The organism is Nonomuraea jiangxiensis (genome assembly GCF_900099965.1).
Lineage (GTDB): Bacteria > Actinomycetota > Actinomycetes > Streptosporangiales > Streptosporangiaceae > Nonomuraea > Nonomuraea jiangxiensis.
In genome coordinates this window covers 452,407-681,435 of sequence record NZ_FNDJ01000002.1, presented here as the reverse complement: position 1 = coordinate 681,435, position 229,029 = coordinate 452,407, and the positions used below count along the sequence as shown (strand labels likewise).

General features: G+C 71.9%; 194 protein-coding genes, 5 tRNA genes, 4 pseudogenes and 1 riboswitch (2 of these 204 cut by a window edge). Of the genes and pseudogenes, 80 read left to right on the top strand and 123 right to left on the bottom strand.

Annotated features, from left to right (window positions below):
- On the bottom strand, positions 1–422 hold the 5' end (the start) of the coding sequence (locus tag BLS95_RS06315; RefSeq protein ID WP_090929867.1) for a carboxylesterase/lipase family protein. Its footprint begins 805 nt before the window's first position; only the first 422 of its 1,227 coding nucleotides appear in the window; the start codon lies at positions 420–422; its stop codon lies off the left edge, out of view.
- A gap of 291 nt (positions 423–713) precedes the next feature.
- On the opposite strand from BLS95_RS06315, the gene BLS95_RS06310 reads away from it, so the two are divergent.
- Both BLS95_RS06310 and BLS95_RS06305 read left to right on the top strand, forming a co-directional pair.
- Positions 714–1,727 carry a class I mannose-6-phosphate isomerase gene (locus BLS95_RS06310; RefSeq protein WP_090929866.1) on the top strand — a complete coding sequence of 338 codons (1,014 nt, stop codon included), beginning with the start codon at positions 714–716 and terminating at the stop codon, positions 1,725–1,727.
- 144 nt (positions 1,728–1,871) lie between these two features.
- Positions 1,872–2,936 (top strand): hypothetical protein, encoded by a 1,065-nt coding sequence (locus BLS95_RS06305; protein WP_218135625.1) that lies wholly within the window; start codon positions 1,872–1,874, stop codon positions 2,934–2,936.
- A 208-nt stretch (positions 2,937–3,144) separates the two neighbouring features.
- Here BLS95_RS06305 and BLS95_RS06300 read toward each other — a convergent pair whose 3' ends face one another.
- Complete coding sequence (locus tag BLS95_RS06300) at positions 3,145–4,512, bottom strand: sensor histidine kinase (protein ID WP_090929865.1); 1,368 nt, start codon at positions 4,510–4,512, stop codon at positions 3,145–3,147.
- Positions 4,513–4,683: 171 nt separating this feature from the next.
- Positions 4,684–5,070, bottom strand: coding sequence for a VOC family protein (locus BLS95_RS06295; protein ID WP_090929864.1), 387 nt, complete (start codon positions 5,068–5,070; stop codon positions 4,684–4,686).
- Positions 5,071–5,248: 178 nt separating this feature from the next.
- On the opposite strand from BLS95_RS06295, the gene BLS95_RS06290 reads away from it, so the two are divergent.
- From BLS95_RS06290 to BLS95_RS06275, 4 genes are all read left to right on the top strand, one after another.
- Positions 5,249–5,509: an SAV_915 family protein gene (locus BLS95_RS06290; protein ID WP_090929863.1), complete on the top strand. Its 261-nt coding sequence runs from the start codon at positions 5,249–5,251 to the stop codon at positions 5,507–5,509.
- Entirely contained in the window at positions 5,509–6,828 is a 1,320-nt protein-coding gene (lysA, locus tag BLS95_RS06285) for a diaminopimelate decarboxylase (protein WP_090929862.1), read from the top strand. Before BLS95_RS06290 ends, lysA begins: the two co-directional genes overlap by 1 nt.
- A 123-nt stretch (positions 6,829–6,951) precedes the next feature.
- A complete protein-coding gene (locus BLS95_RS06280; protein WP_090929861.1) occupies positions 6,952–7,461 on the top strand; it encodes a hypothetical protein in 510 nt (169 codons plus the stop codon).
- A gap of 94 nt (positions 7,462–7,555) precedes the next feature.
- Complete coding sequence (locus BLS95_RS06275) at positions 7,556–8,944, top strand: SRPBCC family protein (protein WP_245764870.1); 1,389 nt, start codon at positions 7,556–7,558, stop codon at positions 8,942–8,944.
- Here BLS95_RS06275 and BLS95_RS06270 read toward each other — a convergent pair.
- The 4 genes from BLS95_RS06270 to BLS95_RS06255 all read right to left on the bottom strand — a co-directional run bounded on the left by BLS95_RS06270 (position 8,941) and on the right by BLS95_RS06255 (position 13,190).
- Complete coding sequence (locus tag BLS95_RS06270; protein WP_090929860.1) at positions 8,941–10,290, bottom strand: sensor histidine kinase; 1,350 nt, start codon at positions 10,288–10,290, stop codon at positions 8,941–8,943. The genes BLS95_RS06275 and BLS95_RS06270 overlap by 4 nt on opposite strands.
- A gap of 49 nt (positions 10,291–10,339) precedes the next feature.
- Positions 10,340–11,344 (bottom strand): cytochrome c oxidase assembly protein, encoded by a 1,005-nt coding sequence (locus tag BLS95_RS06265; protein ID WP_245764869.1) that lies wholly within the window; start codon positions 11,342–11,344, stop codon positions 10,340–10,342.
- The gene (locus tag BLS95_RS06260) at positions 11,323–11,853 is read right to left on the bottom strand and encodes a DUF2243 domain-containing protein (protein WP_090929859.1); all 531 of its coding nucleotides are present in this window, start codon (positions 11,851–11,853) and stop codon (positions 11,323–11,325) included. The genes BLS95_RS06265 and BLS95_RS06260 overlap by 22 nt, the downstream gene beginning before the upstream one ends.
- Positions 11,854–11,966: 113 nt before the next feature.
- A complete protein-coding gene (locus BLS95_RS06255; RefSeq protein WP_090929956.1) occupies positions 11,967–13,190 on the bottom strand; it encodes a glycosyltransferase in 1,224 nt (407 codons plus the stop codon).
- Between the two features lie 75 nt (positions 13,191–13,265).
- Between BLS95_RS06255 and BLS95_RS06250 the strand changes: the two genes are divergently transcribed.
- Together BLS95_RS06250 and BLS95_RS59770 are read left to right on the top strand one after the other, a co-directional pair.
- Positions 13,266–13,874: a TetR/AcrR family transcriptional regulator gene (locus BLS95_RS06250; RefSeq protein WP_090929858.1), complete on the top strand. Its 609-nt coding sequence runs from the start codon at positions 13,266–13,268 to the stop codon at positions 13,872–13,874.
- Positions 13,875–13,976: 102 nt separating this feature from the next.
- Positions 13,977–14,180 (top strand): hypothetical protein, encoded by a 204-nt coding sequence (locus BLS95_RS59770; RefSeq protein WP_425434693.1) that lies wholly within the window; start codon positions 13,977–13,979, stop codon positions 14,178–14,180.
- Here the strand turns inward: BLS95_RS59770 and BLS95_RS06245 are convergent.
- The 15 genes from BLS95_RS06245 to BLS95_RS06180 all read right to left on the bottom strand — a co-directional run bounded on the left by BLS95_RS06245 (position 14,177) and on the right by BLS95_RS06180 (position 31,068).
- Positions 14,177–15,523: an SGNH/GDSL hydrolase family protein gene (locus BLS95_RS06245; RefSeq protein WP_090929857.1), complete on the bottom strand. Its 1,347-nt coding sequence runs from the start codon at positions 15,521–15,523 to the stop codon at positions 14,177–14,179. The genes BLS95_RS59770 and BLS95_RS06245 overlap by 4 nt on opposite strands.
- Positions 15,524–15,702: 179 nt before the next feature.
- A complete protein-coding gene (gene ctaD / locus BLS95_RS06240; RefSeq protein ID WP_176993053.1) occupies positions 15,703–17,352 on the bottom strand; it encodes an aa3-type cytochrome oxidase subunit I in 1,650 nt (549 codons plus the stop codon).
- A 100-nt stretch (positions 17,353–17,452) separates the two neighbouring features.
- Positions 17,453–17,695, bottom strand: coding sequence for a hypothetical protein (locus BLS95_RS55455; RefSeq protein ID WP_176993035.1), 243 nt, complete (start codon positions 17,693–17,695; stop codon positions 17,453–17,455).
- A gap of 66 nt (positions 17,696–17,761) precedes the next feature.
- Positions 17,762–18,622, bottom strand: coding sequence for an ABC transporter permease (locus tag BLS95_RS06235; protein ID WP_090929856.1), 861 nt, complete (start codon positions 18,620–18,622; stop codon positions 17,762–17,764).
- Positions 18,582–19,400, bottom strand: a complete 819-nt coding sequence (locus BLS95_RS06230; RefSeq protein ID WP_090929855.1) for an ABC transporter ATP-binding protein — start codon at positions 19,398–19,400, stop codon at positions 18,582–18,584. The genes BLS95_RS06235 and BLS95_RS06230 overlap by 41 nt, the downstream gene beginning before the upstream one ends.
- Entirely contained in the window at positions 19,397–19,855 is a 459-nt protein-coding gene (locus BLS95_RS06225) for a MarR family winged helix-turn-helix transcriptional regulator (RefSeq protein WP_090929854.1), read from the bottom strand. Before BLS95_RS06225 ends, BLS95_RS06230 begins: the two co-directional genes overlap by 4 nt.
- Positions 19,856–19,969: 114 nt before the next feature.
- The gene (locus BLS95_RS06220) at positions 19,970–21,451 is read right to left on the bottom strand and encodes a DHA2 family efflux MFS transporter permease subunit (protein WP_090929853.1); all 1,482 of its coding nucleotides are present in this window, start codon (positions 21,449–21,451) and stop codon (positions 19,970–19,972) included.
- Positions 21,452–21,605: 154 nt separating this feature from the next.
- A complete protein-coding gene (locus tag BLS95_RS06215) occupies positions 21,606–23,549 on the bottom strand; it encodes a glycoside hydrolase family 127 protein (protein ID WP_090929852.1) in 1,944 nt (647 codons plus the stop codon).
- Between the two features lie 30 nt (positions 23,550–23,579).
- A complete protein-coding gene (locus tag BLS95_RS06210) occupies positions 23,580–24,449 on the bottom strand; it encodes a carbohydrate ABC transporter permease (RefSeq protein WP_090929851.1) in 870 nt (289 codons plus the stop codon).
- Positions 24,450–24,451: 2 nt separating this feature from the next.
- The gene (locus tag BLS95_RS06205) at positions 24,452–25,336 is read right to left on the bottom strand and encodes a carbohydrate ABC transporter permease (RefSeq protein ID WP_090929850.1); all 885 of its coding nucleotides are present in this window, start codon (positions 25,334–25,336) and stop codon (positions 24,452–24,454) included.
- A gap of 62 nt (positions 25,337–25,398) precedes the next feature.
- Positions 25,399–26,691: an ABC transporter substrate-binding protein gene (locus BLS95_RS06200; RefSeq protein WP_176993034.1), complete on the bottom strand. Its 1,293-nt coding sequence runs from the start codon at positions 26,689–26,691 to the stop codon at positions 25,399–25,401.
- A gap of 90 nt (positions 26,692–26,781) precedes the next feature.
- Entirely contained in the window at positions 26,782–27,753 is a 972-nt protein-coding gene (locus BLS95_RS06195; RefSeq protein WP_090929848.1) for an aldo/keto reductase, read from the bottom strand.
- A complete protein-coding gene (locus BLS95_RS06190; protein WP_090929847.1) occupies positions 27,753–28,712 on the bottom strand; it encodes an NAD(P)-dependent oxidoreductase in 960 nt (319 codons plus the stop codon). Before BLS95_RS06190 ends, BLS95_RS06195 begins: the two co-directional genes overlap by 1 nt.
- Before the next feature lie 14 nt (positions 28,713–28,726).
- Complete coding sequence (locus BLS95_RS55450; protein ID WP_176993033.1) at positions 28,727–30,355, bottom strand: four-carbon acid sugar kinase family protein; 1,629 nt, start codon at positions 30,353–30,355, stop codon at positions 28,727–28,729.
- 20 nt (positions 30,356–30,375) lie between these two features.
- On the bottom strand, positions 30,376–31,068 hold the full coding sequence (locus BLS95_RS06180; RefSeq protein ID WP_090929846.1) for a FadR/GntR family transcriptional regulator: 693 nt from the start codon (positions 31,066–31,068) through the stop codon (positions 30,376–30,378).
- Between the two features lie 190 nt (positions 31,069–31,258).
- Between BLS95_RS06180 and BLS95_RS06175 the strand changes: the two genes are divergently transcribed.
- From BLS95_RS06175 to BLS95_RS06120, 12 genes are all read left to right on the top strand, one after another.
- Positions 31,259–32,656: a DHA2 family efflux MFS transporter permease subunit gene (locus tag BLS95_RS06175; RefSeq protein ID WP_176993032.1), complete on the top strand. Its 1,398-nt coding sequence runs from the start codon at positions 31,259–31,261 to the stop codon at positions 32,654–32,656.
- A gap of 172 nt (positions 32,657–32,828) precedes the next feature.
- Complete coding sequence (locus BLS95_RS06170; RefSeq protein WP_090929845.1) at positions 32,829–34,226, top strand: family 2B encapsulin nanocompartment shell protein; 1,398 nt, start codon at positions 32,829–32,831, stop codon at positions 34,224–34,226.
- A 12-nt stretch (positions 34,227–34,238) separates the two neighbouring features.
- Entirely contained in the window at positions 34,239–35,429 is a 1,191-nt protein-coding gene (locus tag BLS95_RS06165) for a family 2 encapsulin nanocompartment cargo protein terpene cyclase (RefSeq protein ID WP_218135624.1), read from the top strand.
- 16 nt (positions 35,430–35,445) lie between these two features.
- Positions 35,446–36,300, top strand: coding sequence for a geranyl diphosphate 2-C-methyltransferase (locus BLS95_RS06160; protein WP_090929844.1), 855 nt, complete (start codon positions 35,446–35,448; stop codon positions 36,298–36,300).
- Positions 36,301–36,418: 118 nt separating this feature from the next.
- Positions 36,419–38,152 (top strand): beta-galactosidase, encoded by a 1,734-nt coding sequence (locus BLS95_RS06155; protein WP_245764868.1) that lies wholly within the window; start codon positions 36,419–36,421, stop codon positions 38,150–38,152.
- A 110-nt stretch (positions 38,153–38,262) separates the two neighbouring features.
- Positions 38,263–38,676 carry an ATP-binding protein gene (locus tag BLS95_RS06150; protein WP_090929842.1) on the top strand — a complete coding sequence of 138 codons (414 nt, stop codon included), beginning with the start codon at positions 38,263–38,265 and terminating at the stop codon, positions 38,674–38,676.
- A gap of 202 nt (positions 38,677–38,878) precedes the next feature.
- Positions 38,879–39,628: a class I SAM-dependent methyltransferase gene (locus BLS95_RS06145; RefSeq protein WP_176993031.1), complete on the top strand. Its 750-nt coding sequence runs from the start codon at positions 38,879–38,881 to the stop codon at positions 39,626–39,628.
- A 161-nt stretch (positions 39,629–39,789) separates the two neighbouring features.
- Positions 39,790–40,377: a GNAT family N-acetyltransferase gene (locus BLS95_RS06140; RefSeq protein ID WP_090929840.1), complete on the top strand. Its 588-nt coding sequence runs from the start codon at positions 39,790–39,792 to the stop codon at positions 40,375–40,377.
- A complete protein-coding gene (locus BLS95_RS06135) occupies positions 40,371–41,654 on the top strand; it encodes a lysine N(6)-hydroxylase/L-ornithine N(5)-oxygenase family protein (protein WP_090929839.1) in 1,284 nt (427 codons plus the stop codon). The genes BLS95_RS06140 and BLS95_RS06135 overlap by 7 nt, the downstream gene beginning before the upstream one ends.
- On the top strand, positions 41,651–44,833 hold the full coding sequence (locus BLS95_RS06130; RefSeq protein WP_090929838.1) for a non-ribosomal peptide synthetase: 3,183 nt from the start codon (positions 41,651–41,653) through the stop codon (positions 44,831–44,833). Before BLS95_RS06135 ends, BLS95_RS06130 begins: the two co-directional genes overlap by 4 nt.
- A complete protein-coding gene (locus tag BLS95_RS06125; protein WP_176993030.1) occupies positions 44,830–56,592 on the top strand; it encodes a non-ribosomal peptide synthetase in 11,763 nt (3,920 codons plus the stop codon). The genes BLS95_RS06130 and BLS95_RS06125 overlap by 4 nt, the downstream gene beginning before the upstream one ends.
- The gene (locus BLS95_RS06120; RefSeq protein WP_090929836.1) at positions 56,589–56,861 is read left to right on the top strand and encodes an MbtH family protein; all 273 of its coding nucleotides are present in this window, start codon (positions 56,589–56,591) and stop codon (positions 56,859–56,861) included. The genes BLS95_RS06125 and BLS95_RS06120 overlap by 4 nt, the downstream gene beginning before the upstream one ends.
- Before the next feature lie 117 nt (positions 56,862–56,978).
- Here BLS95_RS06120 and entS read toward each other — a convergent pair whose 3' ends face one another.
- From entS to BLS95_RS06095, 5 genes are all read right to left on the bottom strand, one after another.
- Complete coding sequence (gene entS / locus BLS95_RS06115) at positions 56,979–58,229, bottom strand: enterobactin transporter EntS (RefSeq protein WP_090929835.1); 1,251 nt, start codon at positions 58,227–58,229, stop codon at positions 56,979–56,981.
- A 297-nt stretch (positions 58,230–58,526) separates the two neighbouring features.
- Entirely contained in the window at positions 58,527–59,822 is a 1,296-nt protein-coding gene (locus BLS95_RS06110; RefSeq protein ID WP_090929834.1) for an extracellular catalytic domain type 1 short-chain-length polyhydroxyalkanoate depolymerase, read from the bottom strand.
- Positions 59,823–59,988: 166 nt separating this feature from the next.
- Positions 59,989–61,197, bottom strand: coding sequence for a cytochrome P450 (locus BLS95_RS06105; RefSeq protein ID WP_090929833.1), 1,209 nt, complete (start codon positions 61,195–61,197; stop codon positions 59,989–59,991).
- A gap of 64 nt (positions 61,198–61,261) precedes the next feature.
- Positions 61,262–61,900: a TetR/AcrR family transcriptional regulator gene (locus BLS95_RS06100; RefSeq protein WP_090929832.1), complete on the bottom strand. Its 639-nt coding sequence runs from the start codon at positions 61,898–61,900 to the stop codon at positions 61,262–61,264.
- Between the two features lie 139 nt (positions 61,901–62,039).
- Complete coding sequence (locus BLS95_RS06095; protein WP_090929831.1) at positions 62,040–63,830, bottom strand: APC family permease; 1,791 nt, start codon at positions 63,828–63,830, stop codon at positions 62,040–62,042.
- Positions 63,831–64,026: 196 nt separating this feature from the next.
- Between BLS95_RS06095 and BLS95_RS06090 the strand changes: the two genes are divergently transcribed.
- On the top strand, positions 64,027–64,485 hold the full coding sequence (locus BLS95_RS06090) for a GNAT family N-acetyltransferase (RefSeq protein ID WP_090929830.1): 459 nt from the start codon (positions 64,027–64,029) through the stop codon (positions 64,483–64,485).
- 11 nt (positions 64,486–64,496) lie between these two features.
- Here BLS95_RS06090 and BLS95_RS06085 read toward each other — a convergent pair whose 3' ends face one another.
- On the bottom strand, positions 64,497–64,943 hold the full coding sequence (locus BLS95_RS06085; protein ID WP_090929829.1) for a VOC family protein: 447 nt from the start codon (positions 64,941–64,943) through the stop codon (positions 64,497–64,499).
- A 68-nt stretch (positions 64,944–65,011) separates the two neighbouring features.
- Positions 65,012–65,803: a sporulation protein gene (locus tag BLS95_RS06080; RefSeq protein ID WP_090929828.1), complete on the bottom strand. Its 792-nt coding sequence runs from the start codon at positions 65,801–65,803 to the stop codon at positions 65,012–65,014.
- A 275-nt stretch (positions 65,804–66,078) separates the two neighbouring features.
- Between BLS95_RS06080 and BLS95_RS06075 the strand changes: the two genes are divergently transcribed.
- Positions 66,079–67,431 (top strand): GntP family permease, encoded by a 1,353-nt coding sequence (locus BLS95_RS06075; RefSeq protein WP_090929827.1) that lies wholly within the window; start codon positions 66,079–66,081, stop codon positions 67,429–67,431.
- Positions 67,432–67,462: 31 nt separating this feature from the next.
- Here BLS95_RS06075 and BLS95_RS06070 read toward each other — a convergent pair whose 3' ends face one another.
- Positions 67,463–68,242, bottom strand: coding sequence for an IclR family transcriptional regulator (locus tag BLS95_RS06070; RefSeq protein ID WP_218135623.1), 780 nt, complete (start codon positions 68,240–68,242; stop codon positions 67,463–67,465).
- Positions 68,243–68,510: 268 nt separating this feature from the next.
- Here BLS95_RS06070 and BLS95_RS06065 point away from each other — a divergent pair, with 268 nt between their 5' ends.
- Positions 68,511–69,122 carry a TetR/AcrR family transcriptional regulator gene (locus BLS95_RS06065; protein ID WP_090929825.1) on the top strand — a complete coding sequence of 204 codons (612 nt, stop codon included), beginning with the start codon at positions 68,511–68,513 and terminating at the stop codon, positions 69,120–69,122.
- Here BLS95_RS06065 and BLS95_RS06060 read toward each other — a convergent pair.
- The 3 genes from BLS95_RS06060 to kdpA all read right to left on the bottom strand — a co-directional run bounded on the left by BLS95_RS06060 (position 69,094) and on the right by kdpA (position 73,493).
- Positions 69,094–70,884, bottom strand: coding sequence for an exo-alpha-sialidase (locus BLS95_RS06060; RefSeq protein WP_143043599.1), 1,791 nt, complete (start codon positions 70,882–70,884; stop codon positions 69,094–69,096). The genes BLS95_RS06065 and BLS95_RS06060 overlap by 29 nt on opposite strands.
- A gap of 288 nt (positions 70,885–71,172) precedes the next feature.
- Positions 71,173–71,454: a hypothetical protein gene (locus BLS95_RS06055; protein ID WP_218135622.1), complete on the bottom strand. Its 282-nt coding sequence runs from the start codon at positions 71,452–71,454 to the stop codon at positions 71,173–71,175.
- 386 nt (positions 71,455–71,840) lie between these two features.
- Positions 71,841–73,493 carry a potassium-transporting ATPase subunit KdpA gene (gene kdpA, locus BLS95_RS06050; protein ID WP_090929822.1) on the bottom strand — a complete coding sequence of 551 codons (1,653 nt, stop codon included), beginning with the start codon at positions 73,491–73,493 and terminating at the stop codon, positions 71,841–71,843.
- 268 nt (positions 73,494–73,761) lie between these two features.
- Here kdpA and BLS95_RS06045 point away from each other — a divergent pair, with 268 nt between their 5' ends.
- A complete protein-coding gene (locus BLS95_RS06045) occupies positions 73,762–74,046 on the top strand; it encodes an SAV_915 family protein (protein ID WP_218135621.1) in 285 nt (94 codons plus the stop codon).
- Between the two features lie 141 nt (positions 74,047–74,187).
- Here BLS95_RS06045 and BLS95_RS06040 read toward each other — a convergent pair whose 3' ends face one another.
- Positions 74,188–75,258 (bottom strand): diaminopropionate ammonia-lyase, encoded by a 1,071-nt coding sequence (locus BLS95_RS06040; RefSeq protein WP_090929821.1) that lies wholly within the window; start codon positions 75,256–75,258, stop codon positions 74,188–74,190.
- Positions 75,259–75,417: 159 nt separating this feature from the next.
- Between BLS95_RS06040 and BLS95_RS06035 the strand changes: the two genes are divergently transcribed.
- From BLS95_RS06035 to BLS95_RS06025, 3 genes are all read left to right on the top strand, one after another.
- Positions 75,418–75,942 (top strand): GNAT family N-acetyltransferase, encoded by a 525-nt coding sequence (locus tag BLS95_RS06035; protein ID WP_090929820.1) that lies wholly within the window; start codon positions 75,418–75,420, stop codon positions 75,940–75,942.
- An 86-nt stretch (positions 75,943–76,028) separates the two neighbouring features.
- Positions 76,029–76,376, top strand: a complete 348-nt coding sequence (locus BLS95_RS06030) for a DUF488 domain-containing protein (protein WP_090929819.1) — start codon at positions 76,029–76,031, stop codon at positions 76,374–76,376.
- A gap of 293 nt (positions 76,377–76,669) precedes the next feature.
- Positions 76,670–77,434 (top strand): glycoside hydrolase family 25 protein, encoded by a 765-nt coding sequence (locus BLS95_RS06025; RefSeq protein WP_090929818.1) that lies wholly within the window; start codon positions 76,670–76,672, stop codon positions 77,432–77,434.
- 44 nt (positions 77,435–77,478) lie between these two features.
- On the opposite strand, the gene BLS95_RS06020 is transcribed toward BLS95_RS06025, so the two are convergent.
- From BLS95_RS06020 to boxC, 4 genes are all read right to left on the bottom strand, one after another.
- Positions 77,479–78,345: an alpha/beta fold hydrolase gene (locus BLS95_RS06020; protein WP_090929817.1), complete on the bottom strand. Its 867-nt coding sequence runs from the start codon at positions 78,343–78,345 to the stop codon at positions 77,479–77,481.
- An 81-nt stretch (positions 78,346–78,426) separates the two neighbouring features.
- A complete protein-coding gene (locus BLS95_RS06015) occupies positions 78,427–79,581 on the bottom strand; it encodes a F420-dependent hydroxymycolic acid dehydrogenase (RefSeq protein ID WP_218135619.1) in 1,155 nt (384 codons plus the stop codon).
- Between the two features lie 47 nt (positions 79,582–79,628).
- On the bottom strand, positions 79,629–79,994 hold the full coding sequence (locus BLS95_RS55445; protein ID WP_176993029.1) for a hypothetical protein: 366 nt from the start codon (positions 79,992–79,994) through the stop codon (positions 79,629–79,631).
- 15 nt (positions 79,995–80,009) lie between these two features.
- Positions 80,010–81,695 carry a 2,3-epoxybenzoyl-CoA dihydrolase gene (gene boxC, locus BLS95_RS06005; protein WP_218135618.1) on the bottom strand — a complete coding sequence of 562 codons (1,686 nt, stop codon included), beginning with the start codon at positions 81,693–81,695 and terminating at the stop codon, positions 80,010–80,012.
- A gap of 158 nt (positions 81,696–81,853) precedes the next feature.
- On the opposite strand from boxC, the gene BLS95_RS06000 reads away from it, so the two are divergent.
- Complete coding sequence (locus BLS95_RS06000) at positions 81,854–82,735, top strand: PaaX family transcriptional regulator (RefSeq protein WP_218135617.1); 882 nt, start codon at positions 81,854–81,856, stop codon at positions 82,733–82,735.
- On the opposite strand, the gene boxB is transcribed toward BLS95_RS06000, so the two are convergent.
- On the bottom strand, positions 82,732–84,210 hold the full coding sequence (gene boxB / locus BLS95_RS05995; protein ID WP_090929815.1) for a benzoyl-CoA 2,3-epoxidase subunit BoxB: 1,479 nt from the start codon (positions 84,208–84,210) through the stop codon (positions 82,732–82,734). The genes BLS95_RS06000 and boxB overlap by 4 nt on opposite strands.
- A 200-nt stretch (positions 84,211–84,410) precedes the next feature.
- On the opposite strand from boxB, the gene BLS95_RS05990 reads away from it, so the two are divergent.
- Positions 84,411–85,316 (top strand): RNA polymerase sigma-70 factor, encoded by a 906-nt coding sequence (locus BLS95_RS05990; protein ID WP_090929814.1) that lies wholly within the window; start codon positions 84,411–84,413, stop codon positions 85,314–85,316.
- Here the strand turns inward: BLS95_RS05990 and BLS95_RS05985 are convergent.
- On the bottom strand, positions 85,291–86,529 hold the full coding sequence (locus tag BLS95_RS05985) for a low temperature requirement protein A (RefSeq protein WP_245764867.1): 1,239 nt from the start codon (positions 86,527–86,529) through the stop codon (positions 85,291–85,293). The genes BLS95_RS05990 and BLS95_RS05985 overlap by 26 nt on opposite strands.
- Before the next feature lie 252 nt (positions 86,530–86,781).
- On the opposite strand from BLS95_RS05985, the gene BLS95_RS05980 reads away from it, so the two are divergent.
- Positions 86,782–87,204, top strand: coding sequence for a hypothetical protein (locus BLS95_RS05980; protein ID WP_090929812.1), 423 nt, complete (start codon positions 86,782–86,784; stop codon positions 87,202–87,204).
- Positions 87,205–87,274: 70 nt separating this feature from the next.
- On the opposite strand, the gene BLS95_RS05975 is transcribed toward BLS95_RS05980, so the two are convergent.
- The gene (locus tag BLS95_RS05975) at positions 87,275–89,161 is read right to left on the bottom strand and encodes an SLC5/6 family protein (protein WP_218135616.1); all 1,887 of its coding nucleotides are present in this window, start codon (positions 89,159–89,161) and stop codon (positions 87,275–87,277) included.
- Positions 89,162–89,685: 524 nt separating this feature from the next.
- Here BLS95_RS05975 and BLS95_RS05970 point away from each other — a divergent pair.
- Entirely contained in the window at positions 89,686–90,036 is a 351-nt protein-coding gene (locus BLS95_RS05970; RefSeq protein ID WP_090929811.1) for a hypothetical protein, read from the top strand.
- A 239-nt stretch (positions 90,037–90,275) separates the two neighbouring features.
- Here BLS95_RS05970 and BLS95_RS05965 read toward each other — a convergent pair whose 3' ends face one another.
- Together BLS95_RS05965 and BLS95_RS05960 are read right to left on the bottom strand one after the other, a co-directional pair.
- A complete protein-coding gene (locus BLS95_RS05965; protein WP_090929810.1) occupies positions 90,276–90,485 on the bottom strand; it encodes a TOBE domain-containing protein in 210 nt (69 codons plus the stop codon).
- A gap of 84 nt (positions 90,486–90,569) precedes the next feature.
- Positions 90,570–91,817, bottom strand: coding sequence for an MFS transporter (locus BLS95_RS05960; RefSeq protein ID WP_090929809.1), 1,248 nt, complete (start codon positions 91,815–91,817; stop codon positions 90,570–90,572).
- Positions 91,818–91,918: 101 nt separating this feature from the next.
- On the opposite strand from BLS95_RS05960, the gene BLS95_RS05955 reads away from it, so the two are divergent.
- A complete protein-coding gene (locus tag BLS95_RS05955; RefSeq protein ID WP_176993028.1) occupies positions 91,919–93,388 on the top strand; it encodes an AlkA N-terminal domain-containing protein in 1,470 nt (489 codons plus the stop codon).
- Here BLS95_RS05955 and BLS95_RS05950 read toward each other — a convergent pair.
- Positions 93,351–93,965 (bottom strand): TetR/AcrR family transcriptional regulator, encoded by a 615-nt coding sequence (locus BLS95_RS05950; protein WP_245764866.1) that lies wholly within the window; start codon positions 93,963–93,965, stop codon positions 93,351–93,353. The two genes, BLS95_RS05955 and BLS95_RS05950, sit on opposite strands and share 38 nt — an antisense overlap.
- Positions 93,966–94,074: 109 nt before the next feature.
- Between BLS95_RS05950 and BLS95_RS05945 the strand changes: the two genes are divergently transcribed.
- Positions 94,075–95,187 (top strand): FAD-dependent monooxygenase, encoded by a 1,113-nt coding sequence (locus BLS95_RS05945; protein ID WP_090929807.1) that lies wholly within the window; start codon positions 94,075–94,077, stop codon positions 95,185–95,187.
- 40 nt (positions 95,188–95,227) lie between these two features.
- Here the strand turns inward: BLS95_RS05945 and BLS95_RS05940 are convergent, their stop codons facing one another.
- Positions 95,228–96,562 carry an ROK family transcriptional regulator gene (locus tag BLS95_RS05940; protein ID WP_090929806.1) on the bottom strand — a complete coding sequence of 445 codons (1,335 nt, stop codon included), beginning with the start codon at positions 96,560–96,562 and terminating at the stop codon, positions 95,228–95,230.
- Between the two features lie 230 nt (positions 96,563–96,792).
- Here BLS95_RS05940 and BLS95_RS05935 point away from each other — a divergent pair, with 230 nt between their 5' ends.
- The 3 genes from BLS95_RS05935 to BLS95_RS05925 all read left to right on the top strand — a co-directional run bounded on the left by BLS95_RS05935 (position 96,793) and on the right by BLS95_RS05925 (position 99,982).
- The gene (locus BLS95_RS05935; RefSeq protein ID WP_143043597.1) at positions 96,793–98,220 is read left to right on the top strand and encodes a sensor histidine kinase; all 1,428 of its coding nucleotides are present in this window, start codon (positions 96,793–96,795) and stop codon (positions 98,218–98,220) included.
- A gap of 63 nt (positions 98,221–98,283) precedes the next feature.
- Positions 98,284–98,865: a TetR/AcrR family transcriptional regulator gene (locus BLS95_RS05930; RefSeq protein ID WP_090929948.1), complete on the top strand. Its 582-nt coding sequence runs from the start codon at positions 98,284–98,286 to the stop codon at positions 98,863–98,865.
- Positions 98,849–99,982 carry an alpha/beta hydrolase family protein gene (locus BLS95_RS05925; RefSeq protein WP_090929804.1) on the top strand — a complete coding sequence of 378 codons (1,134 nt, stop codon included), beginning with the start codon at positions 98,849–98,851 and terminating at the stop codon, positions 99,980–99,982. Before BLS95_RS05930 ends, BLS95_RS05925 begins: the two co-directional genes overlap by 17 nt.
- A gap of 132 nt (positions 99,983–100,114) precedes the next feature.
- Here BLS95_RS05925 and BLS95_RS05920 read toward each other — a convergent pair.
- The 8 genes from BLS95_RS05920 to BLS95_RS05885 form a co-directional block, all read right to left on the bottom strand.
- Positions 100,115–100,190: transfer RNA gene (locus tag BLS95_RS05920), tRNA-Pro, on the bottom strand.
- A 147-nt stretch (positions 100,191–100,337) separates the two neighbouring features.
- On the bottom strand, positions 100,338–101,399 hold the full coding sequence (locus BLS95_RS05915) for a mechanosensitive ion channel family protein (protein ID WP_245764865.1): 1,062 nt from the start codon (positions 101,397–101,399) through the stop codon (positions 100,338–100,340).
- An 18-nt stretch (positions 101,400–101,417) separates the two neighbouring features.
- Positions 101,418–102,413 carry a ribonucleotide-diphosphate reductase subunit beta gene (locus tag BLS95_RS05910; protein WP_090929803.1) on the bottom strand — a complete coding sequence of 332 codons (996 nt, stop codon included), beginning with the start codon at positions 102,411–102,413 and terminating at the stop codon, positions 101,418–101,420.
- 13 nt (positions 102,414–102,426) lie between these two features.
- Positions 102,427–104,628, bottom strand: a complete 2,202-nt coding sequence (locus BLS95_RS05905) for a ribonucleoside-diphosphate reductase subunit alpha (RefSeq protein WP_090929802.1) — start codon at positions 104,626–104,628, stop codon at positions 102,427–102,429.
- A 119-nt stretch (positions 104,629–104,747) separates the two neighbouring features.
- A riboswitch (cobalamin riboswitch) is annotated at positions 104,748–104,943 on the bottom strand.
- A gap of 43 nt (positions 104,944–104,986) precedes the next feature.
- The gene (locus tag BLS95_RS05900; RefSeq protein WP_090929801.1) at positions 104,987–105,895 is read right to left on the bottom strand and encodes a Bug family tripartite tricarboxylate transporter substrate binding protein; all 909 of its coding nucleotides are present in this window, start codon (positions 105,893–105,895) and stop codon (positions 104,987–104,989) included.
- A gap of 106 nt (positions 105,896–106,001) precedes the next feature.
- A complete protein-coding gene (locus BLS95_RS05895) occupies positions 106,002–106,778 on the bottom strand; it encodes an SAM-dependent methyltransferase (RefSeq protein WP_281249952.1) in 777 nt (258 codons plus the stop codon).
- Between the two features lie 70 nt (positions 106,779–106,848).
- Positions 106,849–108,669 carry a glutamine--fructose-6-phosphate transaminase (isomerizing) gene (glmS, locus tag BLS95_RS05890; RefSeq protein ID WP_090929799.1) on the bottom strand — a complete coding sequence of 607 codons (1,821 nt, stop codon included), beginning with the start codon at positions 108,667–108,669 and terminating at the stop codon, positions 106,849–106,851.
- 50 nt (positions 108,670–108,719) lie between these two features.
- On the bottom strand, positions 108,720–108,995 hold the full coding sequence (locus tag BLS95_RS05885) for a hypothetical protein (protein ID WP_090929946.1): 276 nt from the start codon (positions 108,993–108,995) through the stop codon (positions 108,720–108,722).
- Between the two features lie 335 nt (positions 108,996–109,330).
- On the opposite strand from BLS95_RS05885, the gene BLS95_RS57640 reads away from it, so the two are divergent.
- From BLS95_RS57640 to BLS95_RS05860, 5 genes are all read left to right on the top strand, one after another.
- A complete protein-coding gene (locus BLS95_RS57640; RefSeq protein WP_245764864.1) occupies positions 109,331–112,048 on the top strand; it encodes an N-acetylmuramoyl-L-alanine amidase in 2,718 nt (905 codons plus the stop codon).
- A 91-nt stretch (positions 112,049–112,139) separates the two neighbouring features.
- Positions 112,140–112,211 (top strand) — tRNA-Gly (locus BLS95_RS05875).
- A 15-nt stretch (positions 112,212–112,226) separates the two neighbouring features.
- Positions 112,227–112,297, top strand: a tRNA-Cys gene (locus tag BLS95_RS05870).
- 49 nt (positions 112,298–112,346) lie between these two features.
- Positions 112,347–112,418: transfer RNA gene (locus BLS95_RS05865), tRNA-Gly, on the top strand.
- 22 nt (positions 112,419–112,440) lie between these two features.
- Positions 112,441–112,515 (top strand) — tRNA-Val (locus BLS95_RS05860).
- 60 nt (positions 112,516–112,575) lie between these two features.
- On the opposite strand, the gene BLS95_RS05855 is transcribed toward BLS95_RS05860, so the two are convergent.
- Both BLS95_RS05855 and BLS95_RS05850 read right to left on the bottom strand, forming a co-directional pair.
- Positions 112,576–112,848, bottom strand: coding sequence for a hypothetical protein (locus tag BLS95_RS05855; protein ID WP_090929798.1), 273 nt, complete (start codon positions 112,846–112,848; stop codon positions 112,576–112,578).
- Between the two features lie 260 nt (positions 112,849–113,108).
- On the bottom strand, positions 113,109–113,981 hold the full coding sequence (locus BLS95_RS05850) for a helix-turn-helix domain-containing protein (RefSeq protein ID WP_090929797.1): 873 nt from the start codon (positions 113,979–113,981) through the stop codon (positions 113,109–113,111).
- Positions 113,982–114,057: 76 nt separating this feature from the next.
- Between BLS95_RS05850 and BLS95_RS05845 the strand changes: the two genes are divergently transcribed.
- The 3 genes from BLS95_RS05845 (at position 114,058) to BLS95_RS05835 (ending at position 116,354) form a co-directional block, all read left to right on the top strand.
- Positions 114,058–114,918 carry an alpha/beta fold hydrolase gene (locus BLS95_RS05845; RefSeq protein ID WP_090929944.1) on the top strand — a complete coding sequence of 287 codons (861 nt, stop codon included), beginning with the start codon at positions 114,058–114,060 and terminating at the stop codon, positions 114,916–114,918.
- A gap of 33 nt (positions 114,919–114,951) precedes the next feature.
- Positions 114,952–115,425, top strand: coding sequence for a GNAT family N-acetyltransferase (locus BLS95_RS05840; protein WP_143043596.1), 474 nt, complete (start codon positions 114,952–114,954; stop codon positions 115,423–115,425).
- A 137-nt stretch (positions 115,426–115,562) separates the two neighbouring features.
- Complete coding sequence (locus BLS95_RS05835) at positions 115,563–116,354, top strand: mechanosensitive ion channel family protein (RefSeq protein WP_090929795.1); 792 nt, start codon at positions 115,563–115,565, stop codon at positions 116,352–116,354.
- Between the two features lie 206 nt (positions 116,355–116,560).
- Here the strand turns inward: BLS95_RS05835 and BLS95_RS05830 are convergent, their stop codons facing one another.
- From BLS95_RS05830 to BLS95_RS59765, 3 genes and pseudogenes are all read right to left on the bottom strand, one after another.
- Positions 116,561–116,872, bottom strand: coding sequence for a DUF6401 family natural product biosynthesis protein (locus tag BLS95_RS05830; protein ID WP_090929794.1), 312 nt, complete (start codon positions 116,870–116,872; stop codon positions 116,561–116,563).
- A 26-nt stretch (positions 116,873–116,898) separates the two neighbouring features.
- Complete coding sequence (gene pcaDC / locus BLS95_RS05825) at positions 116,899–118,062, bottom strand: bifunctional 3-oxoadipate enol-lactonase/4-carboxymuconolactone decarboxylase PcaDC (RefSeq protein WP_245764863.1); 1,164 nt, start codon at positions 118,060–118,062, stop codon at positions 116,899–116,901.
- A pseudogene (locus tag BLS95_RS59765) lies at positions 118,059–118,787 on the bottom strand (lyase family protein); the annotation flags it as partial. The pseudogene BLS95_RS59765 and the gene pcaDC, both read right to left, overlap by 4 nt.
- Between BLS95_RS59765 and BLS95_RS59760 the strand changes: the two are divergent.
- A pseudogene (locus tag BLS95_RS59760) lies at positions 118,701–118,895 on the top strand (hypothetical protein); the annotation flags it as partial. The pseudogenes BLS95_RS59765 and BLS95_RS59760 overlap by 87 nt on opposite strands.
- Before the next feature lie 102 nt (positions 118,896–118,997).
- Here the strand turns inward: BLS95_RS59760 and BLS95_RS59755 are convergent.
- Both BLS95_RS59755 and pobA read right to left on the bottom strand, forming a co-directional pair.
- A pseudogene (locus BLS95_RS59755) lies at positions 118,998–119,549 on the bottom strand (lyase family protein); the annotation flags it as partial.
- Entirely contained in the window at positions 119,546–120,700 is a 1,155-nt protein-coding gene (pobA, locus tag BLS95_RS05815) for a 4-hydroxybenzoate 3-monooxygenase (RefSeq protein WP_090929792.1), read from the bottom strand. The gene pobA and the pseudogene BLS95_RS59755, both read right to left, overlap by 4 nt.
- An 80-nt stretch (positions 120,701–120,780) precedes the next feature.
- Between pobA and BLS95_RS05810 the strand changes: the two genes are divergently transcribed.
- Positions 120,781–121,554: an IclR family transcriptional regulator gene (locus BLS95_RS05810; protein ID WP_090929791.1), complete on the top strand. Its 774-nt coding sequence runs from the start codon at positions 120,781–120,783 to the stop codon at positions 121,552–121,554.
- Here the strand turns inward: BLS95_RS05810 and BLS95_RS05805 are convergent.
- Entirely contained in the window at positions 121,523–123,301 is a 1,779-nt protein-coding gene (locus BLS95_RS05805; protein WP_090929790.1) for a thiamine pyrophosphate-dependent enzyme, read from the bottom strand. The genes BLS95_RS05810 and BLS95_RS05805 overlap by 32 nt on opposite strands.
- Positions 123,302–123,431: 130 nt before the next feature.
- Here BLS95_RS05805 and BLS95_RS05800 point away from each other — a divergent pair, with 130 nt between their 5' ends.
- The 4 genes from BLS95_RS05800 to BLS95_RS05785 all read left to right on the top strand — a co-directional run bounded on the left by BLS95_RS05800 (position 123,432) and on the right by BLS95_RS05785 (position 126,786).
- Positions 123,432–124,325, top strand: a complete 894-nt coding sequence (locus BLS95_RS05800; protein WP_090929789.1) for an SDR family oxidoreductase — start codon at positions 123,432–123,434, stop codon at positions 124,323–124,325.
- Between the two features lie 115 nt (positions 124,326–124,440).
- Positions 124,441–125,019 carry a helix-turn-helix domain-containing protein gene (locus tag BLS95_RS05795; RefSeq protein WP_090929788.1) on the top strand — a complete coding sequence of 193 codons (579 nt, stop codon included), beginning with the start codon at positions 124,441–124,443 and terminating at the stop codon, positions 125,017–125,019.
- A gap of 50 nt (positions 125,020–125,069) precedes the next feature.
- Complete coding sequence (locus tag BLS95_RS05790) at positions 125,070–125,366, top strand: hypothetical protein (RefSeq protein ID WP_143043595.1); 297 nt, start codon at positions 125,070–125,072, stop codon at positions 125,364–125,366.
- Between the two features lies 1 nt (position 125,367).
- The gene (locus BLS95_RS05785; RefSeq protein WP_090929786.1) at positions 125,368–126,786 is read left to right on the top strand and encodes an NAD(P)/FAD-dependent oxidoreductase; all 1,419 of its coding nucleotides are present in this window, start codon (positions 125,368–125,370) and stop codon (positions 126,784–126,786) included.
- A gap of 179 nt (positions 126,787–126,965) precedes the next feature.
- Here BLS95_RS05785 and ligD read toward each other — a convergent pair whose 3' ends face one another.
- Positions 126,966–128,162: a non-homologous end-joining DNA ligase gene (gene ligD / locus BLS95_RS05780; RefSeq protein ID WP_090929785.1), complete on the bottom strand. Its 1,197-nt coding sequence runs from the start codon at positions 128,160–128,162 to the stop codon at positions 126,966–126,968.
- A gap of 62 nt (positions 128,163–128,224) precedes the next feature.
- On the bottom strand, positions 128,225–128,974 hold the full coding sequence (locus BLS95_RS05775; protein ID WP_090929784.1) for a crotonase/enoyl-CoA hydratase family protein: 750 nt from the start codon (positions 128,972–128,974) through the stop codon (positions 128,225–128,227).
- Between the two features lie 186 nt (positions 128,975–129,160).
- Between BLS95_RS05775 and BLS95_RS05770 the strand changes: the two genes are divergently transcribed.
- On the top strand, positions 129,161–130,069 hold the full coding sequence (locus BLS95_RS05770; RefSeq protein WP_245764861.1) for a hypothetical protein: 909 nt from the start codon (positions 129,161–129,163) through the stop codon (positions 130,067–130,069).
- A 56-nt stretch (positions 130,070–130,125) separates the two neighbouring features.
- Complete coding sequence (locus BLS95_RS05765) at positions 130,126–130,398, top strand: hypothetical protein (RefSeq protein WP_090929783.1); 273 nt, start codon at positions 130,126–130,128, stop codon at positions 130,396–130,398.
- Positions 130,399–130,544: 146 nt separating this feature from the next.
- Here BLS95_RS05765 and BLS95_RS05760 read toward each other — a convergent pair whose 3' ends face one another.
- Entirely contained in the window at positions 130,545–132,248 is a 1,704-nt protein-coding gene (locus BLS95_RS05760) for an acyl-CoA dehydrogenase family protein (protein WP_090929782.1), read from the bottom strand.
- Between the two features lie 31 nt (positions 132,249–132,279).
- Between BLS95_RS05760 and BLS95_RS05755 the strand changes: the two genes are divergently transcribed.
- Positions 132,280–132,996, top strand: coding sequence for a PaaX family transcriptional regulator C-terminal domain-containing protein (locus BLS95_RS05755; RefSeq protein ID WP_090929781.1), 717 nt, complete (start codon positions 132,280–132,282; stop codon positions 132,994–132,996).
- A gap of 141 nt (positions 132,997–133,137) precedes the next feature.
- On the opposite strand, the gene BLS95_RS05750 is transcribed toward BLS95_RS05755, so the two are convergent.
- The 3 genes from BLS95_RS05750 to BLS95_RS05740 all read right to left on the bottom strand — a co-directional run bounded on the left by BLS95_RS05750 (position 133,138) and on the right by BLS95_RS05740 (position 135,840).
- Positions 133,138–133,743, bottom strand: a complete 606-nt coding sequence (locus BLS95_RS05750; RefSeq protein WP_090929780.1) for a response regulator transcription factor — start codon at positions 133,741–133,743, stop codon at positions 133,138–133,140.
- A gap of 218 nt (positions 133,744–133,961) precedes the next feature.
- The gene (locus BLS95_RS05745) at positions 133,962–135,008 is read right to left on the bottom strand and encodes a zinc-dependent alcohol dehydrogenase family protein (protein ID WP_090929779.1); all 1,047 of its coding nucleotides are present in this window, start codon (positions 135,006–135,008) and stop codon (positions 133,962–133,964) included.
- A gap of 1 nt (position 135,009) precedes the next feature.
- Positions 135,010–135,840 carry a helix-turn-helix transcriptional regulator gene (locus tag BLS95_RS05740; protein ID WP_090929778.1) on the bottom strand — a complete coding sequence of 277 codons (831 nt, stop codon included), beginning with the start codon at positions 135,838–135,840 and terminating at the stop codon, positions 135,010–135,012.
- Positions 135,841–135,942: 102 nt separating this feature from the next.
- On the opposite strand from BLS95_RS05740, the gene BLS95_RS05735 reads away from it, so the two are divergent.
- The 3 genes from BLS95_RS05735 (at position 135,943) to BLS95_RS05725 (ending at position 139,194) form a co-directional block, all read left to right on the top strand.
- Positions 135,943–136,653: an SDR family oxidoreductase gene (locus tag BLS95_RS05735; protein ID WP_090929777.1), complete on the top strand. Its 711-nt coding sequence runs from the start codon at positions 135,943–135,945 to the stop codon at positions 136,651–136,653.
- Positions 136,654–136,688: 35 nt separating this feature from the next.
- Entirely contained in the window at positions 136,689–138,086 is a 1,398-nt protein-coding gene (locus BLS95_RS05730) for a glutamate-cysteine ligase family protein (RefSeq protein WP_090929776.1), read from the top strand.
- Positions 138,087–138,177: 91 nt separating this feature from the next.
- Positions 138,178–139,194, top strand: coding sequence for a hypothetical protein (locus BLS95_RS05725; protein WP_143043594.1), 1,017 nt, complete (start codon positions 138,178–138,180; stop codon positions 139,192–139,194).
- An 18-nt stretch (positions 139,195–139,212) separates the two neighbouring features.
- On the opposite strand, the gene BLS95_RS05720 is transcribed toward BLS95_RS05725, so the two are convergent.
- The 6 genes from BLS95_RS05720 to BLS95_RS05695 all read right to left on the bottom strand — a co-directional run bounded on the left by BLS95_RS05720 (position 139,213) and on the right by BLS95_RS05695 (position 148,685).
- The gene (locus tag BLS95_RS05720; protein WP_090929774.1) at positions 139,213–141,201 is read right to left on the bottom strand and encodes a prolyl oligopeptidase family serine peptidase; all 1,989 of its coding nucleotides are present in this window, start codon (positions 141,199–141,201) and stop codon (positions 139,213–139,215) included.
- Positions 141,198–142,979, bottom strand: coding sequence for an ATP-binding cassette domain-containing protein (locus BLS95_RS05715; protein ID WP_090929773.1), 1,782 nt, complete (start codon positions 142,977–142,979; stop codon positions 141,198–141,200). The genes BLS95_RS05720 and BLS95_RS05715 overlap by 4 nt, the downstream gene beginning before the upstream one ends.
- Entirely contained in the window at positions 142,976–144,694 is a 1,719-nt protein-coding gene (locus BLS95_RS05710) for an ABC transporter ATP-binding protein (protein WP_090929772.1), read from the bottom strand. The genes BLS95_RS05715 and BLS95_RS05710 overlap by 4 nt, the downstream gene beginning before the upstream one ends.
- Positions 144,695–144,781: 87 nt before the next feature.
- Positions 144,782–144,913, bottom strand: a complete 132-nt coding sequence (locus BLS95_RS05705; protein ID WP_090929771.1) for a SapB/AmfS family lanthipeptide — start codon at positions 144,911–144,913, stop codon at positions 144,782–144,784.
- Positions 144,885–147,437 (bottom strand): class III lanthionine synthetase LanKC, encoded by a 2,553-nt coding sequence (gene lanKC / locus BLS95_RS05700; protein WP_090929770.1) that lies wholly within the window; start codon positions 147,435–147,437, stop codon positions 144,885–144,887. Before lanKC ends, BLS95_RS05705 begins: the two co-directional genes overlap by 29 nt.
- 135 nt (positions 147,438–147,572) lie before the next feature.
- A complete protein-coding gene (locus tag BLS95_RS05695) occupies positions 147,573–148,685 on the bottom strand; it encodes a sensor histidine kinase (RefSeq protein WP_143043593.1) in 1,113 nt (370 codons plus the stop codon).
- A gap of 191 nt (positions 148,686–148,876) precedes the next feature.
- Between BLS95_RS05695 and BLS95_RS05690 the strand changes: the two genes are divergently transcribed.
- Both BLS95_RS05690 and polX read left to right on the top strand, forming a co-directional pair.
- On the top strand, positions 148,877–149,845 hold the full coding sequence (locus BLS95_RS05690) for an aldo/keto reductase (RefSeq protein ID WP_090929768.1): 969 nt from the start codon (positions 148,877–148,879) through the stop codon (positions 149,843–149,845).
- Positions 149,846–149,898: 53 nt separating this feature from the next.
- Positions 149,899–151,578 carry a DNA polymerase/3'-5' exonuclease PolX gene (gene polX / locus BLS95_RS05685; protein ID WP_090929941.1) on the top strand — a complete coding sequence of 560 codons (1,680 nt, stop codon included), beginning with the start codon at positions 149,899–149,901 and terminating at the stop codon, positions 151,576–151,578.
- 341 nt (positions 151,579–151,919) lie between these two features.
- On the opposite strand, the gene BLS95_RS05680 is transcribed toward polX, so the two are convergent.
- A complete protein-coding gene (locus tag BLS95_RS05680) occupies positions 151,920–152,336 on the bottom strand; it encodes a YkvA family protein (RefSeq protein WP_090929940.1) in 417 nt (138 codons plus the stop codon).
- A gap of 640 nt (positions 152,337–152,976) precedes the next feature.
- On the opposite strand from BLS95_RS05680, the gene BLS95_RS05675 reads away from it, so the two are divergent.
- Positions 152,977–154,023, top strand: a complete 1,047-nt coding sequence (locus BLS95_RS05675) for a sulfite oxidase (protein WP_090929767.1) — start codon at positions 152,977–152,979, stop codon at positions 154,021–154,023.
- A 142-nt stretch (positions 154,024–154,165) separates the two neighbouring features.
- On the top strand, positions 154,166–155,692 hold the full coding sequence (locus BLS95_RS05670; protein ID WP_090929766.1) for a WS/DGAT/MGAT family O-acyltransferase: 1,527 nt from the start codon (positions 154,166–154,168) through the stop codon (positions 155,690–155,692).
- Here BLS95_RS05670 and BLS95_RS05665 read toward each other — a convergent pair.
- Positions 155,630–156,175 carry a TetR/AcrR family transcriptional regulator gene (locus BLS95_RS05665; RefSeq protein WP_090929765.1) on the bottom strand — a complete coding sequence of 182 codons (546 nt, stop codon included), beginning with the start codon at positions 156,173–156,175 and terminating at the stop codon, positions 155,630–155,632. The genes BLS95_RS05670 and BLS95_RS05665 overlap by 63 nt on opposite strands.
- Before the next feature lie 163 nt (positions 156,176–156,338).
- Here BLS95_RS05665 and BLS95_RS05660 point away from each other — a divergent pair, with 163 nt between their 5' ends.
- Together BLS95_RS05660 and BLS95_RS05655 are read left to right on the top strand one after the other, a co-directional pair.
- Entirely contained in the window at positions 156,339–156,911 is a 573-nt protein-coding gene (locus tag BLS95_RS05660) for a TetR/AcrR family transcriptional regulator (protein ID WP_090929764.1), read from the top strand.
- Complete coding sequence (locus BLS95_RS05655) at positions 156,908–158,428, top strand: MFS transporter (protein WP_090929763.1); 1,521 nt, start codon at positions 156,908–156,910, stop codon at positions 158,426–158,428. The genes BLS95_RS05660 and BLS95_RS05655 overlap by 4 nt, the downstream gene beginning before the upstream one ends.
- A gap of 126 nt (positions 158,429–158,554) precedes the next feature.
- Here the strand turns inward: BLS95_RS05655 and BLS95_RS05650 are convergent, their stop codons facing one another.
- On the bottom strand, positions 158,555–158,980 hold the full coding sequence (locus BLS95_RS05650) for a helix-turn-helix domain-containing protein (RefSeq protein ID WP_090929762.1): 426 nt from the start codon (positions 158,978–158,980) through the stop codon (positions 158,555–158,557).
- Between the two features lie 132 nt (positions 158,981–159,112).
- On the opposite strand from BLS95_RS05650, the pseudogene BLS95_RS05645 reads away from it, so the two are divergent.
- A pseudogene (locus BLS95_RS05645) lies at positions 159,113–159,448 on the top strand (STAS domain-containing protein); the annotation flags it as partial.
- A gap of 185 nt (positions 159,449–159,633) precedes the next feature.
- On the opposite strand, the gene BLS95_RS05640 reads toward BLS95_RS05645, so the two are convergent.
- Together BLS95_RS05640 and BLS95_RS05635 are read right to left on the bottom strand one after the other, a co-directional pair.
- Positions 159,634–160,563, bottom strand: a complete 930-nt coding sequence (locus tag BLS95_RS05640) for an aldo/keto reductase (RefSeq protein ID WP_090929760.1) — start codon at positions 160,561–160,563, stop codon at positions 159,634–159,636.
- 48 nt (positions 160,564–160,611) lie between these two features.
- Positions 160,612–161,622 (bottom strand): polyprenyl synthetase family protein, encoded by a 1,011-nt coding sequence (locus BLS95_RS05635; protein WP_245764860.1) that lies wholly within the window; start codon positions 161,620–161,622, stop codon positions 160,612–160,614.
- A gap of 532 nt (positions 161,623–162,154) precedes the next feature.
- Here BLS95_RS05635 and BLS95_RS05630 point away from each other — a divergent pair.
- Together BLS95_RS05630 and BLS95_RS05625 are read left to right on the top strand one after the other, a co-directional pair.
- Positions 162,155–163,531, top strand: a complete 1,377-nt coding sequence (locus BLS95_RS05630) for a cytochrome P450 (RefSeq protein ID WP_090929758.1) — start codon at positions 162,155–162,157, stop codon at positions 163,529–163,531.
- Complete coding sequence (locus tag BLS95_RS05625; RefSeq protein WP_245764859.1) at positions 163,528–165,072, top strand: prenyltransferase/squalene oxidase repeat-containing protein; 1,545 nt, start codon at positions 163,528–163,530, stop codon at positions 165,070–165,072. Before BLS95_RS05630 ends, BLS95_RS05625 begins: the two co-directional genes overlap by 4 nt.
- 43 nt (positions 165,073–165,115) lie before the next feature.
- Here BLS95_RS05625 and BLS95_RS05620 read toward each other — a convergent pair whose 3' ends face one another.
- Entirely contained in the window at positions 165,116–165,997 is an 882-nt protein-coding gene (locus BLS95_RS05620; RefSeq protein ID WP_090929757.1) for a terpene synthase family protein, read from the bottom strand.
- Between the two features lie 421 nt (positions 165,998–166,418).
- On the opposite strand from BLS95_RS05620, the gene BLS95_RS05615 reads away from it, so the two are divergent.
- From BLS95_RS05615 to BLS95_RS59750, 5 genes are all read left to right on the top strand, one after another.
- The gene (locus tag BLS95_RS05615) at positions 166,419–168,767 is read left to right on the top strand and encodes a sensor histidine kinase (RefSeq protein ID WP_090929756.1); all 2,349 of its coding nucleotides are present in this window, start codon (positions 166,419–166,421) and stop codon (positions 168,765–168,767) included.
- Positions 168,764–169,177 (top strand): roadblock/LC7 domain-containing protein, encoded by a 414-nt coding sequence (locus BLS95_RS05610; RefSeq protein WP_090929755.1) that lies wholly within the window; start codon positions 168,764–168,766, stop codon positions 169,175–169,177. Before BLS95_RS05615 ends, BLS95_RS05610 begins: the two co-directional genes overlap by 4 nt.
- Positions 169,174–169,551, top strand: coding sequence for a DUF742 domain-containing protein (locus tag BLS95_RS05605; RefSeq protein ID WP_090929754.1), 378 nt, complete (start codon positions 169,174–169,176; stop codon positions 169,549–169,551). The genes BLS95_RS05610 and BLS95_RS05605 overlap by 4 nt, the downstream gene beginning before the upstream one ends.
- Entirely contained in the window at positions 169,532–170,119 is a 588-nt protein-coding gene (locus tag BLS95_RS05600) for a GTP-binding protein (protein ID WP_090929753.1), read from the top strand. Before BLS95_RS05605 ends, BLS95_RS05600 begins: the two co-directional genes overlap by 20 nt.
- Positions 170,120–170,877: 758 nt before the next feature.
- Positions 170,878–171,093, top strand: a complete 216-nt coding sequence (locus tag BLS95_RS59750) for a DinB family protein (protein ID WP_218135615.1) — start codon at positions 170,878–170,880, stop codon at positions 171,091–171,093.
- Between the two features lie 587 nt (positions 171,094–171,680).
- Here the strand turns inward: BLS95_RS59750 and BLS95_RS57630 are convergent.
- Complete coding sequence (locus BLS95_RS57630; RefSeq protein WP_090929937.1) at positions 171,681–172,313, bottom strand: TetR/AcrR family transcriptional regulator; 633 nt, start codon at positions 172,311–172,313, stop codon at positions 171,681–171,683.
- Positions 172,314–172,421: 108 nt separating this feature from the next.
- Here BLS95_RS57630 and BLS95_RS05580 point away from each other — a divergent pair, with 108 nt between their 5' ends.
- On the top strand, positions 172,422–173,177 hold the full coding sequence (locus tag BLS95_RS05580) for an SDR family NAD(P)-dependent oxidoreductase (RefSeq protein WP_090929752.1): 756 nt from the start codon (positions 172,422–172,424) through the stop codon (positions 173,175–173,177).
- 197 nt (positions 173,178–173,374) lie between these two features.
- Positions 173,375–174,109: a response regulator transcription factor gene (locus BLS95_RS05575; RefSeq protein WP_090929751.1), complete on the top strand. Its 735-nt coding sequence runs from the start codon at positions 173,375–173,377 to the stop codon at positions 174,107–174,109.
- A gap of 10 nt (positions 174,110–174,119) precedes the next feature.
- On the opposite strand, the gene BLS95_RS05570 is transcribed toward BLS95_RS05575, so the two are convergent.
- The 12 genes from BLS95_RS05570 to BLS95_RS05520 all read right to left on the bottom strand — a co-directional run bounded on the left by BLS95_RS05570 (position 174,120) and on the right by BLS95_RS05520 (position 189,859).
- On the bottom strand, positions 174,120–176,039 hold the full coding sequence (locus BLS95_RS05570) for a YyaL domain-containing protein (RefSeq protein WP_090929750.1): 1,920 nt from the start codon (positions 176,037–176,039) through the stop codon (positions 174,120–174,122).
- The gene (locus BLS95_RS05565) at positions 176,033–178,588 is read right to left on the bottom strand and encodes an alpha-mannosidase (RefSeq protein ID WP_090929749.1); all 2,556 of its coding nucleotides are present in this window, start codon (positions 178,586–178,588) and stop codon (positions 176,033–176,035) included. The genes BLS95_RS05570 and BLS95_RS05565 overlap by 7 nt, the downstream gene beginning before the upstream one ends.
- 92 nt (positions 178,589–178,680) lie before the next feature.
- Positions 178,681–179,721: a LacI family DNA-binding transcriptional regulator gene (locus BLS95_RS05560; protein ID WP_090929748.1), complete on the bottom strand. Its 1,041-nt coding sequence runs from the start codon at positions 179,719–179,721 to the stop codon at positions 178,681–178,683.
- Positions 179,718–181,571 carry an MBL fold metallo-hydrolase gene (locus tag BLS95_RS05555; protein WP_090929747.1) on the bottom strand — a complete coding sequence of 618 codons (1,854 nt, stop codon included), beginning with the start codon at positions 181,569–181,571 and terminating at the stop codon, positions 179,718–179,720. The genes BLS95_RS05560 and BLS95_RS05555 overlap by 4 nt, the downstream gene beginning before the upstream one ends.
- A 56-nt stretch (positions 181,572–181,627) precedes the next feature.
- On the bottom strand, positions 181,628–183,334 hold the full coding sequence (locus BLS95_RS05550) for an alpha-amylase family protein (RefSeq protein ID WP_090929746.1): 1,707 nt from the start codon (positions 183,332–183,334) through the stop codon (positions 181,628–181,630).
- A 224-nt stretch (positions 183,335–183,558) separates the two neighbouring features.
- Positions 183,559–185,178, bottom strand: coding sequence for a solute symporter family protein (locus BLS95_RS05545; RefSeq protein ID WP_090929936.1), 1,620 nt, complete (start codon positions 185,176–185,178; stop codon positions 183,559–183,561).
- Positions 185,179–185,195: 17 nt separating this feature from the next.
- Positions 185,196–185,525 (bottom strand): DUF485 domain-containing protein, encoded by a 330-nt coding sequence (locus tag BLS95_RS05540; protein ID WP_090929745.1) that lies wholly within the window; start codon positions 185,523–185,525, stop codon positions 185,196–185,198.
- A gap of 176 nt (positions 185,526–185,701) precedes the next feature.
- Positions 185,702–186,109 (bottom strand): carbohydrate ABC transporter permease, encoded by a 408-nt coding sequence (locus tag BLS95_RS56730; protein WP_218135613.1) that lies wholly within the window; start codon positions 186,107–186,109, stop codon positions 185,702–185,704.
- Entirely contained in the window at positions 186,109–186,525 is a 417-nt protein-coding gene (locus BLS95_RS56725; protein ID WP_218135612.1) for an ABC transporter permease family protein, read from the bottom strand. Before BLS95_RS56725 ends, BLS95_RS56730 begins: the two co-directional genes overlap by 1 nt.
- The gene (locus tag BLS95_RS05530) at positions 186,522–187,409 is read right to left on the bottom strand and encodes a carbohydrate ABC transporter permease (protein ID WP_090929744.1); all 888 of its coding nucleotides are present in this window, start codon (positions 187,407–187,409) and stop codon (positions 186,522–186,524) included. The genes BLS95_RS56725 and BLS95_RS05530 overlap by 4 nt, the downstream gene beginning before the upstream one ends.
- Positions 187,406–188,662: an ABC transporter substrate-binding protein gene (locus BLS95_RS05525; protein ID WP_218135611.1), complete on the bottom strand. Its 1,257-nt coding sequence runs from the start codon at positions 188,660–188,662 to the stop codon at positions 187,406–187,408. The genes BLS95_RS05530 and BLS95_RS05525 overlap by 4 nt, the downstream gene beginning before the upstream one ends.
- A gap of 39 nt (positions 188,663–188,701) precedes the next feature.
- Positions 188,702–189,859, bottom strand: coding sequence for a trans-sulfuration enzyme family protein (locus BLS95_RS05520; RefSeq protein WP_090929742.1), 1,158 nt, complete (start codon positions 189,857–189,859; stop codon positions 188,702–188,704).
- Between the two features lie 118 nt (positions 189,860–189,977).
- On the opposite strand from BLS95_RS05520, the gene BLS95_RS05515 reads away from it, so the two are divergent.
- Complete coding sequence (locus BLS95_RS05515; RefSeq protein ID WP_090929741.1) at positions 189,978–191,777, top strand: ABC transporter ATP-binding protein/permease; 1,800 nt, start codon at positions 189,978–189,980, stop codon at positions 191,775–191,777.
- Positions 191,778–191,820: 43 nt separating this feature from the next.
- On the opposite strand, the gene BLS95_RS05510 is transcribed toward BLS95_RS05515, so the two are convergent.
- The 12 genes from BLS95_RS05510 to BLS95_RS05460 form a co-directional block, all read right to left on the bottom strand.
- Complete coding sequence (locus tag BLS95_RS05510; protein WP_218135610.1) at positions 191,821–192,657, bottom strand: inositol monophosphatase family protein; 837 nt, start codon at positions 192,655–192,657, stop codon at positions 191,821–191,823.
- 29 nt (positions 192,658–192,686) lie between these two features.
- Positions 192,687–193,886, bottom strand: coding sequence for an alpha-D-ribose 1-methylphosphonate 5-triphosphate diphosphatase (locus BLS95_RS05505; RefSeq protein ID WP_090929739.1), 1,200 nt, complete (start codon positions 193,884–193,886; stop codon positions 192,687–192,689).
- Positions 193,883–194,638: a phosphonate C-P lyase system protein PhnL gene (locus BLS95_RS05500; protein ID WP_090929738.1), complete on the bottom strand. Its 756-nt coding sequence runs from the start codon at positions 194,636–194,638 to the stop codon at positions 193,883–193,885. The genes BLS95_RS05505 and BLS95_RS05500 overlap by 4 nt, the downstream gene beginning before the upstream one ends.
- Entirely contained in the window at positions 194,635–195,471 is an 837-nt protein-coding gene (locus BLS95_RS53930; protein ID WP_143043592.1) for an ATP-binding cassette domain-containing protein, read from the bottom strand. The genes BLS95_RS05500 and BLS95_RS53930 overlap by 4 nt, the downstream gene beginning before the upstream one ends.
- Positions 195,468–196,322, bottom strand: a complete 855-nt coding sequence (locus BLS95_RS53925; RefSeq protein WP_143043591.1) for an alpha-D-ribose 1-methylphosphonate 5-phosphate C-P-lyase PhnJ — start codon at positions 196,320–196,322, stop codon at positions 195,468–195,470. The genes BLS95_RS53930 and BLS95_RS53925 overlap by 4 nt, the downstream gene beginning before the upstream one ends.
- Complete coding sequence (locus tag BLS95_RS05490) at positions 196,319–197,530, bottom strand: carbon-phosphorus lyase complex subunit PhnI (protein ID WP_090929737.1); 1,212 nt, start codon at positions 197,528–197,530, stop codon at positions 196,319–196,321. The genes BLS95_RS53925 and BLS95_RS05490 overlap by 4 nt, the downstream gene beginning before the upstream one ends.
- A gap of 2 nt (positions 197,531–197,532) precedes the next feature.
- Positions 197,533–198,180, bottom strand: coding sequence for a phosphonate C-P lyase system protein PhnH (gene phnH, locus BLS95_RS05485; RefSeq protein WP_090929736.1), 648 nt, complete (start codon positions 198,178–198,180; stop codon positions 197,533–197,535).
- The gene (phnG, locus tag BLS95_RS05480; RefSeq protein WP_245764883.1) at positions 198,177–198,608 is read right to left on the bottom strand and encodes a phosphonate C-P lyase system protein PhnG; all 432 of its coding nucleotides are present in this window, start codon (positions 198,606–198,608) and stop codon (positions 198,177–198,179) included. Before phnG ends, phnH begins: the two co-directional genes overlap by 4 nt.
- Before the next feature lie 5 nt (positions 198,609–198,613).
- Positions 198,614–199,333 carry a GntR family transcriptional regulator gene (locus BLS95_RS05475; protein ID WP_090929734.1) on the bottom strand — a complete coding sequence of 240 codons (720 nt, stop codon included), beginning with the start codon at positions 199,331–199,333 and terminating at the stop codon, positions 198,614–198,616.
- Positions 199,334–199,428: 95 nt separating this feature from the next.
- Positions 199,429–201,078 carry a phosphonate ABC transporter, permease protein PhnE gene (gene phnE / locus BLS95_RS05470; protein WP_090929733.1) on the bottom strand — a complete coding sequence of 550 codons (1,650 nt, stop codon included), beginning with the start codon at positions 201,076–201,078 and terminating at the stop codon, positions 199,429–199,431.
- Positions 201,075–201,842 (bottom strand): phosphonate ABC transporter ATP-binding protein, encoded by a 768-nt coding sequence (gene phnC / locus BLS95_RS05465; RefSeq protein ID WP_090929732.1) that lies wholly within the window; start codon positions 201,840–201,842, stop codon positions 201,075–201,077. The genes phnE and phnC overlap by 4 nt, the downstream gene beginning before the upstream one ends.
- Positions 201,839–202,771, bottom strand: coding sequence for a phosphate/phosphite/phosphonate ABC transporter substrate-binding protein (locus tag BLS95_RS05460; protein ID WP_090929731.1), 933 nt, complete (start codon positions 202,769–202,771; stop codon positions 201,839–201,841). The genes phnC and BLS95_RS05460 overlap by 4 nt, the downstream gene beginning before the upstream one ends.
- Positions 202,772–203,005: 234 nt before the next feature.
- Between BLS95_RS05460 and BLS95_RS05455 the strand changes: the two genes are divergently transcribed.
- Together BLS95_RS05455 and BLS95_RS05450 are read left to right on the top strand one after the other, a co-directional pair.
- Complete coding sequence (locus tag BLS95_RS05455) at positions 203,006–203,536, top strand: HD domain-containing protein (protein WP_090929730.1); 531 nt, start codon at positions 203,006–203,008, stop codon at positions 203,534–203,536.
- A 143-nt stretch (positions 203,537–203,679) separates the two neighbouring features.
- The gene (locus BLS95_RS05450) at positions 203,680–205,854 is read left to right on the top strand and encodes a helicase-associated domain-containing protein (RefSeq protein ID WP_090929729.1); all 2,175 of its coding nucleotides are present in this window, start codon (positions 203,680–203,682) and stop codon (positions 205,852–205,854) included.
- 4 nt (positions 205,855–205,858) lie between these two features.
- Here BLS95_RS05450 and BLS95_RS05445 read toward each other — a convergent pair whose 3' ends face one another.
- From BLS95_RS05445 to BLS95_RS55440, 10 genes are all read right to left on the bottom strand, one after another.
- Positions 205,859–207,346: a sodium/solute symporter gene (locus tag BLS95_RS05445; RefSeq protein ID WP_090929728.1), complete on the bottom strand. Its 1,488-nt coding sequence runs from the start codon at positions 207,344–207,346 to the stop codon at positions 205,859–205,861.
- Positions 207,343–207,735, bottom strand: a complete 393-nt coding sequence (locus tag BLS95_RS05440) for a DUF485 domain-containing protein (RefSeq protein WP_090929727.1) — start codon at positions 207,733–207,735, stop codon at positions 207,343–207,345. Before BLS95_RS05440 ends, BLS95_RS05445 begins: the two co-directional genes overlap by 4 nt.
- Before the next feature lie 67 nt (positions 207,736–207,802).
- Positions 207,803–208,552, bottom strand: coding sequence for a LytR/AlgR family response regulator transcription factor (locus BLS95_RS05435; RefSeq protein ID WP_090929726.1), 750 nt, complete (start codon positions 208,550–208,552; stop codon positions 207,803–207,805).
- Positions 208,553–208,585: 33 nt separating this feature from the next.
- Entirely contained in the window at positions 208,586–209,779 is a 1,194-nt protein-coding gene (locus BLS95_RS05430) for a sensor histidine kinase (RefSeq protein WP_090929725.1), read from the bottom strand.
- A gap of 117 nt (positions 209,780–209,896) precedes the next feature.
- The gene (locus BLS95_RS05425) at positions 209,897–210,301 is read right to left on the bottom strand and encodes an HIT family protein (protein WP_090929724.1); all 405 of its coding nucleotides are present in this window, start codon (positions 210,299–210,301) and stop codon (positions 209,897–209,899) included.
- Positions 210,298–211,008 (bottom strand): DUF1838 family protein, encoded by a 711-nt coding sequence (locus BLS95_RS05420; RefSeq protein ID WP_090929935.1) that lies wholly within the window; start codon positions 211,006–211,008, stop codon positions 210,298–210,300. Before BLS95_RS05420 ends, BLS95_RS05425 begins: the two co-directional genes overlap by 4 nt.
- Positions 211,009–211,025: 17 nt before the next feature.
- On the bottom strand, positions 211,026–211,460 hold the full coding sequence (locus BLS95_RS05415; protein ID WP_090929723.1) for a protease inhibitor I42 family protein: 435 nt from the start codon (positions 211,458–211,460) through the stop codon (positions 211,026–211,028).
- Positions 211,461–211,626: 166 nt separating this feature from the next.
- The gene (locus BLS95_RS05410; RefSeq protein WP_090929722.1) at positions 211,627–212,313 is read right to left on the bottom strand and encodes a DUF3618 domain-containing protein; all 687 of its coding nucleotides are present in this window, start codon (positions 212,311–212,313) and stop codon (positions 211,627–211,629) included.
- Positions 212,310–212,696 (bottom strand): phage holin family protein, encoded by a 387-nt coding sequence (locus BLS95_RS05405; RefSeq protein WP_090929721.1) that lies wholly within the window; start codon positions 212,694–212,696, stop codon positions 212,310–212,312. The genes BLS95_RS05410 and BLS95_RS05405 overlap by 4 nt, the downstream gene beginning before the upstream one ends.
- Positions 212,697–212,750: 54 nt before the next feature.
- The gene (locus BLS95_RS55440) at positions 212,751–212,918 is read right to left on the bottom strand and encodes a hypothetical protein (RefSeq protein ID WP_176993026.1); all 168 of its coding nucleotides are present in this window, start codon (positions 212,916–212,918) and stop codon (positions 212,751–212,753) included.
- Positions 212,919–212,990: 72 nt separating this feature from the next.
- On the opposite strand from BLS95_RS55440, the gene BLS95_RS05400 reads away from it, so the two are divergent.
- The 3 genes from BLS95_RS05400 (at position 212,991) to BLS95_RS05390 (ending at position 217,440) form a co-directional block, all read left to right on the top strand.
- Positions 212,991–216,125 carry a DEAD/DEAH box helicase gene (locus BLS95_RS05400; protein ID WP_218135608.1) on the top strand — a complete coding sequence of 1,045 codons (3,135 nt, stop codon included), beginning with the start codon at positions 212,991–212,993 and terminating at the stop codon, positions 216,123–216,125.
- A gap of 3 nt (positions 216,126–216,128) precedes the next feature.
- The gene (locus BLS95_RS05395) at positions 216,129–216,896 is read left to right on the top strand and encodes an SWIM zinc finger family protein (protein WP_090929719.1); all 768 of its coding nucleotides are present in this window, start codon (positions 216,129–216,131) and stop codon (positions 216,894–216,896) included.
- Positions 216,897–216,966: 70 nt separating this feature from the next.
- Entirely contained in the window at positions 216,967–217,440 is a 474-nt protein-coding gene (locus BLS95_RS05390) for a hypothetical protein (RefSeq protein ID WP_090929718.1), read from the top strand.
- On the opposite strand, the gene BLS95_RS05385 is transcribed toward BLS95_RS05390, so the two are convergent.
- From BLS95_RS05385 to ctaD (BLS95_RS05350), 8 genes are all read right to left on the bottom strand, one after another.
- Positions 217,409–218,347 (bottom strand): diacylglycerol/lipid kinase family protein, encoded by a 939-nt coding sequence (locus BLS95_RS05385; RefSeq protein ID WP_090929717.1) that lies wholly within the window; start codon positions 218,345–218,347, stop codon positions 217,409–217,411. The two genes, BLS95_RS05390 and BLS95_RS05385, sit on opposite strands and share 32 nt — an antisense overlap.
- A 47-nt stretch (positions 218,348–218,394) precedes the next feature.
- A complete protein-coding gene (locus BLS95_RS05380; protein ID WP_245764856.1) occupies positions 218,395–221,139 on the bottom strand; it encodes an immune inhibitor A domain-containing protein in 2,745 nt (914 codons plus the stop codon).
- A 122-nt stretch (positions 221,140–221,261) separates the two neighbouring features.
- Entirely contained in the window at positions 221,262–221,603 is a 342-nt protein-coding gene (gene frdD / locus BLS95_RS05375; protein ID WP_090929716.1) for a fumarate reductase subunit FrdD, read from the bottom strand.
- Entirely contained in the window at positions 221,600–222,076 is a 477-nt protein-coding gene (locus BLS95_RS05370) for a succinate dehydrogenase/fumarate reductase transmembrane subunit (protein WP_090929933.1), read from the bottom strand. The genes frdD and BLS95_RS05370 overlap by 4 nt, the downstream gene beginning before the upstream one ends.
- Positions 222,073–222,831, bottom strand: a complete 759-nt coding sequence (gene sdhB / locus BLS95_RS05365) for a succinate dehydrogenase iron-sulfur subunit (protein WP_342742673.1) — start codon at positions 222,829–222,831, stop codon at positions 222,073–222,075. Before sdhB ends, BLS95_RS05370 begins: the two co-directional genes overlap by 4 nt.
- Positions 222,828–224,558: a fumarate reductase (quinol) flavoprotein subunit gene (frdA, locus tag BLS95_RS05360; protein ID WP_090929715.1), complete on the bottom strand. Its 1,731-nt coding sequence runs from the start codon at positions 224,556–224,558 to the stop codon at positions 222,828–222,830. Before frdA ends, sdhB begins: the two co-directional genes overlap by 4 nt.
- A 5-nt stretch (positions 224,559–224,563) precedes the next feature.
- Entirely contained in the window at positions 224,564–224,797 is a 234-nt protein-coding gene (locus tag BLS95_RS05355) for a hypothetical protein (protein WP_090929714.1), read from the bottom strand.
- Between the two features lie 33 nt (positions 224,798–224,830).
- Positions 224,831–226,597 carry an aa3-type cytochrome oxidase subunit I gene (gene ctaD / locus BLS95_RS05350; protein ID WP_425434689.1) on the bottom strand — a complete coding sequence of 589 codons (1,767 nt, stop codon included), beginning with the start codon at positions 226,595–226,597 and terminating at the stop codon, positions 224,831–224,833.
- Between the two features lie 245 nt (positions 226,598–226,842).
- Between ctaD (BLS95_RS05350) and BLS95_RS05345 the strand changes: the two genes are divergently transcribed.
- Entirely contained in the window at positions 226,843–228,048 is a 1,206-nt protein-coding gene (locus BLS95_RS05345; protein ID WP_176993025.1) for an aspartate aminotransferase type Ic, read from the top strand.
- Here the strand turns inward: BLS95_RS05345 and BLS95_RS05340 are convergent, their stop codons facing one another.
- The gene (locus BLS95_RS05340; protein ID WP_090929712.1) at positions 228,049–228,618 is read right to left on the bottom strand and encodes a hypothetical protein; all 570 of its coding nucleotides are present in this window, start codon (positions 228,616–228,618) and stop codon (positions 228,049–228,051) included.
- 110 nt (positions 228,619–228,728) lie between these two features.
- On the opposite strand from BLS95_RS05340, the gene BLS95_RS05335 reads away from it, so the two are divergent.
- Positions 228,729–229,029, top strand: partial view of an FAD-binding oxidoreductase gene (locus BLS95_RS05335; protein WP_245764854.1) — the beginning only. The gene runs 1,061 nt beyond the window's last position; 301 of the gene's 1,362 nt are visible here — the first part of the coding sequence; the start codon lies at positions 228,729–228,731; its stop codon lies off the right edge, out of view.

The following is a 229,029-nucleotide window of genomic DNA, read 5'->3' as shown; positions in this document are numbered from 1 at the left end:
TGCGACAGGTACAGATAGCCCAGGGCGCCGAGCCGGTAGTTGAGCGTGACCACCACCATCGGCCCGCGCTCGGCCAGCAGGGCGCCGTCGTACCATGCCTCGGCGCCGGAGCCGGTGGAGAAGCCGCCGCCGTGCAGCCACACCAGGACCGGCAGCCCGGTGCCGCCGGGGGTCCAGACGTTCAGCGACAGGCAGTCCTCGTCCTGGGCGAGGTCCGTGCCGGGGCCCATCACGTGTTCCAGCCGGGAGGGCGGCTGGGGCGCGGCCGGTCCCCGCCGGGTGGCGTCCCCGATTCCGCTCCAGGCGGTGGGCTCGGGGGCGGCGAAGCGGCCGGCGGTGGCGTACGGGATGCCGAGGAAGGCGGTGACCGCGCCGGTGGCGATGCCACGCAGCGCTCCCGAGGGCGCGTTGACGATGCTCATCGGTCACTCCTCCGGACTGTGCGGCCGGATCCGGCGTCGGCTGGTGCGGGCGGGCCGGCCACGCCCCGCGGAGTCAGGCCCGGCCGGTGCTGATGGGGCCCGATTTCGACCCTACCCAGGGACGACGCAGGCATGGGCGGGCACCCCTGCCCGTCGGCCGCGCGCCGCCGGACGGGCCCGCAGGCACGCCGCGGCACCGGCGCCGTCGAGCCGTGGGACCCGGCCACTCCCGGGTGGGCCCGCCGCGCGCCGGTTGCGGACCACACCCTCGGCGGCGGTTTGATAGAAGACATGCACCCTTTGCTCCTTGGCCCGAACCAGCCGCCCGAGCGTTTCTACCTGGGAGGCGAGAAGATCGCCCGATTCCGCGGCCTGGAGGGCGCCGAGCCGCGTACGCCCGAGGACTGGATCGCGTCGGTGACGACCCTCTTCGGTGAGGAGACGCTCGGCCTGACCCGGCTGCCCGACCGGGAGTGGCTGGCGACGGCCATCGCCCGCGACCCGCTCGCCTGGCTGGGGCCGGAGCACGCCGGCCGCTTCGGCGACGACCCGCTGCTGCTGGTCAAGCTGCTCGACGCCGGGCAGCGCCTGCCCGTGCACAGCCATCCCGGCGGCGACTTCGCCCGGCGCCACCTGGGCCGCCCGCACGGCAAGGCCGAGGCGTGGCTCATCCTCGAAGGTGGCCCGATCCACCTGGGCTTCCGTGACGACCTCGACCGCCCGACGCTGGACCAGTGGGTACGCGACCAGGACGTCGACTCCATGCTGGCCGCCCTGAACGAGGTCCAGGTGAGCCCCGGTGACACGGTCTTCGTGCCGGCCGGCGTGCCGCACGCGATCGGGGCCGGGGTCTTCATCATCGAGCTGCAGGAGCCGGAGGACCTGTCCGTGCTCATGGAGTGGACCGGCTTCACGGCGGACGGGGCGACCCTGGGGCATCTCGGCCTGGGCTTCGACCTCGCGCTGAGCTCCGTGGACCGGGGCGCCACGGACACCGAGCCGTTGATCAGGCGGCAGGCCATGGCCGCGCCGGGGAGCATGCTGGTCCCGATGGCGGATCCGTTCTTCCGGGCGGAGTTCGTCCGGGTGGGCATAGAAACGGGCGAGGGCACGGGCGGAGGCACGGTGCTCGAACCGGGATACAGCGTGCTCGTCGTGACCGACGGCGACGGCACCCTGGCCGGCTCCGGGCAGGAGGCGATCCCGCTGCGCGCCGGCGCCACCGTCCTGGTGCCGCACGCCGCGGGCAGCCTCACCCTGACCGGGCGCATGGACGTGGTGAGGTGCCTGCCCCCGGCAGCCTGACGCTCCCCTGCGACCAGACCCCCTCGGCGGCCTGTTAGCCGGGCCCGGCGACGCCTGGGGCGGGTGGGGCCGATGGGGCTCGTTCGTCTGGAGGTCGGGCGGTGTTCATAGGCACGCCCGAAACACACCATAATTTCGTAGTTCATGGCTTTTAATGACAAATCCCCCTACGGGAACCACAGTCTGACCCGGCGTTCCCTCCTCGTCGGCGCACTCTCCGGAGCCGGGCTCGCCGTGGTGGGCGGCACCGCGGCCCACGCCGCGGGACGGCCGGCCCGCAAGCGGCGCGTACTGATCGCCACCAACGAGCCCTGGGGCACCTACCACGCCGCCCCGCTCCTGCCGGAGGCGCGCCGCCAGGGCTGGGAGGTCGTGCAGTTGGTGCCCGACCTGTCGCAGATCAAGCCGGACGACCCGGTCAAGGTCGCGACGCCCGACGACATCCCGCAGGCCGACCTGCTCGTGGTGACGGGCGCCGGGGACTGGCCCGCCGACTGCGCCGCCCGGCTGCGCCACCTGCCGCTGGTCGCCAGCTCGCTCGCCTACCAGCTCCCGCAGGAGGCGCCGCGTGCCAAGGAGTTCCGCGACCGGCTGCGGGCGATCACCTCGTCGTCGCCCGCCGAGGCGGCGGTGTTCGACGACTACCTGGGCACGCGCCGCCGCATCGAGGTGGTGGGCACCCCGCAGACCGACGACCTGCCCAGGTACCGGCCGGAGGAGGGCACCGTACTGGTGCTCACCAGCGTGACCAAGGACAGCGACACGGGCGGTTCGGCCCCCGGCACGCAGTTGCTGCTGGACGCGGCCGACCGGCTCGCGGCGGCCGGCAAGCACATCCTGGTCGGGCTGCACCCGCGCGAGGACCGCTCGCTGTGGGAGAAGTACGAGATCAGCCCCGTCCCCTCGGTCCAGGCGTCCGCGCGGGCCGAGGCCGCCATCGGCATCCCGGGCACGGTCTTCCCCGTCGTGGCGGCGATGGGTGTGCCGCTGGTGGGCTGCACGGACCCGGCCCTGCAGATCCCCGACTACCTGCTGAGCGTCTGCACGCACACCATCGCCGACGCGGCCGACGCGGTGACCGCGGTGGAGACGGCGAAGCCCGTCTCACGCAAGGTGCTCTACGAGGCGGTCGGCCCGGTGGGCGGCTCGGCCAAGCGGCTGTTCAAGGTGTGGGGCAAGGCCGATCACCCGGCTCACGCCGCGGCCTGAGCATCCCGGATCCAGGGTGCAGGAGGAACCGCCGGTATGGGAGCGGACCCGGCCAGGCTCCCGGGGACCGGGCGGAGACGGACGGGCGGTCGCGAGGACCCGGCGAGCACGGAGGGGTCGCGGGGACCCGGCGAGCGCGGAGGCGGTCCACTGGGAACCCGGCGGGGACGGAGGGGGTCGCGGGGACCCGGTGAGGGCGGCTGGGCGGTCACTCGTGGTCGGGCGTCGGCTCCGTGAGCGGCAGGCGCAGCACGAACCTGGCGCCCCGCCGTGACTCCTCCACGCACAGGGTCCCCTGGTGGGCGTGCGCGATCGCGCGGCAGATGGCCAGGCCCAGGCCGCTGCCGTGGGGATCGCGTGCCCGGCCGTCCGGCAGCCGTACGAAGGGGTCGAACACCCGCTCCCGGTCCTCGGGCGCGATCCCGCACCCGTCGTCGGCCACGGTGAGCACGGCGTGCCCGTCCGCGCGCTTCACGCTGACCTCGACCTGGCCGCAGGCGTGCCGCTGCGCGTTGGCCAGCAGGTTCGTCAGGACCTCGGCCAGCTGGACGCGGCTGCCTCTGACCTGCAGGCCGGGCTGGACCCACACGCGCGTCGTCAGGTTCGCTCCGCAGTCGGCCGTCTCCTCCCGTACCAGGGCGCTCAGATCGACCCGCTCGGGACTGTGCGGGGATGACGTGGTGACGCGGGTGAGCAGCAGCATCTCGTCGATGAGGACCTGCACGCGCTCCATCGTGGCCAGCGCGTCCCGCATGGCGTCGTACGGGTCCACGTCGGGATACGTCAGCGCCTCCTCCAGCCGGGTGCGCAGACCGGTCAGCGGCGTGCGCAGCTCGTGCGAGACCATGGAGCTGTAGCGCTGCTGGAGCTCGACGGCCTCCTGGAGGCGCGCCAGGGTCCGGTTGGCGGTACGCGCGAGCCGCGCGATGGCATCGCGCCCCGGCAGGGTCGGCACCCGCTGGCCCAGATCGCTCACCGTGATCTCGGCGATCTTGGTGCGCATCGCCTCCACCGGCTGCAACGTCCGGCTGATCAGCAGCGAGGCCACCGAGGTCATCAGGGCGGTGACGCCCAGCACCCCGGCGGTGACCGAGAACTCCAGGTTCGGTGGCTCCAGGATGGCCGGGCGCGCCCTGCCGGCGTAGACGACGTGGGAGTCACCGTGCCAGAGCAGTTGCTCCTCCTGTGGCGAGGGCCGACCGGCGGTGAACATCACACACTCGCCCCCCGCGCACTCGGTGCCGTTGCTCGTCCGCTCGTGTGAGGAGGGCCATGCCGTGCTGAGTCGCGGCCGGCCCGCGGCGGCACTGTTGGCGGCCACCACCCGCCCGCTGGAGTCGACGAGCTGGAGCAGGTCGGCTCCCGACGCCGTGTTCGGTATGGAGCGGCCGGTGCTCAACGCCCCGAGGCACTGCATGGCGGCGCGTTGCGTGCCGCTGAAGACGTTCTCCTCGATCCTGTCACGGATCAGCACGTCGATAGCCATGCCGATCGCTGTGAGCCCGATCAGCGACAACACCGCGGTCACCACGATGAGGCGCGCCTGCACGGAAAGGCGGCCGAGGCGCGGGGACACGCACCACCCCCCCGGTGGTCCATTCCTGTCAACCCATATGGTGTCAAGAATCAATTCATGGGTGATGAAAGCCCCTGCAATGACTTAGTTGCGCCCTTAAACCACTTCGCGACGTACCCGGCCCGCGCCCCGGAGTCCTCGCGGTCGGCGGCCCGGTCCGGCCGTACGGACTCAGCGCGGGTCGCGGCGCAGGGGGTGGTCGGCGGGCACCTGCACCAGGACGATGCGGTGCCCGTCCGGGTCCGCGATCCACGACTCGATGAGGCCCCACGGCTCCAGCCGAGCCTCGCGCAGCACCGTGACACCCGCCTGCCGGAGCCGCTCCTGCTCGGCCGCCGCGTCGCGCACCTGCAACCAGAGCGACAACCCCGTGCCGTCGTCGCCGTCGGACTCCCCGGACACCTCCAGGAACCCCTGGCCCAGGAAGAACACCACGCCCGGATGGTCGGGCGGCCCGAACTCGCGGTAGACGGCCAGCCCGAGCGTCTCGGCGTAGAAACGGCGGCTGCGGGCGAGATCGGTCGGCCGCAGCAGGACGCGGCTGCTCAGCACCTCCATGCCCGGATCTGTTCCCCTCTCGCTCGGTGGCGACGCGCCGCCGGACCCGGGAAACGGGCCCGCTGTCAAGATGGCGTCAGGACTGGGGCCTTCGCCGTCGTGATGTCGTAGCGATCGGCGGCGCGGCCCGGAACCCGGCCTAGCGTTTCTGGTGAGCAACTCTCATCAGGAGGAAGCGATGTTGCAAGCCCCGTTGTACGTCCCGGTCAACCCTGGGGCGTACGCGCAGGTCCTGCGCCTGTTCAGGACCGCTTCGGGCAAGCGGACGGCAGCCGCCTTCACCTCGCCCCTGCGGCTGGCCAAGGTGCTGGGCTCCGGCCAGCAGTGGGTCCGGCTCAGCGAGCCGGCGCTGCGCCGCATGATCGCCGAGCTGGACGTCATCGGCGTCGTGATCGACCCCGCCGGCACGATGTTCCGCCCGGCCGCGAAGGTCGCGTGATGGACGTCCTGGATCGGGCTCCCGTACTCGGCGCCCCATGGGCCCCGTCGATGCGCTCCCTGCCCGATGGTGACGCCGAGCTCGCGGGCGTGTCGCTCATGGAAATCGTCCGCCGCTTCGGCACCCCCACCTACGTGCTGGACGAGGCCGAGGTCCGCCGGCGCTGCCGCGCCTACCGCGCCGCGCTGCCGAACTCCGACATCATGTACGCGGCCAAGGCGTTCCTGTGCCGGGCGATGGCGAGCTGGGTGCGTTCGGAGGGCCTCGGCCTGGACGTGTGCTCGGGCGGCGAGCTGGCCCTGGCCCTGGCCACCGGCTTCCCCGCCGCGCGGATCGTCTTCCACGGCAACGCCAAGACGCCGCGCGAGCTGCGCGAGGCGGTGGACGCCGGGGTGGGCCGTATCGTGATCGACAACCTGGCGGAGATCAACCACCTGGCGGCGCTCGTCCCGGCGGGGCGCCGGCAGAAGGTGCTGGTCCGGGTGATCCCCGACATCGAGGCCGGTGCGTACGCGGCCATCCGGACCGGCGGCGAGGACCAGAAGTTCGGGCTGTCGATGGCCAACGGCTCGGCCGCCGAGGCGGTGCACCGGGTGCTGGACCAGCGCGGGCTGGAGCTGGCCGGGCTGCACTGCCATCTGGGTTCGCAGATCTCCGAGGTGGAGCCGTACGAGCTGGCGGCCCGGACCATGGTGGAGCAGCTCGCCAGGATCAGGGACACCCGCGGCGTGGCGCTGCCGGAGCTGGACCTGGGCGGCGGTCACGGCATCGCCTACCTGCACGACGAGCGCGGCCTCGACCTCGAACGGTTCGGGGCCACGGTCCGCGCGACGGTCGAGGAGCGGGCGGCCGGGCTCGGCCTGCCCGTGCCCCGGCTGATCATCGAGCCTGGCCGGGCGATCAGCGGGCCCGCCGGAGTCAGCCTCTACCGGGTGATCGCGATCAAGCGGGGGGTGCGGCGTACGTTCGTGGCCGTGGACGGCGGCATGAGCGACCACCCTCGTACGTCTCTTTACGGCGCCCGCTACGCCACCACGATGATCGGCCGCCTCTCCACGGCGGGACCGCGCGCGGTGACCGTGGTCGGGCACCACTGCGAGTCCGGCGACACGATCGCCGAGGACGCCGTGCTCCCCGCCGACATCCGGCCCGGCGACGTGCTGGCGGTGGCCGCCACCGGCGCCTACCACCACTCGATGGCCTCCACCTACAACCTCACCTGCCGCCCCCCGGTGGTGGCCGTGACCGGCGGCCAGGCCCGGGTGGTGGTCAGGCGCGAGGACCAGGACGACCTGATGCGGCGGGACGTCGGCCTGTGACCGGTGGTGCGCCGGTGACTGTGCTCAAATGGTGTCCATCTTTTACCCGGTTTTCGATTCTTCGTCCCTTTTGAGGGCAGCCCACGGGCAAGTGTCCCCGGCCACCCCAAAGGAGCGCGGATCATGTCGAACAAGTGCCGGATAGCCTTCGCCGTCCTCGCCGGGTACTACCTCGGCCGGCGCCGCAAGTTGCGCATGGCCGCGGCACTGGCGGCGGCCGGGCTGGCCGGCCGCGCACGCATGGGCGAGGGCGGGGTGCTGGCGCAGGGACTCAAGGCCCTCGGCTCCGCCCCGGAGATCGAGCAGCTCACCGGCCGCCTCCGCGGCGAACTCCTGGAGGTCGGCAAGGCGGCGGCGGTGGCCGCGACCAGCAGGCAGATCGACTCGCTGAGCGACCGGCTGCACGAGCGCGCCGAGGCGATGCGCGCGCCGGGGGCGCCCAAGGAGCGGCGGCGGCCGGACCGCGCCCAGGACGAACAGGACGAATACGACGAGGGCGAATACGACGAGCGCCACAGGGACGTGAGACGCGAAGAGGACGAACAGGAGGACTCCTGGGAGTCCGGCAGGGCACGGCAACGACCGCGTCCCGTGCGGCGAACCGATCCCTCTCGGAGGCAATCCAATGACTGACGCGAGAACTGGACGAGTAGGGCGCGCGGTCCGCGGCGTGACTGGCGCGGCCAGACGAGCGACGGACACGGCCCAGGAAACGGGACGAGAGCAGGTGAGCCGGGCGGTCCGGGAGACGGGCCGGGTCCCGGAGCGGGCCGAGCGCGTCGCCAGGGAGACCGGACGGATCCCCGGGCAGGCCAAGGAGGCCGCCGGCGGGATCTCGCGGACCGCCAAGGGCGCGGTCGGCGGAGTTTCGGAGACCGCCAAGGGCGCGGTCGGCGGGGTCTCCGAAAGCGCCAAGGGCCTCGGCGGGGGGATCCTCGCCAGCCTGCCGACGGACCGGCTGCGGCAGGAGGCGCAGAACCTGCTGTACGCCGCGGGCGAGCGGGCTCTGGCCCGTGCCGGGCAGAAGATCGAGGGCCTCACCGACCGGCTGACCGACTACACCGAGAACAGCGGCAAGAGCCTCATCGGCGCGCTGACCGGCTCGGACAAGCCCGGCGGCGGCGGCATCCGCAGCGGCATGATCGGCGGCGCCCTCAAGGGCGGGCTCAAGGGGCTCCTGGGCAAGGTGACCGGCAAGGGCGGCAAAGGCGGCAGCAAGGGCGGGCACGGCAAGATCACCAACATCGTCGAGTCGATCGACGTCGGCGCGTCCCGCCGCCTGGTGTACAACCAGTGGACCCAGTTCCAGGACTTCCCGACCTTCATGAAGAAGGTGGAGACCGTCAACCAGGAGTCCGACGAGAACCTCTCCTGGAAGGCCCAGATCTTCTGGTCCCACCGGAACTGGAAGGCGCACATCATCGAGCAGATCCCCGACCAGCGCATCGTCTGGCGGTCCGAGGGCCAGAAGGGCTACGTCGACGGGGCGGTGACCTTCCACGAGCTCACCGACGACCTCACCCGGATCCTGCTGGTGCTGGAATACCACCCGCAGGGGATGTTCGAGCGCACCGGGAACCTGTGGCGCGCCCAGGGACGCCGGGTACGGCTGGAGCTCAAGCACTTCAGGCGGCACGTGATGGCGCACCTCGTACTGGACCCCGAGAGCGTCGGCGATGGCTGGCGCGGCGAGATCCGCGACGGCGAGGTGGTCAAGGACCACCAGACGGCGATGGAGGAGGAGCGCGGCGAAAAGCCCGAAGAGAGGCCCGAAGAGGAGCGCGGCGAGAAGCCGGAAGAGGAGCGGGGCGAGGAGCGCGGCGAGGAGGAGCGCGGCGAGGAGGAGCGCGGCGAAGAGCCCGAGGAGGAGGAATACGAGGAAGAGGAGGAGCCCGGCCGGGAGCGCGCGGCGGAGCCCGAGGAGGGCTACGAGGAAGAGGAACCCGAGGAGGAAGAGGAGCCCGAGCGGCAGCGCGCGAGGGCGAGGCCGGAAGAGGACTACGCCGAGGACGAAGAGGACTACGAGGAAGAGGAACCCGAGGAAGAGGAGCGGGCTCCCGGCCGCCGCCCGATCAGGGCCGAGCCGCGCCACGCCCCCGAACGGCGCCGCCGCTAACGACAGGCGCCCATCCGCGGCAACCACAACACGAACCTGGCCCCCCGCCGCGAGTCCTCGACCCGCAGAGTGCCGTGGTGGGCGCGGGCGATGTCACGGGAGATGGCCAGGCCGAGCCCGCTGCCGCCGGGGTCGCGGCGGCGCCCGTCGTCGAGCCGGACGAAACGCTCGAAGACCCGCTCGCGGTACGCGGGCGGGATGCCGGGCCCGTCGTCGGCCACCGTGACCGCCACCCCGTCCTCCACCGGCGCGACCGTGACCTCGATGGAGGTCTCCGCGTGCCGCTGGGCGTTGGTCAGCAGGTTGTCCACGACCCGGATCAGCTGCATCCGGGAGCCGCAGATCCGCAGCCCGGCCGGTGCATGGACCTTCGTCGGCACGGGCCGGTGCTGCGCGTTCACCTCGGCGACGACCAGCTCTCCGAGGTCGATCTTCTCCGGGGGCGCAGGGTCGGCGCTGCGGAGCCGGGCGAGCAGCAGGAGGTCGTTGACGATCGCCTCCAGCCGGTCGGTGGTCGACAGCGCCGTCCTGAGCGTCTCCTGGGCGTCGACCTCGTCGGGATATCGCAGCGCCTCCTCCAGTTGCATGCGCAGCCCGGCGATCGGGGTGCGCAGCTCGTGGGAGGTCGTGGAGGCGAACTGGCGCTGCTCCTCCACCGCGCCCTCCAGCTGGGAGAGGGTCTGGTTGGCGGTGGTGGCGAGCTGGGTGATCTCGTCACGACCCGGCGGTACGGGGACGCGCAGGCTCAGGTCGCTCACCGTGATCTCGGAGATCCGGGCCCTGATGGCCTCGACGGGCCGCAGCGTACGCCCCACCAGCACCCAGGTGGTCCAGGCCGCGATGCCGGTGATCAGGCAGATGCCCGCGACGACGGTGTAGTCGAGGCGGTGGGTGGCCAGCAGGTCCGGCTCCCGGATGCCGGCGTAGACGACGCTCGCGTCGGGGTCCGGGGTCAGGCGGATGGCCTCCAGTATCACGCACGATCCCGAGCCGTCGCACTCGATCTGCCGCTGGAAGCGGTCGTCGGGCGGGGGCCGGAGCCGGCTGAGCGGAGTGGTGGCGGAGGCTCTCCTGCTGGACTTCAGGACCCGCTGGTGGGCGTCCACGATCTGGACGAGGTCGACGGGAGGGTAGGCGGGGATCCGGTGTGGCACCACTCCGTTGCGCGCCGCCGCGCTCCATTGGCTCGCCACCCGTTCGGCCTGGTCGAAGATGTTCGACTGGATCCGGTAACGGATGGCGAGGTCCAGCGTGGCTCCCAGCACCGCCAGGACGATCAGAGAGAATCCCGCCGCGACCGCGGTGTAGCGAGCCCGTATGGAGCGTGGACGTGGAAGTGGTGACACTCCGTCTCCTCCTCATGCGGCTGTCCCCCGTCTATGGCAGCCGCAGCAGTCATCCACCATAAGTTGTCAAAGCAGCCCATGGAGCGCATAAAGGGACGATAAGGACGAATTCATCCAAACCACTAGAATTCGCTGACCATTTCTTTTCCAACGGGGCCAGAACCGTTTCTCTGGCATGACCTTGGCGGAAGCCCGAAGAAACGTTCCGTAATCGCAGTACCCCGGTGGCGGCACCGGCGTAAAGAACCGGCCACGAGCCTTTGCCATCGGTCTCAGCCGCGTACCGGGGCTTCCGGCGGGGCCGCCAGCCGGTTACCAGGGCCAGCGCCAGCAGCAGTTCGCTGAGATCGCCGCCGTAATACATGATTTCGGCCCCGCCCCGCAGCGACTCCTCGGGCACGGGCACGTCCACCCCGAGCCCGGCGTACATGAGCTGCGACAATCCGGCGTGCGCCGCCACCGCCACGCCCAGCACGACCAGCCGGGCCGGCACCGGCGGGCGGCGCGGGGCGGGATCGGGACCGGCGATGACCCACGCGAACAGGCAGCCGGCGAGCAGGAAATGCACCTGCACCACCGCGTGCAGCCAGCCGGTGGCGACGGTGTGGCGGTAGAGCGGCGTGCAGTAGAGCGCCACCATGCCGCCCACGCTCAGGACCAGCGCGGTCGCCGGGTTGGCCAGGACGTGCACGGCGGGGCGGCGCAGCAGCGCCCCGAGCAGCCGCGCGCGGGCGGCGGGCAGGGAGCGCAGCAGCAACGTCATCGGCGCGCCGAGCACCAGGAACAGCGGCGCCAGCATGCCGATGAGCAGGTGCTGCAGCATGTGGCCGCGGAAGTCGGCGGCGGCCAGGGCGGCGACCGGCCCGGTCGTGGCCGCGGCCACCAGCGCGCCGCCGGCCAGGAACGACGTGCCGCGCCACCGGCTCCACCCCCGCGGTTCCCGGCGCAGCCGCAGCACCAGCAGCACGTAGCCGGCCGTGGCCAGGACGGTCAGCAGCAGCACCGGCGAGCCGCCCGGATGCGCGTGGCCGCTCACGTGCGCCCGGCCTCGCACAGGTCGATCGTGCGGGCGCCGCGGCGCAGCGCCCACCCGCCCAGCACCAGGAGCGCGCCCAGCAGCAGGAAGCCCAGGTCCCACCAGAGCTGGTACGGGCCCGTGCGCACGTGGTGGATGCCCAGCAGGTGGTGGTCGATCACGCCCTCCACCAGGTTGAACAGGCCCCAGCCGCCCAGGATCCAGCCCCACAGCGTGCGCGACCGCCACACCAGCCCGCGCGAGGTGGTCACGCGGGAGTAGAGCAGCCCCAGCCCGATCAGCACCGCCAGCCAGGTGACGGTGTGGAACAGGCCGTCCCACAGCGTGTTCATGCGCAGGCCGGGAACGGTGTCGGGCGAGTAGTAGCGCACCCCGATGCGGTCGGTGTCGGTGCTGCTGAGCATGTGGTGCCACTGCAGGATCTGGTGCAGCGCGATGCCGTCCACGAACCCGCCCAGCCCGATCCCCAGCACGGTGCCGGGCAGCGCGATCCCGCCTCCCGATCCGTTCGCCCTCGTGGCGGCCATGGCGAACCCTCCTTCACGTCCGGGCCTGGCCTACCCGGATGGCGGACGGGGCACGCCGGTGCACGCGAAGGCCGGCCGAGGTCCTTACCGAACGCCGCCCGTACCGCGCCCTGTCACCCCGGGAGGGAGCCCCCGGCGACCCGGAACCGGCCCACCGCCTCGACGACGGGCGCCGCGCCGTCCTCCGCCGCGATCCTGGCCGAGAGGGCCTGGGCCCGCTGCCGGTAGGCCGGGTCGGTGACCGCGGTGGTGAGCGCGGCGGCCAGCCGGGCGGGCGTCAGGCGGCGGAACGGGATCGCGGCCGGGGCCACGCCGAGCGCCACCAGCCTGGACGCCCAGAACGGCTGGTCGTTCATGACCGGCACGGCCACGGCGGGCACCCCGGCCAGCACCCCGCCCCCGGTGGTGCCGCCGCCGCAGTGGTGGGCGACGGCGGCCATGCGGGGGAACAGCCAGTCGTGCGGCACGTCGCCGACCGCGAGCACGTCGTCCGACAGGCGCCCCCGCGGGCCGGTCTGGAGCACGCCGCGCAGCCCGGCCCGCCGCAGCGCGTGCACGGCGAGTTCGGTGTACCGCTCGGCCCGCGAGCCCGCCAGGCTGCCGAAGCCGACGAAGACCGGCGCGGGCCCCGCCTCCAGGAAGTCGAGCAGCACCGGATCCGGCTGCCAGCCCGGCGGCCGGAGCGGCCACCAGTAACCCGTGACCTCCAGCCCCGGCCGCCAGTCGGCCGGGCGCGGCAGCACCAGCGGGCTGACCCCGTGGAAGACCGGCCAGCGCGTGCTCTCCCTGCGATGGTAGAGGGCGCGCGGGGTCATCGGGGGCAGCCCGAGCCGGGCCCGCATCTTCGTGCTCATCCCGGCGATCAGCGGGCCGGCGGCGGGCACCTCGAACGCGAGCCGGGCCGCCCTGCGGTTCCCCCACCGCCCGAGCGACCGGCGGAACAGGCTCATGACCGGCGGAAAGTCTCCCGTGGGGTCGATCGGCTGCAGGTGCACCCCCATGCTCGGCACGCCCATCGCCTCGGCGACGTGACAGCCCAGCGCGCCCGCCACTCCCAGCAGGAGCAGGTCGGCCTCCTGCTCGGCGATCCCGGCCAGGCCCTCGATGAGCTGCTCGCTGTATTCCTTGAAGGCGCCGACGGAGAAGGGGTTGGTCAGCGCGAGGAGCGGGTCTCCGGGAAGTGGCAGATACTTCAGGCCCGCGTCGGTCACCAGCTCCCCGTACGGCTCGTGCGCGGCGATCGCCACCTCATGCCCGGCCTCCCCTAAGCGCGCCCCCAGCCCCGTGTACGGCGCCACGTCCCCGCGCGTGCCGACTCCAACGATCAGAACCCTCATCCGGATCGCCCCCATCGCTCGTTTACCATACAGTCGCATGATAAACGGGAACAACGGCTTTTACCATGCACTCGCATGAGAAAGTGGCGGGATATGCCGAAGATCGTCGATCATGACGCCCGGCGGCGGCACATCGCCGACGCCGTGCACCGCGTCATCCACGACAAGGGCATGGAGAGCGTCAGCCTGAGGGAGGTCGCGGCCGAGGCCGGGATGTCCATGGGGGCGGTGCAGTACTACGTCACGACGAAGGAACAGATGCTGCTCCTGGCGCTGGAGCGCATCGGGATCTGGATCGGGGAGCGGGTGGCCGCCGTGGCCGCGCGCGGGCTCGCGCCGCTCGACCTGCTGCGGGCGACCGTGCTGGAGCTGCTGCCGCTGGACGAGGAGCGCAGCTACCTGAACCGCATCGGGCTGGCGTTCCAGGCGAGCTCGGTGGTGTCCGAGAACCAGGCGACCGCGATGCGGCTCGGGCTGCCGCTCCTGCTCGCCCTCCTCACCGACCAGATCAGGGCCGCCCAGTCCGCCGGGCACCTCGCCGCCCACCTGGACGCCGCCAAGGAGGCGAGCATCCTGTACGCCTTCGCGCAGGGCATCGTGAACTCCACCCTGGTCGGGCACTACACGTCCGAGGAGGTCGCGGCGTTGCTCGACTACCACCTGGCACGGCTCGGCGCGCGGTGAGCCCCGCCGACGAACCCGACGAGGACGGCAGCACGGCCCTCTACCAGGCCGCCGTGCGGGGAGACGCCGACATCGCATGGGTGTCGCCGACCTCCGGCGCCGATCCCCAACAGGGAGAGCGAGGGGCTGCCCCTGTGCGCGGCGGCGTGCTGGGGACACGCCGAGGCAGTGCTCGCCCTGCTCGACGCCGGCGCCGATCCGGATCAGGAGGACTCCGGCGGGACCGCGATGACCGCCCCGCGGCGGCCGATCGCGAGGGCCGCGCCCCCTCGCCCTCGTGAGGCGCCACGCCGGCCGCCGGGCTAGTGGAACAGCCGGGCGGGGACGGCGGCGGCGAGCGCCTGGTAGCCCGCCGGGTTCAGGTGCAGCCCGTCGCCCACGTCGTACGCCGGCCGCAACCGCCGCGGCTGGCCGGGGTCGCGTGCCGCCCGGTCGAAGTCGATCACGGCGTCGAATCTGCCGCTGGTGCGGATCCACCCGTTGACCGCCTGCCGGGCCGCCTCACGATAGCCGTCCGGGTCGTCGTAGCCGGCGTTGCCGCCGAAGGGGGTGAGCGTGGCCCCGTACACGCGGATGTCCTGCGCGTGGGCCCTGGTGATCATCTGGTCGTAGGCGGCGATCAGGTCGTCGGCGACCTGCTTCTGGGCGGCCTGCGTGGCCGGGGCGGTGCCGAGGTCGTTGACGCCCTCGAACACGATCAGCCAGCCGACGCCGCTCTGGGCGAGCACGTCGCGGTCCAGCCGGGCCAGGGCGTTGGGGCCGAGACCGTCGTTGAGCACGCGGTTGCCGCCCGCCGCCTGGTTGGCGATGGCCGGTAAGGCGGCGCGCGGGTCGGTGCGCAGCCGGTCGAAGAGCTGGTCGGGCCAGCGGTTGTTGGCGTTCGTGGTGGAGCCGCGGCCGTCGGTCAGGGAGTCGCCCACCACGGCGACCGCCGAGGTGGCGCGCTTGGTCCACACCTCGACGCCGCTGAGGAAGTACCAGTGGTCGACGGGGACCGCGCCCGGCAGGTCGGCGGCCTCCACCTGGTTGCCCGTCACCAGGTAGGAGGTGGTCCTGGAGCCGGGGTGCGAGGTGATGTCGGTGGAGGCCTGGCCCTCGGCGAGGTAGACCGTCACGGTGAGCACGGTGCCGGGCGCCGTGGCGAGGTCCAGCGGGTCGGACACGACCTGCGCCCCGACCGGGACGACCGCCGACGTACGGCCGGAGAAGGTCACCGGGCGAGCGCTGCCCGGCTGGATCGCGCTCACCCCGGCCCGTCCGCCGTCCGGGAGCGCTATCGAGGCGCGCGTGATGGGCAGCGGCGCGCCGCCGAACGCGTTCGAGAAGCGCAGCCGCATCCGCGGCCCGCCGACCGTCACCCGCACGGTCTGCCGCAGCGTGCTGTCGGCCAGGACCAGGCCCTCCTGCGTGTACGGCGCCGGCGGCATGTTCCCCGGCTCCGTGAGCTGCGGCATGGCGGTCCACGTGGCGACCCACCGGCCGCCGGGCACCGACGTGCCGTCGGCGTCGCCGATCCCCCCGACGGCGACGGAACCGATCGTGACCGTCGCCGCGCCCAGCGCGGCGGCCAGGGCCAGCCGCAGGATCCGGCCGACGGAGGGAAGGAACCGCCCGTCCGGGGCGCCTGGCCCCGCACCCGCTGCCACCATCTGACTCCGCCCCTCGACTCTGAAAGTTTCGAGACCCAGCCGAATATTTCTGCCGTGACAGTAGTGGCCCCGGCCCAGCCGGTCAATGGGGCACGGGATGATACCGGCGCCGACATGCGTGTCCCCCGCCTTCGGGCACGCAGGCCGTGACACCGGCCGCGGCACGCGCCCGGCCGCTCTCAGGGCAGGGGCGGCCGGCCGTGCGGATAGTGCAGGTCGAAGGCCGGGCGTTCGGAGCGGATGCGCGGCAGCATGGTGAAGTTGTGCCGGGGCGGCGGGCAGGAGGTGGCCCACTCCAGCGAGTTCCCGAACCCCCACGGATCGTCCACCGTCACCTTCGGCGCGTGGCGGTACATCCAGTAGACGTTGTAGAGGAACACCAGCGTCGACAGGCCGAGCAGGAACGCGCCGGCCGAGGAGATCACGTTGAGGGTGGTGAAGCCGTCGGCCGCGCTGTAGTCGGCGTAGCGGCGCGGGAACCCGAGCATGCCGAGCCAGTGCTGCACCAGGAACGTGGTGTGGAACCCGATGAACAGCATCCAGAAGTGGATCCTGCCCAGCATGTCGTTGAGCATCCGGCCGGTCAGCTTCGGCCACCAGAAGTAGAACCCGGAGAACATCGCGAACACCACCGTGCCGAAGACCACGTAGTGGAAGTGGGCCACCACGAAGTAGGTGTCGGTGACGTGGAAGTCCAGCGGCGGCGAGGCCAGGATCATGCCGGTCAGCCCGCCCAGCAGGAATGTCGCGAGAAAGCCCACCGCGAACAACATCGGCGACTCGAAGGACAGGTGTCCGCGCCACATGGTGCCCGTCCAGTTGAAGAACTTCACCCCGGTCGGGATCGCGATGAGGAACGTCGTGAACGAGAAGAAGGGCAGCAGCACCTGCCCGGTGGGGAACATGTGGTGCGCCCACACGGTCATGGACAGCCCGGCGATGGCGATGGTGGCGCCGACCAGGCCGACGTAGCCGAAGATCGGCTTGCGGCTGAAGACCGGAATGACCTCGGTGATGATGCCGAAGAACGGCAGCGCGATGATGTAGACCTCGGGATGGCCGAAGAACCAGAACAGGTGCTGCCAGAGCATCGGCCCGCCGTTGGCCGCCTCGAAGACGTGCGTGCCGAGCTTGCGGTCGATCTCCAGCACCAGCAGCGCCGCGGCCAGCACCGGGAAGGCCATCAGCACGAGCATGCTGGTCAGCAGCACGTTCCAGGTGAAGATCGGCATCCGGAACATGGTCATGCCGGGCGCCCGCAGGCAGATGATGGTGGTGATGAAGTTGACGGAGGTGAGAATGGTGCCGAGCCCGCTGAGCACCAGGCCCATCACCCACAGGTCGCCCCCGATGTCGGGGTTGTAGCGGGCGGTGGACAGCGGGGTGTAGGCGAACCAGCCGAAGGGAGCGGCCCCGTTCGGCGCCAGGAAGCCGCTCACCACCATGAGCCCGCCGAACAGGAACAACCAGTAGCCCACCATGTTGAGGCGGGGGAAGGCCACGTCGGGGGCGCCGATCTGCAGCGGCATGATCGCGTTGGCGAACCCGCCGAACAGCGGGGTCGCGAACAGCAGCAGCATGACCGTGCCGTGGATGGTGAACAGCTCGTTGTAACGGTCGGCCGAGACGAACTGCAGCCCCGGGGAGACCAGTTCGGCCCTGATCAGCATCGCCATGAGCCCGGCCAGCGAGAAGAAGAAGAAACTGGTGCCGAGATAGAGGTTCCCGATCACCTTGTGGTCGGTGGTGGACAACCACGAGACGATATGACGCCCGGCCCGGGTCCGGGCGCCCTCGTCAGAGATCACCGGCTCCGGCTCCGGCTCGATCCTGGTCACGACGCATTTCCTCCCGACGGTTGCCGGGGGGATGCAAGCGGACTTCCCGGTCCACCACCTGCCTAATCTGCCCCGAGCCCCCGAAAGTCGGTCACGGGGTCCGATCCGCCGGTCGTACCGGCCCGTTCCGCTCCGGCAGGTGGAGCGGCGGCGGGGCGGGGCGCGGCACGGGGAGCGGTGGTTGCGGATCCGGGCCGAAGAGGCGCGGAGGGGCCGCGACCTGCTCGGCCCTGACCGGCTGATCGACGATCGCCTGGATCGCCGCCCTGCGCCGCTCGATACCCGCATCGTTGATGGAGATCCGCCGCTTGCTTCGGTTCTTCTCGTCGACCACGAAGGGCAGCGTATTGAGGCCGGCACCAACGGAGGGCAACGGCAACGTCCGCGATGGGTAGCGGTGTCAGCGCGCCAGGCGGCCGAGCAGGCTGGAGGACACGGCGATGCCGAGCACCGCGGCCAGCACCAGGACCCCGGCGTCCAGCGGCAGGTTCGCCGGGGTGCCCAGCAGCAGGCCGCGCAGGGCGTCCACCTGGTAGCTGAGCGGGTTCACCGCGCTGACGGCCTGCAGCCAGCCCGGCATGACGGCCAGGGGATAGAGGGCGTTCGAGGCGAAGAAGAGGGGCATGGTGATGGCCTGGCCGATGCCCATCAGCCGGTCGCGGGTCAGGACGATGCCGGCGATCGTCATCGACAGGCAGGAGAAGAACGCCGAGCCGAGCACCACCGTCACGAGCACGCCGAGCAGGCGTAGCGGGTTCCACGTCATGCCCACGCCCAGCACCGTCGCGATCAGCACCACCACGACCGCCTGGATCACCGCCTTCACCCCGGCGGCGAACGCCTTGCCGGTGACCAGCGCGGCCCGCGGGGTCGGCGTGACCAGCAGCTTCGTCAGCACGCCCGAGTCGCGTTCCCAGATGATCTGGATGCCGTAGAAGATGGCGATGAACATCGTGGACTGGGCGATGATCCCCGGCGCCAGATAGTCGAGGTAGGGCACGCCGCCGGTCGGGATCGCCCGGATGCGGGTGAACGTCTCGCCGAAGATCAGCAGCCACAGCGCCGGCTGGATCGCGCGGGTGTAGAGCTCGGTACGGTCGTGGCTCAGCTTCTGCAGCTCCACCACGCACATGGCGATCACCCGCGCGGGCAGCACACGCCAGCCCGTACGCGGGGTCGGCGGGGTGGCCAGCAGGTCCAGCCCGCCGGTGCGCGGCAGGTCAGCCGAGGCGGCGGGCGGTGTTACGGGTACGCCGGACATCGCGGAACTTCCCTCCTTCTTCGTCCAGGCCGCTGCCGGCGACCTCCCTGAAGACGTCCTCCAGCGTCGGGGCGGAGCCGTCGCCCCGGCGCTCGCGAAGCTCGGCGGTGAGCTCCCCGGGGGCGCCCATCGCCCGGATCAGGCCCTGGTGCATCAGCGCCACCCGGTCGCAGTACTGGTCGGCCTCGTCCATGTAGTGGGTGGTGACCAGGACCGTCATCCCGGTCGCCGCGCGTACCGCCTGGATGTGCTCCCAGACGCTGGTACGGGCGATGGGGTCGAGCCCGATCGTCGGCTCGTCGAGCATGAGCAGCCGGGGGGCGCTGACCAGCGCCTGGGCCAGCTCCAGACGGCGGATCATGCCGCCGGAGAAGGTGGCCGCCATCCGGTCGGCGACGTCGGTGAGGCCGACCGCCTCCAGCGCCTGCTCAACCCGGGCGGCACGCTCGCGGCGGGGGATGTCGAAGACGCGGGCGAACAGCGAGACGTTCTCGCGCCCGGTGAGCCGCGCGTCCGCGGACAGTTGCTGGGGTACGTAGCCGAGCAGGCGGCGCACCGCCATCCGGTCCTCGGCCGCGTCACGGTCGAAGACCCGCACCATCCCGGGCTGGACCGGCAGGAGCGTGGTCACGCAGCGGATGGCGGTGGTCTTGCCCGCGCCGTTCGGGCCGAGCAGGCCGAAGATCTCGCCCTGCGTGACGGACAGGTCGAGCCCGGCCACGGCCAGGGTGTCGCCGAAGGAGTAACGCAGGCCGTCGCAGGTGAGGGCGTTCGTCATGGCCGGCCGGTCTCCTCCCGCAGGCCGTCGGCGAGGCGGCGCAGGGCGGGGAGCGCGGCGGCCAGCGCCTCCTGGTCGGCGTCGTCGAGCCGTTCCACGTGGTCGCGTACGAGGGCGGCGCGGCGCTCTCCCCAGGCGCGCAGCCGGGCCTCGGCCACCGGGGTGGGCAGCAGCCGCGCGGACCTGCGGTCGTCCTGACCCGGTTCGCGGCGCAGGAGCCCGGCGGCGGTGAGCTGGTTGACCAGCGTGGACACGGAGTTGCCCGCCAGGTAGAGCTCCTTGGCGGCGGCCGAGACGCCGATCCCGGGCGCGTCGGCGACCAGGCGCAACAGCTCGACCTGGGCACCGCGCAACCGCGGCGCCGCGGGGTTGTCACGCAGCAACCTTCTACGAACAAGCCGCTGGATGCCCGATATGAGAGAGATCAAATCTTCGGCGAGGTCTGGAGGGCTCATGTCCAGAAATATTACCTCTGCTAACGACATAAAGCCATTCGACCCCCACCACCTGCACGGAAACCCGGACCCGCCACACCAGCCAGCGGCGATCCCATGGCGGCGGCCGGCGTGTCAGGCCCGCGATGGCGGCGCGTCGAGCAGGGCCGCCGCGCGCTCGGCGGTGCCCACGGCCCAGCGGCCGGTGCTGAGGAGCCCCAGGGCCAGCAGGCCGAGGCCGAGACCGAGCAGCAGCCACCACACGCCGTGCGCCGCGCCAGTGAACGCCGTCCCGCCGCTGGACGCGGCCGAGCCCACGATCGTTCCGGAGATCGCGACCCCCAGCGTGGTGCCGGTCTGGCGGCCGGCCGAGGCCAGCGAGGCTGCCACGCCGGCCATCGAACGGGGCATCCCGGAGACCGCCGTGTTGGTGATCGGCGGGTTGACGGTGCCCAGGAAGAGGCCGAACAGCAGGTAGATCGCGAGCACGGCCGGGAGCGGGGTGGCCGGTCCGAGCCAGAGCGACGCGCCGCCGCCCAGGGCCAGTGCGGTCCCGGCGACCACCAGCGGCAGCCGCGGCCCGCGCGTGCCGATCAACCGCCCCGTGAGCGGGGAGAGCACGATGATCAACGCCCCGACCGGGAGCAGGCACAGCCCGGCCGTCAGCGCCGTCATACCGCGTACGTCCTGCAGATACTGGGTGGTCACGAACAGGAAGGCGCCGAATCCGCACAACCCGAACAGCGCCATCGAGATCGCTGCGCTGAACGGCACGCTGTGGAAGAAGCGCAGCTCAAGCAGCGGGTCGGCGCGGCGCGGTTCGTAGCCGAGCAGGCCCAGGGTGGCGAGCACGGCGACGGCCAGCAGGCCGAGGATGACCGGCGAGGTCCAGCCCAGCGACCTGGACTCGATGATCGCGTAGACGAGGCTGCCCAGCACGACGGCCACCAGGACCTGCCCCACCGGGTCGAACCGGCGCGCCCTGGCGGCACGGGACTCGGGCACGAACAGCGCGGCGCACACGATCGCGGCGGCCACGATCGGCACGTTGATCCAGAAGATGGCGTGCCAGCCGAGGCCGTCCACCAGGACGCCGCCGAGGATGGGCCCCAGCGCCAGCGCCAGCCCCGACATCGAGCCGAACACGCCGATGGCCCGGGCCCGCTCGGCCGGTTCGTGGAACGTGTTGGCCACGATCGCCATCGCCACCGGGTTGAGCATGGTGCCGCCGACGGCCTGCAGCGCCCGCGCCGCGATCAACCAGCCGATGCTCGGCGCCAGGCCGCACAGCAGCGAGCCGAGCCCGAAGGCGGCCAGGCCGATCTGGAAGACGCGCCGCCGGCCCACCCGGTCGGCGGTGGACCCGGCCAGCAGCAGGAAACTGGCCAGCACGAGGGTGTAGGCGTCGACCGTCCACTGCAGGCCCGCCACCGAGGCGCCCAGGTCACGGCGGATCGCCGGCAGCGCGACGGTGACGATGGAGATGTCCATCACCACGACGACGATGCTGGCGCAGCAGATCGCGAGGACGAGGAGCCTGCGGCGGCGGCTGAGCTCCGGCGCGTCGCGCCGCTCCGCCCCGCGGGCCGTCACCTCCGACTGTCGTGAAGCACTCATGAACAGTGACGCTAGTTTTTAGAGCGCGCTCGAAGTCAACCCACGCGGTTGGCACAGGCGGAGCGAGCGCGAGGCGGTGCGCCCGAGGCGGAGGCAGGTGCGGCGGAGGCAGGTGCGGCGGAGGCGGGTGCGGCGGAGGGGTTCCGGGAGCGGATCAGGTGCGGGCGGCCGGGATCCAGGTTCGCATCGTGGAGGATCCGCGGTTCGCCCACAACCGGTACGGGATCGCCGTCAGCTCGATGGGCCGCCCGGCGGCGGCCGGGGCCGTGGCGACCTCCGCCCAGCCCTCCCCCGCCCAGGCCGAGTCGTCGCGCAGGCGCCCCTCGGCCCGCACCACGGTCGTGCCGCCGAACAGGTCAGCGTCCCGTTCGACCCGCAACTCCGCGCCCACGACGACCTCGACCGCGTCCAGGTCCAGCGCGCCGCCGACGCTCTCCAAGCAGTAGACGACGGGCCCGCGCTCGATCGCGACCTGGCCGCGTACCGCGTCCACGGCGGGGTGCGGGGCGGTCAGCCGCGCCGGCATGGGCAGGTCGAGCACGACCACGTCGCCCTCGGCCCACTCGCGCTCGACGACGACGTAGCCGCGCTCGTCCCGCTCGGCGGGCACGGCCGCGCCCGCGACGGTGAGCGCAGGCTGCCGGCACCAGGACGGCACCCGCAGGGACAGTGCCCACGGGCTCGCGGGAGTGCGCTCGACCGTCACGCGGACCACGCCGTCCTCCGGGTACCGGGTCGCCACCGACAGCGCGACCTCGCCGGCGGCCGGCTCGGCGTGAACGCTGGAGGGCATGTAGAGGTGCAGCTGCACGCCGCGGTCGTCGGAGGTGGCGAGGTAGCCGCCGAGTGAGGCGACCGTGCGCAGGATGTTGGGCGGGCAGCAGGCGACGTCGTACCACTCCGCGCGGGTGCCGGGGGCGTCGGTGCGCAACGGTTTGCCGCCGGCGGGCGCGGGCGGCCGGGGCGAGCGCCGCTGCAGCGGGTTGACGTAGAAGAACCCGTCGCGGCCGAGCGAGGTCGAGCCGGCGAAGGCGTTGTGAAGGATGCGCTCGATGAGGTCCGCGTGGGCGCCGTCCCCGGTGGCGAGCAGCAGCCGCCAGCTCAGCATGAGGCTCGCGATCGACGCGCAGGTCTCGCCGTAGATGAGGTCCGGCGGCAGCTCGAAGCGGTCACCGAACGCCTCGCCCTCGAAACGGGATCCGACCGCGCCGGTGAGGTAGGTCTTCTCGCCGACCATGGACCGCCACTGCCGCCGCGCGGCCTGCAGCAGCGCGTCCTCGCCGGTCTCCAGGTAGACGTCGACCACCCCGCAGAGCAGGTACAGGGCCCGTACGGCGTGCCCGACGACCGTGTCCTGGTCGCGTACGGGCACCGTGTCCTGGAAGTAGGCCGGGCCGAAGAGCCCCGGGCCGATCACCCCGTGCCCGCGCACGTCGATGAGCTGCCTGGCGAGGTCCAGGTAGGCGCGCTCCCCCGTGTGCCGGTAGAGCTCGACCAGGGCGGTCTCGATCTCGGGATGGCCGTCGGTGTCGGCCCGCCGGCCCTCGCCGAACTCGGCCACCAGGTGGTCGGCGAAACGCCGGCCGATGGCGAGCAGGCTCTCGTCCCCGGTGGTGCGCGCGAGCGCGATGCCCGCCTGGATGAGGTGGCCGGCGCAGTAGAGCTCGTGCCCCCGGGTGAGGTCGGCGTAGCGGTCCTTGAGACCGGCCTGGACGAAGGTGTTGAGGTAGCCGTCGTCCTCCCGCACCCGTTCCAGCAGCTCGACGGAGTCGGCGACGAAGCGGCCGAACTCCTCGGACGGGCCGTGGGACAGGTCCCAGCCGATCCCTTCGAGCACCTTGTACAGGTCGGAGTCGCAGAACACCCAGCCGCGGCGCTCGGCGGTGACCGCGGGGTCCACCAGCCGGCGGAAGTTGTCCAGCACGCCGTCCTGCTCCAGCCAGCGCATCGCGTGCGGCGCGGTCACGGTGCGGTTGTCGCGCTGCCAGCGGGCCCAGTGGCCGTCGGTGATCCGTACCCGCTCCATCGACAGCGGTCGCAGGGCCAGGTGCGCGCCGGAGCGGGGCGAGCAGGGCGCGACGATCTCTTCAGTGTTCATGGCGGTCCTTCGAGGTCGGGGCGGGCGGGATCAGCCGCGCAGCGCGCCGTTGAGCAGGCCGGTGACGTAGTAGCGGTTCAGTACGAGGTACAGCGCCACGCACGGGACCATCGCGACGACGATGCCGGCCTGCAGCGCGCCGAAGTCGATCTGACCGAAGGTGCCCTCGCGCACGCTGACGAGCATGAGCGGCAGCGTGAACTTGTCCCCGGTGTTGAGAAAGATGAGCGGCGCGAGGAACTCGTTCCACGAGGCCAGGAACGCGAACAGGCCCACGGTCACCACGCCGGGCGTCACGATGCGCAGCGAGACGTGCCGGAGCGCCCCGAGCGCCCCCGCGCCGTCCAGGAAGGCGGCCTCCTCCAGCTCGCGCGGGATCGAGTCGAAGGCGTTGCGCATGATGAGCACGCCGAACGGCAGCTGGAACATCACCAGGACGAGCCCGAGCCCGATGAGGGAGTCCTGCAGCCCGAGCACGCCGAGCAGCAGGTAGAGCGGCAGCAGCATCGTCGCGTACGGCACCATCAGGATCGCCAGGATGGTGACGAAGGTGAGGTTCTTCCCCCGGAACTCGTAGCGGGAGAAGCCGTAACCGGCCAGCACCGAGAAGACGACGGTGCCCCCGACGGTGACGAGCGCGACGAGCAGGCTGTTGCCCGTGTACGCGGCGATCCCCGCGCCGTACTTGCCGAGCGTCTCGTAGTTGCCCAGTGAGAGCGAGCTCGGCAGGAAGGTCGGCGGGCTCGCGTTCGCCTCGGTGGGGCTCTTGAGCGAGTTGAGCACCGCCCACAGCAGCGGGAACAGGAACAGTACGGCCAGGACGCCCGCGACGAGGTGGAAGGCGCCGGTCCTGGCACCGGACCACAGCGTGGCCGGGACGGAGGGGTTGCGGATGGCCATGGTCAGACGTCTTTCCGGCGCAGCAACGGTAGCTGGATCGCGCTGATGAGCAGCAGCACGACGAGCAGCACGACCGACAGTGCCGCGGCCTTGCCCATGTCGAAGTTGACGAAGGCCGTGTTGTAGACGGCGAAGACGACGCTCACCGTGCTGTTGTCCGGCCCTCCCTTGGTCAGGATGAGGAACTGGTCGAAGGCCAGCAGCGAGCCCGTCACCGACAGGATGAACAGCAGCGCGAGCGTCGGCCGCAGCGACGGGATCGTGATGAAGCGCAGCTGCTGCCACCGGCTGGCCCCGTCCACCCGCGCGGCCTCGAACAGCGCGGTCGGGATCGACTGCAGGCCCATGAGCAGCACGATCACCTGGAAGCCCATGAACTTCCAGGACACCAGGACGATGATCGACCAGAACGCGAGCGTCGGGCTGGCGAGGAACGCGATGGGCTTGTCCACGAGGTGCAGCCCGACGAGCACCTGGTTGAACACGCCGATGACGGGGTCGGAGTCGACGAACCAGAGCAGGGTCGCCGCCGCCGTGCCGACGACGTACGGCAGGAAGTAGCTCGTACGGTAGAACTTCGTCGCGCGCCTGCGGCTGTTCGCGATCGCGACGAGCACGAACGAGATGAGGAACATGACGACCGTCGTGACGACGGTGTAGGCGAGCGTGAAGCCGATCGCCTGGATGAAGACCTCGTTGCCCGGGATGTCGAGATAGTTGTCGAACCCGGTGAAGGTGGGCTTGCCGAGCAGCGGATAGTCCTGCAGCGACATCCAGACGAGGATGCCGAGCGGGATCACGAAGAGTACGAGCGTGAGGAGGCCGGCGGGAGCGACGAAGAGCGCCCCGGTCCTCCCGGCGTGTGCTGTTGACTTGGAGACTGCCATGGTCCTGCTCCCGTGCGGGCGGGCCGCCCTGCCTCCGCCGGAGGACGGCGCCGCGGGGTGTGCTACTGCTGCGCGTTGTCCAGCGCCTTCTGGATCGCCTGCTGGCCCTTGGCGATCGCGTCGTCCGGGTTCGCGCCGAAGACGGCGCCGCGGACCATCGCGATCCACGGACCGGTCGGGTCGTTGAAGGCCTGGCCGAAGGGCAGCGCGAACGGGGTCTTGCCGCCCGCGACGCCGTCCATGATGAACTTCGTGCGCGGGTCCTTGGCCGTGTTCGGGTTGCCGGCGAGGTCGGTGCGCACGGGCAGGTCGCCGTTCTTGGCGACGATGTCGACCTGCTGCTTGTCCTGCAGCGTCCAGCTGAGGAAGTCCCAGGCGGCGTCCGCGTGCTCGGACGTCGCCGAGATCGCGGCCGCGTCGCCGCCGACGAAGGTCGAGGTGCCCGAGCCGTCCGGCGACATGATCCGGGTGACACCCCAGTCGAACCCGGTCTGCTTCTGCAGGTCGCCGACGATGGCCGAGCCCTGCGCCATCATGCCGACGTGGCCGGAGACGAAGTTGTTGGCCCAGGTCGAGCCGTCCTGCGTCTGGGCGTTGGCGGGCATGACGCCGGCGTCCCACAGCTGCTTGTAGAGGCCGAAGACCTGCTTGACGGTGTCGTTGCCGAAGTTCGCCGTCTTGCCCTGGTCGGCGAGCACGTCGGCGCCGCCCGCCCACATGAACGGCATCATCGTGTACGCGGTGCAGCCGCCGCAGTTGCCGCCGAAGTCGTAGCCGTAGGTGTCCGGCCCGAGCGCGCGGATCTTCTTGGCGTCGGCGAGCAGCTCCTCGAAGTCGGCCGGCGGCTTCTCCGGGTCGAGGCCGGCCTTCTTGAACAGGTCCTTGTTGTAGAAGAGCACCGAGGAGGCGAGCTTGTGCGGGACGGCGTACTGCTTGCCCTCCCAGGTGCCGGCCTGGACGTGCGCGGGCGCGACGCTCGACGCGAACGGCAGCGCCTTGATGCGGCTGGTGAGGTCGAGGAAGACGCCCTTGCTCGTGTAGTTGGGCAGGTAGACGACGTCGGAGACGACGATGTCCGGCAACGAGCGGGCGCCCGCGGCGGTCCCGATCTTCTGCAGGAAACCGTCGTCGGGGATGCCGGTGACCTTGACCTGGTTCTTGTGGGTCTTGTTGTAGGCGTCCACCAGGGCGCTGGAGAACGCCTCGGTCGGCGAGGCCACCCAGAGCGTCACCGTCTGCGGGCCGTCGCCGGAATCGGAGCCTCCGCCCGAGCAGGCGGTGACACCGAGCAGGACGAGGGCGGCGCCGGCGGCCGGCAGCGCGCCTCTTCTGAGCAGTGAGCGTGGGGTACCCATGGAGCCCTTCCTTGCCGTGATAAGGCGTCTGACCGCTGACATCAGACGTCTGGTGAGTGACGTTGGTGCTGAATTTCTGCTGTCCACGAGCTATCGGCCGCCCTCAAGCCGGCGACGGCGCTGCTCCAGGCCGCGCGCTCCGTACGGGTAGTCGCCGATGACGGGTTCGCCGGCCGCGGCCAGCCGGGCGCACTCCTCGTCGTCGAGCACCAGGTCGAAGGCGGCGAGGTTGTCCTCCAGCTGCTCCATGGTGCGGGCACCGAGGATCACCGAGGTCACGGCGGGCTGCGCGGCGAGCCAGGCGAGGGCGACGCGGCCGGAGGAGACGTCGCGCCGCTCGGCGATCGAGCCGAGCGCGTCGAGCACCGCCCGCGCCTGCTCCCGCCGGGCGGCGGGCACCCCGTCGAGCCGGCCCGTCAGCACCCCGGCCGCCAGCGGCGACCAGACCAGCAGCCCCAGGCCGTTGGCTTCGAGCGCCGGGATGATCTCCCATTCGAGCTCGCGGGTGAGCAGGTTGTACTGCGCCTGCAGGGCGCTCGGGCCGACGAGGCCGCGGAACGACGCCACGTCCACGACCCGCTGCACCTGCCAGGCGGTGTAGTTGGAGAGCCCGACGTAGTGGATCTTGCCGGCCGCCACCGCGTCGTCGAGGAACCCCAGGGTCTCCTCGATCGGGGTGTACGGGTCGAAAGCGTGCGCCTGGTAGAGGTCGATCGTCTCGACGCCGAGCCGGGTGAGGGACCCGTCCAGGGCGCGGGCGAGGTGCTTGCGGGACAGCCCGACGTCGTTCGTGCCGGGCCCGGTGGGGAAGCGCGCCTTGGTCGCGAGCACGATCCCATCGCGTACGTGCGCCGGCCTGCTCGCGATCCAGCGGCCGACGATGCGCTCGCTCGCGCCCTCCCCGTAGGAGTCGGCGGTGTCCACGAGCGTGCCGCCCACCTCGACGAAGCGGTCGAGCTGCGCGAACGCCTCCGCTTCCGGGGTCTTCTGGCCGAAGGTCATCGTGCCCAGCGCGACCCGGGAGACCGAGCAGCCGCTGGAGCCGAGGGTGGTGTGACGCATCACGCGACCTCGCCATTCCGGGAGTCGTTCCGGGGGTCATGCCGGGGGTCGTGCCCGGGGTCGTGCCCGGGGTCGTGCCCGGGGTCCTGTCGGGGCGAGAGCAGGGTCACGACCGAGGAGTCGTCGTGTTCGCCGAGTCCGTGGCTCTCCGCGAGCAGGTAGAGCTGCTCGGCCGTGGCGGCCAGCGGGGTCGCGACATGGCTCTGCCGGGCGACCTCGGTGACGATGCTCATGTCCTTGACGAAGATGTCGAGCCGCGACTTCACCTCCGCGCCGCCGCGGTAGGCCTCCAGCATCCGGGGGCCGCGGTCGGCGAACATGAACGAGCTGCCCGCGCCCTGCGACAACGCGGCGATGACGGTCTTGGGATCCACCCCGAGCCCGCGGGCGAGCGCGATGGCCTCGGCCGCCGCGGCGATGTGCACGCCGGCGAGGAGCTGGTTGATCGTCTTGAAGACCTGGCCGTCTCCGGCCTTCTGGCCGACGACCGTGAGCGTGGAGGCGAGCCGTTCGAGCACCGGCCCGGCGGCGGTGAGCGCCTCGTCCGGCGCGCCGGCCAGGATGAGCAGGTCGCCCTTGCCCGCGCGTACCGGGCCGCCGCTCACGGGGGCGTCGACGAGGCCGATGCCCGCGGCCGACAGGCGCTCGGCGATCGAACGCACCGCGGCGGGGCCGATGGTGCTCGTCAGCACGACCACTCCCCCGAACCCCGAGCCGGCCACCCCGTCGGCCCCGAACAGGGCGGTCTCGACCTGGGCCTGGTCGCGTACGGCGAGCACGGCGACCTCGCGGCCCGCCGCCGCCCGCGCCGGGCTCGCGGCGGCCGTGGCGCCGCCCTCGACGGCGGCCCGCAGCCGGTCCGGGGCCGGGTCGTAGGCGGTGACCGGGAAGGCGCCGGTGAGCCGCAGCGCCATGGGCAGTCCGATGGCGCCGAGCCCGATGACGGCGACTTGTGACATGGTTGTTCCTTTCTTCACGCGGTCGGCTGCGGGCGGCCGGGTGCGGGCGGTGGTTGCAGGCGGTCGACGACGTCGGCCAGTGCCTCGTCGTCGCCGACGTTGCCGGCGAAGACGACGTACGGCAGGCCCATGGAGCGCCCCTCGGCCGCCGTCCACAGCGAGACGATCCCGGGCAGCAGGGTGCCGAGCGCGTGGGCGCGTACGATACCGAGCCCGTCGGTCGCGACGTCCGAGGAGGTGATGCCGCCCTTGGCCACGACGAAGGCCGGGCGTACCCGGGCCGTGACGCCGCGCACGACGCTCACGACGCCCCCGCTGATCGTGCGGGAGAGCGCGAGGTTGGCCTCGGGGGAACCGGCGGTGCGCAGGGTACGGCTCGTGGCGAGCACGACCTCCCCGGCCGCCAGCAGCGTGACGGCCCTGGTGACGACCTCGGCGACGTAGGACTCGACGCCGGCGGGGTCGAGCAGCCGGTCGCTGTCCAGCTCGATCACCTCGATCGGCCGGCGCTCCCGCAGGCGGGCCAGCTGCCGCGTGGTCTGCGCGACATGCGACCCGACGACGACAAGCCCGTGACCGACCACGGGACCGGCGGGCACGGGACCGGCGGGCACCGAACCGGCGGGGACGGGACTTGCGGGCACGGCACCGGCGGGCACGGCACCGGCGGGCACGGGACTTGCGGCCCCCTCGACCGGCCGCGCCGGGTGAGGGCGGACCGGACCGGCGGCGTCGATCGGCCGGGCCGGGGCCGTGAGGTGGCGCAGGTCGGCGGCGTCGATCGGCGGTGCGGCGGTCTGCCCGCTGCGGGCGCGTACGAAGGACGGCCCGACGCGGTAGACGAACCGCTTGCCCAGCCGTTCGGCCTCCACCAGCGCGAGCGTGAGGTTGCGCAGGTCGTCGTCGCAGGCGGCGTCGACCGCGACCGGCCGCCCGCCCTCGAACGAGACCAGACGCGACACGAGCGCCGTCAGATCACCCGCGCGCAGCTCGCGCAGCGTGATGACGGGCACCTCGGCCCGCGCGATCGCGCCGCCGGTCTTCTCCTCGACCCATTCGGGCAGCGCCGACGCGCGGTAGCCGAACGTCGCGTCACGGGCGAACTCGCTCGCGCCGACCGGCAGCATGCCCTCGGCCGTGCGCAGCCAGTGTTTCCCGTCCACCGTCACGCGGCCCGCGTCGATGTAGGCGGGGGCCAGCAGCACCGCGTCCACCCGCCCGTCCAGCTCCCCGGCGATGACGTCGGTCTCCAGCGGGAAGTGCCCGCGCAGCGTGGAGTCGCCGCGGCTGGCGAAGACGACCTCGACCCCTTCGAGCTCGGCGGCGGCCAGGCTCGCGCGTACGACCTCCCGGTCCCGCGCGGCGGCGTCCTGTGCGGCCATAGCCCGGGTGTTGACCAGCACGAACACCGCCGGCGCACCCTGCGCGAGTGCCCAGCGCAGGTCGTCCACGGACCAGCGGGTGAGAACGGGCAGCCCGGCGACGGTCTGCGTGCCCGTGGGGTCGTCGTCGAGCACGATCATCCGCCGGCCGGACTCGACCGCCGCGGCCAGCCGCTCACCGTCCACCGGGACGGCCGGCGGCTGCCCCGCGAGCAGCTCCGCCTCCGTCAGCGGCGTCGCGGCCCGGGTGTCCGTGCTCACGGCTGCTCCTGCCTCCCCGCTCACGGCTGCTCGTCCAGCACGTGCTGCCGGAGGTCGCGCTGCGTCTGCTGCATGTGCGCCTCCATCGCGACGCGGGCCTGCTCGCTGTCGCCCTCGGTGAGCGCGTCGACGATGTTGGCGTGCTGCTCGATCGCGTTCCGCTGGATCTCGGGCACCGCGGACGTCTGGCGTCTGGCCTCGATGAGCAGCCGCCCGAAGGGGACGAAGAGCAGCGGCACGAAGATGTTGCCGCTCGCCCGCATGATCACGTCGTGGAAGCGGATGTCCGCTTCGACGAACCGCGTGACGTCACCCGCCGCCGAGGCCGCGCGCATCTCGTCGAGCTGCACGCCGAGCTGTACGAGGTCCTCGTCGGTACGGCGCTCGGCGGCGAGCTGCGCGGCCCCGATCTCGATCATCCGGCGCGCCTCCAGCAGGCGTTCCGGCCCGGGCCCCAGGCTGCCCTCCGACGCGCGCACGACGGCCTCCAGCGAGGTCCACTCCTCCGGCGGGTTGACCTCGGTGCCACGGCCGCGGCGGATGCGCACCACGTTCTGGGTGCGCAGGATGCGGATCGCCTCGCGGACGGTGAGCCGGCTCACGTTGTACGTGGTGGCCAGCTCGCCCTCGGGGGGAAGCGGCTTGCTCGTCGTGAGCCGCCCTTCGATGATCTCCTGGAACAGGCGCTCGGCGATGCTTTCGGCAAGTGTCACGAATGGACTCCCTCAGCCATCAGACACCTGACGTCTGATGTCTCAGGCAGAGTAGCGCAACCCTCCCCAGACCACCAGAGGCCCAACGCGGGGAGTGCGCAGGGTGAACGGCCAGGGCTTTCGTGTCAGCCCGCCCCAGGACGACGACGCTTCGGCGCCCGCCGTAGTAGTCCCGCACGAGACTAAACGGATGATGCTCACCAAGAGGGAACCGACCGCGTCCCGCTCACCGGCCGCCTGGTTGCCGCTGGTCGCGGTCTGTCTCGGCTATTTCCTGGTCATCCTGGACGTCACCGTGGTCACCGTGGCGATCCCGGCGATCGGCGCCGGCCTGCGTACCGGGCTGACGTCGTTGCAGTGGGTCGTCGACGGCTACACGCTGGCGTTCGCCGGGCTGCTGGTGTTCTGCGGCGGGCTCAACGACCGGCTCGGCGGGAAGCCGGTCTTCCTGGCCGGGCTGGCGGTCTTCACCGTCGCCTCCGCCTGCTGCGGGCTGGCGCCGTCGGCGGGCGTACTGATCGGGGCGCGGCTGGCGCAGGGGGTCGGCGCGGCGGCGATGGTGCCGGCCTCGCTGGCGTTGCTGCACGGCGCCTACCCGGAGCGCGGGGCGCGGGCACGGGCGCTCGGCGTGTGGGGCATGGTCGCCGGGATCGCCGCCGGCGCAGGACCGGTGCTCGGCGGCGTGCTGGTGTCGGCGATCGGCTGGCGCTCGGTGTTCTTCGTCAACCTCCCGTTCGGCGTGCTCGGCTTCCTGCTCACCGCGAGACACGTCCCGAACGCCGCCTCCGGGCGGGGCCGGGCGGCGAAGGTGGCGGGGGCCGCTCCCGTCGCGGGGTGGGCCGGGCTGGACGTGCCGGCCCAGGTGGCCTGCGCGTTGTGCCTGGGCGGCCTGACCGGGGCGTTGATCGAGGCCGGGGGGCGCGGCTGGGCCTCGCCGGTCGTGCTGGGCGGGCTCGCGCTCTTCGCGCTCTCGCTTCCGGCCTTCCTGCTGCTGGAACGCCGGGCGCGGGCGCCGATGCTGCCGCTGGACCTGTTCGCGAGCCGCCGGTTCTCCTCCTCGGCCGTCATCGGCGTGCTGCTCAACCTCGGCTTCTACGGGCTGCTGTTCGTGGTGCCTCTGTACTTCCAGCAGGTACGCCACCTCGACGCGCTGACCACCGGACTGGCGATGCTGCCGATGGCGCTGATGCCGATGATCGCCTCGCCGCTGGGCGGCCGGGTCGCCGCGCGCACGGGCCCGCGCCCGCCGATGGCCTGCGGCCTGGTCGTCGGCGGCATCGGACTGCTGAGCTGGGTCCTGGTCGATGCCGGCACGAGCTACTGGGCACTGGTGGCGCCGCTGGTGCTCACCGGTTTCGGGGTCGGTTTCGCGATGCCGCCGGCCACCACCGCGATCATGGAGGCGGCCCCGGCCGAGCTCGGCGGGGCGGCGTCCGCGGTGTTCAACGCCGCCCGCCAGACCGGCAGCGCTATCGGGGTGGCGCTGGTCGGCACGCTGGTCGCGGGCGGCGGCCTGGTGGCGGGACTGCACGCCGAGGTCGTCGTCGGCGGCCTCGGTTTCCTGGTCGCCGCCGCCCTGACCCTCTAGGGGGAAAACAAGGCGCGCGGATTTTAAACATCCACCCCTGCCACCGGCAAGCCAGATCACCGTTCCACAACCGTCACCGTCCCCTCCCCACTCCGAGACTCTACTGTCAGTGTCCATTTGAATACTTTCAGTAGCTGAACGTGCGATCAACGATCGGCGATTGCGAGGGGCGATGCCACCCACGGAGGCGACGGAAGAGCGACTGAGCCTGGACACCCGGGCCGCACGCAACCTGGCCACCACCACCAAGACCCGTCCGCAGATGCAGGCCATCAGCTCCCGCTGGCTGCTGCGCATGCTGCCGTGGGTGGACGTGCGCGGCGGCACGTACCGGGTCAACCGCAGGCTCACGCACACCATCGGGCGGGGCCGGGTGAGCGTGGCGCTGAGCGGCGCGGACGACGTACGGATCATCCCGGAGACGCTCACGGAGCTGCCCGTGCTGCGCGGGTTCGGCGACGCCGAGGTGCTGGCCTCCATCGCCGAGACGTTCACCGCGCGGGAGGTCGAGCCCGGCGAGGTCCTCGTGCGGGCGGGCACCCCGGTCACCGAGACGTACGTCATCGCGCACGGCCGCCTCGAACGGATCTCCACCGGCAGATACGGCACCACGGAGTTCCTCGGCGTCATCGCCGACGGCGACCAGTTCGGCGACGAGGCGTTCAGCCAGGGGGCGCCGCGCTGGCCGTGCACCGTCAGGGCCGCCACCTCCGCCACGGTCATGGTGGCGCCCCGGCTGGAGCTGCGGCGGATCCTCGGCCGCTCCCCCGCCCTGCGCGAGCACATCGAGCGCTACCTGGAGAACACCTTCCGCCCGGTCAACCGGCGCGGCGAGGCGACGGTCACCATCGCCTCCGGGCATGTGGGCGAGCCGCGGCTCGACGGCACGTTCGTGGACTACGACCTCCATCCGCGCGAATACGAGCTCAGCGTCACGCAGACCGTCCTGCGTGTGCACACGCGGGTCGCCGACCTCTACAACGACCCGATGAACCAGCTCGAACAGCAGCTCCGCCTGACCATCCACGAGATACGCGAGCGCGAGGAGTGGGAGCTGCTCAACAACCGCGAGTTCGGGCTGCTGCACAACACCGACTATTCCCAGCGCATCTACACCTGGTCGGGGCCGCCCACCCCGGACGACCTCGACGACCTGATCAGCATGCGGCGCAAGACCCGCCTGCTGCTCGCCCATCCCAAGGCGATCGCCGCGTTCTTCCGCGAGTGCAACCGGCGCGGGCTGGTGGTGGGCAGCACCGACGTGAACGGGCACGAGATCCCTGCCTGGCGCGGCATACCGATCTTCCCCTGCGGCAAGATCCCGATCGCGAAGGACATGACCACCTCGATCCTGGCACTCCGCACCGGCGAGGACGACCAGGGGGTCGTCGGCCTGTACCAGACCGGCATCCCCGAGGAGTACGAGCCCGGCCTCAACGTGCGCTTCATGGGCATCAACTCCCAGGCCGTGATGTCCTACCTGGTCAGCGCCTACTACTCGGCGGCGATCCTGGTCCCGGACGCGATCGGGATCCTTGAGCACGTCGACGTCGCGGCCCCGCGCTCGTAAGGGAGGTGTGCCATGCCGGACAACGCCGCCGCGGTGCCGCTGCCCGCCGGACCGACGGGCCTGGGGTCGTACACGCTCCGCCTGACGGCCGCGCTCCAGCCGTACCGGGCCGGGTTCGAGGCGACGGACGGGCACGAGCCCGCCGAGCCGCCCGACCGCGGGTGGGACATCTCGCTGCCGGCGCTGTCAGGCGAGCGCAGGCACAGTCTCGCCCCGCTGGCCTACCGGGAGCGGCAGTGGGGCGACGGGTCGTACCCGCCGCTCTACTGCCCCGAGACCGTACGCGTGGACGACGACCTCGGCGCCGAGGTCGACCGGCGGCTGGTGGCGTGGGCGGAGCGGGTGGGCCTGCACGAGGGACGGATGGAGGAGTTCGCCTCGACCGGCTACGGGCGCCTCGCGATGCTCACGCACCCCGACTCCGACGACCCCGACCACCTGCTGATCGCCGCCCAGATGAACGCCGCGTGGTGGGCGGCCGACGACTACTACGCCGACGAGACGGACCTCGGCGCCACGCCGACGGAGTTGCCGCCCCGCCTCGCCCTGGTGATGTCGGCCATGGACCCGCCCCCCGACGCGGGCGAGTACACCTGCCCGCTGGAGGAGGCGATCCAGGCCGACCCCGTCCTGGTGTCGCTGCGCTCGGCCCGCAGCCACCTGTCCCGCCACGCCACCCCGGCGCAGGTCATGCGTGCCTGCACCACCACCTTCCAGATGTACGTGAGCTGGACCGCCTACGCCGCCTGGCGATATCTGGACGAGCAGCCGCCCGTCTGGCGCTATCTGGCGGCCCGCCAGCACGACAGCTTCTACACCTCGATGATCCTCATCGACATCGTCGGCGGCTACGAGCTGCCCGCCAACCTCTTCTACGACCGTCGCTTCCACACCGCCCTGATGCAGGCGGGCACCGCCAGCGTCATCGTCAACGACCTGTACTCCGCGGAGAAGGAGGCGGCCGACGCCCTCCCCGACTCCAACCTGGTCCTGCTCATCGCGAACGAAACCGGCTGCTCGACGCGCGAGGCCACCGAACGCGCCGTCCACCTGCACAACCACTTCGTCAAAGGCTTCGAGCAGAGCCAGCGCGAACTCGCCGCGGTCCCCTCCCCCGAGCTCAAACAATTCCTGCGCGGTGCGCAGGGCTGGATGGGCGGATGCCTCGAGTGGCACGGCTCGTCCAGCCGCTATCAGTCATGACAAGAAAGGAGCTTCGATGACCATCACACCGCAGTCCCCCGTGCTCATCAGCCAGTATCAGCAGTCCGTCGCCGCCTATTGGAACGCCGAGAAGAATCCGGTCAACCTGCGCTTGGGGGAGGTCGACGGCCTGTACCACCATCACTACGGCATCGGCGAGGTGGACTGGTCGGTGCTGGACGGTCCCGCGGACACGCGGGAGAAACGTGTCGTCAACGAACTGCACCGGCTCGAGTCCGTACAGGCGGAGACCCTCATCTCGCATCTCGGCCCGCTGGGGCCGGAGGACCGGGTCATGGACGCCGGCTCGGGCCGCGGCGGCTCCAGCCTCCTGGTCAACCTGCTCCACGGCTGCCAGGTGGACGGCGTGTCCATCTCCGAGTCCCAGGTGGCCTTCGCCAACGAGCAGGCCAGGAAGCGCGGTGTGGAGAACAAAGTACGCTTCCACTTCCGCAACATGCTCGACACCGGCTTCCCGACGGGGGCGTTCCAGGCCATCTGGAACAACGAGAGCACAATGTACGTCGAGCTGTCCCAACTGTTCGCCGAGCACGCCAGGTTGCTGAAGCGGGGCGGCAGATACGTGTGCATCACCGGCTGCTACAACAACGCCTACGGCCTGCCGTCACGGGCGATCAGCCAGATCAACGCCCACTACATCTGCGACATCCATCCCCGCAGCACGTATTTCGCGGAGATGGCGGCCAACCGGCTCGTCCCGATCAGCGTGGTGGACCTCACGGCGGCCACCATCCCGTACTGGGAGCTCCGGGCCAAGACCCACCTGGCCACCGGCATCGAGGACGCCTTCCTCGACGCCTACAAGAGCGGCAGCTTCCAGTACCTGCTCATCGCCGCCGACCGCGTCTGACCGCCCCTTCCCCCGGCCACCGCGCCGCGCTCCTTCCGGGGGTGGCGCGGGCGGTGGCCGGGCCCCGAGGATGGCTCGGCGCGGGATCTGCCGACGATCCCGCCCCGAGGGAGGAAGCGTGTACTTCGGCGGCGACTACAACCCCGACCAGTGGCCCGAGGACGTCTGGCGCGAGGACGTCGCGTTGATGCGCGCGGCGGGCGTCAACCTCGCCACCGTGGGCGTGTTCTCCTGGTCACGGCTGGAGCCCTCGGAGGGCGTCTACGACTTCGGCTGGCTCGACCGGGTCATGGACCTGCTGCACGACAACGGCGTCCAGGTCAACCTGGCCACTCCGACCGCCTCCCCGCCGCCCTGGTTCACCCTGGCCCACCCGGACGCGATGCCCGTGCGCGCCGACGGGGTCCGGCTCGTGCACGGCAGCCGGGACACCTACTGCGTCAACGCCCCGGCGTACCGGGCGGCCTCGCGGCGGGTGGTGACGGCGCTCGCCGAGCGGTACGGCGCGCACCCCGCGACGGTCATGTGGCACGTGCACAACGAGTACGGCACCGTCTGCCACTGCGATCACTGCGCGGCGGCCTTCCGCGCCTGGCTGCGCGACCGGCACAAGTCCCTGGACGCGCTGAACGAGGCGTGGACGGCGGCGTTCTGGAGCCAGCGTTACTCCTCGTGGGAGCAGGTGCTGCCGCCGCGGGCCACCCAGTGGCGGGCCAACCCCGCCCACCTGCTGGACTACCGCCGCTTCTGCTCCGACGCGCTGCTCGGCCACTACCGCGAGCAACGCGACATCGTGGCCGCCCACGGCCCGCAGCCCGTGACCACCAACTACGTCATGGCCGGGTGGACGCCGCTGGACCACTGGAGGTGGTCGGCCGAGGTCGATCTCGTCGCGATCGACCACTACACCGACGAGCCCGGCGACGGCGGGCTCGCCCAGATCGCCTTCGCCTCCGACCTCGCCCTTTCGTGGGCGCGCGGCAAGCCGTGGCTGCTGATGGAGCAGGGCGTCGGGGTCATGTACACGCAGGAGCGCATGCTCGCGCTGGAGCCGGGCGAGCATGTGAGGCGCGGCCTGGAGTACGCGGCCCGCGGCGCCGCCGGGGTGCTGCACTTCCAGTGGCGGGCCTCGCGGGGCGGGGCGGAGCAGTGGTACCAGGGCATGGTCCCGCACGCGGGGGCCGACTCCCGCGTCTTCCGGGAGGTCATGGAGCTGGGCCGGAGGCTCGCCGCGCTGCCCCCGGCGCGGCCCGCCCGGCCGGAGGTGGCCATCCTCTGGGACGACGAGGCGGGCTGGGCGCTGCAGAACCCCGGGCTGCCCGCGACCGGGCTGGACTTCTGGGCGTCGGCGCAGCGCGCGCACCGGGTGTTGTGGTCGCATGGCGTCGCCGCCGGCTTCGCCCACCCGGCCCACGATCTGTCCGGGTATCGGGCCGTACTGGTGCCGTCTCTCTACCTGATGTCCGACGAGTCCGCCGCCGGCCTGGCCGCCTATGTGGAGGGCGGCGGCACGCTGGTCGTGTCGTACTTCAGCGGCGTCGCCGACCCCGACACCCGGGTCCGGCTCGGCGGCTACCCCGGCGCGCTGCGCGATCTGCTGGGCGTGCGGGTCGAGGAGTTCCGGCCGCTCGCCGGGCCCGTGACGCTGTCGGACGGCACGACCGGCGACCTCTGGAGCGAGGTCGTGCACCTGGCGGGCGCCACGGCGACCGTGACGTACGCCGACGGCGGCCCGGCGATCACCCGGCGCCGGGCGGGCGCGGGCACCGCCTGGTACCTCTCCACCGGGCTCAACGCATCCGGCTACGCGAAGGTGCTGGCGCGGGCGGGCGTCATCCGGCGCGCGGAGTGACGCCCGCCCGCCGGGGACGCGGATTCGCAACAATCCTGTGGCCTTGATTCCCAAGACGGAACTCCGGCGCTTATCGTGGTTGTTGGGAGCGCTCCCAACGGAGAGACGTGATGCAGATGCCCCTCTATCCCGGGCCGTTATCCGCTGCGATCCACACGGTGGAATGCCTGCTGCCGTCGGTGCCGGCCGGTGTGGGCAAGGCGCGCTCCCTGGTCCGGACCGAGCTGACCGGCTGGGTTCCCGAGCGGGCCATCGACGACTGCCTGCTCATCGTCAGCGAACTGGTCACCAACGCCGTCCGGCACGGCGGGTCGGCGTACGCGCTGCGCCTGGAGCTCCGCGAGGACCGGCTGTACGGCGAGGTCTTCGACCCGGGCGACGGGGTGCCCCACCAGCGCACTCCCGACATCGACGCGATCTCCGGGCGAGGGCTGCAGATCGTCGCGGCGGTCGCCGACGCCTGGGGCGTGACGTCGGCGAACGGCGGCAAGATCGTCTGGTTCACCGTCGACCACACTGCCTGACGGGCCCCTCCACCCGCGATTCGACCCGCCCCGTCCGCCGCATCCGGCCGCGTTCTCCCTGCGTGATTGAATTTTCGGGGTGCCGGAGTCCTTGGCGGGCGCGGGTGCCCCGGCACTGCACGCCCTTGGATCCGGCACTCCGCGTACGAATGCACGCCCCCTGCGCCGGCGGGCGGGGTGAATCATGAGGAGGGTGCGGACGATGGTCGATCGCGTGCGAAGTGTGGTGTTCGGTGAGGCGGTCGAGCAGTACGAGTCGGCCAGACCGGGCTATCCCGAGCAACTGGTCACCGAGGTGCTGGAATACGCGCCGGCCGGCCCGGTGCTGGAGGTGGGCGCGGGAACGGGCAAGGCGACTGTGGGCTTCGCCGCCCACGGCGTGGACCTGACCTGTGTCGAACCCGATCCCCGGATGGCCGCCGCGCTGACGTCGAAGTGCCCCGGGGTGCGGGTGGAGAGCGGGCGATTCGAGGACTACGTCCCCGACCGGCCGTTCACCCTGCTGTACTCCGCGCAGGCCTGGCACTGGGTGGATCCGGAGCGGCGGTGGGACCTGGCCCACGCCGCCCTGGCGCCCTCGGGCGCGCTGGCCCTGTTCTGGAACCGCTACGTCGTCACCGACGCCGAACTCGGCGCCGCCCTGGCCGCGGTGGACCACCGCCACGGGGTGACCAGCTCCAGCCTGCACCGGAGCACCTCGGTCCAGGCCGAGGAGAGCGAGCACCTGCTGGCGCACGATCCCCGCTTCACCGACCTGGACATCCGCCACTACGTCCACCACACCTGGTATCCCACCGAGCGCTACCTGGACCTCGTCCGCTCCATCTCCGCCTACCGGATGCTGGACCCGGCCGCCCGCGAGCCGGTGCTCGGTGAGCTCGCCGCCCTGCTGGGCGACGGCGTCGAGATCGCCTTCCGCACCGACCTCACTCTCGCCCGCCGGGCGCACTGACCCGGACGCGACGACCGCAGGCGACGGCGGTGGCGGCGACAGGCCGCTGCCGCCGTTTCGTTTTGTGGCCATTGCTATCCCTTGACGGTTTCGCGGATCCGATGCTTAGTTAGGCATGGCGCCAATTTAGGTTAGGCAAACCTAACTATTGCGGAGGATGAGTGAGCCAGCAACCCTCACACCTGCAGGACATCGGCGCGCCCCCCATTCCCCCGAGGGTGGGCGAATGGCGCATCACGGTGATCGAGCCGGGCACCGACGGAGTCGCCCTGGTCTGCGACTGGATGAACCGGCCGCACGTCGCCGAACCGTGGGACCAGGCCTGGCCGTACGAGCGGTGGGCGGAGGAGATCGCCCGGCAGGCCGCCGGTGCGCACTCGCGGCCGTGCCTCGCGTCGCTGGACGGTGAGCCGGTCGCCTACCTGGAGCTCTACCGGGTGCTGCGGGACAGGCTGGCGCCGCTGTACCCGTACCGGCCGCAGGACCTGGGCGTGCACATCGCCATCGGCGCGCGGGAGAACCTCGGCCGCGGTCTCGGCCGGGCCCTGTTGCGGTCGGTCGCCGTGGGACTGCTGGAGACCGAGCCGGAGTGCACCCGGGTCGTCGCGGAGCCGAACGTCCGCAACGACGCCTCGCTGCGGGCGTTCGCCGCGGCCGGGTTCGTCCGGGCGGGAGAGGTCACGATGCCGCACAAGACGGCCGCCCTGATGGTGTATCCGCGCGCCCAGGAGGACGTGCCCCAGTGGTGACCCCCGTCTTCGACCTCGTCGGGATCGGTTTCGGCCCGTCCAACCTCGCCCTGGCGATCGCCCTGGCGGAGGCCGGATCCCCTGATCCGGCTCCCGGGTTGTCCGCGGTCTTCCTGGAGAAGCAGGAGGCGTTCGGCTGGCACCGGGGCATGTTGATCGAGGGTGCCACCATGCAGGTGTCCTTCCTCAAGGACCTGGTCACCATGCGCAACCCCGCCAGCCCGTACAGCTTTGTCAGCTACCTGCACGCCCAGGGCCGGCTGGCCGACTTCATCAACCAGAAGAGCATGTATCCCACGCGGGTGGAGTTCCACGACTATCTCGCGTGGGCGGCCGCGCGTTTCGAGCGGCAGGTCCGCTACGGCGCGGAGGTGGTCACCATCCGCCCGGTGGAGGCGGACGGCGAGGTCCGCGAGCTGGACATCGTCGTGCAGCGCGGCGAGCTGACCACCTACCGGGCACGCAACGTCGTGCTGGCCGCCGGGCTCCGGCCCGTGCTGCCCGCCGGGATCGTCGCGGGCGAGCGGGTGTGGCACAGCCAGGAGCTGATGTACCGGCTGGCGGAGCTGAGCGTCGAGCGGCCGCGCAGGTTCGTGGTGGTCGGCGCGGGCCAGAGCGCGGCCGAGGTGGTCGAGCACCTGCACACCCGCTTCCCCGCCGCCGAGGTCTGCGCGGTCTTTTCCCGGTACGGCTACAGCCCGGCCGACGACAGCCCCTTCGCCAACAGCGTCTTCGACCCCGTCGCCGTGGACCGCTTCTACGACGCCCCGCACGACGTCAAGCGCATGATCAAGGACTACCACGCGAACACCAACTACTCGGTCGTGGACCTCGACCTGCTCCAGGAGCTGTTCCGGCGCGCCTACCGGGAGAAGGTGGCCGGGGCTCAGCGGCTGCGCGTCATGAACCTGTCCCGCGCCGTGGGCCTGGAGAGCCACTCCGACGGGGTGAGCGTCCACGTCCAGTCCCTGGTCACGGGTGAGGTCGAGGCGCTGCGCGCGGACGTGGTGGTCTACGCGACCGGGTACCGGCCGGTGGAACCGCTGGACCTGCTCGGCGCGGCCGGGCGGTTCTGCCTGCGTGACGAGCACGGCGAGCTGCTGGTCGGGCGCGACCACCGGGTGCGTACGGTGCCGGAGTTGTCCTGCGGCATCTACCTCCAGGGCGCCACCGAGCACAGCCACGGCCTGACCTCCACGCTGCTGTCCACCACGGCCGTCCGGGCGGGAGAGATCGCGAGCTCCCTGTCGGCCGCGATCCTGGAGCCGGTGCGGTGACGCTGACCGAACTGATCGAGGCGCAGGCGGCGGCGACCCCTGACGCGCCCGCCGTGCGGTTCCGCGACGTCACGCTGACCTACGCCGAGCTGGACAGGGCCGCGTCGGGCCTGGCCGCACGGCTGCGCGAGCGCGGGGCGGGCCCCGAGCGGATCGTCGCGGTCGCGCTGCCGCGCTCGGCCGAGCTCGTCGTCGCGCTGGTCGCGGTGCTCAAGGCGGGGGCCGCCTACCTGCCGGTGGATCCGGGCTATCCGGCGGAGCGGGTCGCCTTCATGCTGGCCGACGCCGAGCCCGTGGTGACATTGCGTGCCGTCACCCTCGACCCGGCCGCGCGGGCCGAGGCCGGGACGCGGGTGGACCCGCGCCATCCGGCGTACGTCATCTACACCTCCGGTTCCACCGGGCGTCCCAAGGGGGTCGTGGTCTCGCACGAGGCCATCGTCAACCGGATCCGGTGGATGCAGGCGGAGTACGGCCTGACCGGCGCGGACCGGGTGCTGCAGAAGACGCCGTCCAGCTTCGACGTGTCGGTGTGGGAGTTCTTCTGGCCGCTGGTCACCGGGGCCACGCTGGTGGTGGCCGAGCCGGGCGGGCACCGTGACGCCGCCTACCTGGCCGGCCTGATCCAGCGGGAACGGGTCACGACCGTGCACTTCGTACCGTCGATGCTGCGCGCGTTCCTGGCCGACCCCGAGGCCGCCGGGTGCACGGGGCTGCGCAGGGTGATCTGCAGCGGCGAGGCGTTGCCCGCGGATCTGGCCGCGGACTTCCACGCCGTCCTGCCGGGGTGTGAACTGCACAATCTGTACGGGCCGACCGAGGCGGCGGTGGACGTGACGTACTGGCGGTGCCTCCCGGGGGCGGAGGGGCCGGTGCCGATCGGGCGGCCGGTCTGGAACACCACCATCCACGTGCTGGACCGGGACCTGCGTCCGGCCGCGTACGGCGAGCTGTACATCGGGGGTGTGCAGGTGGCACGCGGCTACCTGCGGCGGCCGGGACTGACGGCGGGGCGGTTCGTACCCGATCCGTTCGGCCCGCCGGGGTCGCGCCTGTACCGCACCGGTGACCTGGCCCGCCGCCGGGCGGACGGGGTCGTCGAGTACGCGGGCAGGGCCGACGACCAGATCAAGATCCGCGGGTTCCGCGTCGAGCCCGGCGAGGTCGAGGCCGTCCTGGCGGCGCATCCGGGTGTTCGCCAGGCGGCGGTGACCGCGCGGGAGGACCGCCCCGGGGTGATCCGGCTGGTCGGCTACATCGTCCCGGCCGTCGCGACGTCGCCCTCGGAGGCGCCTCGGGCTGGTGCGGAGATGGTGGATCCGGCCGGGTTGCGCGAGCACGTCGCGGCGCGGCTGCCCGCCCACATGGTGCCCGCGGTGTTCGTGTCCCTGGACGCGATGCCGCTGACCGCCAGCGGCAAACTCGACCGCCGCGCGTTGCCCGCCCCCGAGCCCACGCCAGCACCCCGGCCCGAAGCGAAGGCGCATGCCGGAGTTGTCGATGCGGAGGGGACCGAGCAGGTGCGCGCCGAGGCGGTCGATGCGGAGGGGACGTTGGCGGGGTTGTTCGCCGAGGTGTTGCGGCTGCCGTCGGTGGGCCGGACGGACGACTTCTTCGAGCTGGGTGGGGACAGCATCCTCGCGCTCCACCTCACCGGCCGGGCGCGCCGGGCCGGGCTGGCGATCACCGCCCGCCAGGTGCTCGAACTGGGCACGGTCCGCGCCCTCGCGGCGGTGGCCGGAGAGGGAGCGTCCGTCGAACCCCAGGAGTCGGCGCTCGGCGCCGTTCCCGCCACGCCGATCATGGGCTGGCTGCGGGAACGCGGCCCGCAAATCGACCACTTCGCCCAGTCGATGACACTGCGCCTGCCTCAGGGGGTGGACGGCGACCGTCTCACCCGAGCCCTGCAGGTGGTGCTGGATCACCACGACCTCCTCCGCGCCCGGCTGACCGGCGACACGCTGGAGGTCCCACCGCCCGGCTCGGTGTCCGCCGCGTCCCTGCTCCGCGTGGTCCCGGCCGGCGACCTCCCTGCGGGCACCCACGCGGCGGACGACCTCCCTGGTGACACCCATCCGACCGGCGACCTCCCTGGGGGCACACACGCGGCGGGCGACTTCCGGGCGGACACCCACGCGGCGGTAGTCGAGCTCCCGGCGGAAGCGGTGGCGGAGGCGTGGTCCGGGCTGGCGCCGCGGGACGGGGTGATGCTGCGGGCCGTCCGGCTGGACGCGGGTCCGGCCAGGTCCGGTCTGCTGCACCTGGTGGCGCACCACCTCGTCGTGGACGGCGTGTCCTGGCGGGTGCTGGCCGAGGACCTGGCCCACGCCTACGAAGGCACGCCCCTGACCCGCTCCACGTCGTTCAGGACCTGGGCCCGCGCGCTACCCGCCCTCGACCGCCGCGCCGAGCTGCCGTTCTGGGAGGCGACGCTGGCCGGTGCGGCGGAGCCGTGGGATCTCGATCCGCGGCTGGACACCGCCGCGACCGCCGCCCGCTTCACGCTGACCGCGCGGCTCGACGTGTCGCTCGAAATGGTGCTCGCCGCGCTGGCCACGGCCGTGGGCGAGCAGCGGGCACGTCGCGGCAGGCCGGGCGGGCGCGAGGTCCTGGTCGACATCGAGGGACACGGGCGGGAGGACCTGGTGGACGGCGCGGAGCTGTCCCGCACGGTGGGCTGGTTCACCAGCATCTCCCCCCTTCGCCTGGACCCCGGTCCGGACGGCGGCGCCGACGCGCTCGCCCGCGTCGCGCGGCAGTTGCGCGCCGTCCCCGCCAAGGGCGTGGGGTACGGCCTGCTCCGCCACCTCGACCCGGCCTCCGGTCCGGCACTGGCCCGCCTGCCCAGGCCGCGGATCTGCGTCAACCATCTCGGCAGGTTCACCGGCGACGGCGGCGACTGGAGCATGGTCCTCGGCCCTGAAGACTTCCTGGACCTGGCCGATCCCGGCCTTCCGCTCGCGCACCCCCTGACGATCGATGCCCTCGTGGTCGCGGGCCCCGAGAGACCGACCCTGCGGGCCACGTGGACGTACGCCCCGAGGGTGGCGCCCGAGCCGGTCGTCCGCGAGCTGGCCGAGCTGTGGCTCGCCGCGCTCGGCGCCATCAGCCCTTCCGCTCCCTTCCTGGTCGCCGTCGACCAGGAAGAACTCGACGAGTTCGAGGAGACTCTGGCTTGAACGCCCCTGAAGTGAAGAAGGTCCAGGACGTCTGGCCGCTCACCCCGCTCCAGGAAGGACTGCTCTTCCACGCCTTGGACGGCGGGAGCGCCCCGAACACCACCGCGGACGGCCAGGCCCACCCGTACACGGTCCACTCCACCCTCGATCTGCGCGGCCCGCTGGACGCCGTGGCCCTGCGCGCGGCGGCGGAGGCCCTGCTGCGCCGCCACGACATCCTGCGCGGGGCCTTCCGCCGCCGCAGGAACGGCCAGCCGGTACAGGTCATCGCCACCCGCGCCACCCTGCGCTGGCGTGAGGTGGACCTGGCCGACAGGGCGGACGCGGCCCGGGTGGCCGAGGTCGTCGAGGAGGATCGGCGGACCCCGTTCGACCTGACGGCGCCCCCGCTGGTGCGCTTCACGCTGGTCCGGCTGGCGCCCGAACGGCACCTTCTGCTCGTGGCCAACCACCACCTGGTGCTGGACGGCTGGTCCCTGCATCTGCTGCTGCGGGAGCTGTTCGAGCTGTACGGCGGTGCCGAGCTGCCGCCCGCGCCGCCGTACCGGGACTTCCTGGGCTGGCTGGCGGGGCGGGACGAGGGGGCCGCGCGGGCGGCCTGGCGCGGGCACCTGGCCGGGTTCGAGGAGCCCGCCCTGCTGGTCGGGGCGGCGGTGGGTGCGGCGCGCGAGGTGGTGACCGAGCTGCCGGCCGAGCTGACCGCCCGGCTGGCGGCGGTGGCCCGGGAGTCGCGGGCCACCATGAGCATGGTCGTGCAGACGGCCTGGGCGCTGGTGCTCGGCCTGCTCACCGGGCGGGACGACGTGGTGTTCGGCGTCACCGTCGCCGGCCGCCCGCCCGAGGTGCCGGGGTCCGAACGCATGGTCGGCCTGTTCATCAACACCGTGCCGGTACGGGTGCGGCTGCGCCCCGGCGGCTCGGTCGCCGAGCACCTGGCCCGGCTGCGGGACGCCCACGCCCGGCTCATCGAGCACCAGCATCTCGGGCTGGCCGAGATCCAGGGCGGGCGGGAGCTGTTCGACACGCTGGTGCTGTTCGAGAACCAGCCGAGCGGGCTGGCGGGCAGCGGCGGCCTGACGGTCGCGGGGATCGAGGAGCGGGACGCCACCCACTACCCGCTCACGGTCAGCGCGCGTCCGGGCGAGCGGCTGCGCCTGGAGCTGTCCTACCGGGAAGGGTCGATGGGCGCCGCCGAGGCGGAGCGCGTCGCCGGGCGCCTGGTCCGGGCGCTGGAGCAGCTGGCCGCCGATCCCGCGCGGCCGGTCGGGCTGCTGCACCTGCTGGAGCGGCACGAGCGTGACCTGGTGCTGCGGACCTGGGCGGGCCCGGATCATGGGCCCGGTCCTGCTCGGACGCTGCCCGAGGTCTTCCGGGAGCGGTGCGCGGCCACCCCGGACGAGGTGGCGGTGGTGGACGGGCGGGGGCAGGCGCTGACCTACGCCGAGCTGGCGGGCCGGGTGAACCGGCTGGCCGGGGTGTTGGGGGCGCGGGGGATCGGGCCGGAGGACGTGGTGGCGCTGGCCATGCCGCGTGGTCCCGACACGGTCGTGGCCATCCTGGCGGTGTGGCAGGCGGGCGCGGCCTACCTGCCGGTCGACCTGGGGTACCCGGCGGACCGGATCGCGCTCATGCTGGGCGACGCCGGGGCGGCCGTGGTGGTCACCGACTCGGCGACCGCGCCGTCCCTCCCGGCGGTGGCGGGTGACCGGCTGGTGCTGCTGGACGAGCTCGGGGACGCGGCCGGGGCCACGACGCCGCCGCTGCCAGGGAACGCGGCTTACGTGATCTACACCTCCGGTTCCACCGGCAGGCCGAAGGGCGTGGTGGTGACGCACGCGGCGGTGGCCAACCTGCTGGCCGCGCACCAGGCGGACGTCATCGCCGCGGGAGAGGCGGCCGTGGGGCGGCGGCTGCGGGTGGCGCACAGCGCCTCGTTCTCGTTCGACGCCTCGGTGGATCCGCTGCTGTGGATGCTCGCCGGGCACGAGTTGCACGTGCTCGACGACGCCACGTACCAGGACCCCGGGCTGCTGGCGGCCTATGTGGCCGAGCACCGGATCGACTACGTGGACGTGACGCCGTCGTACCTGGCCTCGCTGATCTCGGCGCTGGAGGACGGCCCGCACCGGCCGGCGGTGGTCGCGGTGGGCGGGGAGGCGGTGCCCGGCCCGCTCTGGGAGCGGTTGTGCGCGCTGGACGGGGTGGTCGCCCGCGACCTGTACGGTCCCACGGAGTGCACCGTGGACGCCTACGTACGCCGGCAGGACGGCGGCGCGGCGCCCGTGCCCGGCGTCCGCGTGCTGCTCCTGGACGGGATGCTGCGCCCGGTGCCGCCCGGGGTCACCGGCGAGCTGTACCTGGCAGGGGCCGGGCTGGCCCGCGGCTACCTGGGCCGAGCGGGGCTGACCGCCGAACGGTTCGTGGCGTGTCCGTACGGGCCGGCGGGTGCCCGCATGTACCGGACGGGAGACCTGGCACGGTGGCGGGAAGGGCGGCTGGAGTTCGCCGGGCGGGCCGACGACCAGGTGAAGATCCGCGGCTTCCGCGTCGAGCCGGGCGAGATCGAGTCCGCGCTGGCCGCCCACCCGCGGGTCGGCCAGGCCGCGGTGGCCGTCCACGAGTCCGGGACCGGCGGGCGGCGGCTGGTCGCCTACGTTCGCGGGCAGGCCGGCGAGCGGGAGCTGCGCGAACACGCCAGGGCGCTGCTCCCGAGGCACCTGCTCCCCTCCGCGTACGTCCTGCTCGACGAGCTGCCCTCGCTCCCCAACGGGAAGATCGACCGGCGTGCCCTGCCCGCCCCCGAACAGGTCCGGGCCGGGCGGGGCCCGCGCGACCCGAGGGAGGAGCGGCTGTGCGCGCTCTTCGCCGAGGTCCTCGGTGCCGAGCGGGTGGGGATCGACGACGACTTCTTCGAGCTGGGCGGCCACTCGCTGCTCGCGGCCCGGCTGGTGAGCAGGATCAGGTCGGAGCTGGGCGCCTCGGCGGGGGTCCGTACGCTGTTCGACGCGCCCACCGTCGCCGAGCTGGGCGGACGCCTCGGCGTCGCGGCCGACCGGCCCGCCCTCGTCCCCAGGGACCGCCCCGTACGGGTGCCCCTGTCGTACGCCCAGCGGCGCCTGTGGTTCCAGCACCGGCTGGAGGGCGGCTCCGCCACCTACAACATGCCCTTCGGCCTGCGCCTCGACGGGCCCCCCGACGTCGCGGCGCTGGAGTCGGCCCTGGGCGACGTGGTGGCCAGGCACGAGGTGCTGCGGACGGTGTTCGGCGAGCATGACGGGGAGCCGTACCAGGTGGTCCTCGGCGAGGCGAGCCCGGTCGTCGAGGCCGGGCCGCCCGAGCTCGGGCACGTCTTCGACCTGGCCGCCGAACCGCCGCTGCGGGTGTGGCTGGAGGGTGACCGGCTGACGCTGCTGCTGCACCACGTGGCGGGCGACGAGTGGTCCCTGCGGCCGCTCGTGGCGGACCTGACCGCCGCCTACCGGGCCCGGCTGGCGGGCCGGGCGCCGCGGTGGGAGCCGCTGCCCGTGCAGTACGCCGACTACGCGCTCTGGCAACGCGAGCTGCTGGGCGACCGGGACGACCCGGGCAGCCGGCTGGCCGGGGAGCTGGCCCACTGGCGCCAGGTGCTCGACGGCCTGCCGCCCGAGCTGCCGCTGCCCGTGGACCGCCCCTTCCCGGAACGGGCCGCCTGGCACGGCGCCACTATCGACTTCGAGCTGCCGGGGGACGCGATCGCCGCTCTGGCCCGCCGCTCCGGGTGCACGGCGTTCATGGTGGCGCACGCGGCGGTGGCGGCGCTGCTGACCAGGCTGGGAGCGGGCACCGACCTGCCGATCGGCACCCCGGTCGCGGGACGCCCGGACGAGGCCCTGAGTGACCTGGTGGGCTTCTTCGTCAACACCCTCGTCCTGCGTACCGACACCGGCGGCGACCCCACCTTCACCGAACTCCTCGACCGGGTGCGGCGGACCGACCTGGCCGCCTTCGACCATGCCGAGATGCCCTTCGACCTGCTGGTGGAGGGGTTGCGGCCGGTTCGTGTGCCCGGACGGCATCCGCTGTTCCAGGTGATGGTGACCTATGAGCACGACTCCGGCCCGGCCGTCGAGGAGCTCGATCTGGCCGTGGCCAAGTTCGACCTGACGTTCGTGTTCGGGGCGGGCGGTGGGCGGCTGGAGTTCCGTACCGACCTGTTCGACGCCGCCACCGCCGAGGGGCTCGCCGCCCGCCTGGTCCACCTGATCCGCCAGGTGGCGGCCCGGCCCGACCGGCCGCTCTCTGAGCTCACGGTGGACCCGATGCGGGAACCGTCCGTACGCGGCCTGCCCGGCGAAGCTCCCGCCGGTCCTGCCGGACCCCGTACGGAGGCCGAGCGGACCCTGTGCCGGTTGTTCGCCGAGGTGCTCGGGCTGCGCGAGGTCGGCGTGGACGACGACTTCTTCCGGCTGGGCGGGCACTCGCTGCTCGCCGTGCGGCTCGCCGCCCGGATCAGGTCGGTCATGGCGGCCGAGGTGTCGCCGGCCGACGTCTTCGCCGCGCCGACCGCCGCCGGGCTCTCCGGGCTGCTCGGCACGGCGGACCGGCCCGCGCCGGTGGCGCCGCCGACCGCCGGACCCCGTCCGGACCGACCGCCACTCTCCCACGCGCAGCGGCGGTTGTGGTTCCTGCACAAGCTCGACGGCCCGTCGGCCGCCTACACCGTGCCGCTGATCCTGCGGCTGCGCGAGCGGCTGGACGCCGAGGTGCTGCGGCCGGCCCTGGGCGACGTGACGGCCCGGCACGAGGTGCTGCGAACGGTGTTCGGCGAGCACGACGGGGAGCCCTACCAGGTGATCCTCGACGCGGCGGTCCCGGTCGTGGAGGCCGGGCCGCCCGACCTCGACCGGCCCTTCGACCTGGCCACCGAACCGCCGCTGCGGGTGTGGCTGGAGGCGGACCGGCTGACGCTGCTGCTGCACCACATCGCCTGCGACGAGTGGTCGCTGGAACCGCTCCTGTCCGACCTGACCGCCGCCTACCGGGCGCGGGCGGCGGGCCGGGCGCCGGAGTGGCGGCCTCTGCCCGTGCAGTACGCCGACTACGCGCTCTGGCAGCGGCAGGCCATGGGCGAGCTGATGGACCGGCAGCTCGGCTACTGGACCGGTGCGCTCGCCGGGCTGCCCGAGCGGCTGGAGCTGCCCGCCTGGACCGGGGACGAGGGCGCCGCCACGGTCAGCCTCTCCCCCGGATCGCGGGCGGCGCTGGCGGAGCTGGGCCGGGGCCGTGGGGCCACGATGTTCATGGTGGCGCACGCGGCGGTGGCGGCGCTGCTGACCAGGCTGGGAGCCGGCACCGACCTGCCGATCGGCACCCCCGTCGCGGGACGCCCGGACGAGGCCCTGACCGACCTGGTGGGCTTCTTCGTCAACACCCTCGTCCTGCGTACCGACACCGGCGGCGACCCCACCTTCACCGAGCTCCTCGACCGCGTACGGCGGACCGACCTGGCCGCCTTCGACCACGCGGACGTGCCCTTCGACCAGGTCGTCGAGGCGGTCAACCCGGACCGGGGCGAGGGGAACCCGCTGTTCCAGGTGGCGGTCGCCCATCACCCGGCCGGCGCTACGCCCCCGGGGACGCCTGCCGGGTTCGACGCCGTCGAGGAGCCCGCGCCGGCGGGTCCGGCCAAGTTCGACCTCGGCGTCACCCTCACCGAGCGTGGTGACGGGCTGGAGCTCCTGGTCGAGCACCGGCACGGTGCGGCCGGGCGGTTCGCCGGCATGCTGGTACGGCTGCTGGCCCACGTGTCCGAGGAGCCGGGTACGCGGCTGAGCGAGCTCCCGATCCTCGCGCCGGAGGAGCTGCGGACCATCCTCACGGGGTGGAACGACACCGGCGCCGCCGAGCCGTACCTGACCCTGCCTGAGCTGTTCGAGGCGCAGGTCAGAGCCACGCCCGAGGCGGTGGCGGCGGTCTGCGAGGACGAGCGGCTGACCTACGCGGAGCTGGACGCGCGGGCGGAGCGCCTGGCCGCCGTACTCGCCGCGCGCGGCGCCGGCCCGGAGCGGATCGTGGCGATCGCGTTGCCGCGTGACCTGCGGATGGTGGTCGGCGTGCTGGCGGTGGCCAAGGCGGGCGCCGCCTACCTGCCGATCGACCCGGCCCACCCCGCCGAGCGCATCGCGTCGATGCTCGACGACGCCCGGCCGGCCCTGCTGCTGGCCACCCGGGAAACCTCCCGGTACGTCCCCATGCCGCCACTCCTGCTGGACGACCTGCCCGACGGTCTGGTGGGGGCTGAGGCGCGCCTGTCCGACGGTCTGGTGGGGGCAGAGCCGCGCCATCCGCTGGACGGCCTGCCCGGCGGCCCGGTGGGGGCGGAGGCGCGCCTGCGGGAGCCCGGCGTCGCGGGAGCGGTGCGGGGGCCGGGGGCGCGCAATCCGGTTTACGTCATCTACACCTCGGGCTCGACCGGCCGGCCCAAGGGTGTCGTCCTGGAGCATGCGGGCGTGCGGGCGCTGGTGGACACCGCTGTCACGCGGTTCGGCGTCGGGCCGGGCAGCAGGGTGCTGCAGTTCGCCTCGATCAGTTTCGACGTGGCGTTCTGGGAGCTGACCATGGCGCTGTGCACCGGTGCCACGCTCGTGGTCGTGCCCGCCGAGCGGCGGGTCGCCGGTCCCGACCTGACCGAATACGTCACCGCCCACCAGATCACCCACCTGGCCCTACCGCCCGCGCTGCTGTCCGCGCTGCCGCCGGACTGCACGCTGCCGGCCGGTTCGACGCTGCTGGTGGGCACCGAGACGGTCACCCCCGAGCTGGTCCGGCGCTGGGGCCGCCGGCACCGCGTCTTCGACGCCTACGGGCCGACCGAGGCGATGGTGAACTCCACCCTGTGGGCGGCGGGCGGCGACCTCGACACGCTGACCAGCGTGCCCATCGGCCATCCCGACGTGGGCAAGCGCGTCTACATCCTGGACCGCGCCCTGCGCCCGGTGCCGCCCGGGGTCATCGGCGAGCTGTACGTGGCGGGCGCCGGGCTGGCCCGCGGCTACCTCGACCGGCCAGGCCTGACCGGCGAACGGTTCGTGCCCGACCCGTACGGGCCCCCGGGCGATCGCATGTACCGCACCGGCGACCTGGCCAGGTGGCGTGATGACGGCGCGGTCGAGTTCGCCGGCCGGGCGGACGGCCAGATCAAGATCCGTGGCTTCCGGATCGAGCCGGGCGAGATCGAGTCCGTGCTGTCGGGCTGCCCGGGCGTGCGCGAGGTCACGGTGCTCGCGCGGGAGGACCGGCCGGGCGACCGGCGGCTCGTGGCCTACGTGACGGGGGCGGAGAGCGATCCGGCGGCGCTGCGCGCGTACGCCGCGGCCAGGCTGCCCGACTACATGGTGCCCGCCGCGTTCGTCACGCTCGACGCCCTGCCGCTGATGGTCAACGGCAAGGTGGACCGGAAGGCGCTGCCCGCGCCGGGAGGCCGGGCCGCCCGGTCGAGGGCCCCGCGCACGGCCACCGAACGGGTGTTGTGCGAGGTCCTGGCCGGAGTGCTGGGCGTGGAGTCCGTCGGCATCGACGACGACTTCTTCCACCTGGGCGGGCACTCGCTGCTGGCGGTGAAGGTGATCGCCCGCGTCCGGGCCCGGCTGGGCGCCGAGGTGTCGTTGCGCACGCTGTTCGACCGCCCCACGGCCGCCGGCCTGGCCACCGCACTCGGCCCGGCCGGCGACGCTTCCCCAGGTGCTCCTTCCGGGCTTCCCGCCCTGCGGCCCGCGGTTCGTCCGGCGCGGGTGCCGTTGTCGTCCGCGCAGCTCCGGCTCTGGTTCCTGCACGAGCTGGAAGGGGGGTCGGCCACCTACAACGTGCCGCTGGCGGTACGGCTCTCCGAACCACTCGACCCGGCGGTGCTCGCGGTGGCGCTGGGCGACGTGGTACGGCGGCACGAGATCCTGCGTACGGTCTTCCGCGCGGAGGGCGGCACGCCGTACCAGGTGGTGCTGGACGCGGCGGAGCCCGTGGTCGAGGCCGGGCCCGCCGAGCTCGGGCACGTCTTCGACCTGGCGGCCGGGCCGCCGCTGCGGGCCTGGCTGGAGGGGGACCGGCTCACGCTGGTCATGCATCACATCGTGTGCGACGAGTGGTCGGCCGGGCCGCTGCTCGCCGACCTCTCGGCCGCCGTGCGGGCGCGGGCGGCGGGCCGGGCGCCGGAGTTCGCGCCGCTTCCCGTGCAGGTGGCCGACCACGCCCTGTGGGAACGCGACCGGCTCGACGCCCTCCTCCCGGCGCAACTGGCGTACTGGACGCGGACCCTCGCCGGGCTGCCCGGCCGGATCCCGCTGCCGCCGGGAGGGCCGGGCGGCGTGGTGGTCCGCGAGGTGCCCGGCCGGGACGCGCTGGCGGCACTCGCCGCACGCGCGGGCACGAGCGTGTTCATGGTGCTGCACGCGGCGGTGGCGGCGCTGCTGACCCGGCTGGGAGCGGGCACCGACATACCGATCGGCACCCCGGTCGCGGGACGCCCCGACGAGGCCCTGGCCGACCTGATCGGCTTCTTCGTCAACACTGTCGTCCTGCGTACCGACACCGGCGGCGACCCCGGCTTCGCCGAGCTGCTCGGGCGGGTACGCGAGGCGGACCTGGCCGCGTTCGAGCATGCCGAGGCGCCCTTCGAACGCGTCGTGGAAGCGGTCAACCCCGACCGCTCGACGGCGGAGAACCCGCTCTTCCAGGTCATGGTGGCCTACCAGCGGACCGGGCCCGCGCCGCTGGAGGTGCTGCCGGAGCCCGGTCCGCCTGCGCCGAAGTTCGACCTGGCCTTCGCGTTCACCGAGACGGATGAGCGGCTGGAGGTCGCGATCGAGCACCGCTTGGCGGACGCGGCGGCGCAGCGCGTCGCCGACGGGCTGCTGCGGGTGCTGGAGCAGGTGGTGGCCGCGCCCGGGCGGCGGATCGGGGAACTGGACCTGCCCGCCACCGGCGACTTCACCACCCGTGACCCCGGTGGGCGGGCCGAGCCGGTGCGGCGGGAGCCGGACGGTCCGGTCGAGACGCGGCTGCTGGCGATCTTCGAGGAGGTGCTGGACCGCAGTGGCATCGGCGTCGGTGAGGAGTTCTTCCACCTCGGCGGGCACTCGCTGCTGGCCGTCCGCCTGGTCAGCCGGATCCGCGCGGAGCTCGGCGGGAACGTGACCATCCGGGACGTCTTCGAGGCCCCCACCGTCGCGGCGCTCGCGGCCAGGCTCGCCACCGCCCGCAGGCGGACTGTGCCCGCGCTGGTCGCGCGCCCGCGCGGGCCGCGGATCCCGCTGTCGGCGGCGCAGCGGCGGTTGTGGTTCCTGCACACCATGGAGGGCCCGTCGGCCACCTACAACGTGCCCCTGTCCGTACGGCTGCGCGGCCCGCTGGACCCCGGCGCCCTCCATGCCGCCCTGGCCGACGTCGTGACCAGGCACGAGGTGCTCAGAACGCTCGTCGCCGAGGACGACGCCGGCCCCCATCAGCGGATCCTCGATCCCGCCGAGGCGCGGGCGCGGCTGGCCTTCGGCTCCGGTCCCGGCCGCCCGGACCACCCGTTCGACCTGGCCGGCGAGCTGCCCATCCGGGCCTGGCTGCACCCCGCCGGGCCGGGCGAGCACGTACTGCTCGTCCTGACGCACCACATCGCCTGCGACGAGTGGTCGATCGGCCCGTTCTGGACCGACCTGGCCGCCGCCTACCGGGCGCGCGTGGCAGGCCGGGCGCCGGACTGGGAGCCGCTGCCCGTGCAGTACGCCGACTACGCCCGCTGGCAGCAGGAGACCGAGGAACGGGAGGGGCTCGCCTTCTGGCGGCGGGCCCTCGACGGCCTGCCCGCCCACCCCCGGCTCCCGCACGACCTGCCCCGCCCGCCCGCGGCCACCGCCGAGGGCGGCGTGGTGCCCTTCCACCTGCCCGCCGGGACCCGCGACGCCCTGGCAGGGCTGGCCCGGGGTCGCGGGGTCACGATGTTCATGGTGGTGCACGCGGCGGTGGCGGCCCTGCTGACCGGTCTCGGCGCGGGTACGGACGTCGCCGTCGGCACCCCGGTCGCCGGCCGGCCCGACGAGGCCCTGGCCGGTCTGGTCGGCTTCTTCGTCAACACCCTCGTCCTGCGTACCGACACCGGCGGCGACCCCACCTTCGCCGAACTCCTCGACCGCGTACGACGGGCCGACCTGGCCGCGTTCGAGCACGCCGACGTGCCCTTCGACCAGGTGGTACAGGCGGTCGCCCCGGTCAGGTCGCCCGCCTGGCACCCGCTGTTCCAGGTCATGGTCGCCTACCATCCGGCCGCGCGACCGCTCGACCCGCTGGCGGGCGTCGCCGTGCTGCCCGAGGAGGCGGACAGCACGGGCACCGCCAAGTTCGACCTGGCGGTGGCGGTGTCGGAGGAGGGCGACGGGGCGATCGAGTACCGTACCGACCTGTTCAGCCGGGACGCGGCGGAGCGGATCGCCGCCTCCCTGGCGGACCTGCTGGACGCGGTGGCCCGCGAGCCGGACACCCGGCTGAGCGGACTCGGGGTGGAGCCGATCGAACGGGCGGCATGGCAGCGGCTCCCCGCGACGCCGGGCCACGCGACGTCCGAGGCGGCCGGGCAGGTCACGGCACCGGGCCACGCGGCGCCCCAGACGGCCGGGCACGCCACGGCACCGGGCCACGCGGCGCCCCAGACGGCCGGGCACGCCGCGGCGCCGGGCCACGCGGGATCGGCGGTCACCGGGATTTCCGGAGCCGCCGGGATCTCCGGGGTCGAGGCCGGGCTGTGCGAACTGTTCGCTGACGTGCTCGGTGTCCCCCTGCCCCGCCCCGACGAGAGCTTCTTCGAGCTGGGCGGTCACTCGCTGCTCGCCGCGACGCTGATCAACAGGATCGGGGCCGAATTCGGGGTGCGGCTGCCGGTCGGGACCGTCTTCGAGGCACCGACGGCGGCGGCGCTCGCCGAGCGGGTGGTCTCCCCCTACCGCCCCGGGCACGCCCTGGACGTGCTGCTGCCCATCAGGACCGGCGGGGACGGAGCACCCCTGTTCTGCGTGCATCCGCTGTTCGGGCTCGCCTGGTGCTTCACCGGCCTGGCCGGGCTGCTGGACCTGCCGGTCTACGGCCTGCAGGCGCGCGGCCTGGCCGGTCCGCTTCCCGGCGGTCCGGCCGGATCGGGTGCGCTTCCCGGCAGTCTGGACGAGATGGCCGCCGAGTACGTCGCGGCCATCCGCACGGTGCAGCCGGCTGGGGCGTACCGGCTGCTGGGGTGGTCGTTCGGCGGGGTCGTCGCGCATGCCATGGCCGCCATGCTGCGGCAGGAGGGCGAGCGGGTGGAGTTGCTGGCCGTGCTGGACGCGTACCCGCTGCTGCCCGGCGAGGAGCCGGAGAGCGGCGACGACGAGCAGGACGCTCTGCGTTTCCTGCTGCGCCTGGCGGGACAGACCGCGCGTGGCACGCTCGACCGGCGGCGCGTCGTACGTTACCTGCGCGCGGGCGGAGGGCCGATGGCCGAGCTGGAGGAGTCGACGGTCACCGCGATGATCGACGTCGCCCTCAACGCCGAACGCCTCATCCGGACCCGGCCTCCCCACTTCGACGGCGACCTGCTGTTCGTCACGGCGGGCGCGGACAAGGACGGCTCGGGGCTGGACGTGTCCCGGTGGCGCCCCCACATCGGCGGCGCCATCGAGAACCACACCGTCAACTGCGAGCACTTCGAGCTGGCCGACCCGGGGCCGCTCGCCCACATCGCCCGGATCGTGAAGGAGAAGCTGACATGACGAACCCGTTCGAAGACCCCGAATCCGACTATCTCGTCGTCGTCAACGACGAGAACCAGCATTCCCTGTGGCCGGCCTGGATGCCGGTGCCCGAGGGGTGGCACGCCGTGCACGGCCCGGCGGCGCGTGACTCGTGCCTGGAATACGTCGACACGCACTGGACGGACATGCGCCCGGCCGGCCTGGCGCGGGCCATGGACGGCACCCGACCGCCCGTCACGGCACCTGACCGCCCGTCACGGCACCTGACCGCCCGTCACGGCACCTGACCGCGCCTCACGGCACGGGACCGGCCGTGTCACGGCACCCGCTCGGCCGCGTCACGGCACCTGATCGGCCGCGTCACGGCACCCGCTCGGCCGCGCCACGGCACCTGATCGGCCGCGTCACGGCACGGGATCGCCGGTGGTGAGCGGGCGGGCGCGGCGGAGCTCCGGCACGGCGAGAGCCAGCAGGGCCACCGCCGCCACGCAGGCCAGGCCGCCCGCGACCACCGCGCCGGCCGGGGACGACACCCTGGCCAGCCCGCCCGCGATCAGGTTGCCCACCGCCGGGCCCACCGTGGCCTCGGCCAGCCACAGGCTGCTCACCCGCCCGAGCAGCTCGTCCGGGGTGTTGCCCTGCAGCAACGCCCCGGCCAGCACCTCGGAGACCACCTGGCCCGCTCCCGAGACAGCCAGGAAGAGCAGTCCCTTCCAGAGCTCCCCGCTCAGCCCGAAGCCCACCATCGCCAGCCCCCACAGCGCGACGGACCCGATCAGCCAGCGACCGGGCCGGCGCACCCCGGCCACCCAGCCGCTGGTCAGCGCCGTGAGCAGCGCACCCGTCGCGGGCGCGCTGTAGAGGAGGCCCAGCACCGCCGCGTTGCCCTCGAACCGCCCGGCGACCAGCTCGGGGAAGACGGCGTACGGCATGGCGAACAGCGTGCCGCTGAGGTCGAGCAGGATCAGCCCGGAGATCAGCCGGTTGCGCAGGGCGTAGCGTGCCCCGTCCGCGAGGGCCCGCAGCGGGTGCCGGTCGGCCGCCTCCCCCGCCGGGGGCAGTGGCCGCATCCGGCAGAGCAGCACGATCGTGACGGCCGTGGTGAGCGTCGTGAGCCAGAAGCACGCCGCCAGTCCTGGACCGGCGATGAGCAGGCCGCCCAGCGACGGGCCCGCCACGGTGCCGAGCTGCGTGGTGATGGAGGTGAGCGCCTCGGCGGCGGCCAGCCGTTCCCGGCCCACCAGCGCGGGGGTGACCGCCATCAGCGCGGTCTCGCTGAGCCCGTCGGCCAGGCCGATGAGGGCCGCGCAGCCGTACAGGGCCCAGAGTTCCGGCTCGGGCAGCAGCGCGTTGAGTCCCAGGCCCGCGAACCCGGCCGCGGCGATCACCCGTGACCAGACGACGAGCCGCCGCCTGTCCAGCCGGTCGGCCAGCACGCCGCCGGCCAGGGTGCCGGCCAGCAGCGGCCCGCCGAGCGCCAGGCTCACCAGGGCCACGTGCAAGGACGAGCCGGTCAGGTCGAAGACCTGCACCGCCAGCGCGACCCCGGTCACGCCGACGCCCAGGAGGGAGACCAGGCGGGCGGCGAAGGCGAACCTGAAGTCGCGGCTGGCGCGAAGAGGGGCGACGTCGACGACGAACTGTCCCAGGCGCATGAACGGCCTTCCAAGAGATCAATTAAGGTAAGGCTTACCTAAATTACCTGGAGACCGTTCATGACGCCAGCGTTCCGCCGCACGACCGGAGGCCCCTGACCGGCCACCGCCCGCCCGGCGGCCCGACCACCCCGCGGCCCGACCATCCCGCGGCAGCGACTCGATTCGCGAAGGCGGCCGGACCACCCCGGACAGTGGCCCGGCCACCTCCCCGCCGGCGGCCCGGGCCACCTCCGCCGATGGCGGCCCGGCCGCCGCCCGCGCGGCGGGGCGCAGGCCGCCGCGCGGGTCCGGTCGTCAGGCCGCCGTGCAGGCGGTGCCGTTGAGGGTGAAGGCCGCGGGCCGTCCGGTGCCGCCCGCGTGGGTGGCCTGGAACCCGAAGGACGCCGAGGCCCCGGGGGCGATGGAGCCGTTGTAGGCGACGTTCGTCGCGGTGACCTGGCCGCTGGCCGGCGCGATGGTGGCGTTCCACGCGGACGTGACCGTCTGTCCCGCCGGCAGCGCGAACGCCAGCCGCCAGCCGGAGACCGGCGCGGTGCCCGTGTTGGCGATCGTGACGGCGGCCGTGAACCCCGCGTTCCAGGTGTTCATCGTGTACGTCACCCGGCACGGGCCGGTGGCCGTCGGCGTGATGGTGGGGGTCACCGTGGGAGTGATGGTGGGGGTCGCGCTGGTGTTCAGGCCGAAGAAGCGGATCACCTCGGCGGCCATGCCACCCCTGGGCAGGTCGTGTCCCGCGCCCTGAATGCTGATCGCCTCGACCGGTGCCATGCCGCCGGTGCCGCCGTAGCGCGTACGCGTGTAACCCGACTGCGGGGTGTCGGTGAGGCTGGGGGTCTGGCTCAGCCCGAGGACGTTGGTCCACTGCTTGATCTGCTCCTGGAAGTTCGGGTACCGCAGCGTGCTGTCCTCGGTGCCGTGCCAGATCTGCATCCGGGGCCGCGCGCCGCTGTATCCGGGATAGGCCGCGCGTACGGCGTCGCCCCACTGCTGCGGCGTCCTGCTGATCTGGCCGTTGGCGCAGGCGCTGTTCCAGCTCGATCCGTCGGTGGTGGCGAAGCAGCCGAACGGCACGCCCATGAACGCCGCGCCCGCCTTGAACACGTCGGGGTAGTCGCCGAGCAGGACGTTGGTCATCATCGCGCCCGAGGACACGCCGGTGACGAACGTGCGGGCGGGGTCGCCGCCGTAGCGCTGGTGGACATACCTGACCATCGACATGATGCCGACCGGGTCGCTGCCGCCGTCGCGCCGCAGCGCCTGCGGCGAGGAGACGTCGAAGCAGGCGCCGCTCCTGGTGGCCGACGGGTAGACGAGGATGAACTTGTACCGGTCGGCCAGGGAGGCGAACTCGGTGCCGGAATGCAGGGCGGGGCCGGAGCCGGTGCAGTAGTGCACGGCGAGCACGACTGGCGGGCGGCTTCCGGCGTTGTCGGGGACGTACAGGTGCATCCGCAGGTTGGTCGGGTTGGTACCGAAGCCGGTGATCTCGGTCAACTGCGCTGACGACGCGGGCGTGGCCAGGGCCAGGCCGGCGGCGACCAGTACGGCCGCAGTGATGAGGGCTCCCGCTACCCGAACTCGCACGCTCATTCGAACCTCCGCTTCGCCGAAACATTGCGATCGTCAAGCGAAAGTTTCAACCGCGCAACCGCCGCGGGCGGATCACCGTGGGGCCGGCCGCCGTGACCCGCCTTGACGTGCGGAAACAAGCCAAGGCAACGGAGAAAGTTTCATGGCTCCGGCCGGCCCCGGGAGGTCACCAGGTGACGGGGAGTTCGTAGACGCCGTAGACCTGGCCGTCGTGCTTGAAGGGGATCCGGTCCAGGTCGGTCGCCAGGCTCAGGGTGGGGATGCGCCGGTAGAGGGTGCTGTAGACCACCTGCAGCTCCACCCGGGCCAGCGGCTGGCCCAGGCACTGGTGGACGCCGAAGCCGAAGGCCACGTGGCGGCGGGCGTCACGCCGGATGTCCAGCTCGTCCGGGTCGGGGAACACCTCCGGGTCACGGTTGCCGAGGTCGTTGGCCATGATCATGCCCTCGCCCGCGCGGATGACCTGGCCGGCGATCTCGATGTCCTCCAGGGCGACCCGGCGGCGGCCGCTGTGGGTGATGTTGAGGTAGCGCAGCAGTTCCTCCGCCGCGCCGGCGACCAGTGTCGGGTCGTCGCTCTCACGCAGCAGGGCGAGCTGGCCGGGGTTCCGCAGCAGCGCGAGGGTGCCGAGCGCGATCATGTTCGCGGTGGTCTCGTGCCCGGCGACGAGCAGCAGCACTCCCATCCCGGCCGCCTCCTGCCGCGTCAGCTCACCCTCCGCGACCCGGGCGGCCACCTTGGACAGCAGGTCATCGCCGGGGTTGCGGAGCTTCTCCGCCACCAGGCCGTCCAGGTAGTCGGTCAGGCGGCGGCCGGCGGCGAAGCGCTCCTCGGGCGGCGCGCCGCGCCTGATGATGGTCCTGCTGTTGTCCTGGAAGAAGTCGTGGTCGGCGTACGGCACCCCGAGCAGCTCGCAGATCACCAGCGAGGGCACCGGCAGCGCGAACGCCTCCACCAGGTCCACCGGCTTGGGCCCGGCCAGCATGGCGTCGATCAGGTCGTCCACGATCCGCTGAATGGCCGGGCGCATGGTCTCCGTCCGCCGGACCGTGAACGCCGCCTGCACCATGCGCCGCAGCCGGGCGTGCTCCGGGTCGTCCATCAGGATGAAGCTGAGGGGGCCGCCGCGGACGGGCGCCGGGCTCGGGTAACCGGGGCGGGTGATGTCGGCACTGACCCGCCGGTCGGCCAGCAGCGCCCGCTGCTCGGTGTAGCGGGTCACCAGCCACGGGGTGCTGCCGTCCCACAGCCGCACCCGGACCAGCGGCCCCTCCCGCTGCAGGGCGTGCAGCGCCGGCGGCGGGTCGAACGGGCAGCTCGCCGCCCTGACACCCGGGAACTCCGGCACCTCGGCAGGGCTCAACGTTTCGGTCATCGCTGGTTCTCCTCTCCAGGGAAGTCGGCCGCGAGGCGTCGCCCCCGGCCGTGCGGGCAGGGCGCTAGTCGCGCTCGCGCGTGACCGGGGCCGTCCACAGGGCGACGATCACGTCGATCAGCCCGGTCGCGGCGTCGTGCCAGCTCGCACGCGGGGTGGGACGGCCGTCGGCGAGGGCGCGCTCGCGCTGGGCGCAGGTGTGGACCAGTAACTGGCTGGCCATGTCATCGCGCTCGGCCCGCACCTCGGCCGGCAGCTCGGGGATGCAGCGGTTGAGCCCGTCGAGGATCCGCCGCAGGGAGGGCGCGGCCAGTGCCTCGCCGGCCATGATCTCGCGGAGCCCGGGGTCGGTCATCACCTGGGCGGCGAAGCGGGCGTACCAGGTGGGGTTGCCGATGGCGGCCAGATGCCCGGTGAGCGGGCGCACCAGGCAGCTCACCCAGTCACGCACGTCGGACGAGTCGCCGACGCCGGCCAGCAGCTCCCGGCGCAGGAGCTCGATCTGCTCGGTGTGCTTGCGGACGATCGCGCGCACCAGGTCGGCCTTGGTGCCGAAGTGGTAGCCGACGGCGGCGTTGTTGCCCTGCCCCGCGGCCTCGCTGACCTGGCGGTTGGACACGGCGAACACGCCATGCTCGGCGAAGAGCCGCTCGGCCGCGGTCAGGATCTGCTCGCGGGTCGCGCTGGCCCGTTCGGTCCTCACCGCCGCACCCGGTCGTCAGGCGGCGGCCCCGGACGACGCGGCGGGCACCCACTGTCGGTCTGACTCACCATGACCTCCCCGAGTCGGCCTGTGACTGACTCAGATAATCAGGCAGGTCAGATTAAGTCAAGCGACTGATTTATATGCGGAAGCGCATCCGGCACACCACCGCGTCGGTCCGCCGGCGCAGCGCCATGGCCAGCACCGCTCCGCGCTGGTTCTGCAGCAGCCGCTGCCAGGCGTGGTCCGGCTCGACCTCGGCGATCAGCACGAAGACGTGCGGCTCCGGCACCTGAGCCAGATACGTGAGCAGCGGCTCGGCCAGCCGCCGGTGGCCGTCGGAGAGCCGCACCAGCTCCACCCCCGGGTCCCAGCGCTCCCAGTCCGCCATGAAGGTCCGCGCCTCCCCCTCGTCGTCGGGATGGGTGACGTTGACGGCGACCACCCGATCCCCCAGCGACAGCGCCGCCGACAGCGCGTCCCTGGTCAGCCGGGTGACCGCGTGCACCGGCACCACCACCAGCGAGCGCCGCGGCAGCGGCGGTGGCGGGGTACGGCCCAGCTCCAGCCGCCCGCCGATCCGCGCGTACGACCGGTTGACCCACTCCATGGCCGCCACCAGCAGCGGCAGCGCGACCACGATCAGCCAGCCGCCCGCGCCGAACTTCGCCGCCGTCACCACGATCGCCGCGAGGAAGGTCAGCATCGCGCCGAACCCGTTCAGCGCCGTCCGCCACCGCCATCCCGCGGGCCGGTCCATCAGCCAGTGCCGGACCATGCCCGCCTGCGACAGCGTGAACCCGACGAACACCCCGATCGCGAACAGCGGCACCAGCAGGTTCATCTCGCCCCTGGCCACGACCAGCAGCAGTCCGCTGGTGACGGCCAGGAACGCGATGCCGTACCGGTGCACGTGGCGGTCCGTGCGCAGGGCGAAGACGTGCGGCAGGTTGTTGTCCCTGGCCAGCAGCCGGGCCAGCACCGGCAGTCCGCCGAAGGAGGTGTTCGCGGCCAGCGCCAGCAGCACCACGGTGGCGAACTGCACCACGTAGAAGAGCGCCCCGTCCCCCAGCGCCGCCCGCGTCACCTGTGCCAGCACGGTCACGCCGGAGACGGGGGCGATGCCGAACTTCTGGATCAGCGCGGCGATGCCCAGCAACATGACCGCCAGCAGGCCGCCCAGGGCGATCTCGGCCCGCTGCGCCCGCCGTATCCGGGGCTGCCGGAACGACGGGACCGCGTTGGCGATCGCCTCGACTCCCGTCAGCGAGGCGCACCCGTTCGCGAACGCCTTCAGCAACAGCAGCACCCCGACCGTCTGCAGGCCGTGCACCTGGTGCCGGACGTCGACGGCGGGCTCGCCGCGGACCAGCCCCGCCACGACGACCAGCAGGATCGCGCCCACGTAGATCACGGTCGGGGCGATGAACGCGCGGGCGCTGTGCGCGATCCCGCGCAGGTTGACCGCCGTCACCAGGGCCAGCACCGCCAGGCACAACCCCACGGTGTACGGCAGCAGCTCGGGGAAGGCCGAGTTGAGCGCCGCGACCCCGGCGGCCACCGAGACGGCGACGTTGAGCACGTAGTCGACGATCAGAGCGGCCCCGGCGACCAGGCCGGCCCGGCGGCCCAGGTAGGTCCTGGCCACTCCGTACGCCCCGCCGCCCGCCGGGAAGGCCGCGATGACCTGCCGGTAGGACAGGGTCAGCACGCCCAGCAGGAGCGCGATGACGAGCGTGACCGGGATCGTGAACCCCAGGCCCGCGCCGCCTGCCAGCGCCAGCACGAGCACGATCGCCTCGGGCCCGTACGCGACCGACGCCATGGCGTCCAGCGACAGCGCGGCCAGCCCGCCGACGACCGACAGGCGATGCCGGTCGCCGGTATCAGGGGGCTCCTTGGCGCGGGCAGGGGTCTTGACAAGGGACATGGACCGAACGCTCCTGAATAGGGATTTTCGCCCCCATCCTGCGCACAACCCGGCATCACGGACGCCGCTCTATACGCGTTCTCGACACGAACCCCGCGAATAGCTACGCAAACCAGACAGAACCCGCGCCCGACCCGGTTTTCCGGAGCCGCTACGATCAACCCACCCAGACTCCCGCAATCCGCCCAGGTAGGCCATGACGTCATCGACCGAGTACGAGCTGCGGCCCGCCACCCCCGCCGACTACGACGCCATAGCCGCCGTCGTCGACGACTGGTGGGGCCGCCCGATCCTGTCCGTACTGCCCAGGCTCTATCTCGACCACTTCCACCGGACGAGCCTGATCGCCGACGGCCCGGCGGGGATGTCCGGCTTCCTGATCGGCTTCATGTCCCCGTCCCTGCCCGACGAGGCCTACATCCACTTCGTCGGCGTCTCTCCCGGCGCCAGGGGAAGCGGCCTGGCCAGGACGATGTACGAGCGCTTCTTCGACCTCGCCCGCCGCCACGACCGGCGCGTCGTGAAGGCCATCACCGCACCGGTCAACACGGCTTCGCAGGCCTTTCACCGCCGCCTGGGATTCACGGTCGGCGACCCCGTCCCGGGCTACAACGGCCCGGGGACGAGCGTGGTGACCTTCGCCCGGACCCTCTGACCGGACCGCCCTTACCGCCCGGCGACCGGGGGCACCGGGTCCTTGCCGAAGACCCACGGCGCGAAGACGATCATCCACCCGTCGGGGTCGGCGAACGCGACGGCTCCCCGCTCCGCCCAGTAGGCGTTGTCCAGGGTGGCCGGCCGGTGCCCGAGACCGGTCAGCCGCCCGGCGGCGGCCGCCACCGCGTCGGGGCCGGGCAGGTAGAACACGAGCTGGTTCTCCGTGGAGGGAGCCGGGATGTCGGGTGCCGCGCCGTGCTGCGTCAGTTCGAGGTGGACCGGCGACCCGGGCAGGCCGAAGACGGCTCCGTCGTAACCGGCGTGACCGCGCCACGAGGCGATCACCGGCAGCTCCAGCACGTCACGGTAGAAGTGCAGGCAGTCCTCGAACCGAGCCGTCGGCCGGGCGAAGCGGATCGCCCCCACCGGCAGGAAGTCCGGCCACTCGTGCGCCATTCCACGCCCTTTCCGATCGTCGCGGCAACGGGCACCCACCGTACCGGGCGGGGCGGCGGGGACGCGGGTCAGCCCCGGTGCCACCGGCCGTCGCCGCGCGCCTGGCGGACCAGCCTGGCCAGCCAGCGGTCGATCTCGCTCGGCCAGTCCGTACGCAGTGCCTCCTCATGGCTCATCCGGAACCGCTCCCCGCCCGAGCACGGGCCGGTGGCCTTCCCGGCCGCCAGCAGCACGTCCAGCCCCGACGCGCTCGGGACGAACGACAGCTCGACCGCATGCACGACCCCCGCGTGGTGGCTGGGCGGATAGAACTCGATCCGCTGGTGGAAGGGCAGCTCCTGACCCACGTGGCTCAGCGGGCCGGCCCGCAGGGCGGCGGACTTGAAAGGGAACCCGAGCCGCGCGAACGCCTGCAGCACGCGTAACTGCGAGGGCACCGGCCGGACCGCCACCAGCGCCGCGTCGCCCCGGCCGACGGCCGTGTCGATCGCCACCTCGGCCTGCACGGCCAGGGCCAGCCCGGTCAGATGCCGGCCGCCGATCTCGCTGATCGGCGTCTCCCACGGCACCGCCACCCGGAACTCGATGGCCCGCTCCGCGCCCTGGGGCAGGACGGCCGGGCCGGAGATCTGGGGTCTGCAGAACTCCTCGATCCCGTCGCGGTCACCGGCCGCCTTCAGTGGCCCCAGCCGGGCGGCCAGCCCGAGGCCGATCCGGTCGATCGCGGCGTCGAAGTCGCCGCCGCGCAGCCGTATCTCGCCGGACAGCGTGCCACCGGGCTGTGTCCACCGCCGGGTCAGAAAGGTGGCCACCGACGGCGCGCCGGCTCCGAAGGCACTCCGCATCCGAATGAAGACCATGGTCGATCTCCCCGAGTCAATCGATCGAGCCACTCACCGGCCTGAACGATCGGCGGGGAGGCCGGGTTCCGAGAGGGAGCGACTTGTCACCGTGGGGAGCCGGGAGGTGTCAAGTTGCCGCGAGCGGACCTCACCGGAAGACCCGAATCCCCGTTCGATCCGCCCGCCCGCCGACACCTGTCGCACGCCGCCTACCAGGGCTTTTCCACATCGTGGGTATATGCTCATAACGTAAGCCAGTTTTACCGCTGGGCTTACGCGATGGGGACGGGCCAATGTCAGACATCGGAACTCTGGCCAACACCGCGGTGGCCGTCGTGGGCATCGTCGTACTGATCGTCAGGTTCAGGGTCAATCCGGTGGTCGCCCTGGTGATCGGCGCGGGTTATCTCGGGCTCGCCGCCGGGATCGGGGTGGCCAGGACCGCGGAGACGATCACCGCGGGTTTCGGTGAGATCATGGCCGGCATCGGCCTGCTGGTCGCCTTCGGGGTGCTGATGGGGGCGATCCTGCGCGAGCTGGGGGCGATCGAGCGGCTGGTGCGGGGGTTGCTGAGGGTGTTCGGCCCGCGGCGCGTCCCCTATGCGATGTCGCTGACCATCGCCACGCTGCTGCAGTCCATATTCCTCGACGTGATGCTGGTGATCTCCGCGCCGCTGGCCCGGGGCCTGGCCCGCAAGCTCGACCGCTACGGGACCGCCCGCATGGCGACGGCGCTGGCGATCGGCCTGGAGAGCGGCATCATCTTCACCGTCCCCGGCGTCGGCGCGCTGGCCCTGGCGGCGCTCCTGCACGTGCCGCTCGGCACGTATCTACTGTTCGGCCTCATCGTGGTCATCCCGACCGTGCTCGTCGCCACCGCCATCTCCACCTTCATTCTGGTCCACGGCTGGTGGAAGCCCGAGGCCGACGAGGAGCCCTTCGTCGACGAGCCGCGGGAGGCGGGGCCGGTCGCCGACGGCGTCGCCGTCCAGGTCAGGGACGAGCCCAGGCTCGTCGTGCTGTTCGGGCCCATGCTGGTCGCGCTCGCGCTGGTCGCCACCGGCGCCCTGGCCAAGGCGGCGAAGCTGAGCGATCCCGCGCTGGCGTTCGTCTCCACCCCGGTGATCGCGCTGCTGATCGGCATGGTCGGCACCTTCTACGTCGGGCGGCGGGCGCTGGGGCAGGACCGCGTGGAGCAGGCCATGGCCAGGGGGCTCAAGGAGAGCGGGCCGATCCTGCTGCTCAACGGCGTCGGCGGGTCCCTGGCCGCGATGATCAAGGCGGCCGGGCTGGGCGCCATCCTCGGCAAATACCTCTCGGCCGGCTCCGTGGCGCCGCTGATCGTGGTCTGGGTCATCGCGGCCGTGCTGCACGTGGCGGTCGGCTCGGTGACGATCTCGGCCATCACGTCGGCCGGGCTGCTCGCGCCGCTCGCGCCGGCACTCGGCATCGATCCGGTGCTGGTCGCGCTGGCGGCCGGCGCCGGCTCCCTGTTCATGGTGCACCTCACGAGCAACACGTTCTGGCTGCTGCAGTCGCTGCTCGGGCAGAGCACCAGGGGGACGTTGAAGACCTGCACCGTGGGGGTCTCCGTGGCCTCGGTGGTGGCGATGGGACCGATTCTGGCGCTCAGCCTGGTTCTTTGAGGCGCTCGGTGACTTCGGCGGCCCCGGCGGCTCAGGCCGGGTAGCGCCCGCCCAGCGTCCTGGTGATCCGGTCGGCGTGCTCGACCAGCAGGTCCACCCAGAACAGGCACTGCTCGTACGGCATGCGCAGGCTCGGTCCCATGATCATCAACGCGCCCACCAGATCCGCCGCCGGGTCGAACACGGGAGCCGCCAGCCCCGACGCCCCGTCCACCCGCTCGCCCACGGTGATCGCGCACCCCTCGGCCCGGGTGCGTGCGATCAACCCGCGCAGCTCACCGGGGTCGGTGACGGTCTGCTCGGTGAGCTGCGGGAGCGCTCCGCGCAGCACCTCCTCGGCCAGCTCCGGGTTCCAGGCGAGCAGCACCCGGCCGGCCGACCCGACGGTGATGGGCGCGATCTTGCCGACGTGCATGTCGCGCCGCAGGGCGTGATACGTCTCCGCCACCGCGACGCACACCCGGTGCGCCCCCTCGGCGCGGAAGAAGCACGTGGTCTCCCCCGTCTTGTCGCGCAGCTCCTTCAGCACCGGGTTGACCACGGACAGCACGTCGAGGTCCTTGACCGCGGCGGCCGCCCAGAAGGCCATCCGCGCCCCGATCCGGACCTGGTCCCCCACCCGGTCCAGGAACCCGTGCGCGACCATGTTCGCCACCAGCCGCTGCAGCGTGGACGTCGGCAACCCGGTCGCCTCCCGCAGCTCCCGCAACGTCACCGACGGCTTGGCGAGCGTGAAGGAGTTGAGTATCTCGGCGACTTTCCCCAGCACGAGCACCGGTTGCCTGGACCCGCCCCGGCCGTCTCTCCCCACCCCACGACTTTACGGGACCGCCGGGGCGGGACTTCGAGGCGGGGTTGCGTGCCGCCCACCGTCGCCGCCCACCCGTCGCCGTCCACCTGGCGCCGTCCACCTGGCGACGTCACACGACACGCCGCTCATTACAACGGCGCCCTTCCGCGAACGTCAACCGCCGGGACGCCCCCACCCGCCCGGGAAGGCGAGCCGGTCCTGCGTCACCCGGCCCAGGCAGCGGCTCCCCGCGAGACGGCGATCACGTGATCAGGTAGATTGGCTGGGCATGTCACCGCGTGGCGTTGCGATCCCCGGCATCCGGCGGCAGCTCTTCGACGCCGCCGAGCGCGTGCTCCTGCGGGCGGGTCCGGCGGGCCTGACCGGACGGGCGATCACCAAGGAGGCCGGCTGCGCCACCGGCCTGCTCTACAACCACTTCGCGGATCTTGACACGTTCCTGGCCGCGCTCGTCCTCGACCGGGCCGGCAGCACGAGCGCGAGCATGGCCCGCCTGCCCGGCCTGGCGGGCAGCGGGGACGTGGTCGACAACCTCATGAGCGCTGTCAGGAGGCTCTTCACCGGCAACCTGCTCGCCCTGGCCGGGCTCGTCATGGCCCGTCCGGCCATCATCGGCCACCTGGGCGAGGCGTTCGCCGACGGCACCCTGGAGATCGACGCCGGCGAGCGCGCCTTCGCCGACTACCTGCGCGCCGAGCAGGAGCACGGCCGGATCCGGGCGGAGACCGACGTCGAGTCCTTCGCCCTCGCCCTGGTGGGCGCCGCCCACCAGCTCCTGCTCACGCGCGGCCCGCAGGCGCCCGACCTGCATGAGCGCATGCGCAGGACGATCACTGCGCTGATCTCGGCCGTCACTCCGCAGGCGGGTGCGGAGGCTTGAGGTCGGCCGGCACGGGAGGGGCCCCGGGCGTGAGGCCCGCCGGCTCGGAAGCGGCCGTCGCCCCGGGCGTGGCGGCGTAGAGTTCCAGCTCGTTCAGCATGCTGCAGAGGCGGCCCACCTCGGGGTCGCAGTCGCGGGTGGGACCGAGGACGATCTTGACGTGGCGGCCCCGGGCCTCCGGCGGCAGGGGCGAGTAGCGCAGCGCGTAGTCGACGCGACCGGTCACGGTGGCGACGGGGCTGCCCCAGTTCCTGCCGTCCCTGGAGACGTACACCTTGGCGTCGGCGGCGTGCCCCGGCCGCAGGCTCAGCCCGACGTCGGTGAAGGTGTAGGCGGAGTCGAAGTGGACGACGTAGACGCCGCGGCCTCGGGCGACGGCGCTGGACCAGTAGCCGGTGCTGCCGTCGTGGGCGCCGCCGGGCCTGGCCCGCGGGTGCTCCGCGGCCGACCAGGTCATGTTCGTGGTGACCGTCAGCTCGCCGCGCCTGGCCTTGGCCGCCAGGTCGATCCGGCCCGGGTCGGGCGGTATGACGTCGAAGCGGCGGCGCTTGATCGCGTACCAGCCGCCGTGCTCGAACTTGCCGCCGGCCGGGCACGCCGTCTCGTTCAGCGTGCCGTCCGGCCACTTGCCCGGCAGCTTGCAGTTGTCGAAGACCTGCACCAGCCGATGGACGCCGATGGGAGCGATGCCGGTGTATCCCGAGGAGCCGTGGCTGTCGTAGACGCCGTCGCGGTTGTGGTAGGTCACCCGGGGCAGTCCCCAGGAGTCGCCGCGGCCGTCGAGGGAGACGGTCATCCAGTTGTCCGGGCGGCCCGCGCTGAGGACCAGGACTCCGTTGGGCATCAGCAGCAGCCTCGGTGAGACCCCGCGGACGACGCAGTCCTGCCCGGGCAGCCGCAGCTGGTCCACCGGTGACCAGGTCACGCCGCCGTCCGCCGAGCGGCTGTAGTGCAGCGTGGAGTAGAGGCCGCCGTCGCGCCGCAGCACGGCCAGCAGGCTGCCGTCGGCCACCTGCTCGATGGCCGCCTCGTTGTAGGTGAAACCGTCGCTCGGCTCGGCGATCACTCCGCGCCTGGTGAAGGTCCGGCCGCCGTCGCGGCTGGCGTACACCTCGGCCTTGAAGGCGGCGGTGGGGCCGTAGGGGTTGTAGGCGGCCACCAGGATCGTGCCGTCGAGCAGCTGGATCGGCGTGCCGTGCGCGACGCCGATGCCGGCCAGTTCGTCCGGGGTCGTGAACGTGGCCGTCGATCGGGTCCAGGTCTCCCCCGCGTCGGTGGAGGTGAGGACGTCCAAGCCGCTGGTGTGCGGGTCCACCGGGGACAGGTAGTACCGGGTGGCGAGCAGGCGCCCGTCGAGCAGCTGGAGCGGAGCCTCGCGCAGGGGCGCGGCCCGGGGCACGCCGAAGGTGTCGCCGTCGTCGTGGGAGACGGCCAGCTCGCCGGTGTGCTCCATCACCTCGTCGACGTTCGTGGACCAGGAGGCGATCACCTTCCTGACCGGGCGGCCGTCCTTGCCCACCAGGTCGATCGAGGCCACGCTGGGGAACCCGGCGAACCTGGCGCGCTGCTCCACCGTGGGCTCGGCCGCCGTCGGCGCGGGAACGGGCTGGATCCAGGCGATCGGGTCGAGCAGGGCCGCGTCGACGAAGTCGTCCGGGATGCCGCAGTAGTCCGCGGGCTCGACCGGGTCCGCGTGGGCGACGCCGTACGGGGCGGCCAGCGGGAGCAGGCAGGCGGCGAGCAGCACGAACGGGACAGACACGATGACCGCCGCTTCTCTCAGCTGCGCGAAGCAGCGGTGTGTGTGACCATGTCGGCGGTATCCTCGTGCGGTTCGGTCGAGCCACCAGGCGAGTCACCCGGCTGATATGACACGACACTAGATGAAGTGTCGGCCGATTCCGTGGATTGACTGGTGTGTACGCGTCGTGTCGCCCGCTGTGACCATGGGCTGGTCAGCGAGGCGGCGTCCAGCCGCGGGCGCGAACGAGGGGCTGGCACGACCCCGTCCGCGCGGACCAGGGAAGGCCGCGGCTGGACGCCTGACCGGCTACGGCTTGATCGTGCCTCGGTAACCGACCGGGCCTTCGCCCTTGAACTGCGCGGATCCCGAGAACCTGTTGCCGTCCTCGAAGAACGTGACCGACCCGTTGCCCTGCGGGCTCGACCACGACACCTGGGTGCCGGTGCCGGGCAGGCCGGAAGCGGGAACGACCCCGGCTCGGTTGTTGATGACGATGGTCAGGTCTGCGTCGTCATGCCAGTCGGCATTGGGCCCGCCCCACTGAATCTGGGTCTTGTACGTCGCCATGCGATCCCCTCCAGCGTCCATCCGGTGAATGATGAGCCGTGCTAGGTGGAACGGCGGCCCGCCGGCACCCCTGCGACGCCTCTGAACAGGCAGAGGTCCCCGGCAGGAGGCCAGTAGGTCTTGCGCCGCATTGACTATGTGATGTCCCTGTCCGGCGGTCAATCGAATGCCGGAACGCGGTGGCTTAGAGACCGTCACAAAAGTCCGTGCCGTCTCGGCGACGGCTCTCTGACCTGGCGCGGCCCGTGGCCGCCGGGACTCGCCCCGTCCGGCGCCTGGCCGGGCCGACCGCCTCTACCAGCGACGACGGCCCGGCGTCTCACTGGATGGCTAGGGTGGCGTGTTGGGCCCGTTTGGGTGGATGCCCATATGACTCTTCGACGTCCAGCCCCGCAAGGGCTCGCGAGTCACCGGGGCAGGCCGTCGGCGATCGGGCCGAGTGACAGCGCCGGCAGGAAGTTCAGCAGGGCCAGGATCAGCGCGGCGCCGGTGGCCAGGGTCGCGAAGTTGAGCCCGTGAGTACGCAGGCTGCCCGCGGTGACCGCCACCGGCTGCCCGCTCGCCATCCGCCCGGCCAGGGCCAGGACGAACACGATCGGCACGTACCGGCCGGCGAGCATCGCCACCGTCATGGTGAGGTTGTAGAACGGCGTGTTGCCGCTGAGGCCGGCCATGGCGCTGCCGTTGCTGTTGACGCTGCTGGTGTAGGCGTAGAGCACCTCGGTGAGCCCGTGCGGGCCGGTGTTGCCCATGGACGCGCGGGCCCCGGGCAGGGCGATGGCCAGGGCGGTGAAGGTGAGGATGAGCGCGGGGGCGGTCAGGGTGTACAGGGCGACGTACCGCATCTCGTGCCGGCCGACGCGCTTGCCGAGGAAGTCGGGGGTGCGGCCGACCATGAGCCCGCCCAGGAATACGGCGACCAGGACGGCGATGAGCAGGCCGTACAGGCCGCTTCCGGTGCCGCCGGGGGCGATCTCGCCGAGCATCATGGCGGCGAGCAGCACCCCGCCGCCGAAGCTGGAGAAGCTGTCGTAGGAGGAGTTGACCGCGCCGTCGGCGGTGGCCGTGGCGGTGACGCCGAACAGGGTGCTGCCGGGGATGCCGATGCGCGTCTCGGTGCCCTCGTACTGGCCGCCGACCGCCTGGGCGACCGTACCGGTCTGCGCGCTCTGGGCGAGGTGGCCCGCGGTGAGGAGCAGGGCGAACAGGACGGCCACCACGGCGAGCAGCGTCCAGCCCAGCTTGAGGTTGCCGGACATGCGGCCGAACAGGCGGATGAAGGCGGTCGGGACCAGCAGCATGAGCAAGATCCCGACGGCGTTGGTCATCGCGGTGGGGTTCTCGAAGGGGTGGGCGCTGCTGACGTTGAAGGCGCCGCCGCCGTCGCCGGACATGAGCTTGATCGGCGCCCAGGAGCCGATCGGCCCGCCCAGCAGGGTCTGGGTGCCGCCGGCGAGCGTGGACACGGTGTGCGGGCCGGACAGGTTCTGCTGCACGCCGAGGCCGATCAGCACCAGGGCGAACACGAAGGACAGCGGCAACAGCACGCGGACGATGCTGCGGAGCAGGTCCACCCAGAAGTTGCCGAGCCCGGCACCGCCGCGCCGCACCAGGCCGCGGATCAGGGCCAGGCCCGCGCACGTGCCGACGGCGGCAGAGGCGAACGCCTGCACGCCCAGACCGGCCATGAGGGTCAGCTGGGTGTGCCCGATCGGGGACTCGCCGGCGTAGTTCTGCCAGCTGGTGTTGGTGGTGAAGCTGACCGCGGTGTGCAGGGCCAGGTCCCAGGGCATGCCCTGGTGGCCGACGTTCCACGGCAGCACGTCCTGGAAGGTCAGCAGGCCGAACAGCACCACGACGCTGAGCGCGGTGAAGGCGAGCAGGGCCAGCAGGTACTGGCCCCAGCTCTGCTCGGCGTCGGGGTCGACACCGCAGAGCCGGTACAGCAGCCGCTCGGCCTTGAGATGGCGCCCGCCGTCCAATGCCTTGGCCAGGTAGTCGCCGAGCGGGACGTGGACGACCAGCAGGACGGTCAGGATGAACAACGCTTGCGCCAGCATGGACGGGCCTTCTGGTCGAATACCGGGGTGTGCGAGAACATGAGAGTCCCGCCGCTCCGGATCCGGCAATGCTTTTGACGGGCTTGCTACGGCAATGCCCGGAATCTCTGCACCTGCTTGACGCGGCCCGGCGCCGCGAGCGAGGGGGGCCGTCAACGTCGCGTCAGCATTTCCCGGGTCGGGCGTCCAGATCCCGTAGCGATCAAGGACGGGCCCTGGCGACGGTTCTAGCGTCGGACTTATGCGACTTCTCGCTGGGAGGAAGCAAATGTCAGAGCCTCGATTGTGCGTCCCCGTCAAGGTGGGCGCGTACGCCTCGGCCCTGAGGCTGTTCCGCACCGCCTCGGGCAAGCGCACGGCGGTCGCGTTCTCCTCGCCGCTCAAACTGGCCAAGGTGCTCGGAACGGAGCAGCGGTGGGTGCTGCTCACCGCCCCGGCACTGCGCGGCATGCTCGCCGAGCTGGACGTCACCGGCATCGTCGTGGACCCGGCGGGCACCATGAGCGGGCCCGCCGAGCGGGCGCCGGCCGGACCCGCGCGGCAGGTGGCGTGATGGGGCGTGGTCCGGCACGCCGGGGTCGTACGGCCGTGTGGCGCCCCCGGCCCGAGTTCCTGCTGCTGCTGGCTCTGATAGCCGTCGTCGCCCTGGTCACCCTCCTCTGACGGCCGGTCGGCGCGTGCTGATGACGCCCCGTCAGGTCCTGCCGTGGGCGGGTGCGAGCGGCTGGGCGCCGTCGGTGCAGATCAGGACGACGGTGGCCGTGTGGTCCAGGCCGAGCCGGTCGAGCGGCAGCAGCCGCGCTCCCGCCAGTGCCGCGGCGCCGCACGGGCCGGCCGCGACGCCGAGCCGGGCCAGGTCGGCGACGGCGGCCGCGTCCTGCTCCTCGCCGACGGCGACGGCCCCGGACAACCCCGCCAGCAGGTACGGCCACGCCGCCGACGAGGGCGTGCCGCAGTTGAGCCCCGCCATGCTCGTCACCCCGGTACGGATCCGCACGGGCCGCCCCGCGAGCAGGCTGCGGCGCACGCAGTCGGCCGAGTCCGGCTCGGCGGTGACGACATGGGCCCTGCCCCGATAGTGGGTGACGACGGCCTGGGCCAGCGAGCCGACCCCGGCGGGCACCACGACGAGGTCGGGGGTCACCCGCTCATCGATCTCGGCGAGCAGCGTCCGGTAACCGTCCACGATCCAGGCGGGCACCCGCTCGTATCCGTCCCAGGCGGTGTCCTGCACCAGCTCGGCGCCGGTGCGGTCGGCGTACTTGGCGGCCCGGCGAACCGCCTCGTCGTAGTCGCCGTCCACCCACTCGATCTCGGCCCCCTCCCCCGCGATGAGGTCGACCGTCCGGTGCTCCAGCACGTCGGGCACGAAGACGACGGCGTGCGCGCCCACCAGCCGGGCCATCCGGGCCAGCGCCCGGCCGTGGTTGCCGTCCGTGGCGGTGACCAGCACCACCGGCTCCCGCGCGGCCGCCGTCCGCAGGCGCTCCAGGTCCAGCGGACCGGCCAGGCCGAACCGGTCCGCCAGCAGCAGGGCCACCGCCCACGAGGCACCCAGGATCTTGAACGCGGGCAGCCCCAGCCGGGACGACTCGTCCTTGACCAGCAGCCGGCCGACGCCCAGCTCGGTGGCCAGTTCGGGAAGCTCGGTCAGCGGCGTCGGGGCGTAGCCGGGCAGCCCGGCGTGGAAGGTACGGGCCGCGCCGTCACCGGGCGGCGGGGGGTTGGGGGCGCTGTGCGAGCGGGCTTCCGGGTTCAGGTACATGGGTCAAGGATCCGGTCCGGGCCGTCACCAGGTCCAGGCGGACCAGGCCGTCCTTCGATCCGGTCGTCCACCTTCTCCACGGGTGCCGGCCCCGCCGCGCGGGCGAGGCCGCGTACCCGCCGAGATCCCGCGGCCGGTCGGCCTGTACGGTGCGGCAGCATGACCGCGCACACCGCCGAGACGATCGGCACCCGGCGCCTGACCCTGCGGCCGCTCCGGGTCGAGGACGCCGAGGAGATGGTCGCCGTGCTGGCCGACCCGGCCCTGCACACCTTCATCGGCGGCGCCCCCGCCAGCCTGGACGCCCTGCGCTCCCGCTACACGCGCCTCGTGGCGGGCTCGCCCGACCCGGCCGTCACCTGGTGCAACTGGGTGATCGAGCTCCACGACCAGGGCCGCCTGGCGGGCACGGTCCAGGCGACGCTCAGCCCGTCCCCTCCCGGGGTCGCCGCGGAGATCGCCTGGGTGGTCGGGACCCCCTGGCAGGGCCGGGGCATCGCCACCGAGGCCGCCATCGGGCTCGTGGCCTGGCTGGAGCGGCGCCACGTGCACACCGTGATCGCCCATATCCACCCCGACCACCGCGCCTCCGCCGCCGTCGCCACCGCCGCCGGGCTCGCCCCCACCGACGAGCTGCACGAGGGCGAGATCAGGTGGAGCAGGCGGAGTCCGCACGCCGCGTGACGCGCCGGCGCAGGGTGAAGCGCGGCGACACGCCGTGCCTGGTGGCGAGGGAGGGCGGCGGACGGTGAGGTGCGACGATGGGAGCCATGTCCTTCCTGATCAAGCGGATCTACGACGAGCCGGATCCCGGTGACGGGTTCAGGGTGCTCGTCGACCGGCTGTGGCCCCGGGGCGTCGCCAAAGAGCGCGCCGAGCTGGATCTGTGGTTGCAGGAAGTCGCGCCGAGCCCGGAGCTGCGGACCTGGTTCGGCCACCGAGCCGATCGTTTCGCCGAGTTCGCGGCCCGCTACACCGCCGAGCTCGACGGCAACCCGGCGGTCGACGTGCTCCGGCAGGCCGGTCGCGAGCACCCCACGGTGACCTTGCTGTACAGCGCCAAGGATCCGAAGATCAACAACGCCGTCGTCCTGGCTGACTACCTGCACGGCACCTGATCCACGCCTTGTCAGATGCGGTCCTGACAAAACTTTACCTGGCAGCAAACCCCCGGTAAATACGGCATTTTTCGCGCTCCAAGGCGCCATGAAGTGCAAAATCTGATTTGCCCGACTTGCCGACAAATGTGGAGATGAATACCTTTTTGTGCAATCGCGGTACCTGCCGGGCAAACTGTCGCCCCGGGCCGTAGCCGCGCTGCCGCCCCCTGACCAGACCATACGGTCGCATCCTGGGGCCTTCAGGAGCACCGACCCGGTCGGCGGCATGAAAGCAAGGAGTCAAAACCCCCATGCTCAAGCCCCGGCTCACGGCAATCGCCCATATCCTCAAAGATCATCTCAATCCGTATACCAAACGCCTCACCTTCGCCACCGGCGCCGCGCTCGTGGCCGGCATCGTCGCCGCCGCGAGCGTGACCGGCACGGCGATCGCCCGGTCGGCCGACTTCGGGGTGGGGCAGGAGGCCGGGTCGTACACCTACGGCCTGGACGTCTCCCACTACGAACCGCTGTACAACTGGGCGGCCAGCCCGGCCCAGTTCGGCATCATCAAGGCCACCGAGGGCGTCGACTTCCGCGACGCCTCCTTCGCCAGGCACTGGCAGGAGCTGGGCAAGAAGGGCATCGTCCGCGGGGCCTACCACTACGGTCACCCGGCCGGCGACCCGATCGCCGAGGCGAACTACTTCCTGTCCACGGTGAACGCCCAGCCCGCCAAGCCCGGCGACCTGCTGGTCCTGGACCTGGAGACCACCGACGGCAAGAGCGTCCCCGAGGTCAACGCCTGGGCCAAGACCTGGCTGTCGTACGTGAAGGCCAAGACCGGCGTGGCCCCGATGTTCTACAGCAGCTGGCGCTTCGCCAACATCTACGGCCACGGCCTGTCGGACTACCCGCTCTGGGTGGCCCACTACGGCAAGGAGAAGGGCACCGTCACCCCACCCGCCGACTGGAAGACCTGGACCATCCACCAGTACTCCGAGTCGCCCATCGACCAGAACGTCTCCACCCTGACCCCCGACCAGCTGCGCGACCTGGGCCGCCCGGCCGTCTGAGCGGGGCGGCCCGAGGACGTCGGGCGACATCCGGTCCGGCGGTGCTAGTCGGTCAGCACCCGGCGCAGCGTGACGGCGAACCCTTCAGGGTCGCCCGGCATGCCGAACTCGTTCCCGAGGAAACCGCCGTGGTTGCTGGGGAAGACCACCGCCTCGCTGCCGAGCCGGTCGGCGACGGCCAGGCCCGCGCGGCAGGCCAGCTGCCCCTCCGACTCGACCCCGACGCCCACGACGATGCGGGTCGAAGCGGCCCGCAGGGCCTCGAAGTCGTGCTCATAGTGCGTGCAGCTCATGAGGTTCTGTCCGAGCAGCGCGTCGTCACGGGAACCGTCGTCCTCCGCCGGCAGCCCGAAGTTCGCCGGGCTCGGCGTGGGCTGGTCGGCGAAGTCGGCCGGGACCTCGCCCTGCAGGCCGGTGAGCGCGAAGAACTTCACCATCCCCGCCCCGAAGCCCTCCCGCTCGTACGTCCGGCGGATGTCCGCCACCGCGGCCAGCGCCTGCTCCCGGTCCGGCAGCACCTGGGCGGACGGCGGCTCGTGCGCCACGAGCGTACGCACCTGCTCCGGGTGCCGGGCCACCAGCGCCAGCGCGTTGACGGCGCCGCCGCTGCTGGCGAAGATGTCCACCGGCCCGCCGCCCAGCTCGGCGATCAGCCGGTGCAGGTCGTCGGCATGCAGGTCGGGCGTGGACTCGGCGGCCCCGTCGGTCCGCCGGCTCCGGCCCACCCCGCGCGGGTCATAGGTCACCACCGTGCGGTCGGTGAAGTGCCCGGCCAGGGTGCCGAAGCCACTGGCGTCCATCGGCGATCCGATCATCAGCAGCGCCGGCTCGTTGTCGTCATCGGCCTCCCGGATGTCGTAGTGCACAACCGCACCAGGCACCGTGAGGGTGTGGGACTTGGGCTCAGACATGTCTCGCTCCTTCTCTAGAGGGTCACAATGTAGACCCGCGGGAGCGGAAAAAGTCATCGGCGGTGGCGACCGTGCACCTGTTCAGGGGCGCACGTGGGGCAGCACCTCGCGGGCGTAGAAGTCGATCACGCCCCGCTGGTCCTGCTGGCCGGAGTGGACGAACGGGGTGCCACCGGCGTCGATGATCCGCTGCAGCGCCTTGACGTGCACCTCCGGGTCGGTGCCGCGGGGCCATGACCGGTAGACCTCCGGCAGCGTCCAGCGCCGCTCCGCGATGCGCTGGATCGTGACCGGGTTGGGCTGGTAGAGCAGGTCGCCGAAGCCGTGCACGGTGAAGCGCCACTTCTGGGCCGCCTGCTCGGCCTGGGCCTGGTCGCCGACGACCACCCAGGTCTCCACCAGCTTCGGCATGCTGTCGGGGTCCTTGCCTGCGGCACGGGCGCCCTTGACGAACTGGTCGTGCAGGGCCGGGTCGGTCAGGTCCTTGACCTGGGCGATCCAGCCGTCGCCGTACCGGCCGGCCAGGTGGGCGCTCTTCGGCCCGCTGGCGGCCACGTAGATGGGCACCGGCTTGGCGGGGACGTCGTACAGCTTGAACTGGTCGGTCCGGTAGTACTCGCCCTTGAAGGTGGTGCGCTCGCCCGTCCACAGGCGGCGGATCAGCTGGATGGCCTCCACCAGGCGGTCGTGGCGTTCGGGGTAGCGGCCGAAGCCACCGGTCGAGGCCTGCTCGTTGAGCGCCTCGCCGGTGCCGAGGCCGAGGAACACCCGGCCGGGCGTCAGGATCCCGAACGAGGCGAACGCCTGCGCCACCTGCGAGGGGTGATGGCGGTAGAGCGGGCAGGTGACGCCCGTGCCGTACGTCAGCCGGGACGTACGGTCGCCGACCAGCGCCAGCGTGATCCAGGGGAACATGGCGTGTCCCTCGTTGTCCTGCCACGGATGGGCATGGTCGCTGGCCCAGACGTGGGTGAAGCCAGCGCGCTCGGCGCGCTCGGCGAACGAGACCAGCTCGGGCGTGCGGAACTGCTCGTGCCCGAGGACGAAGCCCACCGGCGCCCCCGGCCGCCGCCCCGGCTGTCCCGGCGCCGGCGTGGGCGTCTCGGCCGCGTGAGCCGCCGAGAACCGCGACAGCCCGGCCGCCCCCATGGCCGCCGCCCCCAGCAGCGAGAACTCCCGCCGCGACAGCTCCCCCTCGCCACCCGGTCGCTGTCCGCGCTTATGTCCGTTCATCATCGAGCCTCCCCCGGAGACCCGACTACCCACTACAAAACGGACATAAATCACATCGCCCAACAACATCCGGGCGGCCAAAGGGAGACGGCCCACCGCTCACGGCTGGATTCCGGCGTACACCTTCCTCGCGTTCCCGCCGAGCACGGCCCTGGCGACCTCGTCAGGCAGGAGGCCCGCCACGGCACGGGCGTTGACGGCGGTGCCGGGGACGCCGGGGACTCGCAGAACAGCAGCGCGACGTCGACGCCCTGGGCGGCGAAGAGCTCGTCCAGGCGGGCCGGGCGCGGCCGGTCGGCGGCGTCCCAGACGTCCTCCAGCAGGCCGTCAGGGCCGAGGTCGCGCGCCCACCGCAGCCAGGCGGGCTTGAGCGTGCCGAGCAGCGGCACATGGACGTGCGCGTCGATGAGCGGCATGCCCGTCGATCACCGTCACACCCGTTCGGGGTCGTAGTCGCCGGTACGGCCGCTGCCGTAGCGGCGCAGGGCGCCGTCGGGGCCGGAGGCGTTCGGGCGGACGAAGATCCAGTTCTGCCAGGCGGTGAGCCGGCCGAAGATCTTCGTCTCCACGGTCTCGGGGCCCACGAAGCGGTGGTTGGCCTCCATGCCGGTCAGCGCGTCGGACGAGAGCGAGGCGCGTTCCTCCAGCACGATGCGGAGCTCCTCCTCGAAGTCGAGGTCGTCGAGGGCCATGGTGACCAGGCCGAGCTCCGCCGCGGCGGCCGCGTCGAGCGGCTCGCCGAACCGGCCGCGGGCGGCGTCGAGCTCCCAGTCGTGGCCCCAGAACCGGGACCGCAGGCGCGACAGGCCGTTGCCCATCGGGAAGTCGCCGTCGTTGGCCGGGGTGAGGACGAGGGTGGCGGGGTCGGCGTCGGGGTCGCGGTCCTCGTAGACGCCCTCCAGCATGTACTGACGGTCGGCGGCCAGGGCCAGCTCGGCCAGCAGACCGGCGAAGGCGGTGCCCGGCTCGATGACGGCGATGAGGCTGCGGCTGGTGACGTCGAGGCGTTTGAGCGTGCGCTTGTAGTAGTGGCGCACCTCGTTGACGAACCAGTCGCCGGCCCGCTCCCGCAGCTGGGCGTCGTAGGCCAGCACCCGCCCGGGGTCCCCGGCCGTGCGCAGCACCCAGATGCCGAGGCCGGGCTCGTTGGTCCGCAGGTGCAGGATGAGGTCGTCCAGCGCGCGGGTCACGGCGAGCGGCCAGTAGCCGGCGCCCTGAGCCACCGGCTCGTCCGGCGGGGCGCCGGGCGGGCCCGACACGGTGATCTCGACGCGGCGCCTGCCCCGGTCGATCCGCGCGGACACGTACGGGTAGGCGATCGTGTCGCCCTCGTCCTGACGGTCGAGCGGCGTCAGGCGCACCCCCGTGGCGTCCGGCGGACGTCCGGACGCCGCGGCGGCTTCGTGAGCGCGCCTGGCCACCTCGTCGTCCAGGGCGTCACGCGGCACGGCGGCGTCGACCAGACCCCACTCGACGGCGGTGCGCCCCCGGAACCCCTCGGACCTGGTGGCGAACACGTCGGCGCGGTCCTTGCGCACGTGCCGCTTGTCCACCACGCGGGTCAGGCCACCGGTGCCCGGTAGCACGCCGAGCAGCGGCACCTCGGGCAGGGAGACGGCCGAGGAGCCGTCGTCGACGAGGACGATCTGGTCGCAGGCGAGCGCCAGCTCGTAGCCGCCGCCGGCGGCGGCGCCGTTGAGCGCGGCGATCCAGGTCTGGCCGGAGTGCTCGGTGGCGTCCTCGATGCCGTTGCGGGTCTCGTTGGTGAACTTGCAGAAGTTCACCTTCCAGGCGTGCGTGGACTGCGCGAGCATCCTGATGTTGGCCCCGGCGCAGAACATCCGCTCCAGGCCGCCGGTCAGCACGACCGCCCCGACCCCTGGGTGCTCGAAGCGCAGCCGCTGGACGATGTCGTAGAGCTCGATGTCCACGCCGAGGTCGTAGGAGTTGAGCTTGAGCTCGTAGCCCGGGACCAGGCCGCCGTGCTCGTCCACCCGCAGGGTGACCGTGGCCACCGCCCCGTCCACGTCGAGCCGCCAGTGGCGGTAGCGGTCGGGGGTGACGGCGAAGCGGACCACCGGCGGGGCCGGACCCGTGGTTTCAGCGGTGACAGTCAAGGCGCGCTCCGTCGGACGAGGTTCCCTGCCAATGTTCGACGTATACGATATACATCGTCAATCCGTTGTAGCAGGTATGGCCGGCCTGGCGTTCCGCCGCGGCCCGCCCGACCTGGCAGAATGCGCGCCGTCAGGGCGCCGGACGACAGGAGGACCGCGTGTCGCCGCGCGAACCGCGCTCGGAGCCCGGCCGGGCGGCCGTGACCTCGGCGCGCCAGAGGGAGAGGGGCTCGGCCGGCGCCCGCTCGCTGCTGCTGACGGTGCTCGGCGAGTTCGTGCTCCCCCGCGGGGGCGAGGTGTGGACCGGCACCCTGGTCGACGCGCTCGGCGCGCTCGGCGTCGAGGAGAAGTCCGCGCGGCAGGCACTGTCGCGCACGGCCGCCGAGGGCCTGCTGGAGTCCGCACGGCACGGCCGCAAGGTGCGCTGGAGCCTCACCGAGGCCGGTGACCGGCTGCTGCGCGCGGGCACCGAGCGCATCTACGGCTTCATGCGCCGCCCGCACGCCTGGGACGGCCGCTGGCTGGTGCTGACCGCCGGGGTCCCGGAGACCCAGCGCCGGCTCCGCCACCGGCTGCGCACCAAGCTCACCTGGCTCGGGCTCGGCTCGCCCGCCCCCACGCTCTGGGTCGTCCCCGACGCGGCCAAGGAGGCCGAGGTACGCGAGGTCATCCGCGAGCTCGACCTGGCCGACCGGGCCTACGCCTGGACGGGTTCGTCGGCGGAGATCGGCGACACCGCCAAGCTGATCAGCGCCGCGTGGGACCTCGACGACGTGGAGAAGCGCTATCTGCGCTTCATCGAGGACTTCGAGGGCCGGGCGGTCGCCTCGGACCGGGCGGCGTTCGTCAACCAGGTGCTGCTCATCCAGGAGTGGCGGCGCTTCCCGTTCCTCGACCCCGATCTGCCGGCCGAGCTGCTCGACCACGCCTGGCCGGGGCCCCGGGCGGCGGCCGTCTTCCACGACCTGCGCAACCGCTGGCACCGGCGGGCCCAGGCCGAGTGGGACCGGATGGACGCGGACGCGGACGCCCGCCACTAGACGAGCCCCTCGTCGGCCAGGTGCACATAGTCGAACTCGACCGGCTGGTCGTTGATCCCGGTCCTGGGCGGGGCGATCCAGCCGGCGAACTTGCCGTACTCGTACTCCGGGATCATGAGGGCGGCGACCCGCTCGCGGTCCTCGGGCGTGGGCAGCCAGGCGTCCGCGCCGGCCCGCCAGGTGGTCTCGTCCACGACCTCGCCGTGCGGGGTCACGTGGTGGCCCGCATAGACGCCGACCTTGCGGTTGAAGCCCTCGTGCGGCAGGTGGAGCCGATCCGGCACGCCGGCGGCGGCCAGCACCCGGTTCCAGCGGCGCACGCCGCCCGCGCAGTCGGCGGCGTACTCGTCGCGCAGGTCGAGGTTGAGCGCGCTCAGCAGCGGCACGGTCCTCGTCCTGATCTCGCCGCCCTCGACGTGGCGCAGCTCCCGGGTGACGCCGAGCAGCACGTGGTCGTCCTCGCGCCGCGTCTCCATCCAGCGGCCCTTGAGCCCGGCGGTGAAGTAGTTGCCGGCGTTGGTGGACTGCTCGGAGCCGAACAGGTCCATCGACACGGAGTACTGGAAGTTCAGATATCTCTGGATGACGTCCAGCGAAATGCCGCCGTAAGGGAAGACGTCGGCCGTGCCGTGCTCCCGCATGAGCTCGGCGGTGCGCTCCAGGATGCGCTCCACCCCGGTGGTGCCCACGAACATGTGGTGGGCCTCCTCCTTGAGCATGAATTGGCAGGTACGCGCCAGCGGGTCGAACGCCGACTCCTTGAGCGTGCCGAGCTGGTACTTGCCGTCCCTGTCGGTGAAGTACGTGAACATGAAGAACTGCAGCCAGTCGGTGGTCGCCTCGTTGAAGGCGCCCAGGATCCGGGGCGCGTTCAGGTCGCCGGAGTTGCGCTTGAGCAGTTGCTCGGCCTCCTCCCGCCCCTCCCGGCCGAAATAGGCGTGCAGCAGGTAGACCATCGCCCACAGGTGGCGGCCCTCCTCCACGTTGACCTGGAAGAGGTTGCGCAGGTCGTAGATGCTGGGCGCGGTGTCGCCGAGGACGCGCTGCTGCTCCACCGAGGCGGGCTCGGTGTCTCCCTGCACGACGATCAGGCGCATGAGAGCGGCCCGGTGCTCGCCGGGCACCTCCTGCCAGGCGGGCTCGCCCTTGTGCTTGCCGAAGTGCACCTTGCGATCGGGGTCGCGCTCGGCCAGGAAGATCCCCCAGCGGTACTCGTCCATGGGAACGTGCGCGAAGTGCGCCCAGCCGTCGCGGCCCACGGCGACCGCGGTGCGCAGGTAGACGTCCTTGGTCGGCAGGGCCGGGCCGAGCTGCCTCCACCAGTCCAGGAACTTCGGCTGCCAGCCCTCCAGCGCCCGCTGCAGGCGGCGGTCGCCGGCGAGGCCGACGTTGTTGGGGATGCGCTGGCTGTAGTCCACCCGGTTGAGAGGGCCGGTGGGCGCGGGTGCGGCGCCGGTACGGGAATCGGTGCTCATCACTACTCCTGTAGATCGACTTCCTCGCCGCCAAGTGCGCAGCCACTCCCAACTTGCCACAGTTAAATTGCGCTACGGAAGGCCGATGTAGAAACTTCACGGCTCACCCGGCGGATCGGCGACCCCGCGCTGCGGGCGGATGACCGCAAGCGGAAAAATGGGACCTTGACCGGGTCCGGACACCGGTGAGGCAGGGGGCGATGGCAGTGGCGGATACCGTGCCGGCGGGCGGGCCGGACGATCTCGAACAGGCCGTGGAGATCTTCGCGGGGGTGCGGCCGCGCCTGTTCGGGATCGCCTACCGGATGCTGGGCAGCGCCACCGAGGCCGAGGACCTGGTGCAGGAGGTCTGGCTGCGCTGGCAGAACGCCGACCGCGCCGTGGTGGAGAATCCGGCCGCGTTCCTGGCGACGGCGACCACCCGGCTGGCCATCAACACCGCCCAGTCGGCCCGCGTCCGCCGCGAGACCTACACCGGTCCCTGGCTGCCCGAACCCGTCGACACCGCCGCGGACCCGTACCTCGGCGCCGAGCGCGGCGAAGCGCTGGAGCTCGCGGTGCTGGTGCTCCTGGAGCGGCTCTCGCCCACCGAACGCGCGGCGTACGTGCTGCGGGAGGCGTTCGACTACCCCTACCGGCAGATCGCCGACATCCTCCAGCTCAACGAACCGGCGGTCCGCCAGCTGGTCAGCAGGGCCCGCAAGCACGTACTCGACGGACGCCGCACACCGGCGACCAGGGCCGAGCAGCGCAGGCTGCTGACCGCCTTCGTCACCGCCGCCCGATCCGGCGACCTGAACGCGCTGGAGGAGCTCTTCGCCGCGGACGTGACCAGCTACTCCGACGGCGGCGGCGCCGTCCGCGCCTCGCGCATCCCCGTGGTGGGGGCGCACACGGTGGCCAAGTATGTACGGGCGTTCGCGCGGCACTTCTGGACCGGGGTCGACGTGGCGTGGGCGGAGGCGAACGGGCAGACGGCCGCCCTGCTGAGCCGCGACGGCGAGGTGTTCGCGGTCCTCACCGTCAACGCCTCGGCGCAGGGCATCGACCAGGTGCTCTGGATGATGAACCCGGCCAAGATCACCGCAGTGTCCGCCCGGACCTGACCCACCGCCCGCGTCCCGGCGAGGACCGGGCCGCGACCGTGACGGCGGCCTGCATGACGCAGACGGCGGCGATCCCCGCGACCACGCCCGCCACGCCGATCCAGGAGGCCGCGAGCGGCAGCAGCGCGACGACGGTGACCGAGCCCAGCACCAGGCACGGATGCGGGACGGGCTCCCGCGCGACGAGGGCGTGCACCGCCCACAGCAGCGCTAGGAACACCGCGGCCGGTACGGCGACCGCGTACCCGATCGCGAGCGGCGACGCCGCGACCTCACGCCCGCTCTGCTCGACCGCGACCTCCAGGCCCGCGCCGATCGCCGCGAGCGCCGCGAAGATGCCGTAGTGGCCGTATCCCCACAGGTAGGACCGGTCGCGCCGGGCGCTGAGCCCCTCACCGGCCCGCACCACGAAGTACAGCCACCACAGGGCCAGCAGCAGCACGAACCCCGACCCGGAGACGACGAGGAAGGGACTACTGATCTCGCTCGCCTCCAGCGCCCCCGTGACTCCCCTGCCGGCGGCCAGGACGCTCTCGCCGAGCAGGATGATGGTGAACAAGCCGTAGCGCTCGGCGATGTGGTGCGGGTGCCAGGTGGTCGCCCCGTGCCGTTCCGCCCACCGCGGCACCAGGAGCTCCAGCACCACCAGCGCGGCGAAGAACGGCAGCTCGAAGGAGGACGGCAGGACCCCCGACTCCACCAGCGGGAGGCGGAGCAGCCAGCCCACCTGCAGGAGGGCGAGCCCGGCGGCGTAACGCAGCGCCGTGCGGCGGCTCCCCGGCACTTCGAGGCCCACTCTCAACCACTGGGCGATGAGCCCGATCCGCATGATGAGATAGCCCAGCGTGACGATGCCGTACGCGGAATGGGCGGCCGCGTCCGGCACCCCGGCGGCCAGGACCAGGACACCGGCCATCTGGACCATGGTCAGCAGCCGGTAGGCGACGTCGTCGGTGTCGTAGGACGAGGCGAACCAGGTGAAGTTCATCCACGCCCACCAGATCGCGAAGAACACCTGGAGGAACGGCACCACCCCGGCCAGGCCGTGCCCCTCGGCGACGGTGTGCGCGAGCTCGGCGGTGACGGCCGCGACCGCGACCACGAAGGTGAGGTCGAACAGCAGCTCCAGCTGGCTGGAGACGCGATGCGGCTCGTCGATGGCCCGCGCCGTCATCCGGATCCGGAGCCGGCTCCCGTCGGTTTCTGCTGGCAAGCTCCCGCTCCCGTCACTCCATGGGTCCGTTCGCCTGACAAGACCGGGCAGCGTGCCGTTCTGTGACGGCCAATTTCCGGCCGCCGTCCCTACCCTCGGACAACCGCCACCCGCCGGCCGCGCTCACCCCAGCCGGCGAGCGGGCGGCGGCCGGGCTGGAGCGGTCGGTGAACCCGGGGCCGCCCCGGTGCGTACCCAGGGCAAAGCAGCGACTGAGAGCCCGGGTTCACCGTGACACACGCATTACACCGATTGCGACCGATCATCGCCTGGTGCCTGACGGCCCTGGGCGTGGGCTTCATCCTGGTGTCGGCCTGCGCCACCCAGCCGATCACCGCCACCAGCCGGCATGGCCATGCCGCGCCGGCCTCGCCGCGTCCCCCGGTGACCTTGGAGCGCCTCGTCGCCGCGGCCGGGTGCCCCAGCGCCAAGGCCCAGGGCAAGGCGGCCGACTTCCGCCAGGTGGTGTGCCAGGCCCCACAGGGCCGCTACACCATCATGACCTTCGACACCCAGACCGGCAGGGACGCCTGGCTGGCCGAGGCCGAGCCGTACGGGGGGACGTACCTCGTCGGCGAACGGTGGGCGGTGGTGTCGGAGAAGGACCTCCTGCACCAGCTCCGCGACCAGCTCGGCGGCGAGCTCCGCGGGCAGCCCCACGGGGCCCATTCGTGACCGCCCTTCCCCGGGGCGCGATCACAGGGCCCCGGCCGGGGCCCTTTACAATGTAGATCATCGGCGTCCGTCAGCCGACGTGGACGATGGGGCGGCGGTCGGGGTCGGATTCGGCCTGGCGCAGGACCTCGCGGGTCAGGGGCGGGATGTCGCCGCCGCCGAAGACGAGATAGCGCAGCAGGGCGCCGATGGGGTTGCCCTCGGCGGCCCAGTGGAAGTAGACGTGCGGGGTCTTGCCGGTCTGGTCCCGCAGGTACAGCAGCAGGGCGGCGATGGCGTTGGCGATGGTGGTGCTCTGCATGCGCAGGATCCGGAAGCCGTGGCGCTCCTCGCCGATGACGCGCAGCTCGCCCGCGAACTCGGAGGCGTCGGGGATGGTGACCTCCAGGAAGAGCGGCCCTTCGCTGGTGCGCAGGCGGTGCAGCTCCCACGCCTCGCGGGCCTTGTCGATGTACTCCTTCTGGTCGCGGGTGTGGGGCTCGTTGGCGATGAGGTAGATCTCGCCGACTTCGTTGATGAAACGGCGGGCGCGGTCGTCCAGGTGGATGGTGGTCACCCGTAGCTCGGTGGACCGGGTGGCCCGGGAGATCAGCGAGATCACCACGATGGCCAGGACGAACAGCAACGCGATCACGAGACCGTCGGGGCGTTCGATGATGTTGGCGACGGTGGCGTAGGCGAGGACCAGCGTGACCAGCCCGAAGCCGACGGCTGCCCTCGTGCGGCGCCGGACCCACGCGGACAGGGTGACCGCCACGGCGGCCGACAGGATCAGCGCCAGGACCCCGGTGGCGTAGGCGCCGCTCTGGGCGTCCACCTCCGCGTCGAAGAACACGGTGATGAGGAAGGCGATGCCGGTGAAGACCAGCACCATGGGCCGGATGGCGCGCGTCCAGTCAGGGGCCATGCCGTAGCGGGGCAGGTAGCGCGGCACGATGTTGAGCAGCCCGGCCAGCGCGGAGGCGCCGGCGAACCACAGGATGGCGATGGTGGCCAGGTCGTACGCGGTGCCGAACCAGCCGCCCAGATACAGGTGGGCGAGGTAGGCCAGGGCGCGGCCGTTGGCGGAGCCGCCCTCGGCGAACTCCTCGGCGGGGATGAGCACGGTGGTGGCGAAGCTGGAGGTGATCAGGAAGACGCTCATGATGAGCGCGGCGGTGGTCAGCAGTTTGCGCGCGCCCTTGACCCGGTGGGCCAGGTCTCCCTTGATCAGCGGCATGACCGCCACGCCGGTCTCGAAGCCGGACAGGCCCAGGGCGAGCTTCGGCATGACGTACAGGGAGACGGCGGCCATCGCGATCGGGCTGGAGTAGTCGGCGGCGAGGACGTTCCGCCAGCTCTCCACCCGTTCCGGCTGGGCGACCACCTGGAGTACGGCGGTGGCCACCACGACCACGTTGAGCAGCAGATAGACGGCCACCAGGACGACCGCGATGGAGATGGCCTCGCTGAAACCGGCCAGGAACACCCCGCCCAGCGCGGCGATGAGCAGCAGGGTGACCGGCACCCGCCAGTCCGCCCAGGCGTGCGGCACGAAGGGGTTGTGCACGATGTGCGCGGTGGCGTCGGCCGCCGACAGGGTGATGGTGACGATGAAGGCGGTGGCCACGAACCCGAGCAGGAACAGCACCAGCAGTTTGCCGCGCCAGCCGGGCAGCAGCCGCTCCAGCATCGACAGCGAGCCCATCCCGTGCGGGCTCTGCTCGGCCACCGCCCGGTAGGCCGGCAACGCGCCCAGCAACGTCAGCGCGACCAGCAATAACGTGGCCAGGGGACTGAGCGCGCCGGCGGCCAGGGCGGCGATGCCGGGCTGGTAGCCGAGGGTGGAGAAGTAGTCGACGCCCGTCAGGCACATCACCTGCCACCACGAGTGGTGATGACCGGGATCCTCTTCGCGATTCGGATGGCTCGTCAGCCCTTCGGGGCGCTGCAGGCCCTTCAGCAGCCACTGTTGCAAGGCTCCTGGCGCAGCCGTGCGCCGATCCACGTCGGCCACAGGCCACCTCCGTCAAGAAAACGTCAAGACGTGTGAACCCTAGTTAGGGCCGAGCCTCCGAACGCGCGGTCGTGCCGTCAAGAAAACGTCAATATTTCCGCCGGACCGGACAGGCCCGCACGGTCGCGGTCGCGGGCGGAGATGTACGGGGGCGAGGTTGTCGTGCCGCTTCCCAACGGGGCATGCAGGGCAGGAGTGGGCGGGGATATCCCACTGTGCTCAGGTGACTGTTGTTCTCAAACATCAAAATCGTGGCTGAATAACACTATTAGGTTTTGACAGGTTGTTTGGCCTTAAGGAGGTAGCTGAGACTATCTGTAGGGGTACGTCTGCTTCTGTCTGAGTGTCCGCAAAATAGCGGATGCCGGATTCCGAGCCGATCTATCCATGAACGGAAACGAGAGCACGTGAATACTGAGAATCGGCGAACGTCACGCCACGGGCGGTTCGCGGCACTAGCTCTTGCCGGCGCGGTCGCCGGTAGCATGTTCCTTCCGCTCGCCCAGGGGGTCGCCGGCGCGAGCGCCGGGTTCCCCGCCGTCCAGGCAGGCGGGCCGCCGGCGCCGGCGCCGCGCGTGGTGCACGTCCCGCGGCCGGTCGTGAGGCACCACGTCAAGCGCCCCTGCATCCGGTGCGTCCGCCCGCCACACCACTTCAACCGCGAGCACGTCCGCATCAACGTCCACAACTTCAACCACAACTTCAACCGTGACGACCAGCACCGCCGTCACATCGAGCGCCGCCACGACAGGGACTTCTGGCGCGGCGACTTCAAGGACCAGGAGTTCGAGGACCACCACCACGACAAGCCGTGGGGCCTCGCCGAAGAGGAGTAAAACCCACGCCGGACGACAGCCTCGGAACAGGCCGATGAGGGTGCCCGTCCTTGACACCGCGGTCGGCGCCGGGGGAAATCCCCCGCGCCTTCCCGGTGACCGGGATGGTCGAGGCCTCGATGCCTCACCCGTCAGGCGGCCGAGGACATGCTGTTACGGCTGGTGCGCGGCACCCGAACCCACCGTCCGGCGGGCTCGGGTGCCGCGCCGTGTGTTCCGTCTGTCTCTCGCCACGAACCTCAGCCGTCCACCGCCAGCATCATGTCCGACGCCTTGACCAGGGCGACCACCTCGCTGCCTTCCCGCAGCCCGAGCTCGTCCGCGGCCTCCACCGTGATGGCCGCCACCAGGCGCAGCCCGGCGGCGTCCAGCTCGACGTTGGCCGTCGCGTCGCCCTTGGTGATCCCCACCACTCTGGCCGGGATCTTGTTCCGCGTGCTCACCAGCATCCCGTCTCCTCCTTCACCGTGGGGCCATCCCCCTCCTGCCCATGGCCGCCTGGTTCAAAGGTGCCCCGCCCCGACCCGGGCCGGTCATGGACGTGCCGCCAGCAGGGCGAGCGCGGGTGCCGCCGCCACGACGGCCATCACCAGGACGGCCGGGGTGAGCGTCCCGGCCGCGAGCAGCGGTGTGACGGCGGCGGCGCCGATGGGAGGCGTGGCCTGCATGAGCGTTCTGAGGACGGCGAAGCCCCGGCCGCGCAGGGGCGCCGGGATGCGGGCCATGCGCAGCGATTGCGCCCAGATGGTCATCGGCGCGCTGAACATGCCGATGACGAGGAAGCCGGCGGCGACTCCCAGCGTGTGCGGGACGCTCAGGATCGCCAGGAACCCGGCGGCGGCGACGAGCTGGACCACGCCGATGGCCCGCACCGGGCGGGTCCGCGGTGACCGGGCGCCGGCCATCACCGCCCCGGCCAGCTCGCCCGCGGACAGGGCGGCCAGCAGCAGTCCCAGGGTTCGCGGCCCGCCGTCCAGCCGGGTACCGGCCAGCCAGGGCGCGGTGACCATCAGCATGCCCATGGCGATGTTGAAGGCCATGAACGCGAGCGTGGTCATGACCAGCACCCGATCTCCGAGCAACGTCAGGACGCCTCCACCCGGCGGGCGCTCAGTGCCGTCACCCGGCAAGTGGGCCGGGCCAGGCTCGTCCGTCCGCGTCCGGGGCGTGAGGGGGCGGCGGACGGCGAGGGCGGCGACCGCGAACACCACGTACGAGACCGCGTCGAAGGCGAGCACGGCCTCACTGCCGAGCCACGCGATCAGCAGCCCGCCGAGCGCCGGCCCCGCCATCCCGGAGAGGCTGAAGCTCAGGCTCTCCAGCGCGTTGGCCGCGTCCCTGTCCCGCTCGGGAACCAGGTCCGGGATCGCCGCCGGAAATCCCGCCAGCGGCACCATCTTGAACAGCCCGTACACCACCGCCACGACGAACGGCAGCGCCTCGGGCACCTCCCCCACCGCCGACATGATCGGGATCGCCGCCATCGCCACCCCGCGCACCACGCTGTCGGCGGCCAGGACGTGCCGCTTGTCGAACCGGTCCAGGACCGGCCCGGCCAGCAGCCCGCCCACGAACACCGGCAGCGTGTAGCAGACGGTCAGCAGCCCCACCCGCTGGACACCGTCCGGCTGGGAGAGCACGAGCCACGTCAGGGCGACGAGCGTCATCCCGTCCCCCACCAGCGAGACGGAGGAGCCTAGCCAGAGCAGGCGGAAGTCACGCCGGGACAGCGCCCGGCGGTAAGCGGCCGATCGGCCGGGGGCGAGTTCGTTGACCGTCATCGGGCCAGCCTGACCACCGCCGGCCGCCCGCGCTGGCGGGCATCGGCCGTTGACGTCGGTGTCCCATGCCCGCCAGCCCGGCTCGTACCGGAACGGGCAGAATGGGCAGGGTGATCGACGACGAGGTCGCGTTCGCGGCCATGGAGAGCCGCGACCCGCGCTTCGACGGGTGGTTCTACGTCGCCGTCACCACGACCGGCATCTACTGCCGCCCGAGCTGCCCCGCGGTCATGCCAAAGCCGGAGAACGTCCGGCTGTTCCCGAGCGCGGCGGCGGCGCAGGTGCACGGGTTCCGGGCGTGCAAGAGGTGCCGTCCCGACGCCGCGCCAGGTTCGCCGGAGTGGAACCTCCGCACGGACCTGGTCGGCCGCGCGATGCTCCTGATCGCGGAGGGGATCGTCGACCGGGAAGGCGTGGCCGGGCTGGCCGCCCGGCTCGGCTACAGCCGGCGCCAGGTGCACCGCCAGCTCGTCGCCGAGGTCGGCGCCGGGCCGCAGGCCCTGGCCAGGACGCAGCGGGCGCAGACCGCCCGGATGCTGCTGGAGGCCGGGGCCCTGCCGGTCAGCGACGTGGCCTTCGCCGCCGGCTTCACCAGCATCAGGCAGTTCAACGACACGATCAGGCAGGTGTACGCGACCACGCCGAGCGGGCTGCGCGGAACCGTACGCGACGCGCCCGCGCCGGGTGCCATCACCTTGCGACTGGCCTACCGGCCGCCCATGGACGTCGCCGCCTCGCTGGACTACCTCGGCGCCCGGGCGGTTCCCGGCATCGAGGAGTATCGCGCGGGCGCCTACAGCCGGTCGTTGTCGCTGCCGCACGGCGCCGGCGTCGTCACGCTGCGGCCGGGCGCCGCTCACGTCTCCTGCGAGCTGCGGCTGGAGGACCTCAGGGACCTGGCCGTGGCCGTACGGCGCTGCCGACGGCTGCTCGACCTGGATGCCGACCAGCAGGCCATCGACGCCTTCCTCGGCGCGGACCCGCGGCTCGGGCCGCTGGTCGCGCTCCGTCCCGGCCTGCGGGTGCCCGGTTGCGCCGATCCCGCGGAGCTGGCCTTCCGGGCGGTGCTCGGCCGCCGTACGCGGGCCGCGCGGCTCCGCGATCAGCTCGCCGGTCTGGTCGCGGCGCACGGCACGCCGCTCGCCAGGCCGTTCGGGCAGGTCACGCATCTGTTCCCTGACATGACCGCGCTGGCCGAGGCCGGCGCCGGGGCCGGGGCCGCCGGCCGTACGCAGCTCGCGCTCGCCCGCGCCCTCGCCTCGGGGACCATCGGCCTGGACCCCGGCTGTGACCCGCACCATGTGCGCAAACAACTGCTCGACCTGCCGGGCATGAGCCGGTGGGCGGTCTCCTGCATCCGGATGAGAGCCCTGGGCGACCCCGACGTCCTCATGCCGGACCGGTCCGTCCAACGCGCCGTCCGGCTCCTCGATGCGCTGCCCGACCGGTGGCGCCCCTGGCGCTCCTACGCCACCCAGCACCTGGCGCGCCTGAACCCCGCTCGGCCCGTGCCTCCCACGGACCCGGCCTCGCTCACTCAGGCCCGCGTGACGCCCGCAGCCAGGGTGTGAGCGCCACGTCGGTCGCGCGGTTGACGGCCTCCCGCACGCCGGCGGGGTCGCGGAGGCGCTCGGGGTCGTCGAGCAGCACCTGCAGCGCGCCCGACACCGCCCCGATGAACGCTCCGGTCAGCGCCACCGCGCTCACCTCGTCGATCTCGTCGGGGAACGCGGCGGCCAGCTGCCTGCCGATCTCGCGCTGGGCCTCGAACTGGATCTGCAGCGCGCGCCCGCGCACCGCCGGCACGGTCCGGACGAAACGCAGCCGCAGCGCCGCGACCCGGCTCACCATCTCGTCGCTGTCGTCGCCGACCTTGCGCAGCGCGCGCAGGAGCACCTCGGCCGGTCCCTCGTCAGGACCGCGTGAGGCGATCGCGTCGAGGGCGGCCTGCACGCGCACGTCGCTCTCCGGGAACAGCAGCTCCTCCTTGCTGGCGAAGTATCCGAAGAACGTGCGCGTGCCGATCTCCGCCGCGGCGGCGATGTCGGCGATGGTCGTCTCGTCGTAGCCGTTGCGCTCGAACAGCTCCGTCGCGGCGTCGACGAGGGCCTGGCGGGTGCGGGCCCGCTTGCGATCGCGAAGTGACACGCGCCCAGCATACCGGCACCCAGCGCAAACAAGCATCTGGAGCCGTTTCGCAGTGAAAGCTAGTTGGCACTGATGGCGAAATGGCACTGAATGCGGTTATCGTGGAGGCATGACCTCTCAGAGCGTCCTCATCTCGGGTGCCGGCGTGGCCGGCCCCACCCTCGCGTACTGGCTGGCCCGCCACGGCTTCCAGCCCACCGTCGTGGAGCGGTCCCAGGACCTGCGCTCCAGCGGCAACCCCGTCGACGTACGCGGCCCGGCGATCCCCGTGGCCGAGGAGATGGGCGTCATGCCCCGGCTGCGCGCTGCCGCCACCCAGGCGACCGCGATGAGCGTCGTCGACGCGACCGGCCGGCAGGTCGCGCGCATCAAGATGCCCGCCGCCCGCGGCGGCGACAAGCCGGAGGTCGAGCTCCCGCGCGGCGACCTGGCCAACGCCCTCTACGAGACCGCCCGCGACGACGCCGAGTTCCTGTTCGACGACACGATCGTCACGCTGCGGCAGGACGCGGACGGTGTGGACGTGACGTTCGGCCGCGCCGCGCCCCGCCGCTTCGACCTGGTGATCGGGGCCGACGGGCTGCACTCGACCGTGCGGCGCCTGGAGTTCGGCCCGGAGAACGACTTCGTCACCCACGTCGGCCTCTACGTCGCGACCCTGCCCCTCGACGGCCCCGCCGATCCCCCGCACGACCTGGTCCTCTACAACACCCCCGGCAAGCTGGTCGCCCTGCACCCCGGGCGGGGGCGGGCGTGGGCCGCCTTCATCTTCCGCAGCCCGGCGATCCCCGGCTTCGACCACCGCGACACCGACCAGCACAAGCGGATCGTCGCCGAGGCGTACGCGGGTGCCGGCTGGCGGGTGCCGGAGCTGATCGAGCAGGTGCGGAAGGCCGAGGACCTGTATTTCGACTCGGTCAGCAGCGTCCGGCTGACCACGTGGGCGCGCGGCCGGATCGCGCTGCTAGGCGACGCGGCGTCGTGCATGTCCCTGCTCGGCGACGGATCCACCCTCGCCATGGTCGGCGCCCGCACCCTCGCCAGGGCACTCGGCGAGGAGTCCGGCCACGCCGCCGCCTTCCGCCGCTACGAGGCCGAGCACCGCATCCTGGTCGCCCCGAAGCAGCGCAACGTCGGACGGGCCGCGGGCCTGCTCGTCCCGAAGACGCGGCTCGGGATCACCACCCGTAACCTCACGGCCCGGGTCCTCCTCGGCCGGTGAGCCGGATCACCGCCGATGACGCCGCTGGGCCGGGCAGCGTTCACAGATCGCCGAAGAACACCCGCCGGCGGGCCTGCTCGACCGCGACCAGCAGCGCGCCGCGCACCACGGGCCTGACCGAGATCCTACTCGGCTCCACCCGGGGCCGGGCCAGGCACATGCCGGCCACGGCCCGCTGAACGCGACCGGCGAGCTCGTCCCCTCCGGCGGCGCCCACGTCGCTGCCCAGCACGACGAGCTCGGGATCGAGAACGGAGCAGATGGAGGCGACCCCCAGGGCGATCCGCCGGGCCAGCTCATCCAGAAAGGCCGCCCCCGCCGCACCTCCCGCCGTCCCCGCCCCCGCCGCACCTCCCGCCGTCCCCGCCGCGGTCGTCACACCTCCCGCCGTCTCCGCTGCGGTCGTCACACCTTCCGCCGCCCCGGCCGCACCCCCCTCGGAGGCCGCCGCCTTCCTCGTGTTCCCCTCGGCCGCCGTCACGCTGCCGACGGCGGCTGCGACGCTCAGTGCGGCGGACTCGGCCGCGATCCCGTGCCGCCCGGCCAACTCCCGCACCGCCCGCCAGCCCACCAGGGCCTGGAAGGCGGCGCCCACCTCGTGGCGGCCGGGGTCGAAGCCGCCGTCGCTCACGGCCGCCCCGGGGACCGGCATCCAGCCGAGCTCTCCGGCCGCGCCCGCCGTCCCCCGCAGCAACTGGTCGCCCACCATGACGGCCGATCCGGGCCCACGCCCGATCCAGAGCAGCACGAAGCTGCCCGCCCCGCTCGCGGCTCCCAGCGCGCGTTCGGCCGTCGCGGCGAGGTTGACGTCGTTGTCGATCGTGACGGGCAGCCCCGTTCTCCGGTGAAGGGCCTCGACCACGTTCCCGCACCAGGCGGGCAGGTCGTAGCAGAAGCGGATGTCGCCGGTGGCCGGATCGATCGCACCCGGGAGGCCGATCACGCACTCCCGCACCCGTGCCCTGTCGACCTGCGCGTCCAGGGTGAGGCGCGTCACGACCGCGTCCACCGCCTCGGCGGGGTCCACCGCGACCTCGGTGGGGATCGTCGTCTCCGCCAGCACCCGTCCCGTGATGTCGGCGAGCACGGCGGCGGTCGTGTCCAGGTAGACCTCCATCCCGATCACATAGCCGCACGACGGGTCGAGCCCGTACAGGACCGCGCTGGGCCCGCGTCCTCCCTCCTGCACGCCGGCCCTGACCACCAGGCCGCGCTCCTCCAGCCGGGACAGCACATGACTGGCGGTCACCTTGGACAGCCCGGTCATCTCGCTCACCTGCGACCGGGTCAGCGCTCCCGACGAACCCAGCAATTCCAGCGCGGCACGATCGTTCAGCTCACGTAGCAACCGCGGACGCCCGGGCTTCGCATTCATGTGATCAATCCTGCCTCGCCCATTTCGCCAAGGGCTCGTTACCCAGGGGTAATGTCTCGGCCATGTTTTGGTGCGGCCATGGCCCTCAGCGGCATCACAGCATATTTGGCCATTACCTTCGAAAGGAGAGCTGAACTGTACCTTTACCGGAGGGACGTGTCGCCGTGGGGGGCGGACGGGCATCACCTCTTCCTAATTCGCTCCGCGCCCGCACCACGCTGGCCGTCGGGGTGCTGGCCCTGATATTCCTGTCGTTGATCGGCGCTGCCGTCAATTACCTGGTCCTCGACCGGGTTCAGCAGCGGGTCTCCCAGGAGTCGATGCAGGCCGCCGCCGTCTGGATGCAGACTCTCCAGCCCGGCGACCCGCGGCAGCCGGTCCCGCGGACCCGGATCGACCTCCTCCAGCTGGTCGACTCCCGGGGCCGGGTGGTCACGGCCAGTGCCGCGGCGGCGGGGCGGCCGGCCCTGAGCACGATCATGCCCCAGGTCGACCACCCGGAGCAGGATCGCGTCGAGTGCTCCGCGCCGGGGAAGTGCATCATGGTGACCGCCCTCCGGGTCCCTTCGCTGATGGCCGCGCAGCTGTGGCGGGGCGAGCCGCACTTCATCTACGCCGGGATGGTGGAGCCGCCCATCCTGGCCACGAAAACCCTGGAGATCTCCACCGCCGCCGCGATCGTGCTGCTCACCGGCCTGGTGGCGGGAGGGAACTGGTGGCTCGCGGGCCGTACGCTGCGTCCGGTGGCGGCCATCAGGGAGCGGATGTCCGAGATCACCGTGCGCGACCTGAGCCTGCGGGTCCCCACGCCGCCGGGCCGTACCGAGTACACCCTGCTCATCGGCACCATCAACCAGACGCTGGCCCGGCTGGAGGAGACCGTACGCGAGCAACGCCGGTTCGCGGCCACCACCTCCCACGAGCTCAGGACCCCGATCGCCGGCCTGCGGACGAACCTGGAGGAGGCGCTGCTCTACCCCGACGACGTCGATCCCCGCTCGGCCATCCGCGCGGCGCTGTCCACCACCGAGCGCCTGGAGCTGATCGTCGACGACCTGCTGGTGCTGGCCCGCCTGCGCGCCGGCGAACCCGCGGTGCGCGAGCGGATCGACCTCGGCGCGCTCGTCCGGGAGGAGGCGGCGACCCGGTCCGGCCAGGTGCGGATGCACGTCCGCGCCGCTCCGGACGTGCGCGTGCTGGGCAGCCGGATCCAGCTGATCCGGGTGCTGGACAACCTGCTGGCCAACGCCCGGCGCCATGCCGACCACGAGGTCGAGGTCACCGCCGAGCGGGCCGGTGGCCTGGCCGTCGTCACGGTGACCGACGACGGTGACGGCATCGCGGCGGCGGACCGCGAACGGGTCTTCGAGCGGTTCGTCCGCCTGGAGGACGGCCGGCGCCGCGAGCAGGGCGGCAGCGGGCTCGGCCTGACCATCTCCCGGGACATCGCGCACGCCCACAACGGCACCTTGCGGATCGAGGACTCCCCGCGCGGCGCGCGGTTCGTGCTGCGACTGCCGGCCGTGTACGACGTGCAGCAGGCCCCGGACGGGACCCGGCCACCGCCCGCCGCCCACCAGAAGGCCCCGCCCCCGCCGCCGGCGGGCCACGGCGTGCAGGCCCGCGTCGGCAGCAGGCCGCCGGCCGACCACAAGTAACGGCCCCTCCGCGCGAAGCCGCGAGGTGTACTGCGTATACCATCATGGTTTACTGTGTACACCATGACCGTTCCCCCCACGGCGCGACGGATCGCCGAGGCCGCGCGGACGATCCTCGTGAACGAGGGCGCCGCGGCCGTGACCATGCGGCGGGTGGCCGACGTGGTCGGCCTGTCGCCGATGGCGACCTACAAGCACTACCCGAGCCGCCAGGTGCTCCTCGACACCGTGGCCGACGACGCCTTCCGTGAGCTGACCGCGTCCTGGGGCACCCGGGTCCCGGACGGCTCCTGGGAGGACCGGACCCTCGGCCTCATGCACGACTTCCTGGACTTCGCCCTGGGGCGGCCGCATCTGTACAGGTTCCTGATGACGGATCGCCGCGAGCGGGCGCGGCGCTTCCCCGACGACTTCGCCGGCCGCGGGGCGCCGCCGTTCTCCCTGCTCGTCGTCCTGGTCGGGGAGGGCATGCGCGCGGGGCCGCTGCGCGAGGACGATCCGCTGGAGGTGACGCTGGCGCTGACGTCATCCGTCCAGGGCCTGGTCGAGCTCTACCTCGGAGGCCGCATCGGCCTAGACGAGGCCGGGTTCCGCGGTCTGTGCGAGCGCACGGTGAGGAGGATCCTCCATGGCATCGGGGCGTGACCGGCGGCGGACGGTGATCGTCGCGGGCCTGGCGGTCCTCGCCGTCCTGGTCGCGGCCACGGGCTTCGGGGCCTGGTACGGCAGCGACCAGGCGGTCAAGGTCGTGCGCTACGGGACGAGCAACACCAGGGTCCTCGCCGTACGGGATGATCTGGTGACGCTGGAGCTGACCCACGAGTCCGGCAAGCCGGGCACGTACTGGCTGGAGTGGAGCGGCTCGTACTCGATGCTCGGCGACGTCGTGTCCCGCGCACCGGGCAGGGTCACTCGCGAGGTGCTGCGCGGTCCGATCCCCTCGGTGGGCACCCCCGGCTACTTCGGCAACGTTCCGCCCGGCGATCCCCAGGTGGCCTGGGGGATCGGCTTCTCCGAGATCATGGTGCCCACGGAGCTCGGCCCCGCCCCGGCCTGGTACGTCCCCGGCACCGGCGGCACCTGGGTCGTCGCCGTGCACGGGCAGAACGGGCGGCGCAAGGCGGAGCTGAAGATCCTGCCCGTCGTGCACGAGCTGGCGCTGCCCTTCCTGGACATCAGCTACCGCAACGACGAGGGGGCGCCGCCCTCCCCCGACGGGCTGCTGCACCTGGGCGCCTCGGAGTGGCGCGACCTGGAGGCCGCCCTGCGCCAGGCCCGGACGATGGGGGCCCGGCGTTTCATCCTGTACGGCACCTCGATGGGCGGCCAGCTCGTCGGCCAGTTCCTGAGCAGGTCACCGCTCGCGAACCTGGTCGACCGGGTCATCCTGGACGCTCCCATGATCGACGTACGGATGACCGCGGAGCAGAGCGTCAGGAAATACCACCTGCCCGCCTTCATGGCGGCGCTGTCGGACCAGGTCGTCCAGTGGCGTACCGGGATCGATCCGGACACGCTCAGCCTGATCCGCCACCCGCCCGCGGTCAGGCCGCCTCTCCTGCTGATCCACACCGTGCCCGACGCCGAGCACCCGATCCAGGAGGCCCGCGACCTCGCCGCGGCCGGCGGCCGCCTGGGGTGGCGGATCCAGTTCGAGCCGTTCGCGCAGGGCGAGCACACGGAGGCGTGGAACGTGGACCGCACCCGCTACGACCGGCTCGTACGCGACTTCCTGTCCCCGGCCGGCGGCCGTCCCGGATAGGCGCCGCCACAAGATCTGGGCCCCGGGCCTGGCTGGCGTGGGCCGTGCCCGGGGCGGGGGCCTGGTCCGGCCGGGGGGCGCCATTCCCGCCGGCCAGGCCGTGGCCCGCGGCCCTTTCCCTTCAGGGCCGCGTCCGAGTGGCAGGATTCGAACCTGCGGTGCTCCTGCTCCCAAGGCAGGCGGGCTGACCAAACTGCCCCACACTCGGTCATGCCGGGGACGGGCCGCCGCGGAAAAGCACCGGATGGTTTCCGGGAATTGCCACGACGCAAATCAACCGCGAAATGCCGTCACCCTGTTCTTTTCGTGGTCGGACGGTGTTCACGGTAAACCCCGGATATGCCCGCGTGCCACTTCATTTCGACGGCCGGGCCCGGGATTCGGGCGTCTCGACGCGGAAACGGGGCAACGCTTCAGGGTGGTTCTCCCGGACGTAGTCGACCAGGAACTCGCGCACGTCGCACTTGAGGTCCCAGGCTGACGGCGAGTCGGCGGCGCTCATGAGGGCGCGCAGCTCGACCAGGCCGTTCGGCAGCACGTCGGTGACCTGGAGGGTCCAGTCCTTCTGGTCCCACAGCGGATTTCCCTGCAGGAACTCGTAGAGCGCCGAGCGTATTTGGTGGACCGGGACCGACCAGTCCACCCGGAGAAACACCACGGCGACCACCCGGCTGCCGTGCCGGGTCCAGTTCTCGAACGGATTCTGGGTGAAATAGGAGACGGGCAGGACCAGGCGGCGTTCGTCCCAGAGCCGGAGCACGACGTAAGTCAGGGTGAGTTCTTCGATGCGGCCCCATTCGTCCTCCACCACGACCACGTCGTCGATGCGGAGGGCGTCGCTGAAGGCGAGCTGGAGCCCGGCGAGCGCGTTGCCGATGGTCGGCTGGGCGGCGATGCCGACGATGGCGCCGGCGATGCCCGCCGAGGCGAGCAGCCCGGCGCCGAGCGCCCTGACCTGCGGGAAGGAGAAGAGCATGGCGCCGATCGCGATCACGATGATGACCGCGGCGGCGACCCGGCGGACCAGCCCGATCTGCGTCATGATCCGCCGCGCCCGGCGGTTGCGGTCGCCCTCGACCAGCACCAGCCGTTCGAGGACGACGTCCGTCAGCGCGTACGCGGCCTGAATGATCAGCCAGGTGACGACGCCGATCGTGACCAGGCCCAGCGCCCGCTGCACCGAGGCCGCCATGGCCGGCTCGCCCGGCGCGGAGCCGAACATGCCCGGCTCGAACACCAGGTGGAAGGCGACCACGGCGGCCGTCGCGAACGCGGGCCACGTACAGTGCTCCACCAGGTGCCGGGCGAGCGAGAACTTGCGCCCCATCCGGTTCAGCACCCGCCGGGCGAGCTCCACCAGGAGGATCGCGCCGACCACCGAGATCACGAGTACCGGCCAGTCCGCCGGAGACTGCACGCCTATGCCCCCTATCAGTTAAAAGGTCTCGTCAAAGCTCACACTGCCCTCTACCGCGACCTGGTAAGCAGAGACGCGCCGTTCGAAGAAATTGGCCAACTCCTGTACATCCTGCAACTCCATGAACGCGAACGGGTTCGCCGAGCCGTACCGGATGGGCAGGCCAAGGCGGGTCAGCCGCTGGTCGGCGACGTATTCCAGGTACTTGCGCATCTGCTCGGCGCCCATGCCGGGCATGCCGTCGCCGCACAGGTCCTCGGCGAAGGCCAGTTCGGCCGCCACGGCCTCCTCGATCATGAGGGTGACCTGCTTGCCCAGGTCGTCGTCGAACAGCGAGGGCTCCTCGGCCCTGACCGTGTCCACGACGCCGAACGCGAACTCCATGTGCAGAGACTCGTCCCTGAACACCCAGTTCGTCCCGGTGGCCAGCCCACCGAGCAGGCCGCGGGAGCGGAACCAGTACACGTACGCGAAGGCGCCGTAGAAGAACAGGCCCTCGATGCAGGCGGCGAAGCAGATGAGGTTCAGCAGGAACTGGCGGCGCTCGGCGGCCGTCTCCAGCCGCCGCAGGTTCCCGATGGAGTCGATCCACTTGAAGCAGAACTCCGCCTTGTCGCGGATCGAGGGGATGTGCTCGATCGCGGCGAAGGCCTTGACCCGCTCGTCGGGGTCGGGCAGGTAGGTGTCCAGCAGGGTCAGGTAGAACTGCACGTGCACGGCCTCCTCGAAGAGCTGCCTGCTCAGGTACAGGCGCGCCTCGGGGGCGTTGACGTGCTGGTAGAGGTTGAGTACGAGGTTGTTGGCCACGATGGAGTCGCCGGTGGCGAAGAAGGCCACCAGGCGGTTGATCAGGTGCCGTTCCTGCGCCGTCATCCTGCCCAGGTCGGCGAGGTCGCTGTGCAGGTCCACCTCCTCGACCGTCCACGTGTTGCGGATGGCGGCGCGGAAGCGGTCGTAGAAGACCGGATAGCGCATGGGCCGCAGGGTGAGGTCCATGCCGGGGTCGAGCAGCATCGAGGGGGGCTCCTTACTGGCAGGCTTCGCAGATCTCGGGGTTCTCCAGCGAGCAGGCGACCGCCGCCTCGACGGGTGCCGCCTCGACGGGTCCGGCCTGCGCCGGCACGGTCTGCGCGGTCCCGGCCACGGTGGTCTGGGCGATCCGGGTGGCGGGGCGGGAGCGCAGGTAGTACGTGGTCTTCAGGCCCTGCTTCCAGGCGTAGGCGTACATCGAGGAGAGCTTGCCGATCGTGGGGGCGGCCATGAAGAGGTTCAGGGACTGGGACTGGTCGATGTACGGCTGGCGCGCGGCGGCCAGGTCGATGAGGGCCTTCTGCGGCAACTCCCAGGCCGTGCGGTAGAGGGCCTTGAGGTCGTCAGGGATGCCGGGGATCGACTGGATCGAGCCGTCGGCGCGCTTGATGTCGTCGCGCATCTGCCGCGTCCACAGCCCGCGCTCCTGCAGGTCGGCCACCAGATATCGGTTGACCTGCAAGAACTCGCCCGACAGCGTCTCACGCTTGAACACGTTGGACACCTGCGGCTCGATGCACTCGTAGCACCCGGCGATGGAGGCGATCGTGGCGGTCGGCGCGATGGCGATCATGAGCGAGTTGCGCAGGCCGGTGCCCGCGATCTTCTCCCGCAGGGCGTCCCAGCGCGGCGTGCTCGGCAGGTAGTGGTCGGGGTGCAGCACTCCCCCGGCGGCCCGGGTGTCGGCGTACGACGGGTGCCGGCCGCGCTCGGCGGCCAGGTCGGCCGAGGTGTCGTAGGCGGCCAGGGCGATCTCCTCGGCGATCCGGGTGGACAGCTCCAGCGCCCGCGGCGAGTCGAACGGCAGCCGCAGCGTGAAGAACACGTCGGCCAGCCCCATCACGCCGAGCCCGATCGGCCGCCAGCGCTTGTTGGCCGCCTCGGCCTCGGGCGTCGGGTAGAAGCCGAGGTCGATCGTGCGGTCCAGGAAGCGCACGGCGGTACGGACGGTGCCGCGCAGTCGGTCCCAGTCGACGTCCCCGCCCGCCAGGTGGGCGGCCAGGTTGATCGAGCCGAGGTTGCAGACCGCGGTCTCGCCGTCGCTGGTGACCTCCAGGATCTCGGTGCACAGGTTGGACAGGTGGATGACGTTCTCGGGGCGGGCGGTCTGGTTGGAGGTGCGGTTGGCGGCGTCCTTGAACGTCATCCAGCCGTTGCCGGTCTGGGCGAGCGTGCGCATCATGCGGCCGTACAGGGTCCTGGCGGGGATCTGGCGGACGAATCGCCCCGCCGCCTCGTAGGCCCGGTACGCGGCCGTGAACGCCTCCCCGTACAGGTCCGTGAGGTCGGGCACCTCCTTGGGGTCGAACAGCGACCAGACCTCGTCCGCCTCCACCCGGCGCATGAACTCGTCCGGCACCCAGTTCGCCAGGTTCAGGTTGTGGGTGCGGCGGGCGTCCTCGCCGGTGTTGTCGCGCAGCTCCAGGAACTCCTCGATGTCGGCGTGCCACGTCTCCAGGTAGACGCAGGCCGCCCCCTTGCGCCGCCCGCCCTGGTTGACCGCCGCCACGGAGGAGTCGAGCGTACGCAGCCAGGGCACGATGCCGTTGGAGTGGCCGTTCGTGCCCCTGATGAGGGAGCCACGCGAGCGCACCCGGGTCCAGGAGATGCCGATGCCGCCGGCGTACTTCGACAGCCGGGCCACCTGCCCGTACCTGTCGTAGATCGACTCCAGCTCGTCGCGCGGCGAGTCGAGCAGGAAGCACGAGGACAGCTGCGGCCGGCGCGCGCCCGCGTTGAACAGCGTGGGCGAGCTGGGCAGGTAGGACAGCGTGGTCATCAGCCCGTAGAGCTCGGCCGCCTCCGCGACCGACTCCGACACCCCGCAGGCCACCCGCAGGAAGAAATGCTGCGGGCGCTCCAGCACCGCCCGCGTCTCTGGATGGCGCAACAGGTAACGGTCATAAACGGTGCGCAAGCCGAAATATTCAAATCTGTCGTCCGCGTCGTCGCAGATCAGGGCGTCCAGCTCGGCGGCGTGCGCGGCGACGAACGCCGCCAGCCCGTCCTGCAGCAGCCCTGCCGCGTGGGTGGCGGCGATGGACTCGGAGAACGACCGCACCCCGTGTCCCGCGGCCTCGTCGGCGATCTCCTCGGCCAGCAGCCGGGCGGCGACCCGGGAGTTGGCCGGGTCGGTGATCACCTGGGCGGCGGCCTCCTCGATGGCCAGGCGGCGGTCAACCTCAACGATCTGCGTCACGTGCTCTCTCTCCTCGCGAGCGAATCCTCGTGAGGGCACGCGAGAGCAGCACGGCGCGGTCACCCGGCCGCGTGCGCTCCGGCCCTCCCTCGAGGCCCTGGACACTTCCGCCGGGCACACGGCCCGGCGCGTCGCCGGCAGGTCTTCGGGCTCGCGGGCGCGCCTACCGGCTCCTAGTGGCCGTCGCTTCCCGGATCTCTCCAGTGCTCATGACGGCGGTCGTTCCCGCTCACCGCTGCGGGGCAGCCCCGGAATCTCACCGGGTTCCCTTTTGCTCCGCCTCGGGGGAGGCGAACCAGCGACGAGCAGGATCCTACATCTAGTGGCAGCTCGCGCAACAACCCCAGCATGTTGTGGCCTAGGCGGTGTCGAGCAGCCCCAGATCACGCAGTACGCCACGGGTGCGCTCCACCTCGGAGGCCAGCCACAACACGAAGTCGTCACCGCTGAGCGGGATCGAGGTCCACCCGTTCGCCCGGCAGGCCGCCTCCCACCCCGGCGATCCGGTCACCTCGTCGCACATGCGCAGGGCCGCCTCGCGCTTCTCGTCGGACATGCTCTCGGGGCCGACGGCCGCCACCCAGTCCGTGAAGTCCACCCGCACGCCGGACTCCAGCAGCGTCGGCACGTCGAGGTCGGCCACCCGGACGGCCGAGGACACCGCGAGCGCCCTGACCCGGCCGGAGCCGATGCTCGCCCGCCACTCGGAGAGCAGGCCGGCGGCGGCCGTGGCCTTGCCGGACAGCAGCGCGGTCACGGCCTCCTGGCTGCCGGCGTAACCGGTGTAGTCGACCTGCCTGGTGTCCGCGCCGAGCCCCTTGGCGATCAGGCCGAACAGCAGGTGGTCCGGCTCGCCCTGCGGCCCGCCGGCCAGCATCGTCTCGCCGGGCCGGGCGAGCAGCTGGGCGCCGAACTCGTCGAAGTCCTTGAAGCGCGAGCTGGTGGGCACGACCACCACCTCGACGTCACCGATGAGCCTGGACAGCGGGGTGGCGGTGTGGTCCAGCGTCCGTGCCCTGTTCAGCTCGGAGGCGGCCAGCTCCGGCAGGCCGGTCACGGTGATCCGGGTGCCGGTGCCCGTCTCGTATCCGGCCGTACGGGCCAGACCCGCGAACGTCCGGCAGACGCGGGCCCAGCGGCTCGCGGCCGGGTTGATCGAGAACCGGGTGCGCGGCCGGACGATGTCGCCGACGACACGCTCGGTGCCGCAACCGGCCGCGCACGTGACGACGCCCAGCCCCCATGCGAGAAACCGCCTCCGGCGCATGCGCCTCTCCCCCCGAAGCCCTTCCCCCTTACCTCAAGTTATTCACACAATACGGACGGTTACACCTGGGAGGTTACGCTTGGCGCTGATCATGAAATTCCGGACTTTATGCGGGCTTTCGCCCGACACCCGCCATCAGCGACGACGGCAGCGACCAGTCGCCCACCAGCTTGGGCCGGTCGGGACGCCAGTCGACGGCCTGCACCAGCCCCGGCGGCTCCAGCGGGAAGTCGCCGAAGAACTCGCGGATCTCCCCCGGCGTGCGGTCGGCGCCACCGCCGGACGAGCCGCGCCGCGCCGGCCCGCCGTCCTCCAGCCGTTCCATGGTGGTGGCGTGGGTGATCACCAGGTAGCTGCCCGGCGCCAGCCTCTCGCGCAGGGCCGCCACCGCGCGCTGCGGCCCTGCCGAGTCCGGCAGGAAGTGCAGGATCGACACCATCACCACCCCGACCGGCCGGGCCAGGTCCAGGAAGGTGCCCGCCCCGGCCAGCACCTCGTCGGGATCGAGCAGGTCGGCCTGGACGAACACCGCCCGCTCCCGCTCCCCGGGCTTGGTGGGCCTGAGCAGGACCTTCGCGTGCGCGCCCACCACCGGGTCGTGGTCGACATAGACGACCCGGGCCTCGGGCGCGACCTCGTGCGCGCTGCCCTGGGTCGGCAGCCCGCTGCCCAGGTCGATGAACTGCCGCACTCCGGCGGCGGCCACGTAACGGACGGCACGCTGCAGGAAGGCCCGGTTGGCGCGGGCCAGCGGGACCGCCTCCGGGATCAGCTCGGCGAGCCTGTCGATGGCCTGCCGGTCGACCGCGAAGTTGTCCCTCCCGCCGAGCATGTAATCGTACATGCGTGCGAGATTGGGCCTCTCATGGTCGAACTGCCGCACGTTATCGAATTTATGTCGTCTGAAGCCAGATAACACTACCTTGAGGCGATTGTGGCTGAATTGGCGTTACTCATTCCACGGTTACGCTCTTCGCAAGGTTGCGCGGCTTGTCCACATCGCGGCCGAGCGCCACGGCGGCGTGGTAGGCGAGCAGCTGCAACGGGATCGTGAGCAGGATCGGGTCGAGCTCGATCTCGTTCTTCGGGATCACGATCACGTCGTCGGCCAGCTTGGCGTCGGGCTCGCGGTGGCCGACCATGAGCACCTGGCCGCCCCGGGCGCGGATCTCGCCGAGCGTGGTGAGGTTCTTGTCGAGCAGCTCGTCGTCGGGCACGATCGCGACCGTCGGCATGTCGGGGCCGATCAGCGCGAGCGGCCCGTGCTTGAGCTCGCTGGCCGGATAGGCCTCGGCGTGCACGTACGAGATCTCCTTGAGCTTCTGCGCGCCCTCGCGGGCCACCGGGTAGCCGCGCACCCGGCCGACGAACATCATGCTCGGGTGCTTGGCGTACTTCTGCGCCAGCTCGGCGATCTTGTCGCCCTGGGTGAGGATCTCCTCGATCTGGCCGGGCAGCCTGCGCAGGCCCTCCACGACGCGCCGCCCGTCGGCGGGCGACAGGTCGCGCACCCGGCCCAGGTGCAGCGCGAGCAGCGCGAACGCCAGCGACGTCGAGGTGAACGCCTTGGTCGAGGCCACGGAGACCTCCGGCCCCGCGTGCAGGTAGATGCCGCCGTCCACCTCGCGGGCGATGGCGCTGCCGACCGCGTTGACGATGCCGATGACCCGGCCGCCCTTGCGCTTGAGCTCTTGTACGGCGGCGAGCGTGTCGTACGTCTCGCCCGACTGGCTGATCGCGACATAGAGCGTGTCGGGGTCCACGACCGGGTTGCGGTAACGGAACTCGCTGGCCGGCTCGGCGTCGGCCGGGATGCGCGCCAGCTCCTCGATGAGCTGCGCGCCGATCTGCCCCGAGTAGTACGCCGACCCGCACCCGATGATCTTGACTCGCCGGAACGAACGGGTCTCGCGGGCGTCCATGTTGAGCCCGCCCAGGTGCGCCACGTGGAAGCGCTCGTCGAGCCGCCCGCTCATCGTCCGGGTGATCGTCTCGGGCTGCTCGGAGATCTCCTTGAGCAGGTAATGCTCGTAGCCGCCGGTGTCGTAGTGGCCGGCGTCCCAGTCGACCGTCAGCGGCTCCTTGGCCGTCTCGCGGGCGTCGCTGGCGAAGGTGTGGAAGCCGTCGGCCTTGAGCACGGCCAGCTCGCCGTCCTCCAGGTGCACGACCTGGCGCGTGTAGCGGACCAGGGCGGCCACGTCGGACGCGGCGAACATCTCCTTCTCGCCGATGCCGAGCACGATCGGGCTGCCGTTGCGCGCCACGACCACCTCGCCGGGACGCTCGGCGTCGATCACGGCGATGCCGTACGTGCCGACGACGCTCTTGAGCGCCTTCCTGACGGCCTCCTCCAGGGTGTCGTTCTCGTCGGCGCCCCGGGCGATCAGGTGCGCGAGCACCTCGGTGTCCGTCTCGGAGGCGAACACCACTCCGTCGGCCTCCAGCTTGGCGCGCAGGTCGGAGGCGTTCTCGATGATGCCGTTGTGCACGACCGCGATGCGCTCGTCAGCCGACAGGTGCGGGTGGGCGTTGGTGTCACTGGGGACGCCGTGCGTAGCCCACCTGGTGTGCCCGATGCCGAGCCCGCCCTTGAACCGCACCGGGACGACCTTGGCCAGGTCGGCCACCCTGCCCTTGACCTTGCGTACCTTCAGTCCTCTGTTGGAAACGACGACCCCGGCCGAGTCGTAGCCCCGGTATTCCAGCCGTTGAAGGCCCTCCAGGAGGATGGGCGCGGCGTCCTTGGGGCCGACATAGGCCACGATTCCGCACATCGAGGTCTCTCCCTTATCCGATTGTCCGGCAACCCGGCGTCTGGTGTCCGTTATCCGTAGACGATCCTGCGCAGCTGCCGCAGGGACAGCTCCGGCGCGGCCACCCGGCGGCCGCGTAATTCGCCGGCGATCCTCGGGAAGATCTCGTCGTTGGTGAAACCGCGCGCCTTCAGCTCGCCGTGACGGCGGCGGACGAACTCCTCGACGGGCTCGGAGAAGTACGCCAGCACGTCGGCGACCACGCGGGCGGCCTCGCCAGGGCCCAGGGGGCTCGTCCTGGTGAGGTGGGCGATGAGGTCTTCGTAGGGATGCCGTGCCGGGGACACAGACGAGGACACTACGGCTCTGGAATGAGACACGCCAACATCCTGCCCGATATCGGGCAGGAATTAACTTCAACGCACATTGACCGCGTTCGATACTTGTCGGAGAGGCCGTGGTGGGAGCGGGTTCGGCACGTTCCGTCCTTTGAACGGGCTTGAGGCGGCTTGCGAGCGCGATGCCGCCTGCCTATGCGCGTCTGACGGCCGATGAGGGGCATGCGGGCTTCGCCGAGGATCCCACTGATCCCATGCGTATCATCCGACCCGTCTGACACATCCCTTTCCTGGGAATGGTCACGTTGAGTAGTCGTACCGTGACGTTCCATGGGGAGATGTCCATGCAGCACTGGCTCGCTGTCGTCCTGACCGCCGGAACCCTCACCGCACCCGCCGGCGCCACCCAAGCGGTCGCGCCCGGACGCCAGGCCGAGCGGCCTGCCACGGGGCGGCAGGCCGACTTCGCCGCCGCCGCGCGGGAGTACGGGGTGCCGGAAAGCGTGCTGCTCGGGGTCTCGTACCTGGAGTCGCGCTGGGACGCGAACGCGGGACAGCCGAGCACGGCCGGGGGTTACGGGCCGATGCACCTGGTGGACGCCTTCCAGGCGGGCGCGCTGTCGGCGGGCTTGGTGGCGGGCGAGGCGTCCGGCGAGGTGATCGCCGACGCCCTGGGCGACGCCAGGGGCGACGCGGCCCGCCCGATGCGGCACCAGTACGCCGACCGCTCCCCCACCTCGGCGCTGCGCATGTCCCAGCCGCCCCCGCCGAGGACGACGCTGCCCGAGGCGGGGAGGCTGATCGGCGTCGATCCGGCCCGGCTCCGGCAGGATCCCGCCCAGAACATCCGGGCCGGCGCCGCCCTGCTCGCCTCCTACCAGAAGCGTCCGAGCGCCGACCCCGCCGACTGGTACGGGGCGGTCGCGCGGTACTCGGGGGCGGAGGACGCGCAGGCCGCTCGTGACTTCGCCGACGAGGTGTTCTCGGTGATGAGGCAGGGGATGGAGCGCCTGACCGACGACGGCCACCTGGTACGCCTGCGCCCCGTAACCGGCCTACCGGCCCCGGGCGCGGCCCGCCAGGCCACCACCACGGGCAAGGCGGCCACCCCGGACACCGCCACCACCCCCGACGACGCGGCCACCGGCCGGGCAGCCGCCGCTCAGGAGGGAGCGGCCACCGGCAGCCAGGCCGGGACGCAATCGGCTACTGGCGGGCAGACCGGAGCCGGAACGCAAGCGGCCACCGGCCGGGAGGCCGGGACCGGTGGGCGGGCTGGGGCCGATGGGCGCGTGGGCGCCGACGAGCGGGTCCTGGACGAGGCGGGGGCCGGGGTAGCCGAGCGCGCCACGGCCGGTGCGCGTACCGAGGCTGCCCAGCGGGCTGGGGCCAGTGCGCGTACCGAGGCTGCCGAGCGGGCTGGGGGCGGTGCGCACGCCGAGGTGGCCGAGCGGGCTGGGGGCGGTGGGCGGCCGGATCCTGAGGGGCGGCCCGTCCCCGACGAGTTGTTCGGCGCGGACCTGCCGCTCGCCAACGGCGCGGAGATCGACACCGACGACCAGGCCGACCTCTACGGGCCGCCGCGATCACGCTGGAAGCCGAAGGCGAAGAAGCGCCGGCTTCCCGGCTACGGACAGACCGCAGGGCCGAGGGCGAACGGGTACGCGCCCGATGGCGAGCTCTATGGCGCCGACGGCTGGGAAACCGGCGACGACCCCGGCCCCTCCGGCTACCCTGATACGTTCGGGTATCCCGATACCTCCGGTTACCCCAGAGATTCCGGCTACCCCGCCCCGTACGGCTATCCCGAAGACCCCGGCGAGTTCAGCGCGCTCGGCGCGGCCGAATCGCCCGACCGGTCGTCGTCCGGCGACCGGACGGAGTGCCCCTCCTCCCTCACCTGCGAATGGATGCCCGCCGCCCATAAACGGTTCGGCAAGAAGAAGGACCGGGACTACGGCAACCACGACCGCATGAGCCGGGCCAGGTCGGTCGACTACATCGTCATCCACGACACCGAGGGCACCTACCAGGGCATCCCCTCCATGATCCGCAACCCGAGGTACGTGAGCTGGCACTACACGATCCGCTCCCGTGACGGGCATGTCGCCCAGCATGTTCCGACGGGGCACATCGCCTGGCATGCCGGCAACTGGGACGTCAACACCCGCTCGATCGGCATCGAGCACGAGGGTTACCTGGCCAAAGGCGGCACCTGGTACACGGAGGCGATGTATCGCGCGTCCGCCAAACTCGTGAAATATCTGGCCGACAAATACGACATCCCTCTCAACCGCGCCCACATCCTCGGCCACGACAACGTACCCGGCACCACCCCGGAAATGGTCGCAGGAATGCACGAGGATCCGGGGCCGTACTGGGACTGGGCCCACTATTTCGCGCTCATGGGCAAGCCCTTCAAGCCCGCCAAGAACGGCGATTCCATCATCATCCGTCCGTCGTACAACGACCATCACCCGCGCTTCACCGGCTGCGTGACCACCAAGCCCTCCCAGGCGTGCCCGCGCCACGGCGCCGCGACCGTCTGGCTGCACAAGGAGCCCAGCGAGGACTCGCCCCTGATCACCGACGTGGGCAAGCACGGGGACAAGCCGGGCACGTACAGCGTGTACGACCACGGCGCCCGCGCCTCCACCGGCCAGCGCTACGCCGTCGCGGGCACCGAGGGCGACTGGACGGCCATCTGGTATCTCGGCCAGAAGGCCTGGTTCCACAACCCGCCCGCCAACCCCACCGCCATCCCGGCCAGGGGCCCGGTGGTCACGCCGCTGACCTCCAAGGTCAGGGTGTACGGCCGCGCGTACCCGGAGAGGTCGGCGTACAAGAGCGCGTCGTACCAGCCGCTGACGCCGCTCCAGTACAGGATCGCCCCCGGCCAGGAGTACACGGTGGGCGACACGATCACCGGTTCGTACTACTCGGCCCACGCCCTCGACCCGTCCAGGCACGTCACCACCACCGGCACAGTGCGCTACTACCAGATCCAGCTCGGGCACCGCGTGATGTTCGTCATGGCCAAGGATGTCCGCCTGATCCGCTGAATTTGGCCCCACCGGCCTCTCGTTGCGCACGGGCACTCCGGGAAGACGATATGGTTTTCCCGTGGCCCGGCGCACGTCGTGTGGGGTTCACGCGGAAGTGGCTCAGTGGTAGAGCATCACCTTGCCAAGGTGAGGGTCGCGGGTTCGAATCCCGTCTTCCGCTCGGAGCAAGTCTCCTGGTGGAGTGGCCGAGAGGCGAGGCAGCGGCCTGCAAAGCCGTCTACACGGGTTCAAATCCCGTCTCCACCTCGGTGATCAGCGGGCCCCTCGGGATCCGCTAAGGTAAAGACAGCCCCATGCGGAAGTGGCTCAGTGGTAGAGCATCACCTTGCCAAGGTGAGGGTCGCGGGTTCGAATCCCGTCTTCCGCTCTGAGTTCCCACAACTCAACAAGGACGATTAGCTCAGCGGGAGAGCGCTTCCCTGACACGGAAGAGGTCACTGGTTCAATCCCAGTATCGTCCACCAGGCTCCACAGCAGACCAGGCCTAACAGGCCTCAGCTCGCGGGTCGAGTCCTTCATCTCGCTCAGCTCGCTGCCGACCCGACGCTCTTCTGATCGGCTGGAGCGAGCTTGAGGCCCTCGCCTTCGACGGCTTTGTCGCCGCCGTCATTCCGTGGCACGAGCGCCCGCGCCAGTTCCGTGGTCTTGTCGAACAGGGCAAGAACGAACTCACGTCCCTCCGGCCGCCAGATCAGGATGGGCAACGCCGGCGCCATGATGGCGACAACCGGGATAAGGAGAAGAACCAAGAGCGCGCCGAGCGCCACTCGCTGCCACGTTGCGTTCAGAACGATCATCTGCGATCCCGGTCCACGGTCCGTTGGGTCACTTCCCAGACGCTTGCGCGCCTTTCCCCCCATGACCGCGTGTCCGCCTGCACGGGCATCGCGGATGATCCAGCCGCTTCGTCGGCCCTGAGTGACCAGCCAGCATCCCCGTGGCTCATCACTCTGGATCGCTTCACCAAGAACACTAACCGTCCGCTCCGAACCAGACAAGTGCCCCGAAGCGCCATGAGGAGGGGCCCTTACGGACTCCTCCGAGGCAGCGGGCTCCTCTACCGGCTCGGGCTCAGGAGCCGTCTCAGGCTCGGGCGTGACGCTCTGGGCGGCCAGGCGAGGTCGTCGACCGCCAGGAACCGCTCGCCGGCCACGGTCGCCGGGGTCACCCCCGTGAACGTCATGACGTCCCGGTGCAGGTGGGACTGGTCGGTGTAGCCGGAGTCGGCGGCGACGCGGGCCGCGCCTTCACCCGCGGCCAGGCGGTGGGCGGCGTGGTCGAAGCGGACCAGCTTCACGGCGCGCTTGGGCGGCAGGCCGAGCTGCGAGCAGAACCGGGACCACAGGCGCTTACGGCTCCAGCCGACCTCGGCCGCCAGCCCGTCGACCCGGACCAGGCCGCGCCCGCCGACGATCCGGTCCCAGGCCCAGGCCACCTCCGGGTCCACCGGCGGCCCCTCCTCATGCCGGCGGGCGATCAGCGCGTCCGTCAACGCGAAGCGCTCCTGCCAGGAGCGGACCTTGCTCAGCCGCTCGCGGATCCGTGACGCCTCCCGGCCCCACAGGTCTTCGAGGGCCACCACGGCGCCGTCGAGACCGGCGGGCGGGACGCCCAGGACCGCGCGTGCGATCACCGGGGACAGGCGCACCTGTACGCACTCGACGTTCTCACCCCGCGCCCAAACCGCGCCGCCGGATCCGAACCCCGGCCCGGCGACCAGGCTTCCCCCGTGCTGCCGCCCGGCGGCATGATCCACCACGGGCGAACCGGTGCCGAAGTCCAGCAGCAGCGTCACCGCCGGGTGCGGAACCATCCGGAGCGCGTCCAGGTCACCGACCCGGAACCCGGCCATGGTGACCCCGGCCACCCGGCTGGGCCGCTGCGGGCAGGCGACGTCCCACACAGCCGCACCGTGGACGAACCTCCGCACGGCCCCATGCTACGCGCGCCCGCCGGGGGAACATTTGTCCAATCCGCCGGCGTACACCGGCCACGACAGTGGCCTCATGACCCTTTCTGACGGCGTACCGCACGTGAAGGGCGGCGCCGGGACTACCGAGCATTCCACCCTGTCCCTGGACGGCGGCGACATCCACGTGTGCCAGGACGGCCCCCGCGACGCCCCCGCGCTCCTGCTCATCCACGGATCCGCTGCCTCGACCCGATCGTGGGACCCGCTGGTCCCGCTACTGGCCCCGTACCATCACGTCATCCGGATCGACCTGCTCGGGCACGGCCGGTCAGCCAAACCGGAGGGCTCCGGCTACGCGCTCCCTGACCAGGCACGCAGGGTCGGCACGGCGCTGGACCGGCTCGGCGTCGAGCACGCCGTCGTCGCCGGCCATTCCAGCGGCGGGGCGGTCGCCACCGCCCTCGCCGAGCAGCGACCCGACCTGGTGACCGCGCTCGTGCTCATCAACGCCGGCCCCGGCCTGGACGCCCTCATCGCCACCGGGTCCGCCGCGATCGCACCCTCGCCGTGGCCGCCGACCGACGAGCAGCTCCGCCAGTTCGGGAGCACCGGGTTCAGCCGCCCGGGCTACGAGGTCCCGGCGGAGCTTCTGGACGACGTTCGTGCCATGACCTACTACTCGCTCACCACGACGATGCGGGCCACCAGCGACTATATGGCGCAGCGGACGCTCCCTGACCGGCTGGCGGTGCTCGGCAAGCCGCTCCTGGTGATCTTCGGCGAGGACGACCGCCGATGGCGATCCTCCTCCGCCGCCGACTACCGCGCCGTACCGGGCGCCAAGGTCGAGCTGCTGCCCGGCCTCGGGCACTCGCCCATCCTCGAGGACCCGCCGCGGACCGCCACCCCGCTCCTGGCCTTCACCGCGAGCCATGCCGGGGCGTATCTCCGTTGACCTGTCAGGAGTCTGCCTGCTGACATGGGCTCCGTGGAGATCGCTGACATGACCAGGGAATACGCGGCCGACATCATCGCCTGGCGTTACCCCCCGCCGTACGACTGCTATGACCTCGCGGGTGTGGAAGCCGCGTTCCTCACCGATCCCGGCAACGGATACCTCGCGCTGGTACACGAGGGCCGGCTCATCGGATTCCGGGTGTTCGGCGTCGACGGGCAGGTGCCGGGTGGCGTGTACGACGGGTCCGCGCTCGACACCGGCGGGGGCCTGCGTCCCGAGCTGACCGGCCGCGGGCTCGGGAGGCAGGCCATCGCGACCGGCCTGACGTACGGGACCGCCCGATTCCGGCCGGCGGCCTTCCGGGTGACGGTCGCCGGCTTCAACCTCCGCGCGCAGCGGGTCCTGCGGGGGCTGGACTTCACTCCCACGGCGACATTCGAGGCCACGACGGACGGCCGCCCCTTCGTCATCATGACCCGGCCCGCCGGGGACTCCGTGGTCTAGCCGTTCGCGGTGGTGCAATGCGCCGTACGGGAGCTTTAGGCAAAATGTCGCTTAGTGCGAACTTTCGGTAGCGTTGCGTGTATAGATCGACTCGGTGCGGGTAGCGCCGTTGCATCGGCTTCTCGGGGGAGGCAAACGTGGACATCAACATAGGCCAGGGCATCACGGACGCCTGGCGGCAGATAGCGACGTTCGTTCCGAAGCTGATCGCGTTCCTGGTGATCCTCATCATCGGGTACATCGTGGCCAAGGCTCTGGAGAAGATCGTCGACAAGATCCTCGAGCGGGTCGGCTTCGACCGGGCCGTGGAGCGCAGCGGCGTGCGGCGGGCGCTGGAGCGCAGCAAGTACGACGCCAGCAGCCTGCTCGCGAGAATCGTCTTCTACGCGATCGCGCTGGTCACCCTGCAGATCGCCTTCAGCGTCTTCGGGCCCAACCCGATCTCCAACATGCTGAACAGCGTGGTCGGATGGCTGCCCAAGGCCATCGTCGCCATCGTGATCATCGTGGTCGCCGGCGCGGTGGCCAGGGCCGTCAAGGACGTTCTCGAAGGCATGCTGGGCGGATTGTCCTACGGCCACTGGCTGGCCGCCGCGGCGTCGGTGTTCATCTGGGCGCTGGGCATCATCGCCGCGCTCAACCAGATCGGCGTGGCCACCACGGTGACGACCCCGGTGCTGATCACGGTGCTCGCCACCCTGGGGGCGATCGCGGCCATCGGCTTCGGCGGCGGGCTCATCCGGCCGATGCAGCAGCGCTGGGAGCGCTGGCTGGGCCGGATCGAGGCGGAGGCGCCGCAGGCCAGGGCGCACGCGGAGGCGTACCAGCGGGGGCTCGCCCACGCCCGGTCGATGTCCGAGACGACGCAGCCCATCTACACGGCACCTGAGGTCGGCGGCGTGCACCGCTCGGAGATGCCACCCGGCTGACCCGGGCATCGCCGGTCGCGACCAGGGCTCCGGCAACCGGACCTCCCGCTGAACCCGCCGCTCTGGTCACGACCGCCCGATCAAGGTGACGCGGGCCGTGGGGACGCGCTTCACGGGGGCGCGGCTCACGGGGCGCGCTTCACGAGGGCGCGGGTGCTGAGGAGGGGGCGGACGGTAGGGAAGGCGGAGGGCGGGGGCGGGGCGGGTCAGGCCCGGCGGCCGTCCTCTAAGTAGCCCAGCTCGCGGGCCAGCCAGCAGACCGCCATCAGCCGCAGCGCGGGAGGGTCGAGCCGCCCGTCGAAGACCCAGCCGCGGTCCCGCAGCTCGTCGAGGAAGCCCAGCAGATAGTCGCGCAAGGTCTCCTTGTCCAGCGGAACCGTGTCACGCAACTCCGCCGCGTGCTGGTCGATGGCGGCCACCAGCCCCGGCTCGTCACCCATCCTGGCGAGCTGGGCTTCCCCCATCTCGTCCATCAACCAGCGCAGGGGCTTTACCGCCCATCCTTCCTCGAAGACCATCTTCCTACCCTATGGCATCCACCAGGTCAAAGACCCTCGGCGTCGATCTCCGCGAGCGTGCGCCGGGCCACCGCGAAGGCCGCGTTCGCCGCCGGGACCCCGCAATAGACGGCCGCCTGGAGCAGCACTTCCTTGACCTCGTCCCGGGTGAGCCCGTTGCGTAAGGCCGCGCGTACGTGCATCGCCAGCTCCTCCAGGTGCCCGCCCGCCACCAGCGCGGTCAGCGTGACGCAGCTCCGGGTGCGCCGGTCCAGGCCCGGCCGGTTCCAGATCTCGTCCCAGGCGTAGCGGGTGATGAACTCCTGGAAGTCGCGGGTGAAGTCGGTGGTGGCAGCCACGGCCCGGTCCACGTGCGCGTCGCCCAGCACCTCCCGCCTGGTGCGCATCCCGGCCGCCAACCGGTCGGGACCGGTCTCGGCGGCCGGCGGTGGCGGGCTGTCGCCGTACGCCGTACGGTAGTCGCCGGTCAGGTGGCCGACGAGGGCGGTGGTGACGGCGTCGGGGCGTTCCACGTTCGCCAGGTGGGAGGCGTTCGGCACCACCGTGAGGAACGCCCCCGGGATGCCGCGGGCCAGCGTGAGCGCGTGGTCCAGCGGCGTGGCCGGGTCGTCCGCGCCGGCCACCACGAGGGTGGGCGCGGCAACCTCCCCCAGCCGGCCCGTCAGGTCGAAGGCGGCGATGGCCTCGCAGCAGGCGGCGTACGACTTGGCGTCCGCCTCCGCCGCCATGTCCAGCACCCACCGGCCGTCGAAGCCGGGGGTGAACCAGCGATCCCGCAAGACCGGCACGAGTGCCGCCATGCCCTTGCCGCGCACCAGCGCCGCCCGGCCCAGCCAGGGCCCCGGCTCGCCGAACCTGGCCGACGTGCAGACCAGCACCAGTTTGCGTACCCGGTGCCCGGCGAGGAGGGCGATCGTCCCGGCCACCGCGCCGCCGAGGGAGATGCCGCCGACCGCGAACCGCTCGTCCTCGACGAGATCCAGGACCGCCGCCGCCAGGTCCTCGACCGTGAACCCGGACGCGGCGGGCAGGGAACCGCCGTGGCCCGGCAGGTCGTACCGCAGGACGCGCCAGGAGCCGTTGAGTGCGGGCAGCTGGGGCCGCCAGACGTCCATCGTGGTGCCCAGCGAGGGTCCGAGCACCAGCAGCGGCGCGTCGGCGGGGCCGTCGATGCGGTGATGCAGTTTCACGGTTGCTCCCGGTAGGTGGCGAGGATGCGATCGACGAGCTCCGGCGCGGCGCCCAGGTATCCCTCGGGATCGAGCAGCTCGTCGAGGACCGGGCCCTCCGTGGCGGGCGCGAGGGCCTCGCGCAGGGGAACCTCGGCGGCGGGCGCCTCGGCCAGGGCGTCGCGCAGCGGGACCTCGGCGGCGAGCGCCTCGGCCAGGGCCTCGCGGCCGAGGCGGGCGGCCAGGCGCTCGGCGACCAGGCGGCCACCGGTCAGGCCGGCGTTGGCGCGCATCCGCTCAGGGAACACCCGCAGCCCGGCCACCAGCTCGGCGGCGGTCTCGGCCGCGCCGCCGGTCAGGCGCAGCGCCTCGCGCAGCGGCAGCCACTCCGCCTGCCACGCGCCCGCCGCCCGCTCGTGCTCGCCCACCTGGCCGAGCAGCTGCGTGTACGCGGGCACCTGGAGCGCGGCCGAGCGCACGAGGACGGACAGGGCGGGGTTGCGTTTCTGCGGCATGGCCGACGAGCCGCCGGTCGTCGACTCGGCCACCTCCCCTACCTCGGTCTGGGCCATCAGTACGAGGTCGGTGGCCGGTTTGCCGAGGGCGCGGGCCGTACCTGCCAGCGCGGCGCCCAGGTCGGTGACGGCGGAGCGCTCGGCGTGCCATGGGACCGCCGGTGCCGCCAGCCCGATCTCCGCGGCGAACAGCTCCACCAGCTCCAGCGCGACGCGCGCCCCCGCGCCGAAGGCCGCCGCACCCGGCCCCGCCCCGCCCGGCTGGTCGCTGGTCGGCTGGTCGGGGCCCGGCTGGTCCGTGCCCGGCTGGACGGGGCCCGGCTGGTCGGGGCCCGGCTGGTCCGTGCCCGGCTGGACGGGGCTCAGTTCGGCGATGCCCAGTTCGGTGGCGGCCAGCTCGGTGAAGGCCGCCAGGGTGCCCGCGGCGCCGCCGAGCTGGGCGGGCAACCGCAGCTCGCGCAGCCGGGCGCGGGCCCGCATGAGACCCGCCAGCCACCCGGCCGCCTTCAGCCCGAACGTGGTCGGCACCGCCTGCTGCCCCAGCGTCCGCGCCGCCATCACGGTGTCCCGGTGCTGTTCGGCCAGCTCGGACAGGTCCCGCATGATCACGCCCAGCTCGCCGACGATCCCGCGGACGGCCCGGGTGGCCACGAGCATGGCGGCGCTGTCCATGATGTCCTGGCTGGTGGCCCCGCGGTGCACGTACGTGGCCGCGCCGGGCACGGCCCGCCGCAGGTCCGCCACCAGCGGGACGACCAGGCTGGCCGACGGCCGGGAGCGGCGTGCCAGGTCGGCGGGGTCGATGACGAGCGCGGCGGCCGCCCGGTCGATGGCCGCCGCGGCCTCGCCCGGGATCAGTCCCAGCCGGGCCTGCGCGCGGGCGAGCGCCGCCTCGGCCTCCAGCATGGCCCGCACCCACGCCGGGTCCGAGGTGATCCGCTCGGCCTCGGTGCCCGCCCAGACCGGGGCGAGCAGCCCTCCGTCGCCGCTCACGGCAGGCCCACGTAGTTCTCGGCCAGCGTGGTGGCGGCGGCCTCCGAGGAGGTCACGTAGTCCAGGTAGGACAGCTGCAGCCGCCGCCCGTACGGGTCGTCGTCCTCGAAGGTGTGCAGCAGCGTCGTCATCCACCACGAGAAGTGCTGGGCCCGCCACACCCGCCGCAGGCACGCCTCGGAGTAGCCGTCGAGCAGCTCGGTCGAGCCGCGTTCGAAGTAGGCGGCCAGCGCCTCGGTGAGCACCCGGACGTCGGCCACGGCCAGGTTGAGCCCCTTGGCCCCGGTGGGCGGCACGATGTGGGCGGCGTCGCCGGCCAGGTAGAGGCGGCCGTACTGCATGGGCTCCGCGACGAACGCCCGCATCGGCGTGACGCCCTTCTCCGTGATCTCGCCGGTGGTCAGCGTGAAGCCCGGCACGCTCTCCAGCCTGGCCCGCAGCTCGGCCCAGATCCGTTCGTCCGGCCAGTCCTCCACCCGGGCGTCGGCCGGGACCTGGAGGTAGAAGCGGCTGACGGTGGGCGAGCGCATGCTGTGCAGCGCGAAGCCGCGATCGGTCCTGGTGTAGATCAGCTCATCGGATGACGGTGCCACCTTGGCCAGAATGCCCAGCCAGGCGAAGGGATATTCCCGCTCGAACACGCTCAGCACGCCCTCGGGGATGGACGGCCTCGAAACGCCGTGGAAGCCGTCGCAGCCGGCGATCACGTCGCAGTCGAGCCGCTCGCCGCCGAACGTCAGGTAGGGCTCGGACTCCAGCCCGTGCACGGCCACGTCCTCGACCTCGAACCGCACGTCGCCACCGGCGTCGAGCCGGGCCGCGACGAGGTCCTTGACCACTTCCTGCTGGCCGTAGACGGTGATGGACCTGCCGGGCACCAGCTTCTCGAAGGCGATCCGATGGCCCGCGCCGCCGTACCTGAGCTCGATGCCGTGGTGCGGCAGCCCCTCGCGGCGCAGCCGCTCCCCCACCCCCGCCTCGACCAGCGTGTCCACCGTGCCCTGCTCCAGCACCCCGGCCCGTACCCGTCGCTCGACGTGGTCGCGGCTGCGTTTTTCCAGCACCACGGAGGAGATGCCGCGCAGGTGGAGCAGGTGAGAAAGGAGCAGTCCCGCGGGGCCTGCGCCGATGATCCCGACCTGAGTTCGCATGAGGGAAGCATCCTGCCTCAAGCGTGAATAAGCCGATAGGCCCCTTCCACTGAGCGGAAGAACTGTGCAGGATGGGCCGCATGGCAGGTGGATCACGCCAACCCGGGCGCTCGGTGACGTCCAAGGTGCTGTCCATCCTGGGGGCGTTCGACGCTGCTCATCCGCAACTGTCCCTGACCGATCTGGCCAGGCGCAGCGGGCTGCCGCTGAGCACGACGCACCGGCTGGTCGGCGAGCTGGAGCGGTGGCAGGCGCTGAGCCGGGCGCCGGACGGGCGGCTGCGGGTCGGGCTGCGGTTGTGGGAGCTGGGCCAGCTCGCCCCGGGCCGGATGCGCGAGCTCGCGCATCCGTGGCTGCAGGAGCTGTTCGGCACGACGGGCGAGAACGTCCACCTCGCGGTCCGCGACGGCCTGGAGGTCCTGTACGTGGACAAGGTGCACGGCAGGCACGCCGTCCCCATCGTCTCCAGGACCGGCAGCCGGCTGCCGATGCACCCGACCGGCGTGGGCAAGGCGCTGCTGGCCCACGAGCCGGACTGGTTCGTCAAGTCGTACCTGGCGCGCAAGCTCGAACGCCCGACCGCGCACACCATCACCGAGCCGGGGCGGCTGGCCAGGGAGCTGGCGGCGGTGCGGGCCCAGGGCTACGCGCTGACGTACGAGGAGATGACGCTGGGCTCGTGCTCGGCTGCGGCCCCGATCCTGGTGGACGGGCGGGTCGTGGCGGCGCTGGGCGTCGTGCTCTCCTCCCGGCGCGCCCGCGAGCTGACCCGGCTGGTGGAGCCGCTGCTGTCCGCCACGGCCGGGATCTCCAGGGCCTGCGCTAGTCCCCCAGCTTCTGGATACGGTCCTTGAACAACGTCGTGGCGATGGCGGCCTTGTGCGGCTGGCCCTTGAGGAACGCCTGGGCGAAGCTCTTGGCCTGCTCGTAGGAGACCTTGCCGGGCATGGGCGGCTCGTTCGGATTCACGTCCACGTCGACCAGCGCGGGCCCGTCGTGCTCCAGCGCCTGCCGGATGGCCGGGGCCACGTCGCCCGACTTGGTGACCTTGGCCCCGAAGCCGCCGCACGCCCGCGCCCAGACGGAGAAGTCGGCCTCGGGCTGGTGGAAGCGCACGCCGTGCTCCGGGTAACCGAGCACCATCTGCTCCCAGAGGATCTGGCCGAGCGAGTTGTTGTTGTTCACGACCACCTTGATCGGCAGCCGGTGCTGGGCCGCGGTCAGGAACTCGGCCATCAGCATGGCGAAGCCGCCGTCGCCGACGTACGCGATGACCTGCCGCCCGGGGAAGGCGTGCTGCATCGCGATGGCGTACGGGAGGCCGGGCGCCATGGTGGCCAGCGTGCCCGACAGGTAGAACTCGCGCTCGCCGCGGATGGTCCAGTGCCGGGCCGCCCAGGTGGCGATGGTGCCGCTGTCGCAGGTCAGGATGGCGTCGTCGGCCGCGAGGTCGTCCACGACGGACATGGCGTACTGCGGGGCGATGGGATCCCGGTCCGGGTTCTCCAGGGACTCCATCTCGGAGCGCCACTTCGCCATCATCTTCTGATATTTCGCCAGATGACCGTTCTCTTCCCGGTGGGACAGCAGCGGCAGCAGCGCCCGCAAGCCCTCCTTGGCGTCGCACACCACGGGCACGTCGGTCGCGATCCGCGCCCCGGCCCTGGTCGGCTCCGCCTCGAACTGCACCACCCGCGCCCGGTCGCTGCCCGGTCCGGTCTCCGGCAGGAACGCGGAGTAGGGGAAGTTCGTGCCCACCATGAACAGCACGTCGGCGTCGTCCATCAACTCCTCGCTCGGCCGGGTGCCGAGCAGCCCGATCCCTCCGGTCGTGTACGGCGAGTCGTCCGGGATGACCGCCTTGCCGGGCAGTGTCTTGACCACGGGCGCGCCGAGGGCCTCGGCCACGGCCAGCACTTCCTGCCGGGCGCCCAGCGCACCCGCCCCGACCAGGATGGCCGGGCGCTCGGCGTGGTTGAGCACCTCGGCCGCCCATTCGATGTCCTCGGGCCGGGGGATCCCGGGCGGCGTCAGGTAGACGGGCATGGTGTGCGGCGTCCTGGCCGGGGCCACGTGCCGGTACGGGTCCGCCCCGGCCTCGGCCACCTGGATGTCGTTGGGCAGCGTGAGGTGGGCCACGCCGCGCCGCGCGTACGCGGTCCTGATCGCCAGGTCCACCAGCGAGGGGAGCTGGGAAGGGTTGCTGATCAGCATGTTGTACTCGGCGACGTCGGCGAACAGCCGGTCCAGGTGGACCTCCTGCTGGTAGCCGGTGCCGAGTACGGAGGTCTCCTGCATGCCCGTGATCGCCAGTACGGGGACGTGGTCGAGTTTGGCGTCGTAGAGCCCGTTGAGCAGGTGGATGCCGCCCGGCCCCGAGGTGGCCAGGCACACGCCGATCCGGCCGGTCGCCTTGGCGTAGGCGGTGGCCATGAAGGCGGCGGCCTCCTCGTGGTGCACCAGGACGAAGCGCACCCGGTCACGGTGGCGGCGCAGCGCCTCCATGATTCCGTTGATGCCGTCGCCCGGCAGGCCGAAGACGGTGTCCACGCCCCATTCCGCGAGCCGTTCTACCAGGGATTCCGATGCGATACGAGCCATGGGGGCCGACTACCCCGCTCGGCCGCGTGCAGACACGACCCGGCGATCTCCCGCCGGCCCCCGCCGTTTTTGTCGCTGTTCAGCGCTCTTTGGTGTCATCGAGGGGGATTTGCGGGGTAGTGGGAGCGGCATGCGCATTCTGGTCACTGGAGCCACGGGAACGCTGGGCGGTGCGGTGCTGCCCGCGCTGGTCAAGGCCGGTCATCAGGTGCGAGCGCTGAGCCGTACCAGGCGGGAGAGCCGCGGGAACGTCGAGTGGGCGTGGGGCGACCTCATCTCGGACGGCGGCGTCCGCGACGCGGTCCGGAACGTCGAGGTGGTCGTGCACCTGGCCACGAGCGGCCGCAAGGGGCGCGGCGCCGCCGACGTGCCGGGCACCCGCATGCTGCTGACCGCCGCCCGCGCGGCGGGGGTCTCGCACCTGCTGTTCACCTCGGTGGTCGGCGCCGACCGGGCCCCGGTCGGCTATCTCAAGGACAAGCTGGCGGCCGAGGGCCTGGTCGCGGAGAGCGGCCTGGGCTGGACCGTGCTCCGCGCCACCCCGTTCCACCAGTGGCTCGACCGGCGGCTGGCCGATTTCCTGGCGTCCCCGGCGCTGCCGGTGGACCGCTCGTTGCCCTGGCAGCCGGTCCACACGGGCGAGGTCGCCGCGCGGGTGGCCGCGCTGCTCGCCGCGGGTCCCTCCGGCAGCGTGCTCGAGTTCGGCGGCCCGGAGGTGGTCGGCATGGAGGACCTGGTCAGGACCTGGCAGTGCGCCCACGGCCGGAACCGTCCCCGCCTGCCGCTCCGCTTCCCCGGCAGGCTGTACGCGGCCCAGCGCGCCGGCGCCCTCCTCACCGAGGCCACGCCCAAGGGCCGGATCACCTGGCACGACTACCTGTTCCCGCCGCCGCCCGAGCTGTCGGACGACTTCGCCATGGAGCACACCGCCTCGCCCACCAGCCCGGCGACCCAGCCGGAGCACGACCCCGACCTGCGCGTATACGGCGGCGACGAGGGCTACCAGCGCCCCACCCGCGGCTGATCCACCCTTTACGCACTCGTTATTCCCCTCCCCCTTGCTGGGCCTTCCGCCCCCTCTGTACGGTCCTTTCATTGCCACTTAACAACTTGTTCAGTGCAGCCAATCGAGAGGTTCGATGACGGAGTCGGAGAACGCCCGCTTGGGTGCGCGAATCCGCGCCTACCGCAACATGCGCCGCATGACCGTGCGTGCTCTCGCGGCGCAGGCCAGGGCGAGCGCGAGCTTCATCAGCCAACTGGAGCGCGGGCAGACCAGCTCCAGCATCGGGATGCTGCGGCGGATCGCCTCGGCACTGGGTCTCACGGTCGCGGATCTGTTCAACGAGGACGACCACGTCGGGCACCGCGTGGTACGCCGCGAGGCGCGTCCGGAGCTGCGCACCGCCCCGGGCACGCGCAAGTTCCTGATCTCCCAGCGCCCGCTGCAGAACGTCGAGATCTACGCCGGGGAGTTCGAGCCCGGCTCCTCCACCGGGACCGAGCCGTACACCCACGGCGACTCCCAGGAGATCATCCTGGTGGTCCGCGGGCGGATCACGCTCTGGCTCGGCCCCACCGGATCCGGCGACGTCCACGTGCTGGACCCTGGGGACAGCGTGGAATACCGGACTTCGGTCCCGCACCGGGTCGTCAACGAGAGCGACGAGACGGCCGAGGTGCTCTGGATGATCGCCCCGCCCACCCCGTCCTCCTGAACCTCACTTCACAACAGCCGACAAGGGGGTGGCACATCATGCCAACGCTCATGCCAACGCGACCGGCCACCATGGCCGAGGCCGCGGATGCGCCGCTGCCCGCGACCACCCGCGAAGCGGAGCCCGTCGCCGCGGGCACGCCCAGGACGGACACCCGCAGCGCCTCCGGCCCGCCAGCCACCCCCGCTGATCTCATGGCGCCGGAGCCCAGACTGCCGGTACGCGAGCAGGCCGACAGCCTCGCCCACATTCGCGGCGACGATGACGACGACGACGTCACGCCGGCGTGGCCGTCGTCATCGACTCCGCCCTGCTGCCCGACTTTCCCGATGTGGAGGCTGTACTGATATGAGAGGCATCCCGCTGACCAAGGACTTCGCGAACGGCGGGGTCTCCTTCTGGTATCGGCAGATCGGCCTGCCGGATCGGCGGGCCGCGTTGCCGGGGCCGCGTTCGTACGACGTGGCCATCGTCGGCGGTGGCTACACCGGCCTGTGGACCGCGTACTACCTGAAGAAGGCCGATCCGGGGCTGCGCATAGCGATCCTGGAGAAGGAGTTCGCCGGGTTCGGCGCCTCGGGGCGCAACGGCGGGTGGTTGTCGGCCGAGTTCGCGGGTTCACGCAGGCGGCACGCCAAGGCGCGTGGGCGCCAGGCGATGATCGATCTGCAGCACGCGATGTTCCGTGCCGTGGACGAGGTCGTCTCGGTGACGCGGGAGGAGGGCATCGACGCCGACATCCACAAGGGCGGCCTCATCCACGTCGCGACGAACCCGGCCCAGCGACGGCGGTTGCACGAGGAGCTGCGGGACCTGCGTACCTGGGGTTACGGGGAGGAGGACCTGCGCCTGCTGGACCGCGACGAGCAGCGCGAACGCGTGCAGGTGGCGGGGACGCTGGCGGCCACCTACTCCCCGCACTGCGCCCGCATCCAGCCCGCCAAGCTGGCGGTCGGCCTGGCCGCCGCGGTGGCCCGGCTGGGGGTGGACATCTTCGAGAACACGCCGGTCACCGAGATCCTGCCGCGGCGGGACGGCGCTCAGGCCACGGCGCTCACCCCGCGCGGGGCGGTCACGGCGGACTACGTCATCCGGGCCACCGAGGGCTTCACCGCCTCGCTGGCCGGGCAGCACCGGCAGTGGCTGCCGATGAACAGCTCCATGATCGTCACTGAGCCGCTGCCGCCGGAGGTGTGGAAGCACATCGGGTGGCCAGGCAACGAGCTGCTCGGGGACGAGGCGCACGCCTACATCTACGCGCAGCGGACCGCCGACGACCGGATCGCGATCGGGGGGCGGGGGGTGCCCTACCGGTTCGGCTCGCGTACCGACAACCGGGGTGCCACCCAGCCGCAGACCGTGGCGCTGCTGTGGCGGATGCTGATCAAGCTGTTCCCCGCGGCGGCGGACGCGCGGATCCAGCACGCCTGGTGCGGTGTGCTGGGGGTGCCGCGTGACTGGTGCTCGACGGTCCACCTGGACCACGCGACGGGCCTCGGCTGGGCGGGCGGCTACGTGGGCAGCGGCGTCACGACGACGAACCTGGCCGGGCGCACCCTGCGCGACCTGGTGCTCCGGCGGGAGACCGAGCTGACCGGGCTGCCCTGGGTGGGCCGCCAGGTGCGCCAGTGGGAGCCGGAGCCGTTGCGGTGGGCGGGTGTGCAGCTCATCTACGCACTGTTCCGCACCGCCGACCGGCACGAGAACGACCACGGCACCACGACCTCGCCCTACGCCCGGCTGGCCAACCTGATCTCAGGCCGCTGACACCCCACCCGGCGCCCGCCCCGAGATCCCCGCGATCCCGGGCGCAGGGCCCGGCCGCCCGCCGCGACAACGGAATCCGACGCACCCGATCAGCCGCACACCGCTCATCCCCTGGGGCGAGGTGCCGCACAGGTGGCCGGCCGCTCACAGCCAAGCCCGCGAAGGGCCACTGGTGGTCATCAGCCCGGGGAAGCCCCGTGCCAGGGGTCGTAGTCGACCTCCAGCGGCTCCTGCGCCGGGCGCTCCTCCTCAGGGACGTGCTGCAGGTTGACGCGGATGCGATACCACACGCTGCTGCGCCCCCGCATGCCGTCCACCAGCACGTCGGCGGGCTCCAGCCGGGCGGCGACCGCCGGGTGGCGGGCCTTCCACCGCTCGAACCCCGCCATCGCCTCGTCCTTGTGCTCCGCCCTGGCGATCTCGATGACGGGCATGGTCTGCTGCCTGCGCCCGCTGCCTTTGGGCGGCTTGGGCGCGGGCCCGAGCTCCTCGGCCAGCGCGAGCAGCCCGTCGAGCGAGCCCGCGTGCAGGTCCATGTCCTCCCACGGGTCGCCGATCTCGGCCAGCCGCTTGGGCACGGTGTCGATGGTGAACCGCTCGGGCCGGCAACCCGGCACCTCGTCCCAGGTCAGCGGCGTTGACACGCGGGCGTCCTGCACGGCGCGCACGGAGTAGGCTGAGGCCACCGTGCGGTCGTAGGCGTTCTGATTGAAGTCGACGAAGACCCCGTGCCGCTCCTCCTTCCACCAGCGGCTGGTGGCCAGGTCGGGAGCCCGCCGCTCGACCTCCCTCGCCACCGTCTCGGCCGCCTTGCGGACCTTGGCGAACGGCCAGCGCCGCTCGATCCGGGCGTACACGTGGAAGCCGCGCGAGCCCGACGTCTTCGGCCACGCCACCAGCCCGTGGTCGGCCAGCACCTCGCGGGCCACCTGGGCCGTCCTGAGCACGTCGGCCCACTCCACGCCCGGCACCGGGTCGAGGTCGATGCGCAGCTCGTCGGGTCTGGAGAGGTCGTCGGAGCGCACCGGGTGCGGGTTGAGGTCGACACATCCCAGGTTGACCACCCACAGGAGCTGGGCCAGGTCGGTGCACACCACCTCTTCCGCGCTCAGCCCCGACCGGTATTTCAGCTCGGCCACCTCGATCCACTCGGGCCGCTTGGCCGGGGCCCGTTTCTGGAAGAAGGCCTCCTGCTCGATCCCGTGCACGAACCGCTTGAGCACCATCGGCCGCCCGTGCACGCCCCGCAGCGCCCCATCGCCAACGGCCTGGTAGAACCGCAGCAGGTCGAGCTTGGTGTGCCCGGACCGCGGGAAGACGACCTTGTCCGGACTGGTGATGCGCACCTCACGACCGGCGACCTCGATGTCAGGCATACGGTCACCATACGCGGCCCCACCGACAGCCCCCGGAACACGACGAACCACCCGCCCACAGGCTACGGCTGGTCGAAGTCACCGTGGCGGCCCGCGCCGCCCGCGAACCTCGCGGCGCCCCCGCTGGCCTCCGGCAGCGAGACGAGCCCGTGCCGCAGCTCGTTGCGCATCGCCTCCCCTTCCGCCAGCCCGTCCTGCTCCAGCAGGGACAGCCGGTCCCCGCGCAGGCAGGTCTGCGGGAAGCGGGCGAGCCGGCGGGCCAGCGCCTCGGCGTGCTGCCGCGCGGTGCCGGTGGGGACGAGCCGGTTGACCAGCCCCCACTCGTACGCCTCCCGCGCCGCCACCGGCCGCCCGGTGAGGATCATGTCCATGGCCCGCGACGACCCGATGAGCCGGGGCAGCCGTACGGTGCCGCCGTCGACGAGCGGCACCCCCCACCGCCGGCTGAACACCCCGAACACCGCCCCCTCCTCGGCCACCCGCAGGTCGCACCAGAGGGCGAGCTCCAGCCCGCCCGCCACGGCATGCCCGGCGACGGCGGCCACGACCGGCTTGGTCAGGCGCATCCTGGTCGGCCCCATCGGCCCGTCGCCCTCCTCGCCGACGTGGTTGTCGAGCGCCTTGAGGTCGGCACCGGCACAGAACGTGCCGCCCTCACCCCACAACACCGCCACGGCGGCGTCGGACCGCTCGAAGTCCCGGAACGCGTCCGCGAGCGCGTCGGCGGTCTTGCGATCGACGGCGTTACGCGCCTCCGGCCTGCTGATCACCACGGTGGCGACAGGCCCCTCACGCTCCACACGTATGGTCATGCGCCCCTCCTCGGAGATACGGTCCCGCGCCCCTCCTCGGGAAACGAGCCGAGCGTACGCTTCCCCCAGCCCCCGGGCCAGCCCGAACCCGCGGCACCACAGACCACGACGCGACGCGGCGCGACCTCAGACCTGAGCACGCGAACCGTCATCACGTTCCGCGCCCGCATGATTACAATGAGCGCCATGTCGCCTCCCCCGCAGGACAGCCTTTCAAGGATGTTCGACGACCGCCCCCAACTGGCCGTGGACATCCTGCGCGACCTCATGGACGTGGAACTACCCGGTACTCTGCTACTCCAGCGGCACGACGACAGCGAGCCCTCCGGCGACTTCGGCACCGAGCTGGCGTTCACCATGGGCCCACCACATCACCCCGCCCACGGGATCATCGTGGCGACCCGGCAGGGCAACTCGTCGAAGGACCGCCGGCGGCTCGCCCGCCGCGCCGCGGCGCTCTGGCTGTCGATCCGGTGCGATGTCACGGTCCTGGTCATCTGTCCCCACAACGCGACCGCCACCCACTACGGGCAGCCGATCGAGTCCGGGCTGACCGGCTATCGCCTGCCGGTGAGGGTGCTGGGACCGGACGACATCCCGCTCATCACCGACCCGCAGGAGGCCGCCGCCCGCCTGGACCTGTCGGCCATGTCGGTCATGGCCCACGGCCACCATCGCGAGGCCGTCGAGGCGCTCGCCGCGGCCCTGGCGGTCACCCGAAACGAATCCGCTCCCAAGTACTACGAATACGCCTACGGCATGTCCGCGCCCGCGACCCGGCGTCTGATGGAGGAGATCATGATGTCCCCCGACTGGCCGGTCTACAGCCCCTTCGCCCGCGAACACTACGGCCGTGGCCTCGAAGAAGGCACGACCAAGGGCAGAGCGGAAGGACGAGCGGAAGGAAGAGCAGAGGGCAAAGCCGAGGAAGCCGCCAGGTCGGTGCTGCTCGTACTGACCGCCCGCGGCTTCGACGTCCCCCACGACACCCGCGCCCGGATCACCACCTGCACGGACCTCACCCGGCTTGAGACCTGGCTCACCCGCGCGGCCACCGTCCGGGCCCTCGAAGACCTGTTCAACGAGCCGGGCTGAGCCGGGCCGTGTATCGCACCACGTCCGCCCGAGATCGGCGTCTCACGGAGGAGAACATGACGTCCACCGACTGGCCCGTCTACAGCCCCTTCGCCCGCGAACACTACGGCCGCGGGCTCAAAGAAGGCGAAAGCCGGGGCAGAGCAGCGGGAAGGGCCGAGGAAGCCGCCAGGTCGGTGCTGCTCGTACTGACCGCCCGCGGCTTCGACGTCCCCGACGACACCCGCGCCCGGATCACCACCTGCGCGGACCTCGACCAGCTGAGGACCTGGCTCATCCGCGCGGCCACCATCCCGTCCCTGCCGTTCCTGTTCACCCCGCCGACGTGACAGCCCTCCGAGGCCCGGCCACGAGGAGGCGGACCTCCGAACACAACGCCGCCCCCGCGGCCCGATCAGGCCCACCGACGCCGACCTCACCGCCCACCCGGCGTCGAGCCCGGCCCTGGTCGGCGGCTGATGGCCGGTGGCCGGGGTCAGAGTTGGACGGCGCCGGTGAGGAGGTCGTCGAAGCGGTCCAGGTCCTCGGCCGGGCGGTCGAGGCCGCGCAGCGGGCCGTGGTCGGTGAGGTGGGCGTCGGCGTAGAGGCGGGCGACCAGGGCCTTGCGGTCGGTGCCCGATTCGTCGTCCGCCCAGCCCGCCTGCTCCAGCAGCAGCGCCGCCGCGTACACCTCTCCCATGTAGACGGCCAGCGGGAACAGCCGGGCCTCGGCCAGGTGGGGGTCGAGGCCGGACCAGGTGGTGATGGCCTTGCGGAGGTCGTCGATCCGGGCCCGGACCAGGTCCGCCGTGCCGGAGTCGCCGGGTGGGGCCTGATCGACGGCGGCGGCCAGCCGGGCGAGGAAGGGCTCGTGGGCGCTCTCACGCACCATGGCCCGGCGCACGTCGAGGCAGAGGATGTTGTCGCCGCCCTCCCAGATCGGGTTGACCTGGGCGTCCCGCAGCAGCCGGGCCACGGGCCACTGCTCGATGTAGCCGTTGCCGCCGTGCACCTCGATCGCGTCGCTGGCGGCCGTGACGCCGAGCCGGGCCGCGCGCAGCTTGATCAGCGCGGGCGCGAGCCGCAGCCGGGGCCCCACCAGGCCGTCGAACACCATTGCCTGCGCGGCCTCCACCTCGACGATCAGCTCGCTCAGCTTGCGGCGCATCAGCGGCTGCTCGATGAGCGGCCGGCCGAACGCCTCGCGCGCCCTCGCGTAGCAGACCGACTCGACCAGCGCCCGCCGGGCCACGCCGACGCCCATCATGGCCACGCCGAGCCGGGAGGCGTTGGTGAGGCGCATCATCGTCCCGAGGCCCGAGCCCGAGCCCGCCCCCTCCCCGGCCAGCAGGAACGCCTCCGCCTCGGCGAACTCGACCTCGGCCGACGCGACGGACCGGGTGCCGAGCTTGTCCTTGAGCCGCCTGATCCGTACGCCGTTGCGTGAGCCGTCCCGCCGCTCCCACAACACGAGGAACGGCGCCACCGCCCCCTCGGGAAGCCGGGCCAGCACCACGAACGCCGCCCCGTTGGCGTTGGACGCGAACCACTTGAACCCCGACAGCGACCACGCCTCCCCGTCCGGCGTCGCCGTGGCCTCCAGCGCGGCCAGGTCGGAGCCGCCGGTCCGCTCGGTGAACATCTGAGCGGCCTCGCCGGAGTAGAAGCCGTTGGCGAAGATCTCCCGCACCCGTTCGCGTACGTCCGGCGGCGCGTATTTCTCGGCCAGGGACACCACCATGTCCCCGCCCGTGCCGAGCGCGCAGCCCATCCCGATGTCGGCCTGGTCGAGCAGGTACGTCCAGGCGGCGGAGAGCGCGGCCGGATCCGCCCCGTGGGCGCGGGCTTCCTCCGCGAAGGAGGGCGCGGTGAAGTTGTCCTCCATGAGCGCCCGCCGGGCGGCCTGGAACGACGGCGGCATGACGACCTCACTGACGTCCCTGCCCCACTTGTCGTATTTCTCCAGCCGTGGCGGGTTACGGTCGGTCTCCTCCGCGCATTCGGCGACGAGCCCGCCCATCAGCGAGCCGAGCCGGTCGAGACGCGGCTCCGCCCAGGCGAATCCCGCGCCGAGGTGGTGCCGCATGAGCAGCCGCAACGTCGGGTCGCAGCGCCACCAGTTGCGCCCGGTCGCGCCCTGGTAGCGCTCGGTGGCGTAACGGTCGCTGTGGTCGAAGGGTTCGGTGAGATAGCGCCCCATACTCGCGAGTGTTACATATACTCAACACGTGATGGAAGAGCGTAACAGCCTCAGCGCCCGATCGGCCGTGCTGAGCGCGTTGCTGGGCAGCCACCCGCCCTACCTGCCGGCCCGCCATCTGGTGCGCATCGGGGCGGTGTTCGGCATCGCCGAGGGCACGGTCCGGGTGGCCCTGTCGCGCATGGTGGCCGCGGGTGACCTGGTGCAGTCCGGCGGCCGCTACACGCTGTCGGAGCGGCTGATCGAGCGCCAGGCCCGGCAGGACGAGAGCCGCGACCCGCACACCAGGCCGTGGGACGGCACCTGGGAGGTGGCCGTGGTCACCGCCGAGCGGCGCGCGCCCGCCGACCGGGCCGCTCTCAGGCACGCCATGACCGCGCTGCGCCTGGCCGAGCTGCGCGAGGGCACCTGGTTGCGCCCGGCCAACCTGGTGCCGGCGTGGCCGGAGATCGTCACCGGCCAGTGCACGCTGATCGACGGCCGCCCGCACGGCGACCTCACTCCCCTGCTGTGGGACCTCGACGGGTGGGCGGCCGAGGCGCGGCGGCTGCGGCGGGCGCTCGACGGCGCGGACGGCCTGGCCGAGGGTTTCCTGGTGTCGGCCGCCGTGCTGCGCCACCTGCTGGCCGACCCGCTGCTGCCCCCGGAGCTGCTGCCCGCGGACTGGCCGGGCGCCGCGCTGCGGGCCAGGTACGACGACTTCGACCGCCACTACCGCGAGGCGCTGCTCGCGCACCTGGAAGACTGACCGCCACCCGACGCCGGACCACCCAAGCCGCCACCCGGTGCCGGGCCGCCCGGGCCGCCCGGGCCACCCGGGGCGTCCGGGCCACCCGGGGCGTCCGGGCCACCCGGGGCGTCCGGTGGCGGGCGGCACGGCGGCACGGGATCAGATCCAGCCGGACTCCCTGGCGATGCGGATGGCGTCGATCCGGCTCCGCGCCCCCAGCTTGGCCGTGGTCCGGCACAGGTAGTTCCGTACGGTCCCCTCGGCGAGGTAGAGGGAGGCGGCGATCTCCCCGATGGACGCCCCGGCCGCCGCGGCCCCGATCACGTCCAGCTCCCGCTGCGTCAGCGGCGTCTCCGTCGGCCGCATCGCGGCGATGGCCAGCTCCGAGTCGATGACCCGCTCCCCCTCGGCCACCCTGCGGATCCCGTCGGCCAGCCGCCCCGGCGGCGCGTCCTTGGCCATGAAGCCCCGCACGTGCACCTCAAGCGCCCGTTTGAGCAGCCCCGGCGTGCCCACGCCGGTCAGGATGAGCACCCCGCAGTCAGGCATCTTCTCGTGCAGCTCCCCGGCGGCGGCGAGCCCGTCCTTGCCGGGTAAGGCGATGTCGATCACGGCGACGTCGGGGCGGCAGGCATTCGCCGCGGCCAGAATGCGGTCGCCTCTCTCGACCTCGGCCACGACCTCGATGTCCTCCTCGTAGGCCAGCAGCGCCACTAGCGCCCCACGTACCAGGTGCATGTCCTCAGCGAGCAACGTTCGAATCACCGGCGCGTTCCTTGCGGTCGACAGGCTTCTGACGGCTGGGGCCCCTTTATCCTGACCTATTGACCCCATTGTGGAAAGTCATTGCGTTTGACGGTCAATCATTTCCCCACGGCACACCCCTGCTAACAAGCGATCGCCCTAATTCGGGAATGCTAACGGCCATGGATCCCCGAGTGCGGCCACTTTCCCAGTGGAACATCAAGGCCAAGCGCTGATGCTCAGGACATCCCGATTGGAGATCGAGGAGTGATCATCGTGACACCCGGCACCGAGCCGATCGAGGCCAGCGCCTTGCCGGCGTCGGCCAGCCCGATCGTGCGGGTGACGAGCTGGTCGGGGTGCAGGATCCCGGCTCTGATCATCTCCAGCATCGGCGGGTAGGCGTGCGCGGCCATGCCGTGGCTGCCGAGCAGCCGCAGCTCGTGGCCGATCACCCGGTCCATCGGCACCGGCGTGGGCCCACCGGGCAGCAGCCCCACCTGGACGTGGCGGCCCCGGCGGCGCAGGCTCTCGATGGCGGCGGCGCACGTCACGGGACTGCCCAGCGCGTCGATCGACACGTGCGCGCCGCCCCTGGTCAGCTCCCTGACCTGGGCCGCGGCGTCACCGGCCGAGCCGTTGACGAAGTGTGTGGCCCCCGCCAGCTCGGCCAGGGCCAGCGCGTCGCTGCTGATGTCCACCGCGACCACCCTGGCGCCGGCCGCCGTGGCGATCATCACGGCCGACAGGCCCACGCCGCCGCAGCCGTGCACCGCCACCCACTCGCCGGGACGCACCTCGCCCACCTGCGACACGGCCCGGAACGCGGTCGCGAACCGGCAGCCGAGCCCGGCCGCGGTGGCGTAGGCCATGTCCTCGGGGATCGCGATGAGGTTGACGTCGGCGTGGTCGATGGCCACGTATTCGGCGAAGGAGCCCCAGTGGGTGAAGCCCGGCTGGGTCTGCCGCTCGCACACCTGCTGCTCGCCGGTGGCGCAGGACGGGCAGGAGCCGCAGGCGCAGATGAACGGCACGGTCACGCGCGCGCCGGGCAGCCAGTCGCGCACGTCGGAGCCGACCGACTCCACCACTCCGGCCAGCTCGTGCCCGGGAACGTGGGGCAGGACCGCGATGTCCGGATCGTGCCCCTGCCAGCCATGCCAGTCGGACCGGCACAGCCCCGTCGCCTCGACCCTGATCACCGCGCCGTGCCTGGCGGGTGTGGGATCGGGCAACTCGCGCACGTCGAGCTCGCCACCGAATATGTCAAACGCTACCGCTCGCATCTCATGAGCTTAGGGTCAATTGCCGCAGCTCGCGCAAGCGCTGGTGTGAGGGAGAACCGGGTTCGGTCGTGTAGAGGACGAGGCGGAGATCGTCACGGTCGGGCACCGGCATGACCTGGCAGATCGCGTCGATCACGCCGACCAGCGGATGGTGCACGCGCTTGCGCTGCTGCCTGCGGACCTCGACCTCGTGCCGGGCCCACAGCTCGGCGAACTGCGGGCTGAGCGCGAGCATCTCGGCGACCAGCGCCTGCAGGGGCGCGTCGTCGGGGTAGCGGCCCTGGGCGGCACGCAGGTCGGCGACCGAGGCGCGGGCGAAGCGGCCCTTCTCCTCGTCATCGAGGTGCTCGGCGATCTCGGGCGACATGAAGACCCAGCGGATGACGTTGCGCTGGTCGGGCGGCTGGCTGTCGAGGTCGTGCATGAGGAGGTTGGCCACCGGGTTCCAGGCGCGGATGTCGTACCTGGCGTCGAGGACGTAGGCGGGCACGTCCTCCAGGAAGGCCAGCAGGTGCAGCAGGCTGTCCGGCACGTCCTCCCTGATCCTGGACGTCTCCAGCGCCTGGCCCGCCAGGTGGAACAGGTGGGCGCGCTCGTCCTGGCTCATCATGAGCGCCCGGGACAGCGCGTTGAGGACCTGCCTCGACGGGTGCGGGCCGCGGCCCTGCTCCAGCCGGATGTAGTAGTCGATCGACATGCCCGCGAGCTGCGCGACCTCCTGTCTGCGCAGGCCGGGCGTGCGGCGGCGCTCGCCGGCCGGCAGGCCGACCGCCGCCGGGGTCACGCGGGCGCGCCTGTTGCGCAGGAAATCGGCGAGTTCGTCGCGGTTCATACGTCCATACTCGGCGATCGCGGGCGGGGGTGGGTGGTACCGCCGATACCAGCCTTCGCGCGTCTCTCCCGTCCCCCGCCCCGTGGCGCGAACGTGGAGGACATGACGAAGATCGCTCTCATCACGGGGGCCAACAAGGGAATCGGCTACGAGATCGCGCGCCTGCTGGCCCGGCAGGGCGTCACCGCGATCGTGGGGGCGCGCGACGAGGAGCGCGGGCGGGCCGCCGCCGAGCGGCTGGGGCAACCGTACGTGCGGATCGACGTGACCGACGAGGACAGCGTGGCGGCCGCCGCGAAGTGGATCGAGCGCGAGTACGGCACGCTCGACATCCTGGTCAACAACGCCGGGATCGCCGGCGACCTGGCACAGGTCGTGCCCAGCGGCACCCCGGCGCGGGCGCTCCGGGAGGTCTACGAGACGAACGTGTTCGGCGTCGTCACCGTGACCAACGCCATGCTGCCGCTGCTGCGCAGGTCGCCGGCCGGGCGGATCGTGAACATGTCGAGCGAGCTGGGCTCGCTGACCATGGCGACGGCCCCGGACAGCCCCTTCGCCGACGCGAACTTCATCGCCTACAACTCCTCCAAGAGCGCGCTCAACATGGTGACCGTCAGCTACGCCCGCGAGCTGGAGGACACCCCGATCAAGGTGAACGCCGCCAACCCCGGATACTGCGCCACCGACCTCAACGCTCACTCCGGGTTCCGTACCGCGGAGCAGGGCGCGGCCATCGCCGTACGGCTGGCGACCCTGGACGCGGACGGTCCCAGCGGGGCTTACCTCCAGGATGCCGGCGTCCTTCCCTGGTGAGGTGTCGAAACTAGCAAATAGGACAGAAGGGGGGGATGGGAAGAGATCTGGATAAGGAGCGATTTACCGAGGCGGAATATCTCCACTTCGGAGAGCGCATCCAGGAGCAGCTCGCCGTGCTCCGTGAGCTGCTCGACGCCCCCGGCTTCGGTCAGGGCGCCACGACGATCGGGGCGGAGCTGGAGCTGTTCCTGGTCGACGAGCGGGGCCGGCCGCTGCCGCGCAACAGCCAGGTGCGCGACGCCCTCGACGATCCCCGGGTCGTGCTGGAGCTGGGACGCTTCAACATCGAGGTGAACCTCACTCCCATCCCGCTGGCGGGCCGGCCCTTCGAGGTGCTGAGCGGCGAGGTCCAGGAGGCGATCACCAAGGTGGACGCGGCGGTCGAGGGCGGGGGCGCGCTGCCCATCGGCATCCTGCCGACGCTCGACGCCGAGGACTTCACGCTGGGCGCGATGACCGACCAGAACCGCTACCGGGCCATGAGCAGGGGCATCAGGCGGCTGCGGCTGGAACCTTTCCTGGTCAAGATCGAGGACCTGGAGCTGGCCGTGGAGGACGTGATCCTGGAGAGCGCCAACACCTCCTGGCAGGTGCACATCCGCACGCCGCCCGAGCGCTTCGCCCGGCTGTTCAACGCCGCCCAGATCGCCATCGGGCCGGTGCTGGCCACGTGCGGCAACTCTCCGTTCTTCCTGGGCCGGCGGTTGTGGGAGGAGACGCGCATCGCGTTGATGGAGGAGGCCGTCGACGACCGGGACATCGAGCGGCGCTACCGCAGGGAGGGGCGGGTGGCGTTCGGCTCGGACTGGGTGCGGGAGGGCGCGTACGAGCTGTTCGAGCGGTACGTACGGGACTACGACCCCGTGGTGCCCAACCTGTCCGAGGACGCTGAGCGGCACGAGGTGCCCGAGCTGCGGCTGCACCAGGGCACGGTCTGGCAGTGGAACCGGCCCGTCTACGACCCGGCCGACGGCGGGCACCTGCGTATCGAGATGCGGGCGCTGCCCGCCGGGCCCTCGTGCGTGGACATGGCGGCGAACACGGCGTTCCTGCTCGGGCTGACGTTGTCGCAGGGTGAGCGGGATCTGACGGGCTACCGGTTCGCGCAGGCGTACCAGAACTTCTACCGCGCGGCCAGGGACGGGCTGGATGCGAAGTTGTCGTGGCCGGGGCGGGAGGGTGAGTTCGTGGCCGCCGAGCTGGTGCTGAGCCTTCTGCCCGAGGCGCGGGAGGGGCTGCTGGCCGCCGGGGTGACGCCCAGCGACGCCGACCGCGCGCTGGGGGTGATCGCGCAGCGGACCCGGACGCGCCGGACCGGGTCGGCGTGGCAGCGCGAGGCGCTGGAGCGCTTCGGCGGCGACCGGGAGCGGCTGGTGCGGCGCTATCGCGAGCTGGCGTTGTCCGGCACGCCCGTACATCTGTGGGAGTGATCGGGGGAACCTTTCGCCAACCTCCGCCGTCGCAGATCCGTCAGACTAGGTAAAGGGACGGAAAAGCGAGGGGAAAATGGCGGAACCGGGGATGGCACCCATCGACAAGGCCCGTTTCGCGCTCCGGCGGGAGACGGGCGATCTGCCGGAAGCCGCGGCCAAGCTGGCGGAGGAGATCGGCAGCACGGCCGTCGAGGCCGTGGTGGCCCAGGCCAACAGGACCGCCGTACGCAGGGGTGCCACGGCCGCGCTCGGCTCGATGAGCCCCCGCCCCGCCGAGTGGTACGCGTTCGACGACGGCGACCAGGAGACCACCGACTGGTATCCGCAGGGGCTGACCGGCAGTGAGGACTCCGGCTCCATCGGGGTGCCGGTGTTCATGGTGAGCTGGTACTTCAAGCCGGCCGCCGGTGAGCGGGGGATCAGGATCACCTTTCTCAGCCCGCGGACGCTGAGATATCGGCACGCGTTGCTGGTCGCCGCCCGGCCGGACGGCGGCTACGGGCCGATCGACATCCACGCGGGCGGCATCGCGTGCTTCGGCGACCTGCTCTACGTCGCCGACACCGTCCGCGGCCTGCGCGTCTTCGACCTCGGCAACCTGCTCGACCTGCGCACCGCGCAGAACGACCTTGGCGACCCCGAGCGGGTGGGCCGGCACGGCGGCAAGTTCCACGCCTTCGGCTACCGCTACATCATCCCGCAGACCGACCACTGGCAGGTGGCGGCGGCGGGGCCGCGGTTCTCGTTCGTGGGGCTCGACCGCACCGGCGACACGCCCCTGCTGATCACCGGCGAATACCGGGAGGGCGACCCGCTGGGCTGGGTCGGCCGCTGGCCGCTGGACCTGGCCGGGGGCGAGCCCGCGGACGCCTTCACGATGGGGCGCCCCAAGATCCAGGGGGCGCTCTCGCAGGGGGACACCTGGTATCTGAGCCAGGCGGGCCCCTCCAGCACCACCAACGGCAAGCTGGTGGTGCACAGCGGCGAGGAGTCGCGGACCAGGCCGTTCCCGATCGGGCCCGAGGACCTGACCGTGCAGGGCGGGAAGTTGTGGAGCGTCACCGAGTTCAAGAACAAGCGCACGGTCTTCGGCGTCGCCCTCTGAGCCGCCCGGCCCGATCGCCTACGTCCGGGCGTCCAGGCCGGTATGGGCGGCCAGGAAGGCCAGGACGTCGGCCGCCAGGCCGACCGACCGGCTGACCGAGCGCGCGCCGTGCCCCACGTCCGGCTCGTTCCTGAGCAGGACCGGCCGGTCTCCCCCGGCCGCCCACTGCAGCGCCGCGCACATCTTGCGGGCGTGCAGCGGATCCACCCGGGTGTCGGCGGCCGAGACCGTGAACAGCGTCGCCGGGTGGTCGGCGACCTTCCTGACGTGGTGGTAGGGCGAATAGCCGAGCAGCCAGCCGAGCTGCTCGGGGTCGTCGGGGTCGCCGTACTCGCCGGTCCAGGTGGCGCCGAGGCCGCTGCGGTGGTAGCGGGTCATGTCGAGCAGGCCCGCCGAGCACACGGCCGCCGCGAACAGGTCCGGCCGCTGGGTGAGGGCCGCGCCGACGAGCAGCCCGCCGTTCGACTCGCCCCAGATGCCGAGCTGCCCCGGTGTCGTCCACCCGTCGGCGACCAGCCGTTCGGCCGCCGCCACGAAGTCGTCGAACACGTTCTGCTTGCGGTCGAGCATGCCGTCCCGGTGCCAGGACTCGCCCTCCTCGCCGCCACCCCTGAGGTTGGCGATGGCCAGCACGCCGCCCGCCTCGACCCAGGCCAGCGAGTCGGCCGCGTAGCCGGGCATGAGGGGGATGCCGAAGCCGCCGTACCCGCTGAGGATGGCCGGGCGGGGGTGGCCCTGCGACGGGCGCGCGACGACGACCATGCGGACGCGGGTGCCGTCGGCGGAGGCGTACTCGATGTGGTGGCTGCGCACCTCGGGCAGCCGGGCCCGGCCGGGCGCGGCCGACCAGAGGGTGGTGGCGCCGGTGCGGGCGTCGTAGCGCCAGATCTCGGCGGGGGTGACGGCGTCGGTGTAGGCGAACCACACCTCGCTGCCGCCGTCCGGGCGCGAGGTGAGCGAGGCGATCGAGCCGCTGCCGGGGAGCGGCACGCCGGCCAGCCGTTCTCCCGTACGGGCGTGGTGCACCGCGAGCTCGCCGACCGCGTGCCGGGTCCTGGACACGAGCAGCCGGTCGCCGTCGAGCAACGTGAACGCGCCGAGCACCGCCTGCGGATCCTGCGGGATCAGCTCCCGCCAGGCGGTGGGCCGGGCCGGGTCGGCGACGCAGAGCCTGCGCCGCGGGGCGTCCCGGTCCGTCAGCAGGTAGAGGCGGCCGTCGCCGGCCACCGCGCCCGCCGTGCGGGCATGCGACCCCTCCTGTACGGGGCGGAGCTCCGGCCGGGCCGGATCGCGGCCGGCCAGGTCGGCCAGCCAGAGCGAGTTGCCCGACGGCGTGCCCGCGGAGATCGTCAGCCAGCGGCCGTCGGCGCTGATCTGGACACCGTACGAGACCTTGCCCTGGGTGAACACCGGGACGTCGGGGGCGCCGATCCGGTGCAGGTGCACGCCGTCGTGGAAGCGCACGTAGTAGAACGCCGTGCCACCCGGCAGCCAGGCGACCGCCGAGTAACGGCAGCCCTCCACGGGCCCGTCGATGACGGCGCCGGTGTCGACGTCGCACACGTAGAGGGAAGCCCGCTCGTCGCCGCGGCGGGAGATCTGGTACGCCAGGCGGCGGCCCTCCAGGTCGGGCTGCCAGTCGTCCAGCGTGGTGAGACCGGTGGGGTCGAGGACCATCGGGTCCAGCACCGGGCGGTCGTCGCAGTAGAGGACGGGGTGTTCCTGGGAGGCGTGCTGTCGCAGGTGGAACCGCCGCTCGCCGCGCCACACGGGCGGGGTGACCAGGCCGGTGTCTCCCAGCTCCGCGAGCCGGGCCTGGAACCGGGCGCGCAGCGGCAGCCGGTCGGCGGCGGCCTGCCACAACCGGTCCTGCGCGGCCAGCCAGGACAGGGTACGGGGGTCGGCCGGGTCCTCCAGCCAGCGGTACGGGTCGGGGATCTCGTACCCGTAGATGCGGTCGGTGAGGGGGAGGCGTTCGGCGGGCGGGTATTCGTATGGAAATTTCATGACACGGGCTCCGGGTGCCAGTGGCCGGCCAGGTCCGCGTACAGGGGCGAGGTCCTGACCAGCTCGTCATGGGTACCGACGGTGACCTGGGCGCCGTCCATGAGCAGGATGCGGCGGGCGCGCAGGGCGGAGGTGAGGCGGTGGGCGACCACGACGAGCGTGCCGCCGCGTCGCGCGAAGGCCTCCTCGGCCCGCGCCTCGGCGGCCGGGTCCAGGTGGCAGGTGGCCTCGTCCAGGATGATCAGCGGGGCGGTGGTGAGGTGGGCGCGCACGAGCGCGATGAGCTGCCGCTGCCCGGCCGACAGGGCCGCCGGGTCGAGCGTGGCCCCGTATCCGCCGAGCTCGGCCACCAGATCGGTGGCGCCGACGGCCGCGACGGCGGCGTCCAGCTCCGCGGGGCTCGCGGCGGGGCGGAGGTAGGCGAGGTTCTCCAGGAGGGTGCCGCGGAAGACGTAGGCCTCCTGCGGGATCAGCACCCGGGCGGCGGGGTCGATCCGGTCGGCGGGGACGCCGCCGACCAGGGCCTGGCCGCTCCCTGGGCGGAGCGTGCCGCTGATGAGCGCGGCCAGTGTGGACTTGCCCGCGCCGCTCGGGCCCACGACCGCCAGGTGGTCGCCCTCGGGCACGGTGAGGTCGAGGCGGTCGACGACGGGGGCGGAGTGCGGTCCGTACGCGAAGGTGACGGCGTCGAGCCGCACGTCGGCGGTGGGCGGCCGGGCCCTGTCGCGGGGCGGCCCGGCGGCCGGGACGGCGGTGGTGATGCGCCGCAGGGTGACGGCCAGGCGCACGCCGCTGACCCCGAGTCCCTCCACCAGGCCGCCGAGCGCGGGGGCCAGGGACTGGGTGACGTACGCGAGCGCGCCCACGATCACGCCCGGCCCGGCGCCGCCGCCCAGCAGCCACGGGGCCCCGGCCAGCAGCAGCACCACCGGCAGCCAGCCGCCCACGGCGAGGGCGGCGGTGCGGACGGCGGTCACCCGGGCGAGCGCGCGGGCGGCCCCCGCCTGCTCGCCGACCTCCCGCCGCAGGCGGCCCGCCACGCCTTCCTGGAGACCGCACGCCTCGATGTCGCGCAGGCCGCCCGCCATGTCCGTCATCGCCTCGGCCAGGCTCTCGTCGGCCAGCAGGAACGCCCGCTGCCGCCGTGCCAGGGCGGGCAGAGACGCCAGGAACAGCCCCAGCCCGGCGACGAACGGCGGCAGCACCAGCACGACCGCCTGCGGGGCCAGGGTCAGCAGCCCCAGCGCCACGCCGACCACCGTGAACACGAATCCGCGCACAGTGGTGACCACGGCCGCGAAGGCGTCCCTGGCCAGCTCGACCTGCAGGCCCGCCCGGGCCACGGCTGCGCTGTCACCGCGCGTGTCCCGGCGCAGCGCCCCCTCCACGACGTGGGCCAGCAGGTCGTCCCGAAACGGCTCGGCCACCGCCGCCACGCCCAGCACCACCTGCCGCGCCGCCACGGCGGCGGCCGTCCACGTCACGCCGAGCGCCGCCAGCCACGCCATCCCGACCAGCGGCTCGGCCCGGGCGAACCCGTCCTCTATGGCCCGCGCGACCGCGTGCCCGACCAGGAACGCGGGGGCCGCCTCCAGCACGGACCAGAGCATGATCCTGACGACCTGTCCCGGCTCCCGCCACAACGCCCGCCAGAACCCGACCTCCCGCCGCTCCACACCCCGGCCCCGCCACCACGGCGCCCGGCGGGCCGGTGCCTGAGGGGGTGGCGTGTGACCCGGTGACGTGTGGTCGGGCGGTTCTGGGCGGGGTGGTCTCATGGCGCCGCTCCCTGGAAGACCGCCCGGTAGGCCGGGTCCCGCCACAGCGCGTCGTGCGGGCCGTGGGCGCGCACCTTGCCGTCCTCCAGCCAGACCACCTGGTCGGCGCGGGCGGCGGTGGCCAGGCGGTGGGCCGCGATCAGCCGGGTGCGGCCGAGGTGGTCCGCGGTGAGGGCCTGGCTGACCTGGCGCTCCGTGACGGTGTCCAGGCTGGAGGTGGCGTCGTCCAGCACCAGCAGCCGCTCTCCCTGGGCGAACGCCCTGGCCAGCCCGATCCGCTGCCGCTCACCGCCCGACATGGGCGCCTCCCGCAGCGGCGTGCCGTACCCGAGGGGCAGCCGCCGGACGAAGACGTCGGCACACGCGGCCCTGGCGGCCTCGACCACGGAGTGCGCCGTCCCGGCCGGGACCACCGCGGGTTCACGGGAGGAGGCGTCGCGGGGGCCGGTCGCGGGGGCCCGGCCGATGGCCTCGGCCAGGGTGTCGCCGAGCAGTACCGGGCGTTCGAAGGCGTACCCGACGGCCCGGCGCAGCTCCGCGCGGGACAGCTCCCGCAGCGGGACCCCGTCGAGCAGGACGGTCCCGCGTTCGGGGTCGGTCAGCCGGCCCGCCAGCGCGGCCAGCAGGGACTTGCCCGACCCGGACCGTCCCACCACGGCGGTCACCGAGCCGCCGGGGAGGGTCAGGTCGCCGACGGTCAGGCCGTTCGCCGTCACGTCGCGGAACTCGACGGTCCCCGGCCCCGCCGGGAGCGTGCGGGTGCCGTGCGGGACGGATGGCAGGGCGAGCACCTCCGCGACCCGGGCGGCGGCGCCCCGCGCCCTGGCCAGGCCGCCGAGGTGGCCCAGGGACGTGCTGAGCGCCGTGCCCAGGACGGCGTAGCGGGCGGCGGCGTACAGTTCGCCTACCGTGAGGTCGCCGGCGGCGAGCATGAACCCGCCCACGATCAGCACCACCACCTCCAGCAGCGGCACGACCAGGCCGGACCGCACGGCGGCGGTGGCGTTCGCGCGCCACAGCTCCATGCCGCGCGCCCGCAGCCGGGGCAGCGGCGCCAGCACCCGGCGCGCCTCTTGGGCGGCGGTTCCGGCGGCGGCGATGGTCCGGGCGCCGTCCATGGCCTCCACGAGCCGGGCCGCGATCTCCCCCTGGACCTCCTGGTATCCGCCCGCGATCACGGTCGAGGCGCGCAGGAAGGCGCGCAGGGCGAGCAGGATGACCACGATGCCCAGGCCGAGCGTCAGCGTCAGCAGGGGCGCGATGAGGGTGAGCGCGACCAGCGCGCCCACGGTCGGCACCAGCAGGGCGAGCGCGCTCATCAAGGTCTCGGGGGCCCGGCCTGTCTCCTCGGCGTTCAGCCCGGCCCGGGTGACGAGCTCGCCCTCGGGGAAACGCCGGGTGGCCGCGTGTCCGGCACCGAGCACGTGCCGCAGGACGCCGAGCCGCAGCGTGGCGGCCGCGTGGGCGCTGCTCGCGCCGCGGGCCCAGACGCCGAGGCTCTCGCACACCATGACGCCCGCGACGACGCCTGCGCAGACGAGCAGCCAGGTGCCGCCGCCGGGCTGGCGCGCGACGAGAAGGTCCACGGTACGGCCGATCACGTACGGGATGGCCAGCTCACCGGCCGCGCCCGCGACCGCCGTGACCGCCAGCACGACGGGCCAGGGGCCGCCACGCCGTACGATCCCGACCACGAGCCGGTCTCCGGAGCGCACCCGCGCCTCCTCTTCTGTGGGCTGTCGAAGGGGCATCCCCGCGCCGCCACGAGCCGGCGACGCGGGGATGACCGATATCTCAGAGCATCAGTGGCACAGAGCGACACTGAGGTTGCTGGGCTTGCCGGAGTGGCATGAGAGCACGGTGAGCGTGCTGCCGCCGCTGGCGACATCGCCGGCCGCGGGGGCCTCAAGACCCTGCAGGTCGAGAAGAACCATGTGTGACACCTCCTTCCGATGACTCGTCGGGGACAGGCCGCTCAGGGGCGGCCTCAAGGAACGGCAGGTGGACCGGCTGGTCACCCAGCACCGCACCGAGGGCGAAGAGCACGCCCGCCGTTCCGGTCGCGAAATCCATGGAAAGGCGCAGCAACTGGTCCCCGGGGAAGGCCAGTCCTCCGCCGTACGGCAGCGCGTGCCACCGCAGACCCCGTACGTCGCCGTCGAGCGCCGCGATGATGCCCGCCCGCCCGGTGAACAGCCCGGACTGCACGAAGAAGCCGGCGCGCCCGGCCAGCCGCAGCCCGGCCAGCGCCGTAGCGAGCTCCTCGTCGTGCCGGTGCGCGAGGTAACGCGCCAGCACCAGGGCGATCCCGGCCGACCCCTCGTCCAGGTACGGCAGCAGCCGCCAGCCCTGGTTGACCTGGAGCGAGCCGTCCTCCGTGGCCCGGCACCGCCGCAGGTCCTGCCGGAGCGCGGTGGCCGCCAGGTCGAGCAGCCCGGGGTCGCCCGTGTGCTCGTAGGCGCGCAGGAAGAGCAGCGCGGGCCCCGACGAGCCGTACATCAGCCCGGCCCTCGGGTTCGTGCCGCCGCTGATCTCGGGGACGGGCACGTCGAGGCGGCCGGCGCAGATGTCCGCCGCGCGCAGGGCCAGGTCGGTGTGGCCGAAGTGGAGCAGGTTCAGCCCGATGCCGGACAGGCCGGAGAACAGCGCCGATTCCAGGCGGTCCCACTTCTCGCGCAGGCAGACGTCGATCAGGTCGTGGGCGTGCCGGTGGTGGCCGAGCAGGTCGAGCACGTACGCGATGCCGTGCAGCCCGTCGTACAGGCCGAGGCCGGAGCCCTGGGCCGGGCGGAGGGCGCGTTCGCACAACCAGTGCTCGTATTCCGGGTACGGCCCGAGGCCCGCCCGCGAGAGGGCGAACAGCACGCCGGCCGCGCCGTGCGCCAGGTTGAGCCCGCCACCCGGCTGGAACTGGGCCACGTCGCCGGGGAAGAGCCGGTCGTCCCGCTTGGGCGTGGCGCTGGCGGTGATGGCCCGGGCCATCGCGTCCCGCAGCTCGGGCCAGCCGGCCGCGCCCGGCATGGGCAGGCTCTCATCCCAGTCCTCCGTCTGGCCGGAGACCGTGGCCACGGCCGGGTCCACCAGGCCGGCCGGGACCGGGAACGCCTCCTTGACCAGCGTCCCGAGGTGGGCCGCCTTCGGCCGGTGCAGCGGCAGCATGATCGTGCACTGCGGCGCGAACAGGCCCAGACGCAGGCAGGCGAGCGCGTACCGGTCGAGGTCCAGGCCCTGCCGGTCGGCCGGCGGGGCGAAGGCCGGGTGGGCGAGCGCGGCGCGGGCCCGGTCGCCGGCGAGCGTGGCGACCTCGTAGTCGATGAGCACCACCCGGCCGTCCTCGGTCAGCAGGATGTTGTCCGGGTGCAGGTCGCCGAAGACGACCTCGCGCTCGTGCAGGGACGCGACCGCCAGCGCCACGCTTTCCAGCGTCTCGACCGCCCAGGCGGTGTACTCGGCGAGGTCCGCGTCGGTGCAGGTGGCGCGGGTGAGCGGGTAGCGGTGCACCAGCCGCCGTTGCAGCGGCGTGCCGTCCACGAACTCCTGGACGAGGAAGTGGTGCTCGCCCAGCGTGAAGTAGCCGAGCAGCGCGGGCACGGCGGGCAGCCCCGACAGGCGCTCCAGGATGTCGCGCTCGTGCCGGAGCCGGGTGACGGCGTCGCGTCCGGCCGCGTCGAGCCCGGCGTGCGGCCTGGCCTCCTTGAGCACCACCCGCTCCCCGGTGCGCGTGTCCCGTCCGAGGTAGACGCCGCCGCCGTTGGAGAAGTGCAGGACGCTGTCCACCGCGTACGGCAGCCCGCTCATGGTCACGGCGTTGCGGGCGGCCAGATGCGGCTCCAGGAACCCGGGCAGCGTCGTCCAGGGCGGCACCGAGAACATGGCGCCCCGTACGTCGGGCACGAGCCGCCCCTGGCCGTCCTCGATGGCCAGCACGCGCTCGCCGGAGTCGGACAGGCAGTGGCGTTCGGCGAAACCGCCGTACCTGACGAACAGCGGGCCGGTGCCGTAGCGCAGGTCGCTGAGGATGTAGGGGCCCCGCACGTCGTGCAGCAGCTCGTCGAGCTCCTTCAGGACGAGTTCGAGCTGAGCCTCGTCCCGGGGGTAGACGGTGAGGAGCTTGCCGCTGGAGGCGCGGGAGGCGGCCTTGGAGTTGACCATGACGAGCACCGGGGTGCCGCGCAGGAACTTGAACGCGATCCGGCGCGGGACGCAGTAGTCCCACACGGCGGCGATGGCGCGCTCGGCGTCCTCCACGCGGGCCGACACGTGAATCTTCCAGCCCTGCGCGGGAAGCGGCGGCTCGTCGTCCGGGGCGTAATAGCACCAGGTGTCGGTGAGCGCATTCGACCAGCCGGCGGGCAGCGGGCGGCGGAGAATGGGAAAGTCCGCGTCGTCGGCGGTGCTGTTTTCCAGTGTGTCGTAGAAACACTGGTCGACCAGGCAGTGCAACTCGTACTTGTCCATCTGGCGCGGACCTCCGGGGCGGTGTCTTAAGCAGAGTGCCGCCCACGGCCGGTCCGGTCTAGTTACACGCGGCACGGCCTGAACACGCGTATTCCACAGCCATTTGTGAATTTCACACAATAGACCGGGTGCCGATTATTTCTTTTGTGGGACGAAAACGTGGAAGGCGAACTGGCCGGAGCGTGACGACGTGGCCTCCAGCCAGCCGCCCAGGCCGGAGACGCGTTCGGCCAGGTTCAGCAGGCCCTGGCCGGCGTCGCCGGGGCGGCGCGGGGGGCGTACGCCGTCGTTCCTGATGGACAGGCGCACGAGCTGGTCGCGTTCGATGAGGTGGATCGAGCACTGGCGGGCCTCGGCGTGCCTGAGGACGTTGGTGACGCCCTCACGCAGGGCGTGGGTGAGGGCCTCCTCCACCTCGCCCGGTAACTCGCGGCAGGCCACCTTGATCTGGCAGCGGACCCGTACCGACTCCAGCAGGAGGCGCGCCGAGCCCAGCTCGGCCGACAGCGAGGAGCTGCGCAGGCCGTGCGCGACCGCCCTGACGTCGGCGGACAGGCTGGTGAGCAGCTCCATCATCTGGTTCACCTCGTCGCCGGCGCGTTCGTCGCCCTCGGCGACCAGCCGATGCAGCAGCTGCGTCTTCAGCACCAGCACGGTGAGCCGGTGCCCGACCAGGTCGTGCAGGTCGCGGGTGAAGCGGCGGCGCTCCAGCGCGACGGCCTTGCGCATGACCTCGGTACGCGCCTCCGCCAGCAGCCGCGCCCGCCTGGCCAGCGTCACCAGCGTGTATTCCACCAGGCCGACCAGCGGGCCGGCGATCGCCCACCCCGGATCGATCTTCGACGGGTCCGGCGCGAAGAGCAGGACGGGCCCGCAGGCCAGCGCCAGCGCCACCAGCACGGTGGAGTGGATCCGGCCCGCCATCACCAGCAGCGCCCCGGACAGCAGCCCGCACACAGGCGTCCACGCCGCCCCGAACACGGTGATCGGCAGGTACGTCAGCCAGGCCTGCACCGCCACGATCCACCACGGCCCCGCCACGATGAACTTGACGTGCAGCGCCAGCAGGACCAGCAGCGTCAGCGTCCCCACGACCACGGACCCTGCGGCGGCCAGCCCTGCCACGACCGACGCCGACAGCGTGAGGATCCCCGCAGTGAGGCCGAGGCCCCCTGCCCAGAAGAGAGAGGAGAAGTCATGCAGTTTGGAACGCGCCCGAGCCAGAAGATCAGCTTTCGTGTCCTCCACCCCACCCCGTTCGCGCCCGGGCTGACAGGTTCCGCCGAGCGGTGAGTGCTCCTACGCTGCACCGTTCTCCATAATCGACCTGACCGTATCCGCCGTGTAAAGGCAAGTGCCGCTTTTGGACACGCATGACTGCCCGTGGAATCCACGGTGAACCGGTCCAACGGGTGCCTGCGGTGCCTAGGGTGAGGGGCATGGAATACACGCGGCTTGGCAGGACGGGTTTGAAGGTCTCACGGATCTGCCTCGGCATGATGAGCTACGGCGATCCGGACAGGCAGGAATGGGCATTGACGCAGGACGCGGCCGAGCCGATCGTCCGCAGGGCCGTCGACGCGGGGGTGACGTTCTTCGACACCGCCGACGTCTACAGCCGGGGCGAGAGCGAGGTCGTGACCGGCAACCTGCTGCGCGGCATCTTCCCCCGGCGGGAGGACTACGTGCTGGCCACCAAGGTGAACGGGGCGATGGGCGAGGGGGTCAACGACCGGGGGCTGTCGCGCAAACACGTGCACGCCGCCATTGACGCCTCGCTCCGCCGGCTCGGCACCGATTACGTGGACCTCTACCAGATCCACCGGTGGGACGACGAGACGCCCATCGAGGAGACCATGGAGGCGCTGCACGACGTGGTCAAGGCGGGCAAGGCCCGCTACATCGGCGCCTCGACCATGTGGGCCTGGCAGTTCGCCAAGGCGCAGCACGTGGCCGAGCGCAACGGGTGGACGAAGTTCGTCTCGATGCAGAACCACTACAACCTCCTCTACCGGGAGGAGGAGCGCGAGATGCTGCCGCTCTGCGCCGACCAGGGGGTGGGCGTGATCCCGTGGAGCCCGCTGGCGCGTGGCGTGCTGGCCAGGGCGGGCACGACGGACAGCACCGCCAGGGCGGGGTCGGACCCGCGCATCGACTTCCTGTACGACCCGGAGAACGACAAGCTGGTCCTCGACCGGGTGGCGCACGTGGCCGGCGAGCGCGGCCTGCCGGCCGCCCAGATCGCGCTGGCCTGGCTGTTCCACCAGCAGGCCGTCGACGCGCCGATCGTGGGGGCCACCAAGGACCGGCACGTGGACGACGCGGTGGCCGCCGTGTCGGTGTCGCTGTCGGCCGAGGAGCTGGACTTCCTCGGGGCCCCGTACCGGCCGCGTGAGGTGCGTTTCTGAGCCGGGCGGCGGCCGGGCCGGTGATTGTCGGAGCCGGGCCCTAAGGTATGGGCATGCGGGCAAATGAGGAGGCGGCGGCGGCGCTGCAGGAATACGCGGAGTTGTTCGCGCTCTGCGGCGGCGACGCCTTCCGCGTGCGGAGCTACCAGAAGGCGGCCAAGGCGATCGCCGGGTTCCCCGAGGACATCTCGGTCGTCGACGTGCGCGGCGTCCCCGGGGTGGGCGAGGCCATCGCCAAGAAGATGGAGGAGTTCCTGCAGCGCGGGAGTTTCCGCCAGCTCGACGACCTGCGGGGGCGGGTGCCCGATGGCGTGCGCCGACTCACGCGGGTGCCGACGCTGGGGCCCAAGACGGCGATCATGCTGTTCGAGGACTTCGGCATCGACTCCCCGGCGACGCTGAGCGAGGCGATCACCGCCGGTCGCCTCGACGGCGTCAAGGGCCTCGGCCCCAAGACCCTGGCCAACCTGCTCAAGGGCGTCCAGGAGCTGGAGCAGTCCGGCCGCCGCGTGCACATCGGCGTCGCCATGTCGCTGGCCGAGCAGGTGATCGCGTCGCTGAAGGCCGAGCGGATCGCCTACGCGGGGTCGCTGCGGCGGATGAAGGACACGATCGGCGACATCGACATCCTCGCGGTGGCGCCGGACTCCATCATGGACGAGTTCCGCGCCCAGCCCTATGTCGCCGAGGTCATCGCGGCGGGCGAGAAGAAGACCTCGGTCCGCACCACGGCCGGCATCCAGGTGGACCTGCGGGTGGTGCCGGCGGGGTCGTGGGGCGCGGCCATGCAATACTTCACCGGCTCCAAGGAGCACAACGTCACCATCCGCGAGATGGCGGTGAAGAAGGGCTGGAAGCTGTCCGAATACGGGCTGTTCGAGGGCGAGCGGGTGATCGCCGCCGAGTCCGAGGAGGACATCTACGCCGCGCTCGGCATGCAGTTCGTGCCGCCGCCGATGCGGGAGGACGGCGGGGAGGTCAAGGCGGCCCTGCAGGGCGAGCTGCCCGCGCTGGTGGAGCTGGCCGACCTCAAGGGCGACCTGCACACTCACACCGACCTGACCGACGGCGTCGCCTCGCTGGCCGACATGGTGGCGGCGGGTCAGGCCCGGGGCTACGCCTACTACGCGGTCACCGACCACGCGCCGGACCTGACGATGCAGCGGATGACCCTGGACAAGGCCCTGGAGCAGCGGGCGCGGCTCGCCGAGCTGCAGCGCGACCATCCCGGCATGCGGCTGCTGCACGGCACCGAGCTCAACATCGCCCCCGACGGGTCGGTGGACTGGCCCGGGGAGGTGCTGCGGGAGTTCGACGTGTGCGTGGCCTCGGTGCACTCGCACTTCACGATGTCGCGGGAGGAGATGACCCGCCGCTTCATCACCGCCTGCGAAAACCCCTACGTCGACATCATCGGTCACCCCACCACCCGGAAGATCGGCATGCGGGGCGTCGTCGACGCCGACTGGGACGCGATCTTCCGCGTGGCGGCCAGGACGGGCACCGCGATGGAGATCGACTCCTACCCCGACCGCTCCGACCTGCCGTCCGACCTGGTCCGCCTGGCCAAGCACCACGGCGTGAAGTTCTCGATCGACAGCGACTCGCACGCGATCCCCCACCTGGACAACCAGCGCTTCGGCGTCGGCATCGCCCAGCGGGCCTGGCTGACCACGGCCGACGTGATCAACACCTGGCCCCTCGACCGCCTCCTCGACTTCCTGGGCCGCTGAACCACCCTCCGGCCACGGCCCAAGGGTGATGGGCGGCCCTGATGGGACCGGACCGTTCCCATCAGGGTGGACCGGATCGGTCGCATCAGAGCGGACCGGATCGGATCCGTCCTCTCAGGGCGGACCTGATGGGACCAGACCGGTCCCGTCAGGGCGGACCGGAGTGTTCCCGTCAGGGTGGATCTGACCGGTCCTGACCGGGCGAAGGCACCGGGGACCGGCCACGGTCGGGCGCCCGCAACCGGGCTGGTCCTGACCGGATGGGACCGGACCGGTCACGACCGAGGCGAGACCGGCGGCCGATCAAAGGTGGGGGGTGTCAGTGCCAGTCGTGGGGGGTGTCAGTGCCGGTCCAGGCGGGTGAGCCGGACCAGGGCGGCGAAGCCTTCCGGGGTGCCGGGCCAGTGGCGTTCGACGGCGGGCAGCCCGGCCCGCCGCACCACCGAGCGCAGCACCACGGCGACGACGATGGCATCGTCGGCATAGCCGAGCACGGGGATGAAGTCGGGGATCAGGTCGATCGGGAACGCCAGATACGCCAGCAGCAGCCCCAGCCGGACCCGTATCCCGCGCGGCAGGGTGCTGTCGGCGGCCAGCCGTCGCACGAGCCGCAGCATGTCCGGCAGCAACCGGAGCGAGTCCCGCAACAGTCCGCCCCGGGGGCGCGCCACGGCAAGCGCGGCCACCAGCAGGAGCCAGCACACCACCAGCGCGACCGCGAGGCCGATCAGCAGATCCCACCACCACGTGCCGGTCACGATCCCAGCCTCCCTGGAAGCGGCGAGGCGCACCCGCGTCCTTGACACCCATTACCGGGACGGATCCTAGCCGCGGATCACGCACTTCCGACATGCCGCCCCGGAAGCCGACCCCGAGCAGTATGTCCGGATACGGGTGCGGGGGCGAGCCGCCCGTTGGCGGGACTGGCCGTTGGCGGCGCCGGCCGCTACCGGGGCTGGCCGTTGGCAGGGCCGCCCGTCGGCAGGGCCGGACGTTCGCGGGGCTGGACGTTGGCGGAGCCGGACGTTGGCGGAGCCGGACGTTGGCGGAGCCGGACGTTCGCGGGGCCGGACGTTCGCGGGGCCGGACGTTTTCAACTCCGGTTGCGGGCGGGGCCGTGTGTCGGACGCTGAGGCGGTCGCGTTCCTGTGCCGGGATCGGCGGTGAGCGCATGTTGGACCGGCGGTCGGCGCATGTTCGCGAGCTCCGCGAGCGGGCACCGAGGACTGTCTTCCGCACGCGTTCGCCGAGGTCGGCGGGAGGGTAAGGGGTAGGGCGGCGGATTGGAACGGTCCCCGCGACCGATCGGCACGAGATGGCGATGCGGGGTCGCGGGAGTGCATGGGGAGGAGATTAAATGGTTTCCCGGTAGGAAATAGGTATTGTGGAGGTGGGACCATGAAGCAGGCCGTGGCGACCATCGTCAAGCCGTTGCCCGACCATCTGTTCCGGGTGCGCGGCCCCAACGCGGAGATGCGCTGGGAGGCCATGGCGGGGCAGGGATACCACACTCCGAACGACCGGTTCTTCGTCCGCAACCACACCTCCACCCCGCTCATCGACGCCGCCGTCTGGCGGCTGCGGGTGCACGGCGCCGGGGTGAGGTGGCCCCGCGAGTTCGGCTACGAGGAGCTGCGGGCGATGCCGTCGCGCACGCTCGACGTGGCGATCGAGTGCGCCGGCAACGGTCGCCGGTTCTACGGGACCCAGCAGGACGAGCCCGTGCCCGGGACGCAGTGGGGTCTCGGCGGCATCGGGGTGGCGCGCTGGCGCGGGGTGCCGCTGAAATACCTGCTCAAGCAGGTGGGGCTGCTGCCCGAGGCGGTGGACGTGCTGGCCACCGGGCTGGACGCGCCGTTCGAGGACTACGGGCACGTACGCCGCCCGCTGCCCGTCGGCAAGGCCATGAAGGACGTGCTGCTGGCTTACGAGATGAACGGCGAGCGGCTGCCGCCCGACCACGGTTTTCCGGTGCGGCTGGTGGTGCCGGGATGGGTGGGAATAGCGTCCATCAAATGGCTCGGCGAGCTCGAAGTCGCGACCGAGGAGTTGCGCACCCCGTGGAACACGGTCTTTTACCCGGACATCACCACGCAGCCGGTGAAGAGCGCTTTCGAGCTCCCCTGGAATGCCCGTCTGCCGATCGGCGGTCTTTACGTCCTGCGCGGCCGGTCCTGGTCGGGCCAGGGCAGGATCGTCCGGGTCGAGGTGAGCCTCGACGGCGGCGAGACCTGGCGTCCGGCCGAGCATCGCGGGCAACGCCTGGCCAGGGCCTGGTTGCCGTGGCACATCAGCTGGGCGCCGCGCCGTACGGGACCGGTGGTGCTCATGGCGCGGGCCACCGACGAGACCGGCGCCACCCAGCCCCTGAGCACGCCCCGGCACCCCTTCGGCTACCGGTTCGACGCCGTCGTGCGACACCCCATTCAGCTCGTCAATGGATAGGTAATTGTCACCGATCCCGACTGGGCCGGGAATTCACTAAACGCGGGTCAGGCGCACCCGAATTCATCTGGAAGACTCTCGCGGAAACGTTCTGGAAATCCCCTTGTGTGATGCTCCCCGCATCATCGCAAAAGGAGAGCAGATGCGCCAGTTGACCGCACTCGACGCCCAGTTCCTCAACGTCGAATCGGCCACCACCGCCGCGCACGTCGCCGGGCTGGCGATCCTCGACCCCGCCGCCGGCACCGTCGACCGGCGGGCTCTGGCGGAGCTGCTGCTCGACCGGATGCACCTGTCCCCCGCGCTCAGCCTGCGGCTGGCCGAGGTGCCGCTGGGCCTGGACCACCCCTACTGGGCGGCCGACCCCTGCTTCGACCTCGACAACCACCTGTTCGAGATGACGTTGCCCGCGCCGGGCGACGACCGGCTGCTGGCCGAGGCCGTGGCGGAGCTGCACGCCCGCCGGCTCGACCGGGCCCACCCGCTGTGGGAGATGCACCTGATCAACGGGCTGGCGGGCGGCAGGGTGGCGGTCTACACGAAGGTGCACCATGCCGCGATCGACGGCGTCTCCGGCGCGGAGACCCTCGCCACGCTGCTCGACCTCACGCCCGACGGCCATCTCCGCCCGAAGTGCGGCCCGTCCAGGAAGAGCCGTGACGTCACCCAGGACCGTGTGCCGGCCGGTGACAAGGCGCGCGCCGAACCGCCGGGGCTGGCCGGGATGCTGGCCGGGGCCGCCATGCGGACGGCGACCCACCCCGTACGCGCGCTGCAGTCCGTGGTCAGGGCCGCCGAGGATCTGGACGCCATCCCCCTCGCGGCCGCCATCCCCGGGGCGCGGCTGATCGCCAGGGCCGCCCGCGTGGTGGCCCGCGACCGGCACGAGCGTCCCGAGTTACCCAGCCTGTCCGTCCCGCGCACCCCGCTCAACGGGCCGATCAGCGCCCGCCGCCGGCTGTCCTTCGGCTCGCTCCCGCTACCGGACGTCAGGCGGGTGGCCAGGACCAACGGCATCAGCGTCAACGACGTCGTGATGACCCTGTGCGCCTCGGCCCTGCGCTCGTGGCTGCGCGAGCGCGACGCGCTGCCGGCGGAGCCGCTGGTCGCGGCCGTGCCCGTCGCCGTCCGTACGGCCAGGGCCAGGGACCTGGTCGGCAACCAGTTCTCCGCCATGGTCGCCCCGATGCCCACGAACGTCCCCGATCCCAGGGAGCGCCTGCGGGCCGTCGGCACCGCCATGAGCCGGGCCAAGCGGCGGTTCGCGCTGGCCCCCGCGACGTGGCCGAGCGAGCTGTGCTCGATGCTGCCCGCGCCGGTCACCAGCCTGGTCACGCCGGCGATCTTCCGGCTGGCGGGGCTGGCGTTCCCGCCGATCAACCTGATCATCAGCAACGTGCCGGGCCCGCAGTTCCCGCTCTACCTGTGCGGCGGCAGGGTGCTGGCGTACTATCCGCTGTCCGTCCTGACCGACATGAGCGGCGGCCTGAACATCACCTGCTTCTCCTACGACGGCCGGCTCGACTTCGGCATCGTGGCCTGTCCCGAGCGCATGGACGACGTGTGGGGGCTGCTCGGCCACCTGCGCGCGGCGCTCGACGAGCTGCTAGACGAGCGAGTGGGCGATGAGCTCCGCGACGGCGTCAGGGTCGATCTGGTGGCCGGTTAGCTGGCAGAGGTTTTCCTGGTAGATCAGCACGGCGGCGAACATGGCCGCCGCCACCTCCAGCCTGGCGGCGCCCCCGCGCGCGCCGGGCAGCGCCAGCCCCAGCGCGACCCTGGTCCGCGCGGCCAGCTCGCGGTTGAGGCGCCCGAGCCGCTCCTTGACCGAGGTGTGCGTGTCGGCCTCCCTGAACAGGATGCGCCGCATCGCCGGTGAGGCCCGCAGCGGCAGCCGGCGCGCCAGCCGGGCCAGCGTGCCCGCCGGGTCGCCGGGCACCGCGTCGACGTCGCCCTCCTCCTCGACCGAGGTGCGCTCGTCCACGAGGGCGACCAGCACGTCGATCTTGCGCGGGAAGTAGTGGGAGATCAGCTCGCCGGGGACCTGGGCGAGCCGGGCGATGACCGCGGTCGGGGTGGCCGCGTAGCCGCCGCCGGCGAACAACTCCTCGGCCGCGTCCAGGATGCGCGTGCGCGCGTCACCGATCACCACAGCTCCGCACCCTAGCCGACCTGCGACTTCGCCGCCATGCCGGGAAAGCGAGAGCCCCCTCCCCACGCCCCGCACAAGAGCAAAGGGGCTCGGCCTGCCCCACCGCCGAGTCAATGATGTACCGTATGAGACATGATTGTCGCAAACGATACGGTGGTGTCCAATGCCGATGAGCCGTGAGCAGATCATGACCGCGGCGATCCAGCACCTCAACGAGAACCCGGCAGCCTCCATGGCCCAGCTCGCCGAGGCCGTCGGGATCAGCCGGGCGACGCTGCACCGCCAGTTCAGCAGCCGCGAGGAGCTGATGGTCGCCCTCGGCCACCGCGCGCACGAGCAGTGGCACCGGGCCCAGGTGAACGCCGGCATGGCCGAGGCGACCGGGTCGACGGACCCGTACGTGATCGACAAGGCCATGCACGCCCTCCTGCTGGGCCTCATCGAGGTGGCCGACGAGTACGGGTTCGGCCTGACCGAGACCGCCATGGCGTTCCATCCCGAGCTGAAGCACCGCTCGGACGAGCTGGAGGAGCGCGAGGTCGCCTTCTACGCCGCCGCGCAGCGCGCCGGCCTGCTCCGCGCCGACCTGCCCGTGCGCTGGGTGAGCAACACCGTCTACGGCCTGCTCGTGACCGTACGCGAGAGCCTCAGGCACGGCGACGTGGCCCGCCGGGACGTGCCCCGGCTGCTCCTGACCACCTTCCTGCAAGGCGCCGGACCTCGGAGGAGCTCATGACGATCACCGTCGATCCACCCGTCAGCGCGCGGCGCCGGTGGGCGGGCCTGGTCGTGCTGTCGGCCAGCGTGCTGCTCGTGGTCATGGACATGACCGTGCTCAACGTCGCCCTGCCGGCCATCACCGAGGACCTGCGGCCGGACTCGATCGAGCTGCTGTGGATGGTGGACGCGTACTCGCTGGTGGTGTCCGGGCTGCTGGTCACGGTCAGCGCGCTGGGCGACCGGTGGGGTCGCAAGCGGATGCTGCTGTGCGGGTTCGCGGTGTTCGGGCTGGCCTCGCTGGCGGTGCTGGCGGCCGACAGCGCGCCGGAGGTGATCGCCGTACGGGCGCTGCTCGGGGTGGGCGGCGCGATGATCATGCCGTCCACGCTGTCCATGATCCGGAACCTGTTCACCGACCCCGCCGAACGCGCCAGGGCCCTCGGCGTCTGGGCGGCGATGGCCGCGGTGGGGGCGGCGATGGGGCCGATCCTGGCCGGGTTCCTGCTGGAGCATTTCAGCTGGCGCTCAGCGTTCCTGGTGAACGTGCCCGTCATGGTGGTCGCGACGGTCGCCGGCCTGTTGCTGCTGCCGGAGTCCAGGAGCCCGCGGTCCGGCCGCTGGGACGCCCTGGGCACGGTGTTGTCGATGGTCGGCATGGTGGCGCTGGTGTACGCGGTCAAGAGCTTCGGCAAGCACGGCCTCGCCTCCCCCGGCGCCCTGGCGGCCACCGCGGTGGCGGCGCTGGCGCTGGGCTGGTTCGTGGTGCGGTGCCTGAAGAGGCCGGATCCGCTGCTGGAGATCCGGCTGTTCCGCAACGGCCCGTTCTCCGCCGGGGTGGTGACGGCGCTGACCACGTCGATCGCGATGGCGGCGGTGTTACTGCTACTGGCGCAGTGGATGCAGCTCGTACGCGGTGACTCGCCGCTGATGGCGGGCGTGCTGCTGCTGCCCGCCGCGCTGGCCGCGCTCGTCTCCTCGCCGCTGGCCCCGGTGCTGGCGGCCCGCGTCGGCGCCCGCGCGGTGCTGGCGGGCGGGCTGGCGGTGACCGCGCTCGGGTTCCTGGCGCTCCTGCTCGCGTCCGAGCCGCTGGGCTACCCGCCGGTCGCCGTCGCCCTGCTGCTCATCGGCCTCGGGAACGGCTCGCTGGCCATCGCCTCAGCGGTCATCATGTCGGGTACGCCCGCCGCCAAGTCCGGCAGCGCGGCGGCCATCGAAGAGACCAGCTACGAAGTGGGCGCGGCGCTGGGCGTGGCCGTCCTGGGCAGCCTGGCCGCCGCCGTCTACCGGGCCGAGCTGGGTCACGACGGCGTGGCGGCCGGTGCCGCCCGCGAGTCCCTGGGCGGGGCCGTGGACGTGGCCAGGGAGCTGGGACCGGCGGGCGGGCAACTGCTGGAGCAGGCCAAGGCCGCCTTCACCGACTCGCTGACCCTGACCAGCGGCGCGGGCGTCCTGCTGATGCTGGCGGGCGCGCTGACGGTGTGGCTGCTGACCCCCCGCGACCTCGACGTCTCCTCGACCACCACCGGCCACTGACCCCTGGCCTCGCCACCCAGCCCCGGCCTCGCCACCCAGCCCCGACTGCGACCCCCTGACCCGGCCACTGACCCCCGGCCGGGCCGCTCAGCCGCGGCCCCGGGTGGCCGGGGGGCCGCCGCCGGGCTACGGGTGGTCGGTGCCGGCGACCCGGGCGATGCGGGCCAGCCGGGCCAGGCCGGGCCGCGAGAGCACCTCGCCGATGTCATGCAGCGCGATGATCAGCTCCTCCACCCCGTCCAGCGGCATGTCCCGCTCCCTGTTGAGCAGGATCCCCCGGTATTCCTCCTGGGAGACGACCCGCCTCGGGAGCTCGATCCGGTCGTCCTCCGCGCGGAACAACACGGGGACGGAGGTGTCGAGGGCCAGCGCGAGGGCGGTCAGCTCGGCCGCCGTGAACAACCGCTGGCCGCGCTCGGCCTGGTGGACGGACTGTCTGCTCCAGGGCCTGTCCAGGTAACGCCCCAGGGCCTCCCCCAGCTCGGTCAGTGACAGCCGCCGCTCGGCCCGCAGGCGCGCGATCTGCCGTCCGATGGCCTCTTCGACGCGCATTACCCATCCCTCATTCACGTCATTCTATACGATGACAGCGACAGCTCTCGATTGACGGGGTGCTGTTTTATGACGTAGTGTAAAAGGGCATATTTCTCTGTCAATGCGACAAATGACAAGGTGAGGGGTGAAATGCGAGATATCGAGGTAGAGGTGGCCGGTCCCGTGGGCGACTGCGCCGTGATCAAGGTCGCCGGCGAAATCGACGTGTTCACCGCTCCCCAGCTCCGCGAGCACGTGCTCGACCTCGCGGCCAAAGGGGTCGTGCACATCGTCGCCGACATGGGCGCCGTGGAGTTTCTCGACTCGACCGGGCTCGGGGTGCTCGTCGGCGGCCTCAAGCGGCTGCGCATGCAGGAAGGTTCGCTCGCTCTCGCGAGGACCACGGACCGCATCCAGCGCATCCTCCGGATCACCGGGCTCTCCGCCGTGTTCCCCGGCAACCCCTCCGTCGCGGCCGCCATCGAGGCAAACCCGCACTGGGTGCGCACGCTGGAGCGCAAGGCGGGCGGCGTCGAGGAGTGGTGCCGGCAGAACAGCCTTTCCTGACCACCGCGTGGAGGCGGCCCCGGTCACCCGCGCGTCCGGTCGGATGAGCGCGGGGCCGGGCACACGACCGGTTCCGTAAGGGGCCGGGATCGTCCCCGGGCAGGTCAGGGGCGGGAGGCCTCGTCCAGGAGGGCGAGTTCGGCGGGGGTCAGGGACAGCGCCGTGGAGGCCATCAGCGCGTCCAGTTGCCGCAGGTCGCGCGCGCTGGCGAGCGGCGCGGTGATCGTCGGCTGGGCGGCGAGCCAGGCCAGCGCCACCGACGCGGGCGCGACCTCGTGCTCGGCCGCCATCTTGGCCAGCGCTTCCAGCGTCCTGGGTCCGTGCTCGGTCGCGAGATACGGGGCGGCCCGCTCGGCCCTGGGGCTGTCGACCTCCACCCCCGGCGCGTACTTGCCGGTCAGGAAGCCGCGGGCCAGCCCCGAGTACGGCGTGCTGGACAACCCCTCCCTGGCCACGACGTCCCGCAGGTCGCCCTCGTAGTCCCGCTCGACCAGGTTGTACGGCTGCTGCAACGCCACGTACTTGACCAGCCCCTCCTCACCGGAGATCCGCAGCGCCTCCGCCAGCCGCTCCGCGCTGTAGTTGGAGGCCCCGACGTGCCGGACCTTGCCCTCCCGCACCAGCGCGTCGAACGTGCTCAGCGTCTCCACCAGTGGCGTGTCCTGGTCGTCGACGTGGGCCCAGTAAAGGTCGATGTAGTCGGTACGCAGCCGCCGCAGCGAATCCTCCACCGCCGTCCGGATGGTGGCCGGGGCCAGCCCCTTCAGCCCTTCCAGCATGCCGACCTTGGTGGCCAGCACGATGGATTCGCGGTTGCCGCGCTCGGCCAGCCACTCACCGATGATGATCTCGGAGGTCGGCTCGCCGGTCGCCCAGTAGGGGTACACGTCCGCCGTGTCGAGGAAGTTCCCACCGCCTTCGACGTAGGCGTCCAGGACCGCGAACGCGGTCTCCTTGTCGGCCGTCCAGCCGAAGACGTTCGTGCCGAGGCCCAGGGGAAAGACGGACAGATCCGTCGTGCCGATCGATCGCATCCCCCCATTATCGGTTCACCCGAAAAGACCGTGACGCGGGCCCCTATCTCAGGTGATCCGGTCCACCAGGGAATGGCACAACGCCCGCAGCTCCGTGGCCCCCGGCAGGCACTCGTCCATGACCCTCAACGCCGTCGTCAGGTAGTGGTCCGCCATGGCCTGCGCCGCCGCCCGGCCGCCCGCGTCCGTCACGAGATCGGCCGCCCGCCGCGCCGAGTCGTCGTCCACCACGCCGGCGACGAGCACGGCGGACAGCTCCTTAGCGGCGGAACCGCCCGAGGCGAGGGCCGCCAGCACCGGCAACGTCTTCTTGTCGCGGCGCAGATCGCTGTGCACCGGCTTGCCCGTGAGGCCGGGATCGCCCCAGATGCCGAGCATGTCGTCCACGATCTGGAACGCCACCCCCAGGTCCCGCCCCATGTCCCACATCCGGTCCGCCAGCTCGGGCGAGCCGCCCAGGACCACCCCCACCGCCGCCGAGGCCCCCAGCAGCCCGCCGGTCTTGCCGGCGGCCATCGTGGTGTACTCCTCCACGGTGACCCGGTTGGCCCCGCGCCAGGGCCGCTCCTCGAACGCCATGTCCGCCGTCTGCCCCTGGACCAGCTCCACCAGGGCCGCCGACAGGTATTTCATCGCCTCGGGCCACCCGGCCAGCCGGCTGACCGCCAGGGCCAGCAGCGCATCCCCGGCCAGCAGCGCGGGCCCCACCCCGTACGCCTTCCACAACGCATCGCGGTGCCTGCGGCGCTCGTCGTTGTCGATGATGTCGTCGTGCACCAGCGAGAACGCGTGCACCAACTCCACCGCCACGGCCCCCGGCAGCGCCAGCTCCGCCGTGCCGCCGACGGCCTCCGCGCTGAGCATGGTGATGGCGGGGCGCAGGCCCTTGCCGCCGTCGCCGCCCTCGGGCCGGCCGTCCGCGTCCGACCAGCCCATCGCGAACGCGACCATCCTGCCGCTCCACGGGTGCAACCCCGAGACCGCCTCGCGGAGAGCGGGTTCGAGCAGCCGGCGACAGCGGACGAGCACGCCGGAGCCCGGCGCATGGCTGAGATTCAATAGGTGCTCCTACCCAGGTACGATCTTGAATCTACATGCACGAGCATGTGATACTCCACTGGAAGATTTACATTTGTGAGGGGTTGTCCGTAATTTGGTACGGACACCGTGGGCAACGGAGGATCAACTCGTGGCGACGGGCTGCGCTACCACCAGACCACTGCCGTTCCCCCGAAACCCGCTGAGCCGAGCGACCGTCCCCGGCTCTCTCCAGGGCCTTCCATCACCACCGCCGGCAACGCACGGGTGCGGGGTCGCGGGCGATGTCATCGCCGGCGCCGTCCGGTCACCCGCTCAGCGACGGGTCCCCGGCGCCGGCGGCCCGGAGCGGTGGCGAGCCGCCGGCCGGATTCCGGCCGGAGCGGCGCCGAACCCGGCCGCCATCAGCCCTCCACACACCAACAAAAGCGGCGGTCCCCCAAAATTTACCCGATCTTCACGGAAGTCAGCTTTTACCCGATAAGCCGCAAAGATCTAAAACATCCTCATCTTACTGTCCAGTAAGAAGTCATCCGGATCGGGGATCGCCGCCATGTTCAACGCCACGGGCACCACTGTGACCAGGCCGAAAGTCATACCCTTCTACCGGGCCATCCCCCGGCTGGTGAAAGACCCGGTCACCGAACTGGCCCGCATGGGCACCGAGGCCGGCGGGCGGGTCGTCCGGCTCGACCTCGGCCCCTTCCGCCCTTACCTGATTTCGCATCCGGACCACGTCCAGCAGGTGCTCAAGACGGACTGGGACAATTTCGTCCGCGCGGGCATGTTCTGGCAGCCGCTCCAGCGTCTGATCGGTCACAGCATCATGGGCGAGGGCGAGTCCTGGGCGTCCGCCCGGAAGATCCTCCAGCCGCTCTTCACCGCGCGCTACACGGCCTCACTGGCCGAGGACATGGCCGACATCATCGCCGAGCGCATCGTCGAGCTCGACGACTTCGCGCAAGCGGGCCGCCCGATCGACGTAGAGCACGAGATGACCTCGATCGTCAACCAGGCCGTCATCAAGGTGCTGTTCGGCGGCCGGATCACCCGTGAGACCGCCGAACGGCTGGCGCCCGAGTTCGCCACGTGCGCCAGCTCGATCGGCTTCCGCATGCTCTTCCCCTCCGCGCCGTACTCGATCAGGGTCCCGGGCGACCGGGCCTTCCTGCGAGCCACGAAGAAGATCCACGAGATCGTCTACCCCCTCATCGAGCGGGCGCAGCGCGAGAAGACCCAGAGCAAGGAGGTCGTCTCGGCGCTGCTCACGGTCAGGCTCGAGCAGGAGGGCAAGGCGGACGTGCGGCAGGTCCGCGACGACCTGGTGAACGTCTACGGCGCCGCCTCGGAGAACACGGCGATGTCGCTGCTCTGGCTGTGGTCCGTGCTGCACGACCACCCCGAGGTGAACGCCAGGCTGCAGGAGGAGATCCACCGTGTGGTGGGCGACGGCCCGGTACGGCCGTCGCACGTCCCCGAGATGCACTATCTCCGTATGGTCCTGCAGGAGCTCCTGCGCGTCTACCCGAGCGCCTGGGTCCTCCCGCGCCAGGCTGTGGCGGATACGGAGATCGGCGGCGTCCGGATCAAGGCCGGCTCGCAGGTGCTGGTCAGCCCGTACACCACCCACCGGCTGGAGGAGTTCTGGCCGCGGCCGACGGAGTTCGACCCCGAACGCTGGGCCGGCGACAAGACCGAGCGCAGGCACCGCTACTCGTTCATCCCCTTCGGCGCGGGTCCGCATGTCTGCATCGGCCAGCACCTGTTCTACGTCGAGGCGTCCTTGCTGATCGCCAACCTGTTCAGCAGGTACCGGCCGGCGCTGCCCTACCCGCAGAAGCTGACGCCCCTACGAGGGGGAGCCACCTTGCGGCCCAAGGAGAAGCTCTTCCTTCAGCTCCACCCGATCGAACGGAAGCGTGCGGCGTGAGCATCGGGGAATCGGTGGACATCACCGCGGAGGCGGGCGAACTTGTCACGAGCCTCATGCTCAAGCCGTGGGGACAGGTTTCGCCCTCGATCTACGAGACCGGCCGGCTGGTCTCGCTCACCCCCTGGCTGACCGGTCATCGGGAACGCATCGACTACCTGATCCGCACGCAGCGGCAAGACGGCGCCTGGGGTGCGCCCGACGGGTACGGCCTGGTGCCGACCTTGAGCGCCACCGAGGCCATCCTCGCCGTGCTGGCGCGCGGGGATCGGGACACGGACCACGAGCGCCTCTCCAGCGCGGCGGACCGCGGCCTGCGGGTGCTCGCCACCTGGCTCGGCAACCCGCTCGAACTGCCCGACATGCCGGCGATCGAGCACATCGTGCCCTCCCTCGTCGCCCGCATCAACCAGCACGTCGAGGGCTTACCCGACCAGGCGCCGATGCCGTTGCCCGAAGCCATGAGCTACGACACCCTCCACGTCGTCAGGTCGTGGCTCAAGTCCGGCATGGAGGTGCCGGAGAAGCTGGTGCACGCCCTGGAGATCGCGGGCGAAGAGGCCGCCGGCGCGCCCGGCATCCGGCCCACGCCCATCGGCAGCATCGGCGCCTCGCCCGCGGCGACCGCGGCCTGGCTGGGAGAGCACGGGGGAGGCGACGCGCACGAGCCGGCCCGCGGGCATCTGGAGGCGGTGGTCCGGTTACACGGCGGCCCCGTGCCCGTCGGGCTGCCCATCACCGTGTTCGAGCGAGGCTGGGTGCTGAGCTGGCTGCTCCGGGCGGGCGTGCCCATCGAAGTGCCGCCATGGATGGTGGCCGACATCAGAGCGGCCATAGGTCCAGCCGGCACACCCGCGGGGTCCGGGCTGCCCGCCGATGCCGACACGACGTCCGTGGCGCTGTACGCCCTGGCCCTGCTCGGCGCGCCGCACGAACCGGACAGCCTGTGGGGGTTCCGCTCCGGCACCCACTTCTCCACCTGGCCCGGTGAGCAGGGCATCTCGGTCAGCGTCAACGCGCACGTGCTGGACGCCTTCGGTGAGTACGTCCACCGCAGGCCCGACGCCGCACCCCGCTACAACGAGACCATCGCCGAACTGGCCGCCTGGATCCGCGACCGCCAGCGGCCGGACGGAAGCTGGACGGACCGGTGGCACGCGTCGCCGTACTACGCCACCGTCAGTTGCGCGCTGGCGCTCAACTCCTTCGGCGCGGACGTATCGGAGGAGGCGGTACGCGCGGCGGCCGAGTGGACGCTGGAGACCCAGCGGCCGGACGGCTCCTGGGGCCGCTGGGAGGGCACGGCCGAGGAGACCGCGTACGCGATGCAGATACTGCTGCTGACCCGAGGCCGCACGGATCCGCGGCGCATCCGTGCGGCGGAGCGGGGTCACGAGTACCTGGCACGCTCGACCGGCCGCGACCACCCTCCGCTCTGGCACGACAAGGACCTGTACGTTCCACTCGCCGTGACCCGCGCCGCGGTGATCGCCTCGTCGTACCTCATCCGGCAGGCCCGGGCGCAGACGGTCCAACTCTGATAATGAGCTTGCGCCTACCGTGAGGAGGGGGATGAACGAGCCCTCAGACGGTCCAGAAATCACCGCCGCCGAAGTAGAAGCCCCAGGTGGTCAGCATTTGGCGGCGAAGATCTTCGGACACACCCGGACAGGACTGCGCGAGCCGGTCCAGCACCAGGTCACATGCCTTGCGTTCTTCGGCGATCACTTCCAGCAGAGCATGCTCGTCGAGCCCGAGCATCTGTGCGTTCAGGTCCGCCCATTGGTGGTCCCGTTTGACGGTGCGCATGTCGTTGACCAGGCGCATGACCCGTTGAGTCGCATTGGCGGCGTCGATGATCGCCGGCAGGTGCTCGCGAGTGGCTTCCGGTTCGTCGGTGCTGATCAAACGGCACACCGCGACGCAGGTGGAGCCGAAGTTCGCCGCATTGCCCAGATACTCCTTCAGGGTGGGTGCGGCGGCGGTCTCCCTGGCCGTGGTCTTCCAATCCCATTCCCGCGCCATCGCATCGAGCATCGCGGCCACCTCGGTGCGCCATACCGGTCCCAGATGGTCGAACGCGGGCGCGGGAGCCAGGTCATCGCGGATGTGAGCGAGAAGCCGGGCCAGGGGCGTCCGTGGGTCGTGGCCGGCGATGACGTCCTTGCATTCCTCGACGATGGCCTGCACCTGGGATCGTTCTGTCGCGTCACGGTCGATGGCCGCGTCGAGTGGGAAGATCCACAACGCCAGCTGGGAGGGACTCCGCAGCACGTCCGGTTCATGGCGCGGGGTGCCGTAGACCATCATGTTCGCGATCTGATCAGGGGTGTGGGCGAACTCACCGGTGTCGAAGAGTTCGGGGTAGGACGCGGCAGTGCGGCGAAGGTCACGGGCACATTCCGCCGCGCGGGCGGACAGCGCACCGGAGGAAAGCTCGTCAGGGAGGGACGGCGAGGGGCTCATAACGGCTCCTGTCGATGTTCGGAATCAGTTCATGATCACACCACGACTGAGACGACACAACGCCGGCGGCGCCCACGGCACACCCCGCCCCGCACCCCGCGACCCGAGGCGCCCACCGCCCGCGCGGTCCTGCCGTGGCATCCCGGTCCACTGGTGTGAGTGTTCATGAAGCCGATATGCGAGGTCTTTGCGGCCGCTGAAATATCTGGGCAGGATCGGGCGCTTGCGAAGGATACCGGTTTCTGACGTATTTTGGGGCAAAATTGACTTATAGTGGTCAGAACCTGGCATATGTGGACTGGTGTTGCTTGAGAGGCACTTTGCGAGTGCGCTAGAGTCCCTTGATCGATACTCCATGCAACCTCGCCACACGTACGGTGTCCGGCGCACCAGATATGACTTTCACAGGGTGGGTACGAAAATGCGCTTCCGCAACACGGGGCTGCGGACCAAGATCACGGCTATGCTGCTCTCCCTGGCAGCCTTGTGGGTCTTCGCTGCGTGGGTCACCCTCCGTGAGGGCGTCAACCTCTTGTGGGTCTCCCAACTCGACTCCGCTGTAGCAACCCCCAGCGACCCAGTGCTCTACGGCCTGCAAAAAGAGCGCTGGCTTTCGGTTGTGAGGCTGAGCGAGAAGACCGCCCAATCTCGCAAAGAGCTCGAAACACAGCGTAAGCAGAACGACCGCGACATCTCCGCTTTCCAGGAGTCGTCCAGCGCCGGGCTGGTCAGCTGGGCGTTAGACGAGCAGGGCGAGAAACGGCTCGCCGACGTGCTCAAGCAGCTCGAATCGGTCAAGGAGATTCGCAAGGACGTCGACGCGGGCAGGCTTGGCCGCCTGGAGACGACGACCGAGTACAACGACGTCACTGACTCCATCTACGGCCTCTACGGGTCGATGGCGACGCTCGACGACAAGGACATCGCCAAAGACGTCCGCACCCTCGTCTCTCTGAGCCGCGCCAGGGAGCTCCTCACCCGGGAGGACGCGCTGCTTGCCGGCGCGCTCGCCGAGGGACGGCTGACTCCCGCCGACCAGGCCCTGTTCGGCCAGGCCGTGGGCGCCTGGCGGATCGTCGCCGGACAGGCCGCGAGCGAACTGCCCGATTCCGAAAGGGCCGCCTACGACAAGCTGACCAAGGCCCGGTCGTTCGTCCAGCTCCAGAACATGGAAGCGCAGGTCATGGAGCATGACCCGACCGCGCTGAACCTGCCGTTCACCGATGACGAGTGGAAGGCGGCGACCGAACGCTTCCTGGCCGACTTCAACGGCATGGTGCTCGGCGCGGGCGACCGCATGGTGGACCGGATCGTGCCCGTCGCCGTCAACGTGATCGTCCGGCTGGTCCTGGCCGGTGGTCTCGGGCTCATCGCGGTCATCGCCTCGATCATCCTGTCCATCACCACGGCCCGCGACCTGCTCGCCCAGCTCAAGAGGCTGCGCGACGCCGCCCACGACCTGTCCGACGACCGGCTGCCCGGCGTGGTCGAGCGCATCGGCCGCGGCGAGGAGGTGGACCTGGCCAAGGAGGCGCCCGCGCTGGACTTCGGTGACGACGAGATCGGCCAGGTGGGCCAGGCGTTCAACACCGTGCAGCGCACCGCGATCGGCGTCGCCGCCGAGCAGGCGGAGCTGCGCCGCAGTATCCGCGACATCCTGCTCAGCCTGGCCCGCCGGACGCAGGGCCTGGTGCACCGGCAGCTCACCGTGCTCGACGTGATGGAGCGCCGCGAGACCGATCCGGAGGAGCTGAAGGAGCTCTTCCGGCTGGACCACCTGGCCATCCGCATGCGGCGCAACGCCGAGAACCTCATCGTGCTCTCCGGCTCGGCCCCCGCCCGTACGTGGCGGCGCTCGGTCCCCATGGTCGACGTGGTCCGCGGCGCGCTGGCCGAGGTGGAGGACTACACCCGCGTCACGCTCATGCCGATGGGCGACGTGGTGCTCATCGGCCGGGCCGTCGGTGACGTCATCCACCTGCTCGCCGAGCTGATCGAGAACGCCGTCTCGTTCTCCCCGCCGTACACGAACGTGCAGGTCAGCGGCCAGCTCGTGGCCAACGGGTACGTGATCGAGATCGAGGACCGGGGCCTCGGCATGAAGCCCGAGGACCTCGACGCCGCCAACGAGCGCATCGCCGACCCGCCCGAGTTCCGCATCTCGGGCACCGCCCGGCTGGGCCTCTACGTGGTCAGCCAGCTCGCCAGGCGGCACGAGATCCAGGTGGTGCTCAAGGCGTCGCCGTACGGCGGCACCACGGTCGTGGTGCTGCTGCCGCAGGAGCTCGTACAGCTCGATCCCACGCCCGAGCATCAGGACGGCGGTGGCCAGGAGCAGTTGCCGCGCAGGCAGTCGGCGGTGGCCACGGCGACGCGGCCGGCCCCGGCGGAGAACGTACGCGCGCTCAAGCCCACCCGCTCCGGGCCACCCCCGGTGCCCGCGCCGAGCCCACCGCTCCCCCCGCAGCCGCGGGCCACGGAGCGCGGGCCCGAGCCCAGAACCGTGACCAACCAGCCGCCAGCTGAACCGGAGCAGGAGCCTGTGGCCGAGTTCACGCCGTCAGGACTGCCGCTCCGAGTGCCGCAGGCGAACCTGGCGCCAGCCCTGCGTGACGACATGCCCACGCAGCCCGATCTCGAGGAGGACGATGACGAGCGCTCCCCGGAGGAGATCCGCGCGATGATGGGATCTCTGCAGTCAGGCACTCGTCTTGGCCGCTCCCAGGCCGCCAAGATGATGGATGAGCAGTCGGGAGGTGGTGAGGCATGAGTCCGTCCGCGGGCGCCGATCTCAATTGGCTGCTCGACGACCTCGTCAATCGCGTCAAGGAGGCCGAGCACGCCATCGTCCTGTCCTCGGACGGCCTGCTGATGGCCTCCTCCGCCGGGCTGCAACGGACCGATGGCGAGCACCTGTCCGCCGTCGCCTCCGGCCTGCAGAGCCTGGCCAAGGGCGTCTCGGACCACGTCTCCGGCGGCGCGGTGCGGCAGACGGTCGTGGAGTGGAAGACCCAGTTCCTCATCGTGACCATGGCGGGCGAGCGGGCCTGCCTGGCGGTGCTGTGCGCGCAGAACGCCGACATCGGGCTGATCGCGTACGAGATGGCGATGATGGTCGCCCGGGTGGGCCAGTACCTCACCTCGGGAGCCCGCAACGAGGCCGCCAGGAGCGACCGGTGAGAGGCCGGGACGAGCACACAGACGAGCACTGGGTGGACCCGGAGATCATCCGGCCCTATGTGGTGACCCGGGGCCGCACCCAGCCGGCGCACGGCAGGTTCGACCTGATCTCCATGGCCCTGGCGGTGGGACCGGCGCCGGGACCGGACGCCGGGCTGGACCCGGAGCACATCAGGATCCTCCAGTTGTGCCGCGAACCGAAGTCCGTCGCCGAGATCGCCGCTTACCTCAACCTGCCGGCCGGCACGATCCGGGTGCTGCTCGGCGACCTGTTCGACCGCGAACTCGTCTCTGCCCAGGAACCACAAGCCGAGGTGGACATGCACGACATGAAGATGTACAGGGCGGTGCTCGATGGCCTTCGCTCGCTCTGAGCGTCCGCGCCTGCCCACCGCGATCAAGATCCTGGTCGCCGGAGGGTTCGGCGCGGGCAAGACGACGATGGTCGGCGCGGTCTCCGAGACCCGGCCGCTGCGGACCGAGGAGGTTCTGACCGACCGCGGGATCGGCGTCGACGACCTCACCTCGGTGGAGGCCAAGCGCACCACCACCGTGGCGATGGACTTCGGCCGGATCACCCTGGGCAACGACTACGTCCTGTACCTGTTCGGCACGCCGGGCCAGGAGCGGTTCTGGTTCGTGTGGGACGAGCTGGCGGAGGGCTCGCTGGGCGCCGTCATCCTGGCGGACACGCGGCGGCTGGCGGACTGCTTCCCGTCGGTCGACTACTTCGAGCGGCGCGGCACGCCGTTCGTGGTGGCGGTCAACTGCTTCGAGGGCGCTCCCACCTTCGAGCTGGACGAGGTCCGCCTGGCCCTCCAGCTCAGCCCCTCGATCCCGATCATCCTGTGCGACGCCAGGAAGCGCGAGTCGAGCCGGGAGGTGCTGATCGCCCTGGTCAAGCACTCGGCCCGGCTCCGCGCGGAACCGGTCGGCAGCTAGGCACCCGGGTGGGTCCGGGCGGCGAGCGAGACGCTCTCGCCCGGCCGCCCGTCCACCTCCACGTCGCGGCACCCCAACACCCACACCCCTGGCACAGGCCATAGAGCGCGGACCGCGCAACCTTCGTCGCCCGTCACCCCCGCCCCCGTGGACGTGATCGAGCCCCTGCTGGGCGACGCCCTGCCCGCCACGCGCCGCGAGGATGGGCGGCTTTAGCAGCCATGTTCGGATGCGTCTGCGGATCGATCTTCTTTGGGCTCGTTCATAGGTTTGGATCGTCCCTTGCCGGTCAGCCTCAAAACCTCCTTGGCAAGGATCTCGTGTCGCCATTGCCTGCGCTGCCCGCCGGGGCCGTCATCCTGAGGTGAAGGCCGGAAGACTTCCGAACACCCAGGGGGTGTTGTCGACCGGGGCCCAGGGACTACACCACTGGACGGGAGAAGGGGTACAAGCGGAGCTAGAAAGGCTGCGGCCGACAGGCCAAGGAAGGGGACATCATGGCCATCAGCGGATATCCGGTTCTGACCTCTTTCGGTCTGCCCATGCTCATGCGAGTTCCGGGACCCAAACCCTGCACGCGCAGCAGCAGATACCTCCGTTGCCGCCGCAGGAGGCCTCCCATGACTCGTCGGCTACTTCGCCGACGCTAATCGATCACCCTCGTCGATCTGGCTCCGCACGCGCCGCTCGGAACGCCTCATTCGGCTCGGACCGCTGAGCCGGATCAGCCAACGGCGGCGGCGCCAGCGCTACAGCACGTGCCGGCCAAGCCGATCGACGTGGAACGCGTGGTCATCGTGGACGAGGGGACGCGCGAAGTCCGCGCCGGCATCTTCCTCGCCCAGGCGCTCAACCACGCCAACCACCATCGTGAGCAGGTCTGCGCCATCCTGACGGGCCTGGGCATCGAGCCGCCGGACATCCAGGCCTGGGAGTACGCCTGGGAGACCGGCCGCATCTGGGACCGGAGCTGAGTCCCAGTCAGGGACCGGAGCTGAGCCCAAGCCAAGGACCGGGGGCTGAGTCTGGGGCCCGTCGGGCGGTGGGTCGGTCTTGCGGGGCGAGCGTGTCGGTGCGGGGGCCGCGATGACGCCGAGCCGGTCGAAGGCCGCGGCCACGCTCGGCCATAGCGCCCTCGGGTCGCCGGCCGCGAGCTCGTGACCCGCCTGGTCGCAGGCCGGTGCGGGCTGGGGCGCCAGCACGGCCGTTTCCGCCGAGGCTTCCCGCTGCCGCGGATCCTCGGTCATCAGCTCCATGAGGCGGCGTTGCTTGCGGACCGCGCGGTCGCCAAGCTCGGGTTTTTCCGCGATCAGCCGTCGGCGCAGGGTGTAGCGCGCGGGGTCCCGGGTGGCTCGCGCGCAGACGGTCTCGGTGGTGTCGCGCGGCAGGGCGGGCGCCTCTGGCAGCGACGGCGGGGAGCCGGGCCGCAGCTCGCGGTGGTGCCGCGCGACGTCGTTCAGCCATTCCTCCTCGACGGCGAAGACGACCTTCTGCTTGTCGCCGAAGTAGCGGAAGAACGTGATGCGGCCGACCTCGGCTCGGTCGGCGATGTCCGGGACCGTCACGCCGGCGTAGGCGCCGTGCTGGGGCTCGTGGTGGAGGGTGTGGGGGTGCGGAGGTGGGCGAGGGTCAGGTCCAGGGCGGCTTCCAGGTGGGTCGTGTGACCGGTGGACATCTGGATCAGGACGCCGCCCTGGATGCCGGCCAGTAGGGCCGCCGCCGTTCGGTCGGGGTCGAGGGCCGGGTCGATCTCGCCCGCGCCCTGCATGTGCCGTACGCCGGCGGCGAGCTCGGCCTGCCAGCGGTTCATCAGCTCGGTGACCACGGCCTGGGCGCCGGGGGTGCCGTTGCCGAGGTGTGACATGACGCCATTGAGCGGGCACAGGCGGCCCTGGCGGCGGTAGCGGTCGACGACCTTGTCGCGCCAGAGCTGCCATGCGGGCCAGGAGGTGAGGTCGCCGAGCTGGGGCTGCTGGTCCTCCAGCACGCGGTCGGCCTCGAAGCGGGCCACGGCCAGCAGCAGCTCCTCCCGCCCGCCGGGGAAGTAGTGGAAGAGCTGGCTCTTGCTGGTCGAGGTCCTGGCCAGCACGTCGTCGAGGGTGGTGGCGGCCACGCCGTGCTCGCGGATGTGCGCGGCCGCGCCCTCGATGATGCGCTGCCGCGTCGCGGCTCCTTTGCGGGTCGTCGCGGGCATGTTCACCCCTCTCAGATTGGACTTGCGGGTCCATTTTAGCCTCGGCATCCTGAAGCGAGTACCGCCGCTGAAGCGCGTACCGAGAACTTCGCAAGGGGGGACCTCCTCATGTCCGCACGTCTTCAGGACCGCACGGCCCTGGTCACGGGCTCCACCGACGGCATCGGCGCGGCCATCGCCAGGGCGCTGGCCGCCGAGGGCGCCTACGTGATCGTCAGCGGCCGCGACACCGCGCGCGGCGAGAAGGTCGTCGCGGCCATCAGCGAGCGGGGTGGCCGGGCCTCGTTCGTACGCGCCGACCTCGCTGCGGGGCTGCCCGCCATCGGCGAGCTCGCCGATGCCGCGCACCGGCTGGCCGGTGGCCCGCTGGACATCCTGGTCAACAACGCGGCGATGCTGATCACGCCCGGGCCCACGGCCGACGTGGGCGAGGACCTCATCGACCAGGCCCTGACCGTCAACGTCAAGGCCGCCTTCCTGCTCACCGGCCTGCTCGCGCCCGCGATGGCGGCCCGGGGCAGTGGGGCGATCATCAACCTCGGGTCCATCTCCGGGCTGTTCGGGACCAGCGGCTCGGCCCTCTACAGCACCACGAAGGCCGCCATCCACTCCCTGACCAAGTCCTGGGCCGGCGAATACGGGCCCGCGGGCGTGCGCGTCAACACGGTGGCGCCCGGTCCCACGTTCACGGACAAGATCGCCGCGATGCGGGACCACCTGGCGCCCATGATCGCCGCGCTGCCCTCGCGCCGCCCCAGCACCCCGGAGGAGGTGGCCGCGGCGGTGGTCTTCCTGGCCTGCGACGACGCGTCCAACATCCACGGCGCGACCCTGTCGGTGGACGGCGGGCGAGCCGCGGTGTGACCGTCGCGCGAAGCCCGTGACGCCCTGCCCCCGGACGCTGTGGCCGGGACGGCGACTGTTGAGTTGTGTCGATATCATCCGGGAGTGACCACGTTTCGGCAGTACGGTGCTCTGTTGCCGGTGCCGGTCGGGGGACGGTTCCGGGTGCGGCTGAGACTGGCCGCGGACGGCGTGCCGGCGGTGCGGGGAGGGGGCCGGTGACCGCCCGGGTGGTCGTGGTGGACGATCAGACGGTGGTCCGGGAAGGGCTGACCCTGCTGCTCGGGCTGCTGCCCGGCGTCGAGGTGGTGGGCTCGGCCGCCGACGGTGAGGCGGCGCTCGAACTGGTCGCGGCCGAGCGGCCGGACGTGGTGCTGATGGACCTGCGCATGCCCAGGATGGACGGCGTCGAGGCCACCCGCCGCATCCGCGCGGCCCATCCGGACACCCAGGTGGTCGTCCTCACCACCTACTCCGACGACGAGTCGGTGTTCAGCGCGCTCCAGGCCGGGGCGAGGGGGTTCCTCACCAAGAGCGCCGACGCCGAGGAGATCGACCGGGCGGTGGCCACCGTGATGCGGGGCGACGCCCAGCTCGACACCGCGGTACAGCGCCGCCTGCTGGAGACCATGCTCCCGCCGCCGCCCAAGCCCGCCGACGGGAAGGCACCGGCCGGACCCACCGGCGGGAAGCCGCTGTCCGGACCCGCCGACGGGAAGGCACCGGCCGGGGCCGCTGATCGTGAGTCGCTGCCGGACGGGCTGACCAGGCGGGAGGCCGAGGTGCTGCGGCTCATCGCCCGGGGGCGCTCCAACGCCGAGATCTCCGGCGACCTGTTCATCGGCGAGGCCACGGTCAAGACCCACATCAACAACCTGTTCGCCAAGATCGGCGCCCGGGACCGGGCCCAGGCCGTCACCTACGCCTACCGCCACGGCCTGGCCGACCCCTGAGCCCCGAGGATCAGCCGGATCCCGCTCGGGCGGCGCCCGCACGGGCGAGCACCCGCTCGCAGGCCAGCAGCAGCACCCCCGCGCTCCAGGAGTGCGACAACGTCAGGTACATGCCCTTGGGCTGGAAGCAGTCCGTCTGGTAGTAGCGCTCTGTGATCATGCCGCGATAGGCGTTGAGGTCGCCGTCGGCAGCCGGGAGGAACTGGCGGAAGCAGGCCAGGCTCTCGTGGGCGCGCTCGGCGTAGTACGGGTCGCCGAGCGCCTCCGACAGCTCGATCAGCTCCTCGGTGCACACCAGGCCGTAGGCGTGCAGATGCTGGTTGGCCGGGGACGCCTGGTCGGCGCCGCGGGTGGCGAACCCGTACGTGCCGAGCGGAGTGCGGGGCGGGAAGCGCACGTTGTAGGAGTAGCGGAACGTGAGCGTCCAGTCGGCCGCGCGGCGGGCCAGGTCGAGCCAGCGCCCGGTACCCGTGTGCCGGTGCAGCGCCAGGTAGGCGATGACGGCCGCGTAGCCGTCCTCCGAGCTCGGGGCCAGGTCCACGTCCTCCGGCGCGCCGTAGATGAACTCCCGTTCGACGAAGGAGGCGTAGTAGTCGCCCGCCCGTTCCGCTGCTTCCAGGTGCCCGGCCTCGGCCAGCGCGGCCACCCAGGTCAGGCCGGCGGCGCCCGACCAGGACAGCACTTCCCCGGTGACGGCGTGGTGCAGCGTGCCGAGGTTGCCGTCGGGACGCTGGCGGGCCACCATCACCTCCAGGTTGGAGCGGGCGGCGGCGGCCCAGGCCGGGTCCGGCCGGTGCCGCAGCGCGCGCAGCAGGAACAGCGTCGCCTCCCCCAGCGTGCGGGCGTGCAGAGCGCCCTTCGTCCGGCTCCAGCTCTGCGACCAGCCCGACTGCCGGTACCACGTGCCCCAGAAGGTGCCGGACGGTGACAGGTTCGCGCAGATGAAGTCGATCACCCGTGCGGCGGCGGCGACGTACTCGGGCCGGTCGCGCCGCAGCCCGTGCTCCAGGAGGGCCGCCGCCCACGGGATGCCACTCACCCAGCCGACGTGCATGGCCTGCCGGTCCACTTGCTGCGGGGCGGCGCCGCTGACCTCCCTGTCGAACCCGATCGTCTCCAGCAGCACCCCAGGGTCGGGGTCGTAGTGCCACCGGAACAGCCCCTCGGCCGCGATGCCGGCCGCCGACTCGACGCTCTCCCACGGCTCGACCGGCGCGAACGGCAGCCGCAGCGCGTGGTCCTCCCGCAACACCGGCGCGTACGCGTGCCGGTCGGCGGGCAGCGCGCACGTCGCGACGCGCAGCACGTGCCGCTCCCCCGGCTGCCAGACCTGTTCGGCGGCCCGCGCGGGCAGCGGCGGTTCCGTGCCGAAGTAGGTGACCGGATACTCCCGGTACGGGAACAGCACCGACACCGTGGCCAGCCCGTCCGCGTGCTCGAAGGCCAGCCCGGTCGGCCCCAGGCCCGACTCCTCGTCCGCGATCAGCGCGACGCCGGGACCCTCGCCCCACACCATGACGGCGGGGGTGGCCGCCCGGTCCGCCCGGAACCCCCACCTGCCGGACACCATCTCCCCCGGCCGGTCGGCGCCCGCCTCGAAACGGGGGAACACCCGCCGGCAGGCCGCGGGCCGGTTCTCGCCGTAGAAGAGGCCGGGGATGAGCCACCATGGGTCGGCGGCGGCCACCGACCTGCTCACGCGCACGGTGCCGGAGGCGGGCTCGGCGCCGTCGTAGCCCACGCTCAGTGCCAGCTCGCGGCGGCCGGTGGGGAGTCGCCGCCCCCACCGCCCCCGCACCGCGAACGGCCCCGCCCCGCCCAGCACCTCGACGACCACTTCGCCCCCGTCCGGGTCGGCGATCACCACGGCCCGCCCCGGAGAACCCGGCTCGCCGGTCCCGCCGTGGGAGCGCGGGTCGGCGATCACCATGGCTCGACCGTGAAGGCGCCCCTGCGGGTGTCCAGCTCGAGCAGGTCCGTCTCCGTGGCGGCGAGCGGATCGTCGAGCGGGATCCGGAACGTACGGATCTGGCTCGGCCCGAACTCCGCCGTGAGCACGACCCCCGCCAGCGGGACGCGCAGGGTGGCGACCGCGGCCTCCCCCGTGGTCTCGACGGCCCTGACCACCAGGTCACCCGGCCGGTCCTCGTGACACTTCACCGCCGTGACCATGACCTGGTCACCACCGTCGTCCACGTAGCCGCGCAGCGCCGGGAGGGGGCCGTCGTGGAAGCTCTCCTGCATGGCCCGCGCCGGGGAGCCGAGCAGCGCGGCCCGCCGGGTGAGCCCCGCGGCCCGCCAGTCCCCCGCGTGCGGCACCAGCAGGTACGTGAACCGCTGCACCCCCTGGTCCTGGTAGGAGTAGTGGCCCTCCGGATCGAGCAGCCGCGGGTCGTGCCAGGCGTAGACGGGGCTGCGCACGGCGGTGATCCCGATGCTGGGGCTGCCGCCGGGACCGGCCGGGGAGACGTCGTAGGCGTGCTTGGCGTCGTTCACGACGGCGAGCCCCGCTCCGGCGGCCGACAGGTCCACCCACGACTGCGCGGGCTCCTCGGCCCCGTCCACCGGCCGGGCCAGGTGCCCGAACGGGATCTCGTACGTGGCCGCCGGGTCCCGCAGCGCCACCGGGAACCGCAGCTTCATCAGGTGTCCCCGCTCGCGCCAGTCGAGCGTGACCCGTACCTCGACCGCGTCGTCGCCGTCCCCCAGCAGGAACTCCTCGGCCATCGTCGAGCGGCCCCACGCGCGCTCGACCCGGACGCGGGCGCGCAGCGGCCCGTCCTCGCGCGGCACGATGGCCGTCGTCGCCATCGCCACGCCCGGCCAGGCGTAGGACACGACGCGGTGGCCCCAGGTGTCGGTCGGGTCCGCGCAGATCTGTGTGTGCTCTCCGACCGCGCCGGCCACCAGGTCCACGCCGGTGCGCTTGTCGAGCAGGCTCGTCAGCCAGCCGGTGGCCGGGTCGAGCTCCAGGCGGAGCAGGTCGTTCTCCAGGTGGTGCGCGCTCGCGGACAGGCCGCTCCGGAACGCCGGCGCGCCGGGCCGCAGGCGGTAGAGGCGGTAGCCGAGCGCGGGCAGCTCCGCCCGGAACACGGTGGCGCCGCGCCTCTTGTCGTCCGTGCTGGCCACCGACTGGACCTCCTGGCCGGGCACCTCGCCACCGGCGGCGTCCACCACGTGCACGCCGCCGGGCGCGAGGCCGTACTGCAGCTCGACCCGGGTGGTGACGGGCCACGGGTGCGGGTTGAAGACGATCACCGGCTGGGTGCCGGGCTCCTCCGTCACGCGCACGTCGCGGGCGATCACGTTGTGCGCCCTGGTGATGATCCGCTCGGCTGCGGCCACGGCGGCGCCGAGCTGGTCGCGGGCGTCGTCGTAGGCCGGCTCGATGGCCGAGCCCGGCAGCACGTCGTGGAACTGGTTGAACAGCACCTGCTTCCAGGCCCGTTCCAGCTCCGCGCGGGCGTCGTGGCCGGCCACGGCCGCCCACCGCTCGGCCGACAGCACGGCGGCCTGCGCCCTGCGCTGCCACGCCTTGATCCCGGAGTGCGCGGAGTAGCAGCCGGGCGCGTGGTGCTGCAGGTCCTCGCGCCACACCGGCAGCGCGGCCAGGCCCTGCTCGCCCAGACGCTTGGTGATCTCGTCGAAGTAGCGGCGCGGCGAGGACATCATCAGCTCGCCGAAGGTGCCCATCCGGTCGTAGCGGTGGATGGACTCGATGTTCGCCCTGGTGGGGCCGCCGCCGTGGTTGCCCACCCCGTAGAAGACCATGACGTCGCCAAGCGAGCGGTCGAGCTGGCCCAGCGCCTTCTCCGTCTGGCCCGCGACCTCGCCGGGCGGACTGCAGTATTCGAACGGGATCCGGTAGGCCAGCACCCGGCTGCCGTCGCGGGCCTCCCACCAGAACAGCGTGCCGGGCAGCTCGCTCTCATGCGGTCCTGGGCGCAGGAAGCAGTAGGAGTCCATGCCCTGGCCGCGCAGGATGGCGGGCAGCATGGCGTGGTGGCCGAACGGGTCGACGTTCATGCCGACCGTGGCGGTGACGCCGAACTTCTCCCTCAGGTAGCGCTGGCCGTACAGGCCCTGGCGGACGAAGGACTCCCCCGAGGGCATGTTGCAGTCGGGCTCCACCCACCAGCCGCCGGTCATGACCCAGCGGCCCTCGGCCACCTTCTCCCTGATCCTGGCGAACAGCTCCGGGTCCGACTCCTCCACCCACGACAGCAGCACGACCTGGTCGCAGGTGAAGACGAAGTCCGGATATTCGTCCATGCGGTGGATCGCCGACCAGAACGTCGCCCGCGCCTCCTGGTAGCCCTCCTGCCACGGCCACAGCCACACCGGGTCGAGGTGCGCGTTGCCGATCATGTGTATGGTGCGGCCGGGGGTGGCGGCCGGGCGGACGGCCGGCGGCAGGTCGCGCGGCTGCTCGCCCGAGGGGGCGTTGGCCAGGGGTGCGGGGAGTCGGTCGTGGTTCATAGGGCCTCCGAGGGGGACGGCATGCCGCAAAGGGGTTATGACATCGTTCCCACACGGATGGTAGGTCGGCCCTTCCCGCAGGTCAAAGCGGCTCAGAGGGGCGGGGGCGGCGCCGTGGACTCGCGGGTCACCAGGCGCACGCCGAGCACGGTGGTGACGGAGTCGGCGTCGGGCAGCTCGATGCGCGCGTCCAGCCGCCGCACGGCGGCCACACCCAGGTTGTACGCGTCCTGCGCGACCGCGCTGAGCGTGGGCGAGACCATGCTCATCCAGGGCGCGTCGTCGAAGGCCACGAGGCTGACGTCCGCGGGCACCCGCAGCCCCAGCTCGCCGACGGCCCGCCAGACGCCCTCGGCCAGCACGTTGTTGGCGGCGAAGACGGCGGTCGGGCGGTCGGGGCCGCGCAGCAGGTCGGCCGCCCGGCGCCGGGCGTCGGCGACGTCCCAGCCGGCGGCGATCACCAGGTCGGGGTCGGCCTTGAGGTCGGCCGCGTGCAGCGCCTCCAGGTAGCCCTGGTGGCGCTCGTAGCCGGTGGTCCACTCGGTCTCGTCGATGACCAGCGCGATCCTGCGGTGCCCGAGCCCGGTCAAGTGGGCGGTGGCCGTACGCGCTCCGACGCGGTTGCCGACCACGACCCCGTCGGTCGTGCCGGCCGCGAACTGCCGGTCCACCTCGACGACCGGGACGCCGTGGGAGCTCAGGTAGCCGCTCACCGCCGGGGAGTTGGGCGTCACGATCACCCCGGCCACCCGGAGCGCGACCAGCGCCTCGGCGGCCTCGCCCTCGGTGCCGGCCGACAGCCCGGTGTCGGTCAGCACCATCGTGTAGCCGCGCGCGCGGGCCTCGTTGCCGGCCCCGGCCGCCAGCTCCGCATAGAACGGGTTGCGCAGGTCGCTGACCAGCACCCCGACGGACCTGCTCACCTGCTGTTTGAGCATGCGGGCCGCCACGTCGGGCACGTAGCCGAGCTCGGCCGCGGCCCGCAGCACCCGCTCGCGTACGGGGCCGGCGGCGTATCCGCGCCCGGTGAGCACCCGGGAGACGGTGGAGCGCGAGACCCCGGCGGCGGCGGCCACGTCCTTGATCGTGGGCCGCCCGGAACGGCCGGGGGGAGCGAGCCGCCCTGTGGTCATCGAGTCCCTTCTCCGACCACGTCGACCAGGGCCTCTGCGTGCTGCCCGAGGCGCAGGTCGCCGATGGTCACGTCGACGGCGAGGCGTACACGGCGGCGCGGCACGCGGTCGGCGCCGAGCCGGAGGCGCACCTGCTCACTACCCCCGCCGGGCAGCTTAAGCGTCGAAGATCGGGGTTCGACGCGCCAGCCGGGCGGCACCACCGGCCGCAGCACGGCCTCGGCCTTGCCAGGAAACGGGTTGCGCACGGTCGCGGTCAGCACGACCTCGCCGCCCGCGGGGACGCGCGAGTGGTAGGGGGTCAGGCGGCACAGCACCCCGTCCGCCCCCAGGTCCAGCTCGTCCAGCGGGAGCAGGTCGTGGTGGAGCGCCACCAGCTCCTCGCCGCGTTCGGTGAGCATGCGCAGGTAGTCGTCGTCGACCCAGCGGGGCCGCCAGTGGCCGCTGACCATGAGGTCGGGCCGGATCCGCCGGTAGAGCGCGGCGCTCTTGCGGTAGTCGTCGATCCTGAACCCGTTCTTGTACTGGAAGTTCAGCATCTCCTGGCGGGCCGGCCCGGTGAGGCCCGCGGTGCCCATGCCGTCCTGCTGGTCCCCGGTGACGAGCACCCGGTGCCCGTCCACCTCGAACTCGTAGGCCGCCGCGAACAGCGTGTGCCCCGGCAGGTCGTGCACCGTGATCGCGTATTCCCGCCAGCGGACCGTCTCCCCCAGCGCCAGCTCCCGGTCGGCGGGGATCGGGTCGTACCACTGGCAGGGCAGGTCGTGGTGGAGCGGCACGGCGAGGACCGGCGCGATGTGGGAGGGCACCCAGAGCTCGGCGCCCTCGACGTCGCGCAGCAGCGGCATGCCCGCCACGTGGTCGTCGTGGTAGTGGGTGGGCACGGCGACCTCGACCCGGGTGACGCCGTAGTGCTCGCGCAGCGCGGGCATGGAGGCCAGCCAGGGGCGGCGGGCCTCCCGCGCGGTGCTCTTGACCAGGCCGGTGGACATGTCGTAGCCGAAGTCGAAGACCATGGCCGCGCCGGACTCCGACAGCAGGACGTAGCTGAGGGCCTGGCTGCTCTTGTTCATCAGCAGGTGCGGGGTGACCTGGACGAAGGGGTTGGCCAGCAGCCCGCGCAGGTCCCAGGGGTGGGGGCGGCGGAAGTCGACGTAGCGCTGCATGGAGGCGGAGAGCCGCGCGAGCGCGCCGGCCGGGTCGGTCATGGGCTCGCCATGGGACGGCAGTAAGACCTCGATCTCCTCCCTCCGCAGCAGCTCGCAGCTCAGGATGGTCATGGCCGGGCCCTCGTTCTCGGTGTAGGACCACTGGGTGGCGGCCAGCGACCACACCTTGCCGGGGGCGTAGATCAGGTCGCCGGTGAAGGCCACCCGGTCCACGACGTAGGTGACGGAGCCGGGGGTGTGCCCGGGGGTGGGCAGCACGCGCACGGACACGCCGCCGTAGTCGGCGGTGCGGTATTCGGGCACGACCCCGGTCACGGGCACGGACTCCAGCAGCGAGAACCGGTCGTCGCGCAGGTCGTAGTCGTTGAGCAGGCCGCGGCCCGCCCACATCTCGTCGGCCCGGTCGAACAGGTCGCGCTCGACCGGCGGGACGTGCACCGCGATGCCCGCCTCGACCGCCCGCGCCAGCCCCTGGGCCTGGTCCCGGTGGTGGTGGGTCATGAGAACGTCGGTGAGGCGGTCGATGCCGAGCTCGCCGAGGAGGTCCAGCACCCGTCCGGAGCCGAAGTCGATGGCGATCCCGGTGCGCTCCTGCCCCTCCCGGGCGGGGGCCACGACGACGTAGACGTGACACGTGTCCAAGACCCGGTAGATCCCCGGTATGACCTCGGTTACCTCCATAACGCCGGATTGTATCCGCAATCGTTCCCACACAGGTGCCGGGCCGTGGCCCGGCCTCAACGGGCCCACCAGCCGGCCACCAGGCGGAGGTCCTCGCCGGTGATCGGTTCGAGGGAGTTGTCGATGGAGTCGACGTAGTACAGGGCGGGCACGCCGTGGGCGGGTTGCGCCCGCGCGTACTCCAGCCAGTCCGCCCTGCTGGGCATGGGCCACTGGTCGGTGTCGACCAGGTGCTCCGGCATCGCGTGCGCGACCACCGCGTGGCGGAAGCGGAGCTGGTCGACGGCCGGGACGGGATCGCCGCGGAAGTCCACCTCCAGCACGTCGTTGAGCCGGATCATGTCGGTCACGTCGGCGAAGGCCGGATGCGGGGTGTGGGTGACCATGAGGGCGTCCGGTTTGACGCGCTTGGCGGCGGCGTACAGGGTGGCGAGCAGCTCGTGCAGCAGGGAGAACCCCCAGTTCGGGCCGTACGCCTTCAGGTGCGACCCGCTCGGCGACCACTGCGTGAAGTCGATCTTGAACCCGTCGGCGTCCAGGTCGCCGAGCAGCCGTTCCATGATCTCCTCGACCCGGCGCCGGTAGGCCGGGTTCGACGGGTCGGCGGCCACCGGACGCCCGCCCGCGTCCGTCACGCACTCCTCGGCGGGCAGCCCGTCGGCCGACCACGCCCGCCACCACAGCAGCACGCGCTGCCCGCGCTCGTGCCGGGCGGCGATCCACTCGCGCAGCGCCGGCCACTTGCCCGGATCGGGGCGCGGGTCTCCGTAGGCCAGCTGCCAGCGGTCGTCGACGACCACGGTCCCCGGCACGATGCCGTGCTCGGCCAGCCGGGCCAGCCACTCGTCGTAGAGCTCCTGCCGGGACAGGTCCGCCGGGGAGCCGCCCGCGGCCCTGGCGCACTGGGCGCCCCAGCCGCAGAAGATCGGCTCCCTCCACCAGGCGTGCCGCTCGCCGCCGTACGCCGGGGCCAGGCCGTGCGCCCGCAGGTCGGCCCGGTGGTGCGAGATCGCCTCCCAGGGGGACGAGGCGGCCCGCAGCACCACGGCCGGCGAGGTCCACCTGCCGCTCACCACCGTGTGGCCCTCGTAGCCGAAGCGCAGCAGCACCCCGCCGTCCAGCGGCTCGTACGCCACCTCGGTGAAGCTCAGGCCGGCGATCCCGGCGCGTACGGAGGCGCCCAGCCAGGGCCCGCCGGGCACGTCCGTGGCCCCCCGGGGCTCCTGCTTGCAGAAGGCCAGCACCAGCGGCGGCGGCGAGAAGACCGCGTGCAGCCGCCCCGGCGAGGCGTCGCCGACGACGGTGAGCGCGACCGGCACCGACACCGGGCGGACGACCTGGACGGGGTGCGTGGGCGTGGGGTTGAAGACGCCGCGCGCGTGCACCCCCGACCGGAACGTGCCCGACGCGCGGGTGTTGAGCACCGCCCGCCCGCCGAGCAGCGTCACGTCGCCGAGCACGCCGTCCCCCTCGACCCGCACCTCGACCGCGACGGTCTCGGGGGTGCAGGTCAGCCGGACCGTCTTGGTCTCCCACTCGGTGGTGCGCTGGGGGAAGTCGAAGATCGCCAGGTTGTCGCGCTCGACGAGCACTGGCGGCAGGGTCTCGTACGTCTCGTCGCGCCCGGCCCTGGTGTCGACCGAGGCCAGCAGGGAGAGCGTCATCCAGCCCTCCAGCTCGGCGCTGGGGTCGGTGCGCGAGACGGTCAGCCGGTAGTGGCCGCTGTCCAGGTCGTAGTGCGTGTCCGTGGTGGTGATGTGCATGGCTGGGCCGAGTGCCTCGATCCGGGGCGGGCCGGGGCGGGGCCACCCCCGGCGATGAGCTTGGTGTCGTGACGCCCGGCCACGTGGCGTCCGGCCGGTGTGGGTACGTTCACACACCGGGAAGGTATCCACGCCCCGCGAATTCCGTCAACCGTCTCCGGGGACAGCCGAAGGGCCCGGCCGCTGCAGGCCGGGCCCCGGGAGGAGGCGATCGGGGGAGGGGGTCAGTGCCCGGTCGCCTTCTCCGCGCCGACGCCGGTCAGCGAGCGGACCTCGATCTCGGCGTACTTGGCGGCGTTGTACTCCTTGCTGAGCACCGTGCCGAGCCAGCCGCACAGGAAGCCGAGCGGGATCGAGACGATGCCGGGGTTGCTGAGCGGGAACCAGTGGAAGTCCACGCCGTGGATCAGCGCCGTCACCGGCGCGCCCGCCGCGGGCGGCGGCGCGGAGACGACGGGCGAGAAGATCACCAGGAGCAGCGCCGAGCCCAGGCCACCGTAGATGGCCGCGACCGCGCCCGAGGTGTTGAACCTCTTCCAGAACAGGCTGTAGAGGATCGCGGGCAGGTTGCCCGAGGCCGCGACGGCGAAGGCCAGGGCGACCAGGAAGGCGACGTTCTGACCCTGGGCGAGGATGCCCAGGCCGATCGCCACGGCGCCGATGACGAAGGCGGAGATACGGGCCACCACGACCTCCTGGCGCTCGCTGGCCTGGCCGCGGCGGAAGACGTGCGCGTACAGGTCGTGGGCGAAGCTGGAGGAGGAGGCGAGCGTGAGGCCCGCGACCACGGCCAGGATCGTGGCGAAGGCCACGGCGCCGATCAACGCCAGCAGGATCGTGCCGCCCACCGGGCCGAACATGTCCTCGCCGATCTGCTGGGCCAGCATCGGCGCGGCGGTGTTGCCCGCCGCGTCGCCCGCGGCGATCGCCGTCTTGCCCACCAGGGCGGCGGCGCCGAAGCCGAGGACCAGCGTGAGCAGGTAGAAGACGCCGATGATGCCGATGCCCCACAGGACGGACTTACGGGCGTCCTTGGCGGTGGGCACGGTGTAGAAGCGGATGAGGATGTGCGGCAGGCCGGCCGTGCCCAGCACCAGGGCGAGACCCAGGCTGATGAGGTCGATCTTGCCGGCCAGGCCCTGCGCGTCGGTGCCGTACTTCAGGCCCGGGATGAGGAAGTTGCCGGGGTTGGCCTTGGGGCCGCTGGTGGCGGCGGCCTGGCCCAGCAGGGCCGAGAGGTTGAAGCCGAACTTGCCCAGCACCAGCAGCGTCACCAGCGCGGCGCCGCCCATCAGCAGCACGGCCTTGACGATCTGCACCCAGGTGGTGCCCTTCATGCCGCCGAACACCACATAAATGATCATCAGCGCGCCCACGCCGATGATCGTCCACATCTTGCCGGCCTCCGTGGTGATGCCGAGCAGCAGGCCGACCAGCGCGCCCGCGCCGACCATCTGGGCGAGCAGGTAGAAGATGCTGACCACGATCGTGGACACGCCCGCCGCCGTACGGACCGGACGGGGGCTCATCCGGAAGGCCAGCACGTCGGCCATGGTGAACTTGCCGGAGTTCCGCATCAGCTCGGCCACCAGCAGCAGCGCGACCAGCCAGGCCACCAGGAACCCGATCGAGTACAGGAACCCGTCGTATCCGGACAGCGCGATGATGCCGGCGATGCCGAGGAAGGAGGCGGCCGACATGTAGTCACCGCCGATCGCCAGGCCGTTCTGCACACCGCTGAACGACCGGCCCCCGGCGTAGTAGTCGGCGGCCGTCTTGGTCTGGCGGCTGGCCCAGAAGGTGATGCCGAGCGTGGCGGCGACGAACGCGAGGAAGAGGATCATCCCCAGGGTGGTCGAGCTCACTGGGTCTTCTCCTCAACCTCGTGACGGAGCTTGTCGGCGATCGGGTCGAGCTTTCGCTCGGCATGCCTGGAGTACGCCCACGCGATGAGGAACGTGGAGACGAACTGCAGCAAACCGAACACCAGCCCGACGTTGATCTCACCGAGGAGCTTGATCCCCATGAAGTCGCGTGCCCACCCCGACAGCACCACGTAGAGCAGATACCACACGAGGAACGCCACGGTCATGGGGAACGTCCAGGCGCGGAACCGCCTCTTCAGATCCTGGAACTCACTGCTCTCCTGCACCTGTTCATAGACCGACGCGTCATGTTCTCTAGTCGTCACGAGACCTCCACTGTGATGCGGATCACGCCCAACGTAAGAGCGCAACCTACCCCGCGTGGAGATCCGTGGAGGGGTTGTTCGGCGAGCCGCCGCCGTCCGGCGTTCAGTTGGAGCCGGCTTGCGGTGAAAGGTCTGTTGAGCGCGACGAGCGGTCGGCCATCCCTTTCACGCTCCTTTCAGCCTTTGACCGCTCCGGCGGTGAGCCCCTCGACCAGATAGCGGCGGATCGCGGCGAAGAGCACCAGCGTCGGCACCACGGACACCACGGTGGCGGCGGCCATCGAGCCCCAGTCGATGTCGTACTGCGTGATGAAGGAGTTCATGGCCACCGGGATCGTCTTGGCGTCCTCGCTGTCGATGAACGTGATCGCCAGGAACAGCTCGTTCCAGCACTGCACGAACGCGAAGATGAACGTGGCCGCGATCCCCGGCAGCATGACCGGGATCACCACCCGCACCAGCGCCACCAGCCGCGAGGCCCCGTCCACCTGCGCGGCCTCCTCCAGCGCGACCGGCACCCGCTCGTAGAAGCCCCGCATGATGACCGTGGCGAAGGGCACCAGCATCGCGACATACACCAGCATCAGCCCGGCCAGCCGGTTGAGCAGGTCGAGGTCGGCATCAGCAGGTAGAGCGGCCCGAGCGCGATGAACAGCGGGACCATCTGCGTGACCAGGAACGCCAGCATCAGCGCGCCCCGGCCGGGGAAGGCGAACCTGGCCAAGGTGTAGCCGCCGAGCACCCCGATCACGGTCACCGCCCCGGCCGCCACGAGCGAGACGAGCAGGCTGTTCAGCAGGTACGCCCCGAAGTCGGCGAACGCGAACAGCTCCGCGTAGTGCTCGAAGGTCACGGTGCCCGGCCAGTAGCGCAGCGGCATCGAGAAGATCTCGGACTGCGGCTTGAGCGAGGTGACCACGATCCAGTAGAGCGGGAACAGCGTGATCAGCAACCAGACGGCCAGCACGACGGCCTTGGCGGCGGCGGCGAGCCGTCTCATCGGGCCTTCTCGAAGCGGGTGGCGTTCAGGTAGAAGACGCTGAAGGCCAGCAGCAGGCCGAGGACGAGCAGCCCGACCGCGCCCGCGCGCCCGTAGTCGCCGCCGATGACCTGCTGGATGAGGAACGTGGTGACGATGTCGGTGCTCCCGGCCGGGCCGCCGCCGGTCATCGAGTAGATCAGGTCGGGGAAGTTCAGGATCCAGATGACCCGCAGCAGCACGATCAGCGCCAGGGTGGGACGGATGTGCGGCAGCGTCACGTGCCAGAACCGGCGCACCCGCGAGGCGCCGTCCACCGCCGCCGCCTCGTAGAGCTCGCGGGGCACCGACTGCAGCGCGGCCATGATCATGATGGCGAAGAACGTCACGCCGTACCAGATGTTGGCCACGATCACCGAGGTCATCGCCCACCCCGGCGAGGCCAGGAAGCCGATGCGCTCGTCGATGATCCCCGCCTTGAGCAGCAGGTCGTTGACCACCCCGAACTGCCCGTTGAACATCCACCGCCACAGCAGCCCGATCAGGAACCCCGACATGGCCCAGGGGAAGAACACCCACGCCTGGTAGAGCCCCCGGCCGCGGAAGTGCCCGCGCAGCAGCAGGGCGAGCCCGAACCCGAGGAAGAACTGGAAGAACAGCGACACGCCCACCCAGGTGCCGGTGTTGCGGAGCGCCGTCCAGAACCGGTCCTCGGCCAGCACCGCCCGGAAGTTCTCCAGGCCGGCGAAGGGCGTGGCGGTGAGGTCGAACAGGTCGTAGCGCTGGAAGGCGATCACCGCGCCCCGGACCATCGGCCAGTACGTGAACACGGCCACGAACACCACGGCGGGCAGCAGGCACAGCGCGACGAACCCGGCCCGGCGAACCGTGAACGTGCGGGTCATGAGACCTGCTTGGCCTGGTCCGTCCAGAACGCGTCCCACGACCTGAGCACCTCGGCCGTGGTCGTCCGCCCGGTGATCAGGGCCTGGACGTCGCGGTCGGAGTCGGCGATGAACCGGCTCCAGCCCGGGTAGTCCACCGGCCTGATCGTGATGACCTGCCTGGGGTCCTGCTGGGCCTGAAGGTAGGCCCGCCACGCCCCCTGCGCGAACTGCGGGTCGTTCTGGGCCTGCCGGGAGATCGGGATGAGCGAGTTGCCCTTGGCGAAGGCGATGCTCTGCTCGGCCTCCGAGAGGAACTGCACGAGCCTGACCGCCTCCTTGGGATGGGCACTGAAGGAGGTCGCGCCCCAGCCGGCGTAGCCGACGGGCTGGAAGGCGTAGCCGGTGGGGCCCTTGGGGATGGGGGCGGTGGACCAGCCGGTCAGGCCGCTCTCCTCGACCGTCTTGATCACCTCGGGGTCCTGGATGAGGATGCCGGTGACGCCCGAGGTGAAGCCCTGCACCATCTCCGGGTAACCCCAGGACACGGAGTCGGGCGGGGACGCCTCCTTGAAGATCTTGACGTAGAGGTCCAGGGCCTGGGCGGCCTCGGGGGTGGAGAAGATCGTGCGCTTGTCCTTCAGGTAGAAGGACTTCTCGGGGTTGACGGCCGCGCCGTTGTAGGCGCTGATCATCATGACCGCGTAGTCCGCGCCGCCCTTGCCGCCCCTGAAGGAGTAGCCGTACCGGTCGCCCGTGGTCATCGCCCTGGCCGCCTCGTAGAGCTGCTGCCAGGTGGCGGGCGGCGCGGTCATGCCCCGGTCGGTCCGGTAGAAGACCGTGCGCTGGTAGAACCCGTACGGGATCAGGTACGCCTTGCCGCCGACCTCGACCGCCTTGGTCCGGGCCAGGTCGGTCAGGTCGGCCCAGCCGGGCCAGTCCCGGGTGGGTAACTCGGCCAGCCAGCCGTTGTTGGAGAAGGACTTGGCCGTGTGGTCGCGTACTTCCAGCACGTCCAGGTCCTTCTTGGTCTGCAGGATCTGGGTGATCTTCTGGTCGGCGCTGTCGAGGGGCGGGGAGATCAGCTCGACCTGCACGCCGGGGTTGGCCCGTTCGAAGGCGGCGAGCAGGGTTTTGATGAGCTTCGTCCGCTCGGGGCTGGTCAGGCTCTCGATCATGCGCAGCCGTACCTCTCCGGGGGAGGTCGAGCCGGAGCCGCATCCCGCGAGCACCAGGGTGGCGGCGACCGCCACCGCCAGGAGGGGGTTTCTCATGACGAGCCTCCTGCCTCTCAGACAGTGCCGCTTGTCACGCTAGGCGGACAATCCCTCCAGCGCCAGACCTAGATCCTTGATCAGTACGTCGGCGGGCTCCAGGCCGACGGACAGGCGTACGAGGCCGGTCGGGACGCCCATGGTGGCCCGCACGCTCTCCTCGACGGTCAGGGCGGGCGCGTTCACCAGGCTTTCGAACCCACCCCAAGACACACCAATCCTGAAATGTCGCAACTTATCGAGGAAGCGACCGACGTCCTGGCGCGACTCGGTGTCCAGCTCGAAGCTGAACAGGCTGGAGAAGCCCGACATCTGGCGCAGGGCGAGGGCATGCCCGGGATGCGAGGGCAACCCCGGATGGTTGACCGCCCGCACCCGCGGATGCCCGGCCAGGAAGCCGGCCACCGCCAGCCCCCGCTCCTGGTGGGCCGCCATGCGCACGGGCAGCGTCCGCAGCCCCTTGATCGCCTTGGCCGCGTCGTGCGGTGACATGGCGGCCCCGTAGAGCTGGTACTCGGTCAGCGCCAGCGGCCTGATCAGCTCGGCCGATCCGGCGACCACCCCGCCGACGAGGTCGCTGTGCCCGCCTATGTACTTCGACAACGAGTGCACCACGAGGTCCACGCCCATGGTCAGCGGCTTCTGGAACAGCGGGGTGGACCAGGTGTTGTCCATCACGCTCACCAGCCCGTGCTCCCGCGCCCACCCGGCCACCTCGGCGACGTCCACCACGGCGTAGGCCATGTAGGAGGGCGACTCGAAGTAGAGCACGCGCGTCTCCGCCCTGATCGCGCCGGCACATTCCGCGAGGTCGTCCACGTGCGTGTGCGTGACGCCGAACTTCTCCAGGTATCGCAGGAACTGGGTGGTCGGCCCGTACACCGCCCCCAGGACCAGCACGTGGTCACCCGCCGAGACGAGCGAGGAGATGGTCGCCGAGATGGCGCCCATCCCCGACCCGAAGCACTTGGCCCGCTCGCCCCGCTCCAGCGCGGCGAGCTTGCGCTGGAGGAGGTCCACCGTCGGGTTGGTGCCCCGCCAGTAGACGTAGCGCTCGTCCTCGTTCATGATGGCCTCGCCCAGTTCCTCCGCCGATGCGAACGTGAACAGCGAGTTCTCGAACACCGGCGGGTTGACCGCGCCCAGCATCCAGGGCTCGTCCTCACCCAGCCTGCCGCAGATCCAATCGTCATCCATGCGGGCAGGGTATGACAGCGGCGTATACCCGCGACGCGGGCCACCTCCCCTTACGAAAAGGCACTTATTACCTATAATCCGTACAAAGCGGTATAAATCGGATTTACAGTGAGAAACCATGACGGCTGGCTGGGACTGGCGGCACGAGTGGTTCGCCTCCCTCACGTGGACGGGGGTGGCGTGCGTCGCCACCGTCGCCGGCTGTGCCGTGGCGGTCTGGCTGGTCACGCGGTACACGCGGTGGGGGCGCCAGTTCCGGCGGCTCGCGTTCCCCTACTTCGATCCGCTGCGCAGCCGGGGACCGCTGCTCATGGTCGTCCTCATGCTCGGGCTCACGATCCTCACGGTACGTCTCTCGGTGCTGATCTCCTACGCGCTGAACGACGTCTTCACGGCGCTGGGACGGCTGGACGCGCAGGCCTTCTGGTCCTCCATCGCGCTCTTCGCGGCCCTGGCCGCCTGCTACGTGGCCGGCTCGCTCACCAACTACCTCCTCGCCCAGCGGTTCACCATCCACTGGCGGACCTGGCTGACCGACCACATGATCTCCGACTGGCTGCAGGGGCAGGCCTACCACCGGAGCCAGTTCGTGACGGAGCCGGTCGACAACCCCGACCAGCGCATCCAGGAGGACGTCCAGCAGTTCGCCGAGCAGTCCTACTCCCTGTCGATGGGCTCGGTCGACGCCGCCCTCAGACTGGTGTCGTTCACCGCCGTCCTGTGGGGGCTGTCGGGGCCCGTACCGGTCCTCGGCTTCCAGGTGCCCCGCGCGATGGTGCTGCTCTCCTACGTCTACGTGCTGGTGGCGTCGCTGATCGCCTTCCGGGTCGGGCGCCCGCTGATCAGGCTGGAGTTCCTGCGCGAAGGGCTGTCCGCCTCCTTCCGTTACGCGCTGATCCGCCTGCGCGACCACTCCGAGAACATCGCCTTCTACGGCGGTGAGCGGGTGGAGCGGGCGGCGCTGGCGACCCGATTCACCGCCGTCATCGCCAACGCCTGGACCATCGCCCTGCGGAGACTGAAACTGCAGGGGTTCAACGACTCGGTCACCCAACTGGCGCAGGTCTTCCCCTATGTGATCCAGGCACCGCGCTTCTTCGCCGGGGCGATCACGCTCGGCGACGTCACCCAGACCGCCGACGCGTTCGGCCAGGTGCACGACTCTCTGTCCTTCTTCCGGAACTCCTACGACTCCTTCGCCGGATACCGGGCGGCGCTCGACCGGCTGACGGCCCTGATGGACGCGAACCACGACGCCCGCCGGCTGCCGTCGCCGACCGTGGCCGACCATCCGGGCGCGCTGGTGATCGAGGGCCTGCGGGTCTGGCGTCCCGACCACGAGCCGCTGATCGAGGGCCTGACCCTGACCATGAACCCGGGACAGGCGCTCCTGGTCAAGGGCGCCTCGGGCAGTGGCAAGACCACGCTGCTGCGCAGCATGGCCAACCTGTGGCCGCACGCGCACGGCACCATCCGCCGGCCCACCGGCGGGCGCACGCTGTTCCTGTCGCAGCAGCCGTACCTGCCCATGGGCAGCCTGCGTACCGCCCTGGCCTATCCGGAGCCGCCGCAGCTGATCGAGGACCGGGCCGCGCGGGAGATGCTGCACAAGGTGCAGCTCGGCCACCTGGAGTTCCGAATCGACGAGGAGGCCCACTGGTCCCGCATCCTGTCCCCCGGGGAGCAGCAGCGGCTCGGATTCGCCAGGATCCTGCTGAACCGGCCGCACCTCGTCTTCCTCGACGAGGCCACGTCCGCCGTGGACGAGGGGCTTGAGCACGCCCTGTACCGGCTGATCAGAGAGCGCCTGCCGGGCTGCATGGTCGTCAGCGTCGGCCACCGCAGCACCCTGAACGCGTTCCACACCCACCACCTCAGCCTGCTGGGCGCCGGGCGCTGGGGCATGGCCCCGGCCTGAAACGCGCCGGCCGCCCGGCGCGCTCAGGCCGTCCGGCGGCTGGTCAGGAGGCCGCGCGGTAGGCGGTGCTCAGGACCTCGGCCAGTTCGTCGGCCAGGTCCGGGGTGGCCGCCACGATGCCGCTCCAGCGCTTGGTCAGGTCGGTGTCCAGCTCGACCGCGCGCCCGAACACGTCCCTGACCGCGCCGCCCGCCGACTCCGCCAGCACCACCGAGGCGGCCAGGTCCACCAGGCGGTGGGTGTCGGTGGCGGCGTCGGCGAAGGCGTCGGTCGCGCCCTGGGCCACCAGCGCCCCCTCCAGGCAGCTCGTGGACAGGATGCGGACGCGGGCCGCCCGGCGGGCCACCTCCCACCAGGCCGCGGCGGCGGGCGGGTTCGCCGGGTGCGGCCGCAGCAGGGAGACGGCCGCCCCTGCCAGATCCCTCCGCCCGCTGGTACGCAGCGACGACGGCACGCCCGGCCCGGCCCACCAGCTCCGGCCGGTGTCCAGCCAGACGGTCAGCGCCTCGGTGAAGACGCCGTCCACGGCCACGGCGGCGGAGAAGGCCGACAGCGGCACTCCCGCCGCGGCGTTGGCCGACCCGTCCACCGGGTCCATGACCAGCGTCACCGCCGAGCCGTGGTCCACCCAGCCGGTCTCCTCGGTCAGCACGTTGACCGGGTGCCGCGCCAGAGCGCCCAGGATGGCGTCCTCCACGAGCACGTCGATGCGCATGGTGGGAGTGCCGTCCGCGCCGTCCGCCACGATCGCGGCCAGGGCGGCGCGGTCGTGCTCGGTGGTCGCGACGGTGTAGGCGTCCAGGGCGGCCGAGGCCGCCGCGGCCAGCGCCGGATGCGCCTGCACGGGCACCCCGACCCCCCAGCCGCGCCCACCGCTCACCTGGGGCTCCTCTCCTTGCCGCGTCCCGGTCATGCCCCTACCCCCGCGAGCAGCGGCATGTCGGCGGCGGCGACCGTCATCCGCACGGTCGGCCAGCCCCGGTCCACGGTCACGACGGCCAGGTCCCCGCGCAGGCCCTCGACCAGCTCGCCCCGGTCCGACAGCCCCGCCACGGACGCCGGCCCGGAGGTGACCAGGGCCACCGCCCGGGGCAGCGTGACGACACCCCGCTCGGCCAGCAGCAGCGCCGCCGCCAGCGGGGCGGAGGGCAGGTAGTCGCTGGACAGCCCGTCCACCAGCCCGGCCGCCACCAGCTCGGCCGCGGCCACGTTGCCCGAGTGGGAGCCGCCCCGCAGCACGTTGGGCGCCCCGGCCACCACCCGCAGCCCGCGCTCGCGGGCCGCCCGGGCGGCCTCGATCGTGGTCGGGAACTCGGCCACCGACACCCCGTTGGCCGCCGCCACGTCGATCTCCGCCTCGGTCACCGGGTCGTGCGCGAGCAGCCGCGCCCGCCCCAGCGCCGCGTGCTCCGCCAGCCGCCCGAGGGCGATCTCCCGCTGGCCGATCCGCGTGTCACGCTCGGCGACGAGGGTCTCCACCCGCCGCTGCGCCTCCTCGGCGGAGATCCCCTCGGTGCCCTCCAGCCAGCGCCGGTAGAAGGCCGAGTCCCGGTACTGACCCTGCCCCGGCGTGTGGTCCTCGAACGAGACCAGCGGCGGCGGGACGGGCGTGCCGGTGAGGCAGGTTTCCAGGGCCGCCAGGCCCTCGGCGTCGCGGGCGTCGAGCCGGTAGAGGGTGCGGTGGTCCACGAGCGCGCGCCCCGAGCCCGCGCGCTCGCGCAGGGCCGCGTCGATGCGGCGCGCCCGGTCGACGGTACGCCCCTTGCGGTTGTGCGACTCGAACGCCACCCCGTGGAACACGGTGGTGACCCCGGCGGCCCGCACCCGGCCCTCGAAGCTCGACACCCCGAAATCCACCTCGAACTCGGCCCCGGGCCGCGGCCGCAACTCGGTCTCCAGCCCGTCCGAGTGCGTGTCCACGATGCCGGGCAGCAGCAGCGCCCCCCGCAGGTCCACCGCCTCGGCCGGCACGGCGCCGGGGCGGGCGGGCCCGACGTGGGTGATCAACCCGTCCTCGGTCACGACGAGCGCGTCCTCGATCACCCGGTCGGGCAGTACGGCCCTGCCATGCGCGAACACTCTCATCGGCATCCTCACGTGCGCACTCATCTGGCCACCTCCAGATTCAGTTCCGAATCACGCAGTACGGCGGCGGGCGGCCCGTCGGCGGCCACCCTGCCCTCCTCCAGCACCACCACCCGGGTCGCCAGCCGTTCGATGGCGTCCAGGTCGTGGAAGACGGACAGCACGGCCACGCCCGCGTCCGTCAGGTCAGCGATCATGGCCAGTACGGCCTCCCGGTTGACCGGGTCCAGCGCCGACACCGGCTCGTCGAGCAGCAGCAGCCGGGGCGGTGAGATGGTGCCCGCGGCCAGGTTCACGCGCTGCTTCTGGCCGCCGGACAGGACGGTGGTGTGCATGGCCCACAGCCGCTCGTCGATGCCGAGCCTGCGCAGCGCCGTCGCCGCGGAGTCGCGGGCCGCCTCCGGGTCCATCCCGCGGGCGGCGCCGGCGCGGGCCACCACGTCCAGCACGGCCCGGCGCGGCTCGGCCCGCAGGAACTGCGACACGTAGCCCAGCTCGCGGCCCCGCAGGTCGGCCACCTCGGAGTCGGGCAGCGCGGCCAGGTCCACCGGCGTGCCCTCCGAGGTACGCAGCAGGATCCGGCCGGCCGTCGGCACGTACGTCCGGTAGACGCACCGCAGCAGCGACGACTTGCCGGCACCGGACGAGCCCGCCAGCGCGACGTGCTCGCCGCGGGCGACGTCGAGGTCCACGCCGTGCAGCGCGCCCACGGTGCGGCCGTCGATGGTGTGCAGGGTGAACGTCTTGACCAGTCCCCTGATCTCCAGCACGTTCATCCGCGGGCCGCCGCGACGAGCCGCTGGCTGTAGGGGTGCTGCGGGTCCTCCAGCAACTGGTCGGTCAGGCCGGTCTCCACGACGCGGCCGTGTTGCATCACCATCACCCTCCTGGTCAGCATCTCGATGACGCCGAAGTCGTGGGAGACGACCACGGCGGCGACGCCGAGCCGTTCGAGCAGGTTGCGCAGCAGGTCCAGCACGCCGGCCGCGACGGAGGCGTCCAGCCCGGTGGTCGGCTCGTCCAGCAGCAGCACCGGGGGCCGGTTGGCCAGCGCCTTGGCGATCTGCACGCGCTGCCGCATGCCGCCGGAGAAGGTGCGTACCGGGTCGTCCATCCGGGACAGCGGCACCTCGGTCAGCTCCAGCAGCTCGGCGGCGCGCTCGCGGATGCGGCCGAAGTGCCGGCCGCCCGCCGCGGTGAGCCGCTCGGCGATGTTGCCGCCGGCGCTGGTGTCCAGGTCGAGCCCGGCCGCCGGGTCCTGGTAGACCACGGCCACCCGGTCGATGCGCAGCCGCCGCCGGGCGCCGTCGTCCAGCGCCAGCACGTCGGTCCGCCCGTCGTCGTAGGCGCTCAGGTAGGCGCTGCCCCGGCTGGGTCGCTCGTCACCGGCCACGCAGCGCATGACCGTCGACTTGCCCGAGCCGGACTCGCCGACGATGCCCAGCGCCTCACCGGGCGCCACCTCGAAGCCGACGTCCCAGGCGGCCACCACCGCCCCGGTCGCGGGCGAGACCGAGGTGCCGTGCTCCGGCCCGGTCCCCGGCAGCGACCGCGGCCCCTGCTCGCCGTAGACCCGGCCGAGCCCGTCCACCTTCAACGCCCAGCTCATCGAACCTCCCTGTTCCGCGTGCAGAAGTCCGTGTCGCTGCACACCCACGCCACGGCGCCGTCCATCGACGGCACCTCCACCAGGTACGACGCCGTCGCGCCGCAGTGCCGGCACGCCGCCCCCGGCGTGTGCTCGACCTCGAACGGGACGTCCTCGAACACCAGCGGCTCCACCCGCGTGTGCGGCGGCACCGCGTAGATGCGCTTCTCCCGGCCGGCGCCGAACAGCGTCAGATGCTCGGCCTGGTCCAGCTTCGGCACGTCGAACCTGGGGATCGGGGTGGGCGAGATCAGGTAGCGGCCGTTGACCATGCAGGGGTAGCCGGCGCTCTTGGTGACGACGCCGTTGCGGACGAGGTCCTCGTACAGGCCGACCCACATGCGCGCGTAGTCCTCCTGGGCGTGCATCCTGCGCTGCTCGCGTACGTCGTGCTCGACGGCGCGCAGCGGCTCGGGCACCGGGACCTGGAGGACGAGCGTCTGGTCGGCGCGCAGCGGCGTCTCGGGGATGCGGTGCCTGGACTGGATCAGCGTGGCCCGCCTGGTGTCGGTCTCCTCCTCGCAGCCGACGTGGCCGACGACGAGGCGGCGCAGGTTGGCGGCGTTCACGCCGCCGTCCTCGCCCTGGTCGATGACCTTGAGCCGGTCCCCCGGGCCGACGAGCGCCAGCGTGACCTGCAGCCCGCCCGAGCCCCAGCCGCGGGCGACCGGCATCTCCCTGGAGCCGAACGGCACCTGGTAGCCGGGCACGGCCACGGCGGTGAGCGCGGCCCTGCGCACCTCGCGCTTGGACAGCTCGTCGAAGATGCCCCTGGGGCCGCCGGTTCCGGCCAGCTCCGTGACCGTCCTCATCGGGCGACCGCCTCCTCCATGGCGGCGCGTACCGCCCGCTTGCGGTCGAGCACCGACCGGAAGTCCACGTAGTGCGGCAGCTTGAGGTGCTCCAGGAACCCGGAGGCCTCGATGCCGTCGAGGGTCAGCAGCACCTCCTGCTCCACGCCGGTCCGGCCGGCGTCGCGGTGCACCAGCAGGTCGAGCCCGGCCATCGCGATGGCCTTGCGCTCGTTGTGGCCGAAGCACATGCCGTAGCCGAGGTCGAGCCGGCTGCGGTCCTCCTCGGCGCGGTCGAGGTCGTCGATGGTCTCCACCTCGGTGACCCGGACCTCGGTGACCGTGACCGGGGCGCCGGTGAGCGGGTGGCGGACCCGTACCGGGAGGGCGCCGTGGCGTACCTCGCCGGGGAACTCGTGGTTGTGCCTGCCGGGCTGGAAGGTGTTGGCGTACCAGAGGTGGACCAGCGCGCCGGTCTCGGCCCGCGCCATCGCGGTCAGCCGCGCCGACCTCGGCACGCCGGGGCGGATGGGGGCGCGGGTGATGTCGTACGGCTCCGGGTCGCCCTCCGTCCGCCTGTCCACGACCATGCCCATGGAACGCAGCAGCCGGAGCAGGCGCGGCGGCCTGCGCGGGTCCCCGTGGGCGCCGCCGTCATGCCCGCCGGCCTCGTGCCCGTTCCCGGTCACGTGGTCGTTCGCGGTCGGGTGCCCGTTCGCGGTCACGTGGTCGTTCGCGGTCGGGTGCCCGTTCGCGGTCAGGTCGTGGGCGGCGGGGACGGGCTCCGGGGACGGATCGGCGGCCTGGAGGCGGGCCCTGGCCTGGTCCTCCGGCATCAGGTCGAGCAGGCGGCCCACGTAGTCGAGCGTGCGGCCGAGGAGCTGGCTGCCCGGCGGGTTGCGGAATGCGGGCGAGATGCGGCGCGAGATCCGCAGCTCGTCGGCGTGCACCGGCTCGGAGTAGGCCACCCGTGGCACCGTCGAGCGATGGGCCCTGATCAGCTGGGCGGCCTCCTGCACGTCGCCCTCCGCCTGGCGCAGCGCCCTGGCCGCCAGCTCGGGGGCCCACAGGCCGCCCTCCCCCATGACCCGGTCCACGGCCAGGCCGAGCCGCCCGGTGATCTGGTCGATGCCGAGCCAGGCGCTTGCCCCGCCGTAGCGCCGGCGTTCGACGAGCTTCTCGGCGGCGAGGACGGCCTCGTGGCCGCCGCTCGCACCTGAGTACCCCATGGTCAGTCGTCTCCGTTCTCGATCTCGATGCGGGTGCTGCGCGGCAGCCCGGCGACGGTGCCGTCCGCGGCGACCAGGAACGTGTCGATCCCCGCGGGGAAGTCGGCGTTGGCCGCGGCGAGAGCGTTGAACACCGCGCGGTCCAGTCCGCTCACCCGGATCCGCCGCGTCCCCGGCACGCCTGGCCCGCTGAGCGCCAGGACGACCTCGGGCCCTTCCATGTGCTCATCGCGCGGCTCCGCCTCGTTCTCCTGTGAGAGCGCGGAGACGGCGGCGATCAGCCGGGTGCCGAACTCCGGGTGCAGGGCGTCGCCCCGGGTGAGCGCCGTGATCTCGGCGGCCGCCGGCGGGCGCAGGGCGACCACCATGCGGGCCGTCTCCGGCGGCGCGGCCGGGGCCGAGGTCGCCAGGTGCAGGGCCCGCGCCCAGTGTTCCTCGCCCGGCCCGGTCAGCACGGCCGTGGGCACCTCGACGTCGGCCAGCCCGGCGGCCACGGTCAGCGCCGCGGGACCGTTCCCGGGATGGACGGCGTCCAGCAGGCCGGGCCGGGACAGCACGTGGAGCAGCACCCGGAAGTCGGCCTGCGCCCGCTCGGCGGTCGGCGTCACCGCCCGCACGTAGGCGGCGCCGGTGACGGTCGTGGTCGTCATGTCAGCTCCTCGAAGGCCACCCGGGTGGTGGACACCTCGGCCCACTCAGCGGCGTCCTCCCTGGCCCGCCGCTCGGCCACGGCCGCGCACAGCGCGTGTACGTCCCTGGCGGCCGGCAGCCCGGCGGCCGCGGCGGCGTCGAGCAGGGCGGCGGCGAGGGCGGCCACCCGGTCGTCACCGCCCCGCATGCTCCATCCGGCGGCGCCCGCCACCTCCACGGTGCACGAGGTGACCAGCACCTCCCCCAGGTGGAAGCGTTCCTCGGCCACCGGCTCGCGCACGGTGAGCATCACCATGCCGACCTCCGGCGGGTGCAGGACGGTCGGTTCGCCGAGGTCGCCGGACTGGAGCAGGCGTTCGGCGAGGGGCAGCAGTTCGTCGGGAGTGGCGGCGGCGAGCAACTCGGCGCGCTCCTCCCTGGTCATCACGTCGATCAATGCGTTTCCTCTTCGATCTCGAAGGTGACGTCGAGGACGTCGGGCCGCAGGTACGTCCGCGAGTACTCGACGTACGGACCTCCGGCGGCGCGGTTGACGCTCTCCGCCAGCCAGGCGGGCCCGCGGCTGCCACCCGTCAGGTGGTCGGCGATGCCCGGCGGCGGCACGTCGAGGCTGATCCGGTAGCGGGAGCGCACGACGGTGAGCCCGTAGCGGCGGCCCAGCACCTTGTGCAGGGAGACCCCGTCGCCGAGCTCCCGGTCCAGGTTCAGCAGCGGGCGCCGGGGCAGGACGCTGGTCGCGTAGGCGGCGACCTCGCCGTTCACGCTGAAGACCCGCTCGATCGCCCACACGGCGGCGCCGGTGGCCAGCCCGAGCCGGTCACGTTCCTGCTCGACCGCACGGCGCGCGCCGCAGCTCACCAGCCGCGTGCCCGGCTCGGCCCCCGCCTGCCGCACGGTCTCGCTGAACGACGGCGGGACGTGCGCGGAGATCACGTACTCCACCCGCCCCCGCCTGAAGGTGCCGACCCCCTGGACGCGGCGCACGAGCAGCCGCCGCTCCAGCTCCTGCAGCGCCGCGCGGGCGGCGGGCCTGCTGACGTGGAAGCGGTCGGCCAGCACGTGCTCGCTCGGCACCTGCGCGCCCACGGGCACGTGGGCCAGCTCCGCCTCCAGGATGTCGGCCATCTCCAGGTAGCGCTGCGTGCTTGTCATGACAAGCAGCCTCGGCGGGGCTCCTGACCGGCAGGTGAACGGCGGGCGACGCCGCACGAGCGTGGAGGCCAGCAACGCGGAAGAACTCGGCGGGGTCAACGCAGTGTGGACCGGAGCCGGGCCGAGATCGCCTCCACGATCAGGACCAGCATGAACACCGGCAGCACGATCGCGGTGACGACGTCGTGGTTGAGCGCGCGGATGTGCTGGCTCAGCGCGTAGCCGAGCTCGCCGGCGCCCACGATGCCGAGGATGAAGAAGGCCCGCAGGTTGACGTCGAGCGCGTACAGGGTGGTGGTCACCAGGCGTGGCGTGAGCTGGCCGAAGACGGCGACGGTGAGCTCCTGCAGCGGCCCGGCGCCGGCGGACAGCACGGCCTCGCGCGGCCCGGCGCGCAGCTCCTCGGCGTCGTCGGCGACGAGCTTGGCGACCAGGGCCGCGGTGAAGACGGCCAGTGCCAGGGTGCCCGCGACGGGCCCGTCCATGAGCCCGAACGCCGCCACGAAGATCAGCACCAGCAGCAGGTCGGGGATGGACCGCAGGGCCACGAGCAGGGTGCGGGCGGCCAGCCGTACCCCGTTGTCAGGGGCGACGGCCCGCGCGGCGAGCAGCCCGAGCGGCACGCCGGCGAGCGCGCCCAGGAAGGTCGCGCCGAGCGCGATGGCGGCCGTTTCGAGCAGTCCCTGGCCGAGCGCGTCCGCCACGGGAGCGAAATCGGGCGGGAAGAACTCGCCCAGCGCCTGTACGGAGCCGGCCGCCGCGCCGGCCAGCGCCGCCGGGCTCGCCCCGACCCGCCAGAACGCGATGACCGCGAGCACCAGGGCGCCCCATCCGGCCAGATGCGTGGCGATCCGGGCGCGCGTCCACGGCACGCGGAGCCCGCGCACGGGCGGCACGGCCGCGGTGGGCCCGGCGCCCAGCAACTGCCCGCGCAGCGCCACCGACAGGGCCTCCACCACCAGCACCACGCCCACGGTCACCAGGGCGATCCCAGTGGCCTCCGGGTAGTCGGTGAACCCGAACGCGGTCTTCAGGTCGAGCCCGATGCCGCCCGCGCCGACGGCGCCGAGCAGGACGGAGCCGCGGAAGTTGATGTCCAGCCGGTAGAGGGCGGCGGCGATCCAGGCGGGCGCCACCTGCGGCAGGACCCCGGCGAGCAGCCGCTGCGCGGGCCCGGCCCCGGTGCCCGCCACGGCCTCGCGCACGCCCTCGTCGGCCTGTTCGACGGCCTCGGCGAACAGCTTGCCGAGCATGCCCACCGAGTGCAGGCCGAGCGCCAGCACGCCGGGCAGCGGGCCGATGCCGACGGCGGCCACGAAGAACACGGCGAACACGATGTCCGGCACGGCCCGGCAGGCGACGATCACGGACAGGGCGACGGCTCTGACGGCCCTGCCCGGGGAGGTGGTGCCGGCGGCCAGCACGCCGAGCACGGCGGCCAGCACCGTGGCCAGCGCGGTGCCGGCGACGGCCATCCAGAGGGTGTCGAGCACGTGCGCGAACGTCGTGGCCGGGTCGGACAGCGTGGGCGGCCAGGCCCGCGCGAGCAGCCCGACGACCTCGCCGAACCCGTCGATCAGCCCGCCGATGCCGACCCCGAGCCAGTTCAGCGCGGTCAGCCCGAGCGCGACGAAGACGATCGGGAACCCCCAGGCCGCCGCCCGGCGCGCGCTGCGGGGCGGCCTCGGCCAGGCCGTGCCCGCCGAGCCGCCGCCGGCCCGCGCGGGCGCCGTCCGGGTGGTCATGGCACCGTCACGGGGTCGGACAGGTACAGGCCGCGCAGCCGTACGGCGTCGAGCCGGTCCGTGAGCTCGTCCAGCCGGACCGCGCCCATCCGCAGGCCCACCACCCGCCGGGTCCACGTGAGCGCCAGGTCGACCTGGTGCAACGTGCACACCATGGTCAGCCCGTCCTCCCGGCACACCCGTACCAGCAGGTCCATCACGGAGGCGGCGGTCTCCGGGTCGAGCGAGGCCACGGGCTCGTCGGCGAGCACCAGCTCCGGCCGCTGCAGCAGCGCCCGCGCGATGGCGACCCGCTGCTGCTGCCCGCCCGACAGGCTCCCCGCCCGCTGGTAGGCCCGGTCGGCCAGCCCGACCCGGTCGAGCTGCTCGAACGCCTCGGCGCGCACCGCCTTGGGCCAGGTGACGATGCCGTACCGGGGGCCGCGCACGCGGCCGAGGGCGCCGCTGAGCACGTTCTCCATCACGGTCAGCCGTCCCACCAGGTTGAACTGCTGGAAGACCACCCCGACCCGGCGCCGCAGGGCCCGCAGCTCGGACCCCTTGGCGGCGACCACGTCGACTCCCAGCACCCGGACCGAGCCCTTGTCGGGCCTGGTCAGCCCGTTGAGGTGGCGCAGCAGCGTGGACTTGCCCGACCCGGAGGGCCCGAGGAGGGCGACGGTCTCGCCGCGGCGCACGGTCAGGTCGATGCCGGCGCAGGCCAGGACCAGGCCGAAGGCCTTCTCCAGCCCGCGCGTCTCGACGATCGCCTCCTCACCCGTCATGATTTCGAGCACTTCTCGTTATGGGTGGCCGCACACACCTCGCGAACGGGGTCGAAGGTGGCGTCGGTGACCGGCTGCCAGCCCCACATGGTGGAGTCGGCCGTCACGCGGCAGGAGTCGGTGTCCTTGCAGACGCCGAGTTGCACCATGCGGTCCCGGTTGGCGTCCTTGGTGAAGGTGCTGGTGAGCTTGGCCTTCAGGTCGGCGGGCAGCTCGTCGCGGATGGCGATCGGCGACATGGGGATCGGGGCCGACTTCCACACCACCTTGACGTCGCCGGGCTTGAGCTTGCCCTTCTCGATGAGGATGTGGTCGACCATGGCGTTCTCGGCGAACCCGGCGTCGCACTTGCCCGCGGCGACCGAGAGCACGGAGTTGTCGTGGCCGCCCGCCATGACGGGGCTGACGCCGGTCTTCGGGTCGATGCCCGCGACCTGCAGGCCCTGGCTGGGGAAGAGGTAGCCGGAGGTGGAGCCGGGGTCGACGAAGCAGACCTTGGCGCCCTTGAAGCCGTTGATGTCGGTGATCTTGCTGTTCGCGGGCACGATGCCGTAGCTCTGGTAGGTGGGCTTGCCGCCTTTCTCCACCATGGACGCCACGGGCGTGATCTTGGCGCCGTTGCTCTTGGCCAGCACGTACGACAGCGGGCCGAACTCGGCCAGGTCGATCTTGCCCGACACCATGCCCTCGATCACCGCGTTGTAGTCGGTGGACCGGACGAACTCCACCTTGCGGCCGGTGTTCTTCTCGATCAGCGCGATGATGTCCTTGTACTCGGCCGTGGGGTCGATGTTCTGCTCGGCCGGCACGGCGGCGAAGCGCAGCGCGTCACCGTCGCCGGCACCGCCGGCGTTGCCGCTGGCGGAGGAGCAACCCGCCGCCGCGGCGAGCGCGCCGACGACGGCCAGGGCGGTCAGGGATCGTTTCACAGTGGGTCTCCGAGCGTGTTACAGGAACCAAGGCCTGTCACGCTGCTCCCCGACTGTGATGAGGAGGTCAGACGCGCCTGACGGTGCACGAGCCGGGGGGTTAACGTCGGACGAACCCACCCGGGCGTCACCCGGCCGCCGGTGCACGGCCACCGCCCCGCCCACCCCCGGTCATGCGGCCACGCCCATCATGCTGTGGTAATCCGCGCGAATCATCTTTAAAGAGGACATGTCATGCTTTCTCGGGGTGAATTGTTCGATCTGTTCGACGGCCTCGCCGGACTGCCGTACGGCGGCGAAGCCGTCGACCAGCGCACCCACGCCCTGCAGGCCGCGGCGCACGCCGTGGCCGCGGGCGCGGACGACGAGCTGGTGCTGGCCGCCGCCTTCCACGACGTGGGCCGCGCCCGCCCGGTCGCCACGGCCCACCGCGGGATGCCGCACGAGGAGGCCGGCGCCGCGTTCGCCCGCGACCACCTCACCGAGCGCACGGCCTGGGCGATCCAGCAGCACGTGGCCGCCAAGCGCTACCTCGTCGCGGTGAACCCCGCCTACCACGACACGCTGAGCCCGGTGTCGGTGCGCTCGCTGCGGGTCCAGGGCGGCCCGATGACGCCGGAGGAGGTGACCGTGTTCGAGGCGCACCCGTGGTCCCAGGACGCGGTCTCGCTGCGCCTGTGGGACGACGCCGCCAAGGACCCGCGGGGCCCTGTCCTGCCCATGGACGACCTGGTCGCCACGTACGAGCGGGTGGTCCGCGCCTGAGCCCGGCCGCAGCGCCGTTCGGTGGCGGAGCGGGTGGTCCGCGCCTGAGCCCGGCCGCAGCGCCGGGCGGTGGCGGAGATGTCACACTCCGGCAAGCGTGCCTTTCATCGCAGGGTGGGGTGCCGCCCCGTTAGGGTCGTTCCGTGTCCCTTCACGCCGCCGACCTCGCCCAGCTCCTTCGCAACAGGCCGGAGCTGGCCGTCGCCGACTCCCCCGACCTGCTCGAACGCCTGCTGAAGCAGCCCGAGGCGGCCGTCCCGGCCCTGCTGGGCCTCGACACCGACTGTCACCTCGTCAGCCAGGCGCTGCAGATCCTGGGCGGCAAGGCGAGCCACGCCGAGCTGGCCGAGCTGCTCCACGACCCCGGCGGCCGGCTGGAGGAGTCGATCGGCACCCTGGCCGCCTGGGGTCTGGTGAGCCTGGACGGCGGCACGGTCGTCTCGCCGCACCAGCCGGGCCTGTGGGCGCACCCGTTCGGGCTGGGCAGGCCGCTGCGGGACTTCGCCCAGCTGCTGACCGCCGACGTGCTGAAGTCGATGGTCAAAGGACTGGGCGGCAAGCCGCAGGGCCGCAAGCAGGACCTGCTCGCGCAGGCCGAGACGCTCCTGCGCGACGGCCAGGCCGTCCGGCGGCGCGCGGCCGGGCTGCCGGAGCAGGCGCTCACGCTGCTGGAGTCGTTGACGGCCGGCCCTCCGGTCGTCCAGCAGGGGATCTGGTACGGCTCCGCCCCCGCGAACCAGCCGATCGAGCAGCTGGCCCAGGCGGGGTTCGTGATCCGCGACGGGTGGGACTACGAGCTGCCCAGGGAGGTCGCCCTGGCGCTGCGCGGCGACGGCTGGAAACCGGAGCTGACCGGCCAGCCCGGGGTGCCCAGCGCCGCCCGTCCGGTGTCCGACGGCGTGGCCGCGGCGCTGGCTGCCGTCGACCGGATCGAGGCGCTGGTCGACCTGGCGGGCGCGGAGCCCGTCACCGAGCTCAAGGCGGGCGGCGTCGGCACCCGCGAGCTCAGGCGGGTGGCCAAGGCGCTCGACGTGCCCGAGCAGTCGGCCGCCCTCTGGCTGGACCTCGCGTTCGGCACCGACCTGATCGCCTCCGAGCTGGGCGAGCGGCTCGTCAGCACCACCGTGGCCGACGACTGGCTGGCCCGGCCGGCGGCCGCCCGCTGGCAGGCGCTGGCCGAGTGCTGGATCGCCCTGCCGCAGGCGGCCTCGTTCCGGGTGCCGGGCTGCTGCGCGGAGCACATGACGCCGCAGGCGCCGCCGTACCAGTTCGAGTGCGGGGCGGGCGACATCCGGCGGGCCACCCTGCGGGTGCTCCGGACGCTGCCCGACGGGCACGCGGCGACGCCGGACGGGCTGCTCCCGGCCGTCGGCTGGCGGAGCCGGGCGGCACGCGAACACGCGCCGGCCACCACCGAGTTCCTCGCCGCCGCCCTGCGCGAGGGCGAGCTGCTCGGGATGGTCCAGGACGGCGCGCTCACCACGCTCGGCCGGGCCCTGCTCGACGGCGGCGAGGTGGCCGAGCTGTTCCCCACGCCGTCGCGGACGGTGACCCTCCAGCACGATCTGACCGCGATCGTGGCCGGGACGCCGGCCCCCGAGCTGGCCGCGTTCCTGAACGGATGCGCCGACCTGGAGTCCCGCGACCGGGCCAGCGTGTGGCGGTTGTCGGAAGGGAGCGTGCGCAGGGCGCTGGACGCGGGTGCGACGGCCGAGAGCCTGCTGGCCGAGCTGGAGCGCTGCTCCGCCAAGTCCGTGCCCCAGCCGCTGCGCTACCTCGTCACGGACGTCGCCCGCAGGCACGGCGCCATCCGCGTCACCGCCGCGGCGTCCGTGGTGACCTCGGACGACCCTACGCTGATCACCGAGCTGTGCGGGTCGAAGGCGCTGCGCAAGCTGGCCCTGCGGCCGGTCGCGCCCACGGTCGCGCTCAGCGCCCTGCCGCCCGACGAGACCCTGCGCCTGCTGCGGCAGGCCGGCCACGCGCCCGTGGGCGTGGCCGCCGACGGCACGGTCAGGGCCGAGCGCCCCCAGCGGCGCCGCCTGGCCATCGCGACCGAGCCCGACGGGCCGCTCGACGCCGAGGCGGCGGCCCTGGCGATCCTCGACGGCACCGACGCGCCCGCCCCCGGTTCGGTCGGCGAGACGCTCCGGCTGGCCGCGGTGACGGGCGGGCCGGTGATCATCGTCTGGCAGCGGCGCGATCACTACATGGACGACCTGCGCATCACCGGCGGCTCCGTGACCGGCTACTGCCACGACTGCGACGGCGGCCACACCTTCCCGCAGGCCAAGATCAAGGAGGCGGAGCTCCTCTGAGGGATCAGGAAGAGCGGGGACGCCAGTCGCCGCGGTCGAGGTCGAGGTCCTCCGGGGTGTGCAGCCTGACCATGGTCCTGGCGACCCCGGCGGGCACCCGGTCCGGGGTCAGGAAGGACACCGACACCATCACCACGAACGCGATCGGCACCGTCCACGCGGCCGGCTGGGCCAGCAGCGCCCCGGCGAACCCGTCGTACGGGCCGCCGGTGATGGTGACGAGCACGGCGGCGCAGGCCAGCCCCCCGCCCACGAACAACCCCGCCAGCGCCCCCGCGGAGGACAGCCGCCGCCACCAGATGCCCAGCACGAGCAGCGGGCAGAACGACGAGGCCGCCACCGCGAACGCCAGCCCCACCACGTCCGCCACCGGCAGGGCCCGCGCCCACAACGCCAGCGCCAGCGGCACCACCACCGCCATCACCGTGGCGATCCTGAACGAGCGCACGCCGCCCTTGAGCAGGTCCTGGGCGATCACCCCGGCCACCGACACGCACAGCCCGGAGGAGGTGGACAGGAACGCCGCGAACGCCCCGGCGGTGACCAGCGCCGTCAGCAGGTCGCCGAGCGTGCCGCCGATCATCCGGGTGGGCAACGTCAGCACGACGGTGTCCGTGCGGATCAGGTCGGGGGCGTACATCCGGCCGAGCCACCCGTACACGGCGGGCAGCAGGTAGAACGCGCCGAGCAGGGACAGCACCACGAGCGTCGTGCGGCGCGCGGCCCGACCGTCCGGGTTGGTGTAGAACCGGACGAGTACGTGCGGCAACCCCATCGTGCCCAGGAACGTGGCCAGGATCAGCGAATACGTCGAGTACAGCCCGTATTCCTTGCCTCCGGCCAGCGGCACCTGCCAGGTGGCCGCGTCCTGCGCGCTGATCCCGGGGGCGCCGTCGGCCTGCCAGGCCATCAGCAGGAACACCAGCGGCACGGCCAGCGCGGTCAGCTTCAGCCAGTACTGGAACGCCTGCACGAAGGTGATCGACCGCATGCCGCCGGACAGCACGTTCACCGCCACGACCGCGGCCACCAGCAGCCCGCCCACCCACACGGGCGCGCCGGTGATCGTCCGCAGCACCAGGCCCGCGCTCTGGAACTGCGGCATCAGGTAGAGCCAGCCGATCAGCACGACGAGCACGCTCGCGGTGCGGCGCACGCTCATCGACTCCAGCCTGGCCTCGGCGAAGTCGGGCAGCGTGTACGCGCCGGAACGGCGCAGCGGCGCCGACACCAGCACCAGCAGCACCAGGTAGCCGCCGGTCCAGCCGACCGGCAGCCAGAGCATGTCCACGCCGAAGGACAGGATGAGCCCGGCGATGCCCAGGAACGAGGCCGCCGACAGGTATTCGCCGCCGATGGCCGAGGCGTTCCACAGCGGGCTGACGGTGCGCGAGGCGACGTAGAAGTCGGAGGTCGTGCGGGAGACCCTGATCCCGAACGCCCCGATGAGCACGGCCGCCACCACCACGACCACGACCGCCGCGAGGCTCATCGTCTCTCGACCAGTTCGGCGAAATGCCGCTCGTTGCGCTCGGCGTGGCGCACGTAGAGCCAGGCGCCGACGATGAAGGCGGGATAGACGAGCCCGGCGAGCACCGCCCACGGCAGCGGCACGCCGAGCAGGTGCGCCGAGGTCAACTCGGGGATCAGCAGGAACAGCAGTGGCAACCCGCCGACCACGCAGGCCAGCGCCGTGCACACGAACAGCGCCAGCCGGAACTGGGTGCGCAGCAGCGAACGCATGTAGACCTCACCGAGGCGCGTCTGCTCGTCGATCTCGCGGGTGGCGGGGTAGCGCGGGCGGCGGGTGGCGGCCGTGCGCGGGCTCGTCACCGCCACCCTGCGCGGCGTCTCCCGCGACACCCGCCGCTCGGGGCTCATGAGCGCCCGCCCTTCCCGCTCGCGCGGACCCCGCGCCCCCGCCCGGCCGTACGTCCCGGCCGCGTGCTCATTCCGGCCTGCCCTTCCTCGCCCGGCGCACCAGCAGGTCGCGCAGCTCGCGCGTGTGGCGGCGGCTGACCGGTAGTTCGGTTTCGCCCACCCGTACCGTGCACTTGCCCGAGTCGATGTGCAACTCCTCGATGTGCTTGACCGCGACCAGATGGCTCCGGTGCACCCGGACGAACCCGGCCGTGGCCCACCGCTCCTCCAGCGTGGCCAGCGGGATGCGCACGAGATGGCTGCCGGCCGCCGTGTGCAGCCGCGCGTAGTCGCCGTGCGCCTCCACGTAGATCACGTCCGCGGTGGACACGAACCGGGTCACCCCGCCCAGTTCGACCGGGATGGTCTCGGTCTCGCCGCTCTCCACGGACACCTCGGCCGAGACCGCGACCCGCCGGATCGCCTCGGCCAGCCGCTCCGGCCGGACGGGTTTGAGCAGGTAGTCCTCGGCCTTGATCTCGAACGCGTCCACCGCGTGCTCCTCGTACGCGGTCACGAACACGACCCGGGGCGGGTTCGCGAACTGCGACAGCAACCGGCCGAGCACCACCCCGTCGAGCCCGCGCATGCGGATATCGAGGAAGACGGCGTCGATGGGCCGTCCGTCGGCGATGGCCCGGTCCAGCAGGCGCAGCGCCGCGGCGCCGTCCCGGGCGGTGGCCACCTCGCCGATGCGGGGATCGGCGCGCAGCAGGTACGACAGGTCTTCGAGGGCGGGTAACTCGTCATCGACCGCGAGGACCCGTAGTAGTGCCATAGACAGTGATGAAACCGACAACAAAGATCAAGGTCAACGGGCGGAGACGCCCGGGTGATATTTCGGCAATCTGATGTTGACCTTCGTGCCCGCGCCGGGGGCGGTTTCGACCACGAGGCCGTACTCGTCGCCGTACACCTGGCGCAACCGCTCGTCCACGTTGGCCAGCCCGACGCCGCCCGTGGAGGCCCCGGTGACGGCGCTGTCACCGGCGAGGATGCGGCGCAGCCGGTCGGGGTCCATGCCGAGCCCGTCGTCCTCGACGCTGATGCGGCACTCGGCCCCGGCGTCGTCCTCGGCGATGATCGTGATGCGGCCGACGCCGTTCCGGCTCTCCAGGCCGTGCCGGACGGCGTTCTCGACCAGCGGCTGCAGGCACAGGAACGGCACCGCCACCGGCAGCACCTCGGGCGCGATGCGCAGGGTGACCTGGAGCTGGTCGCCGAATCTGGCCCGTTCCAGGATCAGGTAGCGGTCGATCGAGCGCAGCTCCTCGGCGAGGGTCGTGAACTCGCCGTGCCGGCGGAAGGAGTAGCGGGTGAAGTCGGCGAACTCCAGCAGCAGCTCCCTGGCCCGCTCCGGGTCGGTGCGGACGAAGGAGGCGATGGTGGTGAGCGAGTTGTAGATGAAGTGCGGCGAGATCTGCGCCCGCAGCGCCCGCACCTCGGCCTCCATCAGCAACGTGCGTGAGCGGTCGAGCTGGGCCAGCTCCAGCTGGGAGTCCACCCAGCCGGCCACCTCCTGCGCGGCTCTGACCAGCCCGGCGGAGGCGTTCTGCCCGTAGGCGGCCAGCGCGCCCACCACCCGGTCGTCGGTGGTGAGCGGCACCACCACGGCATGCCTGATCGGGCATTCGAGCAGGTGACAGTCGATGGTCAGGACCTGGGTGCGGCCGTCCTGCATGGTGGGCACCGCGTGCTCGAACGCCTGGTCGGCGTGGTGGTCGCCGGCGCCGTCGTAAACCAGCAGCCGCTCGCCATCGGTGATCGCCACGGCCGCGGCGCCGAGCAGCGCGCGCAGGTGCCGCGAGGCCCGCTCGGCGCCGTCGGCGGTCAGCCCGGCCCGCAGCGGCGGCCCGGCCAGCGAGGCGGTGTGCAGGGTCTCGAACGTGGCCCGCTCGGCCGGGCTCGTGCCCAGCTCGCGCCGCCCCCGCATGACCCGCCACAGGACGATCGCCGGCACACCGACCAGCACGACCAGCACGGCGGCCCCGACGACGTATCCCACGCGGCCAGAGCCTAGCCCACCGTGGCCCGCCTCACAGGGCCTGTCTCACGGGGCCTGTCTCACGGGGCCTGTCTCACAGGGCCTGTCTCACAGGGGCCCGCCTCACAGAAGCTCGCCTCACAGGGCCTTGCCGATCAGGTCCGCGTACGACTGCGCCTCCTCGGCGGAGTCGTATGTCGTCCGTGGCCAGAAGAAGCCGCGTAGCCCGTCCTTCTTGTGCCGGGGCACCACGTGCACGTGCAGGTGCGGCACGCTCTGGCTGATCCGGTTGTTCATGGCCACGAACGTCCCGCCGGCCTGCAGCCCCTCCTCCACCGCCCGCGCGATGGCCTGCACCCGCTCGAAGAACGGCCCGACGTCGGCGAGGTCGGCCAGCGTCTCGACGTGGACCCTGGGCACGACCAGCACATGTCCCTTGAAGACCGGCCGGACGTCGAGGAACGAGACCGCGACCTCGTCGGAGTGCACGATGTGCGCGGGGCGCTCGCCCGCGATGATCTCGCAGAACAGGTCGGCGCTCACCGGCCCACCTCGTCCGCGAAGGCCGTCCAGCTCGTCATGTTGGGCGCCGACCACTCCGCGGGGGCGTGCAGGAACCGCTCGCCCACCCGCTCCCGCAGCCGCTCGGGCACCTCGGCCACCTTGGCGCCCCGGCAGTGGTAGACCAGCCCGCCGCCGCGCTGCCCCATGGCCATCCACGGCAACCACGGCGACACCCGGCACCAGGAGAACACCGCCGGCACGTCCGGCACGTCCGACTCCAGGTCGGCGGCCGAGACGAAGAACTGGAACAGCTCCATCGCCCGGTAGGTGTCGCTCGCCGAGTTGTCCGGGTAGTCGGCCACCTTCAGTGGCGAGGGGTAGGCCAGCCGGATGTCGACGTTGAAGACCACCTGGCCGCCGAGCCGGGTCGTGGGCACGGGATAGCCGCCGAGCCGCTGGTTGACCGGGTCGTTGAAGACGTGCCGCACCTCGACCGGCCGCCCGGTGAGCGGGTTGTCCCAGGTGTCGAGCACCTGCCTGGTCTTCGGGTCGAGATAGAGGGCCGCCTCGCGGGTGAGCAGCCGCCAGCCGCCCTCGCCGTCCTCGACGGCCCTGGCGACGTTGAGCCCCTCGAATCCGAACAGGTGGTGCGGCCCGTCGTCGTCCTGCCAGCCGTAGACGTCGCCGGTCCAGTAGGAGATGGTCTCCGTGCCGTCCGCGGACGCGCGTACCCGGATGAAGTCCATGATCCGCAGCTTACCGGTCACCGTGCCGGGCCCACCGTGATGGCGAAGATCGCCTCCCCCGACTGCCGCCTGGACTCCTCGTCCGGCGGGACCTTGTCCGGGCCGCAGCGCCAGCAGTCGCGCAGCCGGATCTCCGTGCTGCCCGGCAGCTTGGCGTGGAACACGAAATAGGCCGTGCCGCCCGTGCCGGGGGCGTCGCCGTGGGCCTCGCGCTCCGCGCTGATGAACGAGGCGATCTTGGTGTCCGGCAGGGCGGGCAGGTCCCAGGCGTCGCCCACCGACGGGTTTTCGGCGACGGCCAGGGAGAACCGCTGCCCGGCACGGACCTGGACCTGCACGGTCGTGCCCTTCGCACCCTTGATCACGGTGCCGAAGTCGCTCACCGCCGCCCCGCCCGAACACCCCGACAGCAGGAGGGCGAGCAGCGCAACGACGGCTGTTCGACGCATCATTCCCGCAGGCTATCGGGCCTGCCCGTACCCCCGGCACGCGGCACACGGAGGCGGGATGCCGGGGTGGGAGGTGGGGCCGCCGAGGCACAGGAACACTCGGGCCGCGCCGGAGCCGGCGCGGTCTGTCACCGTTCGCCGATCCCCCGGGACCGGCGGCGGCGTGCCGTCACCTGGTCCTGCTGCGGGACCGCCTCATCAGGCGGCGCGTGACGAAGGCCGTCACGGCGCCGGCGATCGCCACCAGCAGCATGGTCAGCTTCTTCCTCCGGGAAGCGTCCTTGACCTGGTGGGAGGTGCCCTCACGCACCTTGCCGCCGAGTTCCGACGCCTTGTGCTTGACCGTGTCGGCCGCATGGCCGGCCCGGTCCCTGGCCGCCTCGGCCGCGTGGCTCGCCTTGCCCCTCGCCGCCTCGGCCGCATGGCTCGCCCGGTCCCTGGCCGCCTCCGCCGCGTGGCTCGCCCTGGCCTTCACATCGGTCTTGGCCGCCAGCGCGCTGATGGTGTCGCCGAGCTCTCTCCTGGCTTCCTTGATGTCCTTACGCACGTCGCCCTCTTCCTCCTCCTCGTCGTCCTCCTCCCGGCGTCCCCGGGCTCCCGCCACCGTCTCCTCCTCGGTCCGCGAGCTCTCCGCGGCCTCGGCCCGTTCGTCCGGAATGGGGTTCTCGGGAAGGAACGTCTCGTGTTCCTGCCGGGCCGCCTCGGCCCGCCGGGCGTTCTCCACCGCACCTGGCCTCGTCTGGGGGACGTTGATGGAGTTGATGGAGTCACGCTCGGTCGGCGTGCCCACGGTCGCCCTGCGGGCGCCGACGTAGCCGGCGTGCTGGTCGCTGTGGCCGGGGTCCGTCTCGCTCATCGCCGTGACCTCTCCTTGACCATGTCGATATCGGCCTTGACGCTCGCGATGGTCTCTTCGGGAACCGGCGTACCCACCTGCTTGACCTGCTTCCTGCCGACCAGGCCGAGCAGCCCCGCGCAGGCGAACAGGATCACCGCCATGACCGCGGCCGCCGCCCACCCGGGCATGACACGGGCCAGCAGCATGATCGCGGCGGCCACGAGCGAGGCCCCGCCGAAGAACGCGGCCGTCCCCGCCGCACCGAACAGGCCCACGCCGAAGCGCGCGTGTTTACCCTTCTCCGCCAGCTCCATCCTGGCCAGCCGGAACTCGTCCCTGACGAGCCGGGAAACCTGCTCGGAGAGGTCGTTGACCAGCTTGTGGGTGTCGTTCACGAGCATCGCCTCCTCCGCTGAGGAAGGCGACTACCCATACAGAAGGGGTTCTATCACCCGTTATTTCCGCTTTGCCGCCTTGATCAGGAACCCCAGCGCGGACAGCACCGGATCCTTCTGGACCTCGCACCAGTCGTCCGGCCGCTTCGGCTTGCTCCACGGCGATGGCAGCTCGCACGAGGGCGCCTGAGGCTTGGGCCGCTCACACCACGATCCGGGAGGATTCATACCTTAATTCTACAACTTCGGGTGCGGCCGGCTCAGCTCCGATCTCCGGCCACCAGCCGGTAGCCTGCCAGGGTGGTGGTACATGGGGTCTGGACGCCGAGCGGGCTCGCCTTCTGGGCGGAGACCACAGACGCCGGACCACCCCCGCCGGACACCCCACACCAGCCCGCCTCACCACAACCCGCTCACGACCGGGCCGCCCTTGGCCGGACGACCCCGGACCGGACCGGCTCGGACCAGAGCGCACCGGTCCGGACCGGCTCGCGTCGGGGCGCGGCCGCGGCGCGGCCCCACCCTGGTGCCGCGCCGGCGCAGGCCGTCGCCGCCGTGCTCGGCCTCGATGACCCGCCGTACCGCACGCTGGAGCTGCTGCTCCCCGGGTCGGCGAAGGAGCCGCTGCCCTCGCCGGAGACCGGCCGGATGCCGGAGGTGACCCGGCCACGGTTGCGCCTGTGGCAGGTGCCCGCCGTCGTGCCATCGGTCGCGCAGGCGCTCCACGTGCTGTCCGAGCACACGGGCACCGCCACCCTGCGCCACTGGGCCGCCGTCGCCGGCTTCGCCCACGACCTCGTACGCCGGGGCCGCGTCATCCCCCAACTCCTCCGCTCCCCCGCCCCCAGCCCCTTCGAAGCGCCCGGCTCTTCCGAAGGGCCGGGCCCCGCTGAAGCGTCTGGCGCCTCCGCGGTGTCCGGCCACGAGGACGGCATGGCCATGTGGACGATTCCGCGGGCCGAGGCCCTCGCCCGGTGGCGGCCCGTGCTCACGGGAGCCGACGCCCGATACTTCCGGGAGCTGACGCTGGCCATGCCGCCCGCCTGCCGTACCGGGGCCGCGGAGCGCGCCGCCACGGACGTCCTGCGCGAGGCCGTCGACGCCTTCACCGACGCCGTCGTCAGGCGGGTGCTCACGGAACCCCTCGTCGCCGTGCCCAGGACCCCGCAGGAGCGCTGGCTGGCCGCCCTCACCGGCCCCGACCCGGCCTGCCCCGACGTCCCCGAGCTGCGCCAGGAGCTGGCCGGCTGGCACGACTCGGTGGCGGCGGCCGAGGGCGCGACCCGCGTCTGCTTCCGCCTCCAGGAGCCCGCGGACACCGACGACTGGCGGGTGGAGCTGGCGTTGCAGGCCGCCGACGACCCCAGCCTCTACGTCCCCGCCGAGCGGATCTGGCAGGGCGAGCAGGGCCTGCCGGGCAGGCCGGAGCGGGAGCTGCTGACCGGGCTGGGCCGCGCCGTCAGGCTCTATCCCGAGCTGGACCGGGCGCTGCGCGTCCCGCAGCCGAGCGAGTTGTGGCTCGACACCCCGGGCGCGTTCGGATTCCTGCGCCAGGCGGCGCCGCTGCTGCAGGCGGCCGGGTTCGGGGTGCAGTTGCCGCGCTGGGCCGGCCGTACGCGGCTGGGGCTGAAGCTCACGACCAGGACCAAGGCTCAGACGGCGGCCGTCTCGCAGGGGTTCGGGCTGCGGGAGCTGGTCGACTTCCGGATCGACCTGACGGTGGGCGACGAGACGATCAGCGAGGCGGAGCTGGCCGAGCTGGCCAGGCTCAAGGTGCCGCTGGTCAGGGTGCGCGGCCAGTGGGTGGAGCTGGACGACAGGCAGCTCAAGGCGGCGCTCAGGGCCGTGGAGGGCGGCCGCTCGGGCGAGACCACCGCCGCCGACATCCTGCGCGGCGTCGTCGGCGCCGCCCCCTGGGAGGACGACGACCTGCCGCTGCTGGCGGTCGACGCCGACGGCGTGCTCGGCGACCTGCTGTCCGGGCAGGCCGAGCGGCGGCTCACCCCGCTGTCCACCCCGGCGGGCCTTGACGCGACGCTCCGGCCGTACCAGGAGCGCGGGCTGGCGTGGCTGAGCTTCCTGTCCGAGCTGGGCCTCGGCGGGGTGCTGGCCGACGACATGGGACTGGGCAAGACGGTCACCACGCTGGCGCTGCTCGTGCACGAGCGGGCGAGCACCCCGACGCTGCTGGTGTGCCCGATGTCGCTGGTGGGCAACTGGCAGCGGGAGACGGCCAGGTTCGCGCCGGGGCTGCGGGTCTACGTGCACCACGGCAGCGGGCGCGACGCCGCCAGGATCGGCGGGGCCGACCTGGTCATCACCACGTACGGCACCGCGCAGCGCGACCTGGACACCCTGAAAACGCATGAGTGGCACCGGGTCGTGTGCGACGAGGCCCAGGCGATCAAGAACAGCTCGACGCTGCAGGCCAGGGCGGTACGGTCGATCCCCACCGGCACCCGGCTGGCCCTGACCGGGACGCCGGTGGAGAACCATCTGGCCGAGCTCTGGTCGATCATGGAGTTCGCCAATCCCGGGCTGCTGGGGTCGCGCTCGCGGTTCAGGAGCAGGTTCCAGGAGCCCATCGAGGCCCGCCAGGACGAGCAGGCCGCGCAGGCGCTCAAGCGGGCGACGGGGCCGTTCATCCTCCGCCGCGTCAAGACCGACAAGTCCATCATCTCCGACTTGCCGGAGAAGCTGGAGGTGAAGGAGTGGTGTCCGCTCACCACCGAGCAGGCCTCGCTCTACCAGGCGGTGGTGGAAGACATGCTGGCCAAGATCGACGACAGCGAGGGCATCGAGCGGCGCGGCCTGGTGCTGTCCGCGATGGCCCGGCTCAAGCAGGTCTGCAACCACCCGGCCCACCTGCTCAAGGACGGCTCCCGCCTGTCCGGCAGGTCCGGAAAACTCACCCGATTGGAGCAGCTTTCAGAAGAAATCCTCGCTGAAGGCGAAAAAGCCCTTCTTTTCACGCAATATGCGGAATTCGGGACCATGCTCCAGCCCTACCTCGCCCAGCACCTCGACCGCCCGGTCCTCTGGCTGCACGGCGGCCTGCCGAAGAAGACCCGCGACCGCCTGGTGGACCGGTTCCAGCACGACGAGGAGCCGATGCTGTTCGTGCTGTCGCTCAAGGCGGCGGGCGTGGGCCTCAACCTCACGGCCGCCAACCACGTCATCCACGTGGACCGCTGGTGGAACCCGGCCGTCGAGGACCAGGCCACCGACCGCGCGTTCAGGATCGGGCAGCGCAAGAACGTACAGGTGCGCAAGCTCATCTGCGCGGGCACGCTGGAGGAGCGCGTGGACCAGATGATCGAGCGCAAGAAGGCGCTGGCCGAGCGGGTGGTGGGCACCGGCGAGGAGTGGCTCACCGACCTGTCCACCGACGAGTTGCGCGAGGTGTTCGAGCTGACCGCCGAGGGGGTGGGCTGAACGATGGCGTGGTTCGAGGCGAGCGGGCCGATCAGGGTCGAGGGCGGCATCAGGGCGCGCACGCAGCGCGGCAGCATCGGCTCCACCTGGTGGTCGCGGCGTTTCATCGACATCCTGGAGCGCGTCTGCGACCGGGGGCGCCTGTCCCGCGGCCGGGCCTACGCCCGACAGGGCCAGGTCCTGTCGATCGACCTGGTCCCGGGTGAGGTCAGGGCCGCCGTCCAGGGGTCGCGGAGCGAGCCGTACCAGGTCGGGATCAGGATCGAGGCGTACGACGAGGACCGCTGGGCCACCATCGAGCACTCGATCGCCGCGCAGGCCGTCTACCGGGCCAAGCTGCTGGCGGGTGAGATGCCGGTGGAGATCGAGGAGCTGTTCGCCGCGCTCGGCATCGACCTGTTCCCGCGCGACCTGGACATGGACTGCTCGTGCCCCGACTGGGGGTTCCCCTGCAAGCACCTGTCGGCCGTGCTCTACCTGCTGGCCGAGTCGTTCGACGACGATCCGTTCCTGGTGCTGGCCTGGCGCGGGCGCACCCGCGAGCAACTGCTCGGCTCCCTGGCCGACGAGACGGGCGCGGACCCGCTGCGGGTGGCGGACGTCCCGTTCGCCGACCGGCTGGCCGACTTCTTCGCCCCCGGCGCCACCGCCCACCGCCCCGAGCGCCGCCCCACGACCGCCGCCCCCGACCTGCTGCTGCGCGTCTTCCCGCCACCCGCCGGCCTGGACCGCACGCTCACCCCGGCCTACCGCCGCCTCCCGAACGCCTAAAACCCCCTCGTGACCTTCAGTGTCAACTCCCCTACGGTGAGTGCACGAGAAATCGACCAGGGAGGGAAGGATGACGTTCTCCATGCGCGCGGCGGGCGCAGTGGTGGGCACGGCGGTGGGCACAGTGGCGGTGCTGACGGGATCGCTCACCGGGTCCGCGCGGGCCCGCGCCGACGACTTCCCGTGCGGCGTCCCGTTCGAGCGGGTCATCGACGGCGAGGCCCACACCGTGCAGATCTGCCCCGACTGGGCGCCCGACGGCAGGATCCCCGTGCACGCGACCGTCCGCGACATCCGCGTGGTGGGCCACATCGAGGCGGCCGGCGACGACTGGTACGCGTGCGGGCTGAAGGGCCGCCGCCACGCCCTCGGGAACGGCCGCGTCAACGACTGGTGGGCCAAGACCATGGCCGACAACGGCGCCTGGGGCTATGTCAGCCAGCTCTACTTCCGCGGGGGCGGCAACCTGGAGCCCGACCGGGGGCTGCTGCGGTGCGCGCCCGAACGCCCGGTCAGCGATCCTCGAAGGAGGCGGGCACCATGACCCGCACTCCGTTCGGCACCACGCGGAGCCGGATCGGGGTGCGCAGGCCCACCTCGCCGTCCACGTCGGCGGCCAGCGGCGGGTCGGTCTCCAGCAGCATCTCGCGCCCCATCACGAACGGCCCGCCCGCCAGGCTGCGCCAGCGGCCGGTGGTCGCCCTGATCAGGGTCTCGCCGAGCAGCCGCAGCTTCTTGCCGGAGCCGAGCTGGTAGGCCACCAGCATGCCGTTGTCGATGCTGATGTCCCTGGCCACCTGCCAGCCGCCGTGGAAGCGGCCGTTGGCGATGTTGAGCTGGTGGGTGAGCAGCTCGTGGCGCTCCCCCTCGACCGTGATGTAGGCGCGGAACGGCGTGTGCCCCGGCAGGATCGTCAGCGCGGTCAGCGGGTAGGCGGGGCGCCCCACGATGCGCTTGAGCCACGGCTTGACCTTGCCCGCCACCTCGACGGACACGCCGAAGCTGGCCAGGTTGGCGAACGGCTGGTCGTCGGCCATGCCGAGGTCGATGTCGGCCACCTTGCCGTCGGCGAACACCCCGATCGCCCCCGCCAGGTCGAGCGGCAGCCCGAGGCTGCGGGCGAAGTTGTTGGTGGTGCCCAGGGGCAGCACGCCGAGCGCCACGTCGCGGTGGGCGACGTGGTGCACGGCGGAGGACAGGGTGCCGTCGCCGCCGCCGACGATGAGCAGGTCCGGGCCGGTGGCCAGGGCCGTGTCCAGCAGGTCGCGCAACCGCTTGGGGTTGTAGACCGACAGCTCGGCCAGCGGCTCGAACCCGAGGTTGTGGATCTGCTCGATCACCTCGAAGTAGTGGCGGCGACCACGGCGCGAGCGAGTGTTCACCACCACCGCCACCCGGCGATCCCGACGGATCGCCTCGGTGTGCTCTTCTTTGGTGCGCAGTTCGCTCATGGTCATCAATCGTAGGGGCCGCTGAGGGCTCCAGCGGCCCCTACATTTCACTTCTTCGGCGGCGTCACCTGGACGATGGCACCGATGTTACCGGGCAGCGGGCTGACCAGCTTGAACTGCACGCCGAGCGCCTTGCCCTCGTCACCGGGGTTGCCGGTGCCGAGCACCGAGCCGCCGGCCACCCGGCCGTACAGCTCCGGCGCCGGAGTGCCGTCCTGGTGCACCACGCGGGTGCTGTAGGCCTGGTCACCCTTGGCGGGCACGACCGCCGAGGCGTCGAAGTCGCGGTAGTAGAGCCCGCCGTTGATCTGCTCGATGCCGGGGAACCACGTCTTCGCGTCCGTGAACGCCGAGACGCCCTTCTGCGCGGGGAAGTCCGTGCAGTACGCGCTGAACGGCTCGTCCGCCGCCTCGATGCACTCCTTGAAGGGGTAGGTCTTGCCGAACCCGAACGCCGCGTTGGAGGTCTGGACGCGCCCCTGCAGGTTCTTGTTCAGCGTCGGGTCCTTCTCGGCCGCGGTCCCGGTGCGGCGCAGCGGTTCGTAGTGGGAGTCCACGACCAGCAGGCTGCCCTTGGGGCCGAGGCTCGGCGGGGCCGTGATGGTCTCGCCGACGTTGTTGGTGGTGAAGGTGGAGTCGCGGTACCACACCAGCAGGCCGGGCGCGTTGTACTTCACCTTCTGCACCTGCCAGGCCCCGTCGCGGAGGTAGTCGCTGTCGTAGGTGTAGGCCAGGCCCTTGTCGAAGCCGTCGAAGTTCCGCCACTCCGCGAGGTAGAAGCGGGAGATCTCGCGCTCGCCGTTGTTGCGGGTCCAGCCCTGGCCGCTGGTGTTGGTGAACGTGCCGCCCACCGCCAGCCAGCCGTTGGCGCCGCCCTCGACGTCGTCGCTCCACACCGACGTGCCGCCGTTGGTGAGCTCGAAGTCGTCGGCGTGCCAGCCGCGCGGAGTGAAGGCCGCGTCGGTGTTGTACGTCAGCCGCAGCTTGATCGTCTGCCCGGCGTACGGCGTCAGGTCGGCGTAGTCGTGCCGCCAGCCGCCGGTGTCGCCGGTGAGGCCGTACTTCTTGTTGCCGAACGTGGCGAGATTCTTGTTCGGGTCCGGGTAGCCGTCAGGCGTGGTGACCTCGGTGCCGGCCTCGTCGTAGACCTTCTGCTGGGTCCAGGTCTCGCCGCCGTCGGTCGACACCTCGACGAAGCCGAAGTCCCAGTCCTGCTCGATCTCGTAGTTGTTCCACATCCAGAACTTCAGGTCCGTACCGGCCGGGACGGGCAGGTCACGGGTGAGGGTGACGTTGGCCCATTCCTGGTCGAGGTTGGTCCACCAGGCGTTCGAGCCGCTGTGCGGTTCGATCATCCGCTGCGGTGTGGAGGCCAGGTTCACCCGGACGCCGTCCTGGGTGAGCTTGGGCGTGCGCGAGGACTGCCCGACCGTGACGAGCTGGGAGCGGTCGCCGGGGTCGAGCGTCTTCGGGTTCGCCCAGCCGAGCACCCACTTGTCCCACAGGCCCATGTGCGTCGGCATCGACTGGAAGATCGGGCCGGCGTGGGAGCCGCTGGACATCAGGTCCCAGAAGTCCACGGCCGAGCTGGCCGCGCCCGAGGTGTCGTACAGGTCGGGCAGGCCGAGGTCGTGACCGTACTCGTGGGCGAAGACACCGACGCCGGAGTCCTCGGGCTGCACGATGTAGTTGGAGATCTTCTTGTCGCTGCCGGGGATGTGGTAGCCGCCGGCGACCGCGCTGGAGTGCGCCCAGATGGCGTAGGTCCCCTCGGCGCCGCCGTCGGAGGACTTGTCCTTGCCGGCGTGCACGAGCACGAGGTGGTCGACGACGCCGTCGGGCTCGTTGTGGTTGCCGTCGCCGTCGGCGTCGGAGATGTCCTCGAGGTCGTAGTCGGCCCACGGGAAGTCCGGCTGGCTCTGGGCCAGGGCGTCGACCGCGTCGATGGCCAGCTCCTGGGCGCCGCGCGGGTTGTCCGGGTGGCCGGACATGTCCTGGGGCGCGCCGCCGCAGGCCGCGGCGCCGTACCAGGCCTCGGAGTGCGGGACCTTGATCCAGCCCACGGCCGAGCCGGTGACGGAGTAGGCGCCCTTGGACATCTCCTCGTACATCCGCTTCAGCGTGGAGCCGGAGATGTCGATGCCGCGCTTGCCGTCACGCGGGTCCCGCAGGTCGGGGCGGACGCGCTCGGTGATGCCCTTGTCGGTGTAGAGCATCTTGTTGAAGTGCTCGGTGCTGAAGTCCTTGACCCAGAAGGAGTTGTTGTCCTTGTGCGGCAGCGTCGCCGGGTCCGGGATGTTGTTGTGCAGGGGGCCGTTCTTGAGCGTCCCTGGCGGCTCGACCACGCAGTCGTCGGGCGCGCTGTTGACCGTGCGCAGCCGGTTGAAACCGGAGAAGTCGTCGTTGGCCTGCTCGTCGAACTCGACCAGGAGGGTCAGGAGCTTGGCCGTACGGGTCTGCTTGGAATTCTTGAAGATCCATTCAGCCGGGTTGCGGCCGGTCTTGATCGCCTGCTGCTCGCGGGCGGCGAGGATGCGGCCGGCCGCCGGATTCCCACTGCTGAACTTCCGGTCGAACTTCTGCGCCGGGGTGAGCTTGCGCTGGTTCCGGGCGTCGAGCGCGGGTTCCTTCGGATCACGCTCGACCTGGGGCGGAGCGTAGTTGATGTAGAAATCCGCGGCAGTCGGCTGGTAGTTCGCGACCGAGGACGCCTGGGCGCCGGGCACGGACAGGGCCGCTCCCAGGAGGGCGACCGCAGGGAGAATGGCTAATAGGCGCTTTGTACGTGGCACCAGGAACCCTCTCTGCCCGGGATCTCCGGGCGAATGGCCTAGGGGTGTGCAATGCCGGACGCTAGAGGGTAAGTAAACCAATCGTAAAGTACGTTGGTGAAACGTGATCAAACCACGACATATCAGAACAGCAAAAGCGCCGTGATGACCCCGCCCGCGATGGCACCCCCGTAGCAGAGCACCGCCACGACCAGGTCGAACCTGGCGATGCCGAGCAGTTCCTCGCTGGTGTGCCTGATCCGGTGCGCCGCGTGGAAGAGGCACAGCACGGCGACGACCAGCAGCGCCAGCCGCACGAGCACGTTGTCCAGCAGCGCGCTCAGGTGCTCGGCGGTCGGCCAGTCGACCACGCCGAGCGGCATGAGCACCCCGAACAGCAGCACGAGCACCGGCAGCAGGAACGCCGCCAGCACGCCCCCGCCGCTGAACAGCAACCACAGGTACGGTTCCAGCGTGCGCTTCATGGCGTCCTCAGCACGAAGTAGGCGATCGCCGCGGAGATCACCGCCCAGGCCGAGTGGTTGCCCCCCTGGATCATCCAGGCGGGCACCCGCCAGCCGTCCAGGCGGACGACCGTGGCCTTGGGCGCGAGGTTCAGGAACGTGACGGCGTGGAAGACGGTCGCGGCCAGGGCCACCACGTTGATCGCGATCATCCACGGCCGGGCGGCCAGCGCGGCGAAGTCCGGCAGCGTGCCACCCAGCACCGCGTCCACCAGCATCATGGTGAACACGACCGACCAGGCCACGAAGACGCTGGTCAGCTCGCGCAGCACGAAGAGGGTGTAGGTGCGGGTGCGGGCGAACCACAACGGGTCGCGCCCCGGCCGGTAACCGGCCGCGCCGGTCCGTACGAAAGCGCCCTGCGAGGCGCCGGAGGAGGCGCCCGGGGAAGCGCCCGGGGAAGCGCCCGAGGAGGCACTGCCGCCGGCCGTCATCGCCGGCTCCACGGCAGCACCGAGCGCAGGGCGGCCGTCAGCTTGTAGCGCTGGATGGCCTCGGCCGGGTCCACGTGCTTGGGGCACACCCGGGTGCACTCGCCCACGAACGTGCACCCCCACACCGCGTCGTCCAGGTTGAGCACGTCGAACCGGTCGCCCATGTCACGCGAGTCCAGGTTGTAGCGCTGGGCCAGGGCGATGGCCGCCGGGCCGAGGAAGTCGGGGTCGAGCACGTAGACGGGGCAGGCCGAGTAGCACAGCGTGCAGTTGATGCACATGCTGTACTGCTTGTACGCCTCCAGCTGCGCGGGCGTCTGGGCGTACTCGGTGGTCAGCGGCAGCTCCTCGCCCTCCCGGATCAGCCACGGGCGCACCGACGACAGCTTGGCCAGGAAGTCGTCGATGTCCACCACCAGGTCCTTGATGACCGGGAAACCCTTCAGCGGCTCGATCCGCACCGGGCCCTGCCCGTATTCGGTGAGGAAGGTGCCGCAGGTCAGCCGGGGCTCGCCGTTGACCGTCATGCCGCACGAGCCGCACACGCCCATCCGGCACGACCAGCGGTAGGACAGGCTGCCGTCGAGCTGGTCCTTGATGTGGTTGAGCCCGTCGAGCACGGCCCAGTCGGCCATGAGCGGCACGTCGTACCCCTGGAACACCGGCTCGGTGTCCTCCCCCGGCCGGAATCGCATGACCTCCATCCGGATGGTGCGAGCACCGGCCTCCTCCGTCGTGTCAGTCTCGGCGTTCAACGGCCATACACCCTTTCTCCCGGAGGCCAGCGGGTGATCGTCACGGGGAGCAGGCCGACGGACGGGGTGCCGTCGGGCGCGCGGTGCACCAGCGAGTGCGCGAGGAAGGAGTCGTCGTCCCTGGCGGTGAAGTCGGTGCGCTGGTGCGCGCCGCGCGACTCCTGCCTGTTCAGCGCGCAGGCCACGATCGTCTGCGCGACCTCCAGCATGGTGCGTAACTCCAGCAGGTTGAGCAGTTCGGTGTTGAAGGCGACGCCGGTGTCGTCGAAGCGGACCTCCTCGGCCCGGGCGCGCAGGTCGGCGAGCGTGTCGACGGCCTTGGCCAGGACGTCCCCCGTGCGGTAGATGCCGGCCGCCCCCTCCAGCGTGTGCTGCATCCGCTCCCGCAGGTCGGCGACGCGCTCGCCGGTCCTCCTGCCCTCGCGCTCGCGTTCCAGGAGCCGCCGCTCGTCCTCCCCCTGGGTCCGTACGGCCCGCGGCTCGCCGTCCCGGTGCGCCCTGGCGAACTCGGCGGCGGCCAGGGCCGCCCGGCGGCCGAACACGAGGATCTCCGGCAGCGAGTTCGAGCCGAGCCGGTTGGCGCCGTTGATGCTCACGCAGGCGGTCTCACCGGCCGCGTACAGGCCGGCGATGGGGGTGGCGCCGTCGATGTCGGTGTGGACGCCGCCCATCATGTAGTGCACGACCGGGCGTACCGGGATGAGGTCGGTGGCCGGGTCGAGGTTCTGGTAGCTGCGGCACAGCTCGCGCACGAACGGGATGCGGGAGTCGATCTTGCTCTCGCCCAGGTGGCGCAGGTCCAGGTAGACGACGGGCCCGTACGGGGTGTCCGCCGTACGGCCCTTGTGCTGCTCGTGCACGAACGCCTGGGAGAGCCGGTCGCGCGGGCCCAGCTCCATGCTGCGCAGCTTCGGCGTGGGCGTGGGCGTGCCGAGGTCGTAGTCCTGGAGGTAGCGGTAGCCGTCCTTGTTGATCAGCCAGCCGCCCTCCGCCCTGGCCGCCTCGGTGATGAGGATGCCGGTGAACGGCAGGCCGGTCGGGTGGTACTGGACGAACTCCATGTCCTTGAGCGGGGCGCCCTCGCGGTAGGCCAGGGCCATGCCGTCGCCGGTCTTGATGGCGGCGTTCGTGGTGAAGGGGAAGACCCGGCCGCAGCCGCCGGTGGCCAGGATGACGGTCCTGGCGGGGATGGTCTCGATGCGGCCGGTCCTGATCTCGACGGCCACGACCCCGTGGACGCGGCCGTCGTCGACGACGAGCTTGGTGACGTACCACTCGTCGTACCTGATGATGTCCTGATATTTCAGGGTTGTTTGGAACAAGGTGTGCAGGAGGTGGAAGCCCGTCTTGTCGGCCGCGTACCAGGTGCGCTCCCGCTTCATGCCGCCGAACGGGCGGACCGCGACCCGGCCGTCGCCCTCGCGGCTCCAGGGGCAGCCCCAGTGTTCGAGCTGGATCAGCTCCCGCGGCGCCTCGGCCACGAACGCCTCGACCGCGTCCTGGTCGCAGAGCCAGTCACCACCCGAGATCGTGTCGTAACAGTGCTCGTCGAGCGTGTCGCCGATGTCGATCACCGCGGCGGCGCCGCCCTCGGCGGAGACGGTGTGGCTGCGCATCGGGTAGACCTTCGAGACGACCGCCACCTTGCACGCCGGGTCCTGCTCGGCGACCGCGATGGCCGCTCGTAGCCCCGCCCCGCCTCCTCCGACGATGAGCACATCGATCATTTAGGTCACTTCCCGAGGTCGGGTTGTATCGGGTCCTTGACCCGCTTGCCGTCGTGGCGGATGGCGGAGAGGTGGATGCTGCCGTCGTGGTAGTCGTGCCGGATCCTGCGGCAGCCGCAGTCGAAGAACTGGTCGCGGATCACCAGGCCGTAGCCATCGTCGTCGACGAGGCGCTCACCGCCGGACTTCTTCCCGCAGGGGGCCGTCTCGGGGTTGAAGGGGGTTCTCGTACCTGTCATCGCCGATCTCCCTAGATAGGCGAAAGGTCATGATCAATCTGTTGTTTCCTGGCGGGGCGGCGCCTCGGGCGTCCCGTCCCCGGAAACCTGCTCCGGCTCGGCCTCCGTTTCGGATTTGACCTCGGAATCGACTTCGGGATCGGCCGCCGGGGCCGACGGCACGTGGGGGTAGTGCAGGTCGAAGGCGGGACGTTCGGAGCGGATCGGCGGCATGCTGGTGAAGTTGTGCCGCGGCGGCGGGCAGGAGGTCGCCCACTCCAGCGAGTTGCCGTAGCCCCACGGGTCGTCGAGGGTGACCTTGGGCGCGTGCCTGGCGGTCTTGAAGACGTTGTAGAGGAACGGCAGCGTGGAGGCGCCGAGCAGGAACGCCCCGACGGAGGAGACCTCGTTGAGGAAGGTGAAGCCGTCGGACACGCCGTAGTCGGCGTACCGCCGGGGCATGCCGAGCTGCCCCAGCCAGTGCTGCACCAGGAACGTGGTGTGGAAACCGATGAACAGCGTCCAGAAGTGCACCTTGCCGAGCCGGTCGTCGAGCATCCTGCCGGTCATCTTCGGCCACCAGAAGTAGAAGCCGGAGAACATCGCGAACACGACCGTGCCGAAGACCACGTAGTGGAAGTGGGCCACCACGAAGTAGGTGTCGCTGATGTGGAAGTCGAGCGGCGGCGAGGCCAGGATGATCCCGGTGAGCCCGCCGAGCAGGAACGTCACGAGGAAGCCGACGGCGAAGAGCATCGGCGTCTCGAAGCTGAGATGGCCCCGCCACATCGTGCCGATCCAGTTGAAGAACTTCACCCCGGTCGGCACCGCGATCAAGAACGTCATGAACGAGAAGAACGGCAGCAGCACCTGCCCCGTCGGGAACATGTGGTGCGCCCACACGGTCATCGACAGCCCGGCGATGGCGATGGTCGCGCCCACCAGGCTCATGTAGCCGAAGATCGGCTTACGGCTGAAGACCGGGATCACCTCGGTGATGATCCCGAAGAACGGCAACGCGATGATGTAGACCTCGGGATGGCCGAAGAACCAGAACAGGTGCTGCCAGAGCATCGGCCCGCCGTTGACCGCCTCGAAGACCTGCGTGCCGAGCTTGCGGTCGGCCTCCAGCACCAGCAGCGCCGCGGCCAGCACCGGGAAGGCCATCAGCACGAGCATGCTGGTCAGCAGCACGTTCCAGGTGAACAGCGGGAGCCGGAACATCGTCATGCCGGGCGCCCGCATGCCGATGATCGTGGTGATGAAGTTGACGGCGCCGAGGATCGTGCCGAGGCCGGACAACGCCAGCCCCATGATCCACAGGTCGGCGCCCACCTGCGGCGAGAACGTGGCGGTGGCCAGCGGCGTGTACGCGAACCACCCGAAGTCCGCCGCCCCGCCCGGCGTGAAGAACCCCGCCACCACCATCAGCCCGCCGAACAGGAACAGCCAGTACGCGACCGCGTTCAGCCGGGGAAAGGCCACGTCGGGCGCGCCGATCTGCAGCGGCATCACCACGTTGGCGAACCCGGCGAACAGCGGCGTGGCGAACAGCAGCAGCATCACCGTGCCGTGGATGGTGAAGAGCTGGTTGTACTGATGCTGGTTGACCAGTTGCATGCCCGGCGACGCGAGCTCGGCCCGGATGATCATGGCCATGACGCCGGCCACGAGGAAGAACCCGAACGAGGTGATCAGATAGAGGTACCCGATGACCTTGTGGTCGGTCGTCGAGAGCCAGGAGGCGATGACGGTCCCGGTACGACGGCGCCTGACCTGCTCGATCGAGGTCTCGCGAACAGTCGTCACAACTGCTCCCATCCGATGCGGAGTGTTGGCTGCCCCGATCTACCCATTCCACGCCAACCAGCGCCGCTCGTGAAGTCGTTCTTGGATATTTCCGGGCGGCACTTTTGCCGCCCGCGCGGATTGGCCAGACGGTCCACATGCCGGATGGAGACCGGCTCATCCGGTGAATTCTCCTATCCTTCGTACGTGTGCAAGGCGCTGACCGAGGCCGGCCGCGAGACGCGGCCGCCCCGGACGGCCGACCCGGAGGAGAACTCGTGACCGCTCAGCGTGACTACGCCGCCCTCGTCCAGCAGGGGCTTTCGCTCGACCTCACCAGGGGCAAGCCGTCACCGCGCCAGCTCGATCTCTCCAACGTCATGCTGAAACTGCCCACGTCCTACCGGGCCGCCGACGGCAGTGACGGCCGCAACTACGGCAACCTTCAGGGGCTGCGCGAGCTGCGCGAGCTGTTCGCGCCGCTGGTCCAGGTGCCCGCCGAGCAGCTCGTCGTGGGCGGCAACTCCAGCCTGACCCTGATGCACGACACGATCGTGCACGCGCTGCTGGCGCCGCTGCCGGGCGCCGCGCGCCGGTGGGTGGAGGAGCCGGAGATCACGTTCCTGTGCCCCGTCCCCGGATATGACCGGCATTTCACGATCTGCGAGCGGTTCGGGATCAAGATGGTGCCCGTCCCGATGACCGCCACCGGCCCCGACATGGACGTGGTCGAGGGCCTGGTCGCCACCGACCCGAGCGTCAAGGGCATCTGGTGCGTGCCGAAGTACAGCAACCCGACGGGCGTCGTCTACAGCGACGAGACGGTACGCAGGCTCGCCGCCATGCCCACCGCCGCCCCCGATTTCCGGATTTTCTGGGACAACGCCTATGCGGTCCATCACCTCACCGACACCCCCGCCGAGCTGGCCGACCTGCTGGCGATCAGCGCCGGGCAGGGCCACCCCGACCGGGTGTTCGTCTACGCCTCCACCTCGAAGGTGACGCTGGCCGGGGCCGGCGTGTCGTTCTTCGGCTCCTCACCCGCGAACGTCGAGTGGTTCCTGCACCAGACCTCCAAGCAGTCCATCGGCCCGGACAAGCTCAACCAGCTCCGCCATGTGGAGTTCCTGGGCGACGCCGCCGGGGTGGCCGCCCACATGCGGCGGCACGCGGAGCTGGTCGGGCCGAAGTTCGAGCTGGTGGACAAGGTGCTGACCGACCGGCTCGGCGGCCTGGCCGAGTGGACCAGCCCGAAGGGCGGCTACTTCGTCAGCCTGGAGGTGCCGCACGCCGCCGAGGTGGTGGCCAGGGCCAAGGCGGCGGGCATCGCGCTGACGCCCGCGGGCGCCACCCACCCCTACGGCACCGACCCCGCCGACCGCACCATCAGGATCGCGCCGACCTACCCGGAGCTGGACGAGCTGGAGCGGGCCATCACCGGCCTGGCCGTCTGCGTCCGCCTGGTGGCGGAGGAGCGGGCCTGATCATCGGGAGTTTCTGAACCCGAAGATGTACTCGCGCGTCTCGCTCGGATGGAACGAGACGCCGACCCCGGGCTCGAACACCACGTTGTCGCGGGCGCAGTAGTAGAGGCTCTCCCAGACGGCCAGCGCCCTCTCCCTGGCGGGGGCCTCTACCGTGTCGCGTTTGCGCGCGCCGTACGAACCGAGGACGAACAGCAGCCCGAGCCCCCAGAACAGCCCCGTCAGGCAGAAGGGCGCCAGCAGCACCTCGCCCCACTGGGGGTCCTGTCCCATCGCGATCACCAGCGACACGACCAGGTGCCCCAGGGCCGCCACGCCGAGCATGATGTAGCCGTGGTTGCGGGTCCAGGGCGTGTAGTGGCGGCTGGGGAACGACAACCAGACCGCGAGCTGCGTACGGCTCATGACATGTTTGGACGCGCCCAGCGACGCCGCCGTGGGCAGATCGGCGATCTCACGCTCGCCGGGTAATCTGACCCGCCCGATCCGATAGGTGGTCCCTGCGGCGACGGCGCCCGGGACCGCGACAACCTGGCCGGTCTCCGAACACGTCGGGCACCTGACATCCACCCGGGCAGTCTGGCTGTAAGCAACGGACTACGCAAACCGCAGCAGGCGCGGCGCCGGTGGGCGCGGCGGGCTGTACGATCCGCGCCTGAGGTGCGCCTAGGGTGCAAGGTGTGAGACCGATTGATGCCTTGGTGAACTCCCTGTCCGAAGCCCGCGTCGTGACCGATCCCGACGTGATCGACTCCTATGCCCGTGACCGGACGTTCGTGGCGCCGGGCAAACCGCTCGGGGTGGTGCTGGCGGCCTCCCGCGACGACGTCGTGACCACCATGAAGTGGGCCAGTGAGCACCGGGTGCCGGTGGTGCCGCGCGGCGCGGGTTCGGGCCTGGCCGGCGGGGCCACGGCCGGTGACGGCGCCGTCGTCCTGTCGCTGGCCCGGATGACCGCGATCAAGGAGCTCTCCCCCGCCG

What these genes read in the sequence shown, in the direction of transcription:
- BLS95_RS06310 (WP_090929866.1), top strand. Translation starts at nt 714, where the DNA reads ATGCACCCTTTGCTCCTTGGCCCGAACCAGCCGCCCGAGCGTTTCTAC.
- BLS95_RS06305 (WP_218135625.1), top strand. Translation starts at nt 1,872, where the DNA reads ATGGCTTTTAATGACAAATCCCCCTACGGGAACCACAGTCTGACCCGG.
- BLS95_RS06295 (WP_090929864.1), bottom strand. Translation starts at nt 5,070, where the DNA reads ATGGAGGTGCTGAGCAGCCGCGTCCTGCTGCGGCCGACCGATCTCGCC.
- BLS95_RS06290 (WP_090929863.1), top strand. Translation starts at nt 5,249, where the DNA reads ATGTTGCAAGCCCCGTTGTACGTCCCGGTCAACCCTGGGGCGTACGCG.
- lysA (WP_090929862.1), top strand. Translation starts at nt 5,509, where the DNA reads ATGGACGTCCTGGATCGGGCTCCCGTACTCGGCGCCCCATGGGCCCCG.
- BLS95_RS06280 (WP_090929861.1), top strand. Translation starts at nt 6,952, where the DNA reads ATGTCGAACAAGTGCCGGATAGCCTTCGCCGTCCTCGCCGGGTACTAC.
- BLS95_RS06260 (WP_090929859.1), bottom strand. Translation starts at nt 11,853, where the DNA reads ATGGCCGCCACGAGGGCGAACGGATCGGGAGGCGGGATCGCGCTGCCC.
- BLS95_RS06255 (WP_090929956.1), bottom strand. Translation starts at nt 13,190, where the DNA reads ATGAGGGTTCTGATCGTTGGAGTCGGCACGCGCGGGGACGTGGCGCCG.
- BLS95_RS06250 (WP_090929858.1), top strand. Translation starts at nt 13,266, where the DNA reads ATGAGAAAGTGGCGGGATATGCCGAAGATCGTCGATCATGACGCCCGG.
- BLS95_RS06245 (WP_090929857.1), bottom strand. Translation starts at nt 15,523, where the DNA reads ATGGTGGCAGCGGGTGCGGGGCCAGGCGCCCCGGACGGGCGGTTCCTT.
- BLS95_RS06235 (WP_090929856.1), bottom strand. Translation starts at nt 18,622, where the DNA reads ATGTCCGGCGTACCCGTAACACCGCCCGCCGCCTCGGCTGACCTGCCG.
- BLS95_RS06230 (WP_090929855.1), bottom strand. Translation starts at nt 19,400, where the DNA reads ATGACGAACGCCCTCACCTGCGACGGCCTGCGTTACTCCTTCGGCGAC.
- BLS95_RS06225 (WP_090929854.1), bottom strand. Translation starts at nt 19,855, where the DNA reads ATGAGCCCTCCAGACCTCGCCGAAGATTTGATCTCTCTCATATCGGGC.
- BLS95_RS06220 (WP_090929853.1), bottom strand. Translation starts at nt 21,451, where the DNA reads ATGAGTGCTTCACGACAGTCGGAGGTGACGGCCCGCGGGGCGGAGCGG.
- BLS95_RS06215 (WP_090929852.1), bottom strand. Translation starts at nt 23,549, where the DNA reads ATGAACACTGAAGAGATCGTCGCGCCCTGCTCGCCCCGCTCCGGCGCG.
- BLS95_RS06210 (WP_090929851.1), bottom strand. Translation starts at nt 24,449, where the DNA reads ATGGCCATCCGCAACCCCTCCGTCCCGGCCACGCTGTGGTCCGGTGCC.
- BLS95_RS06205 (WP_090929850.1), bottom strand. Translation starts at nt 25,336, where the DNA reads ATGGCAGTCTCCAAGTCAACAGCACACGCCGGGAGGACCGGGGCGCTC.
- BLS95_RS06200 (WP_176993034.1), bottom strand. Translation starts at nt 26,691, where the DNA reads ATGGGTACCCCACGCTCACTGCTCAGAAGAGGCGCGCTGCCGGCCGCC.
- BLS95_RS06195 (WP_090929848.1), bottom strand. Translation starts at nt 27,753, where the DNA reads ATGCGTCACACCACCCTCGGCTCCAGCGGCTGCTCGGTCTCCCGGGTC.
- BLS95_RS06190 (WP_090929847.1), bottom strand. Translation starts at nt 28,712, where the DNA reads ATGTCACAAGTCGCCGTCATCGGGCTCGGCGCCATCGGACTGCCCATG.
- BLS95_RS06175 (WP_176993032.1), top strand. Translation starts at nt 31,259, where the DNA reads ATGATGCTCACCAAGAGGGAACCGACCGCGTCCCGCTCACCGGCCGCC.
- BLS95_RS06170 (WP_090929845.1), top strand. Translation starts at nt 32,829, where the DNA reads ATGCCACCCACGGAGGCGACGGAAGAGCGACTGAGCCTGGACACCCGG.
- BLS95_RS06165 (WP_218135624.1), top strand. Translation starts at nt 34,239, where the DNA reads ATGCCGGACAACGCCGCCGCGGTGCCGCTGCCCGCCGGACCGACGGGC.
- BLS95_RS06160 (WP_090929844.1), top strand. Translation starts at nt 35,446, where the DNA reads ATGACCATCACACCGCAGTCCCCCGTGCTCATCAGCCAGTATCAGCAG.
- BLS95_RS06150 (WP_090929842.1), top strand. Translation starts at nt 38,263, where the DNA reads ATGCAGATGCCCCTCTATCCCGGGCCGTTATCCGCTGCGATCCACACG.
- BLS95_RS06145 (WP_176993031.1), top strand. Translation starts at nt 38,879, where the DNA reads ATGGTCGATCGCGTGCGAAGTGTGGTGTTCGGTGAGGCGGTCGAGCAG.
- BLS95_RS06120 (WP_090929836.1), top strand. Translation starts at nt 56,589, where the DNA reads ATGACGAACCCGTTCGAAGACCCCGAATCCGACTATCTCGTCGTCGTC.
- entS (WP_090929835.1), bottom strand. Translation starts at nt 58,229, where the DNA reads ATGCGCCTGGGACAGTTCGTCGTCGACGTCGCCCCTCTTCGCGCCAGC.
- BLS95_RS06110 (WP_090929834.1), bottom strand. Translation starts at nt 59,822, where the DNA reads ATGAGCGTGCGAGTTCGGGTAGCGGGAGCCCTCATCACTGCGGCCGTA.
- BLS95_RS06105 (WP_090929833.1), bottom strand. Translation starts at nt 61,197, where the DNA reads ATGACCGAAACGTTGAGCCCTGCCGAGGTGCCGGAGTTCCCGGGTGTC.
- BLS95_RS06095 (WP_090929831.1), bottom strand. Translation starts at nt 63,830, where the DNA reads ATGTCCCTTGTCAAGACCCCTGCCCGCGCCAAGGAGCCCCCTGATACC.
- BLS95_RS06090 (WP_090929830.1), top strand. Translation starts at nt 64,027, where the DNA reads ATGACGTCATCGACCGAGTACGAGCTGCGGCCCGCCACCCCCGCCGAC.
- BLS95_RS06085 (WP_090929829.1), bottom strand. Translation starts at nt 64,943, where the DNA reads ATGGCGCACGAGTGGCCGGACTTCCTGCCGGTGGGGGCGATCCGCTTC.
- BLS95_RS06080 (WP_090929828.1), bottom strand. Translation starts at nt 65,803, where the DNA reads ATGGTCTTCATTCGGATGCGGAGTGCCTTCGGAGCCGGCGCGCCGTCG.
- BLS95_RS06075 (WP_090929827.1), top strand. Translation starts at nt 66,079, where the DNA reads ATGTCAGACATCGGAACTCTGGCCAACACCGCGGTGGCCGTCGTGGGC.
- BLS95_RS06065 (WP_090929825.1), top strand. Translation starts at nt 68,511, where the DNA reads ATGTCACCGCGTGGCGTTGCGATCCCCGGCATCCGGCGGCAGCTCTTC.
- BLS95_RS06055 (WP_218135622.1), bottom strand. Translation starts at nt 71,454, where the DNA reads ATGGACGCTGGAGGGGATCGCATGGCGACGTACAAGACCCAGATTCAG.
- kdpA (WP_090929822.1), bottom strand. Translation starts at nt 73,493, where the DNA reads ATGCTGGCGCAAGCGTTGTTCATCCTGACCGTCCTGCTGGTCGTCCAC.
- BLS95_RS06045 (WP_218135621.1), top strand. Translation starts at nt 73,762, where the DNA reads ATGTCAGAGCCTCGATTGTGCGTCCCCGTCAAGGTGGGCGCGTACGCC.
- BLS95_RS06040 (WP_090929821.1), bottom strand. Translation starts at nt 75,258, where the DNA reads ATGTACCTGAACCCGGAAGCCCGCTCGCACAGCGCCCCCAACCCCCCG.
- BLS95_RS06035 (WP_090929820.1), top strand. Translation starts at nt 75,418, where the DNA reads ATGACCGCGCACACCGCCGAGACGATCGGCACCCGGCGCCTGACCCTG.
- BLS95_RS06030 (WP_090929819.1), top strand. Translation starts at nt 76,029, where the DNA reads ATGTCCTTCCTGATCAAGCGGATCTACGACGAGCCGGATCCCGGTGAC.
- BLS95_RS06025 (WP_090929818.1), top strand. Translation starts at nt 76,670, where the DNA reads ATGCTCAAGCCCCGGCTCACGGCAATCGCCCATATCCTCAAAGATCAT.
- BLS95_RS06020 (WP_090929817.1), bottom strand. Translation starts at nt 78,345, where the DNA reads ATGTCTGAGCCCAAGTCCCACACCCTCACGGTGCCTGGTGCGGTTGTG.
- BLS95_RS06015 (WP_218135619.1), bottom strand. Translation starts at nt 79,581, where the DNA reads ATGATGAACGGACATAAGCGCGGACAGCGACCGGGTGGCGAGGGGGAG.
- BLS95_RS55445 (WP_176993029.1), bottom strand. Translation starts at nt 79,994, where the DNA reads ATGCCGCTCATCGACGCGCACGTCCATGTGCCGCTGCTCGGCACGCTC.
- boxB (WP_090929815.1), bottom strand. Translation starts at nt 84,210, where the DNA reads ATGAGCACCGATTCCCGTACCGGCGCCGCACCCGCGCCCACCGGCCCT.
- BLS95_RS05990 (WP_090929814.1), top strand. Translation starts at nt 84,411, where the DNA reads ATGGCAGTGGCGGATACCGTGCCGGCGGGCGGGCCGGACGATCTCGAA.
- BLS95_RS05970 (WP_090929811.1), top strand. Translation starts at nt 89,686, where the DNA reads ATGTTCCTTCCGCTCGCCCAGGGGGTCGCCGGCGCGAGCGCCGGGTTC.
- BLS95_RS05965 (WP_090929810.1), bottom strand. Translation starts at nt 90,485, where the DNA reads ATGCTGGTGAGCACGCGGAACAAGATCCCGGCCAGAGTGGTGGGGATC.
- BLS95_RS05960 (WP_090929809.1), bottom strand. Translation starts at nt 91,817, where the DNA reads ATGACGGTCAACGAACTCGCCCCCGGCCGATCGGCCGCTTACCGCCGG.
- BLS95_RS05955 (WP_176993028.1), top strand. Translation starts at nt 91,919, where the DNA reads ATGGGCAGGGTGATCGACGACGAGGTCGCGTTCGCGGCCATGGAGAGC.
- BLS95_RS05945 (WP_090929807.1), top strand. Translation starts at nt 94,075, where the DNA reads ATGACCTCTCAGAGCGTCCTCATCTCGGGTGCCGGCGTGGCCGGCCCC.
- BLS95_RS05940 (WP_090929806.1), bottom strand. Translation starts at nt 96,562, where the DNA reads ATGAATGCGAAGCCCGGGCGTCCGCGGTTGCTACGTGAGCTGAACGAT.
- BLS95_RS05930 (WP_090929948.1), top strand. Translation starts at nt 98,284, where the DNA reads ATGACCGTTCCCCCCACGGCGCGACGGATCGCCGAGGCCGCGCGGACG.
- BLS95_RS05925 (WP_090929804.1), top strand. Translation starts at nt 98,849, where the DNA reads ATGGCATCGGGGCGTGACCGGCGGCGGACGGTGATCGTCGCGGGCCTG.
- BLS95_RS05910 (WP_090929803.1), bottom strand. Translation starts at nt 102,413, where the DNA reads ATGCTGCTCGACCCCGGCATGGACCTCACCCTGCGGCCCATGCGCTAT.
- BLS95_RS05900 (WP_090929801.1), bottom strand. Translation starts at nt 105,895, where the DNA reads ATGCGCCGGAGGCGGTTTCTCGCATGGGGGCTGGGCGTCGTCACGTGC.
- glmS (WP_090929799.1), bottom strand. Translation starts at nt 108,669, where the DNA reads ATGTGCGGAATCGTGGCCTATGTCGGCCCCAAGGACGCCGCGCCCATC.
- BLS95_RS57640 (WP_245764864.1), top strand. Translation starts at nt 109,331, where the DNA reads ATGCAGCACTGGCTCGCTGTCGTCCTGACCGCCGGAACCCTCACCGCA.
- BLS95_RS05855 (WP_090929798.1), bottom strand. Translation starts at nt 112,848, where the DNA reads ATGATCGTTCTGAACGCAACGTGGCAGCGAGTGGCGCTCGGCGCGCTC.
- BLS95_RS05845 (WP_090929944.1), top strand. Translation starts at nt 114,058, where the DNA reads ATGACCCTTTCTGACGGCGTACCGCACGTGAAGGGCGGCGCCGGGACT.
- BLS95_RS05830 (WP_090929794.1), bottom strand. Translation starts at nt 116,872, where the DNA reads ATGGTCTTCGAGGAAGGATGGGCGGTAAAGCCCCTGCGCTGGTTGATG.
- pobA (WP_090929792.1), bottom strand. Translation starts at nt 120,700, where the DNA reads ATGCGAACTCAGGTCGGGATCATCGGCGCAGGCCCCGCGGGACTGCTC.
- BLS95_RS05810 (WP_090929791.1), top strand. Translation starts at nt 120,781, where the DNA reads ATGGCAGGTGGATCACGCCAACCCGGGCGCTCGGTGACGTCCAAGGTG.
- BLS95_RS05805 (WP_090929790.1), bottom strand. Translation starts at nt 123,301, where the DNA reads ATGGCTCGTATCGCATCGGAATCCCTGGTAGAACGGCTCGCGGAATGG.
- BLS95_RS05800 (WP_090929789.1), top strand. Translation starts at nt 123,432, where the DNA reads ATGCGCATTCTGGTCACTGGAGCCACGGGAACGCTGGGCGGTGCGGTG.
- BLS95_RS05795 (WP_090929788.1), top strand. Translation starts at nt 124,441, where the DNA reads ATGACGGAGTCGGAGAACGCCCGCTTGGGTGCGCGAATCCGCGCCTAC.
- BLS95_RS05790 (WP_143043595.1), top strand. Translation starts at nt 125,070, where the DNA reads ATGCCAACGCGACCGGCCACCATGGCCGAGGCCGCGGATGCGCCGCTG.
- BLS95_RS05785 (WP_090929786.1), top strand. Translation starts at nt 125,368, where the DNA reads ATGAGAGGCATCCCGCTGACCAAGGACTTCGCGAACGGCGGGGTCTCC.
- ligD (WP_090929785.1), bottom strand. Translation starts at nt 128,162, where the DNA reads ATGCCTGACATCGAGGTCGCCGGTCGTGAGGTGCGCATCACCAGTCCG.
- BLS95_RS05775 (WP_090929784.1), bottom strand. Translation starts at nt 128,974, where the DNA reads ATGACCATACGTGTGGAGCGTGAGGGGCCTGTCGCCACCGTGGTGATC.
- BLS95_RS05770 (WP_245764861.1), top strand. Translation starts at nt 129,161, where the DNA reads ATGTCGCCTCCCCCGCAGGACAGCCTTTCAAGGATGTTCGACGACCGC.
- BLS95_RS05765 (WP_090929783.1), top strand. Translation starts at nt 130,126, where the DNA reads ATGACGTCCACCGACTGGCCCGTCTACAGCCCCTTCGCCCGCGAACAC.
- BLS95_RS05760 (WP_090929782.1), bottom strand. Translation starts at nt 132,248, where the DNA reads ATGGGGCGCTATCTCACCGAACCCTTCGACCACAGCGACCGTTACGCC.
- BLS95_RS05755 (WP_090929781.1), top strand. Translation starts at nt 132,280, where the DNA reads ATGGAAGAGCGTAACAGCCTCAGCGCCCGATCGGCCGTGCTGAGCGCG.
- BLS95_RS05745 (WP_090929779.1), bottom strand. Translation starts at nt 135,008, where the DNA reads ATGCGAGCGGTAGCGTTTGACATATTCGGTGGCGAGCTCGACGTGCGC.
- BLS95_RS05740 (WP_090929778.1), bottom strand. Translation starts at nt 135,840, where the DNA reads ATGAACCGCGACGAACTCGCCGATTTCCTGCGCAACAGGCGCGCCCGC.
- BLS95_RS05735 (WP_090929777.1), top strand. Translation starts at nt 135,943, where the DNA reads ATGACGAAGATCGCTCTCATCACGGGGGCCAACAAGGGAATCGGCTAC.
- BLS95_RS05730 (WP_090929776.1), top strand. Translation starts at nt 136,689, where the DNA reads ATGGGAAGAGATCTGGATAAGGAGCGATTTACCGAGGCGGAATATCTC.
- BLS95_RS05725 (WP_143043594.1), top strand. Translation starts at nt 138,178, where the DNA reads ATGGCACCCATCGACAAGGCCCGTTTCGCGCTCCGGCGGGAGACGGGC.
- BLS95_RS05720 (WP_090929774.1), bottom strand. Translation starts at nt 141,201, where the DNA reads ATGAAATTTCCATACGAATACCCGCCCGCCGAACGCCTCCCCCTCACC.
- BLS95_RS05715 (WP_090929773.1), bottom strand. Translation starts at nt 142,979, where the DNA reads ATGAGACCACCCCGCCCAGAACCGCCCGACCACACGTCACCGGGTCAC.
- BLS95_RS05705 (WP_090929771.1), bottom strand. Translation starts at nt 144,913, where the DNA reads ATGGTTCTTCTCGACCTGCAGGGTCTTGAGGCCCCCGCGGCCGGCGAT.
- lanKC (WP_090929770.1), bottom strand. Translation starts at nt 147,437, where the DNA reads ATGGACAAGTACGAGTTGCACTGCCTGGTCGACCAGTGTTTCTACGAC.
- BLS95_RS05690 (WP_090929768.1), top strand. Translation starts at nt 148,877, where the DNA reads ATGGAATACACGCGGCTTGGCAGGACGGGTTTGAAGGTCTCACGGATC.
- polX (WP_090929941.1), top strand. Translation starts at nt 149,899, where the DNA reads ATGCGGGCAAATGAGGAGGCGGCGGCGGCGCTGCAGGAATACGCGGAG.
- BLS95_RS05675 (WP_090929767.1), top strand. Translation starts at nt 152,977, where the DNA reads ATGAAGCAGGCCGTGGCGACCATCGTCAAGCCGTTGCCCGACCATCTG.
- BLS95_RS05670 (WP_090929766.1), top strand. Translation starts at nt 154,166, where the DNA reads ATGCGCCAGTTGACCGCACTCGACGCCCAGTTCCTCAACGTCGAATCG.
- BLS95_RS05660 (WP_090929764.1), top strand. Translation starts at nt 156,339, where the DNA reads ATGCCGATGAGCCGTGAGCAGATCATGACCGCGGCGATCCAGCACCTC.
- BLS95_RS05655 (WP_090929763.1), top strand. Translation starts at nt 156,908, where the DNA reads ATGACGATCACCGTCGATCCACCCGTCAGCGCGCGGCGCCGGTGGGCG.
- BLS95_RS05650 (WP_090929762.1), bottom strand. Translation starts at nt 158,980, where the DNA reads ATGCGCGTCGAAGAGGCCATCGGACGGCAGATCGCGCGCCTGCGGGCC.
- BLS95_RS05640 (WP_090929760.1), bottom strand. Translation starts at nt 160,563, where the DNA reads ATGCGATCGATCGGCACGACGGATCTGTCCGTCTTTCCCCTGGGCCTC.
- BLS95_RS05630 (WP_090929758.1), top strand. Translation starts at nt 162,155, where the DNA reads ATGTTCAACGCCACGGGCACCACTGTGACCAGGCCGAAAGTCATACCC.
- BLS95_RS05620 (WP_090929757.1), bottom strand. Translation starts at nt 165,997, where the DNA reads ATGAGCCCCTCGCCGTCCCTCCCTGACGAGCTTTCCTCCGGTGCGCTG.
- BLS95_RS05615 (WP_090929756.1), top strand. Translation starts at nt 166,419, where the DNA reads ATGCGCTTCCGCAACACGGGGCTGCGGACCAAGATCACGGCTATGCTG.
- BLS95_RS05610 (WP_090929755.1), top strand. Translation starts at nt 168,764, where the DNA reads ATGAGTCCGTCCGCGGGCGCCGATCTCAATTGGCTGCTCGACGACCTC.
- BLS95_RS05600 (WP_090929753.1), top strand. Translation starts at nt 169,532, where the DNA reads ATGGCCTTCGCTCGCTCTGAGCGTCCGCGCCTGCCCACCGCGATCAAG.
- BLS95_RS57630 (WP_090929937.1), bottom strand. Translation starts at nt 172,313, where the DNA reads ATGCCCGCGACGACCCGCAAAGGAGCCGCGACGCGGCAGCGCATCATC.
- BLS95_RS05580 (WP_090929752.1), top strand. Translation starts at nt 172,422, where the DNA reads ATGTCCGCACGTCTTCAGGACCGCACGGCCCTGGTCACGGGCTCCACC.
- BLS95_RS05570 (WP_090929750.1), bottom strand. Translation starts at nt 176,039, where the DNA reads ATGGTGATCGCCGACCCGCGCTCCCACGGCGGGACCGGCGAGCCGGGT.
- BLS95_RS05565 (WP_090929749.1), bottom strand. Translation starts at nt 178,588, where the DNA reads ATGAACCACGACCGACTCCCCGCACCCCTGGCCAACGCCCCCTCGGGC.
- BLS95_RS05560 (WP_090929748.1), bottom strand. Translation starts at nt 179,721, where the DNA reads ATGACCACAGGGCGGCTCGCTCCCCCCGGCCGTTCCGGGCGGCCCACG.
- BLS95_RS05555 (WP_090929747.1), bottom strand. Translation starts at nt 181,571, where the DNA reads ATGGAGGTAACCGAGGTCATACCGGGGATCTACCGGGTCTTGGACACG.
- BLS95_RS05550 (WP_090929746.1), bottom strand. Translation starts at nt 183,334, where the DNA reads ATGCACATCACCACCACGGACACGCACTACGACCTGGACAGCGGCCAC.
- BLS95_RS05545 (WP_090929936.1), bottom strand. Translation starts at nt 185,178, where the DNA reads ATGATCCTCTTCCTCGCGTTCGTCGCCGCCACGCTCGGCATCACCTTC.
- BLS95_RS56730 (WP_218135613.1), bottom strand. Translation starts at nt 186,109, where the DNA reads ATGCTGGTGTATGTCGCGATGCTGGTGCCCTTCGCCACGGTCATCATG.
- BLS95_RS56725 (WP_218135612.1), bottom strand. Translation starts at nt 186,525, where the DNA reads ATGAGACGGCTCGCCGCCGCCGCCAAGGCCGTCGTGCTGGCCGTCTGG.
- BLS95_RS05530 (WP_090929744.1), bottom strand. Translation starts at nt 187,409, where the DNA reads ATGACCCGCACGTTCACGGTTCGCCGGGCCGGGTTCGTCGCGCTGTGC.
- BLS95_RS05525 (WP_218135611.1), bottom strand. Translation starts at nt 188,662, where the DNA reads ATGAGAAACCCCCTCCTGGCGGTGGCGGTCGCCGCCACCCTGGTGCTC.
- BLS95_RS05520 (WP_090929742.1), bottom strand. Translation starts at nt 189,859, where the DNA reads ATGGATGACGATTGGATCTGCGGCAGGCTGGGTGAGGACGAGCCCTGG.
- BLS95_RS05515 (WP_090929741.1), top strand. Translation starts at nt 189,978, where the DNA reads ATGACGGCTGGCTGGGACTGGCGGCACGAGTGGTTCGCCTCCCTCACG.
- BLS95_RS05505 (WP_090929739.1), bottom strand. Translation starts at nt 193,886, where the DNA reads ATGAGTGCGCACGTGAGGATGCCGATGAGAGTGTTCGCGCATGGCAGG.
- BLS95_RS05500 (WP_090929738.1), bottom strand. Translation starts at nt 194,638, where the DNA reads ATGAACGTGCTGGAGATCAGGGGACTGGTCAAGACGTTCACCCTGCAC.
- BLS95_RS53930 (WP_143043592.1), bottom strand. Translation starts at nt 195,471, where the DNA reads ATGAGCTGGGCGTTGAAGGTGGACGGGCTCGGCCGGGTCTACGGCGAG.
- BLS95_RS53925 (WP_143043591.1), bottom strand. Translation starts at nt 196,322, where the DNA reads ATGAGGACGGTCACGGAGCTGGCCGGAACCGGCGGCCCCAGGGGCATC.
- BLS95_RS05490 (WP_090929737.1), bottom strand. Translation starts at nt 197,530, where the DNA reads ATGGGGTACTCAGGTGCGAGCGGCGGCCACGAGGCCGTCCTCGCCGCC.
- phnH (WP_090929736.1), bottom strand. Translation starts at nt 198,180, where the DNA reads ATGACGACCACGACCGTCACCGGCGCCGCCTACGTGCGGGCGGTGACG.
- BLS95_RS05475 (WP_090929734.1), bottom strand. Translation starts at nt 199,333, where the DNA reads ATGACAAGCACGCAGCGCTACCTGGAGATGGCCGACATCCTGGAGGCG.
- phnE (WP_090929733.1), bottom strand. Translation starts at nt 201,078, where the DNA reads ATGACCACCCGGACGGCGCCCGCGCGGGCCGGCGGCGGCTCGGCGGGC.
- phnC (WP_090929732.1), bottom strand. Translation starts at nt 201,842, where the DNA reads ATGACGGGTGAGGAGGCGATCGTCGAGACGCGCGGGCTGGAGAAGGCC.
- BLS95_RS05455 (WP_090929730.1), top strand. Translation starts at nt 203,006, where the DNA reads ATGCTTTCTCGGGGTGAATTGTTCGATCTGTTCGACGGCCTCGCCGGA.
- BLS95_RS05445 (WP_090929728.1), bottom strand. Translation starts at nt 207,346, where the DNA reads ATGAGCCTCGCGGCGGTCGTGGTCGTGGTGGTGGCGGCCGTGCTCATC.
- BLS95_RS05440 (WP_090929727.1), bottom strand. Translation starts at nt 207,735, where the DNA reads ATGAGCCCCGAGCGGCGGGTGTCGCGGGAGACGCCGCGCAGGGTGGCG.
- BLS95_RS05435 (WP_090929726.1), bottom strand. Translation starts at nt 208,552, where the DNA reads ATGGCACTACTACGGGTCCTCGCGGTCGATGACGAGTTACCCGCCCTC.
- BLS95_RS05420 (WP_090929935.1), bottom strand. Translation starts at nt 211,008, where the DNA reads ATGGACTTCATCCGGGTACGCGCGTCCGCGGACGGCACGGAGACCATC.
- BLS95_RS05415 (WP_090929723.1), bottom strand. Translation starts at nt 211,460, where the DNA reads ATGATGCGTCGAACAGCCGTCGTTGCGCTGCTCGCCCTCCTGCTGTCG.
- BLS95_RS05410 (WP_090929722.1), bottom strand. Translation starts at nt 212,313, where the DNA reads ATGAGCGAGACGGACCCCGGCCACAGCGACCAGCACGCCGGCTACGTC.
- BLS95_RS05405 (WP_090929721.1), bottom strand. Translation starts at nt 212,696, where the DNA reads ATGCTCGTGAACGACACCCACAAGCTGGTCAACGACCTCTCCGAGCAG.
- BLS95_RS55440 (WP_176993026.1), bottom strand. Translation starts at nt 212,918, where the DNA reads ATGAATCCTCCCGGATCGTGGTGTGAGCGGCCCAAGCCTCAGGCGCCC.
- BLS95_RS05395 (WP_090929719.1), top strand. Translation starts at nt 216,129, where the DNA reads ATGGCGTGGTTCGAGGCGAGCGGGCCGATCAGGGTCGAGGGCGGCATC.
- BLS95_RS05390 (WP_090929718.1), top strand. Translation starts at nt 216,967, where the DNA reads ATGACGTTCTCCATGCGCGCGGCGGGCGCAGTGGTGGGCACGGCGGTG.
- BLS95_RS05385 (WP_090929717.1), bottom strand. Translation starts at nt 218,347, where the DNA reads ATGAGCGAACTGCGCACCAAAGAAGAGCACACCGAGGCGATCCGTCGG.
- frdD (WP_090929716.1), bottom strand. Translation starts at nt 221,603, where the DNA reads ATGAAGCGCACGCTGGAACCGTACCTGTGGTTGCTGTTCAGCGGCGGG.
- BLS95_RS05370 (WP_090929933.1), bottom strand. Translation starts at nt 222,076, where the DNA reads ATGACGGCCGGCGGCAGTGCCTCCTCGGGCGCTTCCCCGGGCGCTTCC.
- frdA (WP_090929715.1), bottom strand. Translation starts at nt 224,558, where the DNA reads ATGATCGATGTGCTCATCGTCGGAGGAGGCGGGGCGGGGCTACGAGCG.
- BLS95_RS05355 (WP_090929714.1), bottom strand. Translation starts at nt 224,797, where the DNA reads ATGACAGGTACGAGAACCCCCTTCAACCCCGAGACGGCCCCCTGCGGG.
- ctaD (WP_425434689.1), bottom strand. Translation starts at nt 226,597, where the DNA reads ATGGGAGCAGTTGTGACGACTGTTCGCGAGACCTCGATCGAGCAGGTC.